This is a genomic window from Arthrobacter oryzae, assembly GCF_031454875.1.
Classification (GTDB): Bacteria; Actinomycetota; Actinomycetes; order Actinomycetales; family Micrococcaceae; genus Arthrobacter; species Arthrobacter oryzae_D.
The window spans coordinates 112,232-340,061 of sequence record NZ_JAVDRQ010000002.1; the positions used below are offsets into that span (position 1 = coordinate 112,232).

Genomic DNA, 227,830 nt, shown 5'->3' on the forward strand with positions numbered 1-227,830 from the left:
GAGCCGGACACAGTCATCACCAGTCCCGCCGCCAGGGTTCCCCGTTCGGACCACCGTTCGGACAGGCGGCCGCCGATGAACCCGAAGACCACGAAGCCCAGGGAGTTCAGGCCGAACGCCAACGAGTAACCCTGCGGCGAGAGTCCGTACATTCCCTGCAGGATGTATGTTGCTCCGCTCAGGTAGGCGAAGATCGCGGAGTAGGTGAAGCCGGTGATCAGAACTGCGCCCACGAACACCCGGTCCGCGAGCAGGCGGCGGAAGTCGCTCAGGGTGTGGGAGAGGCCTCCGGCGGTTCGGCTGTCCGGCGGCAGCGTCTCCCGGAAGACCAGCAGGCATGCAATGAGGATGGCTACACCCACCGCTGCGAGGAACAGGAACACTCCGCGCCAGTCCGTCACGGTTGCCAGTTGGCCGCCGATGACGGGGCCGATGATGGCGGCGAGTCCGCCGAGCACGGTCAGCCGGCCGTAGTAGCGGAGCAGCTTGCCGCCGGAGTAGACGTCCCGTCCGGCAGCCTGCGCGATCACGATGCCCACGGCGCCGGCGAGGCCCTGGACGAACCTTGCGGCGATGAGCGTTTCGACGGTGGGGCTGATCGCGCACAGTGCCGAGGTGGCGGTGTAGGCGATGACTCCGATGAGCAGCGGCGTCCGCCGGCCGAAACGGTCCGAGAGCGGGCCGGCAATGATCTGGCCTAACGCAAGTCCCAGCAGACAGGCCGTAATGGTCAACTGGGCCACCGACGTCGTGCTTTGCAGGTCTGCGGTGAGTGCCGGCAGAACGGGCAGGTAGAGGTCCATGGAGATCGGCCCGAAAATGGTCAGCAGGCCGAGGACGATGGCCAGCGGGCGGCCGACGGTCTGTGCAGGTGTGGACGTCGGTGCGTCGATCGCTGTCACGCTGGCTCCGTTCTGAAGGTTGGGTAAGCGGTTCAGGTTCCATGCAACAGGACCCCGTCATCCCTAGCGAGGGCCCTGCTTATCCGGGGGTCTGGCAGTACCTCCCTGCGGCGGCGCGCGAGCGGTAGCGTGGATGAGTGGACAACAGACTGGCAGTGCGCGAATTCCTGGCCTCACGGCGGGCCAAAATCACCCCCGAAATGGCCGGGCTCACGCTCTACGGCGGACGACGGCGGGTTCCCGGCTTGCGCCGTGAAGAGGTGGCCATGCTCGCCGGGGTCAGCGTTGACTACTACACCAAGCTTGAGCGCGGAAACCTTGCCGGCACCTCCGAGAGCGTCCTCGATGCCATCGCCAGGGCACTGAAGCTGGACGAGGCCGAACGGGACCACCTCTACAATCTTGCCCGCGCGGCCAGCCCGTCCGGCAGGAGCCAGCGCCGTCCCCTGCAAAGCGGGACCGTCCGGCCCGCCCTGCAGTTCATGCTCGACTGCATTACAGGTGCGCCGGCATTCATCGGCAACCACCACATGGACATCGTGGCGGCCAATCAGCTGGGCTATGCCCTGTACTCGGAGATGTACCGGGGCCCGGCTCGTCCCGGTAACCATTCCCGCTTCATCTTTCTCGACCCCAGGGCCCGGGATTTTTACCCCAACTGGGACCTGGCGGCCAACACGAACGTGGCCATCCTGCGCACCCAAAGCGGACGCAACCCCTTCGATAAGCGCCTGGCGGACCTTGTCGGAGAACTGTCGGTGCGCAGCGAGGAGTTCCGGACCCGCTGGGCGGCCCACAACGTCCGGCGCCATTACGCCGGGACAAAGGTCTTCCATCATCCGGTGGTGGGGGAACTCGAACTCGCCTACGAGGCCATGGAGCTCGCGGAGGACCCTGGATTCAGCCTCACCGTCTACCCGGCCGTGCCCGGATCCCCCTCCGATGAACGGCTCCGGCTGCTCGCCAGCTGGGCTGCCACCGAACGAATCCGAGAGGTGGCCGTCACCCAGCCGCAGGACGCCCACCGCCCCTGAGATGCCTCCGGTTCGGCGTCGTTGATCGGCCTCGTTGATGAGTCATCTGAGGCCGTTTGACCGTGGTGTTGGGCCGGAGGAGACTTTGTTTTGGGGGGTGCCACTTCGAAGGGAGCCCCAAAATGGTGTGGCGTGTAGAGGGTACGTATTTTGAGAATTGCAACTGCGATATGGTCTGCCCGTGTGCGACTTCCGGGTTGACCGCGCCGGCGGATAACGAACGTTGCCAGGTGGCCCTGGCCTTCCACGTTGACTCCGGCGACGTTAACGGTGTTGACGTCGGAGGCCTCACCGTCTGTGTCGTCGCCGACGGACCCGCGCTGATGAGTGACGGGGGATGGAAGGTCGGAGTCCTGATGGATGCGGCCGCCTCAGCTGAGCAGGCCGAGGCGCTCAGTGCAGTCTTCGGCGGCCAGCTTGGCGGACCGATGGAGGGTCTGGCCGGCTTGATCGGTGAAATGGCTGGCATGGAGTCTCTGGAGATGGCCTACGCCAACGATGGGCGCCGGCACCAGGTCAGGATCGGCAGTGCCGTGGACATGGCGGTCGAGGACTTTGTGTCTCCCATGGACCCTACGGAACGTGGGGTGAAAGTCAGCGGGATCGGATTTCCTGCCGACACCTTGGCAGCCGGCACCGCGAGCACCGGCCGCGTCGACGTGTTCGGGATGACCTGGGACAACACAGGGAAGAGCTCCTTCTCGGCCCCGTTCGCCTGGTCGGCCTAGGTGCCGGACCCGGAGCTGCCTCACCGTTAGCCACCATGCCACCGGGCTGTAGTTGATCGGGTGCGCGGGCAGGCCGGTGGTACTGGCCTGTCGGCACCCCGAAGGCAGGCCCTAATTCCCCATGCCACCCGCTCTCCGTGCTTGACGCATCTCACGGCTTCCGCATATCCTGAACGAACGGTCGGTAATTATTTATCGGATATGCATAGGAGCAACCATGGCATCGCAGACCCTGCAGTCAGTGCCCGCTGAGCTGTCATCTGAACAGCTTGCAGAGGCAGCCCGGCACGAGGCAGAAGGTCAGGCGTACTTTGACCGCGTCATGGCGGAGGACTCGCGCATCGAGCCCCGCGACTGGATGCCGGCTGCCTACCGCAAGACCCTCATCCGCCAGATCTCGCAGCACGCGCACTCGGAGATCATCGGCATGCAGCCGGAAGCCAACTGGATTTCCCGCGCCCCCAGCCTGAAGCGCAAGGCCATCCTCATGGCCAAGGTCCAGGACGAGGCCGGCCACGGCCTGTACCTGTACTCGGCCGCTGAGACCCTGGGCCAGCCGCGCGATCAGATGATGCAGGACCTGATGGACGGCAAGGCCAAGTACTCCTCCATCTTCAACTACCCCGCACGCACCTGGGCGGACATGGGCGCGATCGGCTGGATGGTGGACGGAGCAGCCATCGCCAACCAGGTCCCGCTGTGCCGTGCCTCGTTCGGCCCCTATGGCCGCGCCATGGTCCGCGTCTGCAAGGAAGAGTCCTTCCACCAGCGCCAGGGCTTCGAGATCCTGCTGGAACTCTCCCACGGCACCCCGGAGCAGAAGCAGATGGCCCAGGAGGCCGTGAACCGCTGGTACGCCCCGGCCCTGATGATGTTCGGCCCGCCGGATGACGATTCACCCAACTCCAAGCAGTCCATGGCCTGGAACATCAAGCGCTTCAGCAACGACGAACTGCGCAGCCGCTTCGTCGGCATGATGATGGAGCAGGTCAAGGTCCTGGAGCTCACGCTCCCGGACAAGGACATCCGTTTCAACGAGGAAACCAAGAAGTGGGAACACGGACCCCTGGACTGGGACGAGTTCCACGAGGTCCTGAAAGGCCGCGGCCCCTGCAACGCCCAGCGCCTGGAACGGCGCCGCGAAGCACACGAGAACGGCACCTGGGTGCGCGAAGCCGCCGCCGCGTACGCGGAAAAACAGGCCAAGAAGCAAGCAGAGAAGGAATTTGCAGCATGAGCCCTCACGGCAACCCGGAGTTCCCGGCCAGCACCGCAGACAGCGGCTCCCGCTCCATTGACAAGGCCGAGGACCAGTCAGCAGACCAGGCGAATGCACCCACGGGTGTCCCGGCAGCAGACAAGGCAGTCGCCGCCTCACCGGAGCCGGCGATTGATATCCGCCCCGCCGGCAACGTCTGGCCCATCTGGGAAGTCTTTGTCCGCTCCAGCCGCGGCCTCTCCCACGTCCACGCCGGGTCCCTGCACGCGCCGGACGCGGCGATGGCGCTGCGCAACGCCCGTGACCTGTACACCCGCCGCAACGAGGGCGTGTCCATCTGGGTTGTCCCCGCGGACGCCATCGCCTCCAGCGACCCGGACGCCAAAGGCTCCTTCTTCGAGTCGCCGCAGGGCAAGGACTACCGCCATGCCACGTACTACACCAAGAGTGAGGGTGTGAAGCACCTGTGAGCACCCCGGAGACCACCACAGAAGAAACGGGCGGCCACGGGGACATCTCCGTAGGCGTCAGCACTGCCGGCGCCAGCGGCGACGCAACGGCCAGCGCCACCCGCATCACGCCGGGCAACGCCCTCCGCCCGGAGGACATCGCGCTCGCGGTCAGCCGCGGCACCGCCAAGCCCAGCGAGGACGCCGCCGAGTTCGCCCTGCGCCTGGGCGACGACGCCCTGGTCCTGGCCCAGCGGCTGGGCCACTGGATCTCCCGCGCCCCCGAGCTGGAGGAGGACGTGGCCCTGGGCAACATCGCACTGGACCAGCTGGGCCACGCCCGCTCCTTCCTCAGCTATGCCGGCGGACTGAACGGCAAGAGCGAGGACGATCTTGCCTACTTCCGCGGCGAGGAGGAATTCCGCTCGCTGGAACTCTTCGAGCAGCCCAACGGGGACTTCGCCGTCACCATCGCCCGGCAGTTCGTGGTGAGCTACTACCAGTTCGAGCTGTACTGCCGGCTCACCGAGTCCACGGACGCCACCCTGGCCGGCATCGCCGCCAAGGCCGTCAAGGAAGTGGACTACCACCGGGACCACAGCACCCAGTGGGTGCTCCGCCTTGCCCTCGGCACGGACGAGTCCCGCGCCAGGATGATCCACGGCTTCGAGGTCATCTGGCCCTACGTGGACGAGCTGTTCCGCGACGACGAACTCACCGCCCGCCTCGCGGCGGCGGGTGCCGCCGTCGAGCCTTCCAGCCTGCGCGAGGACTTTGACCGCCTCACCGGCGAGGTCCTGGCCGAGGCGGAACTGGACGTTCCGCAGGTGCCGGCCGCCCGCGGCGGCGGACGCCAGGGCAAGCACTCCGAGCACCTGGGCTACCTCCTGGCCGAGATGCAGGTGCTGGCCCGCCAGTTCCCCGGAGCGAGCTGGTAGCCATGCCCATGTACGTCAGCCACCCCACCGCCGCGGAAAGCCGCGCGGACAGCAGAACGCCGGAGCAGAAGGCCTGGGACCTCGCCGCCACGGTGTGTGATCCGGAGATCCCGGTGCTCACCATTGCTGACCTTGGCATCCTGAGGGACGTCCGGCTGTTCGACGACGGCGGCATGGTGCCCGCCGTGCAGGTCACCATCACGCCCACGTATTCGGGCTGCCCGGCGATGGACGCAATCCGCGATGACCTCAATGCGGCGTTCGGCAAGGCGGGCTACCCCAAGGTCCACGTGGAGCTGGTGCTCTCGCCGGCGTGGACCACGGACTGGATGACCGAGTCCGGCAAGGCCAAGCTGGAGGAGTACGGCATTGCGCCGCCCACGGGCCGTTCGGATGCCGCCCGGCATGCCGGTCCCATCCGCCTGCAAATGGCCGTCAAATGCCCGCAGTGTTCATCGCTGAACACCAAGGAACTCACCCGCTTCGGTTCCACTTCCTGCAAGGCGCTGTACGTCTGCCAGGACTGCAAGGAACCGTTCGACTACTTCAAAGTCCTGTAAGGAAGCCCCTATGCCTGTTGTCCGCCAGACCGCCGCTGAGTCGGCTGCAGCCACCGGCCGCCGTCGTGCGACTTTCCACACCCTGACCGTGGACGAAGTCCGCCGGCTCACGGACGATGCCATCGAGGTGAAGTTCGCCGTGCCGGCGGATCTGGCCGGCCAGTTCGACTACCTGCCGGGCCAGTATGTGGCCCTGCGCACCACCATGCCGGATGAGAACGGCCAGCCGCACGAGGTGCGCCGCAGCTACTCCATCTGCGCCGAGCCGCGCAGCTTCGAGGACGGCAGCAGCGAGATCCGCGTGGCCATCAAGAAGGACCTGGGCGGGCTGTTCTCCACCTGGGCCAACGCCGAACTGAAGGCCGGCGACGAGCTGGACGTGATGAGCCCCATGGGCGCGTTTGTCTCCAAGCACGGCCGGGACGGCAAGGCCATTGAGCAGAACCTGATGAACTCCATGAACCACCCGGAGGACCTGGTGGGGGAGCCGGGCAGCTTCGTGGCCATCGCCGCCGGTTCCGGCATCACCCCGGTGATCGCCATCGCCCGCACGCTGCTGGCCGCCAACCCGGACACCCGGTTCGACCTCATCTACGCCAACAAGGCCGCCATGGACGTGATGTTCCTGGAGGAGCTGGCGGACCTGAAGGACAAGTACCCGTCGCGCCTTGCCCTGCACCACGTGCTGTCCCGCGAGCAGCGCATCGCGCCGCTGCTCAGCGGACGGATCGACGCCGAGAAGCTCCAGGCGCTGCTGGGCACCGCCATCCACGCGGACGACGTGGACGAGTGGTTCCTGTGCGGGCCGTTCGAGCTGGTGCAGCTGTGCCGCGACACCCTGGCGGCCCGCGGCGTGAAGCCGGAACACATCCGGTTCGAGCTGTTCACCTCGGGCAAACCGGACCGCCCGGAGGGGAACATCGGCCGGCCGGTGATTGACGACGAGTCAAAGGAGACGTACAAGATCACGTTCAAGCTGGACGGCCTCGAGGGCAAGGTGGCCAGCCCCACGCACGCCCGCGAATCCATCCTCAACGCCGCCCTGCGCGTGCGCCCGGACGTGCCGTTCGCCTGCGCCGGGGGAGTGTGCGGCACCTGCCGCGCCAAGGTGGTCACGGGCAAAGTGACCATGGACGAAAACTACGCCCTGGAGCAGGATGAACTGGATAAGGGCTACGTGCTCACCTGCCAGTCCCACCCCACCACCCCCGAAGTCACCGTCGACTTCGACGTCTAAGTCTTTCCAACCGCAAGGAGCCCCATGATCTCCCTCTCCATCGCCCACGGCATCGCCGAGGTTGTCCTTGACGCCCCGTACAAGCTGAATTCCCTGGATGAGCAGGCGCTGAGGGATTTAACCCAGGCGTACGACGACGCCGCTGACGCCGCCTCGCGCGGTGAGGTGCGGGCGCTGCTGCTCAGGGGAGAGGGCCGCGCCTTCTGCGCGGGCCGGGATATCGCCGGCGTGACGCCGGAGACGGACGACGTCCAGGGGTACCTGGGTGGGCTGCTGCAGCCGCTGCTGAAGAAGATGACAGCCTTCCCCGCCCCGACGTTCGCGGCGGCGCAGGGCGCCTGCCTGGGCGTGGGGCTGGGCCTGCTGCTGGCAACGGACGTGGTGTACGTGGCGGAGGACGCCAAGTTCGGCTCGCCCTTCGCCAAGCTGGGCGCCACCCTGGACTCCGGCGGGCACTGGTACTTCACCGAGCGGCTGGGCATGCACCGCACGCTGGACCTGATCTACACGGCCGAACTGATGACCGGCACCGAGGCCGTGGCGCGGGGCATGTTCAGCCGGGCGATGCCCAAGGGCGAGCTGTTGGAAAACACCCGCGGCATCGTGGCGAAGGTTGCCACGGGCGCCACGGGTGCCTTCAACGCCAGCAAGGACCTGGTGGCCCACATCCGCGACCAGCGCCTTGGCCTCTGGGAGGCCATGGAGGAGGAGAACGCGGAGCAGGCCCGGCTGTGCAAGTCCGAGGACTACGCGGAGGGCTTCAAGGCGTTCCAGGAGAAGCGGGCGCCAGTCTTCAAGGGGGCATAGTTCAAGGGCCGGTAGCGGGCCCCTGGAAATCAGGCCGCCGGAATTACGCCGCGGGATCGTCAACCATCGTGGCGCTGTCCGTCAGCTCCGTCCAGAGTTCAGACTCGGTCGGGAGGTTGGCAGGGCAGGTAAGGATGAGTTCCATGAGTCCGTCGCCGGCGGGCATGGACCGTACCGCCATGCGGTACACCAGATCCACGTTGTTCTTGTTCTTGAACCGCAGTTCGGCTTCCTGAAGTTCAATGGTCCGGCCGTCCGCGTCCCGAAGCTTGGTGTAGAGCGAGTCAGCGTCTGTCACCACCGTGACCGCGGAGCTGGCCGCTTTTTTGATGCCCTCAATCTCAGTCTGCATGGAGACTTTCGTCGCCTCTTCATCGGTGATGGCATCGCGTGGCGGCAGGATTGCCTGATGCGTGGTGAAGAGACACGGATAGTCATTGTTGCTGTACGTGAAAGTGCCATTCTTCGCCTCGGACATGGTCCAGCCGGCCGGCATCCTGGTGGACCAGACCGGCGCCGAGGTGAAATCGGCTTCTTCGAAGAGGTACACCGCGTCGTCAGTGGCTGCGGCCGAGGACTCGTCGGTAGTTGCTTCCTCGGTAGCGCCAGCTGACTCTGAGCTTCCGGCGGTATTCGTGGGTGTCGGCGTTACTTTCCGTTCATTGGCTGAGACGATGCCGCCCAGAACCATCACGCCCGCCACTGCCAGGACCGCCACAACACCAACGCCGCCGGCAACCCAGCCCCAGACCGGGATGCCACGTTTGGGTGGGGTCGGGCCGAACTGGCCCGGTCCGGGGTGCGCGTACTGTCCGTGGCCGGGGTCGTTGTAGGGCGGCTGGCTGAAGTTGTACTGGTCTGCTCGCGGGGGAGCGGGTGGCTGGCCGACCTCCGGCTGACCCTGTTGGTACTGCTGGCCCTGCTGCGGCGGAGACGGCTGACCGGGCTGCGGCGGGTAGGGCGGGAATTGCGGCTGCTGGCCTTCTGGCCCGGGCGCCGGGGCGTCAGGCTGCTGCCATCCGTGGTGCTCCGGTTGTTGCGGAGTTCCGGGCTGCTGGTCGTTGTTCAAGATGTCCCCCAAGTTTCGTGAAAGCTGCAATCAGCAGTATGTCCCGTAAGCAGTTCGCCCGCGATGGGCAGGCGTCCCCATTCGCCGCGTAATCTCGGACCTGCATTGCCAGTTTCCGCCAAGGATTTGTATGGTTCAGCTATGACTCTGGGGAAATCAGTGAGAAAAGCCGTCATTCCTGCTGCCGGATTGGGAACTCGCTTCCTGCCCGCGACCAAGGCAATGCCGAAGGAAATGTTGCCGGTTGTTGACCAGCCCGCAATCCAATACGTGGTGGAGGAAGCCGTCAAGGCAGGGCTGACGGACCTCCTCATGATCACCGGGCGCCAGAAACGGGCCTTGGAGGACCACTTTGACCGCGCACCGGCCCTGGAGCGCACCTTGGAGCTCAAGGGCGACCTTGACCGTCTGGAGGCCGTCCAGCACGCGTCCAGCCTCGCGCCGCTGCACTACCTGCGGCAGGGGGACCCCAAGGGCCTGGGCCACGCTGTGCTGTGCGCCCGCCAGCATGTAGGGGACGAGCCGTTTGCTGTCCTGCTGGGTGACGACCTCATCGACGCTCGTGATGAGCTGCTGAGCACCATGATCGACGTCCAGGCCAAGACCGGCGGCTCTGTCATTGCCCTGATCGAGGTGGACCCGGCGCAGATCAGTGCCTACGGCTGCGCGGACATCACGCCTGTGGACGGCGAGAACTACTTCCAGGTAAACCGCCTGGTGGAGAAGCCCTCTGTGGACGAGGCTCCGTCAAACCTGGCCGTCATCGGCCGGTACGTGCTGCACCCGGCTGTGTTCGACGTTCTGGAGGTGACCGAACCGGGCCGCGGCGGAGAGATCCAGCTGACGGACGCGTTGCAGACCCTCGCGACGTCAGAGGGCGAAGGCAGCGGTGTGTATGGCGTTGTGTTCCGTGGGCGCCGCTACGACACCGGAGACAAGCTCAGCTACATCAAGGCCGTGATTTCCATTGCTTCGGAGCGTGTGGACTTCGGCGAAGACCTGAAAGCGTGGATGAAGGAATTCGTGAACGAATAAATCCAGTTCATCCGTTGCTTTTCGACAGGCTCGACGCATGGCGTTGAGCCTGTCGGTGTTTAAGCTCGCGCACGCTGGCCCTCGCCACCAAGGCACCTATGACACAGCCAGCTGTATTTGTGACAAGGTCTAGCGGGCTTGCAAAACGGTCGTGAAGAAACAGCTGCTGACCTAGCTCCGCGCAGCCGGAAACCACGAGTCCAAAAGCGCCGAGCTGCCAAAGACGTTTGCCAGGGAATGCCTGTGATGAAACTACGCCGAGCGGAACAAAAAGTGCCACGTTGGCTGCGGCCTCGATGAATGAATAGTTGACCCAGCCGGGAACTCCCAGCATGTGGATGACGATGAGGAAGCCGGCAAGTTGGCCTTGTACGGGCTGGTCGACCGGGCTCGGCCAGAACGCCACGAACGCGAGCGACACCAGCATTGTTGCGAGGATTGCCTGCCAGAAACGGCGTTGCTCCAAGCGCTTCAAGCCGGCCTCAAGATGTCTGCATGAGCGCCAGTGCGGCCACCCCAAATGCAGCGACCGCCAAGAGCGTCAAGAGGATATACGGGAGTACCTGGACCGGAGGTAGGGGCACAGAACAGTCGAACTGCAAGCGTGGACGGCGCCAATGTCTCCCCATAACTCTTATGAATACCACAAGGGTCAGAGATCTGGCCTGCAGTTTCTTGTTAAAAGCGGAGGGTGGGTGGTTCTCCGGTTTCCCGGAGAACCACCCACCCTCTTTGGTGCTTGTTGGCTTAGCCTTACGCTGCGGCCTCAGCCTTGGCGCGGCGGCGAACTACAACTACCGAGGTTGCGCCGGCAGCCAGTGCGCCTGCGCCCACGAGGGACCACAGAACCAGGCTGGCGTCCGCACCGGTGTTGGCGAGGCCGGTGCCGGTGTTGGCCAGCGGGGCACCGCCGGTGTTTGCCAGGCCAGTGCCTTCAACGGTGACGACTGCGGTTGCAGTCTTGCCTGAGGTCAGGCCGGTTGCGGTGAGAGTGTAGGTGCCACCTTCGCTGATGCTCAGCGGGAAGGCGAAGGAGCCGTTGGCATCAGCCGTGGTGGAGAAGGTCTGCGGTGCCAGCGGCAGGGTGATCTTGGTAGGAACCGTCCGGCTACCGTTGGAAACGCTGGAGCCGTTTGCTGCGGGCGGGTTGCCCGGAGTGACGGTGATGGTCAGGCCTTCGCCGGCAAGGAATCCGTTGCCGCGGAAGATGAACTGCTCGCCGGGGCCAACAGTGCCATCAGAAACAGCTGCGTTGGCCGGCGGTGCCGGGTAGGTGGCTGCGACGGCCGGAACGGCGCCGATAAGTGCAATGGATCCGGCAAGTGCGATTGCCGCGAGTGATTTCTTCATGAGTCCCCCTGAGACCGTAATTACGATGTGTCACGTGATTAGTGGAGATTTCCGATCCCCCGAGTGACCGTAGGTTGAAATCTCATTTGCTGTGCCCAAGTAGAACGTTAGCATCCCGTGACGGGTGTTACCAAAGTGAATCAAGTCGCTTTACATACTGTTAACGCGATGTCTACTTCCCCGGAACGCATTCTGTCTGTTCCAGTCCAAGAACCACATCTTTGACTGGCTGGACTGTTGGCGTGACAACCAGGTTAGGTTCGGTGTGCTGGACAATCTTTGCAAAAGTCAGCTCTACCGTGCTGGTTTGGCCAGGGGCCAATACGATAGTCACCGACCCGACTGGACGGTTGGCGTGTCTATGTGCGGCAAAATCTGTTTTCTGACCGTCGACCACTGCGGTTTCCACATGTGCCTGGATAGGGCCATAGGCGATTACGTTTGTTTGCACCGATCCTGCCGGTACGCCATATGCTCCTCCAGCTGTGACGTACTCAGGCAAGGACGAAGCTGCGTCCGCTGGCGCGGTGTTGGTGCTGGTGATGCGCACCTTTATCTGGCCGAATTCGTCGCCGGTGCATTCCTTGACCAACTGCACGGTCCGTTTGACGTAGTAGTCCATTTTGGCGCCCGTACCATCATTGAAGTACACGCCGAATTGTGCCGGAGCTACGCTCGGGCCCGCTATAGAACCGCTGACCGGATACCTCGAGATGACATCCTGTTCAACTTTTGTAGCGGACCAAACGAGGAAGCGGCCTTCGGCAGCCCCACGACTCACGCCTTCTATCAGTTCCTTAGGATCTCCCTTGCCGGCGGACAGCGAATTGAAGATTTCTTGGGCGACTCCAGCAAAGTACACATCTTGGAGTTCGGGTTCGGCAATTTCGGCGTAGACATCGGACAAGAGTGTGCGTGTTACGTTCCCACCATCTAGTTTCGTGGGCAGCGATGAGCCGGCAATGGCACGAAGCTGGGGATCGGCAAGGTCCACGGGCCCGATAGCATCCAAGATGTAGCCCAGTGAGACGGGGTCGATCGAGAGGACGCCATCGACGTTCTCGCCTGTTTTCGCTTCCCACATCGTCTGGGCAGTGGAGGCTGCCGTGGGAAAGTCCGGGGTAAGGTTCGCGTCCTGCATGAATTTGCCAAGCCGGGTCGAGTAGATACCCATCTGTTCAGGATCCACTGCCACGGGTGGAACGGATGCGCCAAGGGCCGTTGCGCTTGTCTGCGAACCGAACGAAAGTTTTCCGTTGTCGACGGTAAGGACGGCCAAGGCGCCCGGAATTCCGCCTGTAGCACGCACTTCTGCGTTGTTCTGGATCAGTAAGAGATAACGGCGGGGCCCCTCGTCACCCAGCATCACCGGGGCGATTCCCGCAACATTCGCAGCGGTGTCGAGGCCCGATCGCATAGACTGCAGCTCTTCCCGTGCGTGGATTAAGGGCGAAGCAACTTGGGGGAGTAATGCACCCGTATCGATACTGTTCAACCTGTCAGAGGACTGCCTTACCGCGTGCGCTGCTGAGCTGAGCTTGGGCGCCGCTGCCGCTAGTGGTTTCAAATCGACGCCTTCGTTGCTGGGAAGGAGCGTCTTCCAATCGAGCGTATTGACGACCTGAACTAATGGATCGGCCCCTAGCTGCGCCACATCGTCAGCAGATGTCGCCACCTCACTTACCGCCCGGAAATTGCCACCCAGCCATGGAACCATTCCAGCCATAGTCCAGAGCGGGTCGGTGGCCGCATTGCGGGCACTAGCAGTATGTTCCTTCAGGACGCCAACGGTCCTGTTCGCGGCATCCACATCGTCCTTTAGGACGTCCTCTTTGAGCTGAGGAACCAATTGAGTGGCTGATTGCAGGTGACCGCTAATGGCATTGGCCTTTGCCCCCAACCAGAGGACTATCGCCAACATGAGGATGACGACACAGGCTAAGGCCGTTACTGTACCCAACAGGCGCCGACGACGTTGGCTAGAGCGCGTGACAGCCACCGGCCCTCGTAGGTTGTTGTCCGAGGGCATTGAAGAATCATTTGTGTTCGTCACCGTTACGGTCGTCCGAGCCCACGGTACTGCCAGCCTGCAGCACGCCATTTTTCTGCGTCCAACACGTTGCGGCCGTCGAGCACACGGGGTGAGGCGACCCGGCCGAGAAGCTCGTAGGGATCAAGCTCCCGGTACTGCCGCCATTCCGTTAGAAGGAGCAAGGCATCCGCTGAACCTATCGCTGCTTCGAGATTTGACTCATAATGCAGTTCCGGGAATCGTTTGGCAGCGTTAGGTAGCGCCTTTGGATCGGTCACTGTAACCACAGCCCCTTGGAGCTGCAGTTGGGCCGCGATGCTGAGTGCCGGCGAGTCACGAACATCATCACTTTCCGGCTTGAATGCCGCACCCAGCACCGTGATCCGCTTTCCCAACAGCATCCCCCCGCAGAGTTCTCGGGTCAGTTCGACCACGCGAGAGCGGCGGCGCATGTTGATGGCGTCCACTTCCCTCAAGAACGTTAGGGCCTGGTCCGCTCCGAGTTCACCTGCGCGGGCCATGAATGCTCGGATATCCTTCGGAAGACAGCCTCCGCCGAACCCGATACCGGCGTTCAGAAATTTGCGGCCAATGCGGTCGTCCATGCCGATGGCATCAGCCAACCGGGTGACGTCGGCTCCGGCCGCTTCACATAGTTCAGCCATGGCGTTGATAAAAGAGATCTTCGTAGCAAGGAAGGAGTTGGCGGCCGTCTTAACTAGCTCCGCGGTGGGGTGGTCGGCCACCAATCGGGGCATGCCGGCCGCGAGAGGGACAGCATAGACCTCGTCGAGAATGCCGACTGCCGGGTGATCCTCAGATCCATCTGCCACGCCGTAGACGAAACGATCCGGGCTAAGAGTGTCGGAAACCGCGTGCCCTTCGCGGAGAAATTCCGGGTTCCATACCAAATGTGCGCCCGGTTCATGTTCCTGCACAAGAGCTGACAAGCGGGAGGCAGTACCGACCGGCACTGTCGACTTGCCGACAACTAGATCGCCTGGAGCCAGATGTTCCAGTAGGGCAGTTGCCGCTGCGTCCACATAGGTCATGTCCGCCCCGTTCTCGCCTTTCTTCTGGGGCGTTCCCACGCAGATGAAGTGCACGCTACTGCCCGCCGCGGCTGCCATGTCTGTCGTGAAAGTTAGCCGTCCCGTTGCTTGGACATCCTCGAGAAGATCTTCAAGTCCCGGCTCGTAAAATGGTGCTTTTGCCGCCGAGAGCGCGTTGATCTTGTGCTCGTCTACGTCGATGCCAACCACGTCGTGTCCAAGTTTCGCCATGCAGGCAGCGTGTACTGCCCCCAGGTAACCGCAGCCAATAACTGAAATGCGCATTTAGATAGGTCCTTCCCCAAGAGGGCAGTCGTCCGACTTTGAAAGTATTTAGTACGCGCCAGTGCTGTGGAACACGGCGCGGACGGTCCGAAGAATGATCACGAGGTCGCCAGCTAATGACCAGTTTTCAACGTAATAGAGGTCGAGTCGGACAGAATCCTGCCACGACAGATTCGAGCGGCCGCTAACCTGCCAGAGGCCAGTAAGACCTGGCTTTACGAGCAGTCGCCTCCGGACATCGTGCTCGTACACCTCGACTTCACGGGGCAGGGGCGGTCGGGGGCCAACAAGGCTCATGGTTCCCGCGAAGATATTAAAGAGCTGCGGGAGTTCGTCAAGGCTGTACTTGCGGAGGAAGCCCCCAACTTTGGTGACGCGCGGGTCATTCCTAATCTTGAAGAGAACTCCGTTTCCCTCATTGCGGTGTGCGAGTTCAGCGAGTCGCTGTTCAGCGTCGACAACCATCGAGCGGAACTTCAGCATGCCAAAGTGGGCGCCTTCGATGCCAACGCGTTCCTGCCTGAAGAGCACGGGGCCGCGGCTGTCGATTTTGACCATAATCGCAATGACGGCCATGAGAGGGGCCGCCAACGCAATTAGAAGGCCTGAAACGACGACATCAAATAGTCGTTTAGCAACGCGCTGGCCACCTTCCAACGTTGGTGTCGTCACGTGAATCAATGGAAGCCCGGCGACCTGTTGTGTATGGATGCGGGGTCCTGCAATGTCCGTAAGTGCTGGAGCCATTATGAGCCCCACGTTGCGAGCGGCAAGTTCCCAGCCTAGATGCCGCAAAGTTTGAGGGTGTAACTGCACTCCGGCCGAGACTGCCACGGCGTCAGCCTTGCATCGATCAATTGCATCTAAAATTGCGTGCACTCCAGGATCGTTGCCCAGAACTGGGAGGCCAGAAATAGGTTCCAAAGCCGACTTCTCGGACGCTCCTGGAGTGTAAGCGGCTATGGGCAGGTACCCGGAGTGTGTTGCTTGCGTCAGTGTGCGTGCTAAGTGCGCCACGGCACTTGGGCCTCCAAGCAATATTAGGCGCGACATGCTGTCGCCGCCCTGACGGTCAACGCTCAAGTGCTGTCGAAGCAGCCAACGGGCAAGTACGAGTCCAAAAAGACCTGCAGGAAGTGCGATACCGACGTAGCCACGCGCAGTATCGATTCTCAGGACATAGGAGAATATGGCCACCAAGCCAAACAGCCAGAGGGAGGCCGCGGCTACTCTCTTGTATTCATCGGCACCTGCCCCGAGAATTCGGCTTTGTCGTGTATTCCATGCACCCAACATCAACCACCACGCCACAACAAGTGCCACAGATAGCCAGACGTACGTGATTTCCTGTCCGTCAACGACGAAGCTGGGCTCCAAGCCAAATCTCACGATATAGGCACCGGCGACCGCCCAAACTATTACAAATGCGTCAACGACACGCAGCCTGCGGGATGTCCGCACACGCCAATCCGGCACCGTCCCCAATTAGCATCCCCATCATGTAGATATTTGTGTTTTGACGGGAGCTCCCCGCCGTAAGGATACAGCTCGTCGACGTGTCATATGTAATGTTTCATGAGCCGGGGGGCCACTCAGCCAAATACGGCACGGCGACCATTTTGAGTGGTTACTGGCCCTGTTCCTTGTACTTGGCTTCGGTGTGGGCTTTTTGCGGGCGCCACCAGTTTTCGTTCTCGCGGTACCAGGCGATGGTGTCCTCGATGCCGGCGTCGAAGTTGGAGAACTTCGGTTCCCAGCCGAGTTCGTTGCGGAGCTTGGCGGAGTCGATGGCGTAGCGCAGGTCGTGGCCGGGCCGGTCCACGACGTGGTCGTACGCGTCCCGGGGCTGGCCCATGTGCTCGAGGATCAGCTCCACGACGTCCTTGTTGTTCTTCTCGCCGTCCGCGCCGATGAGGTAGGTCTCCCCGATGATGCCTTTGTCGATGATCGCAAGCACGGCGGAGGAGTGGTCGTTGGCGTGGATCCAGTCGCGGACGTTCTCGCCCTTGCCGTAGAGCTTGGGCCGGATCCCGTCGATCACGTTGGTGATCTGGCGCGGGATGAACTTCTCCACGTGCTGGTACGGGCCGTAGTTGTTCGAGCAGTTGCTGATGGTCGCCTGCAGCCCGAAGGACCGCACCCAGGCGCGGACCAGCAGGTCCGAGCCGGCCTTCGTGGAGGAGTACGGGCTGGAGGGGTTGTACGGCGTGTTTTCGGTGAACCGTTCCGGGTCATCGAGTTCAAGGTCGCCGTAGACCTCGTCGGTGGAGATGTGGTGGAAGCGCCTGCTGTGTTTCCGGGCGGCCTCGATCAGGGTGTAGGTGCCGATGATGTTCGTGTCCAGGAACGGGCGGGGGTCATGCAGGGAGTTGTCGTTGTGCGATTCGGCCGCGTAGTGGACCACGACGTCGGCGTCGGCCACCAGGCCGTCGACCAGGGCGGCGTCGCAGATATCACCCTGCACGAAGCGGAAGCGCTCCTCCGGGAGCCCGCTCAGGGATTCCAGGTTGCCTGCGTACGTCAGCTTGTCCAGGACCGTGACGTGGTCCTCGGTGTTCTCGAGAACGTAGTGGACAAAATTCGAGCCTATGAAGCCGGCACCGCCGGTGATAAGTAAGTTCCCCATGAACTATGACTTTACCGGTTTGCGGAAGTGACGCGAACGCGAAAGGATCTGGCACATGCGAGGAATCATCTTGGCTGGGGGAACTGGATCGCGCTTGCACCCAATTACCCTCGGCATCAGCAAACAACTTGTCCCTGTCTACGACAAACCGATGATCTACTATCCCTTGTCCACTCTGATACTGGCCGGCATCCGGGATATCCTGATCATCACGACACCACATGATGCCGACCAATTTCAGCGATTGCTCGGAGACGGCTCCCAGTTTGGAGTTAATCTTTCGTACATTCAGCAGCCCTCCCCGGATGGATTGGCGCAGGCTTTCACGCTCGGTTCCGATCACATCGGTACGGAATCCGTTGCGCTTGTCTTGGGCGACAATATTTTCTATGGACATGGTCTCGGCACGCAACTTCGCCGGTATTCAAATGTGGACGGTGGGGCAGTGTTTGGCTACTGGGTCCAAAACCCGAAGGCCTACGGCGTTGTCGAATTCGACAACGCAGGAAGGGCAATCTCTCTCGAAGAAAAGCCCTCAAATCCGAGAAGTCACTATGCCGTACCTGGATTGTATTTCTACGACAACAATGTAGTCGACATCGCTAAGAACCTGGTGCCGTCAGCGCGGGGCGAGCTGGAAATCACAGACATAAACCAGACGTATCTCGACCGCGGAAAGCTGCAAGTTGAGGTGCTCCCGCGCGGAACAGCGTGGCTGGACACTGGAACCTTCGATGACCTGAGTGATGCGTCCAACTTCATAAGGACTGTGGAAAACCGCCAAGGTCTTAAGGTTGGAGCGCCTGAGGAAATCGCTTGGAGGCAGGGCTTTCTAACGGACGACGAACTACGGCGCCGTGCCGAACCGCTTGTCAAGAGTGGTTACGGGTCCTACCTTCTGAGCCTGCTCGACTGAACGCTAAATGTGCTAGGTACTCCCCATTAGGGTTTCTTTTGAGCGCCGGCGGCTGATAGCCAAGAGGCTACATATGTTAGGGTAAGCGCGCTGGCGAACCCAACGAAGTGCCCTCACGGAGCCACGGTGGATGAGGAGCCGGATCCCGCGTAAGTGCCCCAATAGCGAGTGTCTATGGGCAGAGAAATCAATCTCATTTGCGCTACCACTTTGTGGAGGGGCGAGTAGTAAACGGAAGAGCGGCAACTATGGACTCGGAGAAACAGTCGATCATGTCAAAATCGGTGGCGATAATTGGAACGCGTGGGTACCCGAGCTATTACGGAGGCTTCGAGACCGCCGTTAGGAAGATTGCGCCTTATTTGGTGGACTGCGGTTGGGACGTCAACGTATATGGGCGAGCCGGTGCCACGAAGGATTCTGACCCGACGCGTGATCGACGTGTCCGTTCGACCACAACATTAGGGCTTGAAAACAAGTCGCTAAGTACACTCACATTTGGTCTGACTTCAGTGCTTCACTCAATGTTTGCGAAACCCGACGTCGCGCTGGTCATGAATGTAGCCAACGGCTTTTGGCTTCCGTTGCTCCGCCTGCGAGGTATTCCTTCTGTTGTGAACGTGGACGGAATTGAATGGGAACGGGCTAAGTGGGGAGCGCTGGCAAAGTTCGTGTTCAAGCTGGGTGCGCGGTTTACGGCTCGTTTCGGCACGGTTCTTGTCAGTGATTCAGTCGAAATTCAGAGGCGCTGGAAGACGGAGTTCGGTCGTGATTCCGTTTTCATTCCATACGGCGGGGATTTTCCCGGCCAGATCGATATTCATCCCGGACTCGAACATGGGAAGTACGTGCTCATGGTCGCGAGATTCGTGCCCGAAAATACCGTGGCTGAGTTCTTCGCGGCTGCTGAACGAATCGCGGAAGACCACCCTGTAGTTATCGTGGGCTCTTCGGGCTACGGAGGAGAGTTGGACGCCCGGGCCGCCGACCTTAGCAACTGTCACTCGAATGTTTCCTGGTTGGGCCATGTTAGTGATGATCAAAAGCTAATGTCCCTATGGCAGCATGCAGGAGCGTATTTCCACGGGCACAGTGTCGGAGGCACCAACCCTGCCCTGGTTCAGGCCATGGCTTGCGGGGCTCCTGTCGTTGCTCGCCGGACACCATACAACATTGAGGTCTTAGCCAATGAGGCCTTCTTGGTTGAGTCCGACCCGGTCGCGATCGAGGCTGCCGTTCGACTAATGGTGACCGACTCCGTGGCCAGGGCGGAGGCAAGTTCCGCCAATCGAAAGCGGGCACAGGAGCACTACAACTGGCCAAGCGTTTGCGGTCGATATGAAAAGGCGCTCCGCGAAATGCTGGGCTTCTTTGACCGCAAAAAATCGCCAATGCACCCCGCTGAGGCTACTGCTGGCACTGCTTCGCGAATCAACGGTGAATAATGAAAGAGAACGCCAGCAATGACAAAGCGCCGAACTTTTCCTTGAGCGAGTCGGCTTTAAACAGTATAAGAATTCGCCCTGAGCTCCGCGCGGCCCAGGTGAAGCGATCGTCTCGTATGGTGCCGGCGATGACATTGTATTTTGATGAGAAATACGATTTAGGTGAGACTCAAATCCCCGAATTCTTCCGCAAAGTCAGTCTACTTGAGTGCCTGCGGTTCATAGCAGTCTCGGATGCTCAAATTTTGGAAGTACCAGAACCTCTGTGGCTTCGGTTTGCACCGAAAAACTTCCTCCTCCTTGCGACGTGGAAATTGTCCGGCTTTCTTAAGCCGGGTCGTAGAATAGCCGTCACTTATGCCATTGAAAACAACAATATACACAGCTTACTGTCGCCGCGTTCCAAGGTTAATTCGGTAATTGAACGAATATTTCTTCGGATCATGGGTGCCGCTATTTGCTTGACTATCGACCGGATAGCATTCGGAAGTTCAGCCGCGATGAGCGTTTACCACTCATTGGCTGGTGTGAAGCGTATCGAGCATCGACTCATTCAGGAGCTACCTGCGGAGAGCGCTGCCACGAGCGACGGTATAGCCGCCCCATCAGGAACGAGAGCTATCTTCATCGGCGAACTCGATGACCGAAAGGGTGTGTTGGATTTGATGAAGGCCTGGCCGTCAGTCGAAGACGCCGTGCCTGCAGCCGTGCTCACCGTGGTGGGTGGAGGCAAACATGCTGACGCGGTCGAACAATGGTGTCTTGAACGTCCGGCGACTCGTGTTTTTTGCGGGTTAGTGCCTCACGGAGAGACTGCAAGGCAATTGTCGAAAGCCGACGTATTGGTGGCGCCTTCCAAACGATCAGGACGGTGGAGGGAGCAGATTGGACTGCCAATCACCGAAGCGCTTTCGCTTGGCCTCACTGTGGTAACCACGGATGAAACTGGCTTAGCAGATTGGCTCTCGAATGAGGAACACACCGTCGTGCCTGAAACGGACGTGGAGAGTCAACTGGCGGCCGCAATTATTGGCGCCTTGAAGCGCCCACTTCCGCGTACAAAGGTCTGGCAGTCCCTGCCGGTAGTCCCGGGCCGAATAGCAGCGGACGCCTGGCTCCATACAACCCACTTTTCTAGCACCGCTAAGGACACGAAAAATGACATTGCCTAACGTAGCGGCCGTCATAGTCCACCACCGCAGTTACGATACTCTGCCCGGAACGGTCGATAGGCTCCTCGCCGAGGGCGTTCTTCCGGCGAACCTCGTTGTTATCGACAACAGCGAAGAACCGGATAAGGCAGATAAGTTGAAGTTGTCGCTTCCAGCGGCAGTGAACCTAGTGTTCACATCGAATTCAGGCTATGGCGCGGCTGTAAATCTCGGTGTTCGATGGCATGCGCAAAATACGAAACAAACTGACTTCCTCTTGGTGTCAACTCATGAGTCGCTCCCGGAGCCTGGCGCTGTTCATGAACTCCAAATCGCCCTCCAGGGATGCACAGATGCCGCTGTTGTAGGTCCCGCTTTGGTGACGGGCGTTGACTCCGAGACTGTTTGGTCCGCCGGTGGATACTTTTCTCGTGTCCTTGGACTGCCCAGGCACCGTCAGCACAAGGCGTCCCGCACAGAGTTGCAATCCGACGGCCATCAGACTGTCGAATGGGTGGATGGAGCCTTCCTGATGTTTCGAAGGTCCGTTGTTGAGGAACATCCGATTGATGAATCGTTCTTCCTCTACATGGAGGAAACCGATCATCAGCAGGGGCTCCGCCGCATCGGATGGCGAGTAATCATTCAACCTTCCTCTGTCGTCTGGCAGAGCTCGGGAGGAGTGCCTCCGTACTACCAGACACGGAATATCCAACTATTCCAAAGAAAGAACGGTTCAAGGCTGCAAAGGCTGGCTTCTGTGCCTTTCATAGTCAGCTATTCCGTCGTCCGCGATGTCATCAAGCGACGCGGTACATCACAGTGGGGCCCGCTTATCTCAGGCTGGCGCGCGGGCGCCGCGCTGAAAGGGGAAATGGTATCCGGCCAACCCCCGGTAATCGATATTGTGAATCCGCTAGGCGGCGCACTCTCTCACTATACGAAGGCCTTAGAGACGCTGCTTCGGGCCTCGGGCGTGCAAGTGCGAGTGCACTCCATAGACGAACCATCCGTGTCTGGACGGGGCCGCGTGCGTTGGCTCCTGGACTACATGGAACTGCTCGTCAAAGTAAGGAGGCTAGGACATGGGGGCCAGCCAACACAGAAACTGGTGACATGGCCTGTAGCCGGTTTCGTGGACCTGATCTTGGTTCGTGCAATCTGCGGAAAGTCTTCGGCGGTTGTGTACCACGATCCTAAACCGCTGGTTCGGTCAATAGGAAATGGCCGCGCCGTCGCGCGGCTGGCATCATTATTCCCGAGCCGGCCGCGAGTTATTGTTCACAGTACCGCGGCTGAAGATGCCATGCGCGAGCTTGGATTCGGCGCGGATCTGGAGATTCTGGGGCATCCCATGCTGAGTCCAGAACGCAGGGAGCCGGCACCAAGATTGGCTGAAGGGCGACGCCACGCAATTCGTGTGCTTGGCCAATTCAAACAGGATAGAGATCTGGATGTCCTACAGACACTGGCGACTCAGTTTTCTGCGGAATGCGACCTCGAAATTGCCGGGCGAGGGTGGCCGGCTGTAGACGGGTGGAAGGTCGATTCTCGATTTGTTACGGAACAGGAATTGGACGAACTCGTTCGCTCCAGCGATGTAATTGTGATTCCCTATAAGCGCTTCTACCAGAGCGGTATCGCCATGCGAGCGCTGGAAGCAGGCACACCTATCGTCGGCAGGGCGGCCACCAGCCTGGCAGATCTATATGGGGCCACTTCCCCGTTGTTGGTCACTGAACCGATGAACGGGAACGTTCCGGGTCAGTCCTGGTCCGCTGCACTTGATCACGCAATTGGGCACGGCAAACAAGAAGCCTATGAGGCGGCCAGTGTCATGTTCCAGTCCGTGGTCTCGGACTGGCAAGGCTGGGCGGTCAAGTCCCAAGTCTCCACGAGAAGGAAATATCAATCGTGACCTACACATTGCTGGCCATTGGCCCTGCGAACCCGGTATCAGATCATGCCTGGCTTAATAGCCCATACATTGACCGGGTCGTAAGACAACCGTCTTCTGCCATTAGTGGAAAACGTCTCGGATCCAGGGTTCTCGGCATTGGCCTTGATTCGTTTCTTCTTGCGGTACGAACGCTGCAGCCGGGAATCAGAGGTCCATACCTGGCCAACAACCCATGGATCGGTGCTGCGCTTCGTGTCACCGGGAGGAAGGATTTCGTAGTGACCGGCATATACGCCGAGCCCACTAGCCGGAGTTGGAAGGTCCTTCGCAAGCTCATAGGCGGCGCACCAGTAATTACGTTGTCCGAGTCTGAAGTCGCACCATGGAACGCTGCTGGCGGCAGAGCCGAAGCTGTCTTGTACGGGAATACATTTGGATATCCATCGAAGCGGGCACCGCAGGGGCTGCACATTTTCGTTGGCGGAACATCGGATCGAGACCTCGGTGCAATCCGGTCGTTAGAAGAAGAAGTTCTCCGGAGCGAGATTCCCGTTCGTTTGACGCTAGCCACAGGAGAGCCTCCTCAGGAGCGTGTCTCCGGCGGCAACGTCGTCAGCAGGCCTGGTCCGTTAAGCCCTCGGGATTTCGGGGCCCTGCTCAGCACGGCCTCAGTGGTCTTCTTGCCCCTTCTCGAGGGAACACGCGCCGCAGGACATATGGTTCTCGTGGGAGCTGTCGAGAGCGGGATCCCTGTTGCTGCCACGTCAAGCCAAGGAATGTCAGAGTACCTAATCGGGCCGGCCGTTAGTTCTTGCGATCGCAATCGTCCCTTTTTGCCTCAGCTCCGAGCCATTGCCGAGGCTGCGGAAGGTGAGGAGAACTCCATCCAGAGCTTTTGGCACGAGACATTTAGTCTCAGTTCGTACATAGGTAGAGTGGGCGACATCCTAAAGCGTGCCGAGAGCTAGCTGCAAGGTTAAGTCATGAAGAATTCGAGTCTTGGGTGGCTTTCGTAAGGTCGAAAGCTGAGGCCTTGCCCGATGGGTCAGCGCTGGCTGTCCGGTCGCAGGAGAAACACGGGCCTCGCAGGACCGCGGGATCAGTACCATGGACGCTGAAAGGCCACCACCGTTAGGTTATGGGTGCCGACGACCGGCGTGGCTGAGCAACTGGTTTGGTCAGGATCCAGACAGGGGTCCGTGAAAATATGGCCAGGACTCGGCCAGATCAAGCCCCGCTGATGGTTGGGCGCATCTGGCGATGAGAGGGCCCTCGGCGGCGCCACCTGTTGTACATGCATTTTGTTAGAAGGAACGCTGCAATAGTTCTTACGCCTCCGTAGGATCACTTAACGCTCCCGCGCATTTCATCAATGCACGTTGCATTAGAGGGCTTGCAGGCAACTAAATTACCGTAACGCAAAAAACCAAATTCCAGCCAACCCGGCCGAAACGCCTCCAAGTATTGCCGACATGAGTCTGTCTTTGAGCGATACGAGGAGCAGTGTGGATGTTGCCGCGTCGACACCAGCGTAGGCGCACAGCAATACGACGAGCTGGAATCCCGGCAGATTGACTGATGCAAGGGCGAATCCGACGACGACCGGCACGGCTAAAATAGTCACCCGCGAAGCGCTCGGCTTGAGGAACCTGAATGACATTCGCTGAGCGGTCCCAGCGGCTGCAGAAGCCACTGCCCAGAGGCTCAGACAGACAGCAGGCACGGTGAGTTCTGGACGGTACGCGGCCACTCCCACGATTCCCAACGACGAGGCGATCACTAAACCAGCCGTCAAAATCCGCAGAAACTTGCGCCCAGCGGCCGGCGAATCTATTTTCTGGTGTACCAGGATGGGCATGACAGAGTTTACAAGCGTTGCGCTGATCGAGCCGACAATTTTGACTGCCAGGTTCAGTAGTGTGACAGCGGAGGCGGGGAGCAGAACCGCCAACGATTGCAGCACCGTCAGGCCGACGTAACCGATTCCAGCCTTGCCGAGAAACCAAAGAGATGCTGAACTTCTTTGAGCCTTCGAGCGAGGGGAGAGGCGCACTACCTCATCGCCGACCCGGAGTCTTGCCATGACTACAAGGAGGACGCTATTGCCGATAATTAGTCCGCAAATCATGAACAGGACGGCGGAAGGGGCGCTGGAAAACGGAAAGAGAAGAATGAGCAGGGCGAGAAAGTTCGCCGGAAGCGCCACGCCGGAAATCCATCTGGGATTTCCGGCAGCTTCAGCAGTTACTGCCCTGAACCAGACTCGGGCCTGCAAAGTTGCGTTGACGAGGGATGCGACGGCAATGGGCGCGAGGTCAGGGCCGAGCCTTTCACTTATGTAAAGCCATCCTGCTCCCGCTGCGACTAGCAGGGAGCAGAGCAAGGGTGTCAACCACCGCAACCGTTTGATTGCCCGGCGGGTGATCTTGTCGTCGTTGAGTAGCAGCGGATACATGACTCCGACGATGACAATTTGTATGGGCAACATGCCGATGTTAAACAAGTAGAAGTAGGCATCGGTAGATTCATTTGCGCCTACACGCCACAATAGAACCAGCAGCTGGGCCAGGCCGATAAGCTGTGACCCAAGTGAGAGAGCCGGACCGCGGACAATGGATTTGGCAACCAGTGCTCTGCGCGGAGGGCGTGGGCGGGTCTGTGTCTTGGACTTCATATCTGGTCCTGACGAATGGGGAGCTGGCCTTTGTGGCGCGTCGGCCGCAGAAGGCTAGCACGCTCAATTTTTTTCATTGCCGATATCGGGGTGAGCCTTGGGCTTGGCCGATATTGTTAGGACCGATCAACTTTTGAAGCAGGGAACAACCCCGCAGGGCGTTCATTCTCGGTGAGCACTGTCGCATCGAAGTTCTGGCCCACCGAGGAAGTGGTTTCTCGTTTACCGCCCGCCAGACGCATGCTGGATGCCCGGGGGGCGACCCTAGTCTCCGCCACAGGTTTGTCGTCATGCCCGTAGTAGGAGTACGCGTACGCATCGGGGCCTTTTGCCGGGAGTCGGTTCAGCACGATGCCGAGAATGTTCGACCCGACCATATCGAGGGCGTTCAACGCCTTCTGGAGATCATTTTGACGTAGCTTTTGCGAACCTACTACGACGACGACACCGCCTACGTGCTGTGAAAGGACGGCCGCATCTGTGACTGGCAAGAGGGGAGGCGCGTCAATAACTACGTGGTCAAAAGTATGTTCAAGCTGAACAATCAGGTCCTTCATCTCCACGGAACCGAGCAGTTCGCTGGGGTTGGGTGGGATTTGACCAGAGGTGAGGACGAAAAGGTTGTCGTCTCCCCAGGGCTGGAGCAGATCGTCGACGTCAGATTCTCCCACTAGAGCCGTCGTAAGACCAGCGTTTCGGTCGAGTCCAAGGTACTCGTTGACCATTGGCCGCCGGAGATCGGCGTCTATGAGGCAAACTGACTGACCCGCCTGTGCGAGAGCGATTGCGAGATTGGTTGCAGTGGTGCTCTTGCCTTCGCCCGGGAGGGACGACGTCATTAGGACTGTCTTGGCGCGGCCCGAGACGTTCGCGAATTGCAGATTCGTACGTAATTGTCGGAAAGATTCAGCTCGTGGACTTTGCGATTCGGACTGTGTAAGCAGCGGTTTCTTTACCGCGTCCTGATCGAATGAGATACCGCCGAGGAGCGGAGCATTAGTAACATGCCTGAGGTCCATTTCGCCGCGGATACGATTGTCCAAAATGGTCTTAAGAACAGCAGTTGCGACGCCCAGTGCAAGCCCGATAACCAAGCCAAGAAGGAGGTTCATTCGCGTATTCGGCGCTGACGGTTCTTCCGGAGCAACTGCAGGTTTGATAATGGAGAGGCTCACCGGCGAAGTTCCGCCTGTTTTTGGTTTTTCCAGAGTGTCCACGGCATTGATGAGGCTGTCCGACACTGCCTGCGCGATCGCCGCAGCCTGAACAGGGGAGCTATCTGTAACGGAGATGTTGATCAGAACCGTGTTGATGTCCGTCGAAGTCGTGACTCGGCTGGCGAGCTCGTTTGCACTCAATGGTAGGCCCAGGGCATCAATGGCCGGCTGCAGAACAATGGGCGAACCGACAGTTTTCACATAGGACTGCACTCGCGCCTGACTAAATGTATTGCCTTGTTGAAGTTCCTGAACGGACCCGGAGTTTTGGATCGCTACGAACAGCTGTGTATCCGCTGTATATGTTGGCTTGGATGCAACTGAGGCAACGCCAGTGATCAGCAGAGCCATCAACGTGACGGCTACAATCAAAATCCAGTTTTGCCTAAAAATGCGCAAATAGTCGCGTAGGTCCAAACCGAGGTCCCCCTGTGTCAATGGCTGGGACCTGCCGCGAAGCATCCCCAGAACGGCAATATTCGTGCGGTCTCAACAATGATAGCGTCTGCCAGTTATTGTGTGCTCCACGTTGCGGCGCAGGGCTGGGCCGTATGACAAGACGCCCAATTTGAACGCTGGGCAAGGTGGTCGTCGGTTATGAACCTTGCGCTTCAGCTTTGACTCGAAGTAGCGCATTGGTTTAAAAGTCTTGTTGCAGGGCGGTAGCGTTGCGCGTTTCTCCGCTGTACGAGGTTCCCATGGATGTCCCGACGCTTCGGCGATCAGCAGGGTGTAGGTCCACTCCTCTGTGCCTGCAAACCGGAACTAGATCAACGCGTATCAACATCCTCAAACACCAAGAACGTCTGCGTATCCAAAACCCCCGGCATGGACTGCAGCTGGTCAAAAATCACCCGACGCAGGTCCACGTTGTCCACAGCCCGCACCAGCAGGATGACGTCAAAGTCGCCGCCCACAAGGGCAATGTGGTGCACTTCCGGGATAGCCCTGAGGAGCTCGCGCAGTTCGCGCCACGAATGCTGCCTCACTTTAAGCGTCACGTAGGCGGAGGATTTGAGTCCCGCCTTTATAGGGTCAACCAGTGCCGTGAACTTGGTCAGCACTCCCTCGCCGGTTAGCCGTGCGATCCGCGTATAGGCGTGCGCCCGTGAAATATGCACGTTCTCGGCCACCTGAGTGACTGACATCCGCCCGTCCCGTGTCAGCTCCGCGATGATGTTCCGGTCCACGTCATCCAGCGGCACCGCCACCTGGTCCGCCTCGGTCTCTGCCATTTGTCCAAAACTCCCGCCGGTAACGCAGCTCACACTTACGATTTGTCTTTCAGAGTAGGCCAGAATTTCGTACTTCTCCACGGTTCTTCCCGGGACTGGATACGAAAGTTCCTTCAGGACGATACTGGAAACGAATAGTGGCTACAGAAGGACGGACCAATGACGATCTCCGCGGACCACACCGCCCTCGGGCCGGATGTGCCGGAACAGCCGGCCGGGAACCACGTGACTGAAGACGCCGCAGCCGAGGCCGTGCGCAAGTTCGGGATCACGGTGGAGGACTACATGCTGCCGGCCCGCCACCAGATCCAGATGGTGGACCAGGGCGGCACCCTGAACCCCCACACAGAGCAGGGCGCGCAGCCCGGCCACGAATACTCTCTGCCGGGTGACGCCGAACTGCTGGCCGCCTATGAACAGCTGGTAGTCGGCCGCCGCGTCAACGACCAGAACTCCGCCCTGGTCCGCCAGGGCCGCATGGCTGTCTACCCCTCCAGCCACGGCCAGGAGGCGTGCCAGGTTGCGGCCGCGCTTTGCCTTGCCGACGGCGACTGGATCTTCCCCACCTACCGCGACTCCGTGGCCGTGATGGCCCGCGGTGTGGACCCGGTCCAGACCATGACACTCTTCCGCGGCGACTGGCACAGCGGCTACGACCCCGCCAAGCACAAGGTGGGCATCCAGTGCACGCCGCTGACCACCCAGCTGCTCCATGCCGTCGGTGTTGCACACGCCGCCAAGCTACGCGGCGAGGACACCGTCGTCCTGGCCATGTGCGGCGACGGCGCCACCAGTGAAGGCGACTTCCACGAGGCACTGAACTTTGCCGCCGTCTTCCACCTGCCCGTTGTGTTCTTTGTCCAGAACAACCAGTACGCCATCTCGGTGCCGCTGGCACATCAGTCTGTGGCGCCGTCGCTCGCGCACAAGGCCGTGGGCTACGGTATGGCCGGCGAACGCGTGGACGGCAACGACGTCGTCGCCCTCCTCGCCGTGCTCGGCCGGGCAGTCAAGCTGGCCCGCGAAGGGTCGGGCCCGCTCCTGGTGGAGGCCCATACCTACCGCATGCAGGCGCACACCAACGCCGACGACGCCACCCGGTACCGCCAGGACAGCGAAGTGGCCCAGTGGGTGGCCAGGGATCCGCTGAAGCGGATGCAGACCTACCTGACCGACCGTGGTCTGCTGGACGACGACGGTGCCGCGCGGATTGCGGAGAAAGCCGAGGAGGTTGCCACGCAGCTTCGGGAAGGGTTGGGCGAGGACGTTCCCGTCGACCCGCAGGATCTGTTCCGGTACGTGTTCTCCGCACCCACTCCGCAGCTGAAGGAACAGTCCGCCCTGCTCGCCGATGAACTGGCCCGGGACGCCAGCGCCGGCGCATCATCCGATACGGAGGCCGCAAAATGAGCCCCACTGTCACCACCTCCTCCGAGGTCAACGGCAACGTCAGCGCGGCAACCGCCCGGGCCGCCGCCAAGGCGGCCGCCACCGCGGACTCGACCGGTCCGCAGATGATCACGATGGCGAAGGCACTGAACACCGCCATGGCCGATGCCATGCACGCCGACTCCTCCGTGCTGGTCTTCGGGGAGGATGTGGGGATGCTCGGTGGCGTCTTCCGGATCACGGACGGACTTACGAAGACTTTCGGCGAGTCCCGCTGCTTCGACACTCCGCTGGCCGAGTCCGGCATCGTCGGCATGGCCGTGGGGATGGCCATGAACGGCATGCGTCCGGTGATCGAGATGCAGTTCGATGCCTTTGCCTACCCTGCCTTCGAGCAGATCGTCAGCCACGTGGCCAAGATGCACAACCGGACCAAGGGCGCGGTTAAGCTGCCCATCGTTATCCGCGTCCCGTACGCCGGCGGCATCGGGGGAGTGGAGCACCACTGCGACTCCTCCGAGTCCTACTACGCTCACACCGCAGGCCTGAAGGTCTTCACCCCCGCCACGGTTGCCGACGGCTATCGCATGCTCCGGGAAGCCATCGACTCCGATGACCCGGTGATGTTCATGGAGCCCAAGAAGCTCTACTGGTCCAAGGACCTGGTGGACCTTGCAGGGCTCCGCGGTGAGCACGCCGCGAACGCCGAGCGGGGGACTTCCTCGGAAGGCCGTGCCGCCGTCGCCCGCCCCGGCACCGATGCGACGCTGATCGCCTACGGTCCGTCCGTGCCAACCGCGCTGGCCGCCGCCGCAGCGGCGGCAGAGGAGGGCCGCTCGCTGGAAGTGATCGATGTCCGCTCCATCGTGCCGTTTGACGACGAGACTGTCTGCGCGTCGGTCCGCAAGACCGGCCGCGCCGTAGTCATCGCCGAGGCCCACGGGTTCGCGTCGGTGTCCTCGGAGATCGTGGCAAGGGTCCAGGAGCGCTGCTTTCACTACCTGGCCGCGCCCATTCGCCGCGTCACCGGCTTCGACGTGCCTTACCCGGCCCCGAAGCTTGAGCACTACTACCTGCCCGGCGTGGACCGCATCCTCGACGCCGTTGACGACCTCCAGTGGGAAGACTGATCAGATGAGCGAAACGAAAGTATTCCTGCTGCCGGACCTGGGCGAAGGCCTCACCGAAGCCGAACTGGTGAACTGGCTCGTGGCCGTGGGCGACGAAATCCGGGTGGACCAGCCCATCGCCGAGGTTGAGACTGCGAAGTCCATGGTGGAGGTCCCGTCCCCGTATGCCGGCACCGTTGCCGTGCTTCACGGGGAACCTGGGCAGACCCTCGACGTCGGCAAGCCTCTGATTTCGGTCACCCCCATTGGTTCCCCGAACTCGGTGGTTGAGCCTGTCGAAAACAAGCCTGTGGAAACGCCGGTGGTCGAGCTTGCCGAAACCACGTCTGTCGAAACCGCAGCCGACACTTACCGGGAAGAGGAAAAAGCCGGCTCCGGCAACGTCCTCATCGGGTACGGAACACCAGGCGGGCACGGTGTCGCCCGTCGCACTCGGCCACGTAAAGCCTCGGCGGCCGGCACGTCGGTGATTGAGCCAGTCCGCCCGGCGATTGAGCCTGTCGAAATCCCGGAAGCGGAGAAAACCGCCGATGATCTCCTGATCCTGCGCACCCGTGTGCCTGGCAAACTCGGTGCGGTGATTTCGCCGCTGGTCCGCAGGATGGCCCGTGACCATGGAGTTGATTTGGGGGAACTCCAGGGTTCAGGGGCAAGCGGCCTGATCATGCGGAAGGATGTCGAAGCAGCGATCGCTCCTGCCCCGGCAACGGAGCCGCACCGGGCGCTGGCGGTTGAGCCTGTCGAAACCCGGCGTTCAGTGGTTGATCGAGGCTCCGTGGCGGAGCATGTCGAAAGCGGCGCGGAGACCGACTCCCGCACAGGTCTCGGCATCACCGCCCGGACGCCGGTACGCGGCGTTCGCAAGGCAGTGGCGGCGAACATGACCCGAAGCCGCTCCGAGATCCCGGAAGCCACAGTGTGGGTCGATGTTGATGCCACGGCCCTCGTGGAGATGCGTGCCGCCCTGAAGAAGGCGGATCCGCACAACACCCCAGGCCTCCTGGCATTCATCGCACGCTTTGTTACGGCTGGATTGAAGAAGTACCCGGCACTGAACACCAGGATTGTCACTAGGGAGGACTCCGCAGGTGGGGAGAGCCAGGAGATCGTCTCGTTCGACGGCGTCAACCTCGGCTTCGCAGCGCAGACGGACCGCGGACTGATGGTGCCGTCAGTGCGCAACGCGGACAAGATGAGTGCCCGTGAGCTGGATGCCGAAATTCGCCGACTCACCGCAGTCGTGCGTGAGGGTAAGGCGACACCGTCCGAGCTGGGCAGCGGGACCTTCACACTGAACAACTACGGCGTTTTTGGAGTGGACGGCTCGGCAGCGATCATCAACCACCCCGAAGTGGGGATCCTTGGTCTGGGGCGGATCATCGACAGGCCGTGGGTGGTCAACGGTGGGCTGGCGGTCCGCAAGGTCACGGAGCTGACCCTGACCTTCGACCATCGCGTATGCGATGGGGGAACGGCTGGTGGATTCCTTCGCTATGTGGCAGACGCGATCGAGAACCCGGGTTCAGTGTTTGCTGACTTTTAGGACCCGATTTGCTCATTGCCGATTGAGGAGTGAGGGCAAATTCAAACCCGCTCGCGGTTTTCTGCCGCGGGCGACGTTGCGCAGAATATTGCCAGAACGTGGAAGGCACACCACTTGTCATGCGGGTTCATATATTGTCGTGCGGCACCTTGGTTACGTAAGCCGCCTTACTATATAGCTCGGCGGCCCGCCTCTCGGTGTGCCCAACATGAGGCGGGCCGCCGCTTGGGGGATTGCCGCGGAATTGAGACCTTCTGACCAAGTGATGCACTTGAGGTAGGCTCCCGCCCTTTCCGATACCCAAATACATGCCATCAATAACCGGCAGGCCCATGACCGTACGGTTAGCGCGCAGCCACATCGCGAAGCCAGCGTTCAGCCTCCGACGTGCCGCCGACCGACTGGCGCCACTCATCGGCACCGAAATTCGCGGCGCCTTCTGATCGAGGCTAACGCTTATGATTGGGGAATGGAAAATGGGGGAACTACGTTGGCCTCGCCGACACCGCTGGGGGGAATACTTGCCGGGGCGTTGTTCTGCTCCCGTGTCATTTATTTCTCCAGGCCGTATCTCGCCGTTGTCTCGGCGCTGATTGGTACCGTGCTTAGCACGGTTGCTGATGTTGTCTATCGGCGAAATGAGCGCAGGAGTTGAGTCGCTGGTTCTATGCCGCCGCCTTCGCGGTAGCGGCGCTCTTGGGGCTTGTGGCAGTGACACAGCCAATGATGGCGCTGGCAGCTCTTGGCGTCATCGTGATCACGCTGCTCTTCTTCGTAGTGCCGGGTGACAAAGTGGCATTGTTCGCCGGGGCAGCGGTCATTTCGTTGCTGGTCTTGGTGCCGGTACAGAACATCTCCTCTTACGGGAATCTCAAGTACGCGGTTCTGGGTGCGGTGGGCGCCCTAACCGTCGGCACGATAGCCAGGCGCCGTGCATCCCTCGATTACCGGCCCAAGGGTCTTTGGCTATTTGCCGCCTACTTCGCACTCGTGGGCTTGGCGACACCACGATCGCTGGAGCCAGCATCATGGAACCTGCTATTCGGAGCGGTGGTTGCAGGTCTAGCACCAGCCATAACATTCGCGTTCATGAACGCCATTGAGCGACGACAAGTGCTCAAGTTCCTGGTTGCGGTAGCCGCCGCTGAGGCTGCCTACTCTCTATTCGAGTTGATCGCCAGGACAAGTCCGCTCTGGGGCTACGCCAGTGTGACGAAAACAGGCGATCCGAACCTTATGTACAACCAGATCGACATGGCACTAATCCGGTCCCAGGGAACTTTGGGGCACCCTCTGCCGCTCGCCCTACTGTTGCTGGTGGGGCTGGCCTTGGTGGTGCGGGGAGTAGGGCCAGCATCTGCTCTGATGCGCGTGCTGACGGCTGCGCTGCTGTTCGCTGGATGCTTCGCCGCAGGCAGCCGCTCAGCGATGGCCGTTGCGGTTGTCCTGATCTTATTGGGCATCGGGCGGAAGAGGTGGAAAGCCATCGTGGTTGGCGGTTACTTGCTTATCCTTGGCGCCGTGGTCGCCGTTGCAGCTGGCTTCCTAGAGTCCGCGGCCTTTCAGAGGTTTGCCGCCTCTGACTCGTTGAGCCATCGCACAGGAGCGGTCGACGCGATTCCCGGATTGCTAGAAGGGCAGGACTTCGTCAACACTGTGTTTGGCAACGGGTACTTTTCGGCTTATCAGCTCTACCGTGAAGGCCTGTTGCAGGTTGGCAACTTCTTCGCTGTAGACAACCAGTTCGTCATGACACTAGTTGAAGGCGGCCTTTCGGGACTCGCGGTTTTGGTAGTGCTCGTCATTGTTGCTTTCAGAAAGATTGGGCGGACAGCACGGCTCGGGCTGCTGTCCGTGGTCTTCTTCTTCCTGAGCTTTGATGTCTTGTCCTGGCCGTCGGGAATGGCCCTATTTGGGCTGTTTGTTGGGCTGGCGTTCTCTGACCCCAAAACCGAGGAAACGTCCTCCTTGGAAGGGCCGAGCACCTTAACCCGCGCTCGGACCAACTTTAGCTATGTCTGACTGACCGTCCCGAGAGACGGCGAAGGGCACGCGGCAGGCAGGGCGTCGACAATGTAGCAGCCCTTGTCTAGCGCCGGCCCTGAGGGTTGTTACTCTCAGCCGCGACGATCGTGAATTCTCTCTTGGGCGAGACACTTCTCCCTTTTTGTTTGCGCGAGTTCAGCGTCGAACCTTGGAGTCAGCCTCGAGCTGTACTTGACCAACGTTGGCCGGTGAGGCCAGACCACATGGGCAGCCCAGACCTTAGCCGGACGTTGTGCGGGTACCCTGCGTCAGCTGTCAAACCGTCTTGCGGCACACGAGGCGACACGCAATTGATGTTCGGACGAATGTTGGAGGCATACTTCCTTGAGGGATTCGTGCGGGCAGCCGGTCAACGCTCCACGAATGCAGTCTTCTGCGGCGTCACGGAAGAATGGGTGAGCGCCGCGCCTGTAGGATGAAGCGAACCGTTCGGTCGTAACTGGGGGAACTCTTGGCAACAACACTTTGGCAGAAGTCTGCGAGAAATAGGTCTGCTCGAGGTGGCCGGAAACGACCATCGGCGGCGCCTAAGGCTTTCCGTCCCGACATACAAGGTCTGCGTGCTTTTGCTGTCATCGTCGTGATCCTCGACCATCTGGTTCATTGGCCAAACGGAGGGTTCATTGGAGTCGACGTATTCTTTGTCATCTCCGGATTTCTGATCACCGGGCACTTGATGCGCGAGTACGACAAGACCGGCCACATCTCCTTCGTGTCCTTCTACAAGAAACGCGCTAAGCGAATACTTCCCGCAGCCGTTCTCGTGGTGGTGGCGACAGTCTCAATCTCGGCAATCGCTTTCAACAGTTCGAGATTCCAGTCAACCGCATGGGACGGATTCTGGGCGCTGTTCTTCGGAGCCAACTGGAGGTTCGCATCGACTGGGACGGACTATTTCCAGGCTGATGGCCCAGTATCGCCACTCCAGCACTTCTGGTCCCTCGCGGTAGAAGAGCAGTTCTATTTTGTCTGGCCCTGGATCCTCCTAATTGGGTTCATGGTCTTCCTGCGAGGAGACCGAAAATCTTCTTACAGGGCGCGGCACATTGTGGCTGGCGTAGCCATAGGCGTGGTCACGAGTGCGTCGCTGGCTTGGGCTATTTGGGAAACGCAGACAAATGCTGGAGTTGCTTATTTCTCGACCATGTCGCGTGGCTGGGAGCTGGGGATCGGGGCGGGCCTCGCAGTCGCGATTCCTCTAATGCACAAGATGCCGAACTCCATCCGCCCGTGGCTGGCTTGGGCCGGCACAGTGGGGCTGTTCGCTTCGCTCTTCGTGATCAGTGAGTCCACCGCCTTCCCTGCACCTGCCGCACTTCTGCCGACGCTCTCGGCTGCGGTGCTCATAGCTGCTAACACCGGTCACTCTCCGCACAAATCACTATGGATTTTCACGAACCGGGTGAGTGGCTATATTGGCGACATTTCCTACTCGCTGTATCTTTGGCATTTCCCTGTAATCATCTTGGGGGCAGTGTTAATACCGGGCACCGGGCCGTTGTTTTATGTGGTCGTCTCGGCCACGATACTTCTCACATCAGTGTTTGCTTACCACCTATGGGAAGACTCCATTCGTCGCTCAGGCTGGCTGAGCGGCAAGAAACACTGGGTGAAAGAAATAACGTTCAGTGAAGGCTACAAACGCACGGCCCTTGCACTCTTGGCCGTAGTGACTATCGTGACGAGTGGGGTGGCCGTAATGCCTAGAGAGGCCCCTGTTTCTGCCCTGGCATTGGCAAACACGTCAAGTACACCCAAACAAGCAATCGAGCCCACGCCTACGGCTGCGGTCGCCTACGGCCCAGAGACGGAAGCCCTGCAGGCTTCCATCAAGCTGGCTCTCGCTGCCGAAACCTGGCCGGAATTGTCTCCAAGCATGGACGAAGCGATTTCGAGCGACCCTTACCCTCCCGGTGTTTCCGGTTGCGGCACCAAGGACTGGGGCGGTATCGATGAGTGTACGTTTGGTGCCGTGGATGGGGCGAAATCTGTGGTGCTGGTCGGAGACTCAGTGGCCATGAAGTGGGCCGGAAGCCTCATCCCGGTAGCCGAAGCCCGAGGTTGGAAACTCACTGTCGCCGCGATGTTCGGGTGCCCATTCAACGATGCGGAAAAGAGCTTCGACAGCGATGCTAAGAAGGCCGAGTGCGCGTCGCGGATTAAGGAAGTTAAAGACCACGTCGCAACAACTCAACCCGATGCAGTTCTCGTCGCCAATACGTCGATTCTTCCCAATGCGGCTGGTTCGGCAACAGCTTTGAGTCTAGGTAGTTGGAGTTCAGGACTCAGCACAGCGTTGAAGACCATGCCCGCAGGTACGGCAAAAGTAATCATGAGCGCACCACCGGCGGACAAAGACATCCGAGATTGCTACACTCCAACGTCTACGCCAGCGAAATGCGCCAGTTCGAAGACGACCGTGTGGCAGAACGTTTCCGCGGCCGAGGCGGCAGTAGCAAAGGAAGTTGCCGGGTCGTACGTTGATACAAGTCCGCTGTTTTGCGCCCAAGGACTGTGCCCAGCATTCGTGGATACCACGGCGACCAAGCGTGACCTCACGCACATCACATTGCCGTATGCCACAAAGATTGAAGGGGCTTTGAGCGAGTTGATCGCAGATATTATCGATGTCCCGTGATGGCGCAGCCATGCGGCGGTGTTCCAGCGGCCGGACGGATCCCGACCTATCTGCATCTCTTTGGGTGAGGGCAACCAGGGACCGTTTGTACTGACCGTGGAGAATGCCGCAGGTGCGCGAGCGTCAGTTGAACTGCTTCTCCACGCCTGGGAGGCATTTGAATGGCCTAGAATCGGGTCATGACTATTGGGGGGAACATGTCGGATTCACTCGCGCCCGCAGCCCTAGCTGAGGCAAAAGGCGAGCCAAGGAAATATGTACTCCGACATCTGAATGGCGTCCGCATTATCGCGGCTCTGTGGGTGGTTGCTTATCATTATCAGCCCCAGATTTACGGGCTTCTCCCGGAACTGAAGTTCCTCTCCACGCTTACGGGCGCTGGTTATCTGGCTGTCGACCTGTTCTTCGTGCTGAGCGGGTTCATTATTTGCTATCAGTACCTAGGCCGGTTCACCCGCCCAACGTGGCGCGGTTACGGGAGCTTCTTGGTGAAGCGGCTTGCCCGCATCTACCCAGCGCATCTGACCGTATTGTTAGCCTTGGCTGCCCTGGTCATCGGGTCGAGTGCAATCGGCACAAAGGTAAGCGACCCGGATAGCTACAGTGTTTCAGGATTCTTCATGGACCTGTTCCTACTTCGGTCTTGGGTCGGTGACTCCCAAGGCTGGAACATACCGGCGTGGTCGTTGAGCGCGGAGTGGCTAGCCTACGCCCTATACCCCGCGATAGCCCTGGGGGCCGTCTGGCTATCGTCCAAGAGACCGTCCACCCTGTTCTTTGCTGCGGGGCTTATCGTAATACTGGAGGGCGTGGCGACGTGGATTTATCCGTCATCCCACATGCCCGTCCCTGCGGCCCGCATCCTCCTCGCCTTTAGCCTGGGATGCCTCGTCTACCTGGCATCCAAGAAATTCCCGCACGGCCAGCTCGCTGGCTGGCTAGGTGCACTGGCACTCATTGCGCTATTGATTGTCCCCGCGTTGATTCCAATTGGCGGCATACGAGCCTCTGTCGCCTTGCTACTCTCAGCGCTCGTCATCCTCTTGTTGGCTACGGGCTCCGGTCGCCCTGTCCGTGCACTCGGGTCAAAAACTATGAATACTGGCGGGCTCATCTCCTTCAGCCTCTACCTCGCGCACGTCCCGGCCTTGATGATCCTTGTACGCCTACTGCCCGTGGAACGTTTTGATGATGGATCCTTGCCAGTTCGCGCAGGAGTAGCTGCGCTCTACCTCGTCCTTGCCGTTGTAGCCGGGTCGATCCTCTACCGGCTCGTGGAGAAGCCCGCTCATAGACTTATAGTGAGCGCGTACGAGAAGCGGGCAGGTCAGGACTTGGACAATGCGGCCGTCCGCGTCTCACTACGTGGCTGAGCCTAGCGAGTAGGTTTGTCGTTTCTGTCTCTTGCATCGAGCCGCGGAACCTACAGAGGGTCATGGAGTCCGGCAGCCAGTGGTGGCACGGCGCGCCCCCACCGTCAAATGCGGGTAGTGTGGCGCGACGGCGGCCAGTGCTTCGTGGTGCGAAAGTTGCGAAGCCGAGTTTCTTGGCCGCGAATCCGGCCTGATTGCGCCTCAGACAGGTTTCCTCACACGAAGTCTTCAAACTGGGATGTCGTGATGCCGGACTATGTAGAGATCGCCGTACCTTGCCCGGCTGACGCCCGCGTTGTGTCACCTAGCCTCAAGCGAGCAGTTCGCACAGGAGTCCGTCACGGCCCAAGACGGTGCCGGTTGGATGGTGCAGGCGCCTGCCAATGGGCCAACAGTTAGATGTGGCTTCCCGCGGGCACAGCAGTGACGTTGGCGCTGACGTTCTGCTCGGCTTGGACCTCGCCGCGCCGCACGCAGCGCTGCATGGACAATTAACCCAGATGATAGGGAGTGCCCCGGAATGTTCTCCGGGGTGATACCAAGCGCTTTCGCCGAACTCGCAAAGGACTCCGCTTAACCCAATTCGGAGTGGTCCGCGCATCTGACGCTGATTACTGAAGTGCCGGAGCCGCCATCAGGGGATCCATACGAGGTGACGTGGTTCGTCGTGGCGCCGCACGGGGCGCAGAAGTCTTCTGCTGTTTGGTAGCCATAGCCAGATCATAAGCAGGTAAGGGTTTCTCGGGGGTTACCGCTGTGGAACGAAACGTGTGCACTGTCACAGCAGCATTGCCACGCCCGTCGCCACAAGCCACAGCGACCAAGCGATGTAGGTGACAGGCGTCAGCGCGGCCGCCACCTTCCAGCCGTCGCGCTCGAACGGCCCAACGAACTCCAGCGAGCAGAGTGCCAGCACGGCACCCACCACAATTCCCACCAATCCCAGCCATGCCGGCACGGTGTCACTCTGCATGATCGCAGCCCCGACCAGGATGCTCCAGGCGCCGGTGAAGAGATAACCGAGATGCTCGCCCACCGCCACGCCCAGATACCTGTTGAACGCTTGGAAGACGACATCCAGGGCCTCCTTCCGCGCCTCGGAGGCGCCCGGCTCTCCCGCCGCGCGGGCAAGGTACGGCACAAGGAACGGCCAGCGGACCAGCCCGAGGAACTGGACCAGCGCAGCCAGCACGCCGACGGTTGATCCGAGGCTGAGCAGCAGGGGATCGGCGCTGTGCAGGACACCTGCCAGGAGCACCGCCAGCGGCGCCAATAGCACGGCCGTCATGGCGAACGCCCACCAAAGCAAGATGAGCGCCGAGCCGCCCTGCCGGAACCGTTCCAGGACTTCACCGGTGGGACGCCGGAGGATGTCCGGATAGTCGAACTTCGCCGCCAGTGCTGCGAAGGCCGCGTTGAAGGCAAGCGGTAGCAGGATCAGCAGGACGGCCGCTGTGACTGTGGCGTTCACAGGACGTGCTTCACGGACGCGGCAGCAGTCGCGGGGGAGGGAGTTCTCTCAGCCCGACGATGAACAGCGGGGCCGAGGACGCGTCGCAGCACCAGTCCGGTAACAGCCGTGGCAACCAGTGCGCCGCTGGAGCCGAACGCGACGTAGCCGTTGTCGGCGTCGACGATCACATTCGCGGTGACCAGCCAGCCGAGGGCCCAGCTCATGCTGACAGTTGCAGCCCACAGCGCCGTCACGCGCAGGCCTCTACGTAGCGCAACCCCCTGGGCTGCGCCGACCACCGCGCCGGTGACCAGCCCCGACACGACGAGTGCCGGCGTCGTGGTTCCCGCCCCGGTGGCGACCGCCGCGAGGGCGCTTCCGGCACCCACCCCCAGCACGGTGGCCGCGGGCCAGTGCCACCCGGCTGCACGTCCCAGCGCCAGCCATTGTGTGGCGCCGATCACGGCTCCGGCGACGACACCTGCCAGTGCGGCCGTGATCGGGCCGGTGACTGAGCCGGCTACTTGAAAAGCCAGCCAGCCTCCCACCGGGAAGCCGAGGAATGTTGGTGCCCAGCGGAGGAATGACATTGGAGGATCTCCTTGTTGAGATGGTTGTGTACTAAGTACGCTACGGTATAACGTACACTGTACGCAAGAGTCTCAGGACAACAGTTTCCGACCGAAAGCCGGTGCCATGCCTTCGAAAACCTCGGCCGAACCCCGCAGCCGCCGCGCCCGGAACTCGCTGACCATGGACGCCATCCTTGATGCCGCGGAGCAGGTGGCGGCAACCGGGTTCGAGGCGCTGACCGTCCGGGCCGTCGCGGTGGCGCTGGAGGCCGCTCCCATGTCCCTCTACCGCTACTTCGCCACGAAGGACGAGCTGGTGGACGCCCTGCTCAACCGGGTCCTGGGGCGGTTCATCCCACCACCGGAAACCGCTGACTGGGGGGCCGACCTTGCGGCGTTCGCGCGGAATCACCGCCGGTTGCTGCGTGAGCACCCGTGGGCCATCACCCCGCTGATCGGACATCCGTACCCGGGAGCCAACGCCCTGCCTATCGGCGAAGCCGCGCTGCGAATCCTCGAGCGCGCGGGCATCACGGGGGACGCCGCCGTCGCCGCCTTCAGCGGAATCGTGGCGCTGAACTACGGCTGGTCCTCCTTCGTCCTGGCGCGCGAGGCGGCCGAAGCCCCTAGCGGTGGCGGACCGGTGCAGCTGCCGCCGGCGCCGCCGGAGTTTCCGCTCACCGTCGCGGCGGCTGGCCCGATGAGCCGGTACGGAAGCGAAGAGCACTACGAGCGGACCCTCAGGCAACTGCTGGCCGGGATCGCAGCCGACAGTCATTGCGTGGCTGGCAGGTCAGAAGACGAATTGGGGCGCAAGGGCTAAACACTCGCAGGTGTACGGCGAAGCAGCGACCGCTCGCGGCGGGGCGCTTGACCTACAGCGGGTTTGAGGACGAACAGTTATTGCGCATGAAGGCTCCACTTTGCGGATGGGGTTGATCACGTGCGTGATACCCACGGGGCAGTAGTGCCCTAGGAACCGATTCGCTGTCGTGGCACGGTGGTCCGGTTGGGGGAGTTGTTCGCCTCCCGGACCGCTGACGACCCAAGGAATTCCCAAGGTTGGGTCCGTGACGTATTCCTTAGCCTACGGGCTGCACGGTTACATATCAGGTTTCCCCCCGAACCCTGGTGGCATGAAGGTTCAACTCCTTCACAGCCCACTCCTTACGGAGGACGGCCCGTCGAGCCCCATACCGAGCTGACAACCTAAAGGACAAGCGTCGAGGTCGCAGTCCAGCCTGCAAGGGGCCTGAATTACGGCGAAGATTTTGCGGCCGTCGACCCTTGCTCGGACCGGGTGGACATCCAGCGTGACAGCCAGGACGCCGGCAGGAGCAGCAGCCACAGCAGCGGCGTGTACGCGTTCAGGGCAAACGCGGCCGGGATGCTGAGCAGGAAGACCACCGGCACGGCCATGCGGACGGTGAAGATCCGCCGGTGGACATGTGCTGTCATGCCGGGATCCATTAGGTTCGTATGCCGGGCATAACTCCAGATCCCCGCCAGCAGCAGGTAGATCGCGCCGATGTTGGCGGCGTACAGGATGCTGGGCCAGGGCGTGGGGTCATCCCCGTATTCGCTGAGGACGGAGGTGGGAGCCGGGAGCATGGCGATGAAGAACAGCAGTGCAAGGTTCATCCATGCCAGCGTCGAATTGAAGCGGCGGATCAGGGCGAAATCCGAATGGTGCAGAAGCCACGTCTTTGCGATGATCACAAACGACAACGCATAGGCGAAGAGCTCCGGAAGGGCGTTAATCAGTGCACCGTCCAGCTGCGCCGCCGCGATGCCCTCGGGTAGTTTCAGATCCAGGGCCAGCAGTGTCAGGGCGATTGCAAAGACGGCGTCGCTGAAAACACCATCCGCTTCAGGGACGTTCCGGATTCCATGCGGGCACCTCCGTCTCCTCGGGACAACTGGCGTACGGCACAGGTTACTCGACTGCGCCGGACAAAGGCGATGAACGCTCTTTTGTTCCGCCGCCGCGTGCCTTTCCTCAGGGTTCCACCAGCTGGGCGTGGGTAGAATCGAGGCCTAGGATCGCCGGAACGCATGAATACGGAGAACAGAATGTCGCGATGGATGGAGGTCGGCCAGGGTAACCATGTGCTGACCACCGAAGGCTCGAAGCTCAACACCGGACTCATAGTCGGCGCCGAACGCGCCATGGTGATCGACACCGGCGGGGGACCGCGGCAGGGCCGGGAAATCCTGGCCGCCGTGCGTGAAAAGACCCAGCTGCCGCTGGTGGTGGTGAACAGCCACGCCCACTACGACCACTTCTTCGGCAACGCCGTCTTCGCGGACGACGGCGTCACGGAGTTCTATGCGCACGAGAACTGTGCGCGCGAGATTGAGGACAACGGGGACCGGCAGCGCCGCATGGTCGCCACCCTGGAACCCGAAATGGCCGCCGGCGAAGGCGCCGACGCCGAACTGGTGGTTCCCAACGCGATCGTGAAGGACCAGCCGGTGCTGGTGGACCTGGGCGGCCAGACCGTCACACTCTTCTATCTGGGCCGCGGCCACACCGACGGCGACCTGCTGGTGGGAACCTCCACCACCCTGTTTGCCGGGGACCTGGTGGAGCAGGGCGCGCATCCGTCCTTCGAGGACTCATTCCCGGAGGAATGGGCGGACGCCCTGCGGCACATCTCCGCGCTCCGGCACCGCTACGAATTCCTGATCCCGGGGCACGGCGAACCGTGCAGCGACCAGTTCGTGAAGACCATGGCCAACACCATGACCACGGCCGTCCGCCAGGCCACCCAGTCCATCCGCGACACCCCCAGCGACGCCACCAAGGCGATCCCGGTGCTGCCGTACGGGCCGGAGCAGTCCCGCTGGTTCATTAAGCGCCTGCAGGAGACCCGCGCGCACCACTAGGAATTCCATCCATGCGACCTTCGCCTCATTGTTCGCTCAGGGCCAGCTGTCACCGAGGGCACACCGTGCTCTGCCATTGCCAGAAGGGTCCAGTGCGAAGTGGTGACACAGCCCAAAACGGCTGCTACCGCGTTGTTGAGAACAGCAAGACCGCAGCCTTAGGACAAAATTTGATGGGTGCGGTGTCCGAATCCGAACAACTGTCGGTCCGCAGTTTCGCTCCGCGGGTCGGGAAGTCTGACGGGTTCGCCTCGCCCTTAACTCGGAACGTTCTGATCGAAGCCTCAGTTCGGGAGTAAGACGGTCTTGCTTGTCCTGCATACTAGGTTGCCGAACCGATCACGAAGTAGTTGTACTGGAGCCCAGTCAATCCACCGGCCAGTGCGGTGGGAAAGTACACTGCCCAGCCGCTCCCGTTCGCGCCGATGTAGGGCTGCCCGAGCTTGGCGGTGGCGCTGTTGGCCGGGGCCAAGAACACCCGTGCCGCCCCGACGTACGCCTTTCGGAACGTCACTGCGAAGTAGATGTTGTCCGCCGTCGGCGTCGTGCCCGTGGCGAATGACACTTGGCCCGCCGAGTCTGACCCGGAGATGGTGGGCGTGGCCGCTCCCGTCCCGAGTCCCGAGCCGCCGGCAATGGTAGGACGTTGGTTGGTAGCTGGGGTTCGCGCCACGAAGTGGCCAGTGCCAGTGACCCCTGCGTCGCGGTCAGTGATGAGATTCTCGAAGTAGTTGGGGTTGAGGGTGGCGCGGTTGTCCACGACACGCCCTGCCGCGGGTACCGGGGCGATGTTCTCACCGAAGACTGCCCCGGCCATCGTGAACGTCCCGGCGTAAGCCGCGTCGATCAGGACGAACTTCTGATCCGCTCCGCTGAATTTGCAGCCAATGAAGCTTGCGGAGCCATTTCGCAGAGAGATGACATCAACCAAGCGGTCCACGCCGGTGACGCCGAGGAACTCGCAACCGACAAAGTTCACGCCATACTCCACGCCAGCAATATCCGCCTGCGCCTTGATCTCTACGGCCGGCTGGCCCTTGGCATATAGCATGCTGTTAACGAAGTTCACCGAGCGGACATTGCCCAGGACGAGGCTCGGGACGTTCTTGGCTTTCACGCTGCCGCCGGAGACGTTGTAGAAGTTGGCGATGGTCGCTTCGATGTGGAGCTGGTTGAACTTGTGGTATTCAGCGTATTCGTCGTCCGTTGCTCCGCTGGCGATGTCAAGGTCCACACCTGAGTTGTATTCGATGTGGATGTTGTTCCAGTGGAAGGTGTTGGACGGGGATAGAGAGGCGTCAGCGTTGCGCGTGGAGGTGACCTTCACTGCCGGCCACGCCCTGCCCTGCCCTGCGTAGTTTACGTGGATGTCGTCAGCCTGCCCGTTGTTGCACGTCTGGAGTTTCAGCGCCGTGGTGTAGCTCCGGATGAACCGGCAGCGAGTGAGCCGGAGCTCGAACGAGAAATCCACCTTGAGGCAGTAGCCGGCAGCCATTCGCCCATCCAGGCAGAGGTTCTCCAACGCCAAGCCGTTTCCGTAGTGCTGGATGATGTCATGGCCGGCTTTGCTGTCCGCCTTCTGGATGATCGTCTGACCGACGAGGCCACGGTTCTTGAGGCTCGTACCGCCAATCTCAGAGCCGGTGGCGCCGCCGCCGCGCAGCGTTACCGGCGAACCGGGGGCCACGTTAGTGCCGATTATCAGGGGCGCACCGACCCACCACGTAGACACAGAGGGATCGAAGACAATCTCACGGGCAATACCGTCGCTCGACATGTTGTCATCTGCCATGGCAGCGTCAATGGCCGACTGGATGGCGGCGCGATCGTCGGACGCCCAGTCTGCGCGGACGCCAGCGCGGGGCGCCGCAGCGGACGCGCTTAGCGTCGCCACTCCTCCCGAGACGCTGAGGATCGTGCCGTTGATGTGGTTCATGTTGAGGCCTCGCCCCTCGGCGGAATTGTAGACAGTGAACCGCTTCCCTACGTCTTGTGCCGTGAAGCTGTAAGTAGGGCTGGAAAGTTGGTTCGTCGTGATGTTCGCATCTGAAATGGTCCTGAAGTCTCCCTTCGCACCGAAGTCCTTGACGTTCCATGAGAGGGAATCTTTACTCGCGAAGGTGCCTCTGCCAACCGCAAGAATCGTGGCTGATAGGTCAGGAAGCTGCGAAGGCAGGATCTTCGCCCCGCTGTCCAAAGCTGCCACACCCGAAGGGGAGCCCTTTTCCGCGATGGGAACGTATTTGTCGCCGGGGGCGGCAGGGGCGGCTTGGGCGCTACTGGCACCAAGAGCTGCAACGGCGGAAGCACCGGTGAATACAGCCATCAGCGTTCCGAAGCTGAGAAGCCCACGGCGCCTTACGCCGGTATCCGTAGGAGACACCGGCTGATCTTCTTCGCCAATTTCTATAACCATGGCTAGAAGCTATTTCCTCCGACCGGCTCAAAACACCGTGAGGGTTACGTGTCTTTTTGTGCTGTCGTTACTTAGGTGAGGCAGATTGCTACTCAGAGGAATGAAGTGTCCCGTGTGCACAATGTGACTAAAGTGACGAATGTGGAGTGATCCTGATAACCATAGCGACGGCCCGGTGCTTCAGTTCCACAGCATCGGCGCGGCGAGCGACGGCACGCGACACGGGTGGACGTCAGCCATATCCGCACGCTGATCCCTATGGACAGCGCATCGATTAGGTAGACATCTACGCAGAAGCTGCCCTGGTTGCGTTGAGTACGGCCATGATGGCGCCACATGTAACCCGCGGGTTCGGGGTTGCCGCCTGCTGCGGGCCTCGAAGTAACAGCTGCGGAGCTAGGAGCTGGTGCCGAAGCTCATGTAAGAGCGGCCAATCGACTTGCGCCAAGGCTTCGCCTTTGTGCCGCTGATCTGGACAAGCAAGTGGCGGGCGAGGCTAAAGACAGGTACTGGCTACTGAGGTGCAGAGAGGTGTGGACTACGTAGCCTTGGGCCATGATCACACTGATGCATGACGGAGGTCGGCGGAACTCACGCCCGGAGCGGCCGGCCGGATTGAGCCCGGAGGATCTGGGTTGGACCGTCCTGTCAGTCGTTGCCGCGGCGGTGCTGCTTCCTGCAATTGGCCTTAAGGCTGCGGCTGGGGCACTACTCCCAAGCAAGGGCAAGGCGAATGGCCAATCCGATCTTCGGCCGCCCTTTTATGGGTGGAATGACTGAGACTCTCCCATCGAGCCGCCTTCGCTTCGAATCGTAAGCACATAGGGTCTCGCCGGGCATTGCCATCCGACGCCTTTAGGCAGAGGCTCCAGGGGGCTGGCAATTTCTAAAGTCGTTGTTACACTCATGCTTGACGCGGATTCCGCGGTCTCTATTTTCCGCGATCCGGCTCCTGGGGGGTCGACGCCTGGCCCTAGGATCTCGCGATGTCTCACGCCCTGCGCACCCGTCTGTCCGCCCGCTTGTTGATTCCCGGTGTTCTGGCACTGGTCTGCGGCTCCGTGGTTTCACTCCCGGCTGCCGCCGACGACGCACCGGTGCTTCCGGTTGCACCCGCCGTTCCGGCCGTCAGCCAAACCAGCACCACCGATCAGTTCATCGTGAAGTTCAAGGACACCGCGCCCGCCGGCCCGGCCCTTCGGACAGAGTCCCTCGGCAAAGTGGCCCGGAACGTGGGTGTCCTGGTGACCGACATCCGCGGGACAGCCTCAGGGGCCCGCGTCCTGCGGGCCGAGCGGAGGCTGGATGCCGTTGAAACCGAAAAGGCGCTGGCGGCGCTCAGGGGGGATCCCGCCGTCGAGCACGCCGAACCGGACATCCGGATGTACCCGACAGCCGAGCCGAACGACCCCTACTACCCGCTGCAGTGGGGACTGTTGTCCGGCGGCTGGGCCGGCTCGATGAACATGCCCGGTGCGTGGTCACTCAACAGGGGCGCCGGCGCGGTGGTGGCCGTGGTGGACACCGGGATCACCAGCCACCCGGAACTGAATGCCAGCGTCCTCGCCGGCTACGACATGATGTCCGATCCCGCCGACTCCAGGGACTCCGGCGGACGCGACGCCAACCCGCGCGACGAAGGCGACTGGACCACGGCCGGCATGTGCGGTGACGGCGCCCCCGCCAGCCCTTCCTCCTGGCACGGCACCCAGGTGGCAGGCATCATCGCAGCCGCAGCCAATAACTCCAGCGGCATCACCGGAGTTGCACCCGAGGCGAAGATCCTGCCGGTCCGCGCCCTCGGGCCCTGCGGTGGCTACATGTCCGACATCGCGGACGGCATCATCTGGGCCGCCGGCGGGCCTGTCGCCGGACTGCCGGTGAACCCCAACCCCGCCCGCGTCATCAACCTGAGCCTCGGCGGTGACGTGCCCTGCCCGGCAACCTTCCAAAGTGCCGTCAACTTCGCGTACGAATCCGGGGCGGCAGTGATCGCCGCGGCCGGCAACGAAAACCGGCCGGCTGCGGAGACGAGTCCGTCCAACTGTCAGAACGTCATCTCTGTCGCCGCCCTCACCCGCACAGGCAATCTGGCACCGTACTCCAACTACGGACCGGCCGTCGATGTCGCGGCCCCGGGCGGGGACGTGAGCCAGGCGTCCTCGGACGGAATCCTGGTGGCCTTCAACCAAGGCACGCAGGGTCCCGGCGCCGGAACCTACGCCTACTCCAGCGGCACCTCCATGGCCGCCCCGCACGCGTCAGGACTCGCCGCCCTCCTGATGTCCCGGCTGGGGGACCTGGCAACCCCGGACAACGTGGAAGCACGGCTCAAAGTGACATCCACGAACGGGTCGGCGTGTGTCACCAAGACGTGCGGCAGCGGCCTCCTGCAGGGGACGGCAGCACTCAATTTCCAGCCCGACCGTGAGATCAAGGGAGTCCCGCCCATCATCGGCGGCAAGGCCGCCGTCGGGCAGGACCTCTCCGCCTACGCCATCAACTGGACGCCCAGCGACGTCACCTTTTCCTACCAGTGGAACCGCAACGGCGCCCCCATCCAGGGAGCGCAGGCAACCACCTACCTGCCGCAACCGGCCGACGTCGGGACAACACTGACGGTCACCGCCACCGGCAGCCGCTTCTTTGGCCAGAGCGTGTCCGTCACCTCGGAGCCGACGGCACCCGTGGAGGCTGCAACGGTGGTCCCGCCGTACGATCCCTTCATCACTGGGCTGGGCATTGTCGGCGGCACCGTGACCGCATACACGGGGACCTGGCAGCCGGCACCTGTCACGCTGTCCTTCCAGTGGTACCGGGCCGGCGCCGTCATTCCCGGAGCCACCGCGTCCACGTACACGCCGGCCGAGGAGGACAAAGGCACGATCCTGACGGTCCGCGTCACCGGCACCAAGGACGGCTACATCACGGTTCAACGGACCAGTGCTGCAAAAACCATTTCCACCGGGGTGGTCCCGGCCCCGGTGCAGTTCACCGACAGGATCGGCTCGGCCAACGACACGTACACGGTGCCCACGACGGCGGGGGTGGAGTACATGATTGGCGGCAAGGTGGTGCCGGCCGGGACCTACCCGGGGGTGGGCTATGTGCTCGTCTCTGCCAAGCCCATGCAGGGGTACGCGCTGGCGGGCGGCCCCCCGGGCTGGGAATTCGTGTTCGACTCCTCCTTCTTCCGCGACATTACCGACGGATCGGCTTTTGCCCTGGAGATCAACTGGCTGGCAACCGAGGAGATTACCCAGGGGTGGGCCGAACCGGACGGTAAACGGACGTTCCGTTCCGCCGAGCCGGTGAACCGCGATCAGATGGCCGCCTTCCTGTACCGGCTGGCCGGCAACCCGGACTTTGTCCCGCCTGCCGTCTCGCCGTTCGCCGACATCCCCACCAACCATGCCTTCTACCGGGAGATCTCCTGGCTGGCGGCGAAGCACATCAGCACGGGCTGGAAGGAAGAGGACGGCACCAGGACCTTCCGGCCCGGTGCAACGGTCAACCGCGACCAGATGGCAGCCTTCATCTACCGCCATGCAGGGTCCCCCGACTACGTGCCGGAAGCCCAATCGCGGTTTGTGGACATTCCCACCGACCACGGTTTCTACAAGGAAATTTCTTGGCTGGCCAAAATGGGCATCAGCAACGGCTGGGCGGAATCCGCCACCACACGGTCCTTCCGGCCCGGCGCGTCCATCCTCCGGGACCAGATGGCCGCGTTCATGTACCGCTACGCAGCGACGGACTAGTCACCGGGAAGACCGCTAGTCAGTGCCGAGGGCTCCGCCGGTTCACATGCTTGTTACGAGAGTGACTGGTTGCAACAGGTGTGAGCAGTGATACATTCGGCTTGTGACAATGGGGAACGTAAGGAGACAGTCCATGTTCGAAGGTGTCCCTGACGAAGATGCGTGGCGGAACTGCACCACGCTCGAAGGCGCCTGTGAACTGACAGCACGCTGGCTCGAGGGTTCCCTCAGCTACGTGCCCGGTTACACGGCGCCGCAATACGCAGGCGAGAACGGCCCCATGAGTGAGGCCCTGGCCGCGATCAACCGGCTCGGCTTCCTTACGGATGATTCCCAGCCCGGGATGCTCGTGTCGGGCGGCAGCGGGCAGCGCGCCTTTGTAAGCGGCCGCTGCACCGAACAGTCGGCGGCGATCATTTCGGCTGTTCTGGTTGAAACTGACCTGGTGGTGCTGGTGTTCCCTCCCGGCGAATCAGGCAGCGGTCAGATCTGTGTAACCCTGGAGGGGTCCAGGGAATTCACGTGGCTGGGAAGCTCCGGTGGGCCCTCCTACGCCCACGAGACCTACACGGACTGGATTAACGAAACACTCGCCAAATCGCTGGCCGAGTGCTGGGAACTGCAGATCTTTGATCCCGTCTGGGGCAGGAACTCCAAACTGGTTCCCCTGCTGCAGAAGGCCCTGCTTACCGCGAAGTCCTAAGGCCTGCAGGTGTTGACGGGTTGGCAGCACCCGGCCGGGCGTGCTGCCAACCGTCACCTGTGACCTTTCGACGCTGGTGCGTCAGGGCCGCTACTTAGGGCAGCTGTGGTCGGGGTTGTAGGCCGCGAACATGCCGTCCGGATTGTCCTTCCATACCCAGGCGTGCAGGGCAAACGTGCCCGGGAACGGTCCGTCCTCGAATTTCAGGCCTGCGATCTCCGGCCGCTCCGTGGCCGTTGACATGTACTCGATGGCCACCAGCTTGTAGCGTCCGCGTTCGTTGGGCATGTAGACGAGCACTTCCGGCTTGCGTGCCTGGGTTTTGTCATCCAGCAGGTCCTTCTTCAGGTAATGGAAACCCATGGCCCCGCTGCCGTCTGCCTTCTCCACGCACTCGCTGGCCTTCTCGTAGCCATCCGCGATTGCGTTGTCCAGCCACCGGTAGTCGTCGGTGACGTGCCGCAGCGTCCGCACCAGCTTGCGCTGCTCTGAATTCTTGCGCCAGTCGTCACTCTTGTCCGAGTCGTGGTGCCCTGAGCCTCCGCCCGAGCCCCCGTGGGCGACCGCGGCCCCAGGGGCAAGGCCGACTGCCAGAACGGCAGCGGCGACCATGGAGATCATTCCTGTTTTGGTGCGAGACATCATTTTCTTTCCAACCCTCTGAGACCCGAGATTTGTACTTTCGGTAAGGGACGCGAAGCGTGGGACGAAGATGCCCCGGCTTCGCCAGGATGCCGGCCGGCCCGATGGGCACTGCCGGTGAATGAGCCGCCCGAACGCAGGAAAACATCCATCGATTTGAGCGGCGGTATAAGTATGCTCCTCCAGCCAAAATGTGCGCTAGACGTTCCCGAAAGATAAAGACAGGGGCATTTCGGCCCCTTTTACGCAGACCGGAATGACCGCTAACGGAAAGCCGCGCGGGCACTCCAAAACGAGTACGTCATTTGCCCGGAAACGAGTGGTGGAGTGCGTAAAAGACGAGTACAGACCACTCTGTCTAGAAGAGTTACTGAGCCATAGCGTAAGTGCATGATGAAGGACATTAAGGAAGCGTTCCGCCGCTTCGTGGCGAGGAACATCATTGCTGATGATCCATACCCCGTCCGATCCTGGCTGGACCAGCAGAACATGCCGCCGGAAACGCGGCCCAACTTCACTGTGCCCGTCCAGGATGCCAACGGGTGGCAGCACTAGCCCCACTGTCACAAACCGCTTGACTTGGTTTCCCGGAAACATTGTGCCGTTACCATCGGCGGCATGGGGAAATATGAGAGCGGGCTGACTTCACGGGATTCTCGCCGCGAGCTGCGGAGGCGGCGGATCCGGCCGCTCGCCTACGCGGGCCTGGCGGTGCTGGCCGCCGCAACCGCCGTCGTGGTGGTTCTGGCGCTGGGACGCTGAGTGCGGAATGACATGCGATAAACCGGCATCCGGTTGACAAGATTTGTCGAGTGCTTTACCGGAATTGGACAGATTTGATATCCGGACATTATGGTGATGAACGATCCGCTATGGGGAATCCCACACTTCGTTGCCGGCCGTTCGCTTGAAGAGGCTTCACGCAGGGGCCGACCCTGACTGCACTGACGCATCCTGGAGGTAATTCCATGGCTTTGAATGATTACGTTTTTGCGCTGTGCGTTCTGATGGGAACCCTTGTCATTCCGTTCACCGCTTTGTATCTGATGCTGCGCGTGAGGCGCGGCGCCGCAACGAAGCCCGTTCCCGTGAAGGTCCGCCCGTAATGCCGTACGTAGACATTAACCCGCACCGCTCCGGCCCCAAATGGCGGGGCTACGTGCTGCTTGCCATTCTCCTGGTGCTTACCGCCGCCGTGGTGGCTGCCGCCCTTTTTCGGGGCTAACTATTCCACGCTCTAAAACAAAAACAGCTCCTGCCGGAAGCCATGCTTCCGACAGGAGCTGTTTCGTTGGCTCCGTTCACCATTGGGGAATGAACGTGACCGTGTGCAGGAGGAATGCTAGGCCGTTACCCCTTCAGCTGGCGGCGAAGTGCAGGGGTACGGTGGCGCCCTTGCAGCCGTCCTGGTTGACGCCGTAACGGTCGATCATCCGGAGGGTGACGGTGCCGGTGATGCTGCCGTTGGTGGGGATTTCCGTGGCGGTGAAGGACGGGGTGCCGACTTCGAAGTCGTCCTTGGAGCAGTTGCTGACGGCGGTCCAGGCGGTCCCGTTGGTGCCTGCCACGGCGGCGGTGATGGTGTCTCCGACGCCTGAGGCGGTCCAGTCGGACAGCACACTCAAGCGGCAGTTAAGGAACCGTCAAGAATCCTTCAAGAATTGAGCGGGGTTGTGACGGAAGTGACGGCATAACAGAACGCCGTAGTTCCCCGCTGCCAAACAAAAGGACCCGGCCTTCGGGCGGGCAGGGTGCTCAGCTCCTGCGAGCCCGAAGGGCGGGTCCTAGCGGTTCGGCCGGCCGAAGATGAAGCCGCCTGGGCCATTTAGCAGCCCATCTCCGGCCGGTTGCGATGGTTCCACAGTAGGAGCCGCGGCCGTCGCGGATCGCGAGTATCCGCTACCTGTATTCCCTCCCGGTACCACTCGTATCAGGAGCCACATACGGAGCATTCCTGAACATATTTCGTCAAGATGGCTTTAGCCTCGAGCCGCATTACCCGTAGCTGAAGGTGTTGCTCGATACCGTCGGGAGCCCCGTGCTGCCGGCGTCAAGGGTGCAGTTGGCTCCGTTGCCGTTGAACGACAGGGTGGAGAAGGTCGCCACGCCGGCCACAGCGGAGACGCTCAGGGTGCCCCTCAGGTTGCACAGCGACGACACCGTAACCGTGGCCGTGCTGTTGGTCAGGTTCCCGAAGAAATCCTGGATGCTGACCGTGACAGGCGGGTTGATGATGGTGTTCTTGAGGGGAGCGATCTGGGCGGGCCCGAGGACCAGCTTGGATGCGGCCGCCGCCGACACCATGACGGTTGTGGCCCCTGCGGTCAGCCCGGTCCTGCTCGCCGTGAGGGTGTGCGCCCCGGCTTTGGTATCGCCGTAGAAGAACGACGCCGACGCGGAGTTCGCGGGAATCGTCACCGCCGTGACGGCCGCGCCGCCGGACGCTGCGGCGAAGAGCTTGGTGCCGGTGGAGGTGGAGCCAAGCGTGACGTCAGTGCTGGTGGTGGCGGTCACCGGGTTTCCGTAGGCGTCCTGGCGTTCCACGGTGAACGGCCCCACGGTTGCGGCTGAGGAGGCGGTGCCCGAAGCGGGACCCGTCACCCCCAGCTGAGTGGCGGCCGCGGCTGTAACCGCGAACGGGGTGCTCACGGCGCCGGAGTATCCCGCGCGGGACGCGATCAGGGTATAGCCGGTGCCGGCCTTGTTGATGGACAGGCCCGTGAATGTGGCCTCGCCCCAGATGTTGGTGGTTGCCGTCAGCGTGCCGGAGAGCGTGCCGCCGCCCGGGTTGTTGCCGATGCCGATGGTCACCTGCACTCCGGATGCCAGCAGCTTGATTCCGAAAGCAGTCCGCAGCTCGACAGTGACCGGCTGCAGGGGTGATCCGGCCACGACAGTTGCCCCCGGCTGGACGATGAAGTTGATGGTGTTCATGTTGTCCACGGTGACGTTGCCGCTGGCCAGGCTGACTGCAGTCCAGGAGCGGTGGACGGCGGTGACCACGTAATGGTGCGTCCCCTCGGGAACGGAGCTATCCGTACACCCGGTGCCTGTGATGGGCGCGGCCGGGCTGCTGCCGCAAGCCAGCATCGACGTGGCCCCGGTGACGCGGGTGACGTAGTACCCCGTCGGGGCGGGAGTCCCGGCGGACGCCGTCCACGCCACCGCCACGTTCGAGTTGCTGGTTGCGGGGACCGCCACATTGGTGGGCGGTGCCAGGGTGGCGACTGCCGCCGTCGTGCTTCCCGTTCCGATGGCCGGCCAGTAGGCGGAAGCCGCGGTTGCGCCGAAAAGGGTTGCAACCACCAGAGCGGCGGCAGCCGTGGCACCGCGGCCGAAGATCCGACGAAACAACACCAGCCCCCGCCGAAAGCCGTGGGGGGCTTCGGGGGAGCTGGTGTTGCGCCTGCCGGACATTCGCACCTTCTCGACGTGGGCTCAGGGGGTGGTTGGGGGGTACCACGTTCACCATTGGGGAATGAAGGTGGCGCCGGGACGCGCGAAGGCGTGGAGGCAGTTCCTCTTAGCTTGCCGAGAAGTGCAGGGGTACGGTGGCGGCCTTGCAGCCGTCCTGGTTGACGCCGGGGCGGTCGATCATCTGCAGGGTGACGGTGCCGGTGATGGACGCGCCGGCGGCGATTTCCGTGGGAGTGAAGGACGGGGTGCCCACCGTGAAGTCCGCGGCGGAGCAGCCACCGGCGGCGGTCCAGGCGGCGCCGTTGGTGCCGGCGACGGCGGCGGTGATGTTGGTGAGCTTCTGGACACCGGTGCCCGGGTTGGCGACCGTGAAGGTGAACGTCTGAACGGGGCCGTCGGGTGAGAGTGCGCCGCCGGTGTGGGTGCTGGTGATGGTGAAGTTGGTGGAGGTGCCGGCGGTGGTAGTGGTGTCTCCGACGCCAGCGGCGGTCCAGTAGGCAATAGCCGCTCCGCCGCCGAGGGCCACCAGTGCTGCTGTGGTGATGATGATGCGCTTCTTGCGACCGGCGACCTTGCCCATGAGATTCTCCTTAACCTTGTGCGGCGTATCCGCAAAACCTTCTCGAGGCCTGAGCGCCTCTGTTAGAAAAAGTCTCGGACAGCACGCTCAAGTGGTTGCCAAGGAAGCATCAAGAATCACTCAAGCTTGCACCTGTAACTCCTGTGTCACTCGAGATGGGGGTCGAGCGAGTGCTTGGCGGGTGCCGTTTTTAGGGCTGCAATTTCCCCTGTTCCCGGCTGCCCTGCAAGACGATAATGATGTCAGGTCACCGGAGCTGGGCCGGCGGCGGATGCGCCTGCTGAGACCCAGGCGGACCCCAGCCCGCCGCCGGCCCTTCAAAAATGGTCCGCCCAGCCAGTGGCCGCTCAGTGGACGGGCCGCCCGCTACTACAAGCCGGTGAGTCAGTCCGGCGAGGAACGAATGAGGTGCGGAAATGGGATCCCAGGAAAATATCGACTTGGTCCGGCGCGGGTACGACGCCTTTGGCGCCGGCGACATGGCGACGCTCGGCGAACTATTCAATGACGATGCCGTGTGGCACGTCGGCGGGTCCGGCGCCTTGTCGGGTGACAAGTCGGGCAGGGACGCGATCCTGGCCTATTTCGGCGAACTGGTTTCCCGGTCCGGCGGGACGGTCAAGGTGACCCTTGACGACGTCGTGGGCGGAGACAACCACACTGTCGGGGTACAGCGGAACCACGCCGAGCGGGACGGCAAGGCGATGGATCAGCGGGCCGCGCTCGTCTTCACTATTCGCGACGGCAAGGTGGCCGAAGTCTATGAATTCCTGGAGGACACTGCACGAAACGACGAGTTCTGGTCCTAGGCTTCCGCCCGGGCGATCAGGCCTCCGCCCGGGCCGGCTGGGAGCCCGTGAGGTGCGCGATGTGCTGCTCCAGATGCTGCCGCAGGCCCACCTCGGCATCCCGATCGGGCCGGGGGAGTCCGCGGACCAGTTCCTCGGCGGTCCGCAGCACCGAACGCCCCCGCTGCGTCAGCCGGACGCTCCGGATCCTTCCGTCGCCCGAGGCTCGCTCCTTGGTCACCAGGCCCAGGTCCTTCAGCCGGTCCAGGATCTTGCCGAGGCTTTGGGCGGTGATTCCCAGCTCATCGGCAAGGAAGTTCTGGGTGGCCGGTCCCAGCTCCTCCACGCAATCCAGTGCATCGAAGGACGACTTGGTAAGGCCCAAGCCAACCAGGCACCGGTTGATCCGGCGCTCGTCCAAACGGGCCGCCGTGGACAATAAGCGGTGGGTTGACCATCCTGCCGGTCTGTTCTGATGGGCCGAGACCATGCTGTATACGCCTGCCTTCCGAGAAACCGTTGCCGGGACACGGTGGGGGATTTCCTACCTGGAAAAGGGCAAGGCCGCCCCGCCTGACGGCGGAACGGCCTTCCCTGAGTTCATCTGCCTACGCCTGCTGGACGTTGTCCTTGGCGTCCGCGGCGCGGTATTTCACGTCGTCGACGGCGGTCTGGCCTTCGGCCTTGACGTGGTCGGTGGCTTCCGCGGCGGTGGCCTTGACGTTTTCCATGGCGTCCTGCGCGGGTGCCTTCAGCCCTTCGGCCATGTCCTTGGCGGCTTCGGTCAGCTCGGTGGTGAGCGGTTCGGCCTTGACCTTGAGGGCTTCGGCGGCTTCGCGTTCCTTTTCACTGGCGGGAATCAGCGAGGAGAGCAGCATGCCGGCGCCGAACGCGATCAGTCCGGCGGCGAGCGGGTTGCCCTGGGTTTTGGCCTTGACCTGGTGCGGTGCCTCACCGATGGCGGCGCCGGCGTCGGAGAGACGCGTGCCGACGCCGGTGTCTGCTCCGGCGGGGCCGGCGTGGGCCGCTGAGTGGACCCGGTCGGTGGTGTGTTCAGCTGCTCCCATGACTTTCTCCTTTACGCCGAACACGGCGTCCTTGACGGATTCTTTGACCTTGTCACTTTGCCGGTGAACGATGTTGGACGGGGTGACTTTGTCTGCCACGGCGTCGACGTTGGTGCCGAGCCGTGCACGGGTTGCTTCGATGTCGGCGCGGATGGCGTCCGGGTTTTCAGTCATCGTGTCTGCCTTGCTCTAGTGGCTGGGTTTGAGGGTGGGCGGGATTTCCTGGAGCGTCTCGGTGGTCTGGGGCATGCCCTTGATCGCGTTGAGCTGCTTGCGGCCCAGGGCGGCCAGCACGGCGGCGACGATGCCCCAGATCACGGCGAGGACGACGGCGGACCAGCCCAGTCCCATCACTGTTCCCAGCGCCCACCAGAGCGCCAGGGACAGGAACAGGAGCACGAAGTGGCCGGCCACGCCGGCGCCGGCGAGCATGCCGCTGCCCTTTCCGGCCCGGCTGGCCGACTGCTTCAGTTCGGCCTTGGCCAGTTCCACTTCCTGGCGCATCAGCGTGGAGAGGTCACGGGTGACGTCCCCGAGCAGGTCACCGAGGGAAGTCGTGTCCGCCTTCGCGTGCGCCTCCGTGGGGGGTGTATCCGGAAACTGGCTGCTCATCCGTGGCGCCCTTCGCCGGTACGGGACGCATCGCCGTCGTACGTGGGCAGGCCGTCCCGCAGGGAACCGTCGGCGGAGGTTCCGCCCGGGAGGTTCTGTGTGGAGACCGGGCCGGCCGTGCCGGGCAGGGCGGGCTCGTCGAAGAACGGGGCTCCCGCGCCGGCCGCGTAGACCGTCTCCTGGGCCCCGAGGTTTTGGGCGCCGGGCTGGGCGCCGAGGGGAGGCTGCTGCTGCGCTGACGTCCGGGCAGCGGCGCCGGCGCTGGAGGCGCTGGAGGCGCCGCCGGCAGGTGCGCCTGCGGCCAGGCTCTTGGTCAGCCGGCCTGCGAGGATGCCCGCTCCGGCGGCAAGAAGGAGGAAGGTGCCCGGGCGGTTCCGGGCGAAGGTCTTGGCCTCGTTGAGCAGGGAACCGGGGTCCCGGGCCTCCAGCCACGATGCCACGGAGGCCGAGCGGTCGGCTGCCTGGCGGATCAGGTCCGTGGCCACGCCGGGCTGCTCGGAGGACTGGGCCATGGTGCGGAGTTCGCCGGAAATGGCGTGGAACCCCTGGGCTACCTTCTGCTGCTGGGTGCCGGCCTGGTCAGTGAGGTCTGACTTGGCCTGGTGCAGGAGGTCCCGGGCGTTGGTCTTCACCTCGGCGGCGACGTTGGCGGCCTCAGCCTTGGCGGTTTCGCTCACGTGTTGCGCGGACCCGGCGGCCTGGTGGGCGACGTCTGCGGCCTCGGCCTTCGCCGCGTCAGTCTTTGAGGCGTCAGTGCTTGATTGCGCCGTCTTTGAGGGCGAGCCGTAAGTGTCGGTGGTCTGGTACGTGGCCGGGGAACCCGAAAGGCTTCCGTCCTGTGGCCATTGGTTCTGTGTCATCTTTGCTCTCTTTCCACGGAGGTCAGTTGCTGATCATGAACCAGCTGTACTGGCTTCCCAATACTAAGCATGATTACTAATAAATGGTAAGTACCCTTGCCATTTCGCGGTTGGATTTGTTGTCGCCCTGCCGGGCGGCGCGTCCAGCGGTGCCCTTGGCCGCGCCGGGCTGCGCTGCCGAGCGGTGCGGAGGTATCATAAGCATACTTAGTATATTGGTTTCGCGGTTCCGCGGCTTTCCCGGTTTCAATCCTCAACCTGAAAGGAACAGATCCTGCTTCTCTTCGGAATTAAGACGGCCGTCAAGGCCCTGCCCGGCAGGCTCTCAACATGCCGATACTGTGGATCCACTGTCCAGCACTACCTCGAGGAGCGGACCTCCAAGTTCACGGTGTTCTTCATCCCGCTCATCACCCTGTCCCGGAAGTACCGGATCACCTGTTCCAACTGCGGGCAGCAGTCCTCGCTGTCGCGCGGGGGATTGCGGGCGCTGTCGCGGTAGGGGCGCAGGTATGGTGTCCGACACGCGAAAACCGGCCTGCTGACCAGCCCCCAAGGCTGGTCGGCAGACCGGTTTTTATGGTTAATGCTCGCGCGGGTTCGGGGTCGGGAATGTTCCGCTAAACCAACGCCGGGTACGTGGCCAGGATGTAGTCGGCGGCGGCCGGCCCGGTCATGCGCAGGCCGCTGTCCGAAGACCGGATGCGGTGGTCCTTCATTGCGGACCAGAAGGCGGCGCCGGGTGCCGGAGTGGACTGGTTGAGTATGCACCAGCTGGTGTACAGCCCGTACAGCTGGTCCTTCCTCAGGGACGAATCGCCGTCCTGGTCCGGGGCGGTGGCTTCGTTCAGGAAGCGGTCAAAATGTGAAACGGCCATGTCTGGTTCTTTTCCATGCTGTGCATCATGTGCCGCCATTTGGCTACAGCAGCTACGCTCCGGTTCCGCGCACAAAGGCCCCAAGCGGTCCATGCCCTGATCCAAGCGGCATGGGATGTGTCCAGGAGATTTTTGTGTCTCCGTGAGTACATCTACACCGTAGACTCTAGGCGTAGACTACGGGTTAAGCAATAGTGAACAGCCGGATGCAAACGCCTTACGGCCATTCCTCAGTAAAGGACAGCAGACGATGACAGCCCCGCAGGACTCGGCTCCCCGACAACGGCTGAACCGTGAAATCGTCCTCCAAGCGGCACTTGAGCTGGTGGATGCCGAAGGCCTTGAAGCGCTCAGTATGCGGCGGCTGGGCCAGGCCTTGGACCGCGACCCCATGGGCCTGTACCGCTATGCGGCCAACCGTGCGGATCTGCTGGACGGGATTACCGAACTGGTCCTCAACGAGCTGGCCATCTTCCCGCAGGACCCCGATTGGCAGAGCCAGCTGCGCAGGATCGCCCACGACCTGCGGCTCCTGGCCCTCCGGCATCCCAACGTTGTTCCACTACTGGTGACTCGGCCCCTGTCCACCCCGCTGGGACTGCGGCCGCTGGGGACGCTGCGCCCGCTGGAGCAGATTCTGGGCCTGCTCATTGAGGCAGGGTTTGCGCCCAACGATGCCCTGCACGTCTACCGTGCCTACTACGGCTTCCTGTACGGCCACATCCTGAATGAACTGCAGGAGTTCATTGTGGACCCGGACGAGAACGTGGCGCTGCTCCGGCTGGGCCTGCACAGGCTCCCGGCCCGTGAGTTCCCGCACCTCCGTGAGTTGGCGCCGGTACTGGCGGATTACAACGGCGACGCGGAGCTGGACCAGGGAATCAGCATCCTTCTGTCCGGGCTTGCCGAGCGGCTGACAGGACGGGCAGTCCCGCCGGAATTGTAGCCGCCGGGATCAGGCGGGATCGAAGTGCGTACGGACCTCGCCGCCAGCCAGGTTGCTGAGCATCTCTTCCGCCACCACGCGGAGCTTCTGGTTACGGTTGCTGGACACCTTGGTGAGGATGGCCATCGCCTCGGCCTGGGAGCACCGGTTCTGGCCCATGATCACGCCGCAAGCCAAGTCAATGGACGTCCTGCTTTCCATCGCGGCGGTCAGATCCTCCGCCAGCGACTGGGCCGAGCCCAGCCGGACCGCCAGCTTCACGGCACCTTCGGCGATGTCGGCAAACTCGCAGGCCTCCTGAATGATGCCCGGCGTGAAAATCCCGGTGGAAGTGGCGAAAAAGTTCAGGGCGGCGGCCGCGTCCTCGCCTATTTCCAGGGGCACGCCCAGTGTGCTCCGGCACCCCTCGGCGGCCAAAGCTTCCCGATAGGCCGGCCACCGGGGTTCGGTCTCGACGTTGCCCAGCAGCACGGGCTCCTTGATTCGCAGCGCGTCGATGCAGGGGCCCTCCCCGATGCTCTGTTCAATCTCGTCCAAGTGGACCGCGCGCGGGCTGCTCCCGGCGACGGTGAACGTCCGTCTCCTGCGCTTCAGGGTCACGCCGCATTCGATGTTGCTGGAGGTCTCACGGCTCAGCGCCTCTGCAGCCATGATGGACAGCCGCTCGAGGAAATCGGCGACATTCTGCGTGCCAATAATGTGGTCCTGAAGTTCCAGGACGCGTTCGTGCTCGGAGGAGTTGGCCATGCCTCAATCTAAGACGCACTGCTGCGCGGAGCAACTGTGCGCGGGATCTCTTTCTTCCTGAGCGTGGCTGATTTTCCTCCCGAAGCACCTAGAATTGCTGTTTGACCCACGCCGTAAAGAGCTGCTGCAAGAATTGCCCAAAGTCCTGGGGGGACAAACATGCCCGAACCGGCCGATAAGAACTCACGAGCCACTGCAAAAAATGCAGGGCAGTCCCAGACGCGCCGCCGCCGCGACCTCCGTCGCCCGGCCGGTTCATCTCCGGATGCCCGGACAGGAACCATGCCCGCCGCTGCAACTCCCAACAACAGCCGCACCGCTCCCACCCGGCGAAGCTCCTGGGCCGAAGCGGCCGCCGTCGCCGACGCACAGGCGGACGTAGAGACCAGTCCCGAGGCTGATGCCGCAGTGCCGTCCCCGGTGCCCGCGTCCGTGCCCGCGCTCCCCACCTCAGAGCCTGCCAACTCCCGCCGGGCTGTGCCCGCGGAACCCGGCACGCCGCCGTCGGCCGCTACCGTCCCGGCGGCTCCTACGGCCGCGCCACAGCGCGGAGCCTCGCGACAGGCCGCCAAACTGGCGGTAGCGGACGCGCCGGTCTCCGACTTCATCACCACTCCCGGTTCCTTTGTCCGCGAGCAGAAGCCGCGGCCCCGCGGTGGCTTCCGCGGTGCCCTGTTTGCCATGACCGGCGGAGCCATCAACCTGGGTCCCGGACCGCGCCAGCGCGAAGAGGACGAACTCGGCCGGCGGATCTCCCGTCAGCTGCAGGGCAGCTACAACACCGCCGTCCTGAGCCTCAAGGGCGGCATCGGCAAGACCTCCACCACGGTGGGTGTAGGCCTGACCCTCGCCGAATTCCGCGGCGATGCCCCGTGCGCCATTGACGCCAACCCGGACTCCGGCGACCTCGTGGAGCGCGCCCTGGGCGAGGGCATCTACCAGCAGGCCAGCCCGCGCACCATCACGGACCTGCTCAAGAACATCGACTCGGTCGATTCCCTCACGGCGCTGGCCCGATACATGCACCACGCGGGGCGCCTGCACCTGATCGCGGGGGAGCAGGACCCTGAGGTGTCCGACTCGCTCACGGCCGCGGAATACCTCCGGATCCGCAAGCTCATTTCGGGTTACTACTCCGTGGCCCTGACCGACTGCGGCACCGGCGTCACGCACAACGCCATGAGCGGCATCCTGCAGTCGGCCGACAACCTGGTGATCGCCGCCGGGTACGCGGTGAGCGGCGCCAAGCGTGCCCGGAGCACCCTGCAGTGGCTCGCCAGCCACGGGTACGAGGACCTGGCCCGCAACGCCATCGTGGTGATCACGGACAAGGACGAGGTCTCCTCCCGCGTGGACAAGGACGCCATCGAGGAACACCTCTCCGGCATCTGCCGGCAGCTGATCGCCGTTCCGCACGACCGAGGAGTGGCCGACGGCGACCTGGTCACCCTCGAGGTGCTGCGACCGGAAACCCGCCGTGCCTACAAGGAGATCGCGGCCGCGATTGTGGACGGGTACGTCTAGGCGCTTCCCCTTCCGATGTGCCCTGCCCAACTAGGTCGCAGTTAATGTCGTTATGAGCGCTCATAACGGCATCAACTGCTACCTACATTGGGGGAGTGGCGTCCGTCTCCAACCATTCCTGGAACGTCTGGCGTCCGACGGCGGCACCCGGCTTGGGGATGAGGGCGCCGCTGCGCATGGATTTGCCAATGGAACCGGGGATGAATAGTTTCGCGATCTGCTTCCGCATGCGGAATTTCTCCAGGTAGGCGCGGACGAGGTGGTCCAGTTCCTCCGCGCGTGGTCCGCCGAGGTCTGCCATGGGGCCACTCGGCCCCGCCTCTGCGGCATCCACCAGCGCCTCCGCCACCTCCCTAGCCGCCACTGGCTGGGTCTGCATCTGCGGAACAAGCACCAGCGGGCCCAGTGAAGCGATGCCGACGGTCATGGGCACAAACTCGTGGAACTGGGTGGACCTCAGGAGGGTCCAGGGCACACCGCCGTGGCGGACCGCATCCTCTTGCACCAACTTTCCCGCGTACAGCCCCGACGTCGCAGTGTCGATGCCCACGATCGAGAGGGCAAGGTGGTGGCGCACTCCGGCCTTCTTTTCGGCAGCCAACAGATTTTGGGTGCTGTTCGTGAAAAAGTCCACGGCCTTCTTGGTCGATCTGGTCTGAATGCCGGAAACGTCAATGACCGTATCCACACCCCGGAGTGCCTCGTCGAGGCCGCGGCCGGTGACCAGGTCCACGCCGTCTGCACGGCTCAGGCTCACCACCTGATGCCCTCGGTCCCTGGCGATGCTGACCACGTGGTGACCGACAGTTCCGGTTCCCCCGGCAACGGCGATTTTCATAGCGTGCTTCCTTTGCTGGCAGACGGCCAATCCAGGCAAGAGAAGGGCGTGCCTGCTTTCTTACGCGCGCGATCCTGCCGCAGCATTGAGCCCGGCGTGGACACCACCACCGAGTTCCGCGCCGGCAATAACATGCCACCGGTCCCGCTCCGGATCGTGCTCCACCACCGCGGACGCCTCCATCCGTCCGGCCTCGTCCAGAGCAAGCAGCAGGGCGTCCTCCAGGTTCCGGGCATACTCGAGTCGTTCGGTCAGAGAGCCCCGCAGCTCGCTGTCGTCGATCAGCACGTGGGCCCTGCCGTCCAGGATGACCTTCAGCGCGTAGCCCTGGTCGTCATGAAGGGACCCGCGGGTGGAAGCGATCTCGGTGACCATGCTGCCGCGGACCAGGCTGTTGTTGACCGTGCGTATCCACACTTCGCCCATGGGACAATCCTCCTTTTGGTGACGGGCACACGTGTAAGTACCCCACAAGGCAAACGGTAGTCCTCTCGAGCCCTTTTGTGACCCCCGAATGTGCGTCGGATTCCCGCGGTGCCGACGGCGGAACCCGGGATCATAGGATGAAGGGGATGACCTCCGCGCAAGCCACCAAATCCTTCAGCCTCTGCAGCATTGCCGTTCCCGCCTTCGGCCCGGCACTGCTGTTCTGCATCGGCGAAGGCGCCGTGCTTCCGGTGGTGGCCCTCTCGGCCCGGGACCTTGGCGCGTCGGTGGCCGTGGCCGCACTGATCGTTACGCTCATTGGCCTTGGCTCCTGGTTCTTCAACTTGCCTGCCTCCCTGATCACGCTCAAATTCGGCGAACGCTGGTCCATCGTCGGGGCCGCCGCGGCCGGCGCGCTCGCGCTCACGGCGGCCGGGCTGTCCTCGGTGATTCCCAACGGACTCTGGCTGCTCGCCGTGGCGATGATCGTCGTCGGGATGGCCGCAAGCGTGTTCAGCCTGGCCCGGCAGAAGTACCTGACCGAGGCGGTCCCGGTGGAGTTCCGCGCCCGGGCACTGTCCACGCTGGGCGGCGTCAGCAGGATCGGCATCTTCATCGGACCCTTCGCGGGCGCCGGCGTGATGCAGTTTGCCGGGATCAGCGGCGCGTACTGGGTGGGTGTCGCCGCCATGGCAGCCGCGGCTATCCTGTCCGTCACCATCCCTGACCTGCCTGCTGTTTCGGGTTTGGGCGCGGGCCACCGCGGACCCGAACCGACCATGCGCGGCATCGCCAGGTCCCACGCCGGGGTGTTCCTCACCGTCGGAGCCGGCATCCTGCTGCTCAGCGCCCTGCGCGCTTCCCGCCAGGTGGTGATCCCGCTGTGGGCGGACAACCTGGGCCTGGACGCCACGCACGCCTCGCTGATCTACGGACTCTCCGGAGCGATCGACATGCTGGTGTTCTATCCCGCGGGCAAGCTCATGGACCGCAAGGGCCGGCAGTGGGTGGCCATCCCGTCCACGGTGATCATGGGAACCGCCCTGATGCTCATCCCGCTGACGGGCACTTTTGTGGGCCTGCTGCTGGCGGCGCTGCTGATCGGGTTCGGCAACGGCATCAGCTCCGGCCTGGTCATGACCCTCGGGGCCGACTTCTCCCCGGACCGCGGCCGCGGCCAGTTCCTGGGGCTCTGGCGCTTTATTTCCGACGCCGGTGCCACCGGCGGCCCGGTGCTCCTCTCCGGCGTCACCGCCGCAGCCTCACTGGGGGCGGGCGTCTGGGCCACCGGCGTGCTGGGGTTCGCAGCCGCCGTCGTCTTCGCCATCACCATTCCGCGGCTCAAACACCGGCGGAACTACTAACCGGAGGCTCGGCGCGCCCAACTAACGGCGTGCCGTACTGGCGGCGTCGGCGCTTACCCGCCAGACTGCCGGTATGACGATTATCGAAAGTTTGGCGCCGTTCACCGGAAGCTGGCAGGGCCACAACCTCCTGCGGATCATGCCCACTGACGAGTACCAGGAGTCGGTGTCGGCTGCGAACGTCAGCGTGACTGCCGGATCGTTCGTGACCATCGAATACACGTGGGCGCACGAGGACAAGCCGCAGAGCGGCCTGCTGCTCCTGGGCTCGGGTCCGCAGTCCGGCGGGGACGGTTCGACGGCGGCGCCCGACTTCGAAGAGGACGGCGCGGCCGCGCCGGAAGCGGCCTCTGAGGCGCAAGGGGCGAAGGCGGTGTGGGTCGATTCCTTCCACACCGGGCCCGAATGGCTGACGCTGGACGGAACTATCGACAACGACGGCGTGATCCGGCTGACCGGCTGGTACCCCGCACCGCAGGGGCCCGACTGGGGCTGGCAGATCCACATCCACCCCGGCGACGGCAACGGCGGACGGATCACGATGCACAATATGGTGCCCGGCCACGATCCGTACCAGGTGGTCGACGCAACGTACCGGCGGCAGGCGTAGCTTCCTTATTGCCTAGGGTCGCGTCAGCGCGGGGAGAGGACGCAGAACTCGTTGCCCTCGGGGTCGGCGAGGCATACCCATGGCACATCGCCCTGGCCGACGTCGGCGTCTGTGGCACCCAGCGCCCGCAGCCGGGCCACCTCTACCGCCTGATCGTCACCGGGGTACGGCATCAGGTCGAGGTGGACACGGTTCCACACGGTCTCCTCGCCTGACGTACGCAGCAGCTCCAGGTACGGGCCGACGCCCTTGGAGGAACGCAGCCTCGCGTGATCGTCGTTCACCTCGTGCAGGGTCCAGTCCGTGGCCTCGCTCCAGAACCGGGCCATGGCCCGAGGATCCTCGCAGTTGACCACCACCGTAGCGATGGGTCCGGTGTCCCGGTAGATCTCCCGAGGCTCCAGCACACAGAACACATTGCCCTCCGGGTCGGCCAGGACCGTCCACGGCACATCACCCTGGCCCACGTCGGCCGGCGTCGCACCGAGCTCCAACAGGCGCTCGACCAGCTCCGCCTGATGGGCCGCCGAGGTGGTGGCAAGGTCGAGGTGCGCACGGTACTTCACCGTCTCGGGGTCCGACACAGTGACCACATCGACGCAGACGGCTGTTGGGTCCGGCCACGCGAAGCCCAGGGGTTCAACATTGGTCACACCGGGCCCCTCGCTGGAAACACCCCAGCCGAGCGCCTCGGCCCAAAACCGGCCAAGCGCGGAGTCATCCCGAGCCTTGAAATTCACCTGAACAAGTTGCAGCGCCATACCGGCTGACCCTATACCCAGGTAATGCCCGGGATGTAGGAGGCACGCCTTAGGCCGTGGGTGGGGGCTCGTGGGGCGGGGGCGCCGGCGGCTGGGTCAGGCGTCGCGGTGTCGGGGTTTCGCGGCCGCGCCGTACTGTGCCAGCGGAGACAGCAGGGCTCCGCGCAGCTGGGCTGAAAGCTTGGTGGGCACATCAACTTCCGCCGCGATGGCCTGGAGCGTGCGGCTCATGTAGTTCCTGGCGGCAGCAGCCAGTGTGATGTCCAGGATTTCCCGGTCGGTGAAGCCGTGGTCCCGCAGCTCCAGGGTGTCCGCATCCGTCATGGTCACGGCGTCCGTGCTGAGCCGCTCGGCGTACTCCATCATGGCCACCTCCGCCGGTGACAGTCCCGCGTTGTGATAATCCCTGGCGATCTGCACCAGCTCGTCCTCGTCGATGGCCCGCAGCGCCTTCAGCCCGTGGGCCAGCCGGCAGTGTGCCGAACCAAGCGCCTGGGCTGCAGCCAGCGTGATCAGCTCGTAGCGCCGCACATCCATGTTCTGGGTGATGGCGCTGATGAGCGCCTCGAACGCCACATACGCCTCCGGGTTCACCGCCAGGTCCTTCGTGTGCTTGGCGACATAACCGTGGGACCGGAAGTCGTCGTCGTAAATCTTCGCCTTCAGGCCGAACGCCTGGCTTTCGGGAGTGGTGGCGAGTATGGACATGGGGGGATCCTTCTTCCGGCTGGGGCCACCCGCGCTGCACGGCGGCGAGAGCCCTGGCAGCGCCGGTGCGGACAAGTGCGATATTCCTCCGCGGCCACCGGCGAGTCAACACACGGCCCGGCGTGTTCGGGAGACGGCCGCACTGTGCGTAACGGCCGGGCCTCGATGCAGGAGTGGGCCATGAAGAACAAGTAGCGACTACTCGGGCGGCGTATATGCCTGCTGAGTAAGGATGGTCCCTAACCGTTGTCGGTGTGAAATTTGGGGGTTGCCCGCATGCTCGATCTGGTCACTGCCTCGAAACCGCAACACCCTCCGTGGGGTCCAAGGCTAAAGGCGCAGTCCGGCAAGCTGGACGTCAGCATCCTGGGCCCGCTGACAATTCGCCGGGGGACTGAGACGCTGGGCGCCCACGAACTGGGCGGACCCAAACCCCGCCAGATCCTGGAAATTCTCCTGCTCCATCTCGGCGCCCCCGTATCCAAGGGGCGGCTGATCGACCTGCTCTGGGAAGGGCAGGCCCCTGCCGTTGCGCTCCCAACGCTGGAAAGCCACGTCAGCGTGCTGCGCCGCCACCTGCAACCCGGCACGGGCAAGGCTGGTCCGCTGAAGACCGTAACTGGCGGCTACCTGATGGACCGTGCACTCGTAAACCTTGATCTGGACCGCTTCGACGTCCTGTTCCGCCTGGCCGCACAGACTGAACCGTGCCGAGCGCTGAGCTTCCTGACTGAGGCACTTGCCCTGGCTCCCGCCCCCTTGCTGGGCGGAGAACTCCTGCCGGCATGGGCAGAAGAGGAACGGGCAATGCATGCCTCGCGCGTTGTGGAAGCTAAAGTCCTGGCTGCCGAGGCTGCATGCTCGCTGGGGGATTCCGAGACAGCTATCGCCTGGGCCACCGCTGCACTGGAGGACGACGTCCTGGCCGAGCGTGCCTGGACGGTGTTGGTCCTGGGGCTGGAAGCCACAGGACAGCTGACCGCGGCCTTGCGGGCTTTTGACCGATGCCGGCACGTGATGGACAAGGAAATGGGATGCGCACCGGGGCCGGTCCTGCGGGCAGCCCATGCCAGGCTCCTGCAGTGCACGGCCGCAGCCGACGCGGGAGCCATGGAGAAGGTCCTGGAGATTGCGGGGATGGCATCGGTCCGACGGCCCGCGTCCATTGCTGTTGGAGGGCCGGAGTCCGCCGCTGCCGGGCGGCTGGTCCTGGCTGTGGGATGCGACGCCGGGTTCGTCGACCTGCTTACCGAGGCCCTGGACCGCGAACCGGATCTGCAAAGCATTGGCGCGGCAACCACCGTTGAGTCCGGGGTGGCATTGAAGCGCGCACTGAAGCCCGACGCCGTGATCATGACGTATCAGCTGCCCGACGGAACCGGTCTGGAGGCAGCCCGGCAGATGCTCCTGGAGTCCCCGGAGACGAGGATCGTGATACTCACCGCCGAATGCACGCCGGCGGCACTATGTGAAGCGTCGGCACTGGGGGTGTGCGCTTTCCTTCCCGAGGACGGCCCCCTGGCACTCATACTGGACACGCTCCGCCACGTGAAGACCGGGAACATGCTGGTACATCCCTCCATCGTCGCCAGGCTGGGCGAGGGCGGCGCTTAGGTCTCCGGGCCAAGCGGGTGAGGCAGGCGGGAGCGGGCGGCTCGGTCCCCTGTCAGGCGATCCCGTCAACACCCGCGACCGCCCCTATCCAACCCCCGCCAGCCGGATCGCCTCCGCGAACGCGGGCAGGCTCCGCTCCACCATGTCCTCGTTGGCGGTGAGGGAGATCCGGAAGAAGCCCGGTGTTTCAAACAGGACACCCGGCAGCACAAAGACGTCTTGCGAGGCCAGGGACTCGGTGAACACTTCGTCGTCGGGCACCGGCGAGTGCACAAAGAGGTAGAACGAGCCCTCGGGCCGGTGCAGCCGGTAGCCCATCCCCGTCAGCTCCTCGTACAGCCTGTCCCGCTTCCGCTGCAGCTGCGCCACGTCGATGGAAAACGTCTCCAGCGCCGGCAGTGCGTACTGGAGCAGCGCATTGGGATAGATCCAGCCCATGGCAACCTGCAGGGCGCTGAGGATTTCCCGCAGTGCGTCCCGGTCCGGCATGGTGGGCGGCAGGGCCAGATAGCCGATCCGCTGCCCGGGTGCGAGGTGCGTCTTTCCGTACGAGTAGGCCAGCAGGGTGTGCGGATAGTACTCCGTGGGGCTGTGGAAGCGGGCGCCGTCATAGACAATCCGGTTGTACGCCTCGTCGGACAGGAGATAGATCCGGCGCCCGTTGTGCTCAGAGGCCAGTTCCAGCATCGCCGCCAGCTTCACCAGCAGCGTGGGCGGGTAGATCCGGCCCGTGGGGTTGTTGGGGGAATTGATGATCACCACACGCGTCCGCGGCGTGATGGCGGAGGCAATGGCCATCAGGTCCAGGTCGAACGTCTCCGGGTCGATCCGGACCTTGACCGGGACCAGGCCGGCCTCGGTGATGATCGGCTCGTACAGGAACCACGGCGGGAGGCTGTAGATCACTTCGTCGCCAGGGTCCGCCACGGCCTTCAGCGCCATGGCGATGGCAGTGAACCCGCCGGTGGTGAGGTGGATGTCCTCCGGCTCGAACGGCATCTCCAGCAGCCGCCGCAGTGACTGAGCCGCCGCAACCTGCGCTTCCGCGCCGTTCGTCTTGTACGCGAACCAGCTCTCGTTCCTTGGCTCCAGCTGGTCCCGCAGGGCGGCAACATATGCCTCTTGCGGCATTTGATGAGGGTTACCCAATGTGAAATCGCAGATTCCGGGGTCGTGCTGGCGCCGGGCGTGTGCGCTCAGGAATCCCTGGACCCTCAACAACGACGGAATAGAGGCTACAGCCCTGGCCCGCGCGGGGAAATCCAGCCGCGTGGAAAGCTTGGATTCGTGGATACCGGCCATCGGAGCAGCCCCCTGTTTGAGCAGCATGGAAGTCAGCTCGCTGCTGAGCCAGTGGAGGCTGTTGTGCGGTTTATTCTGGCCTTCGCCGGCAGCAATGTAAATGGGAAATGCCTTGTTCCACCCGCCCGCGAGGAGTGGCACCGAACTGTCAACACTCGTTTTTGCAATTTTCACTACCCGCGGCAACACCCGTAAAGTGGGGTGCGGAACCCCGGCACTACCTGTGCGGCGTCCCACGGGTTGACCGGGAACTGGGCTCGATCAACTGCACACCCTCACTCGCGCGGGCCCTTCCGCGCCATGCCTGCCCAACTCCCAACGGGCCGGCCGGACCCAGGAGTATCGTTTGCTTCAGATCAACCTTGTCGCTGCCATTGCTGCCCTGCCCCTTCTGCTGGGCCTCGGAGCGGCACCTGCCGCCGCACCGTCTGCTCAGAAGTCAGCGCCGGAAGTCCGAGCCGCTGTGCTGCAGCCCGTGAAAGTCCAGGAGGCGAAGATGCAGCCCGCCAAGCACACCCCGCCTGTTTCAAGTTCCTCGGTGAAGGTTGTGGACACCACCGCCGCGATCACTGACCCCGCCTGGTTCAAAAAGGCGTACGACGCCGGGATCCGGCTTTACGTGATGCACTCCACGGCTTGGGGTACTTGTGATCCCTGGTACCGGACCCAGGAGCAGCTCAAGATGGCTCTCGACGCCGGCCTGAAAATCGCCGTGTACACGCGGGACGCCTCCTGCTGGAAGGGCGGCATCAACGCCGCCGGACCATACGTGTCACAGCTGCAGTTCTTCGCCCTGGACGTTGAACCGGGCAGCTCCCCGGTGACCCGGGAAATGGTGGACGGCGTCCGCAGCACGGGGGTACGGCCCGTGATTTACAGCGGCAGCGGCATGTGGCCGGAACTGATGAGCAACAGCACCGCATTCTCAGACGTCCCGCTCTGGGATACAAACACCAGCAACCTCGACTATTCAACCTGGACCGCCGACTACCTCGCGCCCGCCCCGGTGGAGTACGGCGGCTGGAACACGCCCGCCACCATGCGGATCGGCATCCAGCAGAAGTTCGAGCACAGCCTCGACGGCGTGCCGGTGGACCTGAACTCCTTCAACGCCTCGTTCCTGAAGTAACCGTCCGGCAGGCACTGCCCGAAGGCAGGCACCGCCCGAAGTCAGGCGCCGCCCGAAGTCAGCCACCGCAAGGCGGGCCTTCAGCGGTGGCCGGCCACCCGTCGTCGTGCGGCAAAGGCGAACAGGGCGGTGGTTGCCACCGTGGCCAGGTACCCGGCCACCACGATCAGCGAGATGCCGCCCCAGAAGTAGCTGGTAGTACTGCCGCCCTGCCCGGGGATGTAGCGCGTAAGCAGATACGCAGCGGCGGCAGCAAACACCAGGCAGACCAGGCCGGGCAGCCGGATCCACCAGCGCGACGACGCCCAGTGACCGCCGAAGCCGTCCCACACGTTCCATGAATTGCCTGTGCGGATGATCAGCCATCCGGCCGGAATGGCGAAGGCGCCCACCAGCAGGAAGGCCGCCACCACGTCGGCCGGGCGGTGCCACTGGTTCACCACCGTGGAAATCCCGGACACGATGGCGAAGCTGCCGCCCACAAAGCCCGCAAAGGGCCGCCAGTGCGGCGACGCCATCAGGAACACCGCGGCGGCAGCCGACGCCGCCAGTGTGGTGTGCCCGGACGGCAGCGAATTCAGCTCCAGGGTTTCCACGCCGCGGAACGGCCGGGCCGGCAGCAGCTCCTTCAGGACCTGCGTGGCGATGTTCGCGCCGACACACGCGGCCACGGCAATGCCCGCGGCCCGCCAGCGTTTCCGGATCACCGTGACAAAAAGGACCACGACGGCGGCCATCACCAGTGAGATTGTGGGCAGCCAGTCCAGGAACCTGGTGGCGGCCTTTCCGGCGGGTCCGTGGATGGCGACGGCTTCCACGAGGGCGGATTCGTCGATGTACTGTCCCGTGGTGGTCTGCACGAAGAAGTAGTACGTGGCGATCAGGCCGCTCGCACATGCCAGTGTTGCGAGGATGCACAGCGCAGCCAGGCGCTTTGCGCCGCGCACCTGCCCGGCGGGCCGCCGTCGTCGGGAATCTTTAAGGTGAGAACTCATCACCTTCAGCGTCCCACAAAATGCTGGGAACAGTCTCGGAGAGGCACCGTACTACCGGCAAGTACTGCCTCCGGTTGCGCCTCAAAACAGGTAGCAAATACTCGTGCTGGCCGGCGGCGAGTGTTCCTACCATTGGGGTACCGGCCGTCAGCCGATCAGCACTAAGCCAGCGACCGTAGCGGATGCCAATGCCCATAACGACGGTGACACGTGGGGCATTGGCATCCGCAAAACCCCGCACCCGCATGACCGTTCGCGCGCCTCCAATTAACCGTTGACACTGCTGCGACGGCGGCGCTAGCTTGAACGTATTGTCGCCCCGAATACAGTGGCCGCAATATCACCGCATCACAACTGGTCTCGTCGCCTCGCTGGCATTTGATGTTTACCAACATTGGCAGGTCAGGCCCGTATGCGTCCCCTCCTGCCATCTTCAGGAGTGCTGCCATGAACCGAAAAATGAGGTACCTGTGCCTGCCCGCCACCCTGGCGCTGGCATTGCTTGCGGGAATTTCCGCTCCGGCGTCCGCCGGGTCTGACGGCGGAGGCGGGGCTGCAGGGCCGTGGCCCCCGCAGGACACCGACGGAAAGTACGTCTCCGTCCCGGATTCTTACTACGACGCCTACGAATTCCAGGCCTGCGACACCACCATCAAAGTGGAAGCCGGCGACGAGCGCGAGGTGAAGTACAAGGGCGAGAAGAAGGACGACGGAACCCTGGTGATCAGGTTCCGGGGCGACGCCACCGTTGACCTGACCCGCGTCTCCGACGGCGCCACGATCGACGAGCTCGACGTCTCCGGACCCTTCACCCAGAGGATCGCGGCCGACGGCCTGAGCGCCCACCTCTCCGCACGGGGTCCCAGCCTGGTGTTCGCCATGGGAGCCGCTGACGAGAAGGCCTTTGAGGACGCCGGACTGCCGAAGGCGTTCTACTTCGAACGCGGCCGGCTGGCAGGCAACGTGGTTTACGCCTCCGTGGACCAGATGGAGATAGTCTCCGGCGAGATCACGCACAACAGCATCCGGCACGCCAAGGACCTCTGCAAGCTTCTGGACCGCGCCAAGGATGACGACCACAAGCACCGGTAATTCAACACAGGAAAACCGGGGCGGCAAGCCCCGCAACCGGCGGTCATCGCGCGCTGTTCTCGGCGCGTGATGGCCGTTTTCCTGAGTACACGGGAGCCGCCAAAACGAGTAGCGGGTACTCATGCGGCGCCGGTCCGGGATCCCTAGGATTTTATCAACGGTCCGGTTTTACACGGACCGCCCCGCAGCAGATCCGGCGGATTGGCCGCCGGGAATGTGTACGCCCGGGGCTCCTTGAGCTGGGCCGGCGGCGACGAGTCTCATAAACGTGAAGCTCGCCCCCAGTCGCCGTCGGCCCTACCAAGTCCTGGCCTTCTTCGGCCCCGCCTTGTTCGGCCCCGCCCCGCCTTGTTCGGCCCCGACCCGCGCGATCCTGCAGCGGGGCTTTTCGGTGAGGTCCCGTTGTCAGGGGTGGCCGGTAGAGTGCAATCATGCCCGCCGACGCACCATGCAGCCAGCCGCACCAGCAGGACCCTGGACACGACCCAGAGCAGGACCAGGGCCTGCCTTCCCTCGACCGGCTTCTGGCGTCCGCCCATGTGGTGAGCCTGCCCATGCGCGTGAAGTTCCGCGGCATCATGCAGCGCGAGGCCCTGCTGTTGGAAGGCCCGCAGGGCTGGGGCGAATTCTGCCCGTTCCCCGAGTACGGCGACGCCGAGGCCTCCCGCTGGCTCGCCGCTGCCGTCGAGGCCGGCTGGCAGGGATTCCCCCGGCCGCTGCGCGACGTGATTCCGGTGAACGCCACTGTTCCGGCCGTGTCTGCGGACCGCGTTCCGGACGTACTGGCCCGCTTCGGCCGGGTGGACGCCGTCAAGGTCAAGGTTGCTGAACGCGGCCAGACGCTCGACGACGACGCCGCCCGGGTCGCCGCTGTCCGCAGCGCCCTCCCGCACGCCGCCATCCGGGTGGACGCGAACGGCGGATGGGACGTTCCCACGGCCGTGGAGGCACTGACCCGGCTCGCCGCTGTCGGGCTCGAATACGCCGAGCAGCCGGTGCCGGACATCGACGGCCTGGCCGAGGTCCGACGCCGGCTGCGGACCGCCGGCGTCCCCCTGCTCATCGCCGCCGACGAAAGCGTGCGCAAGGAGGAGGACCCCCTGCGTGTGGCACGGGCGGGCGCCGCGGACCTGATCGTGGTCAAGGTGGCGCCGCTCGGGGGAGTGCGGCGCGCGCTGGACATCGTGGCGCAGGCCGGGCTGCCCGCCGTCGTCAGTTCAGCGCTGGACACGTCGGTGGGGATCCGCGCCGGGCTGGCGCTCGCCGCCGCCCTGCCCGAACTGCCGTACGCGTGCGGCCTGGGGACGGTGTCGCTGTTCACCTCTGACATCACCGTAGATCCGTTGGTGGCCGACGACGGCGCCATCCGCCTGCGCGACGTCACCGCCGACGCCGGGCTGCTCGAGGAGTTCGCCGCTTCCCCCGACCGCCGGGACTGGTGGCTGGAACGCCTCCGCCGAGTCCACGCGGCGCTGGCCGCCCGCTCGCGCTAACCCAACACCCGGACGCTCTCTCACTTCCTGAGTCCTTTTCTGAGACCCTCTCTCACTTTCTGCGGCTTTTTCAGAAACCCTCTCGCACCCTTCTGCGGTCACTGCCGGTTCACCGGATCTTCATCTGGTTGTCAGCTCCCGGTTGGAACCGGCTGACAGGGTGGGCGGGACCTCATCGGATTCCTTGGAAGGCCCCCCATGTCTGAAACGACCGGACGCAAGTTTGCCCTGCTCCCCATGCTCGGCCACACCAAAGGCAAGCGCAGCCCCGTCACCTGCGCGCTGAAGTGCGACAACGCCTGCTCGGGCGAGGTCTGCAACACCAGTTCAAACAGCTACTTCCGCGACATCGCCTCGGCCACCATGTCCCGCCGCGCCGCCCTGGGCTTCGGCGCCGCCGGCGCGCTCGCCGTCGTGCTCGGCAGTGCCGTAACGTCCGCCGGAACGGCAGTGGCCGACGGCGGCACCGGCCTCGCCGCCGCAGCCAAGGACGGTTTCGGCAAGTCCAAGCTGCAGTTCACCGCGATCCCGTCCATCGCAGCGGACGTGGACACCGTGACCGTGCCGGCCGGGTTCACCTGGCAGCCGGTGATCCGCTGGGGAGACCCGATCTTCAAGGATGCTCCCGCGTTCGACCTCAACAACCAGACCGCGGCCGCGCAGGAGAAGCAGTTCGGCTACAACAACGACTACACGGACATCATCGAGATTCCGGGCAGCAAGGGCCGCCGCGCTGTGCTCTTTGCCAACCACGAATACACCAACGAGAACATCATGTTCCCGGCCAGCATGCCGGCCGCCGATGTCCGGGCAGTGGGGGCTGCCGCGCACGGACTGTCGGTGGTGGAGCTGGAGCGGAAGAACACGACCAAGCCGTGGAGCTACGTCCAGGGCGCCAGGCTCAACCGCCGCTACCTGAACAGCACTGTCTACGAGCTCACCGGCCCCGCCGCCGGATCCGCACTGGTGAAGACCATCGACGACCCGTCCGGCCGCAAGATCAAGGGCACCCTGGGCAACTGCGCCGGCGGCACCACCCCGTGGGGCACCATCCTGTCCGGCGAGGAGAACTTCAACGGATACTTCGTCTCTCCGGGCACGTCCGCCAGCGACAAGCGCTACGGCCTGACGTCGTCGGCCACGGCGCGCAAGTGGGAACTCGACGATCCCCGCTTCGACACCCGCAACGCCGGCTACGCAAACGAGGCCAACCGCTTCGGCTGGATCGTGGAAGTGGACCCGTTCGACCCCACCTCCACGCCGAAGAAGCACTCCTCGCTGGGCCGGTTCAAGCACGAAGGCGCCAACGTCATTGTGGCCGAGTCCGGTCACGTGGTGGCCTACTCCGGCGACGACGAGCGCTTCGACTACCTCTACAAGTTCGTTTCCAAGGAGAAGTACCGCGAGGGCGACCGCAAGCACAACATGACGCTGCTGTCCGCAGGCAACCTGTACGTGGCCAAGTTCACCGGCAACTCTCCGGCCGCCGAAATCACCGGCACCGGCGCGGTACCGGCCGACGGTTCCTTCGACGGCACCGGCGAGTGGCTGCCCCTCGTGGTTGATGGGGCCTCGGCCGTGCCCGGGATGTCCGTGGAGGAGGTCCTGGTCTACACCCGCCTCGCCGCCGACAAGGTGGGCCCCACCAAGATGGACCGCTGCGAGGACGTGGAGCCCAGCCGCCACACCGGCAAGGTGTACGTCGCCTGCACCAACAACTCGGACCGCGGCAAGGCGGGCAAGGAAGGCGCCACCGAGATCAACCCGCGCAATGCCAACCGCGACGGCCACGTCGTTGAAATCACCGAAACCGGCAGCCAGACCTCCACCAAGTTCACCTGGAACCTGTTGATGGTCTGCGGCGATCCGGCCCAGGGCGATGTCACCTACTTCTCCGGCTTCCCGGTGGACCACGTCTCGCCGATCTCCTGCCCGGACAACCTCGCGTTCGACTCCGTGGGCAACCTCTGGATCTCCACCGACGGCGCCCCCTCCGGCATCGGCCGCGCGGACGGCCTGTTCAAGGTCACGCTCGACGGCCCCGACCGCGGCAAGGTGGAGCAGTTCCTGGCCGTCCCGCGCGACGCCGAAACCTGCGGCCCCATCGTGCACGACGACGAGCGCACCGTATTCGTGTCCGTCCAGCACCCGGGGGAGGAAGGCACGTTCGATGCACCGAACTCGTACTTCCCGGACTACGTTCCGGCAGGCACGACGCCGGCGCCCGGCCAGGCGCGTGCCCCGCGTCCGTCGGTGGTGCAGGTCTTCCGCGGCTAGGGGCAGGACGCTCTCTCACGTTTGGTGGGTTTTTGGGCGGACGCTCTCTCACTTCTGGTGGGCTTTTGGGGTGACGCTCTCTCACCTTTCTGGCCGCCCGGCCAGGAGGTGAGAGAGCGTCACCGTTTTGGCGGCAGGAAGTGAGAGAGCGTCCCGGATTTAAGCGCAGGAAGCGAGAGGGCGTCGGAACGGGCCGAGGCTGATAATTTGAGCTTGTGAATAATCCGGTCGAGATGGTTGTCCCCAGAGTCCAGGCAGCTATTGCCCAAGCGTTCGGCGAGGAGTTCCGGACCACGGACCCGGTGATCCGGCCGTCGCAGTTCGCGGACATCCAGATCAACGCCGCCATGGCGCTGGCCAAGAAAGTGGGCCTGCCGCCCCGCGACGCCGCGGCCCGGATCGTGGCGGCGCTCGAGCTCGACGGCATGTGCACCGGCACCGAAATTTCCGGCCCCGGATTCATCAACCTCACCTTCGACGGCACCTGGATCGAGGAACTGCTCAACGCCCAGGCGTCCCAGCCGCAGGGCGGGCCGGAGACGCCAACCCGGCGCGTCGTCGTCGACTATTCATCGCCCAACGTTGCGAAGGAAATGCACGTGGGGCACCTCCGCACCACCGTGGTGGGCGACAGCCTGGTCCGCGTGCTCGAGGCGCTGGGCCACACGGTGATCCGGCAGAACCACATCGGCGACTGGGGCACGCCCTTCGGCATGCTGATTGAGCACTGGCTGGAGATCGGCGAGGACTCGCCCGAGGCGGCGCTGCTGGTGGAGGACCCCAGCGCGTTCTACCAGGCGGCGCGGGCAAAGTTCGACGCATCCGATTCCGGTCCGGATAGCTTCGCGACGCGGGCCCGCCTTCGCGTGGTGTCACTCCAGTCGGCCCACGAGGAGACGCTGGAAGTCTGGCGGCGGCTGGTGGACCACTCCAAGGTCTACTTCAACGCCATTTACGCCACGCTGGGAGTTAGCCTCCAAGACGACCACATTGCCGGCGAAAGCTCATACGATCCCCATTTAGCACAGCTGTGCCAGGAACTGGAGGAGCGCGGCCTGGCCCGCGTCAGCGAGGGGGCGCTGTGCACGTTCCCGGCCGGATTTACCGGCCGTGACGGCGAGCCGCTGCCGCTCATCATCCGCAAGTCCGACGGCGGGTACGGGTATGCGACGACCGACCTTGCGACCATCCGCTACCGGGTCCAGGAACTCCATGCCGACCGCATCCTCTACGTGGTGGGCGCGCCGCAGAACGTCCACCTGCGGATGGTCATGGAGACGGCGCGCGAGGCCGGCTGGCTGCCTGCCGCGGTGGAGGCCACGCACGTGCAGATCGGCAACGTGCTGGGCGAAGACGGCAAGATCCTCAAGTCCCGCTCGGGCACACCGGTGAAGCTCATGGCGCTGCTGGAAGAAGCCGTGGACCGTGCCCGCGCCGTGGTGGATGCGAGCCGGCCGGACCTGTCTGAGGAGGTACGTGCCGTGACCGCCCGGCAGGTGGGCATCGGAGCGGTAAAGTACGCCGACCTCTCCGTCGGCCACGATACCGAGTATGTATTCGATTTCGACCGCATGCTGGCGCTCACCGGCAACACCGGCCCCTATGTGCAGTACGCCGCTGCGCGAATCCGCTCCATCCTTCGGAAGGCGGGGGAGGTGGCCGGCGGCGATGCTGTTGGGGCTCAGGCGGGCGGTGAGCCGACGACGGCGGCGGGTCAGGCGGGCGGTGAGCCGGCGACGGCGGCGACGATCGCCGTCGTCGAACCTGCCGAACGTGCCCTGGCCCTGCACCTGCTCGAGTACCGCCCAACCCTCCGGAGGGTGGGGGAACTACTCGAGCCGCACCGGCTGTGTGCGTATCTGTTCGAGCTCTCGCAGCTGTTCACGTCTTTCTACGACCAGTGCCCGGTGCTGAAGGCCGACGAGTCCGTGCGCGAGTCGCGGCTTGCCCTGTGCTCACTGGTCCTCCACAGGCTCTCCGAAGGACTCGAGCTGCTGGGCATCGAAACCCCGGAAAGCATGTAGCCCTCGGTGCATCGCTACTGTTGCGGGCGGGTTCCCGTGCCGTCCGCGTGCTCTGGAGGCCAGACCACGTTGAAGCGTTCAAAGACAATCTCGTCGTCCTCTGACCATTTGCGGCCGGCTGCGGCGGAGACGCGCATCCAGTAGCGGCGGTGTTCACGCTGCCAACTTTCCAGGGCCAGGTCGTCTTCCCCCTCGTCGCGGGCGAAGGCTGCATCAACGCTCGTGAAAGGGCCGATCCGGATCTCCGTGCTGCGGATGATGATGCGGGGCAGGCCGTCACCGTCGCAAGCTATCCAGTGGGAGCCGATGCGGGGCACCTGGTCGCCGCGGTCAATGAAGTCGGCGACGAGCTCCGCTGTTGCGCGTTTTTTCCCGCTGAGAACAATGCCCAGCAGGTCGTTGGCGAGCCGTTTCGAATCACCGAAGTGTTCCACCGTGTATTCGGGTGACGCAGCCACGGCCTCGGGATGCGCGGCAGCATAGCTGGCCCACATGAGATTGGCCGCTTGAAGATCAGGCGGGGCGACGGTATCTGGATGCACCTCCCCATCGTCGCAGATTCGGAAACGCCCTCCGGCGGCCCTCCCGGGTGAAGTGAGAGGGCGTCCGGGGTGGAGGGGCAGGAAGTGAGAGAGCGTCCGGGGTGGAGGGGCAGGAAGTGAGAGAGCGTCCGGGGTGAGGCGGCCAAGTTGTGACGCTTGACACGTGTTAGGTACTTCATCTACAGTTCCTAACACGTGTTAGGAAGGAAATTGACATGACCGGAGCCACAAACGGGCACCTGCGGGAATTCACCCGCCGTACCGCCCTCGGTGCCCTCGGCGCGGGAATTATCGGAGCAACCGTGGCATCGTGGCCGCGTCTCTCCGGGACGGACATTCCGGGCCGCGGGGACAACAGCCTCAGCATCGCCATCATGGGCACCGCCGCGGACGCCGCCGCCCGCCAGCGCGCCATCGACGCTTTCACCCGTCTCCATCCGGAGATCAAGGTCAAGGTCCAGGCCATCCAGGCCGCGGACTGGAAAGACTTCTTCACCAAGATCCTCACCATGGTGGCCGCAGGCACGCCGCCGGACGTGGTCTACGTTGCCACCGAAGGCGCCCAGCTCTTCGCGGAGAAGCTCGCCCACCCGCTCGACGAATACGTCCGCCGCGACGCCGCCGACATGAGGGAGTTCTTCGACGACGTCCACCCCAGCCTGGTGGAGGCCTTCATGTACAAGGGCAGCCTGTACCAGCTGCCCATGGACTGGAACGCCGCCAACATGTACTACAACACCACGGCCTTCGCGCAGGCAGGGCTGGAGCGCCCGGCGGATGACTGGACCCACATGGACTTCCGCAACAGCCTCGCGGCCATGCGCAAGGCCCGCACCTCGGACTTCACCCCGTACTACTGGACCAACCGGCTCTTCGGCGGTGTGGTGCCGTGGCTCTACGCGAACGACACCAGCTTCCTGAAGGAGTCCAGATCCACCGGAGGGGAGTGGCTCTGGGACGGCTTCTACGCCAATGATCCCTCCCGCAGCCTCCGCTCGGGCGGGTATCAATGGCTGGAGCCCAACGCCAATGACGACCGGGTGTTCGAGTCCTTCGACTACCTCCGCGGCCTGGTCAAGGACGGGCTCGGTGTCCGTCCGGAGGAAGGCGGCGGCGGCTCACTCGTCGGGCTGTTCGCATCCAACCGCATCGGGACCACCCCCGCCGGCGGCTACTGGGTGCAGGGCCTGCACGAGGCCGGAATGGGCGAAAGCGATTTCGACGTCCAGTTCTTCCCGCGCTGGAAGACCCAGCGCCACCAGTTCGGCACCGCCGGCTACGCGATCATGAAGACCGCCAAGGACAAGGACGCCGCCTGGGAGTGGATCAAGTTCAGCTCCAGCCGCGAGGCGATGGAACTGATCTTCCCCAACCCCATCACGACGCCGGCGCGCCGCTCCATGGTCAACGAGCAGCTTTACGCCGGCAAGGGACCCGCCCACTGGAAGGTCTTCTACGACACCCTGGACAGGTTCCCCAGCACCGGACCCATCCCGGCACCGCCGCAGCAGGCCGCCGTCGAAACGGCCCTGATGAAGAACGTATCGCTGGCCGTCAGCGGCGACGAACGCCAGCTCAAGGAGGCCCTCGCCTCCATGCAGCGCGACCTTGAGCTGGCCCTGAGGAGGCAGTCATGAGCACCACCACCCGCTCCCTGGAAGGGCCGTCCGGCAAGAAGCCGTCCGGCAGGAGGCAGTCCGGCAAGGGGGCAGCCGGCGAAACGACGCCGCCCGACGCCAACGCCCCGGCCCAGCACCAGCCCACCGCCAAGTCACGGCAGAGCCAGCGCTGGCTGGCCTGGATCTTCCTGGCACCCACTATCCTCGGCATGGGCCTGTTCACCCTGATCCCGATCGTGGCCTCCGTGGTCCTTGCCTTCTTCCGCTGGGACATCATCTCGGCACCCACCTTCGTGGGCTTCGACAACTTCTCCGAAGTGGTCCAGGACCCCACCGTCCGGGTGTCCTTCCTGAACACCATCGCGTTTGTGGTGGTGGCCGTGGCCCTCCAGCTGGGCCTCGCCCTGGCGCTGGCCATCATGGTTCAGGAAAAGATGCCGGCCTGGCTGCGCGTGTTCTTCCGCTCGGCCTTCTTCTTCCCGCTGATCCTGTCCGCGGCCTCCGTGTCAATCTTCATGCGGTACCTCTTCAACGAACAGTTCGGCGTGGTCAACTGGTTCCTGTCCCTCGCGGGCATCCCTGCGGTGCCGTGGCTCACCACGCCCGGCGGGTCCGCCGCCGTCGTGATCCTTGTGTACGTGTGGCAGAACTTCGGGTTCTCGTTCCTGCTGTTCATCGGCGGCCTGGCCTCCATTCCCGTGGAGACATATGAAGCGGCGTCTATCGACGGCGCCACCGGCTGGCGCAAGCACCTGCACGTCACGCTGCCCCTGCTGAGCCCCACCACGCTGGTGGCCTCGGTGATGGCGATCATCAGCGCCCTGCAGGTGTTCGACCAGCCCTACGTGCTGACCCGCGGCGGCCCCGGCGATTCCACCCGCACCGCCGTCATGGTCATCTTTGAATCGGCTTTCCAGCGCCTCGAATTCGGTCAGGCCTCCGCCATCGGCGTGCTTCTCACCCTGATCATCATGGCCATCACGGCCGCGCAGTTCCGGCTCAGCAAACGATTCGTCTTCTACCAGTAAGGCCAGCCATGACAACCACAACAGACCACGGCCTGGCTGGGCATTCCCCCAGGCTCTCCGAGGGACTCCCGGAAACCTCGCCCACGCGGCGCCGCTTCAGCTGGGCGTTCACCATCCGCATTATGCTGCTTCTGCTCGCGGCCGCCCTGACGCTGGGCCCGGTGATGTGGACCCTTTCCACGTCACTGCGGTCGCCGTCGGAATCCTTCAAGCTGCCGCCGTCGTTCATCCCCTGGAACCCCGACTTCACGTCCTACAGTGAAGTATTCCAGAAGCTGAATATCTTTCTGCTCGTCCTGAACAGTGCCCTGGTGACCGGGCTCATCGCGGTGGGCCAGATGATCTCCGCGGCGCTGGCCGGCTACGCGTTCGCGCACCTGAAGTTCCGCGGCCGCGGCGCACTCTTCTCCATCGTGCTGGCCACCATGATGGTGCCGGTGCAGGTCACGATCGTGCCCGTCTTTATGCTGATCCGCGGCATGGGACTTTCGGACACGCTGCTCGCGCTGATCCTGCCGGCCATTCCGACGGCGTTCGGCACCTTCCTGATGCGCCAGTACTTTATGGGGCTCCCCGCCGAACTGGCCGAGGCCGCAGCGATCGACGGCGCCTCGCCCTGGCGAACATTCCGTTCGGTGTACGCGCCGCTGGCGATGCCCGGCCTGGCCATTGTGGGAATCCTCGCGTTCAACTTCCACTGGAACGAGTTCTTCCGGCCGCTCATCCTGACCATCTCCGAGCAGAACTTCACCCTCCCGCTGGGCCTCGTATCGCTCCAGGGCAACCTGGGAACCGGCAGCATCTCCGTGGTGCTCGCTGGCGTGGTCCTGTCCATGATCCCGGCGCTGGTGGTCTTTATGTTCGGCCAGCGCGCACTGCAGGACGGCCTCACCGCCGGCACCGGCAAATAACCTCCTCACTGAAAGGCCCCGCCATGCCCTCCCCGGACCTCGCCGGCGTCCGCTTCGACGACGTCGCCGCCGCCCACCCCGACCCCGCATTCCCGCGGTTCCACCCGCGTCCCGCGCAGGGCTGGATCAACGATCCCAACGGCGTCAGCCACATCAACGGCCGCTACCACGTGTTCTTCCAGTACAACCCGGACTCAGCCCGGCACCACAAAATCGCCTGGGGCCATGTGAGCTCCGCCGACCTGGTCCGCTGGGAGGAACACCAGGTGGCGCTGCGCCCGCAGCACGGCGGTCCGGATGAGTACGGCTGCTGGACCGGTGTGGTGACGGACGACGGCGGTGTTCCCACCGCTGCGTACTCGGGCGTCCAAGGCGACGGCGGCCACTCACAGGTGGTCATCGCCCGCGGTTCTTCCGATTTGATCACCTGGGACCAGACGGGGCACGTGGCGGCATCGATGCCGACTGACGGTCAGGTCACCGCGGTACGCGATCCGTTCATCTTCCGGTTCAACGGCAAGCGGTACGCCATGCAGGGCGCCGGCCTCGCCAACGGGCACGCCGCACTGCTGCTGTACACGGTGGAGGACATGTCCGACTGGAAGTACCAGGGCATTTGGCTGACCTCGGAGAACCCGGTGGCCGCCAAGTCCACGCCGGCCGAGATCTGGGAATGCCCGCAGCTGGTCCGGGTGCCCGATTCCACCGGCTCCGGGGCGGCGGGCTCTTCCGGGGCGGCGGGCTTCTCGGGCGATTCCGGAACCTGGCTCATGATGTTCTCGCTCTGGTTGTCCGGTGACGCGCACGAGCACGCCAACGGCGTGGGCCACCTGGTCGGTTCTCTGACCGAGGACCCCGAAACCGGGTTGCCGGTCTTCACGCCCCGCGACGGCGGAAAGTCCGACCTCGGACGTGACTTCTACGCGCCGCAGATCGTAGCACTGGAGGACCGGGCGCTGCTGTGGGGCTGGTCCAATGAAGGCCCGGGCCGCGACGGACGCCGCGGTCGCAGCCAGGACGAAATCGACGCCGCCGGCTGGGCAGGTGTCCTGACCTTCCCGCGTGAACTCTCGGTGGTAGACGGCGCGCTTGCCGTCAGTCCCGCTCCCGAAATCAATGCTTACCGTGGGACGCTGACGGCCAGTCAGGCCGAAGGGACCGTTGTGCTGCCGCCGTTTGCTGAGGCTTTGGTGACTGCCGGTTCCGCTGGTTCTGCTGGTGAGGTTGCTGGCGGCGGGGACACCGCCGTCGAGCTCCTGCTCGTGGGGAACGGCAGCCGCCAGACGGTCTTCAGCGGATCCATCGCACCGGGGGAGGAGTTGCGGGTTTTCGTGGACGCCTCACTGGTGGAGGTCTACCGGTCCGGTTCGGTCGCCACAACCCTGCGTGCTTACCCGGCAGCGGGGGAGGAATGGCAGCTGCACCTTCCTTCCGGCGCCACGGCTGACGTCTGGAAACTGGAGCAGCCCGCAGCCCAGGGCTGAGTCTCGGTTGCAGCCCCGGTGCGCCCGCCAATTCGGCGGGCGCACCGGCCTGTTTGGCGGGCGCATTGGGGTTTTGGACTCGGCCGGGTGTTACCGCCAGGCCTGCTGGTACCGCCCGCCGGCTACCACCCGGGCGGGTGTTTACCGCCCGGCTGGAACGGGGCCGGTGGAATCCCGGACCACGAGGCGGCAAGGAACCATCGTCTCCGCGCTGGCAGCGGGTTCCGCGCCGATAGCGGCGTTGGCGCCGGCACCCGAGCCGCCGTCGTCGTCGTTCTTCCCGTTCGGAGTGGCCTCCACCTCGGCGAGCAGCGCCGTCATCGCCGCGGCACCCATCTCCCGGAGCGGAAGGGCCATGGTGGTGAGCGCGGGGACCATGGCCTTGGCGACGCGGAATTCGTCGTCGTAGCCCATCACGGAAACATCCTGCGGGACGTTCAGCCCCAGCCGGTAGCAGGCCAGTACAACGCCGATGGCCAGACGGTCGTTGGCGCACAGGATCGCGGTGGGGCGGGTGGACGGTTCCATGCCGTCGAGGAGCTTCATGGCGCCGTGGAAGCCGGTGTCGATGTCCCAGCCCACCTGGATGACCCGGTCCTCGTTCACCGGCAGGCCCGCGGCCTTGAAGGCATCGCGGTAGCCTTCGATCCGGCGGGGCGCGGCGGGAGTCAGGGAGTCACCGGCGAGGAAGGCGATGTCCCGGTGGCCGAGGGCCATCACGTGCTCGGCGGCTTCCCTCCCGCCCCGAACCTCGTCCGGGATGACGGCCGGAAGGCCTGCCTCGGGGCGGTCATCGAAGCAGTTGGCCAGGATCGACGGGACCCGGGCCATGTTCGGGGGCACGTTCAGGGGACGCAGCCCCACCGTCACGTACATTAGCCCGTCCACCTGCCGGTCCAGCAGGGTTTCCACGGCACCTTCGTCCCGGGACTCGTCGTGCTCCGTATCCATCACCACGGTGACAAATCCGTGCGACCGCGCCACGGCGTCCGCGCCGGCGATGATGTTGCCGTCGAACGGGCTGGTGACCACCTCGTCCGCCACGATCCCGATGATCCGCGACTGCTGGTTGCGCAGGCTGAGGGCTATCTTGTTCGGCGAGTAGTTGAGCGCGGCGGCTGCTTCCCGGATGCGCTGCTGGCTTTCTGCGGCCACGTTGCCGTCACCCCGCCCGTTGAGCACGAGCGACACAGCGCTGCGCGAGACACCCGCCAGCTTGGCGACGTCCAGTGCGGTGGCCTTGCGGTTCATGGGCTGATCCTCTGGGTGCGAAATCACTGCTTTGCTGCAGTTTACCTAACTCGTGTGAGCCGCGCTCTCCGCGCCACGCTCTCTCACTTGTTGGGGGCCTTTCTTGCGACGCTCTCTCACTATCTGTCGGTTTTCCTGGCACCCTCTCTCACTGCGTTGAAGGAAGTGAGAGAGGGTCCGGGTTTGGGTGGCAGGAAGTGAGAGAGGGTCCTGGTATGGGCGGCAGGAAGTGAGAGGGGATCCGGGGTTGGGCGGCAGGAAGTGAGAGAGGGTTGGGTTGGTGGGAGACTGGACCGGTGACTTCTGAGAACCCGCTGGACCCGCTCGATCCCTATGCCGCTGCCGACGACGCCCCGCTTTCCGAGGGTGACCCCACCGGCTCCCCGGCCGACGCAACACCCGGTACTCGCGGCGACGCGGACACCGCCCCGGCCGACGCAGCACAAGGCACGCTGACCGCAATCAAAGCCGCACGGTCCGCCGTGTCCGCCCTGCTCGACGGCGGCGTCCGCTACGTGGTGGTTTCGCCGGGGTCCCGGTCCGCACCCATGGCCTATGCACTCGCCGAAGCCGACGCCGCCGGCCGTGTGGAACTCCTCGTCCGGATCGACGAGCGGTCCGCCGGATTCACTGCCCTGGGCCTTGCCCTCTCCACGGGAGCGCCGGCTGCCGTGCTCACCACGTCCGGCACCGCCGTAGGGAATCTCTTGCCTGCCGTGATGGAGGCCAACCACGCCGCCGTGCCGCTGGTGGTGCTGTCCGCCGACCGGCCCGACGAGCTGCGCGGCACCGGCGCCAACCAGACCACCGTCCAACTGGACCTCTTCGGCGAGCACGTGCGCTTCGCCGTCGACGTTCCCGCCGGCACCGATCCCGAGCGCGCGGTGGAAACCGCCCTCAGCGCGGCCACCGGCGTGTTCGAAGACGTCGCGCCCGGCCCGGTCCAGCTGAATCTTGCCTTCCGTGATCCGCTGGTCCCGGCAGCCGGCGACCACCTGTCGGAGGCGGAAGGCCGCAGGATGTGGCGGATCGGTCGTGGCCCGGAGCCCATGGCACTCCCGCCCGCGCCAACTACGCTGGAGGAACGGCGCACCGTGGTGCTGGCAGGGCACGACGCCGGTCCCGTGGCCGAGGCCTTCGCCCGCGCCCATGGACTGCCGCTGCTCGCCGAGCCGTCCTCCAACTCACGGTTCGGGCCGAATGCCGTGGGCCCGTACCGGCTCCTGCTGGAGCATTTCGGCCCGGATTCCGCCCAGCCGATCGAGCGCGTGGTCCTCTTCGGCCGGCCCACCCTGTCGCGGCCGGTGTCCGCGCTGCTGGCCCGCGCCGACGTTCCCTCGGCCCTCTACCAGCCTGTCCCCGTGGCCTGGTACGAGCCGGGCCGGCGGACCGAACTCCCGCTGGATAACCTGGCGGACCTCGCCGACTTCTCCGGCCGCGGAGCCTCGGCCTGGCTCGATGCCTGGCTGTTGGCCGGTGCCGCCGCCCAGCACGCGCTCGACCAGGTGCTGTCCGGGGAAGACGCGGCAACCGGGCCGTCCGTCGGCGCGCTGGTGTGGAAGCACGCGCGCGGCCAACTGATGCTGGGGTCCTCCAACGGCATCCGCGACGTGGACCTCGCCGGTCAGCCCCTGCCCGAACCGCAGGCCACGGTCTTCGCCAACCGCGGCCTCGCCGGGATCGACGGCACCATTTCCACCGCCACGGGCATCGCCTGGGGCGGCCGCCAGGAGACTACCCTCCTGCTGGGGGACGTCACCTTCCTGCACGACGCCGGCAGCCTCCTCCTGGGCTTCGCCGAAAGTGACCCGCTGCTCCGGATCGTGGTGCTGAACGACGCCGGCGGGGCCATCTTCAACCTCCTGGAGCACGGAGCCGTGCAGGCAGCCGGAACGTACGGGAACGCCGTCGAACGCCTCTTCGGCACCCCGCACACAGTGGACATCGCGGCACTCGCCGCAGCGTACGGCGTCGAGCACTGCGCGGTAAGTACGACGGCGGAACTCGCCGAGGCGCTCGCCGCACCGCCGTCGGGCCGCAGCATCATCGAGGTCCGCACGGACCGGCAGGGCCTCCGGGAGTTGCACAGCCGCATCAAGGCCGCAGTGGCGGAGGCAGCGGCGGGAGTCCTGGCCGGCTGACCCGGGACGCCGTTTCGGTCCGAGGACACAGGTTAACCCGCGTCCTCAGACCGAAACGGTGACCCGCGTCCAAATTCAGGCTTTCCACATAGCCTCCCCGGCCTCTGTCGGCCACCCTGCGTGCCCTGCAATGGTGCGGTATGAGCAAGCTTCCCCGCCTGATTCTGACTCGACACTTGGCCGAGACCGGCGCAAGCACCCGTCCGCTGCCGGCAGCCGTGAAATCGGGCTCGCTGGTGCGTATCCGGCAGGGTGTGTACGTGGAGGCTTCAGCGTGGGAGGGGCTTGCCGCGTGGCAACGCTACCGGCTGAAGATCGAGGCGGTTGCCGAGACCTCCATCGTCCCGCCGATTTTCTCGCATCATTCCGGCGCCGTCCTCTGGGGTATCCCCACGATCCAGCGAGGTCAGCCCGTTCATGCCCTCACTACCTTCAGGGGAGGCGGCAGGTCCCGCGGCGGTGTGCGGCGGCACCTGGTGGAGCCTGGAATGCTCGACGTCGACACCGTGGACGGTCTGCTCGTCACCTCACGGGTGGTGACGGTACTCGACCTCGCGGCAGCCGTCCCGTTAGCCGAAGCAATCGTTCCGCTGGACCATGTGCTGAAGCCGGACAACGCCCGGTCGCTCCCCGCACTGACCAGGACTGAGCTTCTCGCCGCGGTGGCCGGACGGTACTCCGCTGCTGCCGAGCGTCGGGTCAGGGCTGCCGTGGAGTTTGCCGATGCCAGGTCCGGGTCTCCAGGCGAGTCATACAGCCGCGGGTTGATTCACACGGCTGGTTTCGCGGCACCAACCCTGCAGCACGAGGTCCGGAGCTCCACCGGCTTCGTGGCCTTTGCCGACTTCTACTGGAGGGGTAGCCGCACCGTAGGGGAGTTCGACGGCGTGGCGAAGTACCTCAGCCCGGAATACCTCAACGGCAGGACTTCAGGGCAGGCGGTGGTGGATGAAAAGCTGCGGGAGTACAGGATCAGGGCGACCGGTCTGAACGTGGTCCGGTGGGTGTGGAGTGACCTGCGGAAGCCGGGCGAGCTGGAAGGAAAGTTGGCGGGTGCAGGCGTGCCCCGCCGTCGTAGAGGGTCCAGGACGCAGAATCGGTCCGGGGACACCGGAATATGAGTGTCCCCGGACCGATTCTGCGTCCTCAGCCGAAGCGTGCCCTACTCGGCGATCTCGATGTGCGTCGGGTCCAGGACGCGCTTGAGGAATTCCTTGGTGCGTGACTGCTTGGGGGCGCTGATGACCTGCTCGGCCACGCCTTCCTCCACCACCACGCCGCCGTCCATAAAGACCACGCGGTCGGCCACTTCGCGGGCGAAGCCCATCTCGTGGGTCACCACCAGCATGGTCATGCCCTCCTTGGCCAGGTTGCGCATGACGGACAGCACGTCGCCCACGGTTTCCGGGTCCAGGGCCGAGGTGGGCTCGTCGAACAGCATGAGCTCGGGGTCCATGCTGAGCGCACGGGCGATGGCCACGCGCTGCTGCTGGCCGCCGGAGAGCTGGTCCGGGAAGCGGTCGGCCAGATGTCCCAGGCCCACGCGTTCCAGGTTCGCCTTGGCCACCTTGTCCGCCTCGCCCTGGGAGCGCTTGAGCACCTTGGTCTGGGCGATGGTGCAGTTCTGCTGGGCGTTCAGGTGCGGGAACAGGTTGAACTGCTGGAACACCATGCCCACCTTGCGGCGCATCCTGTCGATGTCCACATCCGGGTCGGTGGCCTCGAAGCCGCCCACGTGAATGGTTCCTTCGTTGGGCTGCTCGAGCAGGTTCACACAGCGCAGCAGGGTGGACTTGCCGGAGCCGGACGGGCCGATCAGGCAGACAACCTCGCCGGGGGAGACTTCCAGGCTGATGCCCTTGAGGACTTCGTTGGAGCCGTAGGACTTGCGGAGGTCCTTGAGGGAAACCCCGGCGGCATGCACGGCAGTACCGCGGGCGTTGTTTTCGACGTCGTTCATGACTGTCCTGCCTATCGCTTCGTCCGCGCGGAGCGGCTTTCGAACTTCCGGGCCAAAAGGCTCAGCGGGATGGTGATCACCAGGTAGAAGGCACCCGCCACGAGGAGCGGGGTTAGCCCGGCGCCCAGGCTGGAGATGCCGTCGCGGCCGAACTTGGTGAGTTCGTACTGCGAGGCGGTCAGGCCCAGCACATAGATCAGCGAGGAGTCCTTGGTCAGCAGGATGACCTCGTTGGTCAGCGGGGGCAGCACGATCCGGAATGCCTGCGGGATCACGATGGACACCATGGCCCGCCACTGGGGCATGCCCAGGGACCGGGCGGCCTCCAGCTGCCCCTTGGGCACGGCCTGCAGGCCGGCGCGGAGCGTTTCTGCAATGTAGGCCGCGGCCACCATGCCCAGCGAGATCATCACCACAATGGTCACGTTCCACTGGACGCCAAACGCGAGCGGTACGCCGTAGCCGAAGGCGATGAACACCAGCAGTGCCGGGATGCCGCGGAAGAACTCGATGTAGCCGGTGGCGATCCAGCGGTAGAGCGGGAAGCTGGAGAGCTTCATGAGGGCCAGCAGCAGACCGCCGGACAGGCCCACGATGAAGCCCAGGGCCGTGTAGATCAGGGTGTTCTTGAGGCCGATCAGGAAGATGTCCGGGAACATCGGGCCGATTTTGGCGAAGTTGAAGACGCTGTTTCCGATGGTCTTCCAGTCCGTGGCCAGAATCAGCGCGGCCACAGCCACAACGAAGATTCCGGCCTGGACGTAGAGGCTTACTTTGGCTCGTTGACGTGCAGTCATTGCCATGGTGTTCTCACATTCGTTTGCGCAGTTGAGGCCCCGTACAGGCTGTTGTCCAGCGGACTGTCATACAGCGGTACAGGGCCCCAACTTGGTAGGTCACAGGGCTGCCCGGGATTCCCCTGGCCAGAGGGCCCGGGCCGGAGTGTGTGCTACTTGGCGGCCTCGCCGAACCAGGTGGTCTCGAACTTCTCGAGGGTTCCGTCGTCGGTCAGGCGCTTGAGCGTTCCGTTGACCTTTTCGGCCATGGCGGTGTTGCCCTTTTTGATGGAGATGCCCAGCTGCTCACCGGTGGCAAACTTCTCGACTGCCTTGAACTTGGGGTCGTCCTTGATGGCGTAGCCCAGGACGGACTGGTTGCCCAGGGCGGCGTCGATGGTGCCGGCCTGGAGGGCCTGGACAAGGAGGCCGGTGTCCTCGAACTGCTGGGCGTCGAGGCCCTTCTCGGTGGCGTAGTCGGCGCCGGTGGTGGCCTGCTGGACGCCCACCTTCTTGCCCTTGGCGTCGTCCAGGGTCTTGATGCCGGAGCCCTCGCTGGCAACGAGCGCCAGGTCATCGTCCAGGTACGGGGTGGAGAAGTCCATGACAGCCTTGCGGGTGTCGGTGATGGAGATGGAGGAGATGGAGACGTCGCAGCCGGTGAGTGCGGTGCCGGTCTCGATGGCTTCGAAGGAGCTGTCCACAACGCTGAGCTCGGCGTTCAGGTCCTTGGCAACTTCGGCGGCGATGTCCATGTCGAAGCCGACGATCTTGCCGTCCTTCTGGAATTCGAACGGCTCGTAGGGGACGTCGGAGCAAACGGTCAGCTTGCCGGCGTTGATGAGCTGAACCCCGCCCGCGGTGGTCGCTGCAGGGGTGGAGCTACCGCCGCAGGCCGTGAGGGAAAGGGCGCCGACGGCGAGGATTGCTGCTGCCTTGGCGGCCAGCTTTGCCGTGGCGGAGGACATGGGCTGCATAGTTTCTTACCTTTTGTTGCAGGGGTATGCGTGACTAAAACGGTTTATAGTGTAGCGCCGAATAAGAGATGTGCATCACAGGAAACTTAGTTTTACTATTGGATAACCAAACTACCGCTGATTACAAGCCTAGGCGAGGGGCTGGTGTCTGCGATTCCGGACACTCCGCCCAACTGGGTAGCAGTTGATGTCGTTTTGGGCGGCCATAACGACACCTGCTGCTACTTAGTTGGGTGGGGGTGGCGAACCTAGCTCTTGATGCCCAGCGACTCGAGCATCGGCCGGAACTTGGCCCACGTCTCAGCCAGTTCCGCCTCCGGAAGGGAGCCCTCAACGATGCCGCAGCCGGCGTAGAGCCGCACAGTGTCCGGCGCCTCGACGACGGCACCGCGCAGCGCGATGCCCCATTCGCCGTTCCCCGCCGCATCCAGCCAGCCCACAGGTCCCGCGTACGGTCCCCGGTCCATGTGCTCCAGCTTGCGGATCAGCGCCCCGGCCACGGTAGTGGGGGTTCCGCAGACCGCGGCCGTCGGGTGCAGCGCATTGATCAGGGCGAGGCACGTGGGCACATGGCCCTCCACCTCGGTCAGTTCAGCCTTCACATCCGACGCCAGGTGCCACACATTGGGCAGCTCCAGGATGAACGGTTCGCTGTGCGCGTTCATGGCCTCGGAAAACGGCGCCAGCTGGGTCGTGAGCGACTGGATGGCGATCTCGTGCTCGTGCCGCTGCTTCTCGGACCCGGCCAGCACGCGCTCGGCGAATTCCAGCGGCGGGCCGTCCATGCCCTCGGCGTCGCGGCGGTCCAGGGTTCCGGCGAGAACACGTGCCTGGGCCGTGCGCCCCTCCACCTGGATCAGCATCTCCGGCGTCGAACCCACCAGCCCGTCCACGCCGTACGTCCAGCATTCGCGGTACCGGACGGCCAGCTGGCGCAGGATTTCGGCGGCATTCACGCCTTCGGGAATGGTGGCCACGATGTCCCGGGCCAGCACCAGCTTTTCAAGCTTGCCGGTGCGGATTTCCGCGACACCCGCGGCCACTGCCGCCATCCAGTCATGTTCGCTGAGGGAGCCGGTTTCGAGTTTAGGTGCGACGTCGGCAGCCGGTTCGGCGGCAAGCCCGACGCCGGGATGGTTGCCTGAGCCGGGCCCGGCGGCCGAGGCCCCGGGCCCTGTGGCGTTCAGCCCTGTGACGCCCGGGGCGTCCAACGGATCCGCGACCAACGGATCCGCGACCAACGGATCCGTGTCCAACGGATCAGCCTCCAGCGGATCGGCGTCGAGCCAGCGCTGCAGGGCGGCGAGGGCGCCCGCCTCGGTGAGCTCGCCGTCGTCGAACGTTAACTGGGTGAGCCAGGCGCGGCCGTCCCTGACCCCCACCACGATCTCGGGAACAATCAGGCGCGAGCGGTGCGTGGACACCTTGGAGAAGGCGAAAGATCCGAAGGCCACCGGGCCGGTGCCGGGGCACTCCACGGAGTCGGTGATGTCCGCTTCGATGACCAGGTGCCGCCACCAGATGTCGGCCTCCAGGAAACGCTCGGGCCCGGTGGCGGTGAAGCGGGCGATCTCGCCGAAGCCCACCAGGCCGGCTTCGCGGCGGGTCCAGCAGAGGACATCGTCCCGGACCAGAAATGACGGCAGCCCCCCGGAGAATGATCTTCCATCCAGGGGGACTGTCAGTGTCTTGATAATGCCGGCGCGGAACGTACTCGTCATGATGAGATAACAGTACTCCCGAGTCCCGCCGGCACCTTCCCGGGGCCGCCGCCGCGCGGTGCCAGGCCGTGGTTCGTGGGTCCGCCCAACATTTGAGACAATGACATGGTGAACCGAGCATCCTTGGATAAGCGTCCGGACGAAGTAGCCACGATGTTTGACGACGTCGCCCCCAAATACGACGTCGTGAATGACGTCCTGTCCATGGGGCAGACGCGCCGCTGGCGCCGGGTGGTCGTCGAAGCCATGGATGTGAAGGCGGGCCAGCGGGTGCTGGACCTCGCCGCCGGAACAGGCACGTCCAGCGAGCCCTACGCCGATGCAGGGATCGACGTCATCGCCTGCGACTTCTCGCTCGGAATGCTCAAGGTGGGCAAACGCCGCCGCCCGGACATCGACTTCATTGCCGGCGACGCCACCCGGCTGCCGTTCGCGGACAATACCTTTGACGCCGCCACCATTTCGTTCGGCCTGCGCAACGTCAACGAGCCCAAGAAGGCGCTGGCCGAGATGCTGCGCGTCACCAAGCCTGGCGGCAAGCTGGTGATCGCCGAGTTCTCCCAGCCCGTCGTGCCACTCTGGCGCACCATGTACACCGAATACCTGATGCGCGCGCTGCCGGCCATCGCCGTGAAAGTCTCGTCCAACCCGGACGCCTACGTTTACCTCGCCGAGTCCATCCGCGCCTGGCCGGACCAGGACCACCTGGCCGGCTGGCTGCAGGAATCCGGCTGGGAGAAGGTCACGTACCGCAACCTCAGCGGCGGCATCGTGGCCGTCCACCGCGCGCACAAGCCCCTGTCCGGCAGCGCTGCCGCTATCGCCAACCACACCGGCCCCGTGGCGAAGCTCCGCCGCAACATCATCCGGCCGGCGAGCTAGCCGCAACTGCCGTGAACGTACTCATCGTCGGCGCCGGACCAGCAGGGTCCACTGCCGCCTACTACCTCGCCAAGGCCGGCATCCGCGTCACGGTGCTGGAAAAAACCAGGTTCCCGCGTGAAAAGGTCTGCGGCGACGGACTCACGCCCCGCGCCGTCCGGGAGATCCAGAAGCTCGGCCTGCCCCATCCCGAGGAAGGCGGCTGGCGGCGCAACAAGGGCCTCCGCCTCATTGCGGGCGGACGCACCATTGAACTGCCCTGGCCCGAAGTCTCCGATTTCCCCACCTTCGGCCTGATCCGCACCCGGCTGGGCTTCGACGAAGAACTGGCCCGGCACGCCGAGTCGGCCGGCGCCCGCGTCCTCGAAGGGCACAGCGTCACCGAAGCCCTGCGCTCGCCGGACGGCCGCGTCATCGGCGTCCGCGCCGCGCTGCTTGACGAGTCCGGACGCAAGACGGGGGAGACGCGTGACTTCCTTGCCGACGTCGTCCTCGCAGCGGACGGTAACTCGTCCCGAACCGCGGTGTCCCTGGGCATCCAGAAGCGCGACGACCGCCCGCTCGGCGTGGCCGTGCGCACCTACTTCACCAGCCCCCGGCACGACGACGACTGGATGGAAGGCTGGCTGGAGCTCCCCGGCCGCGACGGCGAACTGCTCCCCGGTTACGGCTGGGTATTCGGCGTGGGCGACGGCACGTCCAACGTGGGCCTGGGCATCCTGAACTCCTCCAAGGAATTCGGCCGGCTGGACTACAAGCAGGTCCTGCGCGAGTGGACCGCCGGAATGCCCGCCGAGTGGGGCTTCACGCCCGAAAACCAGGTGGGTGAGATCCGCGGCGCTGCGCTGCCCATGGGCTTCAACCGCACGCCGCACTACTACCCGGGCCTGCTGCTGCTGGGCGACGCCGGCGGGATGGTGTCCCCGTTCAACGGCGAGGGCATCTCCTACGCCATGGAATCCGCCCGCTTTGCGGCCGAATACATCATCGACGCCAACACCTGGCAGAGCCGCTACGCCAAGTGGACGCACGACGACGCCGACCTCCACTTCAAGGGGTACGCGGACTATGTGCGCGGCCAGTGGGGGAGCCACTTCACCTTGGGCCGTGCGTTCGCCTCGGTGATCGGCAAGCCCTCCGTCATGAAGCTCGCGCTCCGGACCGGCATGCCGCTGCCGGCACTCATGAAGTTCGTAGTCCGGCTGATGGCCAACGTCACGGATGAATCAGCCAAGGGATTCGAGGACAGGGTGATCAGGCTCCTGGAGGCGCTGGTGCCTGCCACGTCCAACACCTCTCTGTCCCCGTCCAGCTACACATCCGCGGTTTCCGCAACAAAAAGTTAGGGTTAACCCGTGACGAACTCTGCCAAGCACAGCTGGACCCACGCCGGACACGGCCTGCCGGACTCCAGGGAGCCCGAGCCCAACACCACCGCGATCGCCACAGGACTCCAGCTGCCGGCCGGTTTTGCCGCCATCGCTGCGGACCCGGAGCTCGGCCCCGCCATCACCACCAACCTTGCCCGCGTGGAAAAGAAGCTCCGCGAGGCCATTGCCAACTCCGATCCGCTGGCTGATGCGACGTCGCGTCACCTGGTGGAAGCCGGCGGAAAGCGCATCCGACCCCTGCTGGCCCTGCTCTGCGCCCACCTCGGTGACGCCTCCCGGCCGGCCGTGGTGCAGGCCGCCGTGGTGGTTGAGCTCACCCACCTGGCCACGCTGTACCACGACGACGTGATGGACTCGGCCCCGTTCCGTCGCGGCGCCCCCACCGCGCACGAGGTCTGGGGTAACTCCGTGGCGGTCCTCACCGGCGACCTGATCTTTGCCCGGGCATCCATCCTGGTGTCCGAACTGGGCTCGCGTGCGCTGGGGATTCAGGCCCGCACTTTCGAGCGGCTGTGCCTGGGCCAGCTGCACGAAACCGTGGGACCCCGCCCCGACGAGGACCCGGTGGAGCACTACCTGTCCGTCATCGCGGACAAGACCGGATCCCTGGTGGCTGCCTCCGGCCAGCTTGGTGCCATCTTTGCGGGCGCCGACGAAGCCTACGAACCGCTGCTGGTGGAGTACGGCGAGAAGATCGGCGTGGCCTTCCAGCTGGCCGACGACGTCATCGACGTCACCGGGATCAAGGTCAAGTCCGGCAAATCCCCGGGAACGGACCTGCGCGAAGGCGTGCCCACCCTGCCCGTGCTGCTGCTCCGCAACGCCGCCGCCGAAGGTGACGCGTCCGCCGTCGAACTCCTGAAACTCATCGACGGCGATCTCACCTCCGACGAAGCACTCGCCGCCGCCGTGGCAGGCCTGCGCGATCACCGGGTCACGGCGGAATCGTGGGTTGTGGCCCGGGCCTGGGCCGATGAAGCCATCGCCGCCCTGGCGCCGCTGCCCGAAGGCGTGGTCAAGGAATCGCTGACCAGCTTCGCCCGCGCCGTGGTGGATCGCGCCAGCTAGGACCCCTTAGCGGGCTGCGGGCCCCGCTTTGGCGGGCCGACCGCGGGGCTGGCGCGCCGCCGTCGTGCTTTAGTACTTAAACGGAATGGCCCCGGTTCTTTGCGGCAGTACGAGTCATACGCTGCATCGAACCGGGGCCATTTCTCCGTTCGCATCAGATCCACCGGAGGCATTTAGTGGATCCGTGAATAAGTCTATGACAGCTTTGTCACGAACGCGAATCCGGTGTTAATCGGCGTGTCACACATCCCTGGGCTGCAGTGTTGCGCGCCCTCCGCCGTCGTGACCTGCTATTGCTGATGAACGCTGATGACACGCCCGGGTCACGGCGCGTCGCGGGGCTCGTGGGCTGGAAACAGGGTCGGCACGGCGCTTGCGGGTTGTCCACATATGGTGGCCGTACCATTTTGCGGCCTGGATCTCGAATCCACCATGGCTCAATGGATCTCAACACATATTTACGGCATCGAGGCGGCGCTGCGAAGCGAAGTCAGCTGCTGGCCGCCGGATTCCAGCGACCGGAGCTTGAGGCTGCGCTGGCAAGCGGTCTGCTGTTCCGGCCGTTGAGGGGTGTCTACGCGATTTCGAGCGCGGACGACGGCGTCATGGCGGCTTTTCGTTCGAACGGCCGGCTCACGTGCATCTCCGCCGCCCCGTTCTACAACCTCTGGACTCTGTACGCGGCCAGGGCCGTGCACCTGAGCTGCGGGAACGGCATTCCGAAGCCCGGAGTGGTGGACCATTCACCCTGCGTCCACCCACGGCACCCGTCCCTACCTGTGGCAGGCTTGGCCGACGTGCTCATTCACGCCTTGCGCTGCTTGCCGGAGCTGGAATCGCTCGTCATGGTGCAGTCCGCAGTGTGTCGGGGGCTGATAACGGTCGAGTTCCTGAGGAGGAAGCTGCCGGGGAAACGGAACGGCAGGGCCAGGGCCGTGCTGGACCTACTGATTCCCAGGGCGGACTCGTTGCTGGAAATACTGGCGCACACGTATTTTGTCCGTGCAGGGCTCAGCGTACGTATGCACGTGGAACTGCCCGGGGTGGGCGTAGTCGACTTCCTTGTGGGCGACTGCCTGGTGGTGGAGCTGGACGGATCCACCCACTTTGAACCGCGGCAGATCAAGAAAGACCATCGCCGCAGCAGAGCCACCATGCTCGGAGGTCGGTTGACGCTCCGCTACTACTATGACGACGTGGTGCATCATCCCCAAGCCATGGTGGAGGAGATCCGCGCCATACTGCGGCTGCATGCAGACGGCACGTTCGCCCCGGCTTGGTGATCCCAGAACAACGGTCCGTTCCGCCTTCGTGACCCGGTTTACGGCTGTCTGTGGCCAGACACGCCGGCCGCATGGCGCGTCGCCGGGTTTCGGGCTCGAAACAGGGTCACGACGGCAGAGTTAAGCCGCGGCGGGACCCTAGTCCTCTTCGTCGTTGAAGGCCCACTCGAACATGTCGAAGACGAACTCCGAGAAGGTGCCTTCTTCGCTCTTCCACTGGCCGCGGGCGTTGTTGCGGCGGTACACAATGGGGTCCGGAACGCCGAGATCGCCCACGCGGAACCCCCAGGTGAACTGTTCTTCCTCGTCCTCGAGGAACATGAGGAAGCCTTCGTCATCAACTTCGAGTTCCTCGGGGTCCCAGAAGTAGTGGTAAGCCTCCATGAGGTCTTCGCAGCCGCCGAGGGCCAGGTAGAACTCCTTCAGGACCAGCGGGATCTGGAACTGGTGCTCGGCAAGCGCCTTGTCGAGCTCTTCTTCGGACAGCCCGTCCTCTTCCTGCCATTCGTCTTCGAGATACTTCGGAACAAGCGCGCGGAACTTCTCGAGGAACATGTCAGTCATGGTTCATATCCTAGCTAATCCCGGCCACCGTTTTCCGCAGTCCCCAGCCCCAGCCGGTGCCACCCCCGGACGGCCAGCGGAACGTACCAGGACCGGCGCCAAGCAATGACCCGGAAGGCGAAGACGACGGCGGCCACGGCCGCCGCGCTGAACGCGTTAAACGATCCCGAAACCCACAGGATGGTGGTCAGCGCCGCTCCCGTGAACGCGGGCAGTGCGTAGAGGTCCTTCGGGTCGAAAAGCTGCGGCACCTCGTTGGCCGTGATGTCGCGCAGCAGGCCGCCGCCCACCGCCGTCGTGACCCCCAGCAGCACGGCCGTAACCGGGTTCATGCCAAAGCTCAGCGCCTTCAGCGTTCCGGTGATGCAGAACAAAGCCAGCCCGCCGGCGTCGAACAGGATGAGCAGCGAGGTGAAGCGCTGGACGCTCGAAAACAGGAAGTACACCAGCACAGTGGCGAGCAGCGGGGGAGCAAGGTAGGCCGGGTTGGTGAACGCCGCGGGCGGGCCGCTGTTGAGGATGATGTCGCGGATCACGCCGCCGCCCAGCGAGACGAGGGAGGCGAGGAGCAGGGAGCCAATGAGGTCGAATTGTTTCCGCGCCGCCAGGAGGGATCCTGAGACTGCGAAAAAGAAGACGCCGGCCAGATCCAGCCATACCAGAACGGAGTTGAATGAGAAGGTCATGGGGCGTCCCGGTCAATTGCAAGGGGCGGATAGGGCGGCTCCAACGTTACGCTAGCCCCTATGAATAGCCCCATCATGATCGCCTGTGCCCACGGAACGTCCAGCCCGCTGGGCGCCGCCGAGGTCAACGGTCTGCGTGCCGGGATCAGCGAGCTGCGCCCCGGCCTCGATGTCCGCGAAGCCTATGTTGACGTCCAGGACCCCGACCTGGTGGATGTCATGGCCGGGCTGCCGGAAGGCGAGCCGGCCGTCATCGTGCCGCTGCTGCTCAGCGTGGGCTTCCACACCAAAGTGGACATCGCCAAGGCGGCGCGTGGCCGGGAAGGCAGCACCGCGTCGGAACCCCTCGGACCGGACCCCAGGCTGGCGCAGATCCTCGACCAGCGTCTGCGCGAGGCCGGAGCCGCCGAACAGGACGCCGTGGTGCTGGCGGCTGCAGGTTCCACCAACCCCAAAGCCTCGGTCAGCGTTGAAGAGCTCGCCGAACACCTGAGGGCGCTGCGGGGCAACAGGATCGTCCCCGCTTACGGTGCGGCCGCCAAGCCGTCCGTGCCCGACGCCGTCGCCTCCCTCCGCGCCGAGTACCCGGGAGGGGAGGGCCAGGGACGCGTCATTATTGCCTCCTACCTGCTGGCGCACGGATTCTTCCACGACCAGCTGGCCAAGGCCGAAGCTGACATCGTCACGGAACCGCTGCTGCCGTCCCGGCTCATGGCCGAAATTGCCCTGGACCGCTACGACGCAGCAGTTGCTGCCGCGACGGAAGCCGTCGCGAAGGGCCACTGAAACCGGGCGCCGAAAAGCGTCGGACCATGCACAGCGCCCATCCTTCTTCAAGGCTCTCCGGCGATTCATGACGAAATGTTTCCCTAGGTGACCTCGCGTTTCTGACCCTTTGTGACGGCTTTCGGGTGGGACCTACAGTCGATGCATGACTGATACAGCTCTAGCCGGAGCGTCCGCGGACTCCGCTGCCGCCAAGCGACCTGCACGCGCCAACCGTCCGGCAGCGAAGCCGCACGGCCAGTGGAAGGTGGACGGCACCACCCCGCTCAACGCCAACGAAACCTGGAAGCAGGAAGACGACGGCCTCAACGTCCGCGAGCGTATCGAGACCATCTACTCCAAGGACGGGTTCGACTCCATCCCCGGCCAGGACCTGCACGGCCGTTTCCGCTGGTGGGGCCTCTACACCCAGCGCAAGCCCGGGATCGACGGCGGCAAGACCGCCACGCTTGAGCCGCACGAGCTCGAGGACAAATACTTCATGCTCCGCGTCCGGATCGACGGCGGTGCGCTCACCACCGAGCAGCTGCGCGTGATCGGCAACATCTCGGTGGACTTCGCCCGGGATTCCGCGGACCTCACAGACCGCCAGAACATCCAGCTGCACTGGATCCGCGTGGAGGACATCCCCGAGATCTGGACCCGGCTCGAAGGCGTGGGCCTGTCCACCACCGAAGCCTGCGGCGACGTGCCCCGCGTCATCCTCGGCTCGCCCGTGGCCGGCATCGCCAAGGACGAGATCATCGACCCCACCCCGCTCATCGCCGAGCTGGGGGAGCGCTTCATCGGCAACCCGCTGCTGTCCAACCTGCCGCGCAAGTACAAGACCGCCATCACCGGCCACCCCAGCCAGGACGTGGTGCACGAGATCAACGACTTCGCCCTGGTAGGCGTCAAGCACCCTGAACTAGGCATCGGCTACGACCTCTGGGCCGGCGGCGCACTGTCCACCAACCCCATGCTCGGCAAGCGCCTCGGTGCTTTTGTTACGCCCGAGCAGGCAGCCGACGTGTGGCTCGGCGTCACCAGCATCTTCCGCGACTACGGTTACCGCCGCATGCGCACCAAGGCGCGCCTGAAGTTCCTGATGGCCGACTGGGGACCCGAAAAGTTCCGCCAGATCCTCGAGGACGAATACCTCGGCTACAAGCTGGCCGACGGCCCCGCCGCACCCAAGCCCTCCACCCCTGGCGACCACGTGGGCGTGCACGAACAGAAGGACGGCAAGTTCTTCATCGGCGCCACCCCCATTGCCGGCCGGCTCTCCGGCTCGCAGCTGGTGAAGCTCGCGGACACCCTCGAGGCCCGCGGATCGCGTCGCCTGCGCACCACCCCGCACCAGAAGCTGGTTGTCCTGGACGTCCCCAAGGACGAGGTTGAACCGCTGGTTGCGGAGCTCGACGCCCTGGGCCTCTCCGCCCGTCCGTCCGTGTTCCGCCGCGGCACCATCGCCTGCACCGGCATCGAATACTGCAAGCTGGCCATCGTGGAAACCAAGATGACCGCCGCAACCGCCGTGGCAGAGCTTGAGCGCCGCCTCGCCGACCTGGCCGAAAGCGGCCAGCTGCCCCACGCCCTGTCACTGCACATCAACGGCTGCCCCAACTCCTGCGCCCGCATCCAGACCGCGGACATCGGACTCAAGGGCATGATGCTGCCAACGCCCGACGGCGACCCCAGCCCCGGCTTCCAGGTCCACCTGGGCGGCGGGCTGGCTTCCAACAGCCGCGAAGAAGCCGGCCTCGGACGCACCGTCCGCGGCCTCAAGGTCTACGTCGACGACCTGCCGGACTACGTTGAGCGCGTCGTCCGGAAGTTCGTGGCCGAGCACGCCGAAGGCCAGACCTTCGCCGAGTGGGCCCACGCAGCAGACGAGGAGGCACTTCAGTAATGGCAAAACACCTGGCACCCGCACCCGCCCTCCGCAGCCACGACGAACTCAAGGCCCTGGCCGAGGCCGGCGCCGCCGAGCTCGGCTGGGACGCCCCGGCCCGGGACGTCATCGCCTGGGTGGCCCGGAACTTCGACCTGCCCGCCGTGGCCGTGGCCTGCTCCATGGCCGACGCCGTCCTTCCGGCGCTGGTCGCCGACCAGCTTCCCGGCGTCGACGTCCTGTTCCTGGAGACCGGCTACCACTTCCCGGAAACCTACGCCACGCGCGACGAGGTGGCCGCAAACCTCCGCGTCAACGTGGTGGACGTCCTCCCGGAGAACACCGTGGAGCAACAGGACCGCCTGCTCGGCAAGGACCTCTTTGCCCGCGACGCCGCCCAGTGCTGCGCCCTCCGCAAGGTGGCTCCGCTGCGCCGCACCCTGGCTGGCTACGAGCTGTGGTTCACCGGCGTGCGCCGCGACGAAGCCCCCACCCGCACCAACACGCCTTTGATTACGTGGGACGAAGTGAACGGCCTGGTCAAGGTCAACCCGGTGGCGGCCTGGAGCTTCGACCAGCTGGTGCAGTACTCCGACGACAACCTCCTTCCCGTCAACCCGCTGCTTTCACAGGGCTACCCGTCCATTGGCTGCCAGCCTTGCACCCGCAAGGTAGCGCCCGGCGATGACCCCCGCGCCGGCCGCTGGGCAGGAACCGACAAGACAGAATGCGGACTACACGTATGAGCATCGAAACCACCAACGAGGACCTGGAGCTGTCTGTGCTGGAACTTGACGCTGATTCTCCGAAAGCGGCGCATCGCGCGAGCGAGGAACGAGCGAGTGTGTCTAAGCCGCGTGGAGAAGCAGCTTCAAGACTTTCCAGCCTGGACACCCTCGAGTCCGAGGCCATCCACATCATCCGCGAGGTCGTCGCCGAGTTCGAGAAGCCCGCGCTGCTGTTCTCCGGCGGCAAGGACTCCGTGGTGATGCTGCACCTGGCCACCAAGGCGTTCTGGCCGGGCAAGGTCCCTTTCCCCGTGCTGCACGTGGACACCGGCCACAACTTCCCCGAGGTCATCGACTTCCGGGACCGCACCGTTGAGCGCCTCGGCCTGAAGCTGGTTGTCGGCTCCGTCCAGGAATTCATCGACCGCGGCGAGCTGGCCGAGCGTGCCGACGGCACCCGCAACCCGCTGCAGACCGTCCCTCTGCTCGACGCCATCCAGTCCAACAAGTTCGACGCCGTCTTCGGCGGCGGCCGCCGTGACGAGGACAAGGCCCGCGCCAAGGAGCGCATCCTGAGCCTCCGCGACGAGTTCGGCCAGTGGGACCCCCGCAACCAGCGCCCCGAGCTGTGGAACCTGTACAACGGCCGCCACACCGTGGGCCAGCACGTCCGCGCCTTCCCCATCAGCAACTGGACCGAACTGGACGTGTGGCGCTACATCGAGCGCGAAAACATCGAGCTGCCCGGCCTGTACTATGCCCACGACCGCGAGGTCTTTGCCCGCGACGGGATGTGGCGCGCAGTGGGCGAGGTTTCCCAGCCCCGCCCCGATGAGGAAGTCATCACCAAGACCGTCCGTTACCGGACCGTTGGGGACATGTCCTGCACCGGCGCCGTTGAATCGGCAGCCGCCACGGTGCGCGACGTCGTGATTGAAGTTGCTGCCTCCACCATCACCGAACGTGGTGCCACCCGTGCGGATGACCGCATCTCCGAGGCCGCCATGGAAGACCGCAAGAAGGATGGCTATTTCTAATGAGCACTGAAATCGATACAGCCCGTGCGGCTGCCCTTCTTGACGAGGCGCCGCTCGCCTCCGCCTCGCTGTTCCGCTTCGCCACCGCCGGATCGGTCGACGACGGCAAGTCCACTCTCGTGGGCCGCCTCCTGCACGACTCCAAGGCAATCCTCGCCGACCAGCTCGAGTCCGTCGCCCGCACCTCAGCGGACCGCGGCTTCGGCGGACCCGGCGCAGCCGGTGTACAAGCGATCGACCTGGCACTGCTGACCGACGGCCTGCGTGCCGAGCGCGAGCAGGGCATCACCATCGACGTCGCCTACCGCTACTTCGCCACGGACCGCCGCAGCTTCATCCTGGCCGACTGCCCCGGCCACGTGCAGTACACCAAGAACACGGTGACCGGCGCGTCCACTGCGGACGCCGTCGTCGTACTCATCGACGCCCGCAAGGGTGTCCTGGAGCAGACCCGCCGCCACCTGTCCGTACTGCAGCTGCTGCGCGTGGCCCACGTGATCGTGGCCGTGAACAAGATCGACCTGGTGGACTTCAGCGAGAGCGTCTTCCGCGAGATCGAAGCCGACGTGCAGCAGGTGGGCCGCGAACTGGGCCTCGGCTCGGATGGGATCACCGACCTGCTGGTGGTTCCGGTTTCCGCGCTCGACGGCGACAACGTGGTGGAGCGCTCCGAGCGCACCCCCTGGTACACCGGCCCGGCCCTGCTCGAGGTGCTCGAGACCCTGCCTGCGGCGGACGAACTGGAAAGCCACCTGGAGAGCTTCCGCTTCCCGGTCCAGCTGGTTATCCGGCCGCAGGGTGCGCTGGCTCCCGACGCTGTTGCCGGCGGACTGGACGTCGAACAGTACCGCGACTACCGCGCATACGCCGGGCAGATCACCGAAGGTTCGGTCAAGGTGGGGGACAAGGTCAGCGTGCTGACTCCCGGCCAGGCACCGCGCACCACCACGGTGACGGGCATCGACTTCGCCGGCGCTTCACTGGAAGAAGCCGTGGCCCCGCAGTCCGTGGCGATCCGCCTGGCAGACGAGTTCGACGTCGCCCGCGGTGACACGATCGCCGCCGCCGGCACCGTCCGTGAAGCCTCGGCCGACCTGTACGCCGCGCTGTGCTGGCTGTCCCCGAAGCCGCTCCGCGAGGGCGCCAAGGTTCTGGTCAAGCACGGCACCCGCACGGTGCAGGCACTGGTCCGCAGCGTCAGCGGCAAACTGGACCTCGCCACGTTCAAGCTTGAGGGCGCCTCCAGCCTGGAACTCAACGACATCGGCCACGCGCAGCTCCGGCTCGCCGCGCCGCTGCCGCTGGAGAACTACCTGCACCACCGCCGCACCGGTGCGTTCCTGGTGATCGACCCGCTGGACGGCAACACGCTGGCTGCCGGCCTGGTCAACGACCACCCGGGCGACCACGAGGACGAGCGCTACTCGATCTGATCCAGGGTCTTTCCAAGCCCGGCCTGAAACCGTAGCTTGTTCGCAGAACCGAACCTTCACCGGACGGATCCGCGAACAAGCTGCGGTTTCGTCGTTTCCGGTCCTTGTCAGCGGGAGGCCGCCCATGGAAACCATTAACAGCAGGCTCCTCAATTGGGCCTCGATCCTGGACGAGAAGACCCGCGAGCAGGCGCTGGCCACCGCCAAGCTGCCCTTCATTTATCCGCATCTGGCGCTGATGCCGGACGCCCACCTGGGGAAGGGCGCAACCGTGGGCTCGGTGATTCCCACGGTTGGCGCGATCATTCCGGCCGCCGTCGGCGTCGACATTGGCTGCGGCATGATCGCCGTGCGGACCCAGTATTCGTTGAAGGACCTGCCGAAGGACCGGAAAGGGCTGCGCGAGGACATCGAAGGGGCCATTCCGCTGTCCGCGGGCCACAACAACCGGAAGGTCGTTGCGACGGCGGAGCCCCGGATCGGCGAGCTCAAGAACCTGGCGGCCAAGTCCGGCTTCAACCCTGCCCAGTACCTCGCAAAGTGGGAGCTGCAGCTGGGCTCGCTGGGATCGGGCAACCACTTCATCGAGGTATGCGCCGACGAGAACGACGACGTCTGGCTGTTCCTGCATTCGGGTTCCCGCGGCGTCGGCAACAAGATCGCGCAGCACCACATCGGCGTCGCGCAGCACATGACCCGGAAGAAGCAGGTCCGGCTGCCCGACCCGGACCTCGCGTACCTGGAGGAAGGCACGCCGGAGTTCAGCCGGTATATTGCGGAGCTGCGATGGGCCCAGCAGTTCGCCCTGCTGAACCGCGAGGAAATGATGGACCGGGTGATCACGCAGTTCCGCAACTGGGTGGGCGGGCCGGTCCGGGAACGTGAGCGGATCAACTGCCACCACAACTTCACCCAGCAGGAGACGCATTACGGCAAGTCCGTCTGGGTGTCCCGGAAAGGGGCGATCAAGGCCGAGCACGGCGATCCCGGACTCATCCCAGGGTCCATGGGGACGGCGTCGTACGTGGTGGAGGGGCTGGGCAACCAGGCGTCCCTCAATTCCTCTCCCCACGGCGCGGGCCGCGAGTACTCACGGACAGCGGCGCGCAAGGCGTTCACGCTGGCCGAGCTGAAAAAGGCCATGCAAGGGATTGAATTCCGTGCCACCGAGGCTTTCATTGACGAGATCCCCGCGGCGTACAAGCCCATTGACGTGGTGATGCGCGATGCACAGGACCTGGTGAGGATCCGCCACACCCTGCGGCAGCTGATCAACGTCAAAGGAGACTGAACATTGGCCGTCCAGAGCAGAGGGACAGGGGCTTCCTGCGTCCGATCGCGGCTTACTGGGCGCGACAGTAGCTGAAACCTGCGCCCTTGGATACTCTGCTTGATAGATGCGCTGCGCGGTGATCTGAGGGGGAACGGTTGGAAGATCATGAGTCAGTTGTTGCCAGCTCCCTGGAGCAGTACAGTGCACTGCTGCCCCGGCTGAATCAGGCCTCGGAAGCAATAGAGCACGCCATCCGCGCCCGGCTCCGGGATGACGGCCTCAATCACCACACCGTGCAGGCCCGCGTCAAGGATCCCGGCTCGGTCAAGGGAAAGCTGGACCGGCTCACTGCGGACGGCAGATTCAAGTATCAGCGCGGCCTCGAGCAGCTCGACGACCTCATCGGCGTCCGCGTGATCATGTTCCTGGAACCCGACATTGCGGACGTTGCAACGGCCCTGAAGGGACAGTTCAACTGCCGCGAGGACGACGACAAGACGAGCTCTCAGCGGCGGAGCGGCCAGATCGGCTATGCCGGCCGGCACCTGATCCTCGAGGTCCCTGCCGAGAATGTTCCCGTGGGTTGCCAGACGTTCATAGGGGAGCGCTTCGAGGTCCAGATCCGGACCGTACTGCAGCACGCCTGGGCCGCCTTCGAACATGACATCCGCTACAAGGGCCGGGCCGAGGCCAACGCGGAAGTGGACCGCGCGTTCACCATGGCGTCAACCCTGATCGAACTCGCGGATGCCCAGTTCTCGGCCATCAACGACATCGTCAAACGCCGCCAGGCCGAGAGCACCGCCGAGTTTGCAGCGGACCCGGAGGCTACCGAACTCACCGGAGACATCCTCCAGGACATGCTGGCGCGGCTGCTTTCCGAGCACCCCAGGAGCCAGGCGCGGCAGTACGGCTGGCTGGGGGACCTGCTGGCGGCCAACGGCGTGCGGACCGTGGCTGACGCCGAGGAACTCTTCGGCGCCGCCGACTGGTCCGCCGTGGCCAAAAGGATGGATTACAAGTTTCCCGCCGGCCACGTCCGGATTGCCGACGACTTCCTGCTGAAGACGTGGGGCGTGGACTACATCGTCCGCACGAAGTCCCTGGGCGATGACCCCAAACGGGAGTCGAAGCTGACGTACCGGCTGGAGCGCATGCAGGACTGAACGCTTCCTGGTCCGGTGCCCGAGTTGCGGGGCGCCGGGCGCGGGGACCCGGCGCCGAACGCGAGGGCGCCGGCGTCAGGTGCCGGGACGCCGGTACTTGATCTGCTCGGCTTTGTGCAGGGCTTCGATTGTTTCGTCGACAGTCAGGAGCACTGTCGTGTCGAACGAGCTCAACGCGCCGCCTCCGCTGATCGCCAGGGCAACCGCGGCCATGGACACATTGTCCGGCGCCTCCCACAAGTTGAAGCCGTCGTGGGAGCCGAACGCGTACCAGAAGCCGTGGAGTTTACCGCCGACGGATTCGATGTAGGTCTGGGCTGCCTGCCTGCGGTCCTCGGGGTTGCTGATCAGTTTCGCCCAGGTCTCCGGTGTGTAGCTGAACTTCGACAGATAGAGCGGCATCGTCTGGTCCTTTCGTTTCCTGCACCGGTGGCGCCGGTGGTGCCGATCCAGCAAGAGTGGCAGTCTCCGGCCGGAGCGGCAATGCCCCGCGCCTTGTTCCGGTGGGAATGGCCTTGCCCCGTGTTGCGCGAATATGACGTTGCATGAACGCGCGTGACCCCCGGTTTCCAAGTCATTGAACCTCGTTTATGACACTCCCTATGGTGAAACAATGACAAGTCCCCAGCCCGGAATGACCCGCATCGTGGCAGGAGAGAGCAACAAACCGAAGCGCAGGCGCGCCGTCGAGGTTTTGGTTGCCCTCGGCCTGGTGCTGCTCATCGCTGCCGGTGCCGTGGTGGCGTCAACCCTTTCCCGTAATACCGAAGCCCAGGCCGCCGCTCCCAGTCCCGCGGCGGAACTCAAACTCGGCTTCTTTGGCAACGTCACCCATGCCCCTGCCTTGGTGGGGGTCAAGGAGGGTTTCATCGCCAAGAGCCTGGGTGGGACGAAGTTGAGCACGCAGGTGTTCAACGCCGGTCCGGCCGCGATCGAGGCGCTGAACGCCGGCGCGATCGATGCGACCTATATCGGCCCGAACCCGGCGATTAACTCGTTCGTGAAGAGCCAGGGCGAGTCGGTCAGCATCATCGCCGGGGCCGCGGCGGGCGGGGCGCAGCTGGTGGTCAAGCCCGAGATTGCTGCCGCGGCGGATCTGAAGGGCAAGACCCTGTCCACGCCGCAGCTGGGCGGGACCCAGGATGTGGCGTTGCGGGCGTGGCTGGCCGGGCAGGGCTACAAGACCAATCCCGACGGCAGCGGCGATGTGGCCATTAATCCGACCGAGAACGCGCAGACTTTGAAGCTGTTCCAGGACGGCAAGCTCGACGGCGCGTGGCTGCCTGAGCCGTGGGCCTCCCGCCTGGTTTTGCAGGCCGGGGCGAAGGTGCTGGTGGATGAGAAGGACCTGTGGGACGGTTCGCTGACCGGCAAGCCGGGCGAGTTCCCCACCACCATCCTGATCGTGAACAAGAAGTTCGCCGCTGAACATCCGGACACCGTCAAGGCACTCCTGAAGGGCCACGCCGAGTCCGTGGCCTGGCTCAACGACACACCGGCCGCGGAAAAGGCCAGCGTGCTGAACGCGGCGCTGAAGGAATACGGCAGCGCAGAGCTCCCGCCGGATGTCATCGACCGGTCCCTGAAGAACATCGTTTTCACGGTGGACCCCCTGGCTGGATCCTACGAGAAGCTGCTGCAGGACGGCGTGGACGCCGGCACCACCAAGCAGGCGGACATCAACGGCATCTTCGACCTCACTGCCCTGAACAGCGTCACCGCCGCAACCGGCGGAGACAAGGTCAGCGCCGCCGGCCTCGGCAACGACTAAGCCAGGCAAAGACTGACCACGAGCACCACCCCAACGCACCACCTCCAGCCCCATCAACGTAAGGACAGGACCATGCCAGTCGTACTGGAAAACCTGGGCAAACGCTTCGGCGACGGCGCCCCGGTGCTGGACGACGTCAACGCCAGCATCGCCCAAGGCGAGTTCGTCGCCCTCCTCGGCGCTTCCGGCTGCGGCAAGTCAACCCTGCTGAACATCATGGCGGGACTGGAACTGCCGACGTCGGGCGCCCTTGAGGTCCCCAGCGACGGTGCAGCCTTCATGTTCCAGGACGCCGCCCTCTTCCCGTGGCTGACGGCCCGGGAGAACATCGAACTCGCGCTGAAGCTGCGCGGCGTAGGCAAGGCCGAACGGCGCACCAAGGCCAACGAGCTCCTGGACCTGGTGCACCTGGGCGGTGCCGGCGACAAGCGCCCGCACGAGCTCTCCGGCGGCATGCGCCAGCGCGTCTCGCTGGCCCGCTCGCTGGCCCAGGACCGGCAGCTGCTCCTGATGGACGAGCCGTTCGCCGCCCTTGACGCCATCACCCGCGACCTCCTCCACGACGAACTGGAACGGATCTGGAAGGAAACCGGCCGCACCATCGTTTTTGTGACGCACAACGTGCGCGAAGCCGTCCGGCTGGGCCAGCGCGTGCTGCTGCTGTCCTCACGCCCCGGCCGCGTGGTCCAGGAATGGGACGTCACAGAGGAACACCGAACCGACGCCGGACTTGCCGGACAGCTGACCGGGGTCATCACCGCCCGGCTGCGAGAGGAGATCCGCCGCCATGCCAAATAACCCGACACCCCTGGCCGAAGAGAACCTGGTGGTCGAGCCCGAGGCCGGGACTTTGACAGCTTCAATCACCGAGCCCGAGACCCGCAAAGTGCACGCGGCGCTGACCCGGTCCTCCACCGGCAACGAGGACCTGCGCGAGCTCGAATCCGGGCTGGATTCGCTGCAGTCCGACGCCGCCCGCGCGGCGCGCATCGACTGGAGCCGCATCCTGCTCCCGGTGGGGGCACTCGTGGTGCTGATCCTCGTCTGGCAGTTCTATGTTTCGCTGGGCCTCAAGCGTAGGGACCTGGTGCCCGGTCCGCTCGACGTCCTGGGTCAGTTCGGCACGCTCTGGGCCGAGGGATCGCTGCAGGAAGCTGTCTGGACCTCGCTGCAGCGCGGGCTGGTGGGCTTCCTGATCAGCGTGGCCATCGCTACTCCCATCGGACTCCTGCTGGCACAGGTGGCCCCGCTGCGCCGCGCCTTCGGCCCGCTCATCTCCGGACTGCAGGTACTGCCCTCCGTGGCCTGGGTGCCGGCAGCCATCATCTGGTTCGGCCTCACGGACGCCACGGTGTACTTCGTGGTGTTCATGGGCGCCATCCCGTCCATCATCAACGGCCTGATCTCCGGCGTGGACCAGATCCCGCCGCAGTACCGCAGCGTCGGCACGGTCCTAGGCGCGAACCGGCTGCAGATGGCCATCCAAATCGTCCTGCCCGCGGCCCTTCCCGGCTACCTGAGCGGCCTGAAGCAGGGGTGGGCCTTCTCCTGGCGGTCGCTCATGGCTGCGGAAATCATCGCGGTGGGCGGCACCATCGGCTTCGGCCTCGGCTCCATGCTGAACCAGGGCCGCGACCTCGCTGACATGACGATCGTGATGTCCGCCATCCTGCTGATCCTCGCGGTGGGCATCCTGATCGAACTGCTCGTGTTCGCGCCGATTGAAAAGCGCCTCCTGCGCCGCCGCGGCCTCCTCGCGGGCAGCACCCGCTAGGGTTCCGGCTGCCTGCCAGCCACAGCAACAACGCAAGAGCAGAGCCCGACGGCGAGTCCCGCCGTCGGGCTCTGCTGTTTGTTCCTGCTGTTGGTTCCCGCGGCCCAAATGGGGCACTTCGGCACGGACACGCCGCCTGCTGACCCCGTGCGCGGGCGAATCGGCTTCAATGTGCCCCACGACGGCCGCGAAGACGCCCCACGACGGTTCCGAACGCGCCACGCCGGACGGGGGAGTCTGGCAGACTGGCGCCATGACCGTCAGCTTTGTGTGCCGCACGGAATCCCGTCTGTCCCGGGAACAGCTGTTTGACCTCGCGCGCAGCATCGACGCGCACATGGACTCGCAGGCTGACGCGGGGGAGCGGGCCGTGGCGGGCGTGACGACGGGCCTGATCGGCGTCGGGCAGGAAGTGACCTGGCGGGCACGCCACTTCGGGCTGCCACTGCGGATGACCAGCCGCATTACGGCGATGGATTTTCCGGAGCGCTTTGTGGACGAGCAGGTCCGCGGGCCGTTCAAGGCCTTCCGGCACGTCCACGAGTTCGAAGCGACAGGCAACGGAAGCCTCATGACGGACCGCGTGGAATTCACGGCGCCCTTCGGGCCGGCGGGCCGGATCGTGGAGAGGCTCGTGCTGCGCCGGTACCTGGAACGGCTGATCGCCGAGCGCGGGCTGTACCTTGCCGGCAGGTAACGGAGGCCCTGATTCTATGTGACGCAGCGTTACCTTACGTGAACTGGTGTTTCCGCGCCGTTGTTCCGGTATATGACGCGGCTCTACCGTTGATCCATGGCAATTCAGGACATTTACCCCACGGCACTGCGCCTGCTGGGCCGCCCCGTACTGGTGGTGGGCGGCGGGCCGGTGGCCACGCGCCGCGCCAAAGGGCTGCTCGACGCCGGTGCCCGGGTAACCGTGGTTGCCCCCGCTGCCTCCGCGGGACTTGAGGAACTGGCCGACGCCGGCCTTCTCACCTGGGAGCAGCGCCCCTACCGCTCGTCCGACGTCGACGGCGTCTGGTTCGTTCAGACCGCCACCGGCGATCCCGCCGTGGATTCCCGCGTTTCGGCCGACGCCGAGGCGCAGCGCGTCTGGTGCGTCAACGCCTCCGACCACGAAGCTTCGGCCGCCTGGACCCCCGCGGTCGCCGTGGTGGACGACGTGCAGATCGCCGTGAACGCCGGGGGAGACCCGCGCCGCGCCATGGCCCTTCGCGACGCCGTCGCCACCGCGCTGGAAACCGGGGACCTCCCGCTGCGCCGCCGCCGTATTTCGAAGGACCGCGCCGCTACCGGTTCCGTAGCCCTCGTCGGCGGCGGACCCGGCGACACCGGGCTCATCACCGTCCGCGGCCGCCGCCTTCTGGGCCAGGCCGACGTGGTGGTGGCAGACCGCCTCGGCCCCCGCGAACTGCTCAACGAACTGGCCCCCGACGTCCGCGTAATCGAGGTCGGTAAGACCCCCGGCCACCATCCCGTACCGCAGGCGGAGATCAACCGGATCCTCGTCGACGAAGCCCTCAAGGGCCACCGGGTGGTCCGGCTCAAGGGCGGGGACCCGTACGTCCTGGGCCGCGGCGGCGAGGAAGCCGAATTCTGCCGCCAGCACGGCGTCGAGGTTGAAGTGGTCTCCGGCGTGACCTCAGCGATTTCCGTTCCTGCGGCGGCCGGCATCCCCGTGACGCACCGCGGACTGGCCAAAGGCTTCAGCGTGGTCACCGGCCACGAGGAACTCTCCGAGGTCCCGGCCCGCGCCGACCACACCATCGTGCTGCTCATGGGAGTGGGCCAGCTGCGCGAATCCGCCGCAGCCCTGGCCGGCGCCGGTTTGCCTCAGGACACTCCAGTTGGCATCGTTGAGAATGGCTATCTGCCCAACCAGCGCGTGACCATCGGCACTCTCGGTTCCATCGCTGACCAGGCCGAGGCCACCGGTGTCGCGAATCCCGCGGTGATCGTGATTGGCGACGTTGTCCGCGTCAGCCCGTTCGCGCCGTCGCACTTCAAGACCGCCGACTACAGCACCACCACCCCGAACAGCCCCCGCACCGCCCCGAGGACCACCCGCGTCCTCACCCCGTAAGCCCCCGTAGCCTCGTAAGTCCCCCGTAGCCCCGTAAGTCCCGTAGCCAAGTAACCCCCGTAGCCCCTTCCCGACTAAGTAGCAGTAAATGTCGTTTTGAGCCGTCATAACGACATCTGCTGCTACCCAGTTGGGCCAGTGACAGAAAAAGGAACACAGCCGTGTCAACTAGCACCACCGTAGGTTCTGCCGCCCGCCCGCTCCGGGTCGCCGTCGTGGGTTCCGGCCCCGCCGGCGTGTACGCCGCCGACATCCTAACCAAGAGTGAAGCCGTCAAGAGCGGCGAGCTGACCGTAAGCATCGACCTCTTTGACCGCTACCCGGCGCCCTACGGCCTGATCCGCTACGGCGTTGCCCCGGACCACCCGCGCATCAAGGGCATCGTCAACGCCCTGCACAAGGTCCTGGACCGCGGCGACATCCGCTTCTTCGGCAACGTGGACTACGGCACAGACCTCTCCATCGAGGACCTCCGCACCCACTACGACGCCGTCATCTTCGCCACCGGCGCCATCAAGGACGCGGACCTGAACATCCCGGGCATCGAACTCGAGGGCTCCTACGGCGGCGCCGACTTCGTCTCCTGGTACGACGGCCACCCCGACGTGTCCCGCGAATGGCCGCTGGACGCCAAGGAAATCGCGGTCATCGGCAACGGCAACGTGGCCCTGGACGTGGCCCGCATGCTCTCCAAGCACGCCGACGACCTCCTGGTCTCCGAAATCCCGGATAACGTCTACGCCGGCCTGAAGTCCTCGCCTGTCACCGATGTGCACGTCTTCGGCCGCCGCGGCCCGGCCCAGGTGAAGTTCACCCCGCTGGAACTGCGCGAGCTGGCCCACTCGAAGGACGTGGACATCGTCCTGTACCCGGAGGACTTCGAGTTCGACGAGGAATCCGACCGCCAGGTCCAGAGCAACAACCAGACCAAGACCATGGTCGGCACGCTCACCAACTGGATCGCCGAGCAGCCGGAGGACGTCTCCGAGCTCAAGGCGTCCCGCCGCCTGCACCTGCACTTCCTGCACAGCCCGGTTGAAATTTACGACGACGCCGAGACCCCCGGCCGCGTTGCCGGCATGAAGTTTGAGCGCACCGAGCTGGACGGCACGGGCAACGCCCGCGGCACCGGCGAGTTCGTGGACTACCCGGTGCAGGCCGTTTACCGCGCGATCGGCTACTTCGGTTCCGCCCTCCCGGAGGTCGAGTTCGACCACAAGAAGGGTGTAGTACCGAACGACGGCGGCCGCGTACTGGACGCTTCCGGCAGCCACGTCCCGGGCATCTACGCCACGGGCTGGATCAAGCGCGGCCCGGTGGGCCTCATCGGCCACACCAAGGGTGACGCCCTCGAAACCGTGACCTACCTGCTCGAAGACCGCGCGAACCTGCCGCTGGCCGCGTCGCCGGCGCCGGACGCCGTCGTCGAACTGCTGGAGAACCGCGGCGTGCAGTACACCAGCTGGGAAGGCTGGCTGGCCCTGGACGCCCACGAGCGCGCCCTCGGCGAGAAGGCCACCGAGACCGGTTCGCACGGTGTTGAGGTTGCCCGTGAGCGCGTCAAGGTTGTCCCGCGTGAAGACATGGTTTCCATTTCCCGCGACGGAGTAGCCGCGCAGGTCTAGTTTCTTCACTGCTCACGCGGGGTCGCCCGGCGCCCGGTCCGTCAGGACTGAGCGCCGGGCGGCCCCGTGTTCGTGGTGTGGTGGGAGGGCCTAGTTGCCGGCACCGCCCGAGGCCATCAGCTCCAGCCGGTTCAGCGTTTCGGTGTTCCGGACCGAAATGAGCGGGTCCCGGATGAACTTGGGGATGAGCAGGCCCGGGCCCTTGATGGCGTCCTCGGCGATGGACACCTTGCACCCGGTTTCCGCCGGCTCCAGGGTGACCACCACCTTTGCTTCTCCCAACGGCCAGCCCCGGGCAATCAGCTCGATGGATTTCTCCGGGTCCGACGCCTTTACCGTGGTTTTGTCGTTGATCAGCAGCGGCCACGCACCGACCGAGTGGTGCAGCACCGCGTCGGCAGCCGGCCACAATGCGTCCACGTCCCTGATCCTGGACGCACCCACAACCCACCCGGAGTAGAGCCAGCCGTCTGCGATCACCTTCCAGACGTCGGCCGGCGGGGTGAGGAACACCTTGGAAACGGTAGCCATCTCAGTTCTCGCTTTCTTCTTGGGTACTCCGGACTGCGCCACTCTCGACTGGGTCACTCTGGATTGCGCGACGGCATAGGAACGCTCCCGCAGCCGCCGAGTCCAGGCGTATGTTTCCGCGCCGGGAAGCACGTTCCGTATGGGGTCGAACCGGGACTCCGTGTCTCTGGGGCCGGGTTCTGCCTCCAGTGTCACCGTGCCGAACCGCCGCCACGAGCCGCCGGGATTGGCGAAGCTCAGGGCCAGCACCCACTCTCCGCCTGAAAGCGAGCGTTCCAGCTGACCTTCCGTGACGGCGGAGCGGGCGCCCTCAGGTGTCCGCACGGTCTTCAGTGCCAGCAGGACGGGGCCGCGCGCACCGCGGTACGGAAACAGCGTGGTGAAGGCGGCCCTGCTGAGGTTCCGGTGGGGGAGCAGCAGAAACCGTCCCGGAACGGACAGGCCTGTGGTGGCGAACAGAAGGTCGGCGGGACGTCCGCCGTCGGGCAACCGTAATGCAAGTCCGAGGACGTCCGGGAAGGGGGCAGGAAGTCCCAGCGAGCGTGAGAACCTGGCCAAAACGGTGTAACGGCCTGGATTGTCGATCCAGCCGATGCCACTTTCTTCCGAGGACACGTGTTCCTTTTCGGCTGGGTATCCGGTCTGAACCACACCCCTGAGCGAAACGCCGCGGGGGTGGATGGGCCGCTCCGGCCGGACAGTTTTCAGCAACCGGAAGACCACCCCGAAAGCGGCACCTGCGAGGCTGCTTGGATGAAGTGTCATGAGCCCCCTTCGGTAGTTCGCTTGGCCCGATAAACGTCGAATGGCCGGTTGTGCCAGCCTACATCCGGCCGTATTTCGCCCTGATCAGGGCGAATACACCGTAGCTGATGAGCCCCGCGGCGATGGCCATCAGCAGGTAAGGGCCCGCCGGATGGTCCCGCAGCGCCTTCAGGCTTCCGTCCAGCCCGGTGGATTCGCCGGGCTGGTTCTGGGCGGCGGCCACGACAAAGAGCAGTCCCACCAGGTTCAAGGCGACCCCTTTGGCCGCATGGCCCGTGACGCCCAGCGCGCTGATGATCTTCCCGCGCCGCGTGCCCTCGAAATGGTGCAGCTCGTCCTTGAACTGTTTCCGGATGCCTTTGACGATGAAATAGATTCCGACGCCGATGACGGTCAGTCCCAGTGCGATCAGCGCCGGAACGCCGAACGGGCCCCGCATCAGGGCCGTGCTGAAGTCCTTGGTGGAGTCTCCGGAATCGCCGCGCATGCCCACGGCGAATCCGGCGAAGCTGAGCCCCACACTGCCGTAGGCCACAGCAAGGAATCCGGAGGAGATGAGCTTCCCGAGCCGCTGGCCGGCCGGGAGGCGGCGGGCCCGGAGCGTGGCTTCGCTGAGCTGCCACAGGGATAGTCCGACGCACCCCACCAGGCATGCCCACATGACCGCGGGGCCCCACGGATTCGCCGCAAGCTGCTCGATGGCCCCGGTGGGCTCGGCCTGCCCGGGCTCGCCCAGCGCCAACGCGACGGCGATCGCTCCGATCACAATGTGGATCAGGGCCATCACCGCGAAGCCTGAGCGCGCGACGACGTCCAGCGCCTTGGTGTTCGAGGCCGCCTCGGCCGCATCGGCAGCTTCGCCGAGGGCTGTGTCTTCATCCGTCATCGCGTTCGGGCTCCTCCGGCAGGCGTGCGGTCAGCCGTTCATGGGGCCTTCGGCGTGGATCTTCTCAGCGCCTGGGCCGACAAGTTTCACTGTGCAGCGGACGATGAGCTGGTCCGGTGTGGTGCTCAGGTCAGCCAGGGTGTCGTGGGGATTGATGACCGTGTAGGTTTCGGTCCCGGCTTCGACGTCGAACCCCCGGGAGGCGGCATCCTTCGTGGCGTTGGCCAGGGCGTCGCTGCGCAGTTCGTCCAAATACGCCTCGTCCTCGAACCGTGCGACGTCACCAAATGCCCAACCGAAAAGCGTTCCAGATCCATTCATATCGCTGATTTTACGCATCCTTCAGACTACCAAAATATTGATAAGTGTGCTTAGTATAGCGGGACATTCCGCACTGACGTTAGGAGAGATCACCATGGCAGGAAATCTTGTTGCACGGTCCATTCACGACCTAACCGCGGGGGCATGGTTCGGCGGTTCCCTCATGGGCGCCATAGGACTCAACGGGGCTGCGGCTGCGGCGAAGGACCCGGCGGAGCGCACCCGGCTCTCCAGCCTGGGTTGGAAGCGCTGGGCTCCGGTCCAGGCCGGTGCTTTTGCCGCCCACATCCTGTCGGGGCTGGCCATTACCTGGGAGAACAAGGGCCGGACCGCCACCCAGGAAGGCGTGGCCGGCCTCAACGTGTACAAAACGGCGGTCACTCTCACCGGCGCCGCAGTCACGTTGTATGCGGGCATTCTGGGGAGCAAGGTGGAAAAGCTCGCGGGCGAGGGTGCCGAAGGTGCAACCGAGCCCAAGCCCGGGGCTTCGGATGAGCTCAAAGCAGCCCAGAAGCAACTGAAAATCCTGCAGTGGGCCATCCCGGTGTTTGCGGGGTGGGTCATGGTGCTCGGTGCAAAGCACGGTGAAATGCAGCGGCCAAAGAACGTGATCCAGGGCCTGCTGCACCGCTCGAACTAGTCAGTCTCAGCCCGCCGGACACAAGCAGCCTGCCGGACAGAAGCGGCCCGGACCCCTTGAGGGTCCGGGCCGCTTCGTCTGGTGTTTTCCCCCGGGCGGGCTTGCCCGTGATTACGTCTTTGCGGTGTCCGCCGGCGGAAGATCCGGGTTCATGGGTTCCAGCTCCGGAGTTTCCGCCGTCCAGACCTGGATGACAGCCCAGATCACGGCGGCCAGAGGCACGGAAAGCACCGCACCAATAATGCCGGCAAGGATGGTCCCGGCAGTGAGTGCCATCAGAATGACCAACGCGTGCAGCTGGAGGGACTTGCCCATCACCACGGGCTGCAGGAGGTCACCCTCAAGCTGGTTCACGGCGATCACTACCGCCACCACGATCAGCGCCACCACAGGACCGTTGGCAACAAGTGCCACCAGGGCGGCCAGGATGCCTGCCACGGTGGCGCCCACCAGCGGGACGAAGGCTCCGAGGAAGACAATAATGGCCAGGGGGATGGCCAGGGGAACCTGCAGGATCAGCAGTGCGGCGCCAATCGCCACTGTGTCCACGAGCGCCACGATCGCGGTGCCGCGAACGTAGTCACCCAGCACCTGGATGGTGCGGGCTCCCGCGCGGCGCAGTTTGGCTTCGCGTGCGCCGGTGAACGGCCGAAGGAAGAAGTTCCAGATCTTGGCGCCGTCCTTGAGGAAGAAGAACAGGATCACCACCATCAGGCCGGTACCGGCCAGGAACTCGGTAACGACGGAGAGGCCGGTGATGGCGCCGGATCGCACCTGGCTGCTCGTGGCGAACTCAACAATCCCCGTCCTGGCCTGTTCGAGCTGCTCCCGATCCAACGGGAAGGGCCCGTTCAGGAGGAAGTTCTCCAGCTCGTCCAGACCGGAGGACGCCTGCGTCACCAGTTCGCCCCACTGGCTTCGGACGGAGGCGACAATGACGGTGGTCACTCCCGCGAGCACCACGAGCAGGGCCACGAACGCCAGGCCGGTTGCCACACCGCCGTGCATGCCGCGCCGGCGCAGGAGGTTCACGAAGGGCCCGATGGCCGCCGCGAGGATCAGTGCAATGAGCACGGGAATCACGAGGAGGCGGATCTGCAGGAGGGCGTAGACCGACACCACAACAACCGTGAGGACCAGCAGGATCTGGGCCGAGCGGGTGCCGACCCTGCCCAGGCCGTCCGCCCAGAGGTCCCGGCGTTTACCTTCCACGGTGACTTCGACTGATCTGGCCAAGGGTTACTCCAATTCGTCAGCGTGCTGTAACGGGAAGTCTGATCCGGCCGAAGCCGGGCGGGGAGCTCCCGAAAGCTAAGCCTACTGACTTGATGGGCCTAGCGCCTACACGCACCCGCTGACACGCACCCAGCAAGCCAGGCTACTCCCGGAGCCACTCCGCGCAGGAGTTCAGGTTCCGGTTGACGCTGTCCACGGCAGCGCTTTCATCGTGCGCCTCGATGGCCTCAACCAGCTTGCCATGCCCCTCGTCGGGGAGGCCGTTGAAGCCGCTGCGGCGGTGCTGCCGGAGCAGGTCGGCATGGAACACCGCGCCGAAGCTGACGTACAGCTCGTGCAGCAGCGGGTTCCCGGTGGCCTGCGCCACGAGCACGTGGAAGTCCCAGTCAGCCTGTGCCCAGGCAGGGTAGTCCTCGGAGTTCCAGGCGTCGCGCCGCTGGTCCAGGAGGGCCTTCATGGCCGTGATGTGCTCCGCTGTGGCGTTGCGGGCGGCCAGCCGGGCCGCCTGGGTGTCCAGGCCCAACCGGACTTCAAGGATGTGCTCCTGGGTGTGGTCCTGGTACATGCGCTGTGCCGCGCCGGAGATCTCGCTCGTCGCGCGGACGTACGTGCCGTCACCGCGGCGGACCTCCAGCATGCCGCCATGGGCCAGCGCCTTGATGGCCTCGCGCAGGGTGCCCCGCGAAACGCCCAGCGTGGCCATCAGCTCAGGCTCGGCAGGGATCTTCTGCTGCAGCGGCCATTCGCCGGAGTGGATCATCCGGCGGAGCTTGTCCGTGATTTCGTCGGCCAGTACAGGCCGGTTCGAGGCGGTGAGGGTCATGGACGCGTCCTTGCCGGGTTCTCTGTGCTTGGTTCTGTGACGGCGGCTGCCGGGCCCGCCGTTGCCGTCATTTTCCGGCCGGTCAGCAGGTGCGCCACCACGATCTGGGCCAGGGCAATGGCCAGCAGCAGGATCAGTGGAACCGTCCAGCCGCCGGTGGCGCTGTGCAGCAGGCCCATCCCAAACGGGCCCGCGGTGGCGAGCAGGTATCCCGCTGACTGGGCCAGGGTGGACATGGCCGTGGTTTCCGCCGTGGTGCGTCCGCTGCGGCTGATCATCACCATGACCAGCGGGAAGATGCCCAGGCCGAATCCCAGCAGGACGGCCGGGACGGTAGCCATCGTGGCAGGGAGGAGCATGAGGGCGGTCACGCCCAGGACCATGGTGACACTGACGAGGTAGAAGGCCGGCCGCAGCATCCGGGGCCGGGATCCGATGGCGATCAGCACCATGCCCGCCGGGACGGAGACCAGCTGCATCAGCCCGAACATCAGGCCGCTGTCCGTGGCGCTGAGCCCCATGGTGGTCAGCATGTACGGGAACCAGCTCAGCACGGCGTAGGCGAGGAGTGCCTGGAGGGTGAAGATGGCGGTGAGCAGCGCGCCCTTGCGGGTCCGCAGGAGCGGCCAGGGGGAAATGTGGCTGCCACGGCCGGGGGTTGCATTCCGGTGTGCGTGCAGGGCGACAGGCAGGAAGCCCAGGAAGGCGGCCACCGAGAGCAGGCCAATGGAGCCGAGCCCCGCCGACGCCGAACCCAGGCTTTGGGCGACGGGAACCACCAACACGGCCGTCACCGTGGCGCCTGTGGTCATGGTGACGGTATAGAGCGCCGTCATCAGGGACGTGCGGTCCGCATAGTGTTCACGGATGAAGGACGGCATGGCCACGTTGCAGACGGCGAGCCCGGACATCCCCACCACGGTTCCGGCCAGCAGCATGCCGGTGGACGGGATGCCGCGCACCAGGAGGCCGGCGGCCAGCATTCCCAATGCCAGCAGGATGGCCTTTTCGACGCCCACCCGGCGCGTCAGCCAGGACGTGGCTGCTCCGGCGACCGCGAAACACAGCGTGGGAATCGAGGGGATGACGGAGGCGACGAACGGCCCGTAGCCCAGGACCTCCTGGAGGTCGTGGAGGAGGGCGGACGCGCCGGTGATGCCGGCGCGGAGGTTGAGGCCGATCAGCACAATGGCAAAGATTCCGAGGACGACGACGGCGCGCGGCCGGCTCACCCCGACCCGTGCGGTGGGTGGGGCGTCAGTTCCGGGAAGTGCCGTCGTCGTGCTTGCCATACTTAAACATTAGACGTTAGACGTTTGATGTTTGTAAAGATGTGGCAAACATCTCCGGACGCGTCAGGCGGCTGGCCTTACCCCTGCTGCCGCTGACTCAGCCGCTGCACCGCCAGGGCCAGCCAGAGCTGCACGCGGTCCTGGGTCTGGGCGGGGTCGTAGCCGGTCAGTTCGGTGATCTGTGCGAGCCGGTACCGGACCGTGTTGCGGTGCAGCGTCAGCGCCTCGGCGACGGCGGCCACCGAGCCGTTGTTGTTCAGGTAGCTTTCCAGCGTGGTCATCAGCTCGGCCCCGTGCAGGGCGTCGAAGTTCCTGAGCGGGTTGAGGGATTCGTTCGCCATGTCCGCAAGCGGCACATCCTCGCTGGCCAGGAGCAGTGACGTCAGGCTGAGCCGCTCGGGCTCGTTGACGGGAAGGCCGTGGCTGGCCGCGTCACGGGCCTCGAAGTAGCTCCACCGCAGCCCGTTGGGTTTGGTGTAGGCGCCGCCGATGCCGATGGTGGCGTGGATCCCGGCCTCGGCCAGGTGGTCGCTGAGGCTTTTGGCCAGCACGCTGGCGCCGCTGCCGTCGTCCTGGACAACGATGATGAGGTCCTTGCCGACGACGGCGGTCACTCCGTGCTCCAGCGGCCGCGGCACCGAGGAGCTCACCAGCTGTTTCGGGTGCGCCGCGGACTCGGCGAGGAGGACCACGTTTTTCCGGGTGGTGTTGACGCCGATGCCCGCAAGGCGCCGGGACGCTTCGCTGGCCTCCAGGGTCCCGTGGATCACGTCCTCCAGGACCTGGCCGGACAGTGCCCGCTGGGCCTGCCGCTGCTTGACCATGTTGTTGAGCTCCACGCTGATCAGGTTCTGCGCGTACCCCACGATGCCGGAGTCCTCGAACGGCTGCCGGATCCACAGGGTGCAGGCGTCGCGCCGCCCGGTGGGGATCGGGTAGGACGCCCAGGTGTCCGCCGTGGGTGCCGGGTTGCCGGGCACGCTGTTGTACAGCTGCGCCGTGAACTGGGTCAGGACGATGTCCGTGCGGAGCATCGAGCCGAGGTTCTTGAGCAGCTCCGCGAGGCCGCCGCCGGTCAGCAGGGCCCGGGCCAGGATCTGGTGGCCCGCGATCAGCCTTTCCAGCTTGGAGTAGTGGTCCGCGGACTGGGCGTCCGCCACCAGCTTGGTGATCGCAATGAACGGCGTCTCGTAGGGCACCTCCACCACGGGAAGGCCCCAGCGGTTGGCCTCGGCAATCAGTGCGGGTGGAACGGCGTCATGCGTCAGCCCGATCCCGAAGCCGATGCCCACCGCGCCTGCCCGCTGCACCTGCCGCACAAAGCGGCGCTGTTCCGGCGCCGACTTCAGCCGCATGCCCGTGGTGAGCACCAGCTCGCCGCCGTTGAGGAAGCGCTGCGGGTCCTCCTGTTCGGTGACGGCAACCCACTGGATGTCCTGGTGCGAGGTGGTCTCCGCCAGGCCGGATTTGATGAGCTTGAGCGACTGGACGCCCAGCAGGGCCGCGAGGGAGATTGCCATGGATTCAGGATAGCCGTGCGCTGGTCAACCGCACTAAAGGGTTCCGGTGATGGTGTGCAGGTGGCTATTCCCTGTGTATCGGCCCTGGCATAGGCTCGTGAGCAGTCGCAACACTGTGCCGCTTGCAGAACCGGTCCAGAAACCAGCATGAAAGAGGTTGTACACCGTGGTCCAAACCTTGCAGAACTTCATCAACGGCGAGTTCGTCACGCCCGCCGGCACCGGACTGCTGGACATCGTGAATCCCACGAACGGGGAAGTGGTGGCGAAGTCGCCCATCTCCGTGCAGGCCGACGTCGACGCCGCCATGACGGCAGCCAACCAGGCGTTCAAGAGCTGGAAGAACGTCACCCCGGGCCAGCGCCAGCTCATGCTCCTCAAGCTCGCCGACGCTGTTGAGGCCAACAGCGACGAACTCGTTGAGGCCCAGCACCGCAACACGGGCCAGGTCCGCAGCCTGATCGCCTCCGAGGAAGTTGCCGCCGGCGCCGACCAGCTCCGCTTCTTCGCCGGTGCCGCCCGCATCCTCGAAGGCAAGTCCGCCGGCGAATACTTCGAAGGCCACACCTCCTACGTGCGCCGCGAACCCATTGGCGTCGTGGCACAGGTTGCTCCCTGGAACTACCCGTTCCTGATGGCCATCTGGAAGATCGGCCCCGCGCTCGCGGCAGGCAACACCGTGGTCCTCAAGCCGTCGGACACCACCCCGGAATCCACCCTGGTGCTGGCCAAGCTGGCCAAGGACATCTTCCCGGCCGGCGTCTTCAACGTCGTCCTGGGTACGGGTGAAACCGGCGCCATGATGGTGGACCACAAGGTTCCCGGCCTGGTCTCCATCACCGGTTCCGTCCGCGCCGGCATCGCCGTGGCCTCCGGCGCCGCGAAGGGCCTCAAGCGTGCCCACCTGGAGCTCGGCGGCAAGGCTCCGGCCATCGTGTTCAAGGACGCGGACATCAAGAAGAGCGCGGCCGCCATCGCCGAGTTCGCCTTCTTCAACGCCGGCCAGGACTGCACTGCCATCACGCGCGTGCTGGTTGAGGACTCGGTCCACGACGACGTCGTGGCGGCCATGGTGGAACACACCAAGACCCTGCACACCGGCTCGCAGAACGATGAGGACAACTACTTCGGTCCGCTCAACAACGTCAACCACTTCAACGCGGTGAACTCCGTAGTGGAGCACCTGCCGGAGAACTGCAGGATCGTCACCGGCGGCCACCGAGCCGGCGACAAGGGCTTCTTCTTCGAGCCCACCATCATCACCGGCGCCAAGCAGACCGACGACGTCGTCCAGAAGGAGACCTTCGGACCGGTCATCACCGTCCAGAAGTTCAACACCGAGGCCGAGGCCGTTGAGCTGGCCAACGACGTCGAGTACGCCCTGGCGTCCAGCGTCTGGACCACCGACCACGGCACGGCCATGCGCGTCAGCCGCGACCTGGACTTCGGCGCGGTGTGGATCAACACCCACATCCTGCTCACGGCCGAAATGCCCCACGGCGGGTTCAAGCAGTCCGGCTACGGCAAGGACCTCTCCATGTACGGCGTCGAGGACTACACGCGCATCAAGCACGTGATGTCTGCACTCGACGCCTGACCCCCGACGCCAGACCCCCCACGCCTCATCCCCAGCTGTCACGAAAGGCTTCTCCATGACCACCACCGCCCATGACATCACCTATCGTCTCGAGCAGAAGCGCCGCGTCCAGGCGGACTTCCCGGGCCCGAAGTCCGTCGCGCTGACCGAACGCCGCAAGGCTGTTGTGGCAGCCGGTGTCGCTTCCAGCGTCCCCGTCTTTGTTGCGGACGCCGACGGCGGCATCATCCACGACGTCGACGGCAACTCCTTCATTGACCTCGGCTCCGGCATCGCCGTGACCAGCGTCGGCGCGTCCGATCCCGCCGTCGTGGGCGCCGTGAAGGAAGCCGTGGAGCACTTCACACACACCTGCTTCATGGTCACCCCCTACGAGGGCTACGTGGCTGTCGCCGAGCAGCTGAACCGCCTCACCCCGGGCGATCACGAAAAGCGCACGGTGCTGTTCAACTCCGGCGCCGAAGCAGTGGAAAACGCCGTCAAGGTGGCCCGACTGGCCACCGGACGCGACGCCGTCGTCGCCTTTGACCACGCCTACCACGGCCGCACCAACCTGACCATGGCGCTGACCGCCAAGGCCATGCCGTACAAGACCAACTTCGGCCCGTTCGCGCCGGAGGTCTACCGCATGCCCATGAGCTACCCGTTCCGCGAGGAAAACCCCTCGATCACCGGTGCCGAGGCCGCCAAGCGCGCCATCACTATGATCGAAAAGCAGATCGGCGGAGAATCCGTCGCGGCAATCATCATCGAGCCGATCCAGGGCGAGGGCGGCTTCATCGTCCCGGCCGACGGCTTCCTGCCGGCACTCGCGGCCTGGGCCAAGGAAAAGGGCATCGTCTTCATCGCCGACGAGGTCCAGTCCGGTTTCTGCCGCACCGGCGAATGGTTCGCAGTCAACCACGAAGGTGTTGTCCCTGACATCATCACCATGGCCAAAGGCATCGCTGGCGGCATGCCGCTGTCCGCGATCACCGGCCGCGCCGACCTGCTCGACGCCGTCCACCCGGGCGGCCTGGGCGGCACCTACGGCGGCAACCCGGTTGCCTGCGCCGCTGCGCTTGCGTCCATCGGCTCCATGGAGCAGTACGACCTCAACGCCCGCGCCAAGCACATCGAGGAACTCGCCACCGGCCGGCTGCGCGAACTCGCAGCAGAGGTCTCCGTCATCGGCGACATCCGCGGACGCGGCGCCATGCTGGCGATCGAACTGGTGCAGGCCGGATCCAAGGAACCGAACCCGGAACTGACCAAGGCCGTTGCCGCTGCCTGCCTCAAGGACGGCGTCATCATCCTCACCTGCGGCACTTACGGCAACGTCATCCGCCTGCTGCCGCCGCTGGTCATCAGCGACGAACTGCTGCTGGACGGCCTCGAGGTGCTGGCCGCCGCCATCAAGGCGCACGCCTAACCGCGGTCCCGCCTGACCAAGACCGCCCTCACCAGGGCCTACCCACTGGGACTCCGCCCGGATGCCTGACCCAGGCAGCCGGGAGCCAACCGAGGAGCCGCGGACCGACCGTCCGCGGCTCTTCTGTTTAAGCGCCCGGGGTGGCTAGAGTCAGCACTACCACTGCAGGAACGCAGACCGGCCGACGTCGCCCGGGAACCCCGAGCGACGGCTGGACTCTGCCCCAGACCCAAGAGGGGTTCACCCATGCGATACGTTGTTGGCTACACACCGAACGAACGCGGCGCTGACGCCGTTGCCCTGGCGTCCGCGCTGGCCCGCGCGCAGGGCGCCCAGCTGGACCTCGTCTACGTGGTGAAAAAGGGTGTCCCGCATGCGGCCCAGGACGTCGGGCAGGACGCCGGCCATGTCGGCGCCGGTGAGCAGGCGGTGCTGGACGCACAGCGTGAAGGGCTGTCGCTGGTTCCCGAGGACGTGAGCGTGGAGTTCCACGTGCGCCAAGCCGAGTCATTCGCCGCGGGACTGATCGAGGCCGCCGTCGAATACCACGCCGGACTCATTGTGGTGGGTGCAGCGAGCAGCGGGCTGTTCAAGCGCCACACGGTGGGCAGCGTGGCCAACGCGCTCCTGCACGCGTCCCCGGTTCCGGTGGCGCTGGCTCCCCGCGGTTATCGCCGTACGGAGGCCGTCACGCGGCTGACCCTCGCGGTTGGCCAGCGGATGGGCGCAGACGCCGCGATCGACGTCGCCATCGCGGCTGCGCAGCGCCGCGGTGCACCGCTGCGCATGGTGTCCCTGGTGGAGCTCGACGCGGAAGGCGACAGCGGCGAGGTGGTGAATGCAGCGCACATCCACGCCAATACCGTGCTCACCGAAGCGTCGCATCGGCTTCCTGACGGCCACAACGTGAGCGTGGAAGTGGCACACGGCCGCACCATCGAGGAATGCATCGACGACCTCGAATGGGACGACGGCGAAATCATGATCGTGGGTTCGTCGCGCCTGGCGGAGAAAAACAAGCTGTTCATCGGCAGCACGGCCAACAAGGTGCTGCGTGCGCTGCCCGTGCCGATGGTGGTCATCCCGCGCGACTACGAGCGGGTGGACAGCCCGTAGCCGACCCCGCCCACGAGCGCGAACGTACACTTATGGCCCTCCCTGCGCGAACGGCATGAGCGCGAACGGGCAGATAATGCCCTCAAAAAGCGAAAAACAGGGCATTATCTGCCCGTTCGCGCGGGGGCTTGGGCCGTAAGTGCCCGTTCGCGCTTGCAGGGTGCAGGGGCCTGGGGGGCTTAAGTGTCCGCTCGGGCTTCCCGCAGCGCGCGCTTCCGGGCCACGGAACTCCTGCGCGCTGCGGCCAGCATGTCCACGGTCAGCACCAGCAGCGCCAGCCAGACCACACCGAAGCCGATCCAGCGGTCCAGGGTCATGGTTTCCTTGAACACCACCAGGGCAACGATGAACTGGAGCACCGGGGCAAAGTACTGCAGCAGGCCGATGGTGGTCATGGGCAGGCGGCGGGCTGAAGCGCCGAAGAACAGCAGCGGCACCGCCGTGATGATGCCGGACGCGACCAGGAGCCAGAAGTGCCCGGCGCCTTCCGTGCCGAGGGTGGCGGCTCCGCTGACTCCAAGGAAGATCATCGTGGCGGCCGCGAGGGGAGCGAGCACCACCGTCTCCACGGTCAGGCTGGTGATGGCATCGGCCTTAGGACCAATGCGCTTCTTCACGAACCCGTAGAGCCCGAAGCTGACCGCCAGGGTCAGCGCGATCCAGGGCAGTTTGCCGTACGAAACCGTCAGCACCACCACGGCAACAAAGCCGATCCCGACGGCGGCCCACTGGAGCGGACGCAGGGTTTCCTTCAGCACGAACACGCCCAGCAGCACAGACACGAGGGGGTTGATGAAGTAGCCCAAGGACGCCTCGACGGCCTGCCCGGTGGTGACGCCGTACGTGTAGGTCAGCCAGTTCACCGCGATGAGGGCCGCCGCGATGGACAGGGTGCCAAGGACGGCCCGGTTCCGGAACGCCGCCCCAAGCACGCGCCAGGAGCGGGTGATCGTGATCAGCAACGTGCAGAACAGCAGCGACCACACCACTCGGTTGGCCACGATTTCCACCGCGCCGGCGGGCTGCAGGGCGAAAAAGTACAGGGGCAGCAGCCCCCAGAGGCCGTAGGCGCCGATCCCGAAGAGGACGCCCGCCGTCGTGTCCTTGTCCACAGCCTTGGGGGCGCCAACTGCCTTAAGCACGACGCCGGGGCTTGCCGGCTTTGCGCCGGAAGCTCCGCCGGAAGCCGTGCCGGAGGCAGCGGAACCCGGGGTGGTCAGGGCTGGGGCGGTGGTTCCATCGGGTGTAGGCACACGATCAATAACACCGCCGCCGGGGGCGGTATTCCGCCAACAGGCCCGCGATTCCCGTGAAGCAGTTTCCGGGAGCGATTCTGCAGGGCCTTGCGGTAGTCAGTACGCTTACCAATATGAAGACGTATCGCGAGGCGGCCGGGTCATGAGGCTCCGCCACAGCAACGCCTCGGGTAAGGGCTACCGGCGCCTGGCCGCGGGCACCGGGTTCACCTACCGGGACCTGGACGGCTCCACACTGCCTCCGGGGCCGGTCCGGGAGCGGCTGGAGAGCATCGGCATACCGCCCGCCTGGACGGACGTGTGGATCGCGCCCTACGACAACGGGCACATCCAGGCCACGGGCCTCGACGCCATGGGCCGCCGGCAGTACATCTACCACCCGGCCTGGCGGGAAAAGAAGGACCGGCTGAAGTTCGATCGGGCCCTCCAGCTCGCCGAATCCCTCCCGACCGCACGCAGGCTTGTCACCATGGACCTGCGCAGTGACGGCATTTCACGCGAACGCGTCCTGGCGGCGGCCTTCAGGATGCTGGACAGCGGCTCGCTCCGGGTGGGGTCCGAGCGGTACACCAACGAGAACGGCAGCCACGGCTTGGCTACCCTGCTGTGCGCCCACGTAAAAGTGCGGCAGGAGTGCCTGTGTCTCAGTTTTCCCGCCAAGAGCGGCAAAAACTGGGAATCCGAGATCGACGACGCCGACCTCGCCGCCCTGGTCCGGGTGCTCAAGCGCAGGGGCGGCAACGCACGGCTGCTGGCGTACAGGAACGGGCGCACGTGGCATCCGGTGGGCAGCCCGGAGATCAACGAATACGTCAAGGAACGGACCGGAGCGGACTTCACCGCCAAGGACTTCCGCACCCTTCGGGGCACGGTCGCTGCCGCCGTCAGCCTGGCCCGGACCGGGCCGCAGAAGACAGAGGCCGCCAAAAAGCGGGCCATCAGCCTCGCAATGCAGGATGCCGCAGCGGTGCTGGGAAACACGCCGTCGATCGCCCGGAAAAGCTATGTTGATCCCCGGCTCCTGGACCATTTTTCCGCGGGGGAGACCATCGACCCCCGGCGGACGGACTCGGCCGAATCCGAACTTCGCGCGCTGCTGTACCGGGAGGGCGACGTCGTATCCATCAGCAGCTCCGCAGGGAAAGGGGGCTGACCAATTAGAATGGGGAACTGTGCGCTACGTGACGTGGCGCAGTTTCTCGTTTCAGAAGGGCTCCCGGTGTCCAACTCGGCCGAAACCACCCCCAAGCGTCCCCTCCGCGTCGCCATCGTCGGCGCAGGACCGGCCGGCGTCTACGCCGCGGACATCCTGACCAAGTCCAACGAGGTCAAGGGCGGCGACTTCGAGGTCAGCATCGACCTCTTCGAGGCCTATCCGGCGCCCTACGGCCTGATCCGTTACGGCGTTGCCCCGGACCACCCGCGGATCAAGGGCATCGTCAACGCCCTGCACAAAGTGCTGGACCGCGGCGACATCCGCTTCCTGGGCAACGTGACCTACGGCCGGGACCTGAAACTCCACGATTTCCGTGCCTTCTACGACGCCGTGATCTTCTCCACCGGGGCCATCAAAGACGCGGACCTGAACGTTCCGGGCGTTGAACTGGAGGGCTCCTTCGGCGGCGCCGACTTCGTGTCCTGGTACGACGGCCACCCGGACGTGCCTCGCGAATGGCCGCTGGACGCCAAGGAAATCGCGGTCATCGGCAACGGTAACGTGGCCCTGGACGTGGCCCGCATGCTGGTGAAGCACGCGGACGAGCTGCTCTCCACGGAAATTCCGGACAACGTCTACCAGGGTCTGAAAAACTCCCCGGTCACGGACGTTCACGTGTTCGGCCGGCGCGGACCGGCCCAGGTGAAGTTCACCCCGCTGGAACTGCGCGAACTGTCCCACGCCGAGGACGTGGACATTGTGCTCTACCCGGAGGACTTCGAATTCGATGAGGCCTCCGATGACGCCATCCGCAGCAACAACCAGATCAAGACCATGGTCAACACCATGACCAACTGGCTCGTGGAGGAGCACGCCGAGGCCGAAGTGCCCTCCTCGCGACGGCTGCACCTGCACTTCCTGCACAGCCCGGTGGAAATCTACGACGGCGCCGGCAACACTGCGGGCACCGGAAAGGTTGCGGGCATCAAGTTTGAACGGATGCAGCTGGACGGCACCGGACACGTTAAGGGCACGGGGGAGTTCATCGACTACCCCGTCCAGGCCGTCTACCGCGCCATCGGATACCACGGATCCCCGCTGGACGAACTGGAATACGACGCCAAGGCCGGCGTGATCCCCAACGAGGGCGGCCGGGTGCTGGATGCGGACGGGAACCCCGTCCCCGGAATCTACGCCACGGGCTGGATCAAGCGCGGTCCGGTGGGGCTCATCGGGCACACCAAAGGCGACGCCCTGGAAACCATCGGCTGCCTGCTGGAGGACCGGCTGACGTTGCCGCCGGCGCAGAACCCGGACCCGCACGCCATCATCGCCCTGCTGGAGGAGCGCGGCGTCGAGTACACCACGTGGGAGGGCTGGAACAGGCTCGATGCGCACGAAGCAGCCCTCGGGAAGGCGTGGACCGAAGCCGAGGCGGAAACCGGCGTCGTCCGCGAACGCATCAAGGTTGTGCCGCGCGAGGAAATGATCCGGATCTCCCGCAGCTCCGAGGGCTAACCCTAGGACGGGCTTGCTGCATGGCAATAGACTGAGCAGACCTATCCAGCACGGCATGCCGTCACGCCTGGCACACCGTTGTGCCGGCAGGAGAGTTCGATGACGAAAACTAATAAGCCGGCAGTTCCGGGCACCGCAGGCAGCAGCGACGCCGCGGCGCTGCTCCAGCGCCATGCCCTGGCGGGCCACGAGCTGCTCGAAGCGACCGCCTTCGGCCCTGCCGGCGGACTGGGCTCCGCGGGCAGCGCCGGCCCTGCCGGCAGCGTGCGCCTGCCCGGACTGCGGAGCCTGGTGGAGGAATCCTGGCAGCGGTCGGTCCAGTTCCGGGCCAACCCGGACAACCCCGAAGCACCCCTGGCCCTGGACGGGGAGGAGCTGGAGGACTACCGCCGGCAGCATCCGCTGGCCACGATCATGCCTGTCATCCACAAACTCCTGGTCCTGCCCAGCCACGACAGCGGCCTGCTGGTAGCCGTGGGCGACGAAGTGGGCCGGCTCCTCTGGGTAGAGGGCAACTCCGCCGTGCAGCGCCGCGCCGAAGGCATGATGTTCGTGGCCGGCGCCGACTGGTCCGAGGCGAGCGTCGGCACCAGCGCCCCCGGCACGGCACTCGCCCTGGGCCGCAGCATCCAGATTTCCGGCGCCGAACACTACAAACGCTCAGTCCACCCGTGGAGCTGCACCGCCGTGCCGTTCCACGACCCCGACTCCGGCGCCCTGTTGGGCGTAGTGGACATCACGGGCACCGAAACCGCAGTCGCGCCGCACACGCTGTCCCTCGTCGAAGCCACGGTGGCTGCCGCGCAGGCGCAGTTGCGCGTGGAGCGGCTCCAGCTGGCAGCCGCCCGCCAGGCGGCGCCCGTACGACGGCGGACGGCGTCTTCCGCTGCCCGCCGGGCCGACGGCCCCGGTTCCGGCGCGGAAGGGAGCCTGTACCGCAACAGCCTCCAGCTCCTGGGGCGGGACCAGGCACTGCTCAGCATCGAAGGCCGCACCGTGGCACTCTCCGCCCGGCACAGCGAAATCCTGGCACTGCTCAGCGTCCACCCCAGCGGGCTCAGCGCGGAGGAACTCTGCACCCTCCTCTACCCGGGCGACGGCTCCTCCATGACCCTCCGGCCGGAGATGGTGCGCCTGCGCAAGGTCCTGCAGCAGCTGAGCCCCGAAGCCGTCCCCGAATCGCGCCCCTACCGGCTCCCCATGGACCTGATGCCGGATTCCAGCCAGGTGCTGAACTGCCTGCAGCGCGGGGCGCACCGCATCGCCCTGGAAATCTACCGCGGCGCGGTGCTGCCGCGCTCGGAAGCGCCGGGCATCATCGATCTCCGGGACCGCGTGTCCTCGCTGCTCCGCGAAGCCGTGCTCACCGACGGCAGCGCCGATGCGCTGCTGAAATATGCGGAACTGCCGGAAGCGAAGGACGACGTCGGCGTCCGCACCGCCGCGCTCAAGCTCCTGCCGCCCCGCTCGCCCAAGCGGGCCGCCGTCGTCGCCGATCTTGAACGGCTGGAAACCGAGCTCAGCGCCTGACCCCAGACTGTGAGCTAACTCACCTGGTTGCAACCTGACTGCAACCTCCCCGCTCCTACGCTGAATGTAACGGCGGCCGCCAGCACAGGCCGCTAATCATCTTGCACAGCAAAGGAGCTAGCAATGACTGTCTACGCACAGCCCGGCACCGAAGGTTCGAAGGTCACGTTCAAGGACCGCTACGAGAACTGGATCGGCGGCGAATGGGTTGCCCCCGTCAAGGGCCAGTACTTCGAGAACATCACCCCGGTCACCGGCAAGGCATTCTGCGAGGTGGCCCGCGGCACCGCCGAGGACATCGAACTGGCACTGGACGCCGCACACAAGATCGCGCCCTCCTGGGGCAAGACCTCCGTCGCCGAGCGCGCCGCCATCCTCAACAGGATCGCCGACCTCATCGACGAAAACCTCGAGATGCTCGCCGTCGCCGAGTCGTGGGACAACGGCAAGCCGATCCGTGAAACCCTCAATGCGGACATCCCGCTCGCGGCGGACCACTTCCGCTACTTCGCCTCTGCCGTCCGCGCCCAGGAAGGCCGCCTTTCACAGCTCGACGACGACACCACGGCCTACCACTACCACGAGCCCCTCGGCGTCGTGGGCCAGATCATCCCGTGGAACTTCCCCATCCTGATGGCCGTCTGGAAGCTCGCCCCGGCGCTGGCCGCCGGCAACGCCGTGGTCCTCAAGCCCGCCGAGCAGACGCCGTCGTCCATCCTGGTCCTGATTGAACTCATCGGCGACCTGCTGCCGGCCGGCGTGCTCAACATCGTCAACGGCTTCGGCGTGGAGGCCGGCAAGCCGCTGGCCTCCAGCCCGCGGATCCGCAAGATCGCCTTCACCGGCGAGACCTCCACCGGGCGCCTGATCAGCCAGTACGCCAGCCAGAACCTGATCCCGGTCACGCTGGAGCTCGGCGGCAAGAGCCCCAACATCTTCTTCAACGATGTTGCCGAGTCCAACGACGCGTTCTACGACAAGGCGCAGGAAGGCTTTACACTCTTCGCGTTCAACCAGGGCGAGGTCTGCACGTGCCCGTCCCGCGCCCTCGTCCAGGAAGACATCTACGATTCGTTCATGGCCGATGCCGTGGCCCGTGTGGAGAAGATCATCCAGGGCAACCCGCTGGACACCGACACCCAGCTCGGCGCACAGGCCTCCAATGACCAGCTGGAAAAGATCCTCTCCTACATCGACATCGGCAAGCAGGAAGGGGCCAAGGTGCTCACCGGCGGCGCCCGCGCCGAACTGCCCGGGGACCTGGCCGGCGGCTACTACGTCCAGCCCACCATCTTCGAAGGCCACAACAAGATGCGGATCTTCCAGGAGGAGATCTTCGGCCCGGTGGTTTCGGTAACGCGGTTCAGCGACTACAACGACGCCATGGGCATCGCCAACGACACCCTCTACGGCCTCGGCGCCGGCGTCTGGTCCCGCAACGGCAATGTCGCGTACCGTGCCGGCCGCGAGATCCAGGCAGGCCGTGTGTGGGTCAACAACTACCACGCCTACCCGGCCGGCGCCGCGTTCGGCGGGTACAAGTCCTCCGGCATCGGACGTGAAAACCACTCCATGATGCTGGATCACTACCAGCAGACCAAGAACCTCCTGGTCAGCTACAACGAGAACAAGCTCGGCTTCTTCTAAGCCACCACGTCCACCGCACCAACGCTCCAACAACGCAAGGATTTCGCCAATGACGACGACAATGCAAGCAGCAGTAGTAACCGAGTTCGGCAAGGATCTTCAGATCCAGACCCTCCCTATTCCGGCCCCGGGCCGGGGCGAGGCGCTGGTCAAGGTCATCACCACCGGTGTCTGCCACACCGACCTCCACGCGGCGGAGGGTGACTGGCCTGTCAAGCCGACACCGCCGTTCATCCCCGGCCATGAAGGCGTCGGCGAAGTGGTTGCCCTCGGCGAGGGCGTGACTGACCTGGCCGTCGGAGACCTCGTGGGCAACGCCTGGCTCTGGTCCGCCTGTGGCGACTGCCAGTACTGCCGGACCGGCTGGGAAACCCTGTGTGAGGTGCAGAAGAACGCCGGTTACAGCGTCGACGGTTCCTTCGGGCAGTACATGATCGTGGATACACGCTTTGCCGCGCGCATCCCGGCGGGCTCTGACCCCGTTGAGGTCGCCCCGGTGCTTTGCGCCGGCGTCACGGTCTACAAGGGCCTGAAGATGACCGAAGCCAAGCCCGGACAGTGGGTCACCATTTCCGGGATCGGCGGCCTCGGGCACATCGCCGTCCAGTACGCGGTGGCGATGGGCCTGCGGGTTGCAGCCGTGGACATCGCGGACGACAAACTTGCCCTGGCCAAGAAGCACGGCGCGGAGCTCACCGTCAACGCGCTGCACGAAGATCCCGCGGAAGTCATCCAGCGCGAAACCGGAGGTTGCCATGGAGTCCTGGTCACTGCAGTGCACCCGTCAGCTTTCGGGCAGGCGATCGGCATGGCCCGCAGGGGTGGCACGATCGTGTTCAACGGCCTCCCGCCGGGCGACTTCCCGGCGCCGATCTTCGAGATTGTGCTCAAGGGCCTGACGGTCCGCGGCTCGATCGTGGGAACCCGGCAGGACCTGGAGGAAGCCCTGGACTTCTACGCCCAGGGCAAGATCCACCCCACCGTGTCCACCCGTGAGCTCTCTGAGGTCAACGCCGTTCTTGACGAGATGAAGCACGCCAAGATCGACGGCCGCGTCGTCATCAAGTACTGATGATGGAGGCGAGGCTAGACGCGGCAGTGACGCTGCCCGGGGAGGACATCTCCCGCGTGGCGCTAACGCCCGAGGCCGTGGGACTGCTCAGGAAGCTGTGGGGCCAGCACGGGCCCCTCATGTTCCACCAGTCCGGCGGCTGCTGCGACGGCTCCTCGCCCATGTGTTATCCGGCGGGCGAGTTCATCACGGCGGAGGCGGACGTCCTCCTGGGGCTGTTCGACATCGCCGACGGCGTGCAGCCGCAGCCCCTCGAGTTCTGGATGTCCAGGGAGCAGTTCAGCTACTGGAGCCACACACATCTGACCGTGGACGTGGTCCAGGGCCGGGGGAGCGGCTTCTCTGTTGAGTCGCCGGAAGGCAAGCGGTTCCTGATCCGGTCAACGCTGATGGACTGGCCGGCCTGAGCCACCCATTCCACTGGCGCGAACGAACAGTTGGGGCCCTTCGTGAGGAGGGCCCCAACTGTTCGTTCGCGCCCGATCCGCCCCGCATCCGCACTCCCAGCCGTCTCACGATCTGAGATAAATATGACCGTCCACTGGATGGACACTACTCTTGATAAGTCTGTTTCCAACAAGCTATCGAGATTGTGGACTTTCCTATGAACCTTTTCCGGACGAAATCCATTGAGCAGTCGATCGCCGACGCCGATGAACCCGGACGCAAACTGAAGCGTTCCCTGAGCACGTGGGATCTGATGATCATGGGTGTCGCCGTCGCTGTCGGCGCCGGGATCTTCTCCGTCGGAGCCAAGGCCGCCGCCAACTTCTCCGGCCCCGCGGTGACGGTCTCCTTCGCCATCGCGGCAGTCACCTGCGCCCTGGCCATCATGTGCTACGCCGAATTTGCCACGGCCATCCCGGTGGCGGGCTCCGCCTACGTCTTCACGTACGCCACCATGGGCGAGCTGCTGGCCTGGATCATCGGCTGGAACCTCATCCTTGAGCTGTTCACCGCCGCCGCCGTGATTGCCAAGTATTGGGGTATCTACCTCAGCAAGGTCTTCGCGCTCATGGGCGCGGACATTCCCCCGGCCATCTCGCTCGGCGGAATCGACCTGTACTGGGGCGCCTTCCTGATCGTGGCCGTATTCACCGTGCTGCTGGTACTGGGAACAAAGCTCTCCGCCCGCGTGGGCAACATCTTCACCCTGATCAAGATCGCCGTGGTCCTGTTCGTCATCGTGGTGGGGTTCACCTACGTGAAGTTCGAGAACTATGCGCCGTTCGTTCCCGCTTCCGAGCCCACCGCCGCCTCGGGCGCTGCCGACGTACTCAAGCAGTCCTTCTTCGGATTCCTCACCGGAGCCGTTCCCGCGCAGTACGGCACGCTGGGCATCTTTGCCGGCGCGGCGCTGGTCTTCTTCGCCTTCATCGGATTCGACGTCGTGGCCACCTCAGCCGAAGAGGTCAAGAACCCGCAGAAAACGCTGCCGCGCGGCATCTTCGGTGGCCTCGCCATCGTCACGGTCCTCTACATCCTCGTGTCATTGGCCCTGACCGGCATGGTGTCCTACACCCAGTTGGCTGAGGCCGAGAACCCCACCCTCACCACGGCCTTCGAAGCCGTGGGGAACACCGACGCCGCCAAGGTCATCGCATTCGGCTCCCTGGTGGGCCTCACCACGGTGATCATGGTGCTGCTTATGGGCCTGTCCCGCGTGGTCCTGGCCATGAGCCGCGACGGCCTGCTGCCGCGCTCGCTGTCCAAGACCAGCACCATCCGTGCGACGCCGGTCCGCCTCCAGATCATCTGCGGCGCCGCGGTTGCCGTGGTGGCCGGCCTGACCAACGTGGACCTGCTCGAGGAAATGATCAACATCGGCACGCTGTCCGCCTTCGTGATGGTGAGCCTGGGCATCCTGGTCCTGCGGAAGAAGCGCCCGGACCTGAAGCCGGCCTTCCGTGTGCCGTTCGGCAAGGTGCTCCCCGTGGTCTCCGCACTCCTGTGCCTCTACCTGATGACAAACCTCGCGGTGGAGACGTGGATCTTCTTCGCCATCTGGCTGGTCATCGGCGTGGTCATCTACTTCTCCTACGGCCAGCGGCACTCCCGGCTCAACGAGAAGTTCGCCGAAGCCAAGGCCGCCGTCAATGGCGCCCGGCAGGCGGAGCAGACAGTAGAGGACAAGGGCACCCCGGACGACGAGGACGAGGGCGCGCTCACCCGCAGCTGACCTCCCCCCCGTCCGCACGCCGCTGCGCCCGGACTCTGCTCTGGCCATGACTCCATAAGATGGAGCCATGGCCAGAGCTGTTAAACCGGAGCGCAAGGCGGAGCTGCTGTCCGCAATTCAGGACTACCTGATGGACAAGACCCTGGCCGAGCTCACGTTCCGGAGCCTGGCGGACGGCCTGGGCATCAGCCCCTACGTGCTGGTGTATCACTTCGGCAACCGGGAACAGCTGGTCAACGAGATCATCCGCTCCATCGAATCCAGGCTGGACAGCATGCGCACCACGGACGTGCGCGACATCGACCAGGACGCCTGGCGGTCCTACCTGATGGAATCCTGGCGCTGGACCATGGCCGAGCGGAACCGACACCTGGCCAGGCTTGAGTTCGAGGCCACGGCACAGGACATCGTGGCGGCCACACCCCGCGGAACGGCGCAGGACCACTTCCGCATGCTTCACGAAAAAGCCCGCGACTGGCTGGTGGTGCAGGGCATCCGGCCGGAGTTCGCGGACACCGACGCACGCCTTTTCACGTCCACGTTCTACGGACTCCAGTTCGATTTTGTGGTGATGAACCAGCCTGAGGAAGCGACGAAGGCCTTCGAACTGATGGTGTCCGTGTTCTTTTCGAACCTCGAGCACCGCCTGGCCACAGACGGCCAGCACGTCTGACCCCGCAGGGGTACCCTGCCATTGGGCGCGGGAGCCCTGCGGTAAGGCGCCGGGCACCCTGCTGCAAGGCGTAGGGCACGCCGCTGCAGGGCGCTTCGCCCTACGGCGAAGCATGGCGTCCCATCCACTCGACGAGCGGCCGCAGCTGCTCCCAGAGCCGGCCAACTTCCTGCGCGGCAGCCGGCGTGGACAGCCATTCGGGTTCGCCCAGCTCCCTGCCGGCGGAAAGGGACTTGTATTTGAGGAGCTCCGCCCTGGGATGCTCACGAGGGAAGCCCCGCGGAACGGTCTTGAGCCGTTCTCCCTCGACTGTGAATCCGGCGTCGGTGAGCCGGTGGACTATGTGCTGCAGGGCTTCCCCGGTCCCGGTGGCATCCACGGAATTCCGGAAGCGGGCAAGCTGGGCGGGCGAGCTCGAATGGCAGCCGGCACCCACCAGCAGGCCGTCAGCACTCAGCTGCACGTAGTAGCCCACGCCTTCCTGGAAGGACGCGACCGCTCCCTGGGCCGTTTTGTACGGGGACTTGTCCTGGGAGAAGCGGACGTCCCGGTTGGGCCGGAAGATCTTTGCGGGCCCGAACCTCGGCTCCAGCTCTGCCAGCAGGGCAGTCAGCGGTTCCCGGACGAGTGCCTCGTATCGGGCCTTATGCTCCAGCCACCAGTCCCGGTTGTTGTTCTCCTCAAGGTCGGCGTAGAAGCCGGAGGCACCGGCGGGGACGCCGTCGAATGTGTTCATGTAGGGAGCCTAGGTCCGGCTCGCCATGCGGGCCAGAGGCTGCGCAGCGTATGTGGAAAGCCGCCCATGTGGAACGCCGCGTATGTGGATACAGGTGCAGAACGCAGAACACCCCCGCCGCGGAGAGAATCCGCGGCGGGGGTGTTTCGTATCAAAGGCAGTCAGGCACCGTTAGGTGCCGCATCAGCCGTCGAAGAATCAGAGCTTGTTGGCTGCTTCAGCGTCTGATTCGGTCTGGCCTGCGCCGAGGTTGGCGCGCAGTTTGGCGCCGAGTTCGGCGTCGACGTTGGTCCAGTACTGGATGGCGCGTTCCTTGATGTCGGCGTTCTTCACGCCGCCCACGGCACCGGTGATGGTGTCCAGGAAACGGGCCTTGGCGGCGTCGTCGTAGACCTCGCGGTAGAGCGTACCGGCCTGGCCGAAGTCGCCGTCTTCGGCGTGGAGGGTGTGCGCGGCGAGGGTGAGCTCGCCGTCGTTCTCCCAGCCGCCGCCGGCAACAGCAGGCTCAACCGCAGCCGGGCCGCCGACCGAGTTGGGGGCGTAGACCGGAACCGAGGGGGCGTTGAACAGGTAACGTCCGGCGCCGTCCTGGCTGTAGTTGTTGACCTGGTTCTTGGGCTGGTTCACCGGGATCTGGGCGTGGTTGGTGCCCACACGGTAGCGGTGTGCGTCGGCGTAGGAGAAGATGCGGGCCTGCAGCATCTTGTCCGGGGACGCGGCGATGCCCGGCACGAAGTTCGACGGCGCGAAGGTGGCCTGCTCGATCTGCGCGAAGTAGTTCTCCGGGTTCTTGTTCAGCTCCATGGTGCCGACCTTGATCAGCGGGTAGTCCGCGTGCGGCCAGACCTTGGTGAGGTCGAACGGGTTGAAGCGGTAGGTCTTGGCATCCTCGTACGGCATGACCTGGACGTGCAGGTCCCAGGACGGGAAGTTACCGGCGTCGATGTTCTCGGCCAGGTCGCGGATGTAGAAGTCCGCGTCGGAGCCGGCCAGCTCTTCTGCCTGGTCACCGGTGATGGTCTTGACGCCCTGGTTGGACTTGAAGTGGTACTTGACCCAGAAGCGTTCGCCTTCGGCGTTGATCCACTGGTAGGTGTGCGAGCCGTAGCCCTGCATTTCACGCCAGGAAGCGGGCAGGCCGCGGTCGCCCATGAGCCAGGTGACCTGGTGTGCGGACTCGGGGGAGAGGGTCCAGAAGTCCCACTGCATGTCTGCGTCGCGCAGGTGGGTGCCCGGGAGGCGCTTCTGGCTGTGGATGAAGTCCGGGAACTTGATGCCGTCGCGGATGAAGAATACCGGGGTGTTGTTGCCAACGAGGTCGTAGTTGCCCTCGGAAGTGTAGAACTTCACGGCGAAACCGCGGGGGTCACGCCAGGTGTCGGGGGAGCCGTTCTCGCCCGCGACCGAGGAGAATCGGATCAGCATTTCGGTCTCGACGCCCGGCTGCAGGAACGCGGCCTTGGTGTACTTGGAAATGTCCTCGGTGGTGGTGAACTTGCCGAATGCTCCGCCGCCCTTGGCGTGCACGACGCGCTCCGGGACACGCTCGCGGTTGAACTGTGCGAGCTTCTCGACCAGGTAGTGGTCGGTCAGGATGATGGCGCCGTCAGCGCCGACAGCCTTCGAGTGGGCGTCGGAAGTGACGGGAGCACCGGACTGCGTGGTGGACACAGCGGGCGCAGAGATGTTCAGAGTCATCTTTCTCCTTTGGTTGGGGTTCTTGCTTAGTTTCGTTCGGCGGGTAGCTTTTGGGTGCGCTGACAGTCCTGGCAGATGCCCTGGTACATAACGTCAGCGATCTGGATGGTCATCGGCTTGGCGTCCGGGTCCCAGTGCGGGGTGAGGCAGGGCGCGTGGCCAACGGCGCAGTCCACGTCCTCCACCCGTCCGCAGCTGATGCAGACGGCGTGGTGGTGGTTGTCGCCCACCCGCGTCTCGTACAGCGCGGGGGAGTGGGGCGGTTCGAACCGGCGCAGCATGTGCAGGTCCGTGAGGTCGCCAAGGACCACGTAGACGGACTGCGCGGTCAGTTCGGGAAGTTCCTCACGCGCGGCGGCAAGGATGCTTTCGGCCGGCGAGTGCGGGTGGCGTTCGACGGCGGTCAGGACCGCCAGCCGCTGTTTGGTCACCCGGCGGCCGTGGGCGCGCAGGGCAGCTGCCCATGCATCCTGGCCGGCCTCGTGAACTGTCATAGCCCCATTGAAGCACTTATTATGACTTAATCACAATAAGGCTAGGCTAATCTCCGAAGAACGCAGCACGAGTTCAAACGGGTTGACGGCTTCGCCCGCCGAGCGGCCAAGGGCGTGCAGTTCCAGCCGGCCGCCCGTGACGGTAGTGTCCGGCACGATGCAGCTGAGGCCCGTGACGTCCTGCCGCAGCGCCAGGGCTTCCAAGGCCGCCGCCAGGGCAAGGAGTTCCGGCGGGGTCACGTCCTGAATGGAGCCGATGCTCCGCTCCGGTGCCAGAACCGTATGGTGCTTCCCGGCAGGGGACGGCGGCGTCCAGGTGCGGATCGCGGGCAGCGGCGCAGCGGCTGCAGGTTCGACGTCCGCCGAGTGGTCCGGCCCGGCAGAGGCGTTGTCGGCGCCGGCAGGTGCGTCGCCCCGGGCGGCCGTTGCCGCCGCCAGCAGCGCGGTGCGCAGCCCGACGTCGTACTTGTCCAGATCCTGATCCGGCACCGGCATGCGACGCTGTGCGGGCAAAGCGAGCTGCGCGGCCGGGGTGACCGGTTCCGCGTCCCAACGGCCGAACAGGTGGAACGTGGGCGTGGACGACTCCACAGCAGGTTCACCGATCGATGCCCCGAGCGCATGCCAGCGATGCGCAAAAAGCAGGGTGCAGGCGTTCGCCCCGATGACGTCGGCAAGCGCCGTGCGGGCAGCGTCGTGGCATAGCAGCCAGTCGGCGGCCGAGCGGTGGTCCAGGGCGGTCGCGGGATTACTGAGCCGGATCATCAGGTGGCCGGATGTCAGCGGGGTGCGCGGCCGGGCAACCTCCCATATCGCCGAGCCGAAGAGCAGCCGTCTGGACAACTCCATGCGCGCCCCTTCCCCCCATTGTGTCTCCCCGCCCGAGACTATCAAGGCCGGGACCACTATCCGGGGTCAATGACGGAATGCCCCGGCGGAACGGCCCGGTTTGGTCGGTGCCCGCGGCTAGAGTTGCCCGGTGGGAAAACTACTGGCCGATATCACTCCGCTGCGCGAGAGCCCTGACTTCCGCCGGCTCTGGCTGGGATCAGCCGTGTCCAACCTCGGGAGCCAGCTCACCCTGGTGGCGGTCAGCCTGGAGGTTTACCGGCTGACGCAGGACAGCCTCTACGTGGGGCTGCTGAGTATCTTCGCCCTGGTTCCCTTGGTGCTGGGCGGCCTGCTGGGCGGTTCCATCGCCGATGCCCACGACCGCCGCAGGGTTGCGCTGCTTGCCACCACCGTGCTGTGGCTGACCACGGCCGCGCTGGCCCTGCAGGCGTGGCTGGAGGTGGGGAATGTGTGGCTGCTGTACCTCCTGGTGGCCGTGCAGAGCGGCGCGCAGGCCATCAACCAGCCTGCCCGCAGCGCCATCATCCCGATGCTGGTCCGCAAGGAACTGCTCCCGGCAGCCAACGCCCTGAGCATGATCAGCTTCGGCCTGGCCATGACCGCCGGTCCGCTCCTGGCCGGCGTGCTGGTGGCGTGGGTGGGGTTCGGCTGGACCTACACGCTGGATGTGGCGAGCTTTGTGTTCGCCTTCTGGGCACTGCTGAAGCTCCCGCCGATGCCGCCGCGAGAAGAGGCGCACCGAGCGGGGCTGCGTTCCGTGGTGGAGGGGTTCCGGTTCCTCGGCACGCGCCCGAACCTCCGGATGACGTTCGTGATCGACCTCGTCGCCATGATCTTCGCGCAGCCCCGGGCACTGATGCCGGCAATCGGAGCGGTGATGATCGGCGGCGGCGAAGCCACCGTCGGCGTGCTCCTGGCGTCCACAGCAGTCGGTGCCTTCCTGGCAGGACTTTTTTCCGGACCGCTGGGCGGCATCCGCCGGCAGGGAAGCGCCGTGGTGTGGTCCGTCATGGGCTGGGGTGCGTCCATCGCCGGATTCGGGCTGGTGGTGGTCCTTGCCGGGCGCTCCGGGGAGGACGGCGTCACGCTGTGGCTGCTGCCCGCCGCGCTCTGCTGCGCCCTGGCCGGCATTTCCGATTCCGTGAGCGCCGTCTTCCGCACCACCATCCTCCAGGCGGCCACGCCCGACCACCTGCGCGGCCGGCTGCAGGGCGTCTTTGTGGTGGTGGTTGCGGGCGGTCCAAGGATTGGGGACATGCTGGCCGGCGGCGGCACTAAACTTTTGAGTGAAGGTTGGGTGTTGCTGCTGGGCGGCCTGCTGTGCATCGCTGTGGCATGGCTGGTGGCCCGCTGGCAGTCGGGTTTCCTGAAGTACGACGCGCGGAATCCGGTTCCGTAGCGACCGCCCCGCAGCAACTCAGAGGGCAGGAACTTCGTGAGGAGGCACAGTGCATAATCACCACAACGGACTGAAGACCGCGGCGCTGTTCGGGGTACTCTGGGCGGTGCTCCTGGGACTCGGTGCCGTGATCGGCAGCAGCATGCGCAGCGCCACTCCCATCTGGATCATGGCGCTGGTGGGCGTGGGCACGACCGCTTACGGTTATTGGAACAGCGACAAGATCGCGCTCCGGTCCATGCAGGCCTACCCCGTCACCGAGGAGCAGGCTCCGCAGCTCTACCAGATTGTCCGGGAGCTCTCGGCCCGGGCCAACCAGCCCATGCCGCGGATTTACGTCTCGCCCACTCCCGCGCCGAATGCCTTTGCCACCGGCAGGAACCCGCAGAATGCCGCCGTTTGCTGCACCGAAGGAATCCTGGGGCTGCTTTCCGTCCGCGAACTCCGCGGGGTGCTCGGCCATGAGCTCATGCACGTCTACAACCGCGACATCCTTACCTCATCCGTGGCCGCGGCGGTAGCCGGCGTGATCACCTCGGTGGGGCAGATGCTGCTGTTCTTCGGCGGTGGAGACCGACGAAATTCGAACCCGCTCGCGATGATCGCCATGGCCCTGCTGGCACCGCTCGCGGCCATGGTGATCCAGTCCGCCATCTCCCGGACCAGGGAGTACGACGCCGACGAGGACGGCTCCGAGCTCACCGGCGATCCGCTGGCGCTCGCCTCAGCCCTGCGCAAGATCCACCAGGGCGTGCAGATGGTGCCGCTCCCGCCGGATCAGAAGCTGGTGAATGCCTCGCACCTGATGATCGCCAACCCGTTCCGCGGCGGCGGCCTGAGCAAGATGTTCTCAACGCACCCGCCCATGCAGGACCGCATCGCCCGGCTTGAACTGATGGCGGGCCGCCCCCTCAGCTGAGCGCCGCCGTCGTACTTTCGCTGGGGACACCGGAACGGGCTGGGGACACCGGAATTCCGGTGTCCCCAGCCCGATTCTGTGTCCTGGCGCCGTATGGGCGTGTCAGCTGCGGAAGTTGACGAACTGCAGGTCTGCCTCGTCAAAGTCCTTCAGCAGGGCCATGGTGGCCTGGAGGTCGTCGCGGGACTTGGAGGTCACGCGGAGTTCGTCGCCCTGGATCTGGGACTTGACGGACTTGGGCGCCTCGTCGCGGATCAGTTTGTTGATCTTCTTGGCGAGGTCCTGGGCGATGCCCTCCTTGATGGAGGCCTCCAGCCGGTATTCCTTGCCGGATGCGTAGGGTTCCCCGGAGTCCAGCGACTTCAGGGAGATCCCGCGGCGGATGAGCTTGGACTGCAGCACGTCCAGGACGGCGAGCACGCGCTCTTCCGAGTTCGCCTTCATGAGGATCTTTTCACCGCTGAAGTCGACCTCCGCGCCAACGCCCTTGAAGTCGTACCGCTGGGCCAGTTCCTTCTGCGCCTGGTGCAGCGCATTGGCAACTTCCTGCTTGTCTACCTTGCTGACGACGTCGAATGTGGATTCGCCTGCCATAACTGTCCTCCTGCTGATTGCGTGAAGCCCCTCCGAGGGCGGTTCTGTCTGCATTCCAGCCTAGTACGGATGGCGTCCCCATGAAGGCCGGTCCCGGACAACCTTCGCTGTGATTCACAGTTTTCTCATAGCGGACGCAGGGCGGGAACGAAGGCTGGGCCTCCAGAGTTGGAACTGTTGGAAGAGTTGCCCCGGAAGGAAAGCACATGCACCAGAAGGCCGTCCGCTACGTCACCCGCTCGACTGCCGCCGCAGCCACGACCATCGCCACTGCGGCGACGTCCGTGGCAGCCGCTGCGGTGGCCGCATCGATCATCCTTAGCCCCGTGGCAGATGCCTCGTCCCGCTTGGACGGTGTGCACTCGGACCTGATGCGGGCGGTGCAGCTGAACCAGATCACGGAGGAGCAGGCCGCGAAGTTCGAGGCGAAACTGGCCGGACGCATTCTCGGGGAAGCCTGATTTTCCGCGGAATTCCGGGGTGTTCGGGGCCTATGGAGTCTCGATTCGATTCTTCGGCAGAAGTTCTGTAAAGTTGTCTTGCCCGCGGTTGCTGGAAGCGGAACGGATGGAAACAGCCGTTCTGACCATGGAAGCCGCGAGTGATCTTCTTTTGAAGTTCGGCAGATTACCCGAGCGGCCAAAGGGGGCTGACTGTAAATCAGCTGGCAACGCCTACGGGGGTTCGAATCCCTCATCTGCCACCCTTGGAAAAGTCTCCGGAACCACCAGGTTCCGGAGACTTTTCTGTTTTCTTACGTTTTGCGTTCCGGCCCGGGCTTGTCCGCGCAACCTGGCCTTCAGACTCGGAACCGCGGACAAGCTTAGGAAATCAGTTGAGGCCTATCACCAGCATCTGGTTGGTTCCCGGGATGCAGGTCTGCAGGATTACCCGGGGAAAGCCTCCGAAAACCGCTGAGACATTGTTGGTGGTGCCGGGGTTCGGCACCTGCCCGCGCCCGCTGACGGTGTAGGTTCCGTAGCCTGGAATGCTCACGGTTTCGCCGACGCCGATCCCCGAGAACCGTGCCCACCCGCCGCAGTAGTCGTGTTCGGTGATGAACAGGGCGTACGCGTCCGTGGGGGTGAAGTGAATGGGACCGATGCATGCGTCCACCATTGACTGGCCACCCGCTCCTGCGACATAGATGGTCCGGACCGCGGGGGCAGGGGCAGGGGCGGGAGCAGGCGCGGGTGCCGGCGCTGGAACAGGTGCCGGGGCCGCTGCCGCGGGAGCCGCGGGAGGGGCCGCCACTGCAGGGCCTGTCAGCTTCAGGACCTGTCCCGGGAGGATCGGCGAGTACATGCCCAATCCGTTGGCCGCCAGCATGGCATTCATATCAACGCCAAAGCGGGCAGCGATCGCCCCTACCGTATCCCCGGCAACCACCGTGTAGGTGTTGGACGGCTCTGGTGCTGGAGCAGGTGCTGGAACTGGTGCCTCAACAGCCGGTGCCTCCACGGCGGGCGCCGGTTCGGCCGCAGGGGCTGCTTGGGGCGCTGCCTCCGGAGCGGCGGCAACAGCCGCTTCCGGAGTACTGGCACCGGCGGTGGCAGGCGCCGAGGAAGTCGCGTCCGCAGACTTGTCGGATTCAGGCGCCGGGACCGTAACGGCCTGGGCCTGGCTGACTTGGGACGTCTGCCCGGCGGCGGTGAAGCTTACGGCCGTCACAACCACTGCGGTCACCACGGCTCCCGCGGCCAGCAAGACCTTCAGCCTGGTTCTGTTGCCGCTATTTGCAGGTGTTGGGACAGGTGGCCTGTCCTCATGGTTAAGCTCGTTTTGATCCATCGGTTCCCCCCGAGAGTCAAAGCCCATGGGGGTCACAGGACAGCAGGCCCCAGGGCGGTGGTGCGCCGGGCCCGGACCGCATTATGGGTGCAGGCCGTTGCCCGAAGACGCATGAAGCGAGCTGCCGAATTGACGAGGAATTGCGGAAGCCCGAATGATTAGACCCATGCCCACAGCTGTGGCCATGTGTAATTCCGGAATGCTGCTTGCCCTAGGAATATCGAGTCTATGAATGGGGAGTATTCGCCGCACGAGTGGGCATTACCTGAATCTCCACGCCCAACACCCGCGCGGTGGAGGGTTATACCCAATGCGCTTTTTTATGCGTGGACGGGAACACTCGTTTGTGATGAAGCGGTACTTGGCCCGGGGATGCGTATGCCGCCCGTAGCTGCAGAACCGTCGAGTGAGCTGAAATGCGCTGACACGTGCGCGCCGCGAATGCTGGTTAATTAGCTTTCGCCATGGACACTCGCTGGTTTGGGAGAATGGCGAAAGCAAGGTAATTCATCCATTTGGATTTAATTCACGCCATTAGACAAGAAAAAGCAGCCGCCCGGACGTAATCCCGGGCGGCTGCTTTTCGACTAAATGCAAATGCCTACGGCGGTCCTATGGCCTGCGTTCGTGGCGAAGTTCGGCCAGCTCCTGACGCAGGGCGGCCACTTCCACCAGCAATTCACGGACTTCCGCGCGAACCGGAACTTCAGCCGCTTCCACGGACGCTTCGGTGTTCTCTTCGACCCGCTGCACCAGCCATGATGCGATCGAGGCCGTAACCACGCCCAGCACGGCGATCCCGCTCATCATCAGGGCCGCGGCAACCATCCGGCCGATCGGCGTGACGGGGAAGAGGTCACCGTATCCCACGGTGGTGATGGTGGTGATGGCCCACCAGGCGGCGTCGCCGAAAGTGAGGATTTTGGCGTCGGGAGCGTTTTGTTCGACGTCGAGGACAGCCAGTGCGCCCACAAAGACCAGCATGACCGCGGAGCCGGCTACGTACGTGACCACGCGGCCGCGGAGGGTTTCTCCCACGGTGCGGTGCAGCACGGAGAGTAGGGTGACCAGCCGCAGGAGCCGCAGCGGCCGAAAAAACGGGAGGGCGACGATCAGCAGCTCGTGCAGGTTGAGGATGAACCAGTGCTTCCTGTTCTCTGCCAGCGACAGGTTGGCGGCGTAGTCAGCGGCAAATATCGCCCAGGTGATCCACATGATGCCTTCCAGCACATCGGCCTGCCGCCCTTCGACCTGGCCGATTACCTGCCATGCGTAAGCTGCCAGGAACACAAGCGCTGTCCCCATCAGCGGCCACTCGGCCATGTCCCTGTAGCGTTGCTGTGTCATGGGGAAATCCTAAGGGGCAGTCCCTTGGCACTAATGTTACTCACGGGTAACATGGTGGCATGCACCTGCTTTTGCGAACCCTCCTGCTGTTGTTCACTTCCTCGCGCCGTCCGCCCCTGAGCATCTGGGATACGTCCTCCCTGCCGCTTCGCGTGCTTCCCACGGACATCGACATCGCCATGCACGTCAACAACGGGATGTACTTCTCCCTTATGGACCTGGGTCGATTCGATCTGATGGCACGCAGCGGGACCTGGCAAAAGATGCGCCGGCGGAGCTGGACGCCCGTGGCCGCAGGGGAAACCATCGCGTTCCGCAGGTCCCTGCAGCTGTGGCAGCAGTACACCATCGAATCCCGGATCATCGGGCTCGACACCAAAGCCATCTATTTCGAGCAGCGGATGGTGGTGGATGGGGAAATTTATGCCCGGGCGCACATCGCCACTCGTCTGATCAGTAAGGGGAAGCCGGTCAGCCAGGAGGAGATCTTCGCTGAATTCGGTGAGCCGCCGGCCGGGCTGGAACTGCCGGAGTGGATCCACGAATGGCGCGAAACCAACGCGCTGCCCGGAGCCCGCCGGCCGGCGCCGAACCTCTGGCACTGAGACGGCCCGCGCCGAACCGCTGGCACTGAGGCGGGCACCGGCGGCAGTGTGCCAAGAGCGAAACGCATGGGACATCCCCGGGCGGCTCGCGTACCGTTGACCCATGGCTACCTTAGACATTACAGGTGAACAGTTCGCATCAACCGTCGAGAACAACGACATCGTCCTCGTTGATTTCTGGGCCGAATGGTGTGGTCCCTGCAAGCAGTTTGGACCCACCTATTCCGCCGTTTCCGAGAAGCACCCGGACGTCGTCTTCACCAAGGTGGACACCGAAGCCGAACAGCAGCTGGCGGCGGAGGCCGGCATCACATCCATCCCCACGCTGATGGCTTTCCGCGAAAAGGTCCTGGTGTTCTCCCAGCCCGGCGCGCTGAACGCCCAGCAGCTCGAACAGGTGGTGGACGCGGTCAAGGCACTGGACATGGAGGAAGTCCACGCGCATGTGGCCCGTTCGCAGGCCGAGTCAGCCGCTGCGGCCGGCAAGCAGGACGGCTCCCAGATTCCGGACGCCTAAGGCGACATAAGCTCAAACGCGGGGCCGCCCCTGACGAACCGAGGTTTGTCAGGGGCGGCCCCGCGTGGTTTTCGCCAGGGAAAGGCGGCGGGACTACAGTCGTTCGAGCTGGACGGGTTCGGCCAGCAGCGCGCTCAGCGACTCGTTCAGGTCCTGGACGGCGGTGCCCTTGGAATGCTTGTCGAGGTCCTCTTCGGAAGCCCACTGTTCGGTGAGCACCAGCTTTTCCTCGGTGGCCTCCGTCAGTTCGTACCGGATGCAGCCGGGCTCATTCACCACCTCGTCGATCGCGATTTCGAGCGCGAGCTTCACGCGGAAGAATTCGCCGTCGTTGGGGATGAACGTTGCCTGCAGGTCAATGGGTGCACTCATGCGTTTCACAATACCGGGCAGCCTTCGTCCGCCCCGAAATATTTTGTTGGGCTTCCTAGTTTTACGCTTCTCTTGCCCGGGCGGAGTTGGTAGCGTGCCAGCATGCGCGCCTATACAGCCGGGGACACTGACGTCCCACTGCTCGAAGAGACCATCGGACAGAATTTCGAGCGGATCGTGGCCAGGTTCCCCTTCCACGACGCCCTGATCGAGGCGGCACCGGTTCCCGGCGCGGACGCCCGCCGCTGGAGCTACACAAAACTGAACGACGACGTCGACAGGCTGGCCCGTGCGCTCCTCGCCCTCGGCGTCGGCACGGGGGAGCGGATCGGGATCTGGAGCCCCAACTGCGCAGAGTGGACCATCCTGCAGTACGCCACCGCCAAGATAGGCGCCATCCTGGTCAACGTGAATCCGGCCTACCGGAGCCATGAACTGGAATTCGTTGTCAGGCAGAACGGCATGCGCATGCTCGTCACGGCGCCGTCGGACCGGAGCAGTGATTACACCGGGATGGCACGGGAGGCGCTCGCGGAATGCCCCGAGTTGCGGGAACTGGTGTTCCTCCCGGACGGAGGGCAGCCGCAGCTGCAGGCAGGCGAACCGGAAACGGACGCCGAACTGACGTACGCCGAGCTGCTGAAGCGGGCTGACGACGTCGGGCATTCCGTCCTGAAGGCCCGCCTGGCGGGGCTGGACCCGGATGACGCCATCAATCTGCAGTACACCTCCGGGACCACAGGCTTCCCCAAAGGCGCCACGCTCACCCACCGCAACATCCTGAATAATGGCTATTCCATCGGCGAGTTGCTGGAGTATACGGAACACGACCGTGTGGTCATTCCGGTGCCGTTCTATCACTGCTTCGGGATGGTGATCGGCAACCTGAACGCCCTGAGCCACGGCGCCGCGACGATCATTCCGGGGCGGGCGTTCACGCCCGAGGCGGCCCTTGAAGCGGTCCAGGATTTTGGCGGGACGTCGCTGTATGGCGTGCCCACTATGTTCATCGCCGAACTGGCCCTGCCGGACTTCGCTTCCTACGACCTTTCAACCCTGCGTACCGGCGTCATGGCCGGATCGTTGTGCCCCATCGAGGTGATGAACCGGGTCATTTCGGAAATGAATATGAAGGACGTGGCCATTTGCTACGGCATGACGGAAACGTCCCCGGTGTCCACCATGACACGAGCGGGCGACACGATGCAGCAGCGCACGGAGACCGTGGGACGCACCATGCCGCAGCTGGAGAGCCAGGTGGTGGATCCGGTGACAGGAAGCGTGCTGGAGCGGGGCCAGATCGGTGAGCTGTGCACGCGCGGGTACAGCGTGATGAAGGGGTACTGGAACCAACCGGAAAAGACCGCCGAGGCCGTCGATGCTGACGGCTGGATGCACACCGGGGACCTGGCCCGCATGGACGCGGACGGTTACGTGGTGATCGAGGGCAGGATCAAGGACATGGTGATCCGCGGCGGGGAGAACATTTATCCCCGCGAGATCGAGGAATTCCTCTACACCCACCCGTCGATCCAGGACGTGCAGGTGATCGGCGTCCCGGACGTCAAATACGGCGAGGAACTGATGGCCTGCATCATCCTCAAGCCAGGCGCCGAGCCGCTGGACGCGGCTGCCGTCGCCGAGTTCTGCCGGGGGAAGCTGGCCCACTACAAGATCCCGCGCTATGTGGATGTCCGGGAGAGCTTCCCGATGACCGTCTCCGGGAAAATCCGCAAGGTGGAAATGCGTGAGGAAGCGGTGGCCCGGCTGGGCCTCTGACTGTTCCGGCTCCTCAGCGGAGGGGCCGAAGTGTCCGTTCGCGCTCAGTGAGGGGGCCGGAAGTGTCCGTTCGCGCTCAGCGAGGGGCCGGAAGTGTTCGTTCGCGCTCAGCGGAGGGGCCGGAAGTGTCCGTTCGCGCTCAGCCTGCCTGGGAACACAGCGCGAACGGACAGTTGAGGCCCGCCCGGCCCCGGCCCCGGCCAAGGCCCAGGGAACCCTAGCTGATGTTGCGGTTGATGGCCCGGACTCCGACCACCAGTCCGACGGCGGCAGTCACCGACGCGGCCAGCAGCCCCAGGAGCGTGTCGCCTCCAATCTTGCCCGCGAACAGTTCCCGCTCGGCATTGACCAGGTAGGTCAGCGGATTGAACCAGCTTGCGGTTTTCATCCAGTCCGGCCCCGCTTCTATGGGCAGCATAATGCCGGACAGGATCATGAGCGGGAAAAGCAGCGTCTGCTGGACTCCCCAGAAGATCCACTCCTTGTTCTGTGACACGAGGGCCAGGGCATAGGAGAGCGCGCCGAGTCCGATGCCGAATATGCCCAGGATGACCAGCCCCAACAGCACGTGCAGCGGGTAGAAGACGAAGCCGAACGGGATGCAGACCAGACTGATGAGCAACCCTTGCACCACCAGCGGTGCCCACTCCTTCAGCGCCCGTCCGATCATCAGCGAGGAACGGGACAGCGGCGTGGCCAGGATCCGCTCGTAGGAGCCGGTCATCAGCTCGTACTGCAGGTTGGAGCCCGTCATGGACGTCCCGAACAGGGCGATCATGACCACCACGCCGGGCAGGAACCACTGCAGCGTGGACTGTCCGCCGAAGGCCGGGGCTCCCACCGCGGACCCGAGCAGCGGGCCGAACAGGCCCAGGAAGACGAGCGGCTGGAGCAGCGAAAAGATCAGCGAAAACGGGTCCCGGAGCGGCAGCAGCATCTCGCGCCAGAACACGAACTTTGTGTCGTGGAGGACCTGCATCAGACCCGGCCTTTTCACGACGTCCCGAACATCCTGCACACTCATCAGCGGGCTGCTCCTTCCCTGAGGTTGCGGCCTGTCAGTTCGAGGAACACATCGTCGAGCGTGGGAGGTTTCAGCTCCAGGGACTGGGCGGGAGCGCCGGCGTCGTGCATCTCCTTGAGCAGCGCGGGCGCCAGCCGCGCGCCTTCAGGAAGCCGGAGGCGGAAGCTGACCACGCCGTCGTGCGTGTTTTCCTGCACTTCACCCCCGGCTGCTGCGCGCCCCAACAGGCCGCGCACACTCGGAGCCGACTCCTTCGCAACGTCAACGGCCAGCAGATCGCCGGCCAGGTTGGCCTTGAGCCGGGCCGCGGTGTCGTCAGCGATGATCCGGCCATGGTCGATGACGATTACCCGTTCGGACATGGAATCCGCCTCGTCCATGTAATGCGTGGTGAGGACGATGGTGGTCCCGTGCTCGGCACGCATCCGCATGATGTGTTCCCACAGGTTGGCCCGATTCTGCGGATCCATGCCGGTGGAGGGTTCGTCGAGGAAGAGCAGCCGCGGTGAGTGCATGAGGCCCAGGGCCACATCCATCCTGCGCCGCTGCCCGCCGGAAAGTTTGATGACCGTACGTTTGGCGAGATCTGTCAGGTCAAGGGACTTCAGGAGCTCTTCGGCGCGGGCGGCAGCATCCGTGGTGTTCATTCCGTAGAAACGCCCCTGCATCATCATTTCGTCGATCACCCGGAAGCTGTGGCCGCCGCCGTTGCCCTGGCCGATGTAGCCGATCCGGGCCCGTACACCCGCAGGATCGGCGGACACGTCCACGCCGGCAACACTGGCGGTGCCGGAGGTGGGCCGGAGCAGGGTGGTCAGCATCCGCAGCGTGGTGGACTTGCCGGCGCCGTTCGGGCCGAGGAACGCCACCAGTTCGCCCGCGGCGACGTCGATGTCGACGCCTTTGACGGCCTCGATGGTTTCCTTCTTGACCGTGAAGTTCTTGGTGAGTTTCCGGGTGTGGATCACTGCGCGCTCCAGGATGCGGGTCACTGGCGTTCTGGCTACCGGACGCCATGCCGCCACGCTATACCCAGCCGGCGGGAGCGTCCACAGGATCAGGGACACCTTCGGTCCGCGATGAACGGGAGCGGCGTGCGGAATGCGGCGTGCGGAATGGAAAGAAGTGCCCGCACCGGGCAAAGCCCTTAGTGCCGGCGGTGGTCCTGGATGGTCATTCGCGGGCCGAACGTGGGTTTCCGGAAACCGCTGAGGCCGATCATCCGCACCACACGCTGCCGGTGCCCCTCCCAGGGCGCCAGCAGCCTCAGCATCCCGGCGTCGTCCGTCCGCCGGCCGGTCAGCGCAGCGCCCACGTACGCGGCGAGATGGTAGTCGCCCACCGCGATGGAGTCCGGGCAGCCGTGCGTGCGCTGGACCACCTCCGCCGTGGTCCAGATGCCGATGCCCGGGATGGTCTGCATCCTGGCGGATGCCTCCGCGGCGGTGAGCCCCGCCAGGCGTTCAAGGGCGACGGCGGAACGCACGGCCCGCATGACAGTTGCCGACCGCTGCGGTCCCACGCCTGCCTTGTGCCACTCCCAGGACGGGATCCGCAGCCATTGCTCGGGAGTGGGCTGAACCAGGAGTCCGGCTGGCGCGGCGGCTCCGGCGGCGGGGGCCGCCGTTCCGAAGCGGTACATGAGGTACCGGTAGCCTCGCCGGGCTTCGATGACGGTGACCTTCTGCTCGAGGATGGTGGGCACTAGGGAGTCGACCATCCGGCCGGTGGCCGGGAGCCGCAGGGCGAGGTTCCGGCGTCGGGCTTCAACCACCATCCGGGGAAGCGTGGCATGGAACTCGGGGTGGTCAAAGCCCGACCAGTCGTCGTCGCTGCCCAGCAGGCGCGGAGAGGTGGAGATGGCGTCCTCGGCCCCGGACCCCCAGGCCTGCACGTCTACGGCCGGTTCGCGCGGGTCCCCGGAAACGGTGAGGCGCAGGGTGGCCGGGCCATCCGGCGTCGTAAACGACATCCAGAGGCCATCGGGCCGGGAGGCGAACGCCGGATCCCCGTTGCCGCGCATCAGCGTGCCGAGGGTTTGCAGGAGACTGAACGGACCGCCCGGATGCCACCGCAGTGAGGCGTCTGCCGCGGCAGCCAAGCCTGCGGGGACGTCGGTGATGGTCATGAATCTATCGTCCCACGCAGGGCTGACACCGCCCCACCGATATGCTCGCAGCGCCGGGCAGCCCGTGTCACGGCAAGGCCAAAGGGCCCTGATTGCCGGCCGTCTCCGGGACTAGAATTTTGGTGGGTGCGGTCAATCCGTGCCTTCAAACTCCAGATGTCAGGAGTACACAAATGGCTGGAATAGTGCATTTCGAAATACCGGCGGACGATCAGGGACGGGCCACCGAGTTCTACAAAGCGGCGTTTGACTGGAACATCAACGCGATGCCTGACATGGACTACAACGTGGTGACCACAACGCCGACCGACGAAAAGACGGGAATGCCCAAAACCCCGGGGGCCATCAACGGCGGGCTCTTCGCCAGGGAGGGTGAATTGAAAACGCCCATCCTCACCGTGGACGTCGAGGACATCGACGCCTCGCTCGCGCAAATCGAATCGCTGGGCGGAGCCGTGGTGAAACCCAAGGACGCCATCCCCGGAATGGGCTACTACGCCTACTTCAAGGACACCGAGGGCAACGTCCTGGGGCTGTGGCAGAACGCCGAGCCCGCGGGCGGCACCCCTGGGGCGGGCGCGGACACCGCGGCAAACGACATCGGCGCATAGTCAGCGGCTAAAGAACAATGGCGGGGCCATGGGGATAGTCGCGCAGGTGCTGGCCGTCACCACGGGGATCGTGCTGATCATCGTGGGCGTGCTGGAGGCCTTCAGGTACAAGGACCAGCGCCTGTATCCCATCTTCCTGATCAAGCCCGAGGACACCGCAGCCGTGCGGCTGTGGACGATCAATGTGGGCTTTTACAACATCGTGTGGGGACTCACCGCGATTATCGGCGTGATGATAATAAATGCCGGCCAGGTCACGGTGGGGCGGACCATGGTGGCAGTCGTTTGCATCGCACATGCCATCCTCGGTGGCGTCCTGGTGGTCAGCGAACCCAGGCTGTGGCTCAGCGCCATCGGCCAGGCGCTGTTCCCCATCATCATCCTCTGGCTGATGTTCGCTACCTGAACGTCGCGCAGCGCTGCACGCACACACTGGCGCGGCGGCCATGCTGGCCCGGCGCGCCCACTCGCACACTGGCGGCGCGCACATCGGAGAGACGGCCGTCGAAGCATGGGGTGCAGGTCTGAGACGGTAACTTTGTACCTATGAAGTACGCCCAGTCCGTCCTGGACCTCATCGGCAATACGCCGCTCGTCAAACTCAACCACGTAACCGATGGCGTTAAAGCCACCATCCTGGCGAAGGTTGAATACCTGAACCCGGGCGGATCCATCAAGGACCGGATCGCGGCGAAGATGATCGAGGAGGCGGAACGGGACGGCAAGCTGCTCCCCGGCGGAACCATTGTTGAACCCACCTCAGGAAACACAGGTGTGGGGCTGGCCCTCGTGGCCCAGCAGAAGGGCTACCGCTGCATCTTCGTGGTGCCGGACAAGGTGGGCGAGGACAAGCGCGCCGTCCTGCAGGCCTACGGTGCCGAGGTGGTGGTGACGCCCACCGCCGTCGCCCCGGACAGCCCGCAGAGCTACTACAGCGTTTCGGACCGGCTCGTCAGCGAAATCCCCGGCGCGTACAAGCCGGACCAGTTCTCCAACCCCGCCGCCCCGGGCAGCCACTACGAATCCACCGGACCCGAGATCTGGCAGGACACCGACGGCCGGATCACGCACTGCGTGATCGGGGCCGGCACCGGCGGCACCATCACCGGCACGGGCAGGTACCTCAAGGAAGTTTCCGCCAGCCGATCCGAGGCCGACGGCGGACGGGTGCGGATCATCGGTGCCGACCCCGAAGGCTCCGTCTACTCCGGCGGCACCGGCCGGCCATACTTTGTTGAGGGCGTCGGCGAGGACATGTGGCCGGCCAACTACGACAAGGCAGTTCCGGACGCGGTGATTGCGGTCAGCGACGCCGAGTCCTTCGAGATGACCCGCCGGCTGGCCCGCGAAGAAGGCCTCCTGGTGGGCGGCTCCTCCGGCATGGCAGTGGTTGCTGCCTTGCGGGTCGCCAAGGACCTCCCCGAAGACGCCGTAGTGGTGGTCATCCTGCCGGATTCAGGCCGCGGCTACCTGGCCAAAATCTTCAACGACCAGTGGATGCGCTCCTACGGCTTCCTCTCCGGCGGCGAGGAATCCTCCGTGGGCGAGGTGCTCAAGTCCAAGACCGGGGAACTCCCGGAACTGGTGCACATCCACCCGAACGAAACCGTCCGCGACGTCATCAACATCATGAACGAGTTCGGCGTCTCCCATATCCCGGTCCTGTCGCAGGAACCGCCGGTGGTCATGGGCGAAGTGCTGGGCGCCGTGGACGAGCGGAGCCTCACGTCCAAGCTGTTCCGCGGCGAGGCAAAGCTGACGGACAAGATCTCCGAACATATGGGGGAGCGGCTGCCCGTGATCGGCTCGCTGGAGACCATCTCCGCGGCCCGCGAACTGCTTTCCGACGTCGACACCGTCATGGTGACCTTTGTTGGCGCCCCCATCGGCATCCTGACCCGCCACGACCTCCTCGCGTACCTCAGCAACTGACCGGGGGTTGAGCCTGTCGAAACCAGGATTTCGACAGGCTCGATCACCGGATACAAGCGAAAAGGAACTTCATGTCTGTCTCTGAAAACCAAGGTTTCAACACCCGCGCCGTCCACGCCGGCCAGGCCTTCGAGCCCCGCACCGGGGCGGTGGTGCCGCCGTTGCACTTCAGCTCCACCTATGCCCAGGACGGGATCGGCGGGCTCCGCGACGGATACGAATACGGCCGCGGCGGGAACCCCACCCGCGACGCCCTGCAGGAACAGCTGGCGGCGCTCGAAGGCGGTTCGCACGCCTACTCCTTCAGTTCGGGCCTGGCTGCGGAGGACTCGCTCATCCGCGCCCTCACCCGTCCCGGGGACCACATCGTGCTGGGCAACGACGCCTACGGCGGAACCTACCGGCTGATCAGCAGGGTCCTGGGGGACTGGGGCATCGGCAACACCCCCGTGGACATGGCGGACCTGGACGCTGTCGCCGCGGCCATCGCCGCCGGCGGAGCCAACGACGGCGAAACCCGCCTTGTGTGGGTGGAGACTCCGTCCAACCCGCTGATGAAGATCACCGATATCGCCGCCCTCGCCAAACTGGCGCACGACGCCGGCGCCCTCCTGGTGGTGGACAACACGTTCGCATCCCCGTACCTGCAGACCCCGCTGGCCCTCGGCGCCGACATCGTGGTGCACTCCACCACCAAGTACATCGGCGGCCACTCAGACGTGGTGGGCGGTGCGATCGTGGTGAACGATGCGGCGCTCGCCGAGAAGATCGGTTTCGTCCAGTTCGCCGTCGGCGCCGTGTCCGGCCCGATGGATGCCTTCCTGACCACCCGCGGGCTCAAGACGCTCGGCGTCCGGATGGACCGGCACAGCGACAACGCCCAGGCCGTGGCCGAATGGCTGCTGGAGCGCCCCGAAGTGGAGGCCGTGCTGTACCCGGGACTCCCGTCCCACCCCGGCCATGAGCTGGCGAAGAAGCAGATGAAGAAGTTCGGCGGCATGGTGTCCGTCCAGTTCAAGGGCGGGGAAGCTGCGGCACGCACCGTCGCGGAAAATACGTCCGTGTTCACCCTGGCCGAATCCCTGGGCGGCATCGAGTCACTCATGAACTACCCGTCCGAAATGACGCACGCCTCCGTCAAGGGAACCGAACTGGCCGTTCCGGTCAACCTGATCCGGCTCTCCTGCGGCATCGAGGACGTGGAGGACCTGATCGCTGACCTCGAGCACGCCTTCACTTTCCTCGGGACGGGCAGCTAGCAGCCGGTGACCATCTCGCTTCGGGCGGTTTCGCCCACCACGCGCAGCTGGCTCGCCACGGCGGCAGGCGCTGCCGCCGTCGTCGTCGCCCTTGTGGTCCTGTACTCCGCGTACATCCCGCTGATGAACGACTTCGAGGTGTACTACTACGGCGGCAGCCGGGTGCTGGAGACCGGCGAGACCGGCGTCAATGAGCTGTATGCTCCGCGGGACGGACTCCCGTTCACGTACCCGCCGTTCGCCGCGCTGCTGTTCGCGCTGCTGGCAACCCTCAGCATCGGTGCCAGCAGCCTCATATTCATTACGACGGCGCTGGCCGGCGCTGCCGTTGTGTCGGCGTGGCTGGCGCGGCACTACTTCGGGCTGCGCCGCTGGAAGGACGCCTTCGCCGACTGGCGGTTCCGGGCAGTGGCGCTCGCGGGGACGGCGGCGATCCTGTTGCTTGGCCCCTGGCGGGACACCTTCGACTTCGGCCAGATCAACATCATCCTGATGGGCCTGATCCTCGCGGACTTCGCCCTGTACGGAAAATCCCGGGCCGGTGAGCTCCGCTGGCCGGCCGGGCTGCTGATCGGGATGGCGGCGGGGATCAAGCTGACACCGCTTGCGTTCGGCCTGTACTTCCTGGTGCGCCGGGACTTCAAGGCGCTCGGCTGGATGGCTGCGGGCTTCTTCGGCTCCATTGCGTTCTCCTGGGCTGTGCTCCCGCATGCCTCGGTGACGTTCTGGACCAAGATCCTGCCGGACACCGGACGGATCGGCGGCCCGGGCTACGTGGACAACCTCTCCGTCAAAGGCATGCTGCTGCACCTTGGCCTGCCGGACTCCGGATTCACCAGTGCGGTGTGGCTGGTTCTGTCGCTGATCCTGGTAGCCGTGGCTGCGCTGGTCATCAAATGGGCCGTCGATGCAGACGAGAACTTCGTGGCGGTATCGGCCACCGCCGTGCTTATGCTGCTGATCAGCCCGGTCTCCTGGTCCCACCACTGGGTATGGATGGCCGTGGCGCTGCCCTCCATGGCCTTTGCCCTGCACCGCGTCCCGTCGCGGGACGGACGGATGCGGCTTGCCGGCTGGATCATCGTGGCCGCTTCCGTGGTGGCGTTCTACCTGACGCCCAAGTATCTCGCCGTCATGGCGGGGGCGCACGAGTGGGGCAAAGACCCGCAGACGCAGTGGCAGCTCACCGTCTCCAGCCTCGGCGTTGTGTGCGGCATCGCCATGCTGGCCTACTGGGCCCTGGCCTACCGTCCGTCGAGGGCCACCCTCCGCTGAACCTTTCATTGGGCAGAACCTAGCTTTCTTGAAGAGAGTCAGCTAGGGTTTCCTGCATGGCACTCCGCTCTGACTGGTCCCAACGGACCTGCGCCATGGCCCGCGGCCTGGACATCCTGGGCGACCCCTGGAGCATGCTGGTGCTCCGCGAGGTCTTCTTCGGCAACGGCCGCTTCGACGCCATGAAGAAACGGCTGATGGTGGCCGATTCCGTGCTCACCAAACGCCTGGCGGGCCTCGTGGAGGACGGGCTCCTGACCCGGAAACCGTACGACGACGGCGGCCGCACCCGCCAGGAGTACGTGCTCACCGGGAAAGGCGAGGATGCGCTGCCGGTGCTCAACGCCGTCGTGATCTGGGCCGAAAAGCACCTCCCGGCGCCGTCCGAGCAGGCGCACATGTTCGTCATTCATTCAACCTGCGGCCAGCGGACGTCCTCTGCGGACAGCTGCACCGCCTGCGGTGAGCGGCTCACCGCGGACAACACCAGCTGGCACAGCCTCACCCGCACGGCGGAGCCCGTCCGGCTGGCCACCTCCACCTCACAGAACGGACCGGCAGCATGAGCACTCCCGAAACCACCCTGCTGCCCTCGCCGAGGAAACGTCTCCATCCAGCGTGGATCGTTGCCGCCGTCGCGTTCCTGGCCCTGGTGGGCGCGGCCGGCTTCCGGGCCGCCCCCGGCGTCCTGATGGTCCCGCTGCAGGACGAATTCGGCTGGTCCACAACTGTGCTGTCCGCGGCCGTCAGCATCAACCTGGTGCTCTTCGGCCTCACCGCCCCGTTTGCCGCCGCGCTCATGGAACGGTTCGGCATCCGCGCCGTCACCTCCGTGGCGCTGGTGCTCATCGGTGCCGGCAGTGCACTGACGGTGCTGGTGAACCAGTCGTGGCAGATCCTGCTGACCTGGGGACTCCTGATCGGACTGGGCACCGGGTCCATGGCGCTGGTCTTCGCCGCCACGATCGCCAACACGTGGTTCAGCAAGAGCCGCGGCCTGGTGATCGGCATCCTGACCGCGGGGAGTGCGGCCGGGCAGCTGGTCTTCCTGCCGTTCATCGCCATGCTGGCCCAGGATCCCGGCTGGCGGCAGGCATCGCTGCTCATCGCCGCCGGCGCGCTGGCCGTGGTGCCGCTGGTGCTCAAGTTCCTCAAAAACTCACCGGCCGACGCCGGAGTGCTGCCCTACGGCGAAACCGCGCCTGAGCCGGGATCAGCTGCGTCGTCCCCGGCGGAGCCCGAACCCGGCCGGAGCAGCAACGCCGCGGTCCGGGCGCTCCAGGTCCTCAAACGCGCCAGCAAAGTCAGGACCTTCTGGGCGCTCGTTGCCGGCTTCGCCATCTGCGGTGCCACTACCAACGGCCTCATCGGCACCCACTTCATCCCCTCCGCCCACGACCACGGCATGGCAGAGACCACCGCGGCGGGCCTGCTCGCCGTCGTCGGGATCTTCGACATCGTGGGCACCATCGCGTCCGGCTGGCTGACTGACCGCTTCAACCCGCGGATCCTGCTGGCCGTGTACTACCAGTTCCGCGGCATCGGCCTGCTGGTGCTGCCGCTGCTGCTGAGCGCCACGGTCCAACCCAGCATGATTGTTTTCGTCGTGATCTACGGCCTGGACTGGGTGGCCACCGTTCCGCCGACCGCCGCCATCTGCCGCCAGGTCTTCGGAGCAGACGGCAGCGTGGTGTTCGGCTGGGTCTTCGCCGCCCACCAGCTCGGTGCGGCCGCTGCGGCGCTTGCCGCCGGTGCCATTCGGGACGCCACCGGCCAGTACACCTACGCATGGTTCGGCGCAGCCGCCATGTGCACCATTGCCGCCGTCATCAGCGCCACCATCCGCAAGGATGCCGGGGCCCGGGAACCCGTACTCGTGGCGGCCAGTCCTGCCGACCGCTGAGGTTATACCGGTCCTGTGGTGCCACGCCGGGCCGCGTAGCAAGGGACACGGCCCCTGTTTCAGTAGGATGTGAGGACAAGCGCCGAATCCGGCGCGAGACCGCCGGCATAACATCGCGATAGCGCGCAACGCGCCTTCAGTGGCGCCGCTCTGCAGGAACAAACGTTTGGGGATACGGGATGGCACTGCTCGACGCCGAAAAGGAGCTCGACGCCGAAACGGAGCTCGACGCCGCGAAGCGGCACGACGCCGACGCGAAACCCCGGCCGCGCGCCGGATCGGCTGTTGCGTGGGACCGGAGCCGGCTGGCCCTTGCCGCCGCCGGCGAGCTGGTGACGCTGCTCGCTGTGCTGGCCGCAGCCATGTTCATCGCCTCCAGGCTCGATGCCTGGGGCGAGCACGGCCTCGACTTCAGCGTCTACTGGCACGGCGGCAAGATCCTCAACGAGGCCGGCCAGTCGCCGTCGAACCTCTACAGCCGGACTGTGGGCTGGGCTGGCGGGCCGGAACTGCCGTTCACGTATCCGCCGTTTGCCGCGCTGCTGTTCAGCCTGCTGGCAAGGTTGCCGGAGGAATCCGCCCTCATGCTCTTCAACGCTGCCGGAGCGGCAGTGGCCGTGTGGGTTGCCGTGCGCGGCGTGCGGTACTGGACCGCCAAACAGGACTGGCGCTCCACCTTCGGTGCCCCCGGCTTTAAGGCAGTCACCGGGTTCAAGGCAGCTACCGGATTCAAAGCTATGCGGAACCGGTGGGGTGCCGTCATCCTGCTGCTTGCCGTGATCAACCTGGGGCCGTGGCGGGAGACCCTGGCGTTTGGCCAGATCAACATCCTGCTAATGGGGATCATGGCGGCCGACCTCCTCGCCGGGAACCAGCGCTGGAACCGGGCTTTTCCTGGCCGCGGGTTCCTGGTGGGCATGGCCGCCGGCATCAAACTGACGCCGCTGGTCTTCGGGCTGTATTTCCTGGTTCGCAAAGACTGGCGCGGGCTCTTCAACATGGCCGGCGGGTTCGCCTTCACTGTGCTGCTGGGCTGGCTGATGCGGCCGGCGGAATCGTTCCAGTTCTGGCTGGAGATCCTCCCCGACACGTCCAGGATCGGCGGAGCGGGGTATGTGGACAACCTTTCGATCAAGGGTGCGCTGCTGCATTTCGGTGTTCCCGAAGCCGGCGTCACCGTCCCTTGGCTGCTGCTCAGCGTGCTGGTGGTGGGCGTGGGGGCCATGGTGGTCAAGGCCGCCAGTGACCAGGGCGCCCGGGTAGTGGCCATATCGGCGACGGCGCTCACCATGCTCCTCATCAGCCCCGTTTCCTGGTCCCACCACTGGGTCTGGATGGCTGCTGTCCTCCCGGCGTTCGCCTGGACCCTGCGGGAGACGCCGCACCGCCAGGCAGTGACGCGCTGGCTTATGGGCGGAGTGCTGGGAGCCTCGATCATCGTGTTCTTCTTTTCACCCAAGAGCATCGGCGAGGCGCTGGGAGCTGAGAACCTGGACTTCCAGGCACCCGAGCCCTGGCTCATGGCCTCCAGCGCCGGCGTGTTCTGCGCGGTGGCCATCCTGGCGTGCTGGTTCGTGGTGCTCCGGCGGAACTCGCTGGCCGAGGTGCCCGTATGAGCAGGACTGCCCTGGTGACCGGCGTCGGCCGCCTGGCCGGAATCGGTGCCGGCATCGCCCGGCGCCTGGCTGCGGACGGCTGGGACCTGGTGCTGACGTACTGGCAGGACTACGACTCCCGGATGCCCTGGGGAATCCAGCCGGACGACGTCGAACGCCTCCTGGCGGAGCTGGAAGCCACCGGCGCGCGCGTCGTTGCGCTGCCGGCGGACCTGGAGGATCCGCTGGCTGTGGACCGGCTGATGGCCGACGTGGCACAACAGGCCGGGACCCTGCAGGGCCTGGTGCTCAGCCATGCGGAATCCGTGGACTCCGGCGTCCTGGACACCACGCTGGCGAGCTGGGAGCGGCATTTTGCTGTGAACACCCGGGCCAGCTGGCAGCTCATCGCGGCCTTTGCCCGGCAGGCAACGCACGACGGCGGCGCGATCGTTGCGCTGACCAGCGACCACACAGCCTTCAACCTGCCGTACGGTGCATCCAAGGGAGCGCTGGACCGGACCGTCATTGCCGCGGCAAGGGAGCTTGGACCGCTGGGGATCACGGCGAACGTGCTCAACCCCGGGCCTGTTGACACGGGCTGGATGGACGATGAGCTGCGGGCGGATCTCAGCCGCCGGCAGCCCGGCGGGCGGCTTGGAACCCCCGCGGACGTGGCAGGAACCGTGGCGTTCCTGCTCTCGCCCGAGGGCCGCTGGGTGTCCGGCCAGCTGGTCAAGGCCGACGGCGGCTTCTCGGCCTGAGCCCCTCGGGGCCGCCAGGGTGCGGAGCACCCCAACTAGGTAGCAGCAGGTGTCGTTATGAGCCGTCAAAACGACACCTGCTGCTACCTAGTTGGGCGGGCTTAGCGGAAGGCGCCGATGCCGGTGATGTGCTGGCCCAGGATCAGGGTGTGGACCTCGTCGGTGCCCTCGTAGGTGCGGACCGATTCGAGGTTGGCCGCGTGCCGCAGCGGCGAATAGTCCAGGGTGATGCCGTTGCCGCCCAGGATGGAGCGGGCCTCCCGCGCGATGGCCAGGGCCTCACGGACGTTGTTCAGCTTGCCGAGGGAGATCTGCTCGGGCTGCAGTGTGCCGGCGTCCTTGAGCCGGCCCAGGTGCAGCGCGAGCAGGGTGCCCTTCTGGATCTCCAGCAGCATGTTCACCAGCTTCTCCTGGGTGAGCTGGTAACCGGCCAGCGGCTTGCCGAACTGGAGCCGGTCCTGTGCGTACGTCAGCGCGGCTTCGTAGGAATCGCGGGCGGCACCCATGGCGCCCCAGGCGATCCCGTACCGTGCCTCGTTGAGGCAGGTGAAGGGCCCACGCAGGCCACGGGCACCCGGCAGCAGTGCCTCGGGTCCCAGCCGCACGCCGTCGAACGCCACATCGCACTGGATCGAGGCGCGCATCGAAAGTTTCCGGCTGATCGGCGTCGCCGTGACCCCGGGCGTGCCGGCAGGCACCAGGAAGCCCCGGACGCCGTCGTCGGTCATCGCCCACACCACGATTACCCCCGCAACGGACGCGAGCCCGATCCAGCGCTTGGCCCCGTCCAGTAACCAGGCGGCGTCGTCCCCGGTCCCGTCCCGGCGGGCCACGGTGGTCATGGACGACGGATCGGATCCGGCGGTGGGTTCGGTCAGGGCGAAGCAGCCGATCACCTCGCCGGCGGCCATCCGGGGGAGCCACTCCTGCTTCTGCTCCTCGGACCCCCACCGGTGGATGGCGGTCATGGCCAGTGATCCCTGCACCGATACGAACGTGCGGATCCCGGAGTCGCCCGCCTCCAGTTCCATCGCGGCGAGGCCGTACTCGACGGCGGATCTGCCGGGGCAGCCGTAGCCTTCCAGGTGCATGCCGAGGACGCCCAGCTCGCCGAGCTCGGGGGCCAGGTCCAGCGGAAAGACGGCGTCGTCGTACCAGCGGGCGATATCCGGCTTGATCCGTTGGTCCGTGAAGTCGCGGATCCGTTCCCGGAAAGCCACCTCCTCCGGTGTCAGCAGGGCATCCAGGGCCAGGACATCGGAGGTGCTCGAAACGGCGGGAACCTCAGCAGCGTTGCTCATTGGAGCATCCTACGGGTTTGCTTCTTCGGGTTGGTCCTTACAGCTTGCTCGGCACCGGCCGCTGTGCCAGGAAGTAGCCCCGCGTGGCGGGGGCGAAGCGGCACACCACGGCCAGCACCACGCCCAGCGCGAGCAGCACCACGCCGCTGATGAACGCACCGCCCACACCGAGAATCTCCGTGTCCCCGTAGGCCGGGTCCCACATCTGCACGGCGGAGATGAAGAACGCGGCGGTCAGCATCAGTGCACCGAGCAGCGGCAGGATGCCCCGGAACCAGAGGTTACGGGCGGAATCGCGCAGGGTGCCGCGGAAAAACCAGAAGCACGCGAAACCGGTCAGCGCGTAATAGAAGGCGATGAACAGGCTGATGGCGCTGATGGAGTCGGAGAGGAGGTTCTGGCTCAGGAAGCTCATGGCCACGTAGTACACCACCGCGGCGGCCCCCATCACCTGCGTGGAGAATCCGGGCGTCTGGTTGCGCTCGTGGACTTCGCCGAACCTGGCCGGCAGCGCGCCGTGGACGCCCATGGACAGCGTGCCGCGGGCGGTGGGCAGGATGGTGGTCTGGGTCGAGGATAGCACCGACGCCAGCACGGCCACCACGATCAGCCAGCCCCACGGTCCCAGCACCACGTCCTTCATGGCCAGGAAGACGTCATCCTGGTTCTCGGCGTTGCCCAGCCCGATCCCGTCCGTGCCCACGGTGGCATACATCATCACCAGCAGCGCCACGGAGACGTAGATTGCCACGAGCACGAAGGCGGAGATGACGGCGCCGCGGCCGGGGGTTTTGGCCGGGTTCTCGGTTTCCTCGTTCACTGCGAGGCAGGTATCCCAGCCCCAGTAGATGAAGAGTGCCAGCAGCGCGCCGTGCACCACGGCTCCAGGATCGGCGAAGGCGCCGGCCGGGTTGAACCACTCCAAATCGAAGGCCTGGCCCTCCGGTGCCCCGCCCGCGATCCTGAAGATGATGGCCAGCGCGAATATGCCCAGCGAGACATACTGCACGTACGTCAGCACACGCTGGACGTGCTCACCCAGCCGGATGCCGCGGTAGTTCACCAGGGTCATGAAGATGATGAACAGCACGCCCGTGGCCGTCACCACCAGGTCGTTTTCGGCCAGCGACCCGTCGCCGATCAGCAGCCACAGGTATTGGCCGGCCACCTGCGCAAGGTTGGCCAGGACCACAATGCCGGCCAGGGCGACGCCCCAGCCGCCGAGCCAGCCTGCCCAGGGCCCGAACGCGCGGCGTGCCCAGATGAAGGTGGTGCCGCAGTCAGGCATGGTGCTGTTCAGTTCACGGAAAGCGTAGGCGATGAAGAGCACCGGCACGAACCCCAGAAGCAGGATCAGCGGCGTGTAATTTCCGTTGACCGCGACAATCAGGCCCAGGGTCGCCGCCAGTGAATAGACCGGCGCGGTGGACGCAAGGCCCAGCATGACGGAGTCGCCCAGGTCCAGGATGCCGGCATGCAGCCCCTTGGACGGAACTTCCGGCCCGCTGGCTTGTCCCTGCGGGGGACCTCCCGGCGTCGACGTCCCTGTGGTCATAGTGCGATACCTGCTTTGCTGGAGGAGGCCGAGGCGGCCTGGACTGAAAGAGGCGCCGGAGCGTCAATGGTGTTCGGGACGAACCGGCAGAAGTAATCGGTGATGGGGCCGTCGGACTCGCGGATGCCGCAGCCAACCGACTCGCCGTCCACCACCCACAGGCCCAGGACGGGGTGGTTGCCGTCGAAGTCGGGCAGGGAATGAAACTGCTGGTAGCACCAGCCTTCGCGGCCGTAGCCGCCCGGCTGCTCCATGTTGATGCCTGCCGCGTGGATCCTGATGTTGTCCCCTTCCCGGCCGTGGAGGGGCTTCGCCACCCATTCCTTCAGCGGACCCGGCTCGTTGAGGTATGCCGGGAGGAGGTTCGGGTGGTCCGGATAGAGGTGCCAGAGCGCCGCCAGCAGCGCTTTGTTGGACAGCAGCATTTTCCACGCAGGCTCCACCCAGCGCGGGTTGTGGGCACGCTGCAGCAGGCGCTGGCCAAAAGGCTCCTTCATCATCAGTTCCCACGGATACAGCTTGAAGATGGTGCTGATCATGAAGTTGTCCAGGTCCACAAAGCGGTTCAGGTTGGGGTCCCAGCCGATGTCCGACATATTGATGCCGATGGTGGTCCAACCGCCCTGGCCCGCGACGTCGCGCATGTAGGCGGCGGTCATCCAGTCCTCGCCGGACTGCTCCGCTTCCGAGTGCGCAATGTGCAGGGTGCTCATGCCGGTGCGGTACTGCAGCTTCTTCCACTGCCGGATGAGGGCTTCATGGATGCCGTTCCACTGGTCCTTCTCCGGGAACACATCCTGGAGCCAGAACCACTGCGCCACGGCGGCCTCGATCAGCCCCGTGGGGGTGTCCGCGTTGTACTCGAGCATCTTGGCCGGGCCGCCGCGGCCGTCGTACACGAAGTCGAAGCGGCCGTAGATGTCCATGTCCCCGGCCTGCAGCGATTCCGCTGCCAGTTCCAGCGCCTGCGGTCCGATGCCGATATTGCCCATGGCCCCGGTGGCCAGGTACTTGGCCGCCTCAAGGCACATCAGGTGCATGTCCTCGGCGGTCTTTTCAAGGGTTTCCACCTCGTCCATGCTGAATTCGTAGTACGCCGATTCGTTCCAGTACTCGATCTTCTTGCCGTCAGGCATGGTGGTGGTGGAAAAGACCAGCCCCTGTTCCTCGATCTTCTGCTTCCAGTCGGGCCTGGGGGTTGCCTGCAGTCTCTTCACGCCTAGCCTCCCGTGCTTCCGCCCTTGGAGCTGCTGCCGAAGCCGCCCCTGCTGACCGTTCCGCCCTTGGTGCTGTAGCCCTTGGACGTTTTGGCCCCCTGCGGCACGGTCTTGGTGAAGCCGGTGTATTGCGAGCGGTTCTGCCCCACAGCCGGGACGCTGGCGCCGCGCGAGTAGAAGTACCAGGCGTAAATACCGGAACTCCGGCCGGCGGTGCTGCTGTTGTCGCACTGGGTGTCTTCCACGCGCTCGCCGGTTTCATCGTTGAAACAGACCTGCGCGTAATCGGCCTCCGCTTCGTTGCTGGCCACGATGGCGGTGATGGTGCCCGCCAGCAGGGCAGTAACGCCGAGGCCGACGACGACGGTACGGCGTTGCGAGCGCTTCTTGCGTGCCGCTGCTTCCCGCTCGCGTTCGTGCTCGAAGGGGTCGATCACCGGACCGGGGCCGGTTCCAGGCGCGGGTACCGGGCCTGCCGCCGGGCCGGAACCGGCAGCCGGACCTTTCTGCCGCCGTCCCGGTTTTCTTCCGGCTTCGGGCGGTGCGCCTGCCGCTGCCGGACCGCCGAGGAGGTCCGGACGCAGCTCCGGTTTCGGGACCTGCCAGGGCGGCAGCTGGCCGGTCGCAGGATCATGCGGCTGCGGCGTGAAGTCTTCGGGGGAGGTCATCCAGCCGGGCCCCGAAGGGCCCGGCCCGGAAGCGCCGGGCCCGGAAGCGCCGGGCCCGGACGTGCCACTCCCGCCAGGCGCCGCTGACTCGCCGTCCGGTCCCTGCGGCCCGGAACGGGTGTTCTTTGGATCCTTCTTCGGATCCTTCGAAGGATCCTGGTTCGGGTCCTGCGGCTCCATGGGTCCCCCTGGTTGTCCATGCTGAATCTGTGACCGGCCGCGCGCCCCAATGCCGCGCGGCCACCTGCGGCGCCACCTGCTTCACCGCGCGCGGGGTGACGTCGATGGCAGAGCACGGCAATGCACAGGTGTGTAAATCCTGAAGTCAGCCTAGTACCTGAAGGGACGTGCCGGTAACGGGAATTGGGGGAGAACTGCCCATGCCAAGATGGAGCCATGGCAGCAGTTGACCCCGCCCGCCCCGGCGCCCCGCCTACCGGAGCTACCGGTACAGGCACGGCCCGATCGGCGCTCAAGGGAATAGGGCGGAGCCGCTTCGTCCTGGGCATGGTCCTTGCCGTGGCCCTGCCGCCGGCCGTGGAAGTCCTCGTAACGGTCGCGGGATACCGGAATTTCAGCATCATCATGCTGCTGCACCTCGCCGTCGCTGTGGCAGTGGCTGCCATCGGGGGAATCTGGCCTGCCGTCGTGGCAGCTGTCCTGGGCACAACGCTCCTCAACTACTTCTCCGCTGATCCTGTGGGCTCGCTGTCCATCGCCGATCCCTCCACCCTGTTCACGCTTCTGGTGTTCCTGGCGGTCGCCTGCAGCGTAGCCCTTGCTGTGGGCCTGGCGACCCGCCGGGCCGAGGAAGCCGCGAGGTCCGGAGCCGAGGCCAGGGCACTCAGCGAACTTTCCCTGCGGATCCTCAGTTCCGACGGCAGCCTGGAGACGTTCCTTGAGAAGGTCCGCAGCAGGCTGGCTGTGGACGCTGTCACCCTGCTGGCCGGAAGCGGCCCAAGCGCCCCGTCGGGCCAGCGCGGCACGGGATCCGCCGCGGGCAGCCGTCCGGGGCGGGGCAAGGGCAGTACTACCGATTGGAACGTGGTGGCCAGCGCCGGGACCAGCCCGCCGGTGACCCATGCCGCGGCCGACCACGCCGTCGTCGTCGATTCCCAATACACGCTGCTGATCAACGGCGGGCCACCGGCAGGCCAGCCCTTTTCCGGCCAGCACCAGCGGATGCTGGGCGCCTTCGGCGCGTTCCTGGTGGCCATCCTGGAACGCCGGCAGTTGGTGGCGAGCATGCAGGACAACCAGCGCCTCACCGAGGGCAACAAGATGCGCACGTCCATCCTGAGGGCTGTCAGCCACGACCTGCGTACGCCGCTGGCCGGGATCAAGCTGGCGGTCAGCAGCCTTCGCCAGGAAAATGTACGGTTCTCCCCGGAGGATGAACGTGAACTGCTCGCCACGATCGAGGATTCGGCTGACCGACTGGACCATCTGATCGGCAACCTCCTGGACATGTCGCGGATCACGGCTGACTCCGTCAATCCGCTCCTGCGCGGACTGGGGTGGGCGGACGTGCTGCCGGACGCGCTGAGGGGGCTGCCCGCAGGACGGATCCGGGTGGAACTGCCGCCCAACCTGCCGCAGGTGGAGGCCGACGCCGGGATGCTGGAGCGCGTGGTGGCCAACCTCGTGGAGAACGCGATCAAATATGCGCCGGAAGCCGATGTGGTGCTGACCGCCCGCGCGGGGGAGGGGATCTCACTGGGAGGCCGCCCCGCCAGCGAATTCCGCGTGGTGGACCAGGGCGCGGGTGTGGCTCCGGCGGCCGTGTTGGACATGTTCCGGCCGTTCCAGCGGCTCAACGATTCCCAGCGCACGGACGGCGGCCGAAACGTCGGGATCGGTCTCGGCCTTGCCGTGGCGAACGGCTTCACCGAAGCCATGGGAGGCACCCTCGCAGCGGAGCCGACGCCGGGGGGCGGCCTGACCATGGTGGTCACCCTGCCGCTGTGGGAGGGGCCGCTGCCGTGACCCTGGTCCTGATCATCGAAGACGAGGCACAGCTGGCGCGCGCCATGCAGATCAACCTCCGCGCCCACGGATACCAGGCAATCACTGCCGGCTTCGCGGCGGACGGACTGAAGCTGGCCGCCCAGCATCCGGTGGACATCGTGGTGCTGGACCTTGGGCTGCCGGACATGGACGGTGTTGACGTGATCCGGGGGATCCGGGGGTGGAGCTCCGTGCCCATCATCGTGCTGTCGGCCCGCCATGCCTCGGAGGACAAGGTGGACGCCCTTGACGCCGGCGCGGACGATTACGTGACCAAGCCGTTCGGCCTGGACGAACTCCTGGCGAGGCTGCGGGCGGCCTCCCGACGCTCGCCGGCGCAGCGCGAGGCGCCCACGGTGGAAACCGCGGACTTCGTGGTGGACCTCGCCGCCCGGAAGGTGGTGCGGGACGGAAAGGAAATCCGCCTCACCCCCACGGAGTGGAACATCTTGGAACTGCTGGTCCGCAATGCGGGAAAGCTGGTCAGCCAGCAGCAGCTCCTCACCCAGGTGTGGGGGCAGGCGTACGCGAAGGAGACCCAGTACCTTCGCGTCTACCTGGCCCAGCTGCGGCGCAAACTGGAGCAGGACCCGGCCAACCCGCGCCACCTGCACACGGAGGCAGGCATGGGCTACCGCTTCGATCCGTGAAGCGGCGATTGGCCCGCCCGCCTACACTGGTGCCATGGACACCGCATCTGTGCTTGCCGTCTGCCGGGTACACCAGCTTCTGACCGATGAGGGCAGCGTGGGCGTCACGGCCATCGACAAACGTGCCGTCGACGGCCCGGTCAAGGTTCACAAGCTCGGACTCCACGGGGACATCCAGGCCAGCCGCATCCATCACGGCGGCGTGGACCAGGCGCTGTACGCCTATTCGCAGGACGACGCCGACTACTGGGTGGGGGAGCTGCAGCGCGAACTGCCGGCCGGGATTTTCGGTGAGAACCTGCGGGTCGCCGGCATCGGGACCACCACCGCGGTGATCGGCGAACGCTGGAAGATCGGCCTTGACGTCGAAGTCGAGGTCACATCACCCCGTGTTCCCTGTGCCACGTTCCAACGACGCATGGACGAGTCCCAGTGGGTCAAGCGCTTCGCCCAAGCGGGCCGGGTGGGCACGTATCTTCGCGTCATCAGGACCGGGACAATCCAGGCCGGCGACCATATCCACCGGCTGTTCGTCCCCACCCACGGCGTGACCATCGGCAAGTGGTTCAGCGAAGGCACCGTCGAGGACATGGAAGCGCTGCGGGATGCAGACGCGGACGGCGAGATCCGCCTGCAGCCGGAGTACCACGACGAATTCGAGAAAATCCAGCGGCGCCTGGGCGTCTAATCCCACCTTCATTGGACAGGCTGTGCCGCCCTTCGGCGGCCCGGTCGATGCCCCATAGGCGGCTCCGTGAGCGCAACGTGTGCGCTCCCTGTGCGCAACGTCACCGTGCCTGGGCGGGCCCGGGTTAGTGCAACGCGGAACCATGCCTTACACTTGAAATATCCCCCACTCCGGAAATCCCTTATTCCTGCCCAATTTTTGAGGCAGGACTGGCAAGTGTTGGGGCCCGCACAAGCGATGCGGGCATTTTCATAGGGAGAGCCGGCTAAAGAAAACGCTGTACAGACTGCTGGGATAGCAGCCAAGAGATGCAGCGGGAAGTCCTGCCACGGGATTGCGAAAGCGCCGGACTTCTACGTGACCGGCCGGTCAATGTTTGCCCGGCATCCAAACGGCACATGTACTGCGGCTCCGCTCACCTCGGGTTGTGCCGCCTGGCCCCCTATGGATGAGGAAAACTCCCCTATGCCCGAAAATCACAACGACGCCACCACCGAAACCGGAACCGTCGAAACCGCTGCAGAAGCCGCTGCCCCTGTAGCCGGCGCTGCCCCCGTCTTCACCGAGGCCGCCGCGCCCGCCGAGGAGACCTCCACCGCTCCTGCGGAGCCCGCCGCCACCAAGGCCGAGGAAGCTCCCGCTGCAGCCGAGGCCGCCAAGGCCGAAGAAGCTCCCGCAGCTCCCGCAGCCAAGGCTGAGGAAGACGAAGAAGAGGGCATCAAGTTCGCCGATCTCGGCATCGACGGCCGCGTCCTCGCCGCACTGCAGGATGTCGGCTACGAGAAGCCTTCCCCCATCCAGGCAGCAACCATCCCGCTGCTGCTTGAAGGCCGCGACGTCGTGGGCCTCGCCCAGACCGGCACCGGTAAGACTGCAGCATTCGCAGTACCGGCACTGTCCCGCCTGGCCGAGCTCCACGACCTCAACGGCCCGTCCCGCAAGACCCAGGCCCTGGTCCTGGCCCCGACCCGCGAGCTCGCGCTCCAGGTTGCCGAGGCCTTCACCTCTTACGCCAAGCACATCGATGACTTCACCGTCCTCCCCGTCTATGGCGGTTCCGCCTACGGCCCCCAGCTTGCCGGCCTGCGCCGCGGTGCCCAGGTTGTCGTCGGTACCCCGGGCCGTGTGATCGACCACATCTCCAAGGGGTCCCTGGACCTCTCCGAACTCCAGTATCTGGTGCTGGACGAGGCTGACGAAATGCTGCGAATGGGCTTCGCCGAAGACGTGGAGCAGATCTTCCAGCAGACCCCGTCGGACCGCCAGGTGGCACTGTTCTCCGCCACCATGCCGAGCCAGATCCGCCGCATGTCCAAGCAGTACCTGAACAACCCGGCCGAGATCTCGGTCAAGTCCAAGACCACCACCGGCGCCAACACCCGCCAGCGGTACCTGCAGGTCATGGGCCCGCACAAGCTCGACGCCCTGACCCGCATCCTCGAGGTTGAAGAGTTCGACGGCGTTATCGCCTTCGTGCGCACCAAGATGGCCACCGAGGACCTGGCTGACAAGCTGAAGGCGCGCGGTTTCCAGGCTGCCGCCATCAACGGCGACATCCCGCAGCAGCAGCGCGAACGCACTGTGGACGCGCTGAAGGAAGGCCGCATCGACATCCTGGTGGCCACCGACGTCGCGGCCCGCGGCCTTGACGTTGAGCGCATCAGCCACGTGGTCAACTACGACATCCCGCACGACACCGAGTCCTACGTCCACCGCATCGGCCGCACCGGCCGTGCAGGCCGTTCCGGCGACGCCATCCTGTTCATGACGCCGCGGGAGAAGTACCTGCTGCGTTCCATCGAGAAGGCCACCCGCCAGCCGGTGGAGCAGATGCACCTGCCCACGGCCGAGACCGTGAACACCCTGCGTCTGGGCAAGTTCGCCGAGCGCATCACGGAGACCCTTGAGTCCGAGGACGTTGCCGCGTTCCGCGACCTCATCTCCTCCTACGAGGAAGAGCACAACGTTCCGGCCTCGGAGATCGCTGCTGCACTCGCCGTCATGGCCCAGGGCGGACAGCCGCTGCTGGTCAAGGAACTGCCCGCGGCGCCTGAGTTCCAGAAGCGCGAGCGCTCCAAGGACGGCTTCGGCTCACGTGGACCGACCCGCACGCTCACCGAGGGCAACGCCACCTACCGGATCGCCGTCGGACGCCGCCAGCGCGTTATGCCGGGCTCCATCGTGGGCGCCATTGCCAACGAAGGCGGCATCTCCTCGGCTCAGATCGGCGGAATCGACATCCGCTCGGACCACTCCCTGGTGGAGCTTCCGGCGGACCTCAGCCCCGAGCAGCTGCGCGCCCTGTCCCGCACCCGGATCGGCGGCGAGCTGATCCACCTCGAGCTGGACAACGGCCGCAAGCCTTCCGGCGGCGGCGGTGAGCGTGGCGGTTACCAGGGCAACCGTGGCGGCGACCGCGGCGGTTACTCCGGCGGCGGAGACCGTGGCGGCAACTTCAAGGGCAACGGCGGGTTCAAGAAGGAATTCCGCAAGAGCGACGGCGAGCGTTCCTCCGCTGACCGCGGCGGCCGTTCGTATAGCGACCGTTCGGAGCGCAGTGTTGGCGCCGACAGCGGTGCCAACCGCGGCCAGGCCAGCGACTCCCGCTTCGGCGGCCACGGCGACGGCGCACGCAAGCCCCGCCACGGCAACGAAGGCGGACACCGCGATTTCAACCGCAAGGGCAAGTGGTAAGCCCTAGCACCACCAGGCACTGAGAACGGGCCGGCTGAATCAGCCGGCCCGTTCTTGGCTTAAGCGGCACCTTGTGTTCGCTTCGTCACATCGGCGCAGCGCGACGGCAGTGGCGGTCGCTGCGGAACCTCCTAAGGGCCGCTCAGGGCCCGGATTTCCGGGCTTTCCGGCGGATTTTCCCGCTTCGCGGACCCGTCCAGCCGCCGATTTGTTGGGAGCGGAATCTTCCGGTAGAGTATTTACTCGTTGCCCCCCTAGCTCAGTGGTAGAGCGCGTTCTTGGTAAGAACGAGGTCACCGGATCGATTCCGGTGGGGGGCTCTGAATGAGGGCCTGTGTCAAGGCGGTTTTTGACCGGCTTGACACAGGTTTTTCTCATTCGTGGCGGTGTAGCTCAGTTGGTTAGAGCGCACGACTCATAATCGTGAGGTCGGGAGATCGAGCCTCCCCACCGCTACAGGACAGGCCCCCGGATTCCTTGAGATTCCGGGGGCTTTTTTGTTTCACCCACTGGCCGTGTCCACTCAGCCCGGTACCGTGACAACCGGCCCTTTTCCCCGTAGCTTGGCAGCACCAGGCAGATGGGGATCTCGGTGGACTTAGAAACAATCATGCTTCCGTTCCAGTGGGTGGTTTCCATCGTCATGGTGGGCTTCCATGAGGGGCTCAGCGCCGTTGGCATGCCGGCGGCCGACGGCTGGACCTGGACGCTGTCCATCATCGGGCTGGTGCTGGTGATTCGTGCAGCCCTGATCCCCGTGTTCCTGAAGCAGCTCGACGCCCAGCGCCGGATGCGGCTGCTGCAGCCGGACCTGAAAAAGCTCCAGGACAAGTACAAGGGCAAAACCGACCAGCTCTCCCGCCAGGCCATGGCCCAGGAACAGATGGCGATGTACAAGAAGCACGGCACCAACCCGTTCTCTGCCTGCCTGCCCATGCTGATCCAGGTGCCGTTCTTCCTGGCCCTGTTCCAGGTGCTCTCCGGCATCAGCAGTGCAGCCCGCCAGAACGAAGGCGTCGGGGCCATGAGCCACGAGCAGGTGGTGCAGTTCGATCAGTCCAGCATCTTCGGCGCCCCGCTGTCGGCCGTACTCCTCCATGGCACGCCTCCGGGCGGCAATGTGGTTTCGGTATGGGTCCTTTCCATCCTGATGATCGTCACCATGACGGCGGCGCAGTTCATTGTGCAGAAGATGATCATGGCCAGAACCATGTCCGACGAGGCCATGGCGACTCCGTTCATGCGCCAGCAGAAAGCCATCCTCTACGTCCTGCCGGTCATCTTCGGCGCGGGCGGCATCGTGTTCCCCATCGGCGTCCTGATCTACTGGACCACCACCAACCTCTGGACCCTGGCCCAACAGTTCTTCGTCGACCGGCGGGCCACAGGCCAGGCCGAAGCGTGATCCTGCAGCTCCCGGCGTCGTAAGCCCACCGCGAGTGCGGTGCCGTTCCGGGCCTCGGTGGGACAGAATGGGTCAATGACGCGCATCGCAATCATCGGCGGCCACGGAAAAGTGGCTTTGGAACTGGCCAGGATCCTCGCGGCGGAAGGTGAGGACGTGACGTCCTTCTTCCGCAACCCGGACCATACGCAGGACGTAGCGGCGACGGGCGCCACGCCGTCGGTCCTGGACGTTGAACACACGACGACGGCGGAACTTGCCGCGGCACTCCGCGGCCAGGACGCGGTGGTTTGGTCCGCCGGCGCCGGCGGCGGCAACCCCAGCCGAACCTATGCGGTGGACCGGGACGCCGCCATCCGTTCGATGGACGCGGCTGCGGAGGCCGGCGTGGGACGCTACATCATGGTGTCCTACTTCGGTGCAGGACCCGACCACGGCGTACCCGCGGACAACAGCTTCCACGCCTACGCCGAGGCGAAGGCCGCCGCGGACCAGTACCTGCGCGGCACCGGCCTGGCCTGGACCATCCTGGGCCCCGGGTCACTGACCGACGGCCCGGGCAATGGCCTGATCGACGTCGACCCGGCCGACACCTCCGCAGGCACCGCCACCTCGCGCGCCAACGTTGCCCTCGTGACGGCGGCCGTCCTGGGGTTGCCGGACACCGCCGGCCGCACCATCGAATTCCGGGACGGCACCCTTCCTGTCGCCGCTGCACTGGAGCCCGCCACCTAAGCCGGGAGTAACACCCGCCCGCACCCGATATCGTGGAGGAGGCGCCTGCGCTTTCCAGGGGGCGCCTCCACTTCGGGGAAAGTGAGCATATGGACCAGCTGGCACTCATCATCGGACTCCTTCTTGCCACTGTGGTGGCGGTGGGTCTGGGGGACCGGCTCCGGCTGCCCTACCCGGTGCTCATGCTGATCCTGGCGGCATCGCTGACTTTCATTCCCGGCTTTCCGGAAATGGACATCGCGCCCGAGCTGATCCTGCCCATCTTCTTGCCCCCGCTCCTGTTCGCGACCGCCCAGCGCAGCTCGTGGGCCGTATTCCGGGTGCGCTGGCGCACGCTGGTCATGCTCGCCGTGGCCCTGGTGGTTGTGTCCACCGCCGCCGTGGCCGGGGCCGCCTGGCTCATGATCCCGGGAATCGGCATCCCTGCCGCCATCGCCCTGGGCGCCATGGTGGCCCCGCCGGACCCGGTTGCCGTGGAATCCGTGGCCGGCCGCGTCCACATGCCCCGCCGGCTCATCACCGTCCTGCAAAGCGAGGGCCTCTTCAACGACGCCGCCGCCATCGTCATTTTCCAGGCCGCGGTGGCCGCCGCCGTGTCCGGAAGCAGGATAGGACCCGACGTGGTCCTCAACTTCCTTGTGGGGGCCGCGGTCGCTGTGCTGGTCGGTATTGCCATGGGCTGGATCACGGCGCTCATCACGCGGCTCGTGGAGTCCCTGGTTGCCCGCAGCGCAGTCACGCTCGTGGTGCCGTTCGCGGCCTACATCCTCGCGGAAGAAGTGCACGCCTCAGGGGTGATCGCCGTCGTCGTCACCGCTTTGGAGATGAAACGGCACTCGCGGCCGCAGGACGCCGCCGAAAGAGTCACCCGGACTGCGTTCTGGGATGTGGTGGAACTCCTGGTGACCGGGCTGGCGTTCGGTCTGGTGGGGCTGGAAATCCGTCATGTCATCCATGATGAAGGCACCGAAATTTACGGCATGATCGGAACTGCGGTGGTGGTGTGCGTCATTGTTTTCGCCGTCCGGTTCCTGTGGCTTGCCCTGCTGGCCGCCTCGGCACGCAGGAGCAGCAATCTGCTGCAGCCTACCTCCGCCAAGGAGGTCCTGATCCTGACCTGGTGCGGCATGCGCGGCCTCGCCACGCTTGCGCTTGCCCTGGCCCTTCCCCTGACCTTGGCGGACGGCACGCCGTTCCCGGCCAGGGATCAGCTGCTGGTCATCGCCTGCGCGGTGCTGCTGGCCACCCTGGTGCTGCCGGGCCTGACGCTCCCGTGGCTGATGAAGGTCCTCAAGGCAACCGGTGACGGTTCGGAGGAACGCGATGCCGCCCGGGTGCTGGCCAAACGCGCGCAGCAGGCCGCCGTCGCCGCCTTGAAGGACAACGACCTCATGAAGGAGCTCCCGCCGGAGAAGGTGGCACTGGTCAAGGAGAAGATGACACGGCTGCACGCCGAGCTCCTGGACGGAAGCCTAAGAAACGAAAGCGTGGGGGAGAAGCGCAAGCGCGGCCGGGAACTCGCCATCGCCGTGCAGACCATTGCCCTTGATGCCGCCCGCCAGGAAGTGGTGGCGGCCCGGAACGAACCGGACATGGACCCGGAAGTGGCCGACCGCGTGCTCCGCCAACTGGACCTCCGCACCATGATCATGCCGGAGTAATTAGCGCGAACGGACAGTTGCGGCCCTTGAACAAGGGCCGCAACTGTCCGTTCGCGCTGATCCCGTTCGCGCTGATCCCGTTCGCGCTGATCCCGTTCGCGCTCAGCCCGTTCAAGCTGACTAGGCCGGCTCCGCGAGCTCCAGGTCCAGGGTGTTCTTCTCCACATAGTCCAGGGCGCACCGCACCGCACCAACGGTCACGATTGAGTCGCCCAAGGGGGAAACCGCCACGGTCGGGGGAGTGGCGGTGAACTCGTGCAGCCGTTCGGCGATCGGCTCCAGCAGCACCCCTGCCGAGTTCGCCACGGCTCCGCCGATGACCACCAGCTCTGGGTTGATCATGGTGGCCACGGCCCCGATGACCCTGGCCATCCTGTCAGCCAGCCGGTCGAGGATTTTCAGGGCAACCGCATCGCCGGCGGCGGCGGCGGCGAAAACGTGCTCCGCCTCGACGCCTTCGCGGGTGTGCTCACGGAGTGAGGTTTTGGCCTCGCCGGCAAGGGCGTCTGCGGCCCACCCCCTGGCCAGGGACGCGATGCCGAAGGTGTCGCCCACCCCTTCCACCATATCCAGGAATGCAAGCTCACCCGCACCGCCGCCGCGGCCGTGCAGCAGCCGGCCGCCGTCGATCACTCCGGAACCCAGGCGTTCACTGGCGAGGATGACCACGACGTCGTCCACGCCGGCGGCCGCGCCGCGCCAGCGGTCGCCCAGGGCGGCGAGGTTGGCGTCGTTTTCCAGCAGCACAGTCCATCCGCGCAGGTCCCGCAGCGCCGCCTTCAGGCCGACGTCGAACAGTCCCCAGAAGTGCTGGGTCACCAGCACGTCGCCGTTGCGGTCCACCGGGGCGGCGATGCCGGCGCAGACCGCGAGCACGGAGTCGGCGGAGGCCCCCACGCCGTGCAGGGCCATCATGGCGGTCCGGTCAATGACGGCGATCCGTTCTTCGGCCGAAATTTCGGCACCGGCGAACGGCTGGCTGGACCGGCCGAGGGCTTTGCCGCGGAGATCGGCCACCACCACCGTGGCCTTGGAGATGCCGACATCCATGCCCAGGACGTAGCCCGCGCGTTCGTTGAGCTCGAACCGGCGCGCCGGCCTGCCTTTCTGGTAGCCGCCAAAGGCCCGCTGGTTTTCCAGTTCCCTGATCCAGCCGCGCTGCATGAGGTCCTCGCACACGGAAATTGCGGTGGCCCGGGTGAGTCCGGTGGCTTCCATGACTTCCGTGACCGTCACCGCCTGCGAGGCGCGCATGAAATCCAGCACTGACCCGGCGCTCACGCGCCGCAACAGTTGGGGCGTTGCAGCAGTCATTTCAGACATGGTGTTGACCTCTCTGTGCTTTGCACCACATAATACTTGAGGAACTAAATTTAGATTCCATATAAACTCAGACCATGTGGACCGGACGGCCGCCGACCACTGGCTTTACTTCCAGCCCTTCACTCAGCCTTTTGCAAAGGAGCAACTGTGAACCGCATCCTGAAGCACTGCCCGCCCGGACCCCGGCACCGCCCCGGCCTCTCCCGCACGTCAGCCACTGCCCTGTGAACGCCGCTGTGCCCGCATCCGTGCTCAGCAGGCGTTCCCTGCTCCGGGCCGCCGGCCTGGCCGGCGCCGCGGCCATGTTTCCCCTCACGGGCTGCGCGTCATCCTCCGGCCCGCAGAACGGCGTCACCACCCTGCGCTTCATGCAGAACAAGCCCGAGGTGGTGGCCTACTTCAACCAGGTGATCAAGGACTTCGAGGCGCTGAACCCGGACATCCACGTGGTCCAGGACTTCAATGAGGGCAACTTCGTGCCCGGGCTGGTCCGCAACGATCCGCCGGATGTCGTGACCCGTGGCTTCGCGCAGGCCACCGCCGATTTCGTCCGGAAAGGGATCTTCGCCGACCTCTCGGACCTGCCAGTGGCCGCCAGCATCGACCCGAAGATGCAGGAGCTGATCAGTTCCTGGGGCCAGTACAACGGCACCGAGGTCAGCGCGTTGCCGTTTTCCCTGGCCGCGGCCGGGGTCATCTACAACCGCGACATCTTCGAGGCCCACGGCGTCTCCGTCCCCACCACGTGGAGCGGGTTCGTCGCGGTGTGCGAGACGTTCAAAGCCGCCGGGATCACGCCGATCTACGGCACGTTCAAGGACACGTGGACCCTCGCCCAGGGCATGTTCGACTATGTGTCCGGCGGCTCGCTGGACATTGCGGACTTCTTCACCCGGATCAACGCCAAGGGCGCCGGTATCAGCAGGGACGCGGCCGAGTCCTTCTCCAACAACTTCGGCCCGGCGCTGCCCAAGATGCTGCAGCTCGCCTCCTTCACCCAGAACGGAGCCGCCAGCAAGAACTACGCGGACGGCAACGCGGCGTTCGCCAAGGGCCAGGCGGCGATGTACCTGCAGGGCCCGTGGGCACTGTCCCAGCTCGTTTCAGCGAACAAGAACATCAGGCTCGGAAGCTTCCCGCTGCCGGTTACGGACAACCCCGGGGAAACCAAAGCCCGCGTGAACGTGGACATGGCGCTCTCCATCACGCGCAACACGCCGAACATGGCCGCGGCGCAGCGGTTCGTCAACTACCTGCTGGAGCCGTCCGTGGTGAACACGTTCAACGAAAAGAACGCTGCCTTCTCACCCCTCAAGGATGCTCCCGCCGTCAGCAACCCGCAGATCAGCGGCCTCGGCGAGTCGGTCAGGGAGGCGCGCTACTACCAGGGCGCGGCGACGTACTTCCCGCCGTCAGTGCCCCTGAACAACTACATCCAGTCCTTCGTGTACGGCAAGAACGGCGAGCAGTTCCTGTCAGCCCTCGACGACGAATGGCGCCGCGTTGCCGAGCGCACCGCAGTCTGATCCCACCCCGACTCCAGGAGTTCACATGACTACAACTTCCCGGGTGGCCCAGACAGCCCGTCCCGCAGAAGGCAAGGCCCCCGCATCAGCTTCCGCAGGCACCGGAACGTTCCGGTCCAAAAGCATGATCGAGCCCACGTACTACTGGATGGTGGTGCCTGTCCTGGCACTGTTCGCCTTCTTCATCACCCTGCCGGCACTCGTGGGCGTCTTCTTCAGCCTTACGAACTACGCCGGATACGGGGACTGGAAGTTCATCGGCCTGATGAACTACGTCAACATCTTCAAGGACCCGGCGGTACTCCAGTCCTATATCTTCACCTTCGTGTTCGCCCTGACCACCACGGTGGTGGTCAACGTCGTGGCGCTTGCCATTGCCTTGGGCCTCAACGCGAAAATCAAATGGCGCACCGGCATCCGCACCGTCTTCTTCATCCCCATGGTGCTGTCCGCGCTCATCGTCTCCTTCGTGTTCAACTACCTTTTCTCCAACACGCTTCCGGTGCTGGCGGAGCGGTACGGAATGACGCCGCTCGCCACCAGCATCCTGGCCAATGAAAACCTGGCCTGGATCGCCATCGTGGTGGTCACGGTCTGGCAGGCGGCTCCCGGCGCCACCATCATCTACCTGGCCGGGTTGCAGAGTGTGCCCTCCGAGGTCTACGAAGCCGCGGACCTGGACGGTGCCGGCAGTTTCCGGCAGTTCCTCAGCCTGACGCTGCCGCTGATCCTCGGCTACCTCGTGATCAACGTGATCCTCGGTTTCAAGGGCTTCCTGGGAACCTACGAGATCATCGTGGGCCTCACCGGCGGCGGTCCGGGCATGGCAACGCAGTCCGTGGCCATGCGCATCTTCTCCGGGTTCACGGGAGGCGACTACTCCTACCAGATGGCGAACGCGGTCATCTACTTCCTGATCACCCTGCTGATCTCCGTCATCCAGCTGCGCCTCATCCAGCGCCGGGGGGTTTCACTCTAATGACCGTTTCCACACATCCCCAGCCCATCACCGGAACCGCGGTGCGTACCGGCGCCACGTCCGGCACCCCGAGGAACCGAAAGTCCAGCCGCGAGGGCTTCAGGGTCAACTGGTGGCTTACCGCCCTGATGCTGGTGGCCTCGCTGACCGTCCTGCTGCCGCTCTACTTCACCGTGGCCATGGCACTCAAGTCCCCGGACCAGATCGGAACCGGCACAGGCCTCGCCTGGCCCAACCCGATGAACTGGGAGAACTTCGCCGCCGCCTACGTGGCCACCAACTTCCCGCGGGCCTTCATGTCCACCGCGTTTGTGACCGTGCTGAGCGTCCTCGGCTCCCTGGCCTGCAGTTCGCTGGTGGCCTACGCCATCGCGCGCAATTGGAACCACAGGTTTTTCCGGGGCTCGTTCGTCTACCTGCTCTCGGCAATGTTCATCCCGTTCCCGGTGATCATCCTTCCGCTCATCAAGCAGACAGCTCTCCTTGGCCTGGACAACCCGGCAGGTGTCGTGTTCCTGCACGTACTCGGCGGAATCTCGTTCAACACGCTGTTGTACATTGCCTTCGTGCGCTCCATTCCCGTGGAGCTGGAGGAGTCGGCCCGCATGGACGGCGCCACCACGTGGCAGGTGTTCCGCAAGATCATTTTTCCGCTGCTGGCTCCCATGAATGCGACGGTGGGGATCTTCGCCTTCCTTGGCTCCTGGAATGATTTCCTGCTGCCACAGATGATGATCGCGGATCCCGCACTGCAGACCCTCCCCGTGGTGCAGATGCTCTTCCAGGGCGAATTCAACACCAACTACAGCCTGGCCTTCGCGTCCTACCTGATGGCCATGGCGCCCACCCTGGTGGTTTACATCCTGGCCCAGCGTTGGGTACTGTCCGGAGTCATGCGCGGTGCAGTGAAGTAGCCCGGTGAAATAGGGCCCCGTCTATCCGGGCGCCCCTCGAGTTTTCCATTACCAAAAAACAACCAACCCAAGAAAAGGAATCTCCTTTGTCCACCACCGCCACTCTGGCAACCCTGTCCGATTCAAACCTCGCAGCCGATCCCAACTGGTGGCGCCAGGCGTCCGTGTACCAGATCTATCCGCGCAGCTTCTCGGATTCGAACGGTGACGGCCTGGGCGACATCAAGGGCATCACGGCCAAGGTGCCGTACCTGAAGGAACTGGGCATCGACGCCGTCTGGCTGAGCCCGTTCTACCCGTCCGCGCTCGCGGACGGCGGGTACGACGTTGACGATTACCGCAACGTGGACCCCAAGCTGGGCACCCTGGAGGACTTCGCCGAGATGTCCGCCGCACTGCACGCAGCCGGCATCAAGCTCATTGCGGACATCGTCCCCAACCACTCCTCCGACCGGCACGAATGGTTCAAGGAAGCCTTGGCCTCCCCGCGGGGGTCCGCTGCCCGCGAGCGCTACATCTTCCGGGACGGCCTGGGCAAGAACGGTGAGCTGCCGCCGTCGGACTGGGACTCCGTCTTCGGCGGTCCCGCCTGGGAGCGCATCACCGAACCTGACGGCACGCCCGGACAGTGGTACATGCACATCTTCGCGAAGGAACAGCCGGACCTGAACTGGTCCAACCGCGAGATCCGGGACGACTTCCTGAAGACGTTGCGCTTCTGGTCCGACCGCGGCGTGGACGGCTTCCGTGTGGACGTGGCGCACGCCCTGACCAAGGACCTCACCGAGCCGCTGCTCTCCAAGGTCGAGCTGACCGAGGCCAACACCGGTACTGACGGATTCCCTGACGGCTCGCACCCGTTCTGGGACCGCGACGAGGTCCACGAGATCTACGCCGAATGGCGCGAGGTGTTCAACGAATACAACCCGCCGCGCACCGCCGTCGCCGAAGCCTGGGTGCACGCCACCCGCCGCGCCCGCTACGCCAGCCCGCAGGGCCTGGGCCAGGCCTTCAACTTCGACCTGCTGCAGGCCGATTTTGATGCCGAGGAGTTCCGGGAAATTATCACCCGGAACCTGGCCGAGGCGACGGCAACCGGGGCGTCCTCCACCTGGGTTTTCTCCAACCACGACGTCGTCCGGCACGCCACCCGCTACGGCCTGCCGAAGGGCGGCGGGGTCCACGCCAAGGGCCAGGACGGCAAGGGCTGGCTGCTGGCCGGCGCCCCGGCCGAGGAACTGGACGTTGAACTTGGCCTGCGCCGCGCCCGTGCGGCCAGCCTGCTGATGCTGGCCCTCCCGGGCTCGGCCTACCTGTACCAGGGCGAGGAACTCGGCCTGCAGGAAGTGGGCGAGATTCCCGACGCCGAGCGCCAGGACCCGTCGTTCTTCCGCAACAAGGGCGTGGAGATCGGCCGCGACGGCTGCCGCGTGCCGCTGCCGTGGTCTGCTGAGGGAACGTCATTCGGTTTCGGCACGGGCGACGCCCATCTGCCGCAGCCGGAATGGTTCAGCCGCTACGCCGTGGACGCCCAGGACGGCGTCGAGGGTTCCACCCTGGAGCTCTACCGCAAGGCACTGAAGCTGCGCCGCGAACTGCAGACTGCGGAAGAGCTGGAATGGGTGGAAACGGGCAACTCCCAGGTGCTGCACTTCAGCCGCCACGGCGGCTGGCAGTCCGTGACCAACTTCGGCTCGGAGCCGGTGGAGCTTCCGGCCGGCGAGGTCCTGCTCGGCAGCGGCCCGCTGGAAGCCGGCAAGCTGCCCGCCAACACCACGGTCTGGCTGCGGTAAGGCCGGTGCCGGACAGCATCCGCTAGCTCCACAACAATCCGTCCCGGTGGCGGTGCCCGGGCAGGGCACCGCCGCCGGGCTTTTTGCTGCTGTGCCTAAGCCGGATCCAATGAAAGAGTGACGACATGACTACACCATCTCTAAACCAGGACCTGAACCGTACCCAGGAACTGATCTATGGCTGCATGGGGCTGGGTGGCAGCTGGTCCGCCGAGCCGTATGCGTCCGAACATGTGGGCCAGGCGGACGCCGCCATCAACGCCGCGCTGGATTCCGGCATCACGCTGTTCGACCATGCTGACATCTACCGGGGCGGCAAGTCGGAGGCCGTCTTCGGTGAGGTCCTCGCGATTACGCCGGGTCTGCGGGAACGAATCCGGCTGCAGACCAAGTGCGGCATCCGGCTCAACGAGCAGGGGCTCGAGACGCACTACGACCTGAGCCGTGACGGCATCCTCGAACGGGTCAACGGCAGCCTGAAGCGGCTGAAGACCGAGTACGTGGATGTCCTCATGCTGCACCGCCCCGACCCGCTGGCGGACCCCGCCGAGGTGGCGTCCGCAGTCGGGCAGCTGATGCAGGAAGGCAAAGTGCGGCAGGTCGGTGTGTCCAACATGTCCGCCCAGCAGATCGAGGTGCTGCAGGACCACCTGGAAACGCCCGTGGTCGCCAACCAGCTGGAAATGAGCCTGCTGAAACGGGCCTGGCTGGAAAGCACGGTGCTGGTCAACCATGCCGAGGCGCTGGACCACAGCTTCCCGCACGGCACCCTTGAGTTTTGCGGCCGGCAGGGGATCACCCTGCAGGCCTACGGGGCGCTGGCACGGGGCCACTACACCGGCGCCCCACCGGAAAGCCCGACGCCGGCAGAGGCCGCTACAGCGGCGCTTGTCGCTGAGATGGCGAAGGCGAAGGGAACCACCCGGGAAGCCATCCTCCTCGGGTGGCTCATGCGGCACCCCGCCGGGATCGCTCCGGTAATCGGCACGGCCAACCCGGACCGGATCCGTGCCTGCGCCGGAGCGGCCCATGTTGCCGCTGCCATGACCCGCGCCGAGTGGTACCGGCTGTGGGTCACAGCCCGCGGGAGCAACATCCCCTAACGCCCGGCCCGCCAAGCGTCCGCTTAACTCAACTAGGTCGCAGTAGATGTCGTTATGAGCGCTCAAAACGACATTAACTGCGACCTAGTTGGGCTGGCGTACCTACAGCGGCGCCACCACCGAGTACGTGGTGGAGTCGCCCTTCAGGGCCTGGCTCTGTTTGCCGTCCACGCCCACCGGAATGTCGCCGGCAATGGTCACCCGGTTGAGCTTGCGGGGCTGGCCGTCGTAGTTGTCCGGGGCGTAGTGCTGGGTGATGCGGTTGTCGAACAGGACCAGCTGGTTCGGCTCCCAGTTCACCCGCACCACGTTCTCCGGGCGGGTAACGTAGGCCTGCAGCAGCCGGATGATGTCCTTCGATTCGGTGTTGGACAGTCCCACGATCCGCAGCCGCTGCGCGAAGCCCCCAATGAACAATCCGCGCTCGCCGGTCAGCGGGTGCACCCGGACCACCGGGTGGGCCGTTTCGAACTTCAGCCGGGTGAACTCCTTGCGACGCTCCTCCGCGTTCTGGTGTTCCAGGTTCTTGGGCACCGAATAGTCGTAGTCGTTGGTGTGGATGGCCCAGAGGGTGTCCGCGAAGTTCCGCAGTTCATCGGGCAGGTCGGCGTAGGCCCCGGCCGAAGACGCGATCAGGGTTTCCCCGCCGTAGGCCGGCAGGTCGATGCTGCGCAGCGTGGATGCCTGCGGCGGGTTCACCACGAACGTGACGTCCGTGTGCCAGTTGTTGGCGGAGCCGTTCTCGCTGTCCACCGGAAGGACGTTCTCCTCGCCCTCGACGGAGGCCACGGTGGGGTGCGCCTTCGTGAGCGGGCCGAAGTGGCTGGCGAACTTCACCTGCTCCTCGTCCGTGCGGATGTTCGCTTCGCGGAACACCAGGGCCTTGTGCTCGTTCAGGGCCTCACGGATCCGGGCCACGGTGTCCACGGAGAGGTCCCCGCTGAGGTCCAGGCCGCGGATTTCAGCCCCGATGCGGGATCCCAGTTTGGCGAATTCGAGCTTGGTTTCGGTGATGGTGGTCATTGCTTTTTCCTTACTGGTTGATGGTGCGGATAGGTTGTGCTGGTGAAGCGGTCAGTTGCCGGCCCCGACGGCGGTGCGCCAGCGGGAGAAGTGCCGCTCCAGGGCGACGAGCAGGACGTTGACGGCCAGCCCCAGGACGGAGACGGTGAGGATGCCGGCGTACATGTCCGGGATGAGGAAGCTCATCTGCGAATTGACGATCAGGTAACCGAGCCCGGCCTTGGCGCCCACCATTTCGGCGGCGATCAGCACCAGGATGGAGGATGTGCCGGCCATCCGGATGCCCGTGAAGATGGTGGGCACCGCCGAGGGCAGGATGACCTTCTGGAAGAGCCGGAAACTGTTCAGCCCCAGCGACCTTGCGGCCCGGATCAGCAGCGGATCCACGGTCCGGACGCCGGCGATGGTGTTCAGGAGCACCGGGAAGAACGCCGCGTAGGCCACGATGGTGATCTTCGATTCCTCGCCGATGCCCAGCAGCAGCGTGAACACCGGCAGCAGCGCCAACGTGGCCGTATTGCGGAACAGCTCCAGCAGCGGGTTCAGGAACGAGCTCAGCCAGCCGTACCAGGCGATCAGCAGCCCGAGCACCACGGCGGACACCACGGCGATGCTGAAACCGGAGACGGAGCGCGTGAGGCTTGCCTGCAGGTGGTTCTGCAGCTGCCCGGTCTCCACCAGCTTCACGCCGGCCGCGATGACCTCGTGCAGCGGCGGCAGGAACACCCTGGTGGAGGGGCTGGCCAGGTAGGTCGGGCCCAGTTCCCACAGCGCGAGGAACAGCAGCACGGCGAGGGATTTCCAGCCGGCCCGTCCGGCGAGGCCGGCCATGGCAGCGAACCTGCCTGCCGGCGTCGGGCGCTGTCCGCTGTCCGGACCGGTGCCGGTCTGGGCGGAAGGTTCGACGGCGGCAGCCGCCTCTGGCGGTCTGGTCAACACAGCGCTCATCAGGCAGCGCTCCTTTCCTTGGGTTGTTCGTCGGGGGCCGTACCGTCGGGCAGGATCTTGCGGTGTCCGGAGCCCTGGGCGAGCCGGACCTCGTCGTGCAGGAGGGACCAGACCTGGTGCCGGTGTTCCACGAACGCCGGGTGGGACCGCACATCGTCGTCCCCGTCGCGGTCCGGGATGTTGATGTCCACGATTTCCTTGAGCCGGCCGGGGCGGGCGCTGAGCACGGCCACGCGCTGGCCCAGATACACGGCCTCGTCGATTCCGTGGGTAATGAAGACGATGGTTTTGCCCGTGGCCTTCCAGATCCGCAGCAGCTCGTCCTGGAGCTGCTCGCGGGTCTGGGCGTCCAGGGCGGCAAACGGTTCGTCCATCAGGAGGATGTCCGGCTCATAGGCGAGGCTTCTGGCGATGGCCACGCGCTGCTTCATACCGCCGGACAGTTCGTGCGGATAGCGGTCCTCGAAGCCCGCCAGCCCCACCAAATCCAGGAATTCGCTGGCCTTGGCGGCCCGTTCCTTCCGCGACAGGCCGGAGTTTTCCAGCCCGATGGAGACGTTGGCCGACGCCGTCCGCCAGGGGAAGAGCGCGTACTGCTGGAAGACGACGGCACGGTCCTGGCCCGGACCGGTCACTTCCTTGCCGTCCACCAGGACGCTTCCCGAGCTGGGCCGGGAGAGGCCGGCCAGCAGGTCCAGCAGCGTGGTCTTGCCGGAGCCGCTGGGCCCGACGAGTGTGAGGAACTCTCCGGCAGCGACGTCCAGGCTGAGGTCGTCCAGGGCCGTCAGCACGGACGGCCCGGCCTGGTTCCGGGTGGCTTTGCCCTGGCGCACCGCGAATTCCTTGGTGACGTTCCGGAGGCTGATTTTCGGCGTCATGGTTGTCCTTTCGTGTTACTGGTGGAGGCGCCGGAAGCCGCACCGGTGCCGGTTGCCAGGCTGTTGAACTCGTTCGTGTAGAGCTTGGGCAGGTCCAGGGCGCCGTCGATGATCCCGGCCGAAGTGAGGTAGTCGCTCCACAGGGTGAAGTCCTTGTCCTGGATGCGGCCACCCGGCGAAGCAACCCCCACGCTCTTCCAGTACTTCAGGGCTTCGCTGGATTCGTTGCGGCCGCGCTTGGCGATGATCTCTTCGAACCTCGCGATGACTTCCTCGCGGGGTGTGCTGCGTTCCCATTCGATGGCCTTGGCGATGCCGGTCACGAGCTTCCGGCTGGTCTCCGGGTTGGCGGCCAGGAAGTCCTTGCGGAGGACGTACTGGCCGGCGTCGAAGGGTCCGCCGATCACACCGACGTCGGTGAACAGGGCGCGGACGCCGCCTTCCGCGAGCGCCCGGTCCTGCAGCACCCCGCCGAGGGTGCCGGCGTCCACCTGCTTCTTGCGCAGCGCCTGTTCGGTTTCGTTGGGCGGCACCACCACCAGTTGCACCTGCTTGATCTCCTCCGGCGACAGGCCGCTGTTCTTGAGGAAGGTGGAGATGACTGCTTCGTGGTGGGCTCCCAGCGTGTTGACGGCCACCTTCTTGCCGATCAGGTCCCGGGCGGTGCGGACGGGGCTGCCTTCCAGCACGTAGTAGCCTGTGAAGGTTTTGTCGTCCTCGCCGTAGTAGTTGATGACGGCCTGGACGGGGGCGCCGGCCTCGATCAGCTTGATCACCGCGCCGGTGAAGGCACCGCCGATGTCCGTCTGGCTGGTGGCGACGGACTGGATGCTCTGCGGGCCGCTGGTGGTGTTGCTGACCCATTCGAGCGTGATGTCCTCGAGGAAGCCCAGGTCCTGGGCGAGTTCGGGCAGGGACACGTTGTTGGGCGAGCCCTGGTACCGCACCGTCTTCACTTCTTCACCGGCAGGCTTGTCGGCTGTACTCGCCCCGGTGGCACTTCCACCGCAGCCCGTGGCCGTGAGGACGATCGCGGCTGCTGCTCCGAAGGCGGATGCCAGGACGGTGCGGCGGGGGAGGATGACCCTTCCCGTGGCGGCGCTCATCCGGTCACCAGCTGGTTGAACTCGTTGGTGTAGAGCTTCTTCGGATCAAGCTCGCCCTGGACGATCCCGGTGTCCTTGAGCCACTTGCCCCAGCGGGTGAAATCCTCGTCCTTGATCTCGCCCTTGGCCGGAACGCCCACGCTCTTCCAGTACTGCAGGGCCGCCGGGTTCTCGTTGCGTCCGCGTTCCTGCAGGATCTTGGTGAACCGGGCGATCACTTCCTCCCGCGGTGTGGTCCGTTCCCACTCGATGGCCTTGGCCACCCCGGTGGTGAACGTCCGGGTGGTGTTGGGGTTCTTGGCGATGAAGTCGGTGCGCAGCACGTAGGGGCCGCCGGCGAAGGTGCCGAACAGTTCGGCGTCGCTGAACACCGAGCGCAGTCCGCCGTTGGCGATTGCCTTGTCCTGGAGGACGCCGCCCAGTGAACCGGCGTCCACCTGGCCGCGGCGGATGGCTTCCTCGGTGTCGTTGGGCGGGACCACCACCAGCTGAACCTGCTTGATTTCCTCGGCGCTGAGGCCGTTCTTCTGCAGGTACGTGTTGATGACGGCGTCCGAGTGTGCGCCCAGGGTGTTCACAGCGATTTTCTTGCCGATGAAGTCCCTGGCGGTGCGGATGGGGCTGTCTTCCTTGACGTAGAAGCCGTTGAACGTCTTCTCGTCCTCGCCGTAGTAGTTGATGACGGCTTTCACCGGGGCTCCGGCTTCCACGAGCTTCACTACCGCTCCGGCGAACGCACCGCCGAAGTCCGTCTGGCCGGTGGCTGCCGACTGGATGTCCTGCGGGCCGCTGATGGTGTTGCCCACCCAGTTGAGCTTGACGTCACCGAAGTAGCCGAGGTCCTCTGCCAGCTCGGGGAGTGTCACGGTGTTGGCCCAGCCCTGGTAGCGGAGCTCCTTCACCTCCGTGGCACCGGAGGCAGCACCTCCGCCGGCTTCTGCCGCACCGCCGCAGCCCGACACCGTCATCGCGATGACGACGGCGGCCGCGGCACTCATGATGGTCAGGTGTCGTTTCATTCGGGGTTCCTTTGTAAAGCATTGGGGTAAGTGATGGGGAGAATCGGCGGGTTGTTTGCCTGCCGCTGGAACGATGTAAGCGCACCTTTCCGGTCAGGAAAAGCGCCATTGTCACGCCGGGAAACCCGCGGAAACGAGCGGAAACAGGAGGAAATGGCGGGTCACAAGACGCTCCGTTTCGCCCGGTAACGGCCCGTGAAGGAGTTTGACGCGCGGTCAACGCCGGATTTTGGTCGTATTGTTCGCGGCATTGTTCCGAGGGCGGGCGGCTGTTACTTAGCGTTTGTGCGTACCGGGCGGATACGGTAGATGCATGACCTCTACCTCCGCCGCCGTCGAGACTGTACGGCCCGAACGTAATATCCCCGCCGAAATTGCCCGTTCGTGGCTTTTGGTGAACGCTATGAAGCCCGAGCTTTTTGACGTCTCGGCCGTGTCGCGCGCGGACTCGATCATCCTGGACATCGAAGATGCCGTGGACCCGTCGCAGAAGGACACCGCCCGCGAGCACGTGGTCAACTGGCTCACCGCCGGCGGCCAGGCCTGGGTCCGGATCAACGACGCCACCAGCCCGTTCTGGGCCGCAGACCTCGCCGGGCTGCGCGGCACCCCCGGACTGCTTGGCGTCATGCTGGCCAAGACCGAATCCGCGGACCAGGTCACCGAGTCCTTCCACCGCATGGACGGCAAGACCCCCGTGATTCCGCTGGTCGAATCCGCCATCGGCATCGAGGAAGCCAACAACATCGCCAAGGCCCAGGGCGCGTTCCGCCTGGCCTTCGGCTCCGGCGACTTCCGCCGCGACACCGGCATGGCGGCCACCGCCGAGGCCATGGCCTACCCGCGGGCCAAGCTGGTTGTCGCCAGCCGCGTGGGCAACCTCCCGGGCCCCATCGACGGCCCCACCGTGGGCACCAACCACCCGATCCTGCGCGAGCAGACCGGGATCACCGTGATGATGGGCATGACCGGCAAGCTCTGCCTGGCCATCGACCAGACCAACGTCATCAACGAGGTCATCAGCCCCACACCGTCCGACGTCGCCTGGGCCACGGACTTCATGGCCGACTTCGAAGCCAACGGCCGTGTGATCCGTGACGGCTCCGACCTGCCCCGCCTCGGCCGCGCAGAAAAGATCATGAAGCTCGCGGTAGCATTCGGCGTGCAGCCGGCGCTCTAGCGTCCCCTCAGCAAGATCCAAGGAGACCCCGTGACCGATACCCGTTATCTGGTCCACGGGGTCTTTTGGGATGGCGCCCCGCCCGGTTCCGCGGGGGACCGTCCGTCCGGGAGGAACGACGGCGGTACTCCCGTCATGCGGTTGCAGGACCCCGCCGGCGGCTTCCGGGAGCTGACGCTCGCAGCCGCCAGCAGGCTGGGTTTCAGAGTCGCCGCTGCAGGCAAGTTCTGCCTGGGGCATCACCGGGTGCACGGCCCGGCCGACCGGGACCACGTCCTCTGCCCGGCCAAGGCGCCGGCAGCCAGGGGCAGCCAGTGCGAGCGCTGCTTCGTGGTGGACGATTCCCGGCTCATCCACGACTTTCACCGCGGCGGCGGCGTCCCGCCGGGCCTGCGCGCGTACCTGATGCAGCAGCACTGGTTGTACGTGGCCACCTTCGCCAACGGGGCCAGCAAAGTGGGCACCGCCTCGAACCTGCGGAAATGGAACCGGCTGGCCGAGCAGGGAGCCGTGGTGGCCCGGTACGTGGCACGCGCGGACGACGGCAGGGTGGTCCGGATCCTGGAAGACATGCTGACCCGCGACGCCGGGCTCCCACAGCAGGTCCGGTCGGCGGCCAAGGCCGCAGCTTTGGTGGCGCCGGCACCCGCCGTCGAACTGGACGCCCTGAACGGGCAGCTGGCAGCGGATGCCCGGTCACTGCTGGCACGGGCCGGCATCGAAGGCTTCGAGGTGGTGGACGAAAGCTGGGCCCGGCCCGCTCTCGCCGATGGGGCGTGCACACCGGCCGTCAGGCACTCCTACCCGCATGACCTGGGCACGGGCACGCACGGATTCCGGATTGCAGCGGTGAGCGGCAGCATCGCGGTTGCCGCCCTGGACGGGGCGGAGCTGGAGTTCGTGGTGAACCTCAGCCAGCTCAAGGCACGCAGCGTAGAGCTCGGAGACCACTACGGATCAGAGGTTCCGGCGGTGCAGGAGTATTTGTTCTAGAACTTCGTTCTGAAACTTCGGCACGTAGAATGGCACGGTGCTGAACGAATTCTGGGCCACCGCATCCACCGCCTACAAGGTGCTCGTTTTTAGCGCCATGGGCCTGATCGCCGCAGGCATCATCCTCAACCTGGTGGGCAACACGTCCAACAACCAGGGCCTTGCCGTGGCCTCGCTGCCGGTGATCGGGCTGGGCCTGGTCCTGCACGTGGTGGGGATCGTGGTGCGCGGCCAGCAGATCCGCAAGACCTACAAAAGGTAGCCGGCGTTTCTGCGGACGTGGCTGCGCGCATGCTCCACGGCCGCCGGCAAGTCCGTGAACAGGTGCTTGTGGTGGCGAAGGGACCGGATCACGCCGACGTTGGTTACGAGGGCCATATGTTCCGGCTGGACCCCTTTGACCAGCACGGTGATGCCCCGAAGTTCCAGGGCTGAGATGACCTCCACCAGGGCGTGCGCCCCGGTAGCGTCCAGCATCCGCACCTGGGACAGCCTGATGATGGCCACCTGGATGTCCTTCACCTGGCTGATTTCCTGCAGGATCCGTTCAGCGGCGCCAAAGAACATAGCGCCGCCAAGGGTGAAAACGGCAATGTGCTCGTCCCCTTCCACCGGAGCCCCGGCAATATCCTCGCGGCGGACGCCACTCAGGGACGCGAATTTTCGCAGTGTCAGCAGGGCGGCAGCGGCCAGGCCGATCTCGATGGCGACGATCAGGTCGAACGCCACAGTGATGAGTGCTGTCAGGAGGAAGACTGCCGCATCGGCCCTGGTGGAGCGAAGAATGGCGGTGACCGTGCGCTGTGAAACCATTCGTGTTGCGGTCACCATGAGGATTCCGCCCAGCACGGCCAGCGGGATCCGGCTTACCAGCCCGGCTGCAAGGTAGATGATGGCCAACAGGACAAGAGCATGCACGATCGCGGAGAGGCGGGTCTTGGCGCCGGAACGGACGTTGACGGCGGTCCGGGCAATGGCGCCCGTTGCCGGCATGCCGCCGAAGAGGCCGGCCGCAATAGAGGCCAGGCCCTGACCGGTGAGCTCGCGGTCCGGCGTGTAGGGGCCGCTGAGCCTGCCGTCCGGTCCAGCCAGTCCCGCGCCCACCCGTGCGGACAGTAGCGACTCGATGGCGGCCAGCATTGCGATTGCCACTGCGGGCATCACCAGGCCGCCCAACGCGGCAGGATCAAGCGCCGGCACCCGGGGCGCCGGGAGGGAATGGGGCATGGCCCCGATCCTTGGGATGTCCAGCTGCAGCAGCTCCGCTGCAATGGTGACCAGCAGTACCGCCATCAGGCTCCCGGGCAGCGACTTGTGAAGCCTGGGCGCCATCAGCATGACGGCCGCGACCCCCGCCACCACAGCCAGGGTCTGGGCAACTGTGGGAAGCGTAGCAGCGGATGCGCTCTCAACGGCTGCGAGGAGGATATTGTGGCCGGGGATGCCCTCTGTGCCCATGGCCGAAGGAACCTGCTGGAGGAAGATAATGGTGGCGATGCCCAGGGTGAAGCCTTCCACCACCGGCCAGGGAATGAACGCCACTGCACGCCCCAGCCCGCTGATGCCCAGGGCACAGACCATAAGGCCCGCCATGAGGGACACCAGGGCAATGCTGCCGGTCCCATGGGTTGCCACCACCGGGGCGAGCACCACCACCATGGCACCGGTGGGGCCGGACACCTGGACGTTGGACCCGCCCATCACCGCGGCCACGAGGCCGGCCACCACGGCCGTGATCAGGCCGGCCTCGGCTCCCACGCCGGAACTTACCCCGAACGCCAAGGCCAGCGGGAGCGCCACGATTCCCACGGTGATGCCGGCCAGCAGGTCCGTTTTCCACGAGGAGCTGAGACCGTCGTAATCGCTGCGGGATGGAAGGTACTTCGCCAGTGCGGAGCTCAGCCGCGTCTTGGGGGAGGCCGCCGGAACGGCGCTCACAACGCGGGACCCGGGAGGTGCGCAGCCGGCAATTCCCGAGCCAACCGGAGCTGCTCATTCGAATCAGCCAGATTGTCCAGCAGGAAGGTCCGTGCAATGGACAGCAGTTCGGCAATCTTGGGGTGTGCCAGGCGGTACGTGACGGCATTCGCCGTCCTCACCGACGTGACAACCCTGTGCCGGCGCAGGGTTGCCAGGTGCTGGGACAGATGTGAGGCCTCAAGCCCCGTTTCGGCCAGCAGATAGCTGACCGGGGCCGTGGTGTCCGGCGCTGCCGCCAGCAGTTCGAGGATCCGGATACGCGCCGGGTGCGCCAGTGCCTTGAAGAGATTGGCCTTGATTTCGTACAAAGGGGCCTGTGCTGTGGAAAGCATTTGTGACCTGCTGTCGCTGGTTCATGCCGGAGGATACCCGTGCGGGTCATAGTGAATTGATGGAATGATGAAATCATCATACCGCTGGCCCGCGAAGGACGCCAGAGCCTCTCCGTAACGGACCGTGAGAAGGCCCACCTCGTCCGCGTCCCGCGGCGGGGGAACGATAGGCTTGAGGCCATGACTATCAATCCGGATCTGCAGGGCCGTAGCTACCCTGCCGCAGAGGTGTACGACGTCGGCCGCGAGAAAATCCGCGAGTTCGCCAGGGCCGTCAAGGCAACCCACCCCGCGCACTTCGACCTGGACGCGGCTAAGGCCCTCGGCCACAGCGACCTCGTGGCGCCGCCCACCTTCGCCATCATCATTGCCCAGCGCGCCGACGCCCAGCTGATCGAGGATCCGGAATCCGGCATTGACTTCTCCCGTGTTGTCCACGCGGATCAGCGGTTTATCCACCACCGCCCCATTTTCGCGGGTGACCGGCTTGTGGCCGAGCTGCACGTGGACGGTGTCCGTGCCATGGGCGGCGGCGCCATGATCACCACCCGCTCGGAAATCTTCGTTCTCACCGGTGAAGGCACAGCAGACGGCTCGCCGGATGCCTCCCGCGAGGCCGTCGCCACCGCCACTTCGTCCATCCTGGTCCGCGGAGAGGGACAGTAACCCATGAGCACTGCATCCATGACCCCCGTTTTCTCTGAGCTCGCCGTCGGCCAGGACATCGGCAGCCGCAGCATCACCGTCAGCCGGCAGGACCTGGTGAAGTATGCCGGCGCCTCGGGCGACTTCAACCCGATCCACTGGAACGAAGCCTTCGCCACCGGCGTTGGCCTGCCCGGTGTCATCGCCCACGGCATGTTCACCATGGGCGCGGCAGTCCAGCTCGTAACCGACTGGGCAGGCGACCCCGCCGCCGTCGTCGATTTCCAGACACGTTTCACCAAACCGGTACTGGTCACCGACACCACCGGGACGGATGAGCCGGGGGCCGTCATCGAGGTCAGCGGCGCCATCGGTGCGCTCGACGCCGAGGCCGGCACCGCCCGCGTGGACCTCACCGTGGTCTTCGCCGGCCAAAAGGTCCTAGTGAAGGCCCAGGCAGTCGTCAGGCTTGCGTAACAGGAAGTCTGCCCTGGCCAAGGACGCCTTCGTCCCCGCTGCCGAGATCACGCACTGGCGCAACGCCGTCGTGGTGGCCTACGGGGCCAGCGGACTGGCGTTTTCCACCTGGGTGTCCCGGCTGCCGGCCATCCGGGACGGCCTGGACCTGACCCCGGGAACTATCGGCCTGCTGCTGCTCTGCATGACGGCCGGCTCGTTTGTTTCAGTGTCCGCTTCTGGACTGATCGTTCTTCGGCTGGGCTCCAAGCGGACCATCCGGATCGGCAGCATCATGGTGGGCGTCGGGCTGGTGCTGGCAGGGTTCGGCACCTCCGTGCTTGCCAGCCCGGTGGCGGTTGCCGCGGGACTGGCGATCATCGGACTGGGCACCGCGAGCTGGAACACTGCGTCCAATGTGGAAGGCGCCGCGGTGGAACGCGCCGTCCGGCGGCACATCATGCCCCGGCTGCACGGCTCCTTCAGTCTGGGCACGGTGGCCGGCGCCGGGCTGGGCGCCTGGGCAGCCGGTGCCGGCATTCCCGTCTTCTGGCATCTGGCGGCCGGCGGACTCGTGGTGGCAGGCTCGGTGGCAACGGCAGCTTCCTGGTTCCGGGCGGACATCACGCCGGTCCAGGGGGAACGACCCTTCAAGGCGTCGGGGACGGATACCTTCGAGGATCCCTCCACCGGGCCCATTCCCATCGTCCGCCAGACGGATGCGATCCGGGAGCAGCCGCTGGACAATAAGCGCCAGATTGCCCAGGCCTGGCGGGACAGGCGCACGCTGCTGCTGGGTGTGCTGGTCCTCGGGCTCGCCCTTGCCGAAGGCGCGGCCGGTGACTGGGTGGCGCTGGCCCTCGCCGACGGTCACGGCCAGAGCGACGCGGCGGGTGCGGCCGGCTACGGACTGTTCGTCACCTTCATGACCATTGGCCGCTTCGCCGGCACACTGGTCCTGGACCGTTTTGGCAGGGTGCCCGTGATGCGCTGGTGCGCCGCGCTGGCCGTCGCAGGCCTGGGGTTGTTCGTGTTCGCGCCCGTGCCCTGGATGGCGTTCGTGGCGCTGGCGGTGTGGGGCCTCGGGGCATCGCTGGGGTTCCCGGTCGGGATGTCCGCGGCGGCCGATGATCCGGTCAAGGCCGCGGCCCGGGTCTCCGTAGTGTCCACCATCGGCTACGGCGCTTTTCTGTGCGGACCGCCGCTGCTGGGGCTGCTGGCCGAACACGTGGGCATCCTCCACTCCCTGCTCGCCGTCATGGTGATGCTCGTGGTCAGTTTCCTGCTGTCCCCGGTGGCCCGGAAGCTTTCGTGAATGCCGGTCCCGTTTCCAATGACCGCTAGGCTGGACTGGTGACCCAGACTTTCCTTTCCGACCTGACCACCGCCGCCGTCGGCGGTCCCGCCGGCGACTATATCGAGGCGCGCACGGAGTCGGAGATTATCGACGCCGTCCGCTCGGCGGACGCCGCAGGTGAGAAGTTGCTGATCATTGCGGGCGGCTCCAACCTGTTGATTTCCGACGACGGGTACCCCGGCACCGTGCTCAGGATTGCCTCTGAGGGGTTCACCGTCAGTGCCGAGGATTCCTGCGGGGGCGTGGCTGTTGTGGTCCAGGCAGGGCACAACTGGGATGCGCTGGTGGAGCACGCGGTGCTCCACGCCTGGTCGGGAATCGAAGCGCTGTCCGGCATTCCGGGGTCCACCGGTGCCACTCCGGTCCAGAACGTGGGAGCGTACGGTGCCGACGTCTCCCAGACCATTGCCGCGGTCCGGACCTGGGACCGGGAACGGAATGCCGTCCGCACCTTCACCAATTCCGAACTCAAGTTCGGGTACCGCGATTCTGTCCTGAAGCAGACCACCGTCCAGGGATCCCCGCGCTACGTGGTGCTGACGGTCGAGTTCCAGTTGCCGCTGGGCCGGATGAGTGCTCCCGTCCGGTACGCCGAGCTGGCGAAATCCCTGGGCGTTGAGCCGGGGAAGAGGGCTTACGCCAACGATGTGCGCCGGGAGGTCCTGCGGCTCAGGGCCTCCAAGGGCATGGTCCTGGACCAGGCGGACCGTGATACCTATTCCACCGGTTCCTTCTTCACCAACCCCATCGTCCCGGCGGACGCCGCCGAGGCGCTCCCCGACGGTGCTCCCCGGTATCCTGCCGGGGCAGACGGCCTGGTAAAGCTGTCCGCAGCCTGGCTGATTGACCATGCCGGTTTCGGGAAGGGCTACGGGCTGGAGGCCGGCAGTGTTTCCGGCGGCCGTGCGTCCCTGTCCACCAAGCACACCCTGGCCATCACCAACCGGGGTGCCGCCAGCGCGGCGGACATGGTCGCCGTGGCGCGTGAGGTGCGCCGCGGCGTCGTCGAGCGCTTTGGCATCGAGCTGCACCCCGAGCCGCTGCTGATCGGCGTCGAACTCTAGGACGCCGCCCGTCAGTTCCTGCTGCGGCGCGGGGCAACCTTGCTGAACAGCATGAACGTGAACCCGGAGGCCGCGGCGCCCAGCAGGAAGACCTGGCAGAATGCCACGGATTGCGCGCTGGGTCCGTTGCGAAGGACCAGCCCCGCGCAGGCGAACACCACTGCGCCCGCCAGTAAAGCGAAAGCAGCCAGCAGGAAGCTCCTGACCGTTGGCGGCATCTCGCCCGCTGCCTCATCGGCTGGCCCGCTGCCCTCGTGTTCAGTGCGCCAGCCGCGCTGCTGGGGCTGCAGCAGGGACGCTGCGATGAAACTGATGACCGCCACCCCCATGCTGATCACCGACACCAGCTGCAGGGTCTGCACGGTGGGGGAGAGGCTGGTTCCGCCGGCAACCGCTATGGACAGCCCGGCAGCCATGCCGACGGCAGTCGTGACCCAGCCCAGCAGGGCCAGGGCCCGGCACAGGGGCCGCAGGTGCGGCCAGAGGTCTCCGATAGTCATGCATCCCAGCGTAGGGACCTCTGCTGTAAACGGGCTGGGAAGAGGCGGGGTACTGCCCGAACCCGCTGTCCGTACCCCCCTGCCCGGCCGGGTGTTTTCCGGAAACGCGGACGTGAATTGTCCGGGACGGGACCTACGATGGGGGCATGGGAGCAGGAACGCGGACCAGGGTCACCCGGCACGTTATCGGGAGGCTGCGCCTCGCCGCGCAGGGGCTGCTGGCACCGGACTTTGACTCTGTACCGGATGCCGTGCGCTGGATGACGGCCATGCAGGCCCAGGACATGCAGGCTGCACTGTGGGCCGTCGGCCTCAGGGTGCGTAACTGCGGCGTCAGCAGGGTCCGGTCCGCGCTGGATGGAGGTCTGGTTGTCCGCTCATGGCCTATGCGCGGGACGCTGCACCTGCTGGCACCCGAGGACCTGCGCTGGATCCTGGACATCACGGCCGACCGCCTGCTCCGCGGCATGGGCAGCCGCCACCGGGAGCTCGAGATTGACGCCCGGGACGTGGAGGCAGCACGCGAGGCGGCCCTGGAACTCGTCTCGGGCGGCGGAGCGGCCACGCGCGGGCAGCTCTTTGAGGCCTTTGAAAGCGCGGGCCAGTCCACGGCCGGCCAGCGCGGCATTCACCTGTTGGGGATCCTCTGCCAGCGGGCCTGGCTGGTGCAGGGACCGCTCGTGGGGAACCAGCAGCTCATCAAGGCATTCGACGAGTGGATCCCGGAGTCGCGGGAACTGGATCGTTCCGAGGGCATCGCCGAACTGCTGCTGCGGTACATGCGCAGTCACGGACCGGCCACGGTACGCGACTTCGCCTGGTGGTCCAACACGCCGGTGACGGAGGTCCGCAGCGGACTGGCGTTGGTGAAGGACCAGCTCGCCGAGCTGGAGTTCGAAGGGGTGAGTTACTGGATGTCGCCGGCCACCGCTGCGCTGCTCGACGACGGCGTCCCCGGCCAGCGCGCACTGCTGGCGCTGCCCGGGTTCGACGAGTTCCTGCTGGGCTACACGGACCGGTCCCTTGTGCTGCCGCCCGAGCACGCCCAAAAGGTGGTTCCCGGCGGCAACGGCGTGTTCAGGAAGACCATCGTCTCCGGCGGCGAGGTGATCGGCACCTGGGGGCGGAAAGGCGACGGCCGGACGGCCGCCGTCGTGCCTGAACCGTTCGACACGGTTAACGGACTGCGGCCTGCAGCCCAAACGTCATTTGAGCTGCAGGCCGCGAGGTACCGGAAGTTCCTCGGCGCCTAAAGGGTGCCGGTGGCGATGTTGAGCATGCGGCGCAGCGGCTCGGCGGCGCCCCAGAGGAGCTGGTCGCCCACGGTGAAGGCGCTGATGTATTCCGGGCCCATTTCGAGCTTGCGGATACGGCCAACGGGGATGTCCAGGGTGCCGGATGCAGCCACCGGGGTGAGGCTCGCCATGGAGTCCTCCTTGGTGTTCGGCACCACCTTGGCCCACTCGTTGTCCGAAGCCAGGATGTTCTCGATCTCGGCCACGGAGAGGTCTTCGCGGAGCTTCAGCGTCAGCGCCTGGGAGTGTGAACGCATGGCGCCGATCCGGATGCACAGGCCGTCCATCGCGATGTGGTTCTCGCCGGAAGTGCCGAGGATCTTGTTGGTCTCGACGCCCGCTTTCCACTCTTCCTTGGACTGGCCGTTGCCCAGGTCCGCGTCGATCCAGGGGATCAGCGAGCCGGCCAGCGGGACACCGAACTGCGTCGCGTCGATGTCGGTGCGCTGGTGCGACAGGACCTTGCGGTCGATTTCCAGGATGGCCGACGCCGGGTCGTCCAGTTCCGAGCTGACCTCGGCATTCAGCGTGCCGAACTGGCTGAGCAGCTCGCGCATGTGGCGGGCACCGCCGCCGGAGGCAGCCTGGTAGGTCATGGACGTACCCCACTCGACGAGGCCGTTCTTGAACAGGCCGCCGAGGCCCATCAGCATGCAGGACACGGTGCAGTTGCCGCCGATGAAGTCCTTGGTGCCGTTGACCAGGCCCTTGTCGATGACGTCGCGGTTGATGGGGTCCAGCACGATGATCGAGTCATCGTTCATGCGCAGGGTGGAGGCGGCGTCGATCCAGAGGCCGTCCCAGCCGCGGCTGCGCAGCTCGCCGTGGACCTGCTTGGTGTAGTCGCCGCCCTGGGCGGTGACGATAATGGGCAGCTTGGCCAGCGTGTCGACGTCGAACGCGTCCTCGAGCTTGCCGGCCGCGCCCGCGGCAGCGCCAGCGAGAGTCGGGGCGGCACCTCCGGCGTTTGACGTTGAGAAGAACACCGGGTTGATGTTGGCGAAGTCGCCTTCGTCCTGCATGCGCTGCATCAGGACGGAGCCGACCATGCCGCGCCATCCGACCAGGCCGACGGAGGGGGTAGCTGCTGTAGTCATTCGTCCAGTTTAGACTTCGGAACCGGCACGGCGCAGTCGGTTACGTCACTGTCCAGTACTCTTCGACGGTGAGGCCTTGGCGCTCTGCCTCGGACTCCACCTGACGGGCGTGGTAGCCCTTCCTGTCACCCCGCTGGGGCTGGTTTTCCGGCGGGCTCATGCCCTGCCCTTTCCCCGCAACCAGTGACGACGCCGGCGGGCCATAACGAAGGCCCACCACGCTGCGACCAGGGCCAGCCCGGCCATAACGGCAGCGTAGGCGGACAGCCCGGGCTCGGATTCCGCTGCAGCCGCGAATGCCCCGTACGCCATGATCCCCGCCAAAAACACAAGAAACACGCCAACCGCGATGATCAGTCGCGGGCTCTGCAGCGGTGTTATGGCATCCATCGAGTAACCTTCCGGAACACCGCCGGGACCGTACTGCTCCTCATACTGGCGCACATTGAAACGGCTTGGATCATATGGTGTGCCGTCAGGTCGACGGAAGACCGGTCGATCGGGTTTCACAAAGAATTCCTATCCAGGGGTGCCGCGCTCGTTCCCGCAACCGGCGTCGGAAAACCGCCCTACCTTCACAAAGGCGCTCCGCTTGGAGTGGGGACTCCGCGCTGTTCCCTGATCTTCTTCGCTTTGATCTCTGAGGTGGCGCAACGAAGTCCCCACCAAACCATGGCTGCCGAAAAGAGCGTGAGGACGAGGAATCCCCACGCAGGCTCTCCATCGGGCGACCATACACCGACCGCCATGACTGTCGTCAGGATTCCGAAGGCGGCCATGACAGCGGTCACCACGAAGAGGCCCCCCAGCGTGGAGACTCCATTTCCCGGCCCATTTCGCCGGAAGCCAATCTCGTCCTTCGCGTAGCTGTACAGCTCGCCGCTCATGGTCCGGGAGAGGACTCTTTGCTGCCCGGCCGCCAGGGCCTGCTTGTGCCACTGCCACATCTCTTCGTCGCGTGCAGCGCGCTCGGGGTTGTTGTTGAACATTATTTTTCGTTCCTGAGTTCTCTGATTTTCTCAAGGACCTGTGCGTCGGAGAGCCCAGGGATCTCCTCCACCTCGTCCTCCCCTTGGCTGATGAATCCGACCGTCCAGCCAGCTGCTCCGAGCTTGAGAAGAAGCCGGCGCTTGTGCGGGTCTTCGCGGCGCAGGATCGTGGCGCCTCCGGCCGGGTTGTCCGAAAGGTGTTTGCGCATGATGTAGAAGTTTCCTTCGGCGGCAGAGATCTCAGGGTTCTGCGCCATCGCAAACCACGTCAGATACGCCCGAGGCTGCATGATGATTTGGTAGTCCTCGGACTCAACCGATAAGACACTGTCTCCTCCGTCAGCCGTCAGCAGGGAGATCTCCATGCGTCGCACGGCAGAAGTGAGGGCCGACGTGACCGCGGCTACCGGGCCCGAGACGGACAGCTCTCCATCCGGCTCAACGCTGGCAAAGCCGCGCGCGACCAAGGACGATGCGCCGGCGGAAATCATCCTGATGTCATCCAGCTCATTCTCCAGGCGCAAGGCGTGGGCGCTGTTGTTGGCTTCGCTTCCCTTGTTCAGGTTGAGAAGGGCCACGATCTCGGCGTAGCCGAAGCCGATTGAATCGGGGTACTTCTTATCCGTTGCGCCAGTAGCTTCGGCAATGGTGTCAGTCACTTGACATTCCCTTTTCTAGAATCCAAAGAAGTTCGATACGGCCTTTGCGCCGTCGCCGACGGCGTCACTCACGGCTTCGCCGGCATCGGCAATGGCGTCTCCGGCCGCTTCCGCGCTCTGGTCGATGGCGTGTCCCGCGGCGTTCCATCCCTCTGCGATCTGCCCACCCACCCAATTTACCGAGTTCTTGACGGCAGGGACGTTGTCGTAGAGGGCAAGCGCGCCGCTGGCCACCATACAAACTGTGCCGGCAGGCGGAGGGAAGAACGATCCGACGCCGAGAGCGGCCTTCACCCCGGAGTAATACGCGCCTCCCGTGTCCCCGGCTTGCCACTTATTTACTGCGTCGAGGGTGTCAAGACCAACTCCCAGGCCGCCAAGCGCATGACCGAAGCCGCCCAGAACCTTAAACGCAGAAGAGTCCGGTGCCAGATTCAGCACCTTGTGGAATTTTCCATCGAACAGGTCCGATGACATGTTGAAGTATCTGCTGATGGCGTTGGTTTCCTGGAAAGTGTCCCAGGCTGCCTTCGAAAGGGATGGGCGGAAACCCAATTCGCGCGTAATTGCGGCGATGTCGAAGATGCCGGCGCGTAGGTTGGGGAAAGCCTTGATCATGTTGTACGTGTCCCAGCCTCCGCGGAAGGGGGAGGGGGAGTCATCACTGTCAGCAAGCCAGTCCGGGCCCAACCGGAACGGTTTCTTTTCGTCACCGGAATCGCCACCCGAATCGGCGCCACCTGGGATCGGCCCGCCGCCGGATCCGGGCGCCGCATCACTGGCGTTCTCCTGCTGGTTGGCGTTCTCAAGGAGATTCTTGGATTCCTGTTTGAGTGCGAATGCCACCCGCTGAACCAGTGCCCGGTGGCTTCCGTTCCAGTCGGACCGGAAGCTCACCGCGTCCGGGCCCTTCCATGAAGGGTTGTTGTTGATCTGGTTAGTCAACTGTGTTGACTGCTGGAGCAGGGTGTCGGACGTTTTGCTGAACTGCTGCGCTAGCGTCCGTAGCTGGGCAACATCCGCGCCCCACATGTTTCCTGCCACAAGGCATCATCCCCCATAAAGTCTGAGCAGCGGATTCGTCAGGCTGCTCGCACAACTGTAGTAGCTGGACGCCGGTGCCCGCGATGGGCTGATCTCCCCATCGCAAGGGTTCGGGCCGCAATAGCCGCTACTCGGCGTCGTGCTGTTCCAGCACCGCCGCCTTGCGGAGGCGCAGGGCATAAACGGCTCCGAACGCGAACGCCTGGGTGACCACCACCAGTACAATGGCGCCCGCGATCTTGTTGCCGCCGAGGATCATGGTGAGCCCCACGATCGCGGAGAGAAGGGCCAGCAGCGGAAGCAGCATGTAGCCCAGGACAAAGAGTGTTTCCGGCTTTTTCAGCATGTTCCCTAGCCCTCTGTCCGGCGCCACATGGTGAACCGGTACCGCGTTCCGCTGGTGGACGTCAGCCAGCCGGTGGCCGGTTCGCTCGCGGCCAGCTTCCATTCGAAGCCGAGATCGGGGGCATAGGTGTCACCGTCGGTCTCGGAATCGATGAACGTCACCACCGCGACGTTGGCGATGTCCAGGGTCTGCGCAAAAATTTCCCCGCCGCCCAGCACCCACACGGTTTCGTGGCCGGGGGCGAACTGGGATTCCAGGAGGGCGTCGTCGAGCGACTTCACTGCCAGGGCGCCCTGCGCCTCGGGGGTGTCGCCCCAGCCTTCCTGCCGCGTCACCACAATGTTGGTGCGCCCCGGCAGGGGACGGTACTTGTCGGGGAAGGAAAGCCAGGTCTTGCGGCCCATGATCACCGGGTGCCCGGTGGTGAGCCGGGTGAAGTGCTTCATGTCCTCGGGCAGGTGCCATGGCATGTCGCCGTCCTTGCCGATGACACCTGCCGTGGTCTGGGCCCAGACGAGACCCACTCCGGTGGTGCCGTCGGCAATTTTTTCAGTGAAGGCCAGGGGATCCATGGCGTTGTCGGTGCTCATACTGCGATCGGCGCCTTAATCGTAGGGTGATGCTGGTAGCCGACCACTTCGAAGTCGTCCAGCGTGTAGTCGAAAATTGAGTCCGGCTTGCGCAGGATCTTCAGCTGCGGGTATTCGTAGGGCTCCCGCTTCAGCTGCTTGAGTACCTGGTCCATGTGGTTGTCGTAGATGTGCACATCTCCGCCGGTCCAGACGAACTCGCCCGGCTCCAGGCCCACCTGCTGCGCCAGCATGCACGTCAGCAGCGCATAGGATGCGATGTTGAACGGGACGCCCAGGAACGTGTCCGCGGAGCGCTGGTACAGCTGGCAGGACAGCTTGCCGTCTGCAACGTAGAACTGGAAGAAGGCGTGGCACGGCGGCAGCGCCATGTCCTGCAGTTCCGCGACGTTCCAGGCGGAGACGATATGCCGGCGAGAGTCCGGGTTGGACTTGAGGTTCTCCACCAGTTCTGCAATCTGGTCTATGTGTCCGCCGTCGGGCGTCGGCCAGCTGCGCCACTGCACACCGTAGACGGGGCCAAGTTCGCCGTCGGCATCCGCCCATTCGTTCCAGATGGTGACGCCTTGGTCCTGCATCCACTTTACGTTGGTCTCGCCGCGCAGGAACCACAGCAGCTCGACGGCCACGGACTTGAAATGCACCCGCTTGGTGGTGACCAGCGGAAAGCTTTGGCTCAGGTCAAAGCGCATCTGCCGTCCGAACACGCTGAGTGTCCCGGTGCCGGTGCGGTCAGATTTGTGCGTGCCGTTGGCAAGGACGTCACGCAGGAGGTCTTCATAGGGCGTTGTAATGCTCACCGTCCCAGTCTACTGAGGATGGCCAAGCCGTACGCGCAGGATGCTCTGGAGCGTGCCGTCATCGATCCCGGCGGCCCGGCCCTCCGCGATGTACCGGTCGACGGCGGCCACCACCTCCGCAGTGACGGCGCCGCCCGTCGGCGGGCCGTCGTCGGGTGATCCGACGACGACGGTGCCGTTCCGCCGGCGCGTTTCGATCAGGCCGGCCTGCTCGAGTTCCTTGTAGGCCCGGGCCACCGTGCCCGCCGCGATGCCCAGGTCCGCGGCAAGGCTGCGGACGGTGGGTAACCGGGTTCCGGCCGCCAGCGAGCCCACGGCGATCAGCGACGAAATCTGAAGGCGGATCTGCTCATAGGGCGGCACTGCAGAGCCGAGGTCCACGGAAATGCCCGACGTCATGTGACGCTGTCCTTGCGGACCACGGGAGCCGACCGGGAACGGGACCGGACGCGGGGGCGGGAACGGGGCCGCACCGGCACAAGGGCGGTGGCGATGGCCGCCGCGGCCAGGACGGTGCCTGCGAGCGAGGCGGGAAGCCAGGGAATGGACGGCATGAAAGGCACGCCGAAAACAGCCGCCCAGGCCTGGCTGTTCACAAACAGCGCCATGGCTGCCTGCGCCATGAACATTGCTGACAACGTCCGTGCAATCCGGTTCAGGGTGATCGCCCGCAGCGCACCGTCGAGCCCCCGGGGAGCGTTCCGAATGCCGTGCCGCCGCCGGGTTGTGAGGAAGGCGGGAACAGCAAGGAGCACACCCGCGGCAGCGAGGGCAGCGGCCGGGACCCAGCCTGCGTCCCGGCCGAGCAGCGAGTTTCCGGCCGCCGAGATCACCAGGACCGCAACAAAGATAAGGACGGCGAGGATGAGCGTGGTGAGCAGCGCCGGACCCACCGGCTGCCGCGGCCAGGTCCGTGGTTCGTCCGGGCTTGCGTAATCGCGCGCAAGCAGCATCTCACCGCCAGCAAGGACCAGGAGCACCGGCCCGGCCACCATGGCCACGAAGACCGCAGCACCGGACAGGCCGGCAGCAACGATGGCGGGGACCAGGAAAACTCCTACGAGCAGCGGCACTGCAGCGGCAATGCCCGCGGCTGCACCGATCGACACCAGAAGCCTGGCAGCCGGGTGACTACCCGGGCCGGAATGGCTCAGTTTCGGGTTCCGCAGGGCCGCGGCCGCTTCAATTCCGGCCAGTTTTGGCGGCGCCCACACCAGCATGCAAAGCAACACGGCCACGCCCACCAAGCCCGCGAAATTCGTCCATGACGTGCTACCGAGGGCAGGGTCCGGCCGGGCCACAAAGTTACCGGCGATGACTGCAAGGCCTGACGCCACGGTTGCCACCGTGCGCAGGAGCCTGTTCATGGCAATGGTCCGCAGCAGCGAATTGTCGTGGTCTGACAAGGAGTCAAGCTGCCGGCGACGGGAGATGAGGAGGAGCACCAGCCACGTTCCCGCGGCCAGCACGGCCAGCGCGGTTCCCAGCCAGCCGGACAGCTCGATGCCGGGGATGCGGCCGTCGCCGCCGACGGTCCGAAACTCCTCCGGGCGGTCACCCCGCACCGTCCCGTAGGGAATCGCATCATAAGCCGGAAGCGTGGCCGTCCAAGCAATGAATGCCGCTGCGCCAGTGAAAATGGCCAAGGTTGTCCATGCCAGCGATCGGGGGACGAAGTCCCGGATTCTCCGCACGTGGAGGGTTGCCTTCCGGCGGACGCCCCTGGGCCTGGGGTAGCTGAGCTGGCCCAGGGCATGGACTCCCAGGGTTCCAAGGACCGGCCAGGCCAGGGCGGGCATGATTGTCTCCGGGGTGAGGAGCGAAGGGCTGATTGCGGGGTTTGCGGTTGAGCCTGCGGGAATGATGCCGATGTTCATGGCGCCCTGCAGCGAGCTGGCCATCCAGCCTATGACTCCAACCCAGAGTGCATGCTGCGAGGCCGATTCGGGTGACGCCCCCTTTTGCGGGTCCCAGATTACCCACCGCAGCACTACGTACAGAACGACGGCGCCGACCAGCGGTCCCAGCAGCAGCAACGGCGGCAGTTCGAATTGGACCGGCATAATTCCCCCAGATTTTGTATCAATGCACTGAGTATTTGATACAAAGATGTGGGGGTCAAGCCGGGCATCGCCCAGAAGGCGGGCGGGGGCGGCTGGGTTCCCCAGCCGGCCCCTTTAGTCGTCAAACGGCCGGAACTGTTCCACTGCCACGATCTTGTGATTGTTGCCGCGGGCCACGTGGCACACAATGATCTCACCCGGCGCCAAGTAGGGGTCGGAAGACGGCAGGAGCGCACGCAGCCTGCCGTTCATGTGCTCCCCGAGCTGTTTGATGACCGTTGGCAACGCGGGCCGGTGCGTGCACAGGGCAATGGCACGCTGTTTGTCGAAGAGCGATTCGACAACCGCAGCGGTCTTCTTGGGGCTGCGGGCATGGCGGTGCTCCGTCAGGGCCTCATGCAGCTTCACCTTGGCGCCCGCCGACTTTGCGTACGGGGCAATCGTGGCCACGCAGCGCAGCCACGGGCTCGAATGCACGCGCAGCGGCTTCCACACATGCAGCAGCCTGCGGACGGCCTGGGCCTGGCGCAGTCCGGTGGCCGCGAGCGGACGTTCGCCTTCCGCCTTGGTCCACGAAGAACGCGGTTTTGCCTTGGCATGGCGGACCACCAGCAGCGGCCAGGTATCCAGCTCCTTGCGTTCGTGGGCTGCCACCAGGTGTTCAAGGGGCGCCACGTCGCCCGGGTTGCTCAGCAGCGCGGCCGCTTTTTCCGGCGGACACCACATGACGCTGTCCACCTCCTTGCCGTCCGGACGAAGCACAGCGCCGCCCACATCCACGGCCCAGTAGTGCACTACCTTCAGGCCGGCAGAGACGTGATAGTGAATGGGGGGAAGGGGGATGCCCAGGGTGGCCTTGAGGCCGATCTCCTCTTCGATCTCACGGACAGCGCACTCGGGAATCGTCTCGCCGGCGTCGATCTTGCCCTTGGGCCAGGACCAGTCGTCATAGCTTGGACGGTGGATCAGCAGGACTTCAAGCTGGTCCTTGTTGACGCGCCAAGGCAAAGCGCCTGCCGCAACCACGGCGATGGGTTCGCCGGGATGATCCGTCTGGTCGGCAACAAGCGAATCGTTTGCCGTGTCGTTGCTGACGGCACGTGTCTCGTCACTCTTCAAGGCCAGGGTCCTACCGCCTTATCGTCGGGCGCTGGCGCTGACGGGAGCGCGAGGCGAGCAGCCAGGACTGCACATCCTCGAGGAGCCGGCCGTCGTCACCGAGGTGGTGCCGGGTCCATTCGCCCTCGCTGTCCAGGTGCCAGCTGGCGGTTTCGGGGTCCATGTAGCGGCGTAGCATGTCCAGCACGTAGGCGGTGTCGTCACCGCTGGTGAGCTGGACCAGGGCTTCCACCCGCCGGTCCAGGTTGCGGTGCATCATGTCGGCGGAACCGATGTAGACCACCGGGTCGCCACCGTTGGCGAAGGCGAAGACGCGTGAGTGCTCCAGGAACCGTCCCAGCACGGAACGCACAGTGATGTTTTCGCTGAGTCCAGGAATGCCGGGGCGCAGGGAACAGATGCCGCGGACAATCACGTCAACGTGCACGCCGGCCTGAGACGCGCGGTAGAGCGAATCGATGATCGCCTCGTCCACCATGGAATTGACCTTGATCTGCACCCTGGCTGCGATGCCGGCCTTGGCGTTCCGGATTTCCTTCTCGATGCGGTCGATAAGGCCCGAACGCACCGAGCGGGGCGCCACGAGCAGTCGCTTGAAGGTGGATTTCGGGGCGTAGCCGGAGAGCTGGTTGAAGAGCTTGGAAAGGTCCTCGCCCACCTGTTCGTTGGCAGTCAGCAGCCCGAGGTCCTCGTAGTAGCGCGCCGTGCGCGGGTGGTAGTTGCCCGTGCCGATATGGCAGTAGCGCCGGAGGCCGTCAACTTCCTGGCGGACCACGAGGGAGAGCTTGCAGTGGGTTTTCAGGCCCACGATGCCGTATACAACGTGCACGCCGGCCTGTTCCAGTTTCCGGGCCCAGGAGATGTTGGCCTGTTCGTCGAACCGCGCCTTGATTTCCACCAGGGCCAGCACCTGCTTGCCGGCCTCGGCTGCGTCGATGAGGGCATCGACAATGGGGGAGTCGCCGGACGTGCGGTACAGGGTCTGCTTGATGGCCTGTACCTTCGGGTCCGCCGCGGCCTGCTCCAGGAAGGCCTGGACGGACGTGGAGAAGGAATCGTACGGGTGGTGCAGGAGGATGTCCCGCCGCCGCATGGCGGCGAACACGTTCGCTGCCTTGGACGTTTCGGATTCGTTCAGGTACCGCGAGGTGTGCGGCACGTGCTTGGGGTAGTGCAGGTCCGCGCGGTCGATCCCGGCGATGACGGACAAGCCGCGGAGATCCAGCGGGGCGGGCACGGAGTAGACCTCGGACTCCTCCACCCCCAGTTCGCGGATGAGTAGAGCGCGGATGTTCGGGTTGATGTCGTTGGTGACCTCGAGGCGCACGGGCGGGCCGAAACGGCGGCGCAGCAGTTCCTTCTCGAGCGCCTGCAGCAGGTTCTCGGCGTCGTCCTCTTCGACTTCAACGTCCTCGTTACGGGTGACGCGGAAGGTGTGGTGCTCCAGGACCTCCATGCCGGCGAACAGCTGGTCCAGGTGGACGGCGATGACTTCTTCCAGGGCGATGAACCGGGCCACCCGGCCGGGCACGGACCCGGCGCGCGGGCCGTCGATGGAAATGAGCCGGGGCAACTGGTCCGGGACCTTGACGCGGGCGAAGAGCTCCTTGTCGCTGACCGGGTTGCGGACCACCACTGCCAGGTTCAGGGACAGCCCCGAGATGTACGGGAACGGGTGCGCCGGGTCCACTGCGAGGGGCGTCAGGATGGGGAAGACCTTCTCGGCGAACATGGCGCTGAGCTGGTCCTTGGCCTGGTCATCCAGTTCATCCCAGTGCATGAGGTGGATGTGCTCATAGGCCAGGGCAGGCCGGATCTGTTCAGCGTAGACGCGCGCGTGGCGCTGCTGGAGCCGGTGGGCGGCTTCGCCAATCTGGTCCAGCACCTGCATGGGACTCAGGCCGGCCGGGGACGGGACGGCAAGTCCGGTGGCGATGCGGCGCTTCAGGCCGGCAACGCGCACCATGAAGAACTCGTCCAGGTTAGAGGCAAAGATGGAGAGGAAGCTGACCCGCTCCAGAAGATAAAGGTTGGGATCCTCAGCGAGTTCAAGCACCCGCGAGTTGAAGGCCAGCCAGCTGAGTTCGCGGTCCAGGAACCGGTCCGGGCTGATGTCGCCCTCCGGTTCGAGATTCGGGGCGAACTCGGGAATGTCGATGCGGTCCTGCGTGGCCCGGGACGCCGGCACTTCGGAGGACCCGAAGCGGGCGCGCGCTGGCAGCACCTTAGCTCCAGACGTGGCTGTCCCGGCTGATTCCGGTTGCATGGTCTCTCCTTTTACTGGCGCGGTTTACCTTCAACCTTACAAGCATTCGATTCCGCGGATATGCAGATTTCCTGAACCTCTGCACATGCGTCAGCCGATTGGATTAACTGCCGTTCAGGGGTCCATACATAACGTCCGCATCCCACCTCGTGAAGCCGAGCCTGCGGTAGAGCGAAACAGCCGGCGCGTTGTCCGCATCCGTGTACAGCATGACGGCATGGAGGCCCTTGTCCTGCAGGAATTTGATGCCGGCCACCGTCAGGGCCTTGCCCAGTCCCATACCTTGGGCCTCGGGTGCCACGCCCACAACATAGACCTCGCCCATCGCCGGATGGCTGCCGTGCCGCGGGTGCACCTTGGTCCAGTGGAACCCGAGGATCCGGTCGGAGGCGTCAACGGCCAGGAGGAAACCGGCCGGATCGAACCAGTCCTCGGCCATCCGGGCTGCCAGATCTTCCCTGGTCATGTTGCCCTGCTCGGGGTGGTGCGCGAAGGCGGCCTTGTTGGCTGCGAGCCAGGCCTCCTCGTCCTGGCCGGGCACGAAGGCGCGCAGGGTGACGTTTTCCGGGAGGTTGGCGTCGGGAAGTTCCGTGTCGGAGGCCGTGAGCCGCATCTTCCACAGTTCGCGGATGGGGCCGTACCCGTACTTGGCTGCAAGGTCTGCCGCGGCCTCGTGGTTCCCGTGTGACCAAGCCTTGAGTCCGTCGAATCCACGGGATGCCTTCAGCGTGGCCACCAGCCTGTCAGCCACGCCCTGGTTGCGGTAGCTCGGATGCACTGCCACCTCAAGCACCCCGGTCCCGTCCGCTTCCTCGACCACCACGGCGAAGCCGGCCAGGTCCTGTGCAGTGGCGGGATCCGAATCCTCATCCGGCGCGTACAGGGCAAGGGCCAGGACCGAATGGCTGCCGGACTCGCCGGCGCGGAGCGTCACAAACGTCTGTTCGGACAGCGGAGGGTTGCCGTCCGACTCTTCGGCGGCCGCGGCGAGGGCGGTGAAATCCCTCAGCACCTCCTCATCCACTTCGCCTTTGATGACTAGCACGGGCCAGTTTTCGGGATGCACAGGACTCATGGAGTAAAGGCTATACGTCCCGTCCGGCCCGGTGAGGGATTAGGGCCGATTTGATGCGAAGGGATCCGCCCCGTATAGTCGTTACCTGTTCCGGCTTCCTGAAGCAGGGATTTGAGGGGGATCCACCACTGGGGTGGCCTCGATACGTTCGACCCGTATGTCCTCCACTATCGGCGTAAAAGCCCAACAAGAAGCCCCGGACCGATGGTCCGGGGCTTCTTCGTTTCCATGATTTACGGGGGACGCCGATCCGCAGCCAGGCGCTGCCGGCTGGGGCGGCTACGCCTCCGTCAGTTCTTCCTCGGGCTGTCGAACCAGGGTCAGGCGGTAGCCGACGTTGCGGACAGTGCTGATCAGGTTTTCGTGGTCGGCGCCCAGCTTGGCCCGCAGCCGCCTGACGTGGACGTCCACGGTGCGGGTGCCGCCGTAGTAGTCATAGCCCCACACTTCCGTGAGCAGCTGCTGGCGGGTGAAAACCCGGCCCGGGTGCTGCGCAAGGTACTTCAGGAGTTCGAATTCCTTGAAGGTCAGGTTCAGGGGAGCACCGTTGACCCTGGCCGTATAGCTGGCTTCGTCGATGACGACGCCGGCGGCGCGGATTTCGGTGGGAAGGTCCTCTTTCTCCGGCACGGCACGTGCAACGGAGAGCCGGATCCTTGCTTCGACTTCAGCCGGACCCGCCGAGTCCAGCAGGATGTCATCCACGGCCCAGGCCGAGGAGACCGCAGCCATGCCGCCTTCCGTGAGGATCAGCATCAGGGGCGCGCTTAGCCCGGTGGCCTTGAGCAGCTGCGTCAGGGACCGTGCTCCCACCAGATCCTTGCGGGCGTCCAGCAGCACCACATCGCACGGGTCGGTTTCCAGCAGGGCTGTTGGCTCAGCCGGCAGGATGTGCACCCTGTGATTCAGCAGTTCCAAGGCAGGCAGGATGTCCACCGAGGATCCGGTGCTGTTCGTCAGTAGCAGGATGTGCGACATTGTTCCTCCAAGGGGCTGTCCGCGCATCATTGGGCGTCTGAACCGGGCTTTCACCGGCCGGTACTGGCTGCCCGCGTCGGGAGTGGCCAGCCGGAATTCCGGCAGGGACCGCGTCCTCCGAAGGAAGCGTAGCTGAGCTATGAGTATACCTAATTGCCCCTTCGCGGACACTGATCCGGCCGCTTTCAGTTCACGTTTTGCGACATAAGCAGGTCACATAGGGCAGGATTGGACGCAGCGAAGGTGACGTCAGCAGAGAGTGAGCGCGGGTAAACAGTGAAGCCGTGGACCATAGGAACCATCGGGCTTGCCGGGCTTGCTGTCTTCGTCGGCGGGGCCTACACCTCGCCGGAAGTTTTGCTCGGCGTTGCCATCCTGGTGGCCTTGGCCGTCGGAATCGGCTGGCCCCATTTCCTGGGCATTCCCGCCAAAAAGACGCTCGCGGCAATCATCGGGCTTCCCGGTGCGGGCGCAGCCGTGGCTGCCACTTATGCCCCGGCCCCGGCCTTCCTCGACTGGACCCCGGCCTTCATCGCCGCAGGTGTCATGGCTGTATTCCTGATGCAGCTGCTGCGGGGCACCGGCCAGGCCCAGCGGCTGGAGTCGACACTCGGCTCAAGCGCCGGTGTGCTGCTGTCCTGTCTCGGCGCAGGATGGATTGCCGCGTCCAGGTTCAATGGAGTCAAGGAAATGCTGCTCGTTGCCGGCATCAGCGCGGCGTTTGCCTTGCTGGCCGGCCTCATCCGCTGGCCCGACCGGATCGTGGCCCCGCTGGGCATCGTGCTGGCGGGTCTCACTGCTCCGCTGGCCGGCCTGATCTTCTCTAACATCGCCGTAATACCCGCCGCTGTGGTGGGGATTGTGGTGGGCGCGGTTCTGGTCAGCCTGCGCAGACTGGTTATACTCCGCGGGGATGAGATTAACATTCCCGCTGCCCTTGGCATGGGCCTCGCACCCGTGGCGGCGGTGGGTTCGCTCGCCTACTTCATAGACAAACTACTCATCTACTAACGCGTTAGGATGGCATCATGTCCGTACTTGCATTTGAGATCTTCTTCCTTGTCCTGCTTGGCATTGCCAGCCTGTCGATGGCCTGGTTCGCGGGTTTTGTGGTTTACCGCCTGTTCAAGGGCCAGAAGTAATACCAGTCCAGAGCTAGTCTGCAGAGGTAGTTGCTGTGCCGATCGAAATTCCTACAGACCTCACTCCCGAGCTCGTCCCGTTGTCCTGGCTCATTGGTGAGTGGGAGGGCAGCGGACGGCTGGGAGCCGGCGAGGAGGATTCCGAGCACTTCTTCCAGCACGTCTCCTTCACCCACAACGGCCTGCCGTACCTTCAGTACCGTGCTGAGAGCTGGCTGACCGATGACGAAGGCACCAAGCTGCGGCCACTGACGGTCGAAACCGGTTTTTGGGCGCTGGAGCGGAAGCAGCGCGAGGAAGACGGCGGGCCTGGGCTGATCCCGGCGGACATCGTTCCCGTCCTGAAGAGCGCCGACGAAGTCGAGGCGTTGCGAAACAGCGACGGCGGCTTCGACATCTCCGTCTCCGTTTCGCACCCCGGCGGCATTTCGGAGCTTTACTACGGGCAGATTAAAGGTCCCCAAATCCAGCTGAGCACCGACATGGTGATGCGCGGGAGCCACTCGAAGGAGTACACCGCAGCGACGCGGATTTTCGGCCTGGTGGAGGGAAAGCTTCTCTGGCGCTGGGATGTGGCCACCGGTAAGGGCTCCACACCGGGCGGCGGGCTGGAAGCACACGCTTCGGCCATCCTCAGCAAGGTCCCGTAGGCCAAGGCGCAGTAAAGCAAGGCGCAGTAAAGCAAGGCGCCGCAGGGCAAGACTCCGCAGGATCACCGGGCCTGCCCAGTCGACAGGTCTCACTGATTTTTGTTGTCCGCAACGAGTGCAGGGAGCAAGACCGTGAACAGCCGGCAGCCAGGCCCCGGGAAGAGCGCAGACTATGGCGATCTCAAAGCCGTCTTCTTCAACGGCACCCTCAAGAAGTCTCCGGCGACGAGCAACACTGAGGGCCTGATTGAGGTCAGCCGCCTCATCATGGAAAAACAGGGCGTCACCACCCGGGTGATCCGGACCGTCGATCACGATATCGCCAGCGGGGTTTACCCGGACATGCGCCAGCACGGCTGGGCCACCGACGAGTGGCCGGAACTGTACCCCGCGGTCAGGGAGGCGGACATCGTGGTGGTGGCCGGACCCATCTGGCTCGGCGACAACTCCTCCCAGACCAAGAAGCTGATCGAACGCCTCTATGCGCACTCCGGGGAACTGAACGAGAAGGGCCAATGGGCCTTCTACCCCAAGGTGGGCGGCTGCCTCATCACCGGCAACGAGGACGGCATCAAGCATTGCTCCATGAACATCCTCTACAGCCTCCAGCACGTCGGCTTCACCATTCCTCCACAGGCTGATGCAGGATGGATCGGACCGGTAGGGCCGGGTCCGAGCTACCTGGATGAGGGCTCGGGAGGGCCGGAGAGCGACTTCACCAACCGCAACACGACGTTCATGACATGGAACCTGCTGCACTTTGCGCGAATACTCAAGGATGCGGGCGGGATTCCGGCCTACGGCAACCTGCCGGAGGATTGGAAGGCCGGTACCCGGTTCGACTTCGAAAACCCCGAATACCGCTAACCCCCCGCTCACGCCACCGATTTCCGGAGCCGGGCAAGCCGGCGCCGGAATACCTGCCCACCAAAGGATGTTCCCTTCATATGACTACCAAGAGCCCCCTGTTGTCGCGCCCTGGCGCCGTCGAGGCCGGCGGTGCGGACTCCGGCGTCGCGTCGCATTACGGTGAGCCGCTGCGGGAGCAGCGGGCGCTGGCGGCCGGAACCGCCGTCGTCGACCTTTCACACCGGGGCGTTGTCACCGTCTCCGGTCCGGACCGCTTGAGCTGGCTCAATACACTGTCCTCCCAGCAGGTCACCAATCTTGCTCCGGGGGAGTCCAGCGAACTGCTGCTGCTCAGCATTCAGGGCCGCATTGAATTCGACGCGCGGGTGATTGACGACGGCGGGACCACCTGGCTGATTGTGGAGGCCGCCGAAGCGGCGCCGCTGGCGGAGTGGCTGAACCGCATGAAGTTTATGCTCCGTGTGGAGATTGCGGACGTGTCCGACGAATGGGCTGTCTTGGGGAGCACCAAGCAGGTGGAGGAGTGGTCGGGCCTGCTGGTGTGGGAAGACCCCTGGCCCCACGTAGCCGCCGGCGGTTACGCCTACTCCGTGGTCGGTGAAGATTCCCACCCGGGCCTTGAGCGGCCGTGGTTCGAATACCTGGTGCCGGCCGCGGAGCTTGAAGCGACCGTGGGTGACCGGCCCCTTGCCGGCGCCTGGGCCGCGGAAGCACTCCGCGTCGCCGCGTGGCGCCCCCGCCTCGGTGCTGAAACCGACGACAAGACCATCCCCCACGAACTGGACCTCCTGCGCACCGCCGTCCACCTGACAAAGGGGTGCTACAAGGGCCAGGAGACCATCGCGCGCGTGCACAACCTGGGGCACCCGCCGCGGCGCCTGGTCTTCCTCCAGCTGGACGGCTCCCAGCACACCCTCCCCGCCGTGGGCAGCGAGGTGCGCCTGGGGGAGCGGAAAGTGGGAACAGTGACCTCCGTAGTCCAGCATTACGAAATGGGCCCCGTCGCGCTGGCAGTCATAAAGCGTTCGGTCTCCCCGGATGAAATACTGACGGTCGTAGACGGCGACGAACCATACACGGCCGCGCAGGAAGTCATTGTGGCTCCCGACGCGGGCCAGGTGGTTGGCCGGCAGACCGGATTCCTGAAGGGAACACACCGATGACAGACAACCTAGGGGACAACGCCTCAGGGCACACCGCCTCAGGGCACAACCCCGCGTCCGGCCCTGACGACGAAACCCTCGCTTTGGCCCATGCGCTCTTCGACGCGGCACGGCAGGGCGATGCCGCACTGCTGGGCAGCTACCTCGACGCCGGGGCGCCGGCAAACATGACCAACGCAGCCGGGGACTCGCTCCTGATGCTGGCGGCCTACCACGGCCACGCCCCCGCGGTTCAGCTGCTCCTGCAGCACGGCGCGGACGCGAACGCCGTCAACGACCGCGGGCAGACGCCGCTGGCGGGGGCAGCCTTTAAGGGTTACACGGACGTGGCAGAAGTGCTTCTGGGCGCAGGGGCGGACCCGGACGCCGGGACGCCCTCGGCACGTGCAGCCGCAGAGATGTTCGCCCGGACCGACATCCAGGCTCTCCTGCGCTGACGGCCCCTCCAGGACGCCCGCAGGCCTTAAGGCCCGCGGGCTTTCTTGCACCGTAATATTCCATGTGGAATAGTTGAAGCGGAATATTTGGAACGTGCGCTCAAAATTGCGGGGAAGGACCGGAACCAATGCCCCGATCCGCTCCGCTGACGCCGCTCGGCATCTCTGCCCTCTCCTTGCTGGTTGAGGAGCCGATGCACCCATACGAGATGTACCAGCTCCTGATGGCCAGGCATGAAGACCGTCTGGTCAAGGTGCGTCCCGGCACGCTCTACCATGCCGTGGGCAGGCTGGAGGATCGTGGCCTGGTGGAAACAGCCGGAACGGACCGGGAGGGCAACCGGCCGGAACGGACCACGTACCGGATCACGCCCGCGGGTCGGGAAGCCCTGACGGCGCGCCTGCAGGACATGCTCGCCGAACCGCTCAACGAATATCCGTCCTTCCCGCTGGCCATCGCCGAGGCGTACAACCTTCCCGCCACCCTCGTAGTCGATCTGCTGGACCGCCGGCTGCTGCTGCTGCAGGAGCAGCTGGAGTTCCTGCAGAGAGGGGAGGCGGCGGTGCTGAAAAAAGAGGTGGCACGCAAGTACTGGATCGACCTCGAGTACCAACAGGCCATGCTGAAGTCTGAAATGGGCTGGATTCGCAGCCTGCAGGACCAGCTCCGCTCCGGGAAACTCCCGTGGTAGCGGAACATACCACAACCACACCCGAAGGATTCATATGGAAAACGTAGCCAGGCCGTGGCCGGCGCTTTGGTCCCTGGTGATCGGCTTCTTCATGATCCTGATCGACACCACCATCGTCTCGGTGGCCAACCCGCGGATCATGGAAGGCCTTAACGCCGACATCAACTCCGTCATCTGGGTGACCAGCGCCTACCTGCTGGCCTACGCGGTGCCATTGCTGATCACCGGACGGCTGGGCGACAGGTTCGGGCCCAAAAGGCTCTACCTGACGGGCCTTGTGGTGTTTACCCTCGCGTCCCTCTGGTGCGGCCTGTCCGGCGATGTCCAGACGCTGATCCTTGCCCGGGTGGTCCAGGGCTTCGGTGCTGCAATCATGACCCCGCAGACCATGGCGGTCATCACCCGGATCTTCCGGCCGGACCGGCGCGGCGCAGCCATGGGTATTTGGGGTGCCACAGCCGGCGTCGCCACTCTCGTGGGACCGATCCTCGGCGGTGTCCTGGTGGACGGCCTGGGCTGGGAATGGATCTTCTTCATCAATGTGCCCGTCGGCATCGCCGGCTTCTTCCTGGCCCTGCGCTTTGTTCCTTCGCTGACCACGCATCCGCACAAGTTCGACATCCCCGGCGTGCTGCTCAGCGCCGTCGGGCTCTTCCTGCTCGTGTTCGGCATCCAGGAAGGCGAAACGTACAACTGGGGCACCATCACCGGCCCCATTACCGTCTGGAGCCTGATCATCGCCGGTCTTGTGGTGCTGGTGGGGTTCGTCCTGTGGCAGCGGTTCAACAAGGGCGAGCCGCTCCTGCCGCTTTCGCTGTTCGGGGACCGCAACTTCTCGCTCGCCAACCTGGGCATCACCACCGTGGGCTTCACTGTGACGGCCTTCGGCCTGCCGCTGATTTTCTACTACCAGATGGTCCGCGGCCTGACTCCCACGCAGTCGGCCCTGATGATGATCCCGATGGCGCTGATTTCGGGCGGGCTGGCGCCGGTGGTCGGCAAGATCATCGACCGCGTCAACCCGAAATACATCACCGCCGGGGGCCTGGCGCTGATGGCCGTGGCGCTCTTCTGGAATTCGGCGCTGATGCACCCGGACACGCCGATCTGGCTCTTCCTGCTGCCGAGCGCCGTCCTCGGTTTCGCCAACGCGGGTATCTGGGCGCCGCTCAGCTCTACGGCCACGCGCAACCTGCCGCCCCGCCAGGCCGGCGCGGGCGCCGGGGTCTACAACACCACCCGCCAGATCGGCGCCGTGCTGGGCAGCGCGGCCATTGCCGTGCTGATGCAGGCCCGGCTGGCCGAGGAGCTTCCGGCGGCGGCCGGCGGTGCCTCGGGGGAAGCCGGCCTGAGTTTCGGCGGCCAGCTTCCCGAGGCGCTCCATGAAGGATTCTCGACGGCGATGGGACAGTCCATCATGCTGCCGGCGGCAGTGATTGTGCTCGGCGCGGCCGTGGCGCTGTTCTTCGCCAAGCCGAAGCCGGTGGAAAACTGGGGCGGCCCCGCGGTCCCGCCATTCAACACCGAACCGGCAGAATCGGCGCAGGCCAAGTCCGCCTGACCCTGCCGGCTAAACCAGCCGGGCTGACCCTGCCGGTCAGCCCAGCAGGACCGTGGTGTGGATGCCGCCCGTGGCGAATCCGAGGCTGCGGGCGATTGCCAGGGCGCCCTTGTTGCTGACGTCCGATCGCCACTGCAGGGTAAGTCCGGCTGCGAGCGCCTCGTGTGCGGCAATGGACGCCGCCAGCGAGCCGAGTCCCCGGCGGCGCCAGTCAGGATCCACGAGAACCCCCATGTGGGCGAGGATTCCTTCCCACTCCGTGTAGGCGCCGCAGGCCACCGGAACCTTGCGCCCGTTGTCATCGCGCATGATGGTGAACCGGTGTTCGAGGTCGGACAACCCCACCTCGTTGACGTCGTCGGGAGGACACATGCCTTCCAGTTCGATGGCCTCGGGATTTCCGTGCGAGACCGTAAGTTTCTCGGCTGGCTGCAGCAGCGGGAGATCGTCGGCGAAGAAGAGGGCGGCCGCACCCTGCCCGTGACCGCCATGCTGCCGTGTGATGGTCAACAGCGTCACGTGCTGGGCGAGTTCCTCATCCGCAATGCCCTCGGCGGCGTCCAGGGCCCACTGTGGCCCCACAAGGGCCGATGCGCCGAACAGCCGGACAAAATCCACTGACTTCCGGGATTCGTCCGCGCGGGTGAGCCGGGCACCCGGCGGAAGTGAGCCGGTCCCCGAGACGGCAGTCTCGGCGTCGAGCTTCCGCGCCTCGGCAAACGCTCCGTCATCGAGGCCCAGGCGGCGGGCCCATGCCAGCTGGATGATGTCTGCGGAACCGGAGTCGAGAGTCATGCCTCCACCCTACCCAGCGGAGACCCTGCCCAGCGGAGGGAAGCGCGAACGGACACTTGGGGCCCTTCCCGAAGCGCGAACGGACACTTGCGGCCCTTCCCGAAGCGCGAACGGACACCTGGCGCCGCCCGAAGGGGCGCCAAGTGTCCGTTCGCGCGAGAGTGGCCTAGCCGAAGAGGACTGCGGCCTCGTCGTAGCGGTCCTGCGGAACGCACTTGAGGTTGCCCAGGGCGGCGTCGAAGCCGACGTGCACAATGTCCGTGCCGTTGAGCGAGACCATGGTGCCCCAGCGCTGGTCCACCACGGAGTCGATGGCAGCCATGCCCAGGCGAGTTGCCAGGACACGGTCGAACGCAGACGGGACGCCGCCGCGCTGGATGTGGCCTAGGACAGTTGCGCGCGTCTCGATGCCGGTCCGTGCCTCGAGTTCGGGGGCCAGCATCTCGGCGATGCCGCCCAGGCGCGGGCGTCCGAAGGTGTCCAGTCCGCGCTCTGAGTGCGGTGTTTCCTGGCCCTCCGGCACAAAGCCCTCGGCCACAACCACCAGGGGTGCACGGCCACGCGCGTGGGCTTCCTGCACCCACTCGGTGATCTGCTCCATGGAGGCTTTCTGCTCCGGAATGAGGATCGCGTGCGCGCCCGACGCCATGCCGGCGTGCAGGGCGATCCAGCCCACGTGACGGCCCATGACCTCGGCGATCATGCAGCGGTGGTGCGATTCACCGGTGGTGCGGAGCCGGTCGATGGCCTCGGTGGCGATCTGGACTGCGGTGTCGAAGCCGAAGGTGTAGTCGGTGGCGTCAAGGTCGTTGTCCACGGTCTTGGGCACGCCGACGATCTTCAGGCCGGCGTCGGTCAGCCGCTTGGCGGCGGCCAGCGTTCCTTCGCCGCCAATGGCGATGATCGCATCGATGCCGAGCCGGTCCATGTGGCCCTTGATGACCTCGGGGCCGCCGTTGTTTTCGAAGGGGTTGGTCCGCGATGTTCCCAGGATGGTGCCACCCTGCTTCGCGATGCCGCGGACCATGGTGCGGGGAATGTCAATCACATCGCCCTCGACGACGCCGCGCCAGCCGTCGAGGAATCCTACGAATTCGTGGCCGTGGATGGCGATCCCCTTGAGGACGGCGCCGCGGATTACGGCGTTCAGTCCGGGGCAGTCGCCGCCGCTGGTGAGAATTCCAATTTTCATGTCTCGGCTCAAATCCTGGTGAGAGGGTGTACAGGCAGAGCGCCACGCTGAGCTCACCCTAGATTCTAGTGCTGAGTGTGGGTTACGACACAAACCGGTTACAAACGGCACCGTTTCATGGCAGACGAAAGGCCCCCGCTCCGGAGAGCAGGGGCCTGCGGGACCTAACGGTCAGGATCCGTTGATTGATCGTTTGTCCAGGAAGGACTGGAGGATGATGGCGTTCCGCTGGTCCGGGAGGATTAGCCACGCCGCCACGTAGAACACGAAGGCGGGACCCGGCAGGAGGCTCAGCAGGAGGAACGCGATCCGGACGAAAGCGACGTCCACGTTGAGTTTCGCGGCGATGCCCCCGCACACGCCGCCCAGCCACCGCTGCGGTCCGCGCTTCAGGCCAAAGCCCCTGACGATGCTGAAGAACTTATCCATGCCCTAAGACTTCCCTGTTGTTGATTCTTTGTCACGTCCGCGGGCTGAAAGGAGCCCGCCAACCACCAGTGCGGCGCCGGCTCCGAGCATCAGGCCGATCAGCACGTAGGTTCCGTTCAGGGCCACGATGCCGAGCTGGGCGATGATGATCAGTGCGGCCAGGGCGAGGACGACCAGGCCCCAGACCACTGTGCCCACCCGTGCCGGCGACGGACCGCCGTGCCTTGCTCCCGAGCTGTGTGCCGGTTCGGCAGCTGCGGCCTTCGCCTGCGAGTTTGCCTGTGATTTTGCCTGCGGACCTGTGTCCGGAGCAGGTTCGTAGCTGCTCATGTCAGTTTCCTTCCCGGATGGTGATGTTGCTCATGGTGCCGTCGATTTCGAGGACGAGGGCGGCACCCGGCTTCTCCGTGTTGTAGTTGCTCTGCTGGTTCGTCATGCCCCCGTGGTTCTGCGAGCCGTCGTTGAGGTTGCCCATGGTCATGTCAGCCCGGATCTCCACGGGAACCGTGTCCGGGATAACGACGGTCAGGTTGCTGGCCGTGACGTCCATGGGAATTACGACGTCGGTGCCCAGGGGAGGTGTGAGATTCAGCATTGTCAGGTCAGCAGTTCCACTGCCACCGGTGATGTCAAAACCTTCCCTCGCCTGCTCGATGCTGACAGGGTTCCAGTTGGCATCCTGGAAGCGGAACCGGTCACCGTTGGGCACCACGTTGAAGATGCCGCCGATGATGAGTGCCACCACTGCAAAGAATCCGAGGACGCCCGAGGTCCTGCCCCTGAGGCCTGAGATCAGGATGCCAAGGCCCAGGACTGCTGCGCCGCTGGCCCACACCACTGCGTTGGTGGCATCCCCGAGGTTGGTGACGTTGAGGGCCTCCAGGGCCTTGATCCCGCCGCCCACCAGGAGGGCAAGGCCGGCCGTCACCGCGACCGCCGGGGCGCCGGGGCCCATGTTCGGTGCCTTGGGTGCCGGGGCGGACGGACCGCCGTAGCCGCCGTACGGCTGGCTGGGGCCGTAGGGAGGATTAGGTCCCGAGGGGCCAAACTGGCCGGGTGCGGAGGTGCCGGGGTCTGCGTAGGGGCCGTAACCGTGCGAGCCGGACGTCCCGACGTCGTACGAGCCACTGGCGTAAGTGCCACCGGTGTAGGCGCCGCTTGTGTAAGGGGCGCCGGCCGGCGACGTGGCGGCGAAAGCGGTTCCGCCGGCTGCTGCGCCGGCTGCGGCGCTGGTGTTCATGATCGGCGCTCCGTTCCTGGTTTTATCGCGCTGCGAAAGGTAGTAGATGAGGTAGCTGGCCCCTGCTATCCAGAAGGCCGTCCAGAGGAAACCGCCGAAGCCGTTCCGCTCCCAGCCCCAGAAGCCGCCGCCCAGGCTGGGAAAGCCGATCACCGTGGTGATGAGGGCGCCGGTCATGCCTGTTGACCATCGGCCCGCACCAGCCTCCTGGACGTGTATGCGGCCATCGGGTTCGGGCAGGAGTGCCCAGGCCACGCCGTACAGCAGCACGCCGATGCCGGCGAAAATCGAGAGAACAATGAAGACACCGCGCACTATCAGCGGATCGACGCCCAGCCTGTGGGCGATGCCGCTGGCGACGCCGCCGATCCAGCGGTCACGCCCGCGCCGGATTCCGTGTCCCCGAACCCAGTTGAAGAAGTTCTGGGGCTGGGACTGCGGGTAGCCGTGTGGAGCATTCGCGGATTGGGCGTTCGGGTATTGCGCATTCGGATAGAGCGGCGGTGCGTCGGAGTCGGCGGGGGAGTTGCCCTGCCCCGGGTAGGTGGCATCCTGGGCTGAAGCGGTGCCGTCAGGGGCTGAGGCGCCACTGACTGACTCGGTGCCCTCGTCGGGCTTGGCTTCAGCTGAGTCGGCGGAACCGTGGCTGCCCGACGGCAGCGGATCTTCGTCTGGGTGTGCATTGTGCGAGTTCATACTTCGATCCTGCCGTCTGCAGCGCCCGCGCTCTATTGGGGAACACCCTGAGCTTCCCCTGAGTGACCCCCGGTTCATGCCGAAACCAGGCGTACGGAACCCTGATCCGTGTTTGGATTGACACATGACAACGGCCTTCTCCCGCCCTCCGCTGGTGCGCAGCAGCGATCGCGTGATTGCCGGCGTGTGCGCGGGCCTCGCCATCCACTTGGGCTTGCCGGTGCGGATGGTCCGGATCGGCATGGTGGTGGCCGCGCTCGCAGGGGGTGCAGGGCTTGCGTTCTACGCATGGCTCTGGATCATGGTCCCCACAGCGGACGAGAACGCGAAGCGGAACGCCCGGCGCCCGGCGTCGCCCATCGCCCCGGCCGTCAGTGCACCGGGGCCGCTGCCGGTTCCGCCGGACTTTGTCGCCGGCCCATTTCCTGCCGCCCCATTTCCAGCGGGAGTAACCAACCCGGCCGCGGCGCCGCTTCCCGGCGCCTCAACGCTCCCCGGTGTTCCCGGAACCGGCATGCCCGGGCAAGGCACCTCCGGAACCGGCACGCCCGGAACCGGCATGCCCGGGCAAGGCACCTCCGGAACCGGCATGCCCGGAACCGACATCCCCATGGCCGGCATGCCCGGCCAGGGCTCACCGCCGTGGCAGCCGGGTTCCGGACCCGCCGCGGGACCCGCCGCGGGACCCGCCGTCGGCTCCAACACGGCGGCGGCCGGTTCGCCGTGGTTCCGTTTCCGGCGCATGCCGTACGGCAAGGAGATCCTGCTGGGCGCTGGCCTGCTGCTGGCCGGTGGAATCCTGACCGCACGGATGCTGGGCGTCGACGTTCCGCTGGGCACCCTCATCCCCGCTGCGGCCATTCTTGGCGGTGCGGCCATCGCGTGGATGCAGTTGGATGAAACCCGTCGGGCCGGTCTCGTTGACAAGACCAAGGCGGACCAGGCCGGCGGCTGGGCCAGGCTCGGGGCAGGGCTGGCCCTGGTGGTGGCCGGCGTGCTGGTGATGGTGTCCGGCTCCGGCTCCTGGGAGCAGACCTGGCTGGCGCTCCTCGCCTCCGTTGCTGTCCTCGGCGGGGTTGCCCTGGTGCTGCTCCCGTGGGGCCTGAAGTTCTGGCGGGACCTGGAAACCGAGCGTGCGGGCAGGGTCCGCGCCACCGAACGGGCCGAGATCGCAGCGCACCTGCACGACTCCGTCCTGCAAACGCTCGCGCTGATCCAGCGGCGCGCCGGCAACGAACACGACGTCGTACGGCTGGCCCGCGCTCAGGAGCGGGAGCTCCGGGGCTGGCTGTACCGGGACCCCGGCAAGGAGGCCGGGCAGCTCTCGGAGCGCATCAAAGCTGCCGCCGCGGAGGTGGAGGACTCCCTGGGCAACGCCGTCGACGTGGTCAGTGTGGGAGATACCGCCATGACCGAACGGCACGAGGCCCTGGTGCAGGCAAGCCGTGAAGCCATGGTGAACGCGTCCCGCCACGGCGGCGGCGCCGTATCGGTCTACCTGGAAGTGGCCGACGGCGGCGCGGAAGTTTTCGTCAAGGACCGCGGGCCGGGCTTTGACCCGCAGTCGGTTCCTGCCGACCGTATGGGGGTGCGGGAATCGATCGTCGGGCGGATGAAACGCCACGGCGGCTCGGCCGTCATCAGCAGCAGCGCGGACGGTACGGAAGTGCGGCTCAGGCTTCCTTCCGACGCCGCGGACAACGGAGAGGGAAAGTCGTGAACAACATCGGCACAGGGGACGCGCAGGCAGGGGGCGCCCAGGCGATCCGCGTGGTCATCGTGGACGACCACGCCATCTTCCGCTCGGGACTCAAAGCGGACCTGGACGCCCGGGTGGTTGTGGTGGGCGAAGCCGGAACGGTGGAGCAGGCCATCGCCGTGATTGCGCAGACCCGGCCCGAGGTGGTCCTGCTGGACGTGCACCTGCCCGGAGGGCTTGGCGGCGGGGGGCGAGAGGTGATCGCCGGCTCGGCGGCCCTGCTGTCCGGCACCCGTTTCCTGGCCCTGAGCGTATCGGACGCCGCGGAAGACGTCGTGTCGGTCATCCGTGCCGGCGCCCGGGGGTACGTTACCAAGAGCATCTCCGGCACGGAAATCACCGACGCGGTACTGCGTGTGGCCGGCGGCGATGCCGTCTTCTCGCCGCGGCTGGCCGGGTTCGTCCTGGATGCGTTCGGCACGGCCCCGGCGGATATCGCCGACGACGAACTGGACCGCCTTTCCGCCCGTGAACTGGAAGTCATGCGGCTCATCGCACGGGGCTACAGCTACAAGGAAGTGGCCAAGGAACTCTTCATCTCGATCAAGACCGTGGAGACCCACGTCTCCGCCGTGCTCCGGAAACTGCAGCTTTCCAGCCGCCATGAACTGACCAAGTGGGCAGCCGAGCGCCGGCTCCTCTAGCCCGCACCCCGGACGCTCTCTCACTTTTCGCCGCCCGTACGCAAACCCTCTCGCACTTCCTGCCGTTAAACCCCCAACGCTCTCTCACTTGGTGAGAGAGCGTTGGGGGTTCTTCTGCGAAAAGTGAGAGAGCGTGCCTACTTGGCCTTGCCCAGGAAGCCCTGCAGCCGGGCCACGCCGGTGGCGAGGTCGTCGTCGCCCAGTGCGTAGGAGAGACGCAGGTATCCCGAGGGGCCGAACGCCTCGCCCGGAACGACGGCAACTTCTACCTCGTCCAGGATGAGCGCGGCCAGTTCGGCGGACGTCTGCGGGCGGGCGGTTCCGTTCGCGGTCTCAAATTCCTTGCCCAGCAGGCCGCGGACGTCCGCGTAGACGTAGAAGGCGCCGGTCGGCGTCGGGCATTCGACGCCGTCGATCGCGTTCAGGCCGGCAACAATCGCCTTGCGGCGGCGGTCGAAGGCGACCTTCATCTCATCCACCGCGGTAAGCGGGCCGGAGACGGCCGCGAGGGCAGCAATCTGCGGGATGTTGGAAACGTTGGACGTGGCGTGGGACTGCAGGTTCGTGGCCGCCTTGATCACGTCCGCCGGACCGATCATCCAGCCCACCCGCCAGCCGGTCATGGCATAGGTCTTGGCGACGCCGTTGAGGATGACCACCTTGTCGCCGAGTTCGGGGACGGCCGTGGCAATGGACGTGAAGGGAACGTTGTCGTAGGTCAGGTGTTCGTAGATTTCGTCCGTGACCACCCACAGACCCTTGGAGGCTGCCCAGAGGCCGATTTCGCGGACCTGTGCGGGGGAGTACACCGAGCCCGTGGGGTTGGACGGCGAGACGAACAGCAGAATTTTGGTGCGCTCGGTGAGCGCGGCCTCAAGCTGCTCCACGGTGACGAGGTAGTCCTGCTCGGGGCCGGCGAAAACCTCCACCGGCACGCCGCCAGCAAGTCGGATGGCCTCGGGGTACGTGGTCCAGAACGGGGTGGGGACAATGACTTCGTCGCCCGGATCGACCAGTGTGGCGAAGGTGTTGTAGACCGCCTGCTTGCCGCCGTTGGTCACCAAAACCTGGGAGGCATCGGCCTTGTAGCCGGAGTCCCGGAGTGTCTTCTCGGCAATTGCCTGCTTGAGCTCCGGCAGGCCTCCGGCGGGGGAATAGCGGTGGTACTTGGGCTGGCTAGCGGCCTCAATGGCGGCCTGCACAATGTAGCCGGGCGTCGGGAAGTCGGGTTCCCCGGCGCCGAAGCCGATGACCGGCCGTCCGGCTGCCTTGAGTGCCTTGGCCTTGGCATCAACGGCAAGGGTGGCGGATTCGGCGATAGCGGAAATGCGTTGGGAAACGCGGGCGGCAGGCATGGCGGGGTCCATTCTTCGCTTGCAGCTCGATGGCTGGTTGTGGGATTCGACGAGATCTACTCTATGCTGTTCAGCGGATCGTTCAGCGTGACGGCAAGGAATGTGACCGTGTCCCGG

At 65.1% G+C, this 227,830-nt stretch carries 209 protein-coding genes and 3 tRNA genes (1 of these 212 only partly in view); 120 read left to right on the forward strand and 92 right to left on the reverse strand.

The genetic code is table 11. The annotated features are described in order from the left end of the window. Positions 1 to 893 carry the 5' portion of a multidrug effflux MFS transporter gene (locus tag J2805_RS03755; protein ID WP_309970545.1) on the reverse strand. It extends 319 nt beyond the left edge of the window, so the window shows 893 of its 1,212 coding nt (coding positions 1-893); it begins with the start codon at positions 891 to 893; the stop codon falls past the left edge of the window. Between the two features lie 146 nt (positions 894 to 1,039). Here J2805_RS03755 and J2805_RS03760 point away from each other — a divergent pair, with 146 nt between their 5' ends. From J2805_RS03760 to J2805_RS03795, 8 genes are all read left to right on the forward strand, one after another. After that, positions 1,040 to 1,936 (forward strand): helix-turn-helix transcriptional regulator, encoded by an 897-nt coding sequence (locus J2805_RS03760; RefSeq protein WP_309969431.1) that lies wholly within the window; start codon positions 1,040 to 1,042, stop codon positions 1,934 to 1,936. 122 nt (positions 1,937 to 2,058) lie between these two features. Further along, positions 2,059 to 2,664, forward strand: a complete 606-nt coding sequence (locus tag J2805_RS03765) for a DUF1326 domain-containing protein (RefSeq protein WP_309969434.1) — start codon at positions 2,059 to 2,061, stop codon at positions 2,662 to 2,664. 217 nt (positions 2,665 to 2,881) lie between these two features. Then, on the forward strand, positions 2,882 to 3,901 hold the full coding sequence (gene paaA / locus J2805_RS03770) for a 1,2-phenylacetyl-CoA epoxidase subunit PaaA (protein ID WP_309969437.1): 1,020 nt from the start codon (positions 2,882 to 2,884) through the stop codon (positions 3,899 to 3,901). Next, on the forward strand, positions 3,898 to 4,353 hold the full coding sequence (gene paaB / locus J2805_RS03775; RefSeq protein ID WP_309969440.1) for a 1,2-phenylacetyl-CoA epoxidase subunit PaaB: 456 nt from the start codon (positions 3,898 to 3,900) through the stop codon (positions 4,351 to 4,353). Before paaA ends, paaB begins: the two co-directional genes overlap by 4 nt. Continuing rightward, the gene (gene paaC / locus J2805_RS03780; RefSeq protein ID WP_309969443.1) at positions 4,350 to 5,270 is read left to right on the forward strand and encodes a 1,2-phenylacetyl-CoA epoxidase subunit PaaC; all 921 of its coding nucleotides are present in this window, start codon (positions 4,350 to 4,352) and stop codon (positions 5,268 to 5,270) included. The genes paaB and paaC overlap by 4 nt, the downstream gene beginning before the upstream one ends. Positions 5,271 to 5,278: 8 nt before the next feature. Continuing rightward, entirely contained in the window at positions 5,279 to 5,830 is a 552-nt protein-coding gene (gene paaD / locus J2805_RS03785; protein WP_396134228.1) for a 1,2-phenylacetyl-CoA epoxidase subunit PaaD, read from the forward strand. Between the two features lie 10 nt (positions 5,831 to 5,840). Further along, positions 5,841 to 7,067, forward strand: a complete 1,227-nt coding sequence (gene paaE, locus J2805_RS03790) for a 1,2-phenylacetyl-CoA epoxidase subunit PaaE (protein ID WP_309969448.1) — start codon at positions 5,841 to 5,843, stop codon at positions 7,065 to 7,067. Positions 7,068 to 7,091: 24 nt separating this feature from the next. Beyond that, positions 7,092 to 7,874, forward strand: coding sequence for an enoyl-CoA hydratase/isomerase family protein (locus J2805_RS03795; protein WP_309969450.1), 783 nt, complete (start codon positions 7,092 to 7,094; stop codon positions 7,872 to 7,874). 43 nt (positions 7,875 to 7,917) lie between these two features. Here J2805_RS03795 and J2805_RS03800 read toward each other — a convergent pair whose 3' ends face one another. Beyond that, positions 7,918 to 8,943, reverse strand: a complete 1,026-nt coding sequence (locus J2805_RS03800; protein ID WP_309969453.1) for a hypothetical protein — start codon at positions 8,941 to 8,943, stop codon at positions 7,918 to 7,920. 141 nt (positions 8,944 to 9,084) lie between these two features. Between J2805_RS03800 and galU the strand changes: the two genes are divergently transcribed. Then, positions 9,085 to 9,978 carry a UTP--glucose-1-phosphate uridylyltransferase GalU gene (galU, locus tag J2805_RS03805; protein ID WP_309969456.1) on the forward strand — a complete coding sequence of 298 codons (894 nt, stop codon included), beginning with the start codon at positions 9,085 to 9,087 and terminating at the stop codon, positions 9,976 to 9,978. A 7-nt stretch (positions 9,979 to 9,985) separates the two neighbouring features. Here galU and J2805_RS03810 read toward each other — a convergent pair whose 3' ends face one another. The 6 genes from J2805_RS03810 to rfbB all read right to left on the reverse strand — a co-directional run bounded on the left by J2805_RS03810 (position 9,986) and on the right by rfbB (position 17,323). Beyond that, complete coding sequence (locus tag J2805_RS03810; protein WP_309969459.1) at positions 9,986 to 10,453, reverse strand: VanZ family protein; 468 nt, start codon at positions 10,451 to 10,453, stop codon at positions 9,986 to 9,988. 278 nt (positions 10,454 to 10,731) lie between these two features. After that, complete coding sequence (locus J2805_RS03815) at positions 10,732 to 11,328, reverse strand: LPXTG cell wall anchor domain-containing protein (protein ID WP_309969461.1); 597 nt, start codon at positions 11,326 to 11,328, stop codon at positions 10,732 to 10,734. Positions 11,329 to 11,500: 172 nt separating this feature from the next. Then, positions 11,501 to 13,249, reverse strand: a complete 1,749-nt coding sequence (locus J2805_RS03820; protein WP_309969464.1) for a DUF4012 domain-containing protein — start codon at positions 13,247 to 13,249, stop codon at positions 11,501 to 11,503. 134 nt (positions 13,250 to 13,383) lie between these two features. Then, positions 13,384 to 14,697 carry a UDP-glucose dehydrogenase family protein gene (locus tag J2805_RS03825; RefSeq protein WP_309969466.1) on the reverse strand — a complete coding sequence of 438 codons (1,314 nt, stop codon included), beginning with the start codon at positions 14,695 to 14,697 and terminating at the stop codon, positions 13,384 to 13,386. 48 nt (positions 14,698 to 14,745) lie between these two features. Next, complete coding sequence (locus tag J2805_RS03830) at positions 14,746 to 16,173, reverse strand: sugar transferase (protein WP_463675094.1); 1,428 nt, start codon at positions 16,171 to 16,173, stop codon at positions 14,746 to 14,748. Positions 16,174 to 16,324: 151 nt separating this feature from the next. Next, a complete protein-coding gene (gene rfbB, locus J2805_RS03835; RefSeq protein WP_309969471.1) occupies positions 16,325 to 17,323 on the reverse strand; it encodes a dTDP-glucose 4,6-dehydratase in 999 nt (332 codons plus the stop codon). A gap of 55 nt (positions 17,324 to 17,378) precedes the next feature. Between rfbB and rfbA the strand changes: the two genes are divergently transcribed. From rfbA to J2805_RS03855, 4 genes are all read left to right on the forward strand, one after another. Beyond that, entirely contained in the window at positions 17,379 to 18,239 is an 861-nt protein-coding gene (gene rfbA, locus J2805_RS03840) for a glucose-1-phosphate thymidylyltransferase RfbA (RefSeq protein WP_309969475.1), read from the forward strand. A 272-nt stretch (positions 18,240 to 18,511) separates the two neighbouring features. Next, a complete protein-coding gene (locus J2805_RS03845) occupies positions 18,512 to 19,684 on the forward strand; it encodes a glycosyltransferase (protein WP_309969478.1) in 1,173 nt (390 codons plus the stop codon). Then, on the forward strand, positions 19,684 to 20,856 hold the full coding sequence (locus J2805_RS03850; protein ID WP_309969483.1) for a glycosyltransferase family 4 protein: 1,173 nt from the start codon (positions 19,684 to 19,686) through the stop codon (positions 20,854 to 20,856). Before J2805_RS03845 ends, J2805_RS03850 begins: the two co-directional genes overlap by 1 nt. Continuing rightward, entirely contained in the window at positions 20,843 to 22,753 is a 1,911-nt protein-coding gene (locus J2805_RS03855) for a glycosyltransferase (protein ID WP_309969486.1), read from the forward strand. The genes J2805_RS03850 and J2805_RS03855 overlap by 14 nt, the downstream gene beginning before the upstream one ends. Positions 22,754 to 24,143: 1,390 nt before the next feature. Here the strand turns inward: J2805_RS03855 and J2805_RS03860 are convergent. The 3 genes from J2805_RS03860 to J2805_RS03870 form a co-directional block, all read right to left on the reverse strand. Further along, positions 24,144 to 25,409, reverse strand: coding sequence for a hypothetical protein (locus J2805_RS03860; protein WP_309969489.1), 1,266 nt, complete (start codon positions 25,407 to 25,409; stop codon positions 24,144 to 24,146). Positions 25,410 to 25,525: 116 nt separating this feature from the next. Next, positions 25,526 to 27,043: a tyrosine-protein kinase domain-containing protein gene (locus tag J2805_RS03865; RefSeq protein WP_309969492.1), complete on the reverse strand. Its 1,518-nt coding sequence runs from the start codon at positions 27,041 to 27,043 to the stop codon at positions 25,526 to 25,528. A gap of 353 nt (positions 27,044 to 27,396) precedes the next feature. Then, the gene (locus J2805_RS03870) at positions 27,397 to 27,861 is read right to left on the reverse strand and encodes an Lrp/AsnC family transcriptional regulator (RefSeq protein ID WP_028271531.1); all 465 of its coding nucleotides are present in this window, start codon (positions 27,859 to 27,861) and stop codon (positions 27,397 to 27,399) included. A 159-nt stretch (positions 27,862 to 28,020) separates the two neighbouring features. On the opposite strand from J2805_RS03870, the gene pdhA reads away from it, so the two are divergent. From pdhA to J2805_RS03900, 6 genes are all read left to right on the forward strand, one after another. Further along, positions 28,021 to 29,271, forward strand: coding sequence for a pyruvate dehydrogenase (acetyl-transferring) E1 component subunit alpha (gene pdhA, locus J2805_RS03875; protein WP_309969497.1), 1,251 nt, complete (start codon positions 28,021 to 28,023; stop codon positions 29,269 to 29,271). After that, on the forward strand, positions 29,268 to 30,380 hold the full coding sequence (locus J2805_RS03880; RefSeq protein ID WP_309969500.1) for an alpha-ketoacid dehydrogenase subunit beta: 1,113 nt from the start codon (positions 29,268 to 29,270) through the stop codon (positions 30,378 to 30,380). The genes pdhA and J2805_RS03880 overlap by 4 nt, the downstream gene beginning before the upstream one ends. Positions 30,381 to 30,384: 4 nt before the next feature. Then, on the forward strand, positions 30,385 to 31,923 hold the full coding sequence (locus J2805_RS03885) for a dihydrolipoamide acetyltransferase family protein (RefSeq protein ID WP_309969503.1): 1,539 nt from the start codon (positions 30,385 to 30,387) through the stop codon (positions 31,921 to 31,923). A 651-nt stretch (positions 31,924 to 32,574) separates the two neighbouring features. After that, positions 32,575 to 33,945 (forward strand): O-antigen ligase family protein, encoded by a 1,371-nt coding sequence (locus J2805_RS03890; protein WP_309969506.1) that lies wholly within the window; start codon positions 32,575 to 32,577, stop codon positions 33,943 to 33,945. Between the two features lie 475 nt (positions 33,946 to 34,420). After that, positions 34,421 to 36,607 carry an acyltransferase family protein gene (locus tag J2805_RS03895; RefSeq protein WP_309969509.1) on the forward strand — a complete coding sequence of 729 codons (2,187 nt, stop codon included), beginning with the start codon at positions 34,421 to 34,423 and terminating at the stop codon, positions 36,605 to 36,607. A gap of 179 nt (positions 36,608 to 36,786) precedes the next feature. Further along, on the forward strand, positions 36,787 to 37,980 hold the full coding sequence (locus tag J2805_RS03900) for an acyltransferase family protein (RefSeq protein ID WP_309969512.1): 1,194 nt from the start codon (positions 36,787 to 36,789) through the stop codon (positions 37,978 to 37,980). Positions 37,981 to 38,758: 778 nt separating this feature from the next. On the opposite strand, the gene J2805_RS03905 is transcribed toward J2805_RS03900, so the two are convergent. Then, positions 38,759 to 39,451, reverse strand: coding sequence for a DUF4386 domain-containing protein (locus J2805_RS03905; protein WP_309969515.1), 693 nt, complete (start codon positions 39,449 to 39,451; stop codon positions 38,759 to 38,761). Further along, positions 39,448 to 40,023 carry a hypothetical protein gene (locus J2805_RS03910; RefSeq protein ID WP_309969518.1) on the reverse strand — a complete coding sequence of 192 codons (576 nt, stop codon included), beginning with the start codon at positions 40,021 to 40,023 and terminating at the stop codon, positions 39,448 to 39,450. The genes J2805_RS03905 and J2805_RS03910 overlap by 4 nt, the downstream gene beginning before the upstream one ends. Before the next feature lie 106 nt (positions 40,024 to 40,129). Here J2805_RS03910 and J2805_RS03915 point away from each other — a divergent pair, with 106 nt between their 5' ends. After that, a complete protein-coding gene (locus tag J2805_RS03915; RefSeq protein WP_309969521.1) occupies positions 40,130 to 40,828 on the forward strand; it encodes a TetR/AcrR family transcriptional regulator in 699 nt (232 codons plus the stop codon). 434 nt (positions 40,829 to 41,262) lie between these two features. On the opposite strand, the gene J2805_RS03920 is transcribed toward J2805_RS03915, so the two are convergent. Beyond that, the gene (locus tag J2805_RS03920) at positions 41,263 to 42,036 is read right to left on the reverse strand and encodes a TMEM175 family protein (protein ID WP_309970549.1); all 774 of its coding nucleotides are present in this window, start codon (positions 42,034 to 42,036) and stop codon (positions 41,263 to 41,265) included. 42 nt (positions 42,037 to 42,078) lie between these two features. Here J2805_RS03920 and J2805_RS03925 point away from each other — a divergent pair, with 42 nt between their 5' ends. Further along, complete coding sequence (locus J2805_RS03925) at positions 42,079 to 42,894, forward strand: MBL fold metallo-hydrolase (RefSeq protein WP_309969523.1); 816 nt, start codon at positions 42,079 to 42,081, stop codon at positions 42,892 to 42,894. Positions 42,895 to 43,216: 322 nt separating this feature from the next. On the opposite strand, the gene J2805_RS03930 is transcribed toward J2805_RS03925, so the two are convergent. After that, positions 43,217 to 45,220: a hypothetical protein gene (locus tag J2805_RS03930; protein ID WP_309969526.1), complete on the reverse strand. Its 2,004-nt coding sequence runs from the start codon at positions 45,218 to 45,220 to the stop codon at positions 43,217 to 43,219. A 1,076-nt stretch (positions 45,221 to 46,296) separates the two neighbouring features. Between J2805_RS03930 and J2805_RS03935 the strand changes: the two genes are divergently transcribed. Then, positions 46,297 to 49,071 carry a S8 family serine peptidase gene (locus J2805_RS03935; protein WP_309969528.1) on the forward strand — a complete coding sequence of 925 codons (2,775 nt, stop codon included), beginning with the start codon at positions 46,297 to 46,299 and terminating at the stop codon, positions 49,069 to 49,071. Positions 49,072 to 49,204: 133 nt separating this feature from the next. Beyond that, positions 49,205 to 49,774, forward strand: a complete 570-nt coding sequence (locus tag J2805_RS03940; protein WP_309969532.1) for a DUF6919 domain-containing protein — start codon at positions 49,205 to 49,207, stop codon at positions 49,772 to 49,774. Between the two features lie 90 nt (positions 49,775 to 49,864). Here J2805_RS03940 and J2805_RS03945 read toward each other — a convergent pair whose 3' ends face one another. Beyond that, complete coding sequence (locus J2805_RS03945) at positions 49,865 to 50,419, reverse strand: hypothetical protein (protein WP_309969536.1); 555 nt, start codon at positions 50,417 to 50,419, stop codon at positions 49,865 to 49,867. 387 nt (positions 50,420 to 50,806) lie between these two features. Between J2805_RS03945 and J2805_RS03950 the strand changes: the two genes are divergently transcribed. The 3 genes from J2805_RS03950 (at position 50,807) to J2805_RS03960 (ending at position 51,522) form a co-directional block, all read left to right on the forward strand. Beyond that, a complete protein-coding gene (locus tag J2805_RS03950) occupies positions 50,807 to 50,971 on the forward strand; it encodes a hypothetical protein (RefSeq protein WP_309969538.1) in 165 nt (54 codons plus the stop codon). 63 nt (positions 50,972 to 51,034) lie between these two features. Beyond that, on the forward strand, positions 51,035 to 51,178 hold the full coding sequence (locus J2805_RS03955; protein WP_309969541.1) for a hypothetical protein: 144 nt from the start codon (positions 51,035 to 51,037) through the stop codon (positions 51,176 to 51,178). A gap of 206 nt (positions 51,179 to 51,384) precedes the next feature. Continuing rightward, positions 51,385 to 51,522 carry a hypothetical protein gene (locus tag J2805_RS03960; protein ID WP_309969544.1) on the forward strand — a complete coding sequence of 46 codons (138 nt, stop codon included), beginning with the start codon at positions 51,385 to 51,387 and terminating at the stop codon, positions 51,520 to 51,522. Positions 51,523 to 51,774: 252 nt separating this feature from the next. Here the strand turns inward: J2805_RS03960 and J2805_RS03965 are convergent, their stop codons facing one another. The 3 genes from J2805_RS03965 to J2805_RS03975 all read right to left on the reverse strand — a co-directional run bounded on the left by J2805_RS03965 (position 51,775) and on the right by J2805_RS03975 (position 54,413). Then, complete coding sequence (locus J2805_RS03965; protein WP_309969548.1) at positions 51,775 to 52,041, reverse strand: hypothetical protein; 267 nt, start codon at positions 52,039 to 52,041, stop codon at positions 51,775 to 51,777. 370 nt (positions 52,042 to 52,411) lie between these two features. Further along, complete coding sequence (locus tag J2805_RS03970) at positions 52,412 to 53,833, reverse strand: hypothetical protein (RefSeq protein WP_309969551.1); 1,422 nt, start codon at positions 53,831 to 53,833, stop codon at positions 52,412 to 52,414. Between the two features lie 106 nt (positions 53,834 to 53,939). Continuing rightward, complete coding sequence (locus J2805_RS03975) at positions 53,940 to 54,413, reverse strand: hypothetical protein (RefSeq protein WP_309969554.1); 474 nt, start codon at positions 54,411 to 54,413, stop codon at positions 53,940 to 53,942. Between the two features lie 416 nt (positions 54,414 to 54,829). Here J2805_RS03975 and J2805_RS03980 point away from each other — a divergent pair, with 416 nt between their 5' ends. Next, positions 54,830 to 55,222 carry a nuclear transport factor 2 family protein gene (locus J2805_RS03980; protein ID WP_309969557.1) on the forward strand — a complete coding sequence of 131 codons (393 nt, stop codon included), beginning with the start codon at positions 54,830 to 54,832 and terminating at the stop codon, positions 55,220 to 55,222. 16 nt (positions 55,223 to 55,238) lie between these two features. Here J2805_RS03980 and J2805_RS03985 read toward each other — a convergent pair whose 3' ends face one another. The 4 genes from J2805_RS03985 to J2805_RS04000 all read right to left on the reverse strand — a co-directional run bounded on the left by J2805_RS03985 (position 55,239) and on the right by J2805_RS04000 (position 57,740). Continuing rightward, positions 55,239 to 55,622 carry a MarR family winged helix-turn-helix transcriptional regulator gene (locus J2805_RS03985; RefSeq protein WP_309969560.1) on the reverse strand — a complete coding sequence of 128 codons (384 nt, stop codon included), beginning with the start codon at positions 55,620 to 55,622 and terminating at the stop codon, positions 55,239 to 55,241. A gap of 187 nt (positions 55,623 to 55,809) precedes the next feature. Then, a complete protein-coding gene (locus J2805_RS03990) occupies positions 55,810 to 56,442 on the reverse strand; it encodes a DUF3618 domain-containing protein (RefSeq protein ID WP_309968941.1) in 633 nt (210 codons plus the stop codon). A gap of 15 nt (positions 56,443 to 56,457) precedes the next feature. Further along, the gene (locus J2805_RS03995; RefSeq protein WP_309968944.1) at positions 56,458 to 56,880 is read right to left on the reverse strand and encodes a phage holin family protein; all 423 of its coding nucleotides are present in this window, start codon (positions 56,878 to 56,880) and stop codon (positions 56,458 to 56,460) included. Continuing rightward, on the reverse strand, positions 56,877 to 57,740 hold the full coding sequence (locus J2805_RS04000) for a hypothetical protein (protein ID WP_309969565.1): 864 nt from the start codon (positions 57,738 to 57,740) through the stop codon (positions 56,877 to 56,879). The genes J2805_RS03995 and J2805_RS04000 overlap by 4 nt, the downstream gene beginning before the upstream one ends. 310 nt (positions 57,741 to 58,050) lie before the next feature. On the opposite strand from J2805_RS04000, the gene J2805_RS04005 reads away from it, so the two are divergent. After that, the gene (locus J2805_RS04005; protein WP_309970552.1) at positions 58,051 to 58,242 is read left to right on the forward strand and encodes a zinc-ribbon domain-containing protein; all 192 of its coding nucleotides are present in this window, start codon (positions 58,051 to 58,053) and stop codon (positions 58,240 to 58,242) included. Positions 58,243 to 58,360: 118 nt separating this feature from the next. On the opposite strand, the gene J2805_RS04010 is transcribed toward J2805_RS04005, so the two are convergent. Then, a complete protein-coding gene (locus tag J2805_RS04010; protein WP_309969568.1) occupies positions 58,361 to 58,618 on the reverse strand; it encodes a hypothetical protein in 258 nt (85 codons plus the stop codon). A 250-nt stretch (positions 58,619 to 58,868) separates the two neighbouring features. Here J2805_RS04010 and J2805_RS04015 point away from each other — a divergent pair, with 250 nt between their 5' ends. Continuing rightward, positions 58,869 to 59,564, forward strand: a complete 696-nt coding sequence (locus tag J2805_RS04015; RefSeq protein WP_309969570.1) for a TetR/AcrR family transcriptional regulator C-terminal domain-containing protein — start codon at positions 58,869 to 58,871, stop codon at positions 59,562 to 59,564. Between the two features lie 9 nt (positions 59,565 to 59,573). Here J2805_RS04015 and J2805_RS04020 read toward each other — a convergent pair whose 3' ends face one another. Further along, positions 59,574 to 60,311, reverse strand: coding sequence for a GAF and ANTAR domain-containing protein (locus J2805_RS04020; RefSeq protein ID WP_309969573.1), 738 nt, complete (start codon positions 60,309 to 60,311; stop codon positions 59,574 to 59,576). Positions 60,312 to 60,470: 159 nt separating this feature from the next. Between J2805_RS04020 and J2805_RS04025 the strand changes: the two genes are divergently transcribed. Then, positions 60,471 to 61,835 (forward strand): MinD/ParA family ATP-binding protein, encoded by a 1,365-nt coding sequence (locus tag J2805_RS04025; RefSeq protein WP_309969576.1) that lies wholly within the window; start codon positions 60,471 to 60,473, stop codon positions 61,833 to 61,835. A gap of 82 nt (positions 61,836 to 61,917) precedes the next feature. On the opposite strand, the gene J2805_RS04030 is transcribed toward J2805_RS04025, so the two are convergent. After that, the gene (locus tag J2805_RS04030) at positions 61,918 to 62,673 is read right to left on the reverse strand and encodes an SDR family oxidoreductase (protein WP_309969579.1); all 756 of its coding nucleotides are present in this window, start codon (positions 62,671 to 62,673) and stop codon (positions 61,918 to 61,920) included. Positions 62,674 to 62,733: 60 nt separating this feature from the next. Next, entirely contained in the window at positions 62,734 to 63,099 is a 366-nt protein-coding gene (locus J2805_RS04035) for a hypothetical protein (RefSeq protein WP_309969582.1), read from the reverse strand. Between the two features lie 146 nt (positions 63,100 to 63,245). Here J2805_RS04035 and J2805_RS04040 point away from each other — a divergent pair, with 146 nt between their 5' ends. Continuing rightward, a complete protein-coding gene (locus J2805_RS04040; RefSeq protein ID WP_309969585.1) occupies positions 63,246 to 64,463 on the forward strand; it encodes an MFS transporter in 1,218 nt (405 codons plus the stop codon). 73 nt (positions 64,464 to 64,536) lie between these two features. After that, positions 64,537 to 65,073, forward strand: coding sequence for a DUF1579 domain-containing protein (locus tag J2805_RS04045; protein ID WP_309969588.1), 537 nt, complete (start codon positions 64,537 to 64,539; stop codon positions 65,071 to 65,073). A 23-nt stretch (positions 65,074 to 65,096) separates the two neighbouring features. On the opposite strand, the gene J2805_RS04050 is transcribed toward J2805_RS04045, so the two are convergent. Together J2805_RS04050 and J2805_RS04055 are read right to left on the reverse strand one after the other, a co-directional pair. Then, a complete protein-coding gene (locus tag J2805_RS04050) occupies positions 65,097 to 65,834 on the reverse strand; it encodes a VOC family protein (RefSeq protein ID WP_309969591.1) in 738 nt (245 codons plus the stop codon). 96 nt (positions 65,835 to 65,930) lie between these two features. Then, on the reverse strand, positions 65,931 to 66,542 hold the full coding sequence (locus J2805_RS04055) for a carboxymuconolactone decarboxylase family protein (protein ID WP_309969594.1): 612 nt from the start codon (positions 66,540 to 66,542) through the stop codon (positions 65,931 to 65,933). 276 nt (positions 66,543 to 66,818) lie between these two features. Between J2805_RS04055 and J2805_RS04060 the strand changes: the two genes are divergently transcribed. Continuing rightward, positions 66,819 to 68,156 carry a BTAD domain-containing putative transcriptional regulator gene (locus J2805_RS04060; protein ID WP_309969597.1) on the forward strand — a complete coding sequence of 446 codons (1,338 nt, stop codon included), beginning with the start codon at positions 66,819 to 66,821 and terminating at the stop codon, positions 68,154 to 68,156. Between the two features lie 84 nt (positions 68,157 to 68,240). On the opposite strand, the gene J2805_RS04065 is transcribed toward J2805_RS04060, so the two are convergent. After that, positions 68,241 to 69,458, reverse strand: coding sequence for an aminotransferase class I/II-fold pyridoxal phosphate-dependent enzyme (locus J2805_RS04065; RefSeq protein WP_396134230.1), 1,218 nt, complete (start codon positions 69,456 to 69,458; stop codon positions 68,241 to 68,243). 346 nt (positions 69,459 to 69,804) lie between these two features. Here J2805_RS04065 and J2805_RS04070 point away from each other — a divergent pair, with 346 nt between their 5' ends. Then, complete coding sequence (locus J2805_RS04070) at positions 69,805 to 70,587, forward strand: glycoside hydrolase family 25 domain-containing protein (protein ID WP_309969603.1); 783 nt, start codon at positions 69,805 to 69,807, stop codon at positions 70,585 to 70,587. Positions 70,588 to 70,667: 80 nt separating this feature from the next. Here the strand turns inward: J2805_RS04070 and J2805_RS04075 are convergent, their stop codons facing one another. Continuing rightward, complete coding sequence (locus J2805_RS04075) at positions 70,668 to 71,582, reverse strand: phosphatase PAP2 family protein (protein WP_309969608.1); 915 nt, start codon at positions 71,580 to 71,582, stop codon at positions 70,668 to 70,670. Positions 71,583 to 72,029: 447 nt separating this feature from the next. Between J2805_RS04075 and J2805_RS04080 the strand changes: the two genes are divergently transcribed. The 4 genes from J2805_RS04080 to argS all read left to right on the forward strand — a co-directional run bounded on the left by J2805_RS04080 (position 72,030) and on the right by argS (position 78,468). Next, entirely contained in the window at positions 72,030 to 72,674 is a 645-nt protein-coding gene (locus J2805_RS04080) for a hypothetical protein (RefSeq protein WP_309969610.1), read from the forward strand. A 554-nt stretch (positions 72,675 to 73,228) separates the two neighbouring features. Further along, complete coding sequence (locus J2805_RS04085; protein ID WP_396134231.1) at positions 73,229 to 74,167, forward strand: o-succinylbenzoate synthase; 939 nt, start codon at positions 73,229 to 73,231, stop codon at positions 74,165 to 74,167. Between the two features lie 198 nt (positions 74,168 to 74,365). Then, positions 74,366 to 76,444, forward strand: a complete 2,079-nt coding sequence (locus tag J2805_RS04090; protein ID WP_309969616.1) for a PhoX family protein — start codon at positions 74,366 to 74,368, stop codon at positions 76,442 to 76,444. Between the two features lie 233 nt (positions 76,445 to 76,677). Continuing rightward, positions 76,678 to 78,468 (forward strand): arginine--tRNA ligase, encoded by a 1,791-nt coding sequence (gene argS / locus J2805_RS04095; RefSeq protein WP_309970556.1) that lies wholly within the window; start codon positions 76,678 to 76,680, stop codon positions 78,466 to 78,468. Between the two features lie 14 nt (positions 78,469 to 78,482). Here the strand turns inward: argS and J2805_RS04100 are convergent, their stop codons facing one another. After that, positions 78,483 to 78,962: an ASCH domain-containing protein gene (locus J2805_RS04100; protein ID WP_309970559.1), complete on the reverse strand. Its 480-nt coding sequence runs from the start codon at positions 78,960 to 78,962 to the stop codon at positions 78,483 to 78,485. Between the two features lie 263 nt (positions 78,963 to 79,225). Between J2805_RS04100 and J2805_RS04105 the strand changes: the two genes are divergently transcribed. Genes J2805_RS04105 through J2805_RS04120 form a run of 4 tightly spaced genes read left to right on the forward strand, consistent with a single transcriptional unit; the run spans position 79,226 to position 84,052 of the window. Next, on the forward strand, positions 79,226 to 80,647 hold the full coding sequence (locus J2805_RS04105) for an extracellular solute-binding protein (protein WP_309969617.1): 1,422 nt from the start codon (positions 79,226 to 79,228) through the stop codon (positions 80,645 to 80,647). After that, positions 80,644 to 81,657, forward strand: a complete 1,014-nt coding sequence (locus J2805_RS04110) for a carbohydrate ABC transporter permease (RefSeq protein WP_309969620.1) — start codon at positions 80,644 to 80,646, stop codon at positions 81,655 to 81,657. The genes J2805_RS04105 and J2805_RS04110 overlap by 4 nt, the downstream gene beginning before the upstream one ends. A gap of 8 nt (positions 81,658 to 81,665) precedes the next feature. Continuing rightward, entirely contained in the window at positions 81,666 to 82,568 is a 903-nt protein-coding gene (locus J2805_RS04115; RefSeq protein WP_396134208.1) for a carbohydrate ABC transporter permease, read from the forward strand. Positions 82,569 to 82,591: 23 nt separating this feature from the next. Beyond that, positions 82,592 to 84,052 carry a glycoside hydrolase family 32 protein gene (locus tag J2805_RS04120; RefSeq protein ID WP_309969623.1) on the forward strand — a complete coding sequence of 487 codons (1,461 nt, stop codon included), beginning with the start codon at positions 82,592 to 82,594 and terminating at the stop codon, positions 84,050 to 84,052. Between the two features lie 141 nt (positions 84,053 to 84,193). On the opposite strand, the gene J2805_RS04125 is transcribed toward J2805_RS04120, so the two are convergent. Continuing rightward, entirely contained in the window at positions 84,194 to 85,303 is a 1,110-nt protein-coding gene (locus J2805_RS04125; RefSeq protein ID WP_309969627.1) for a LacI family DNA-binding transcriptional regulator, read from the reverse strand. Positions 85,304 to 85,599: 296 nt separating this feature from the next. On the opposite strand from J2805_RS04125, the gene menD reads away from it, so the two are divergent. Together menD and J2805_RS04135 are read left to right on the forward strand one after the other, a co-directional pair. Further along, positions 85,600 to 87,444, forward strand: coding sequence for a 2-succinyl-5-enolpyruvyl-6-hydroxy-3-cyclohexene-1-carboxylic-acid synthase (gene menD, locus J2805_RS04130; RefSeq protein ID WP_309969631.1), 1,845 nt, complete (start codon positions 85,600 to 85,602; stop codon positions 87,442 to 87,444). Between the two features lie 140 nt (positions 87,445 to 87,584). Then, positions 87,585 to 88,565 (forward strand): hypothetical protein, encoded by a 981-nt coding sequence (locus J2805_RS04135; RefSeq protein WP_309969634.1) that lies wholly within the window; start codon positions 87,585 to 87,587, stop codon positions 88,563 to 88,565. 41 nt (positions 88,566 to 88,606) lie between these two features. On the opposite strand, the gene J2805_RS04140 is transcribed toward J2805_RS04135, so the two are convergent. From J2805_RS04140 to J2805_RS04155, 4 genes are all read right to left on the reverse strand, one after another. Continuing rightward, positions 88,607 to 89,404, reverse strand: a complete 798-nt coding sequence (locus J2805_RS04140; protein ID WP_309969637.1) for an amino acid ABC transporter ATP-binding protein — start codon at positions 89,402 to 89,404, stop codon at positions 88,607 to 88,609. A gap of 11 nt (positions 89,405 to 89,415) precedes the next feature. Next, positions 89,416 to 90,207 (reverse strand): amino acid ABC transporter permease, encoded by a 792-nt coding sequence (locus J2805_RS04145; protein ID WP_104175820.1) that lies wholly within the window; start codon positions 90,205 to 90,207, stop codon positions 89,416 to 89,418. A 146-nt stretch (positions 90,208 to 90,353) separates the two neighbouring features. Next, positions 90,354 to 91,157 carry an ABC transporter substrate-binding protein gene (locus J2805_RS04150; protein WP_309969640.1) on the reverse strand — a complete coding sequence of 268 codons (804 nt, stop codon included), beginning with the start codon at positions 91,155 to 91,157 and terminating at the stop codon, positions 90,354 to 90,356. 248 nt (positions 91,158 to 91,405) lie between these two features. Further along, on the reverse strand, positions 91,406 to 92,878 hold the full coding sequence (locus J2805_RS04155; protein ID WP_309969643.1) for an isochorismate synthase: 1,473 nt from the start codon (positions 92,876 to 92,878) through the stop codon (positions 91,406 to 91,408). 108 nt (positions 92,879 to 92,986) lie between these two features. Between J2805_RS04155 and J2805_RS04160 the strand changes: the two genes are divergently transcribed. From J2805_RS04160 to J2805_RS04175, 4 genes are all read left to right on the forward strand, one after another. Next, complete coding sequence (locus J2805_RS04160) at positions 92,987 to 93,760, forward strand: demethylmenaquinone methyltransferase (RefSeq protein WP_309970564.1); 774 nt, start codon at positions 92,987 to 92,989, stop codon at positions 93,758 to 93,760. An 11-nt stretch (positions 93,761 to 93,771) separates the two neighbouring features. After that, the gene (locus tag J2805_RS04165; RefSeq protein WP_309969646.1) at positions 93,772 to 95,106 is read left to right on the forward strand and encodes a geranylgeranyl reductase family protein; all 1,335 of its coding nucleotides are present in this window, start codon (positions 93,772 to 93,774) and stop codon (positions 95,104 to 95,106) included. A gap of 9 nt (positions 95,107 to 95,115) precedes the next feature. Further along, entirely contained in the window at positions 95,116 to 96,219 is a 1,104-nt protein-coding gene (locus tag J2805_RS04170) for a polyprenyl synthetase family protein (RefSeq protein ID WP_309969649.1), read from the forward strand. A gap of 440 nt (positions 96,220 to 96,659) precedes the next feature. Continuing rightward, on the forward strand, positions 96,660 to 97,502 hold the full coding sequence (locus J2805_RS04175) for an endonuclease domain-containing protein (RefSeq protein ID WP_309969652.1): 843 nt from the start codon (positions 96,660 to 96,662) through the stop codon (positions 97,500 to 97,502). Positions 97,503 to 97,640: 138 nt separating this feature from the next. Here J2805_RS04175 and J2805_RS04180 read toward each other — a convergent pair whose 3' ends face one another. Together J2805_RS04180 and J2805_RS04185 are read right to left on the reverse strand one after the other, a co-directional pair. Beyond that, positions 97,641 to 98,066 (reverse strand): hypothetical protein, encoded by a 426-nt coding sequence (locus J2805_RS04180; RefSeq protein ID WP_309969655.1) that lies wholly within the window; start codon positions 98,064 to 98,066, stop codon positions 97,641 to 97,643. Between the two features lie 14 nt (positions 98,067 to 98,080). Beyond that, positions 98,081 to 98,752 (reverse strand): trimeric intracellular cation channel family protein, encoded by a 672-nt coding sequence (locus J2805_RS04185; RefSeq protein ID WP_309969657.1) that lies wholly within the window; start codon positions 98,750 to 98,752, stop codon positions 98,081 to 98,083. A 60-nt stretch (positions 98,753 to 98,812) separates the two neighbouring features. Between J2805_RS04185 and J2805_RS04190 the strand changes: the two genes are divergently transcribed. The 7 genes from J2805_RS04190 (at position 98,813) to J2805_RS04220 (ending at position 107,048) form a co-directional block, all read left to right on the forward strand. Continuing rightward, positions 98,813 to 99,538, forward strand: a complete 726-nt coding sequence (locus J2805_RS04190) for a sirohydrochlorin chelatase (RefSeq protein ID WP_309969660.1) — start codon at positions 98,813 to 98,815, stop codon at positions 99,536 to 99,538. A 145-nt stretch (positions 99,539 to 99,683) separates the two neighbouring features. Beyond that, positions 99,684 to 101,429 (forward strand): nitrite/sulfite reductase, encoded by a 1,746-nt coding sequence (locus tag J2805_RS04195; RefSeq protein ID WP_309969665.1) that lies wholly within the window; start codon positions 99,684 to 99,686, stop codon positions 101,427 to 101,429. Beyond that, a complete protein-coding gene (locus J2805_RS04200; protein WP_309969667.1) occupies positions 101,429 to 102,157 on the forward strand; it encodes a phosphoadenylyl-sulfate reductase in 729 nt (242 codons plus the stop codon). Before J2805_RS04195 ends, J2805_RS04200 begins: the two co-directional genes overlap by 1 nt. Then, positions 102,154 to 103,176 carry a sulfate adenylyltransferase subunit CysD gene (gene cysD, locus J2805_RS04205; RefSeq protein ID WP_309969670.1) on the forward strand — a complete coding sequence of 341 codons (1,023 nt, stop codon included), beginning with the start codon at positions 102,154 to 102,156 and terminating at the stop codon, positions 103,174 to 103,176. Before J2805_RS04200 ends, cysD begins: the two co-directional genes overlap by 4 nt. Further along, entirely contained in the window at positions 103,176 to 104,609 is a 1,434-nt protein-coding gene (locus J2805_RS04210; protein ID WP_309969673.1) for a sulfate adenylyltransferase subunit 1, read from the forward strand. The genes cysD and J2805_RS04210 overlap by 1 nt, the downstream gene beginning before the upstream one ends. Positions 104,610 to 104,733: 124 nt before the next feature. Further along, complete coding sequence (locus J2805_RS04215) at positions 104,734 to 105,900, forward strand: RtcB family protein (RefSeq protein WP_309969676.1); 1,167 nt, start codon at positions 104,734 to 104,736, stop codon at positions 105,898 to 105,900. 137 nt (positions 105,901 to 106,037) lie between these two features. After that, positions 106,038 to 107,048, forward strand: coding sequence for a GTP pyrophosphokinase (locus tag J2805_RS04220; protein WP_309969677.1), 1,011 nt, complete (start codon positions 106,038 to 106,040; stop codon positions 107,046 to 107,048). Between the two features lie 75 nt (positions 107,049 to 107,123). Here J2805_RS04220 and J2805_RS04225 read toward each other — a convergent pair whose 3' ends face one another. Then, positions 107,124 to 107,450: a GYD domain-containing protein gene (locus J2805_RS04225; RefSeq protein ID WP_309969681.1), complete on the reverse strand. Its 327-nt coding sequence runs from the start codon at positions 107,448 to 107,450 to the stop codon at positions 107,124 to 107,126. 211 nt (positions 107,451 to 107,661) lie between these two features. Between J2805_RS04225 and J2805_RS04230 the strand changes: the two genes are divergently transcribed. The 6 genes from J2805_RS04230 (at position 107,662) to J2805_RS04255 (ending at position 114,304) form a co-directional block, all read left to right on the forward strand. Next, complete coding sequence (locus J2805_RS04230) at positions 107,662 to 108,819, forward strand: ABC transporter substrate-binding protein (RefSeq protein ID WP_309969685.1); 1,158 nt, start codon at positions 107,662 to 107,664, stop codon at positions 108,817 to 108,819. Between the two features lie 72 nt (positions 108,820 to 108,891). Next, positions 108,892 to 109,617, forward strand: a complete 726-nt coding sequence (locus tag J2805_RS04235; RefSeq protein ID WP_309969688.1) for an ABC transporter ATP-binding protein — start codon at positions 108,892 to 108,894, stop codon at positions 109,615 to 109,617. Next, complete coding sequence (locus J2805_RS04240) at positions 109,607 to 110,593, forward strand: ABC transporter permease (protein WP_309969692.1); 987 nt, start codon at positions 109,607 to 109,609, stop codon at positions 110,591 to 110,593. The genes J2805_RS04235 and J2805_RS04240 overlap by 11 nt, the downstream gene beginning before the upstream one ends. Before the next feature lie 253 nt (positions 110,594 to 110,846). Continuing rightward, entirely contained in the window at positions 110,847 to 111,290 is a 444-nt protein-coding gene (locus tag J2805_RS04245; protein ID WP_309970567.1) for an SRPBCC family protein, read from the forward strand. A gap of 96 nt (positions 111,291 to 111,386) precedes the next feature. Next, the gene (gene cobA, locus J2805_RS04250; RefSeq protein WP_309969694.1) at positions 111,387 to 112,679 is read left to right on the forward strand and encodes a uroporphyrinogen-III C-methyltransferase; all 1,293 of its coding nucleotides are present in this window, start codon (positions 111,387 to 111,389) and stop codon (positions 112,677 to 112,679) included. A 161-nt stretch (positions 112,680 to 112,840) separates the two neighbouring features. Next, a complete protein-coding gene (locus J2805_RS04255; protein WP_309969697.1) occupies positions 112,841 to 114,304 on the forward strand; it encodes an FAD-dependent oxidoreductase in 1,464 nt (487 codons plus the stop codon). Between the two features lie 90 nt (positions 114,305 to 114,394). Here J2805_RS04255 and J2805_RS04260 read toward each other — a convergent pair whose 3' ends face one another. From J2805_RS04260 to J2805_RS04270, 3 genes are read right to left on the reverse strand one after another with little or no spacing between them, the layout of a single operon-like run. Next, positions 114,395 to 115,600: an SRPBCC family protein gene (locus J2805_RS04260; protein ID WP_309969700.1), complete on the reverse strand. Its 1,206-nt coding sequence runs from the start codon at positions 115,598 to 115,600 to the stop codon at positions 114,395 to 114,397. A 58-nt stretch (positions 115,601 to 115,658) separates the two neighbouring features. Then, positions 115,659 to 116,486 carry a DUF1206 domain-containing protein gene (locus tag J2805_RS04265; protein WP_309969704.1) on the reverse strand — a complete coding sequence of 276 codons (828 nt, stop codon included), beginning with the start codon at positions 116,484 to 116,486 and terminating at the stop codon, positions 115,659 to 115,661. Between the two features lie 30 nt (positions 116,487 to 116,516). Further along, the gene (locus tag J2805_RS04270) at positions 116,517 to 116,807 is read right to left on the reverse strand and encodes a hypothetical protein (protein ID WP_309969707.1); all 291 of its coding nucleotides are present in this window, start codon (positions 116,805 to 116,807) and stop codon (positions 116,517 to 116,519) included. Positions 116,808 to 116,901: 94 nt separating this feature from the next. Between J2805_RS04270 and J2805_RS04275 the strand changes: the two genes are divergently transcribed. Continuing rightward, entirely contained in the window at positions 116,902 to 117,447 is a 546-nt protein-coding gene (locus J2805_RS04275) for a hypothetical protein (protein WP_309969711.1), read from the forward strand. Positions 117,448 to 117,558: 111 nt separating this feature from the next. Here J2805_RS04275 and J2805_RS04280 read toward each other — a convergent pair whose 3' ends face one another. From J2805_RS04280 to J2805_RS04295, 4 genes are all read right to left on the reverse strand, one after another. After that, a complete protein-coding gene (locus J2805_RS04280; RefSeq protein ID WP_309969713.1) occupies positions 117,559 to 118,683 on the reverse strand; it encodes an AI-2E family transporter in 1,125 nt (374 codons plus the stop codon). A 142-nt stretch (positions 118,684 to 118,825) separates the two neighbouring features. Continuing rightward, entirely contained in the window at positions 118,826 to 119,506 is a 681-nt protein-coding gene (locus J2805_RS04285; protein ID WP_309969715.1) for a FadR/GntR family transcriptional regulator, read from the reverse strand. Beyond that, positions 119,503 to 120,798 carry an MFS transporter gene (locus J2805_RS04290; protein WP_309969719.1) on the reverse strand — a complete coding sequence of 432 codons (1,296 nt, stop codon included), beginning with the start codon at positions 120,796 to 120,798 and terminating at the stop codon, positions 119,503 to 119,505. Before J2805_RS04290 ends, J2805_RS04285 begins: the two co-directional genes overlap by 4 nt. A gap of 77 nt (positions 120,799 to 120,875) precedes the next feature. Continuing rightward, positions 120,876 to 122,318, reverse strand: a complete 1,443-nt coding sequence (locus tag J2805_RS04295; RefSeq protein ID WP_309969723.1) for a PucR family transcriptional regulator — start codon at positions 122,316 to 122,318, stop codon at positions 120,876 to 120,878. A 166-nt stretch (positions 122,319 to 122,484) separates the two neighbouring features. Here J2805_RS04295 and J2805_RS04300 point away from each other — a divergent pair, with 166 nt between their 5' ends. From J2805_RS04300 to J2805_RS04310, 3 genes are all read left to right on the forward strand, one after another. Continuing rightward, complete coding sequence (locus J2805_RS04300; RefSeq protein ID WP_309969727.1) at positions 122,485 to 123,915, forward strand: gamma-aminobutyraldehyde dehydrogenase; 1,431 nt, start codon at positions 122,485 to 122,487, stop codon at positions 123,913 to 123,915. 55 nt (positions 123,916 to 123,970) lie between these two features. Further along, complete coding sequence (gene gabT, locus J2805_RS04305) at positions 123,971 to 125,326, forward strand: 4-aminobutyrate--2-oxoglutarate transaminase (RefSeq protein WP_309969729.1); 1,356 nt, start codon at positions 123,971 to 123,973, stop codon at positions 125,324 to 125,326. Positions 125,327 to 125,572: 246 nt separating this feature from the next. Next, entirely contained in the window at positions 125,573 to 126,442 is an 870-nt protein-coding gene (locus J2805_RS04310) for a universal stress protein (RefSeq protein WP_309969733.1), read from the forward strand. 179 nt (positions 126,443 to 126,621) lie between these two features. Here the strand turns inward: J2805_RS04310 and rarD are convergent, their stop codons facing one another. Next, a complete protein-coding gene (rarD, locus tag J2805_RS04315; RefSeq protein WP_396134233.1) occupies positions 126,622 to 127,704 on the reverse strand; it encodes an EamA family transporter RarD in 1,083 nt (360 codons plus the stop codon). Between the two features lie 136 nt (positions 127,705 to 127,840). Between rarD and J2805_RS04320 the strand changes: the two genes are divergently transcribed. The 8 genes from J2805_RS04320 (at position 127,841) to J2805_RS04355 (ending at position 137,473) form a co-directional block, all read left to right on the forward strand. Then, a complete protein-coding gene (locus J2805_RS04320; RefSeq protein WP_309969739.1) occupies positions 127,841 to 128,851 on the forward strand; it encodes a DNA topoisomerase IB in 1,011 nt (336 codons plus the stop codon). A gap of 66 nt (positions 128,852 to 128,917) precedes the next feature. Beyond that, a complete protein-coding gene (locus tag J2805_RS04325) occupies positions 128,918 to 130,372 on the forward strand; it encodes an FAD-dependent oxidoreductase (RefSeq protein ID WP_309969742.1) in 1,455 nt (484 codons plus the stop codon). A gap of 99 nt (positions 130,373 to 130,471) precedes the next feature. Beyond that, positions 130,472 to 131,902: a GAF domain-containing protein gene (locus tag J2805_RS04330; protein ID WP_309969745.1), complete on the forward strand. Its 1,431-nt coding sequence runs from the start codon at positions 130,472 to 130,474 to the stop codon at positions 131,900 to 131,902. Positions 131,903 to 132,025: 123 nt separating this feature from the next. Further along, complete coding sequence (gene exaC, locus J2805_RS04335) at positions 132,026 to 133,549, forward strand: acetaldehyde dehydrogenase ExaC (protein WP_309969748.1); 1,524 nt, start codon at positions 132,026 to 132,028, stop codon at positions 133,547 to 133,549. A gap of 49 nt (positions 133,550 to 133,598) precedes the next feature. Beyond that, a complete protein-coding gene (adhP, locus tag J2805_RS04340; protein ID WP_309969752.1) occupies positions 133,599 to 134,621 on the forward strand; it encodes an alcohol dehydrogenase AdhP in 1,023 nt (340 codons plus the stop codon). Continuing rightward, a complete protein-coding gene (locus J2805_RS04345) occupies positions 134,621 to 135,028 on the forward strand; it encodes a DUF779 domain-containing protein (RefSeq protein ID WP_309969755.1) in 408 nt (135 codons plus the stop codon). Before adhP ends, J2805_RS04345 begins: the two co-directional genes overlap by 1 nt. Positions 135,029 to 135,225: 197 nt before the next feature. After that, on the forward strand, positions 135,226 to 136,800 hold the full coding sequence (locus J2805_RS04350) for an amino acid permease (protein ID WP_309969758.1): 1,575 nt from the start codon (positions 135,226 to 135,228) through the stop codon (positions 136,798 to 136,800). Between the two features lie 67 nt (positions 136,801 to 136,867). Then, positions 136,868 to 137,473, forward strand: coding sequence for a TetR/AcrR family transcriptional regulator (locus J2805_RS04355; protein WP_309969760.1), 606 nt, complete (start codon positions 136,868 to 136,870; stop codon positions 137,471 to 137,473). 100 nt (positions 137,474 to 137,573) lie between these two features. Here the strand turns inward: J2805_RS04355 and J2805_RS04360 are convergent, their stop codons facing one another. The 4 genes from J2805_RS04360 to J2805_RS04375 form a co-directional block, all read right to left on the reverse strand. Continuing rightward, on the reverse strand, positions 137,574 to 138,209 hold the full coding sequence (locus J2805_RS04360) for a DUF2461 domain-containing protein (RefSeq protein ID WP_309969764.1): 636 nt from the start codon (positions 138,207 to 138,209) through the stop codon (positions 137,574 to 137,576). A 198-nt stretch (positions 138,210 to 138,407) separates the two neighbouring features. Beyond that, positions 138,408 to 139,907, reverse strand: a complete 1,500-nt coding sequence (locus J2805_RS04365) for a catalase (protein WP_309969766.1) — start codon at positions 139,905 to 139,907, stop codon at positions 138,408 to 138,410. Positions 139,908 to 139,933: 26 nt separating this feature from the next. Continuing rightward, on the reverse strand, positions 139,934 to 140,401 hold the full coding sequence (locus J2805_RS04370; RefSeq protein WP_309969769.1) for a Fur family transcriptional regulator: 468 nt from the start codon (positions 140,399 to 140,401) through the stop codon (positions 139,934 to 139,936). 30 nt (positions 140,402 to 140,431) lie between these two features. Then, positions 140,432 to 141,250, reverse strand: a complete 819-nt coding sequence (locus J2805_RS04375) for a hypothetical protein (protein ID WP_309969772.1) — start codon at positions 141,248 to 141,250, stop codon at positions 140,432 to 140,434. Positions 141,251 to 141,380: 130 nt separating this feature from the next. Here J2805_RS04375 and J2805_RS04380 point away from each other — a divergent pair, with 130 nt between their 5' ends. Continuing rightward, complete coding sequence (locus tag J2805_RS04380) at positions 141,381 to 142,652, forward strand: MFS transporter (protein ID WP_309969774.1); 1,272 nt, start codon at positions 141,381 to 141,383, stop codon at positions 142,650 to 142,652. A 49-nt stretch (positions 142,653 to 142,701) separates the two neighbouring features. Next, on the forward strand, positions 142,702 to 143,571 hold the full coding sequence (htpX, locus tag J2805_RS04385) for a zinc metalloprotease HtpX (protein WP_309969777.1): 870 nt from the start codon (positions 142,702 to 142,704) through the stop codon (positions 143,569 to 143,571). A gap of 102 nt (positions 143,572 to 143,673) precedes the next feature. Here htpX and J2805_RS04390 read toward each other — a convergent pair whose 3' ends face one another. Further along, complete coding sequence (locus tag J2805_RS04390; protein ID WP_307045399.1) at positions 143,674 to 144,165, reverse strand: YajQ family cyclic di-GMP-binding protein; 492 nt, start codon at positions 144,163 to 144,165, stop codon at positions 143,674 to 143,676. 206 nt (positions 144,166 to 144,371) lie between these two features. Between J2805_RS04390 and J2805_RS04395 the strand changes: the two genes are divergently transcribed. Both J2805_RS04395 and J2805_RS04400 read left to right on the forward strand, forming a co-directional pair. After that, positions 144,372 to 144,626: a hypothetical protein gene (locus tag J2805_RS04395; RefSeq protein WP_307045401.1), complete on the forward strand. Its 255-nt coding sequence runs from the start codon at positions 144,372 to 144,374 to the stop codon at positions 144,624 to 144,626. Between the two features lie 160 nt (positions 144,627 to 144,786). After that, positions 144,787 to 144,868 (forward strand) — tRNA-Tyr (locus tag J2805_RS04400). A gap of 128 nt (positions 144,869 to 144,996) precedes the next feature. Here J2805_RS04400 and J2805_RS04405 read toward each other — a convergent pair. Together J2805_RS04405 and J2805_RS04410 are read right to left on the reverse strand one after the other, a co-directional pair. Continuing rightward, positions 144,997 to 145,956, reverse strand: a complete 960-nt coding sequence (locus J2805_RS04405; RefSeq protein ID WP_396134212.1) for a LysM peptidoglycan-binding domain-containing protein — start codon at positions 145,954 to 145,956, stop codon at positions 144,997 to 144,999. A 612-nt stretch (positions 145,957 to 146,568) separates the two neighbouring features. Beyond that, positions 146,569 to 147,303: a potassium channel family protein gene (locus tag J2805_RS04410; protein WP_309969790.1), complete on the reverse strand. Its 735-nt coding sequence runs from the start codon at positions 147,301 to 147,303 to the stop codon at positions 146,569 to 146,571. Between the two features lie 59 nt (positions 147,304 to 147,362). Between J2805_RS04410 and J2805_RS04415 the strand changes: the two genes are divergently transcribed. Together J2805_RS04415 and trxA are read left to right on the forward strand one after the other, a co-directional pair. Further along, positions 147,363 to 147,908 carry an acyl-CoA thioesterase gene (locus J2805_RS04415; protein WP_309969793.1) on the forward strand — a complete coding sequence of 182 codons (546 nt, stop codon included), beginning with the start codon at positions 147,363 to 147,365 and terminating at the stop codon, positions 147,906 to 147,908. A gap of 103 nt (positions 147,909 to 148,011) precedes the next feature. Beyond that, the gene (trxA, locus tag J2805_RS04420; RefSeq protein ID WP_309969796.1) at positions 148,012 to 148,425 is read left to right on the forward strand and encodes a thioredoxin; all 414 of its coding nucleotides are present in this window, start codon (positions 148,012 to 148,014) and stop codon (positions 148,423 to 148,425) included. Between the two features lie 93 nt (positions 148,426 to 148,518). Here the strand turns inward: trxA and J2805_RS04425 are convergent, their stop codons facing one another. Continuing rightward, on the reverse strand, positions 148,519 to 148,797 hold the full coding sequence (locus J2805_RS04425) for a putative quinol monooxygenase (protein WP_307045413.1): 279 nt from the start codon (positions 148,795 to 148,797) through the stop codon (positions 148,519 to 148,521). A gap of 102 nt (positions 148,798 to 148,899) precedes the next feature. On the opposite strand from J2805_RS04425, the gene J2805_RS04430 reads away from it, so the two are divergent. Next, positions 148,900 to 150,576 (forward strand): AMP-binding protein, encoded by a 1,677-nt coding sequence (locus J2805_RS04430; RefSeq protein ID WP_309969801.1) that lies wholly within the window; start codon positions 148,900 to 148,902, stop codon positions 150,574 to 150,576. 217 nt (positions 150,577 to 150,793) lie between these two features. Here the strand turns inward: J2805_RS04430 and J2805_RS04435 are convergent, their stop codons facing one another. The 3 genes from J2805_RS04435 to J2805_RS04445 all read right to left on the reverse strand — a co-directional run bounded on the left by J2805_RS04435 (position 150,794) and on the right by J2805_RS04445 (position 153,728). Next, positions 150,794 to 151,600, reverse strand: coding sequence for an ABC transporter permease (locus J2805_RS04435; RefSeq protein WP_309969804.1), 807 nt, complete (start codon positions 151,598 to 151,600; stop codon positions 150,794 to 150,796). After that, the gene (locus J2805_RS04440; protein ID WP_309970570.1) at positions 151,600 to 152,568 is read right to left on the reverse strand and encodes an ATP-binding cassette domain-containing protein; all 969 of its coding nucleotides are present in this window, start codon (positions 152,566 to 152,568) and stop codon (positions 151,600 to 151,602) included. Before J2805_RS04440 ends, J2805_RS04435 begins: the two co-directional genes overlap by 1 nt. A 179-nt stretch (positions 152,569 to 152,747) precedes the next feature. After that, a complete protein-coding gene (locus tag J2805_RS04445; RefSeq protein WP_309969807.1) occupies positions 152,748 to 153,728 on the reverse strand; it encodes a DNA-3-methyladenine glycosylase family protein in 981 nt (326 codons plus the stop codon). A gap of 173 nt (positions 153,729 to 153,901) precedes the next feature. On the opposite strand from J2805_RS04445, the gene J2805_RS04450 reads away from it, so the two are divergent. The 9 genes from J2805_RS04450 to J2805_RS04490 all read left to right on the forward strand — a co-directional run bounded on the left by J2805_RS04450 (position 153,902) and on the right by J2805_RS04490 (position 163,067). After that, positions 153,902 to 154,339 carry a VOC family protein gene (locus J2805_RS04450; protein ID WP_309969811.1) on the forward strand — a complete coding sequence of 146 codons (438 nt, stop codon included), beginning with the start codon at positions 153,902 to 153,904 and terminating at the stop codon, positions 154,337 to 154,339. Between the two features lie 28 nt (positions 154,340 to 154,367). Further along, positions 154,368 to 154,745, forward strand: coding sequence for a DUF1304 family protein (locus J2805_RS04455; protein WP_309969814.1), 378 nt, complete (start codon positions 154,368 to 154,370; stop codon positions 154,743 to 154,745). Positions 154,746 to 154,885: 140 nt separating this feature from the next. Then, positions 154,886 to 156,271 carry a cystathionine beta-synthase gene (locus tag J2805_RS04460; protein ID WP_309969816.1) on the forward strand — a complete coding sequence of 462 codons (1,386 nt, stop codon included), beginning with the start codon at positions 154,886 to 154,888 and terminating at the stop codon, positions 156,269 to 156,271. A gap of 71 nt (positions 156,272 to 156,342) precedes the next feature. After that, positions 156,343 to 157,530, forward strand: a complete 1,188-nt coding sequence (locus J2805_RS04465) for a cystathionine gamma-synthase (protein WP_309969819.1) — start codon at positions 156,343 to 156,345, stop codon at positions 157,528 to 157,530. Positions 157,531 to 157,536: 6 nt separating this feature from the next. Further along, entirely contained in the window at positions 157,537 to 158,805 is a 1,269-nt protein-coding gene (locus J2805_RS04470) for a glycosyltransferase 87 family protein (protein WP_309969822.1), read from the forward strand. 56 nt (positions 158,806 to 158,861) lie between these two features. Next, positions 158,862 to 159,371: a winged helix-turn-helix transcriptional regulator gene (locus J2805_RS04475; protein WP_309969825.1), complete on the forward strand. Its 510-nt coding sequence runs from the start codon at positions 158,862 to 158,864 to the stop codon at positions 159,369 to 159,371. Beyond that, positions 159,368 to 160,708 carry an MFS transporter gene (locus J2805_RS04480; protein ID WP_309969828.1) on the forward strand — a complete coding sequence of 447 codons (1,341 nt, stop codon included), beginning with the start codon at positions 159,368 to 159,370 and terminating at the stop codon, positions 160,706 to 160,708. Before J2805_RS04475 ends, J2805_RS04480 begins: the two co-directional genes overlap by 4 nt. Before the next feature lie 179 nt (positions 160,709 to 160,887). Then, positions 160,888 to 162,324, forward strand: coding sequence for a glycosyltransferase 87 family protein (locus J2805_RS04485; protein ID WP_309969830.1), 1,437 nt, complete (start codon positions 160,888 to 160,890; stop codon positions 162,322 to 162,324). Beyond that, on the forward strand, positions 162,321 to 163,067 hold the full coding sequence (locus J2805_RS04490; RefSeq protein WP_309969833.1) for an SDR family oxidoreductase: 747 nt from the start codon (positions 162,321 to 162,323) through the stop codon (positions 163,065 to 163,067). The genes J2805_RS04485 and J2805_RS04490 overlap by 4 nt, the downstream gene beginning before the upstream one ends. A 101-nt stretch (positions 163,068 to 163,168) precedes the next feature. Here the strand turns inward: J2805_RS04490 and J2805_RS04495 are convergent, their stop codons facing one another. The 4 genes from J2805_RS04495 to J2805_RS04510 are packed head-to-tail and all read right to left on the reverse strand — an operon-like array spanning position 163,169 to position 167,808. Then, positions 163,169 to 164,368, reverse strand: coding sequence for an acyl-CoA dehydrogenase family protein (locus J2805_RS04495; protein ID WP_309969836.1), 1,200 nt, complete (start codon positions 164,366 to 164,368; stop codon positions 163,169 to 163,171). Between the two features lie 37 nt (positions 164,369 to 164,405). Next, complete coding sequence (locus J2805_RS04500) at positions 164,406 to 165,923, reverse strand: APC family permease (RefSeq protein ID WP_309969840.1); 1,518 nt, start codon at positions 165,921 to 165,923, stop codon at positions 164,406 to 164,408. Continuing rightward, complete coding sequence (locus tag J2805_RS04505; RefSeq protein WP_309969843.1) at positions 165,920 to 167,140, reverse strand: glutathionylspermidine synthase family protein; 1,221 nt, start codon at positions 167,138 to 167,140, stop codon at positions 165,920 to 165,922. The genes J2805_RS04500 and J2805_RS04505 overlap by 4 nt, the downstream gene beginning before the upstream one ends. 2 nt (positions 167,141 to 167,142) lie before the next feature. Further along, positions 167,143 to 167,808, reverse strand: coding sequence for a Tat pathway signal protein (locus J2805_RS04510; protein ID WP_309970573.1), 666 nt, complete (start codon positions 167,806 to 167,808; stop codon positions 167,143 to 167,145). A gap of 396 nt (positions 167,809 to 168,204) precedes the next feature. Here J2805_RS04510 and J2805_RS04515 point away from each other — a divergent pair, with 396 nt between their 5' ends. The 9 genes from J2805_RS04515 to J2805_RS04555 all read left to right on the forward strand — a co-directional run bounded on the left by J2805_RS04515 (position 168,205) and on the right by J2805_RS04555 (position 177,648). Continuing rightward, positions 168,205 to 169,794: a sensor histidine kinase gene (locus tag J2805_RS04515; RefSeq protein ID WP_309969846.1), complete on the forward strand. Its 1,590-nt coding sequence runs from the start codon at positions 168,205 to 168,207 to the stop codon at positions 169,792 to 169,794. Continuing rightward, complete coding sequence (locus tag J2805_RS04520) at positions 169,791 to 170,465, forward strand: response regulator (protein ID WP_309970576.1); 675 nt, start codon at positions 169,791 to 169,793, stop codon at positions 170,463 to 170,465. Before J2805_RS04515 ends, J2805_RS04520 begins: the two co-directional genes overlap by 4 nt. Before the next feature lie 34 nt (positions 170,466 to 170,499). After that, positions 170,500 to 171,153 (forward strand): MOSC domain-containing protein, encoded by a 654-nt coding sequence (locus tag J2805_RS04525; RefSeq protein ID WP_309969849.1) that lies wholly within the window; start codon positions 170,500 to 170,502, stop codon positions 171,151 to 171,153. A 465-nt stretch (positions 171,154 to 171,618) separates the two neighbouring features. Further along, entirely contained in the window at positions 171,619 to 173,847 is a 2,229-nt protein-coding gene (locus J2805_RS04530) for a DEAD/DEAH box helicase (protein WP_309969853.1), read from the forward strand. Positions 173,848 to 174,095: 248 nt separating this feature from the next. Then, positions 174,096 to 174,167, forward strand: a tRNA-Thr gene (locus J2805_RS04535). A gap of 62 nt (positions 174,168 to 174,229) precedes the next feature. Next, positions 174,230 to 174,303, forward strand: a tRNA-Met gene (locus J2805_RS04540). A gap of 124 nt (positions 174,304 to 174,427) precedes the next feature. Then, on the forward strand, positions 174,428 to 175,252 hold the full coding sequence (gene yidC, locus J2805_RS04545; protein WP_396134214.1) for a membrane protein insertase YidC: 825 nt from the start codon (positions 174,428 to 174,430) through the stop codon (positions 175,250 to 175,252). Between the two features lie 75 nt (positions 175,253 to 175,327). Beyond that, positions 175,328 to 175,987, forward strand: coding sequence for an SDR family oxidoreductase (locus tag J2805_RS04550; RefSeq protein ID WP_309969859.1), 660 nt, complete (start codon positions 175,328 to 175,330; stop codon positions 175,985 to 175,987). Positions 175,988 to 176,076: 89 nt separating this feature from the next. Next, positions 176,077 to 177,648: a Na+/H+ antiporter gene (locus J2805_RS04555; RefSeq protein ID WP_309969862.1), complete on the forward strand. Its 1,572-nt coding sequence runs from the start codon at positions 176,077 to 176,079 to the stop codon at positions 177,646 to 177,648. Between the two features lie 120 nt (positions 177,649 to 177,768). On the opposite strand, the gene J2805_RS04560 is transcribed toward J2805_RS04555, so the two are convergent. Next, positions 177,769 to 178,971: an ROK family protein gene (locus J2805_RS04560; protein ID WP_309969865.1), complete on the reverse strand. Its 1,203-nt coding sequence runs from the start codon at positions 178,969 to 178,971 to the stop codon at positions 177,769 to 177,771. A gap of 224 nt (positions 178,972 to 179,195) precedes the next feature. On the opposite strand from J2805_RS04560, the gene J2805_RS04565 reads away from it, so the two are divergent. From J2805_RS04565 to J2805_RS04585, 5 genes are all read left to right on the forward strand, one after another. Beyond that, positions 179,196 to 180,497 (forward strand): ABC transporter substrate-binding protein, encoded by a 1,302-nt coding sequence (locus J2805_RS04565; protein ID WP_309969868.1) that lies wholly within the window; start codon positions 179,196 to 179,198, stop codon positions 180,495 to 180,497. A 25-nt stretch (positions 180,498 to 180,522) separates the two neighbouring features. Next, on the forward strand, positions 180,523 to 181,476 hold the full coding sequence (locus J2805_RS04570) for a carbohydrate ABC transporter permease (RefSeq protein ID WP_309969871.1): 954 nt from the start codon (positions 180,523 to 180,525) through the stop codon (positions 181,474 to 181,476). Further along, positions 181,476 to 182,390, forward strand: a complete 915-nt coding sequence (locus J2805_RS04575; protein ID WP_396134215.1) for a carbohydrate ABC transporter permease — start codon at positions 181,476 to 181,478, stop codon at positions 182,388 to 182,390. Before J2805_RS04570 ends, J2805_RS04575 begins: the two co-directional genes overlap by 1 nt. Before the next feature lie 86 nt (positions 182,391 to 182,476). Beyond that, positions 182,477 to 184,183 (forward strand): glycoside hydrolase family 13 protein, encoded by a 1,707-nt coding sequence (locus tag J2805_RS04580; RefSeq protein ID WP_309969874.1) that lies wholly within the window; start codon positions 182,477 to 182,479, stop codon positions 184,181 to 184,183. A 125-nt stretch (positions 184,184 to 184,308) separates the two neighbouring features. Then, the gene (locus J2805_RS04585; protein ID WP_309969877.1) at positions 184,309 to 185,286 is read left to right on the forward strand and encodes an aldo/keto reductase; all 978 of its coding nucleotides are present in this window, start codon (positions 184,309 to 184,311) and stop codon (positions 185,284 to 185,286) included. Between the two features lie 102 nt (positions 185,287 to 185,388). On the opposite strand, the gene J2805_RS04590 is transcribed toward J2805_RS04585, so the two are convergent. Genes J2805_RS04590 through J2805_RS04610 form a run of 5 tightly spaced genes read right to left on the reverse strand, consistent with a single transcriptional unit; the run spans position 185,389 to position 190,260 of the window. Beyond that, on the reverse strand, positions 185,389 to 186,309 hold the full coding sequence (locus J2805_RS04590) for a TauD/TfdA dioxygenase family protein (protein WP_309969880.1): 921 nt from the start codon (positions 186,307 to 186,309) through the stop codon (positions 185,389 to 185,391). 51 nt (positions 186,310 to 186,360) lie between these two features. Next, positions 186,361 to 187,257 (reverse strand): ABC transporter permease, encoded by an 897-nt coding sequence (locus tag J2805_RS04595; protein WP_309969882.1) that lies wholly within the window; start codon positions 187,255 to 187,257, stop codon positions 186,361 to 186,363. Then, positions 187,257 to 188,135 carry an ABC transporter ATP-binding protein gene (locus J2805_RS04600; protein ID WP_309969886.1) on the reverse strand — a complete coding sequence of 293 codons (879 nt, stop codon included), beginning with the start codon at positions 188,133 to 188,135 and terminating at the stop codon, positions 187,257 to 187,259. The genes J2805_RS04595 and J2805_RS04600 overlap by 1 nt, the downstream gene beginning before the upstream one ends. Continuing rightward, positions 188,132 to 189,241 carry an ABC transporter substrate-binding protein gene (locus tag J2805_RS04605; protein WP_309969890.1) on the reverse strand — a complete coding sequence of 370 codons (1,110 nt, stop codon included), beginning with the start codon at positions 189,239 to 189,241 and terminating at the stop codon, positions 188,132 to 188,134. Before J2805_RS04605 ends, J2805_RS04600 begins: the two co-directional genes overlap by 4 nt. Continuing rightward, entirely contained in the window at positions 189,238 to 190,260 is a 1,023-nt protein-coding gene (locus J2805_RS04610; protein WP_309969894.1) for an ABC transporter substrate-binding protein, read from the reverse strand. The genes J2805_RS04605 and J2805_RS04610 overlap by 4 nt, the downstream gene beginning before the upstream one ends. A 313-nt stretch (positions 190,261 to 190,573) precedes the next feature. Here J2805_RS04610 and J2805_RS04615 point away from each other — a divergent pair, with 313 nt between their 5' ends. The 3 genes from J2805_RS04615 to J2805_RS04625 are packed head-to-tail and all read left to right on the forward strand — an operon-like array spanning position 190,574 to position 192,695. Further along, a complete protein-coding gene (locus J2805_RS04615) occupies positions 190,574 to 191,440 on the forward strand; it encodes an HpcH/HpaI aldolase/citrate lyase family protein (protein WP_309969901.1) in 867 nt (288 codons plus the stop codon). Positions 191,441 to 191,470: 30 nt separating this feature from the next. Next, positions 191,471 to 192,433 carry a DUF2797 domain-containing protein gene (locus J2805_RS04620; RefSeq protein ID WP_309969903.1) on the forward strand — a complete coding sequence of 321 codons (963 nt, stop codon included), beginning with the start codon at positions 191,471 to 191,473 and terminating at the stop codon, positions 192,431 to 192,433. Positions 192,434 to 192,470: 37 nt separating this feature from the next. Then, positions 192,471 to 192,695: a DUF3188 domain-containing protein gene (locus J2805_RS04625; RefSeq protein ID WP_104171987.1), complete on the forward strand. Its 225-nt coding sequence runs from the start codon at positions 192,471 to 192,473 to the stop codon at positions 192,693 to 192,695. Here the strand turns inward: J2805_RS04625 and J2805_RS04630 are convergent. Both J2805_RS04630 and J2805_RS04635 read right to left on the reverse strand, forming a co-directional pair. Continuing rightward, on the reverse strand, positions 192,683 to 194,371 hold the full coding sequence (locus J2805_RS04630) for a SulP family inorganic anion transporter (protein ID WP_309969908.1): 1,689 nt from the start codon (positions 194,369 to 194,371) through the stop codon (positions 192,683 to 192,685). The genes J2805_RS04625 and J2805_RS04630 overlap by 13 nt on opposite strands. After that, positions 194,368 to 194,745: an ArsR/SmtB family transcription factor gene (locus J2805_RS04635; protein WP_309969911.1), complete on the reverse strand. Its 378-nt coding sequence runs from the start codon at positions 194,743 to 194,745 to the stop codon at positions 194,368 to 194,370. The genes J2805_RS04630 and J2805_RS04635 overlap by 4 nt, the downstream gene beginning before the upstream one ends. Positions 194,746 to 194,925: 180 nt before the next feature. Between J2805_RS04635 and J2805_RS04640 the strand changes: the two genes are divergently transcribed. Genes J2805_RS04640 through J2805_RS04655 form a run of 4 tightly spaced genes read left to right on the forward strand, consistent with a single transcriptional unit; the run spans position 194,926 to position 198,267 of the window. Continuing rightward, on the forward strand, positions 194,926 to 195,411 hold the full coding sequence (locus J2805_RS04640) for an FAS1-like dehydratase domain-containing protein (protein ID WP_309969914.1): 486 nt from the start codon (positions 194,926 to 194,928) through the stop codon (positions 195,409 to 195,411). Positions 195,412 to 195,414: 3 nt separating this feature from the next. Next, positions 195,415 to 195,867, forward strand: coding sequence for a MaoC family dehydratase (locus J2805_RS04645; RefSeq protein WP_396134216.1), 453 nt, complete (start codon positions 195,415 to 195,417; stop codon positions 195,865 to 195,867). Continuing rightward, positions 195,860 to 197,161, forward strand: a complete 1,302-nt coding sequence (locus J2805_RS04650; RefSeq protein WP_309969915.1) for an MFS transporter — start codon at positions 195,860 to 195,862, stop codon at positions 197,159 to 197,161. Before J2805_RS04645 ends, J2805_RS04650 begins: the two co-directional genes overlap by 8 nt. Positions 197,162 to 197,199: 38 nt before the next feature. Further along, complete coding sequence (locus J2805_RS04655) at positions 197,200 to 198,267, forward strand: UDP-N-acetylmuramate dehydrogenase (protein WP_309969918.1); 1,068 nt, start codon at positions 197,200 to 197,202, stop codon at positions 198,265 to 198,267. An 11-nt stretch (positions 198,268 to 198,278) separates the two neighbouring features. Here the strand turns inward: J2805_RS04655 and J2805_RS04660 are convergent, their stop codons facing one another. Next, entirely contained in the window at positions 198,279 to 198,767 is a 489-nt protein-coding gene (locus tag J2805_RS04660) for a hypothetical protein (protein WP_309969920.1), read from the reverse strand. 146 nt (positions 198,768 to 198,913) lie between these two features. On the opposite strand from J2805_RS04660, the gene J2805_RS04665 reads away from it, so the two are divergent. Further along, on the forward strand, positions 198,914 to 200,020 hold the full coding sequence (locus J2805_RS04665) for a winged helix DNA-binding domain-containing protein (protein ID WP_309969922.1): 1,107 nt from the start codon (positions 198,914 to 198,916) through the stop codon (positions 200,018 to 200,020). Here the strand turns inward: J2805_RS04665 and asd are convergent. From asd to J2805_RS04735, 14 genes are all read right to left on the reverse strand, one after another. Further along, complete coding sequence (asd, locus tag J2805_RS04670; RefSeq protein WP_309969925.1) at positions 200,017 to 201,159, reverse strand: aspartate-semialdehyde dehydrogenase; 1,143 nt, start codon at positions 201,157 to 201,159, stop codon at positions 200,017 to 200,019. The genes J2805_RS04665 and asd overlap by 4 nt on opposite strands. 156 nt (positions 201,160 to 201,315) lie before the next feature. Beyond that, positions 201,316 to 201,549 (reverse strand): hypothetical protein, encoded by a 234-nt coding sequence (locus tag J2805_RS04675; protein ID WP_309969927.1) that lies wholly within the window; start codon positions 201,547 to 201,549, stop codon positions 201,316 to 201,318. Between the two features lie 185 nt (positions 201,550 to 201,734). Next, the gene (locus J2805_RS04680) at positions 201,735 to 202,148 is read right to left on the reverse strand and encodes a hypothetical protein (RefSeq protein WP_309969930.1); all 414 of its coding nucleotides are present in this window, start codon (positions 202,146 to 202,148) and stop codon (positions 201,735 to 201,737) included. After that, positions 202,148 to 202,807, reverse strand: a complete 660-nt coding sequence (locus J2805_RS04685) for a hypothetical protein (RefSeq protein WP_309969933.1) — start codon at positions 202,805 to 202,807, stop codon at positions 202,148 to 202,150. The genes J2805_RS04680 and J2805_RS04685 overlap by 1 nt, the downstream gene beginning before the upstream one ends. Before the next feature lie 15 nt (positions 202,808 to 202,822). Further along, positions 202,823 to 203,752, reverse strand: coding sequence for a hypothetical protein (locus tag J2805_RS04690; RefSeq protein WP_309969937.1), 930 nt, complete (start codon positions 203,750 to 203,752; stop codon positions 202,823 to 202,825). A 226-nt stretch (positions 203,753 to 203,978) separates the two neighbouring features. Further along, complete coding sequence (locus J2805_RS04695) at positions 203,979 to 204,197, reverse strand: NF038396 family protein (protein ID WP_104171996.1); 219 nt, start codon at positions 204,195 to 204,197, stop codon at positions 203,979 to 203,981. Between the two features lie 5 nt (positions 204,198 to 204,202). Beyond that, positions 204,203 to 204,787 carry a dihydrofolate reductase gene (locus J2805_RS04700; RefSeq protein WP_309969940.1) on the reverse strand — a complete coding sequence of 195 codons (585 nt, stop codon included), beginning with the start codon at positions 204,785 to 204,787 and terminating at the stop codon, positions 204,203 to 204,205. Then, positions 204,784 to 205,587: a thymidylate synthase gene (locus tag J2805_RS04705; protein WP_309969943.1), complete on the reverse strand. Its 804-nt coding sequence runs from the start codon at positions 205,585 to 205,587 to the stop codon at positions 204,784 to 204,786. The genes J2805_RS04700 and J2805_RS04705 overlap by 4 nt, the downstream gene beginning before the upstream one ends. A gap of 9 nt (positions 205,588 to 205,596) precedes the next feature. After that, positions 205,597 to 205,986: a GntR family transcriptional regulator gene (locus J2805_RS04710; RefSeq protein ID WP_309969946.1), complete on the reverse strand. Its 390-nt coding sequence runs from the start codon at positions 205,984 to 205,986 to the stop codon at positions 205,597 to 205,599. Next, complete coding sequence (locus J2805_RS04715; RefSeq protein WP_309969949.1) at positions 205,983 to 207,650, reverse strand: hypothetical protein; 1,668 nt, start codon at positions 207,648 to 207,650, stop codon at positions 205,983 to 205,985. Before J2805_RS04715 ends, J2805_RS04710 begins: the two co-directional genes overlap by 4 nt. Before the next feature lie 114 nt (positions 207,651 to 207,764). Then, complete coding sequence (locus J2805_RS04720) at positions 207,765 to 208,769, reverse strand: NUDIX hydrolase (protein WP_309969951.1); 1,005 nt, start codon at positions 208,767 to 208,769, stop codon at positions 207,765 to 207,767. 10 nt (positions 208,770 to 208,779) lie between these two features. After that, on the reverse strand, positions 208,780 to 211,035 hold the full coding sequence (locus tag J2805_RS04725; protein ID WP_309969954.1) for an RNA degradosome polyphosphate kinase: 2,256 nt from the start codon (positions 211,033 to 211,035) through the stop codon (positions 208,780 to 208,782). A gap of 103 nt (positions 211,036 to 211,138) precedes the next feature. Next, complete coding sequence (gene mshD / locus J2805_RS04730; RefSeq protein WP_309969957.1) at positions 211,139 to 212,110, reverse strand: mycothiol synthase; 972 nt, start codon at positions 212,108 to 212,110, stop codon at positions 211,139 to 211,141. A gap of 279 nt (positions 212,111 to 212,389) precedes the next feature. Continuing rightward, on the reverse strand, positions 212,390 to 213,088 hold the full coding sequence (locus J2805_RS04735; RefSeq protein ID WP_011692843.1) for a winged helix-turn-helix transcriptional regulator: 699 nt from the start codon (positions 213,086 to 213,088) through the stop codon (positions 212,390 to 212,392). A 276-nt stretch (positions 213,089 to 213,364) separates the two neighbouring features. Between J2805_RS04735 and J2805_RS04740 the strand changes: the two genes are divergently transcribed. From J2805_RS04740 to J2805_RS04770, 7 genes are all read left to right on the forward strand, one after another. Beyond that, a complete protein-coding gene (locus tag J2805_RS04740) occupies positions 213,365 to 214,099 on the forward strand; it encodes a permease (protein WP_309969960.1) in 735 nt (244 codons plus the stop codon). A 166-nt stretch (positions 214,100 to 214,265) separates the two neighbouring features. Next, positions 214,266 to 214,880, forward strand: a complete 615-nt coding sequence (locus tag J2805_RS04745; RefSeq protein WP_309969964.1) for a nitrobindin family protein — start codon at positions 214,266 to 214,268, stop codon at positions 214,878 to 214,880. 132 nt (positions 214,881 to 215,012) lie between these two features. Next, entirely contained in the window at positions 215,013 to 215,747 is a 735-nt protein-coding gene (locus J2805_RS04750) for a flavodoxin family protein (protein WP_309969967.1), read from the forward strand. Positions 215,748 to 215,827: 80 nt separating this feature from the next. Next, the gene (gene ygfZ, locus J2805_RS04755) at positions 215,828 to 216,913 is read left to right on the forward strand and encodes a CAF17-like 4Fe-4S cluster assembly/insertion protein YgfZ (protein ID WP_309969970.1); all 1,086 of its coding nucleotides are present in this window, start codon (positions 215,828 to 215,830) and stop codon (positions 216,911 to 216,913) included. Further along, positions 216,910 to 217,350 (forward strand): ankyrin repeat domain-containing protein, encoded by a 441-nt coding sequence (locus J2805_RS04760; protein WP_309969973.1) that lies wholly within the window; start codon positions 216,910 to 216,912, stop codon positions 217,348 to 217,350. The genes ygfZ and J2805_RS04760 overlap by 4 nt, the downstream gene beginning before the upstream one ends. Positions 217,351 to 217,478: 128 nt before the next feature. After that, positions 217,479 to 218,042 carry a PadR family transcriptional regulator gene (locus J2805_RS04765; RefSeq protein ID WP_309969976.1) on the forward strand — a complete coding sequence of 188 codons (564 nt, stop codon included), beginning with the start codon at positions 217,479 to 217,481 and terminating at the stop codon, positions 218,040 to 218,042. Positions 218,043 to 218,076: 34 nt separating this feature from the next. Beyond that, a complete protein-coding gene (locus tag J2805_RS04770; RefSeq protein WP_309969979.1) occupies positions 218,077 to 219,603 on the forward strand; it encodes a DHA2 family efflux MFS transporter permease subunit in 1,527 nt (508 codons plus the stop codon). 36 nt (positions 219,604 to 219,639) lie between these two features. Here J2805_RS04770 and J2805_RS04775 read toward each other — a convergent pair whose 3' ends face one another. The 5 genes from J2805_RS04775 to J2805_RS04795 all read right to left on the reverse strand — a co-directional run bounded on the left by J2805_RS04775 (position 219,640) and on the right by J2805_RS04795 (position 223,955). Continuing rightward, positions 219,640 to 220,398: a GNAT family N-acetyltransferase gene (locus tag J2805_RS04775; RefSeq protein ID WP_309969982.1), complete on the reverse strand. Its 759-nt coding sequence runs from the start codon at positions 220,396 to 220,398 to the stop codon at positions 219,640 to 219,642. A gap of 166 nt (positions 220,399 to 220,564) precedes the next feature. Continuing rightward, positions 220,565 to 221,590 carry a 6-phosphofructokinase gene (locus J2805_RS04780; protein WP_309969985.1) on the reverse strand — a complete coding sequence of 342 codons (1,026 nt, stop codon included), beginning with the start codon at positions 221,588 to 221,590 and terminating at the stop codon, positions 220,565 to 220,567. A 171-nt stretch (positions 221,591 to 221,761) separates the two neighbouring features. After that, on the reverse strand, positions 221,762 to 222,019 hold the full coding sequence (locus tag J2805_RS04785) for a PspC domain-containing protein (protein WP_307045552.1): 258 nt from the start codon (positions 222,017 to 222,019) through the stop codon (positions 221,762 to 221,764). Between the two features lie 3 nt (positions 222,020 to 222,022). Then, entirely contained in the window at positions 222,023 to 222,349 is a 327-nt protein-coding gene (locus J2805_RS04790) for a hypothetical protein (RefSeq protein WP_309969989.1), read from the reverse strand. Between the two features lies 1 nt (position 222,350). Then, on the reverse strand, positions 222,351 to 223,955 hold the full coding sequence (locus tag J2805_RS04795) for a PspC domain-containing protein (RefSeq protein ID WP_309969992.1): 1,605 nt from the start codon (positions 223,953 to 223,955) through the stop codon (positions 222,351 to 222,353). A gap of 124 nt (positions 223,956 to 224,079) precedes the next feature. Between J2805_RS04795 and J2805_RS04800 the strand changes: the two genes are divergently transcribed. Continuing rightward, the gene (locus tag J2805_RS04800) at positions 224,080 to 225,675 is read left to right on the forward strand and encodes an ATP-binding protein (RefSeq protein WP_309969995.1); all 1,596 of its coding nucleotides are present in this window, start codon (positions 224,080 to 224,082) and stop codon (positions 225,673 to 225,675) included. Positions 225,676 to 225,725: 50 nt separating this feature from the next. Further along, entirely contained in the window at positions 225,726 to 226,358 is a 633-nt protein-coding gene (locus J2805_RS04805) for a LuxR C-terminal-related transcriptional regulator (RefSeq protein ID WP_396134234.1), read from the forward strand. 137 nt (positions 226,359 to 226,495) lie between these two features. On the opposite strand, the gene J2805_RS04810 is transcribed toward J2805_RS04805, so the two are convergent. Next, entirely contained in the window at positions 226,496 to 227,713 is a 1,218-nt protein-coding gene (locus tag J2805_RS04810; RefSeq protein WP_309970002.1) for a pyridoxal phosphate-dependent aminotransferase, read from the reverse strand. Positions 227,714 to 227,830 lie beyond the last annotated feature (117 nt).

Excerpts from the sequence above, each read along its gene's own strand:
- trxA (WP_309969796.1), top strand. The coding sequence starts at position 148,012 with ATGGCTACCTTAGACATTACAGGTGAACAGTTCGCATCAACCGTCGAG.
- yidC (WP_396134214.1), top strand. The coding sequence starts at position 174,428 with ATGGGGATCTCGGTGGACTTAGAAACAATCATGCTTCCGTTCCAGTGG.
- J2805_RS04715 (WP_309969949.1), bottom strand. The coding sequence starts at position 207,650 with ATGCCGGTCCAATTCGAACTGCCGCCGTTGCTGCTGCTGGGACCGCTG.
- J2805_RS04735 (WP_011692843.1), bottom strand. The coding sequence starts at position 213,088 with ATGTCGCACATCCTGCTACTGACGAACAGCACCGGATCCTCGGTGGAC.
- J2805_RS04550 (WP_309969859.1), top strand. The coding sequence starts at position 175,328 with ATGACGCGCATCGCAATCATCGGCGGCCACGGAAAAGTGGCTTTGGAA.
- galU (WP_309969456.1), top strand. The coding sequence starts at position 9,085 with ATGACTCTGGGGAAATCAGTGAGAAAAGCCGTCATTCCTGCTGCCGGA.
- J2805_RS04100 (WP_309970559.1), bottom strand. The coding sequence starts at position 78,962 with ATGTGGGCCAGCTATGCTGCCGCGCATCCCGAGGCCGTGGCTGCGTCA.
- J2805_RS04085 (WP_396134231.1), top strand. The coding sequence starts at position 73,229 with ATGCGCGTGAAGTTCCGCGGCATCATGCAGCGCGAGGCCCTGCTGTTG.
- J2805_RS04435 (WP_309969804.1), bottom strand. The coding sequence starts at position 151,600 with ATGAGTGTGCAGGATGTTCGGGACGTCGTGAAAAGGCCGGGTCTGATG.
- J2805_RS04375 (WP_309969772.1), bottom strand. The coding sequence starts at position 141,250 with ATGGAGTTGTCCAGACGGCTGCTCTTCGGCTCGGCGATATGGGAGGTT.
- J2805_RS04035 (WP_309969582.1), bottom strand. The coding sequence starts at position 63,099 with ATGGGCGAAGTGTGGATACGCACGGTCAACAACAGCCTGGTCCGCGGC.
- J2805_RS04645 (WP_396134216.1), top strand. The coding sequence starts at position 195,415 with ATGAGCACTGCATCCATGACCCCCGTTTTCTCTGAGCTCGCCGTCGGC.
- J2805_RS03815 (WP_309969461.1), bottom strand. The coding sequence starts at position 11,328 with ATGAAGAAATCACTCGCGGCAATCGCACTTGCCGGATCCATTGCACTT.
- J2805_RS04510 (WP_309970573.1), bottom strand. The coding sequence starts at position 167,808 with ATGACCTCCCCCGAAGACTTCACGCCGCAGCCGCATGATCCTGCGACC.
- J2805_RS04725 (WP_309969954.1), bottom strand. The coding sequence starts at position 211,035 with ATGCAACCGGAATCAGCCGGGACAGCCACGTCTGGAGCTAAGGTGCTG.
- J2805_RS04485 (WP_309969830.1), top strand. The coding sequence starts at position 160,888 with ATGGCACTGCTCGACGCCGAAAAGGAGCTCGACGCCGAAACGGAGCTC.
- J2805_RS04450 (WP_309969811.1), top strand. The coding sequence starts at position 153,902 with ATGGCTGGAATAGTGCATTTCGAAATACCGGCGGACGATCAGGGACGG.
- J2805_RS04610 (WP_309969894.1), bottom strand. The coding sequence starts at position 190,260 with ATGAAACGACACCTGACCATCATGAGTGCCGCGGCCGCCGTCGTCATC.
- J2805_RS03795 (WP_309969450.1), top strand. The coding sequence starts at position 7,092 with ATGATCTCCCTCTCCATCGCCCACGGCATCGCCGAGGTTGTCCTTGAC.
- J2805_RS04065 (WP_396134230.1), bottom strand. The coding sequence starts at position 69,458 with ATGGCCGGTATCCACGAATCCAAGCTTTCCACGCGGCTGGATTTCCCC.
- J2805_RS04710 (WP_309969946.1), bottom strand. The coding sequence starts at position 205,986 with ATGACGTCGGGCATTTCCGTGGACCTCGGCTCTGCAGTGCCGCCCTAT.
- J2805_RS04225 (WP_309969681.1), bottom strand. The coding sequence starts at position 107,450 with ATGCCGCTCTATCTGTCGAAGTTCAGCTACACACCGGAGACCTGGGCG.
- J2805_RS04640 (WP_309969914.1), top strand. The coding sequence starts at position 194,926 with ATGACTATCAATCCGGATCTGCAGGGCCGTAGCTACCCTGCCGCAGAG.
- J2805_RS04060 (WP_309969597.1), top strand. The coding sequence starts at position 66,819 with ATGCTCGATCTGGTCACTGCCTCGAAACCGCAACACCCTCCGTGGGGT.
- J2805_RS04810 (WP_309970002.1), bottom strand. The coding sequence starts at position 227,713 with ATGCCTGCCGCCCGCGTTTCCCAACGCATTTCCGCTATCGCCGAATCC.
- J2805_RS03870 (WP_028271531.1), bottom strand. The coding sequence starts at position 27,861 with ATGGCAGAGACCGAGGCGGACCAGGTGGCGGTGCCGCTGGATGACGTG.
- J2805_RS04245 (WP_309970567.1), top strand. The coding sequence starts at position 110,847 with ATGACCGTCAGCTTTGTGTGCCGCACGGAATCCCGTCTGTCCCGGGAA.
- J2805_RS03855 (WP_309969486.1), top strand. The coding sequence starts at position 20,843 with ATGACATTGCCTAACGTAGCGGCCGTCATAGTCCACCACCGCAGTTAC.
- J2805_RS03850 (WP_309969483.1), top strand. The coding sequence starts at position 19,684 with ATGAAAGAGAACGCCAGCAATGACAAAGCGCCGAACTTTTCCTTGAGC.
- J2805_RS04240 (WP_309969692.1), top strand. The coding sequence starts at position 109,607 with ATGCCAAATAACCCGACACCCCTGGCCGAAGAGAACCTGGTGGTCGAG.
- J2805_RS04355 (WP_309969760.1), top strand. The coding sequence starts at position 136,868 with ATGGCCAGAGCTGTTAAACCGGAGCGCAAGGCGGAGCTGCTGTCCGCA.
- J2805_RS04360 (WP_309969764.1), bottom strand. The coding sequence starts at position 138,209 with ATGAACACATTCGACGGCGTCCCCGCCGGTGCCTCCGGCTTCTACGCC.
- J2805_RS03960 (WP_309969544.1), top strand. The coding sequence starts at position 51,385 with ATGGCTTTGAATGATTACGTTTTTGCGCTGTGCGTTCTGATGGGAACC.
- J2805_RS04570 (WP_309969871.1), top strand. The coding sequence starts at position 180,523 with ATGACTACAACTTCCCGGGTGGCCCAGACAGCCCGTCCCGCAGAAGGC.
- J2805_RS04465 (WP_309969819.1), top strand. The coding sequence starts at position 156,343 with ATGTCTGTCTCTGAAAACCAAGGTTTCAACACCCGCGCCGTCCACGCC.
- J2805_RS04370 (WP_309969769.1), bottom strand. The coding sequence starts at position 140,401 with ATGACAGTTCACGAGGCCGGCCAGGATGCATGGGCAGCTGCCCTGCGC.
- J2805_RS04045 (WP_309969588.1), top strand. The coding sequence starts at position 64,537 with ATGACGATTATCGAAAGTTTGGCGCCGTTCACCGGAAGCTGGCAGGGC.
- rfbA (WP_309969475.1), top strand. The coding sequence starts at position 17,379 with ATGCGAGGAATCATCTTGGCTGGGGGAACTGGATCGCGCTTGCACCCA.
- argS (WP_309970556.1), top strand. The coding sequence starts at position 76,678 with ATGGTTGTCCCCAGAGTCCAGGCAGCTATTGCCCAAGCGTTCGGCGAG.
- J2805_RS04500 (WP_309969840.1), bottom strand. The coding sequence starts at position 165,923 with ATGACCACAGGGACGTCGACGCCGGGAGGTCCCCCGCAGGGACAAGCC.
- J2805_RS04215 (WP_309969676.1), top strand. The coding sequence starts at position 104,734 with ATGGAAACCATTAACAGCAGGCTCCTCAATTGGGCCTCGATCCTGGAC.
- J2805_RS03925 (WP_309969523.1), top strand. The coding sequence starts at position 42,079 with ATGTCGCGATGGATGGAGGTCGGCCAGGGTAACCATGTGCTGACCACC.
- J2805_RS03825 (WP_309969466.1), bottom strand. The coding sequence starts at position 14,697 with ATGCGCATTTCAGTTATTGGCTGCGGTTACCTGGGGGCAGTACACGCT.
- J2805_RS03980 (WP_309969557.1), top strand. The coding sequence starts at position 54,830 with ATGGGATCCCAGGAAAATATCGACTTGGTCCGGCGCGGGTACGACGCC.
- J2805_RS03970 (WP_309969551.1), bottom strand. The coding sequence starts at position 53,833 with ATGTCCGGCAGGCGCAACACCAGCTCCCCCGAAGCCCCCCACGGCTTT.
- J2805_RS04080 (WP_309969610.1), top strand. The coding sequence starts at position 72,030 with ATGAACCGAAAAATGAGGTACCTGTGCCTGCCCGCCACCCTGGCGCTG.
- J2805_RS04195 (WP_309969665.1), top strand. The coding sequence starts at position 99,684 with ATGACTGATACAGCTCTAGCCGGAGCGTCCGCGGACTCCGCTGCCGCC.
- J2805_RS04780 (WP_309969985.1), bottom strand. The coding sequence starts at position 221,590 with ATGAAAATTGGAATTCTCACCAGCGGCGGCGACTGCCCCGGACTGAAC.
- J2805_RS04700 (WP_309969940.1), bottom strand. The coding sequence starts at position 204,787 with ATGAGCACCGACAACGCCATGGATCCCCTGGCCTTCACTGAAAAAATT.
- J2805_RS04480 (WP_309969828.1), top strand. The coding sequence starts at position 159,368 with ATGAGCACTCCCGAAACCACCCTGCTGCCCTCGCCGAGGAAACGTCTC.
- J2805_RS04350 (WP_309969758.1), top strand. The coding sequence starts at position 135,226 with ATGAACCTTTTCCGGACGAAATCCATTGAGCAGTCGATCGCCGACGCC.
- exaC (WP_309969748.1), top strand. The coding sequence starts at position 132,026 with ATGACTGTCTACGCACAGCCCGGCACCGAAGGTTCGAAGGTCACGTTC.
- J2805_RS03880 (WP_309969500.1), top strand. The coding sequence starts at position 29,268 with ATGAGCCCCACTGTCACCACCTCCTCCGAGGTCAACGGCAACGTCAGC.
- J2805_RS04590 (WP_309969880.1), bottom strand. The coding sequence starts at position 186,309 with ATGACCACCATCACCGAAACCAAGCTCGAATTCGCCAAACTGGGATCC.
- J2805_RS04445 (WP_309969807.1), bottom strand. The coding sequence starts at position 153,728 with ATGACCATCACCGACGTCCCCGCAGGCTTGGCTGCCGCGGCAGACGCC.
- cysD (WP_309969670.1), top strand. The coding sequence starts at position 102,154 with ATGAGCATCGAAACCACCAACGAGGACCTGGAGCTGTCTGTGCTGGAA.
- J2805_RS03950 (WP_309969538.1), top strand. The coding sequence starts at position 50,807 with ATGATGAAGGACATTAAGGAAGCGTTCCGCCGCTTCGTGGCGAGGAAC.
- J2805_RS04285 (WP_309969715.1), bottom strand. The coding sequence starts at position 119,506 with ATGACCCTCACCGCCTCGAACCGGCCTGTACTGGCCGACGAAATCACG.
- J2805_RS03955 (WP_309969541.1), top strand. The coding sequence starts at position 51,035 with ATGGGGAAATATGAGAGCGGGCTGACTTCACGGGATTCTCGCCGCGAG.
- J2805_RS04800 (WP_309969995.1), top strand. The coding sequence starts at position 224,080 with ATGACAACGGCCTTCTCCCGCCCTCCGCTGGTGCGCAGCAGCGATCGC.
- J2805_RS04525 (WP_309969849.1), top strand. The coding sequence starts at position 170,500 with ATGGACACCGCATCTGTGCTTGCCGTCTGCCGGGTACACCAGCTTCTG.
- J2805_RS03915 (WP_309969521.1), top strand. The coding sequence starts at position 40,130 with ATGCCTTCGAAAACCTCGGCCGAACCCCGCAGCCGCCGCGCCCGGAAC.
- J2805_RS04430 (WP_309969801.1), top strand. The coding sequence starts at position 148,900 with ATGCGCGCCTATACAGCCGGGGACACTGACGTCCCACTGCTCGAAGAG.
- J2805_RS04495 (WP_309969836.1), bottom strand. The coding sequence starts at position 164,368 with ATGAGCAACGCTGCTGAGGTTCCCGCCGTTTCGAGCACCTCCGATGTC.
- J2805_RS04115 (WP_396134208.1), top strand. The coding sequence starts at position 81,666 with ATGACAACCACAACAGACCACGGCCTGGCTGGGCATTCCCCCAGGCTC.
- pdhA (WP_309969497.1), top strand. The coding sequence starts at position 28,021 with ATGACGATCTCCGCGGACCACACCGCCCTCGGGCCGGATGTGCCGGAA.
- J2805_RS04560 (WP_309969865.1), bottom strand. The coding sequence starts at position 178,971 with ATGTCTGAAATGACTGCTGCAACGCCCCAACTGTTGCGGCGCGTGAGC.
- J2805_RS04235 (WP_309969688.1), top strand. The coding sequence starts at position 108,892 with ATGCCAGTCGTACTGGAAAACCTGGGCAAACGCTTCGGCGACGGCGCC.
- J2805_RS04615 (WP_309969901.1), top strand. The coding sequence starts at position 190,574 with ATGACCTCTACCTCCGCCGCCGTCGAGACTGTACGGCCCGAACGTAAT.
- ygfZ (WP_309969970.1), top strand. The coding sequence starts at position 215,828 with ATGACTACCAAGAGCCCCCTGTTGTCGCGCCCTGGCGCCGTCGAGGCC.
- J2805_RS04125 (WP_309969627.1), bottom strand. The coding sequence starts at position 85,303 with ATGAACCGCAAGGCCACCGCACTGGACGTCGCCAAGCTGGCGGGTGTC.
- J2805_RS04665 (WP_309969922.1), top strand. The coding sequence starts at position 198,914 with ATGGGAGCAGGAACGCGGACCAGGGTCACCCGGCACGTTATCGGGAGG.
- J2805_RS03995 (WP_309968944.1), bottom strand. The coding sequence starts at position 56,880 with ATGAGCAGCCAGTTTCCGGATACACCCCCCACGGAGGCGCACGCGAAG.
- adhP (WP_309969752.1), top strand. The coding sequence starts at position 133,599 with ATGACGACGACAATGCAAGCAGCAGTAGTAACCGAGTTCGGCAAGGAT.
- J2805_RS04105 (WP_309969617.1), top strand. The coding sequence starts at position 79,226 with ATGACCGGAGCCACAAACGGGCACCTGCGGGAATTCACCCGCCGTACC.
- J2805_RS04190 (WP_309969660.1), top strand. The coding sequence starts at position 98,813 with ATGAATAGCCCCATCATGATCGCCTGTGCCCACGGAACGTCCAGCCCG.
- J2805_RS04025 (WP_309969576.1), top strand. The coding sequence starts at position 60,471 with ATGCCCGAACCGGCCGATAAGAACTCACGAGCCACTGCAAAAAATGCA.
- J2805_RS04595 (WP_309969882.1), bottom strand. The coding sequence starts at position 187,257 with ATGAGCGCTGTGTTGACCAGACCGCCAGAGGCGGCTGCCGCCGTCGAA.
- J2805_RS04455 (WP_309969814.1), top strand. The coding sequence starts at position 154,368 with ATGGGGATAGTCGCGCAGGTGCTGGCCGTCACCACGGGGATCGTGCTG.
- J2805_RS03945 (WP_309969536.1), bottom strand. The coding sequence starts at position 50,419 with ATGATGTCTCGCACCAAAACAGGAATGATCTCCATGGTCGCCGCTGCC.
- J2805_RS04330 (WP_309969745.1), top strand. The coding sequence starts at position 130,472 with ATGACGAAAACTAATAAGCCGGCAGTTCCGGGCACCGCAGGCAGCAGC.
- J2805_RS04605 (WP_309969890.1), bottom strand. The coding sequence starts at position 189,241 with ATGAGCGCCGCCACGGGAAGGGTCATCCTCCCCCGCCGCACCGTCCTG.
- paaE (WP_309969448.1), top strand. The coding sequence starts at position 5,841 with ATGCCTGTTGTCCGCCAGACCGCCGCTGAGTCGGCTGCAGCCACCGGC.
- J2805_RS04000 (WP_309969565.1), bottom strand. The coding sequence starts at position 57,740 with ATGACACAGAACCAATGGCCACAGGACGGAAGCCTTTCGGGTTCCCCG.
- J2805_RS04075 (WP_309969608.1), bottom strand. The coding sequence starts at position 71,582 with ATGAGTTCTCACCTTAAAGATTCCCGACGACGGCGGCCCGCCGGGCAG.
- J2805_RS04345 (WP_309969755.1), top strand. The coding sequence starts at position 134,621 with ATGATGGAGGCGAGGCTAGACGCGGCAGTGACGCTGCCCGGGGAGGAC.
- J2805_RS04775 (WP_309969982.1), bottom strand. The coding sequence starts at position 220,398 with ATGACTCTCGACTCCGGTTCCGCAGACATCATCCAGCTGGCATGGGCC.
- J2805_RS04425 (WP_307045413.1), bottom strand. The coding sequence starts at position 148,797 with ATGAGTGCACCCATTGACCTGCAGGCAACGTTCATCCCCAACGACGGC.
- J2805_RS04660 (WP_309969920.1), bottom strand. The coding sequence starts at position 198,767 with ATGACTATCGGAGACCTCTGGCCGCACCTGCGGCCCCTGTGCCGGGCC.
- J2805_RS04475 (WP_309969825.1), top strand. The coding sequence starts at position 158,862 with ATGGCACTCCGCTCTGACTGGTCCCAACGGACCTGCGCCATGGCCCGC.
- J2805_RS04600 (WP_309969886.1), bottom strand. The coding sequence starts at position 188,135 with ATGACGCCGAAAATCAGCCTCCGGAACGTCACCAAGGAATTCGCGGTG.
- J2805_RS04200 (WP_309969667.1), top strand. The coding sequence starts at position 101,429 with ATGGCAAAACACCTGGCACCCGCACCCGCCCTCCGCAGCCACGACGAA.
- gabT (WP_309969729.1), top strand. The coding sequence starts at position 123,971 with ATGACCACCACCGCCCATGACATCACCTATCGTCTCGAGCAGAAGCGC.
- J2805_RS04135 (WP_309969634.1), top strand. The coding sequence starts at position 87,585 with ATGAGCAAGCTTCCCCGCCTGATTCTGACTCGACACTTGGCCGAGACC.
- J2805_RS04760 (WP_309969973.1), top strand. The coding sequence starts at position 216,910 with ATGACAGACAACCTAGGGGACAACGCCTCAGGGCACACCGCCTCAGGG.
- J2805_RS04180 (WP_309969655.1), bottom strand. The coding sequence starts at position 98,066 with ATGACTGACATGTTCCTCGAGAAGTTCCGCGCGCTTGTTCCGAAGTAT.
- J2805_RS04050 (WP_309969591.1), bottom strand. The coding sequence starts at position 65,834 with ATGGCGCTGCAACTTGTTCAGGTGAATTTCAAGGCTCGGGATGACTCC.
- J2805_RS04290 (WP_309969719.1), bottom strand. The coding sequence starts at position 120,798 with ATGGCAAGCACGACGACGGCACTTCCCGGAACTGACGCCCCACCCACC.
- J2805_RS03820 (WP_309969464.1), bottom strand. The coding sequence starts at position 13,249 with ATGTTGGCGATAGTCCTCTGGTTGGGGGCAAAGGCCAATGCCATTAGC.
- J2805_RS04795 (WP_309969992.1), bottom strand. The coding sequence starts at position 223,955 with ATGAACTCGCACAATGCACACCCAGACGAAGATCCGCTGCCGTCGGGC.
- J2805_RS04575 (WP_396134215.1), top strand. The coding sequence starts at position 181,476 with ATGACCGTTTCCACACATCCCCAGCCCATCACCGGAACCGCGGTGCGT.
- J2805_RS04210 (WP_309969673.1), top strand. The coding sequence starts at position 103,176 with ATGAGCACTGAAATCGATACAGCCCGTGCGGCTGCCCTTCTTGACGAG.
- J2805_RS04030 (WP_309969579.1), bottom strand. The coding sequence starts at position 62,673 with ATGAAAATCGCCGTTGCCGGGGGAACCGGAACTGTCGGTCACCACGTG.
- J2805_RS03765 (WP_309969434.1), top strand. The coding sequence starts at position 2,059 with ATGGTGTGGCGTGTAGAGGGTACGTATTTTGAGAATTGCAACTGCGAT.
- J2805_RS04040 (WP_309969585.1), top strand. The coding sequence starts at position 63,246 with ATGACCTCCGCGCAAGCCACCAAATCCTTCAGCCTCTGCAGCATTGCC.
- J2805_RS04585 (WP_309969877.1), top strand. The coding sequence starts at position 184,309 with ATGACTACACCATCTCTAAACCAGGACCTGAACCGTACCCAGGAACTG.
- J2805_RS04515 (WP_309969846.1), top strand. The coding sequence starts at position 168,205 with ATGGCAGCAGTTGACCCCGCCCGCCCCGGCGCCCCGCCTACCGGAGCT.
- J2805_RS04020 (WP_309969573.1), bottom strand. The coding sequence starts at position 60,311 with ATGGCCAACTCCTCCGAGCACGAACGCGTCCTGGAACTTCAGGACCAC.
- J2805_RS03935 (WP_309969528.1), top strand. The coding sequence starts at position 46,297 with ATGTCTCACGCCCTGCGCACCCGTCTGTCCGCCCGCTTGTTGATTCCC.
- J2805_RS04415 (WP_309969793.1), top strand. The coding sequence starts at position 147,363 with ATGCACCTGCTTTTGCGAACCCTCCTGCTGTTGTTCACTTCCTCGCGC.
- J2805_RS04090 (WP_309969616.1), top strand. The coding sequence starts at position 74,366 with ATGTCTGAAACGACCGGACGCAAGTTTGCCCTGCTCCCCATGCTCGGC.
- J2805_RS03900 (WP_309969512.1), top strand. The coding sequence starts at position 36,787 with ATGACTATTGGGGGGAACATGTCGGATTCACTCGCGCCCGCAGCCCTA.
- J2805_RS04145 (WP_104175820.1), bottom strand. The coding sequence starts at position 90,207 with ATGGCAATGACTGCACGTCAACGAGCCAAAGTAAGCCTCTACGTCCAG.
- J2805_RS04055 (WP_309969594.1), bottom strand. The coding sequence starts at position 66,542 with ATGTCCATACTCGCCACCACTCCCGAAAGCCAGGCGTTCGGCCTGAAG.
- J2805_RS04765 (WP_309969976.1), top strand. The coding sequence starts at position 217,479 with ATGCCCCGATCCGCTCCGCTGACGCCGCTCGGCATCTCTGCCCTCTCC.
- J2805_RS04110 (WP_309969620.1), top strand. The coding sequence starts at position 80,644 with ATGAGCACCACCACCCGCTCCCTGGAAGGGCCGTCCGGCAAGAAGCCG.
- J2805_RS04785 (WP_307045552.1), bottom strand. The coding sequence starts at position 222,019 with ATGGATAAGTTCTTCAGCATCGTCAGGGGCTTTGGCCTGAAGCGCGGA.
- J2805_RS04265 (WP_309969704.1), bottom strand. The coding sequence starts at position 116,486 with ATGACGGATGAAGACACAGCCCTCGGCGAAGCTGCCGATGCGGCCGAG.
- J2805_RS04140 (WP_309969637.1), bottom strand. The coding sequence starts at position 89,404 with ATGAACGACGTCGAAAACAACGCCCGCGGTACTGCCGTGCATGCCGCC.
- J2805_RS04555 (WP_309969862.1), top strand. The coding sequence starts at position 176,077 with ATGGACCAGCTGGCACTCATCATCGGACTCCTTCTTGCCACTGTGGTG.
- J2805_RS03910 (WP_309969518.1), bottom strand. The coding sequence starts at position 40,023 with ATGTCATTCCTCCGCTGGGCACCAACATTCCTCGGCTTCCCGGTGGGA.
- J2805_RS04270 (WP_309969707.1), bottom strand. The coding sequence starts at position 116,807 with ATGAATGGATCTGGAACGCTTTTCGGTTGGGCATTTGGTGACGTCGCA.
- mshD (WP_309969957.1), bottom strand. The coding sequence starts at position 212,110 with ATGAGTCCTGTGCATCCCGAAAACTGGCCCGTGCTAGTCATCAAAGGC.
- rfbB (WP_309969471.1), bottom strand. The coding sequence starts at position 17,323 with ATGGGGAACTTACTTATCACCGGCGGTGCCGGCTTCATAGGCTCGAAT.
- J2805_RS04365 (WP_309969766.1), bottom strand. The coding sequence starts at position 139,907 with ATGACTCTGAACATCTCTGCGCCCGCTGTGTCCACCACGCAGTCCGGT.
- J2805_RS04260 (WP_309969700.1), bottom strand. The coding sequence starts at position 115,600 with ATGACACTTCATCCAAGCAGCCTCGCAGGTGCCGCTTTCGGGGTGGTC.
- J2805_RS04120 (WP_309969623.1), top strand. The coding sequence starts at position 82,592 with ATGCCCTCCCCGGACCTCGCCGGCGTCCGCTTCGACGACGTCGCCGCC.
- J2805_RS04680 (WP_309969930.1), bottom strand. The coding sequence starts at position 202,148 with ATGTTCAACAACAACCCCGAGCGCGCTGCACGCGACGAAGAGATGTGG.
- J2805_RS03930 (WP_309969526.1), bottom strand. The coding sequence starts at position 45,220 with ATGGCTGTATTCACCGGTGCTTCCGCCGTTGCAGCTCTTGGTGCCAGT.
- J2805_RS03990 (WP_309968941.1), bottom strand. The coding sequence starts at position 56,442 with ATGACTGAAAACCCGGACGCCATCCGCGCCGACATCGAAGCAACCCGT.
- paaA (WP_309969437.1), top strand. The coding sequence starts at position 2,882 with ATGGCATCGCAGACCCTGCAGTCAGTGCCCGCTGAGCTGTCATCTGAA.
- asd (WP_309969925.1), bottom strand. The coding sequence starts at position 201,159 with ATGACTACAGCAGCTACCCCCTCCGTCGGCCTGGTCGGATGGCGCGGC.
- J2805_RS04320 (WP_309969739.1), top strand. The coding sequence starts at position 127,841 with ATGAGGCTCCGCCACAGCAACGCCTCGGGTAAGGGCTACCGGCGCCTG.
- paaB (WP_309969440.1), top strand. The coding sequence starts at position 3,898 with ATGAGCCCTCACGGCAACCCGGAGTTCCCGGCCAGCACCGCAGACAGC.
- J2805_RS04275 (WP_309969711.1), top strand. The coding sequence starts at position 116,902 with ATGGCAGGAAATCTTGTTGCACGGTCCATTCACGACCTAACCGCGGGG.
- J2805_RS03845 (WP_309969478.1), top strand. The coding sequence starts at position 18,512 with ATGTCAAAATCGGTGGCGATAATTGGAACGCGTGGGTACCCGAGCTAT.
- J2805_RS04530 (WP_309969853.1), top strand. The coding sequence starts at position 171,619 with ATGCCCGAAAATCACAACGACGCCACCACCGAAACCGGAACCGTCGAA.
- J2805_RS04460 (WP_309969816.1), top strand. The coding sequence starts at position 154,886 with ATGAAGTACGCCCAGTCCGTCCTGGACCTCATCGGCAATACGCCGCTC.
- J2805_RS04675 (WP_309969927.1), bottom strand. The coding sequence starts at position 201,549 with ATGGATGCCATAACACCGCTGCAGAGCCCGCGACTGATCATCGCGGTT.
- J2805_RS04185 (WP_309969657.1), bottom strand. The coding sequence starts at position 98,752 with ATGACCTTCTCATTCAACTCCGTTCTGGTATGGCTGGATCTGGCCGGC.
- J2805_RS03860 (WP_309969489.1), bottom strand. The coding sequence starts at position 25,409 with ATGAAGTCCAAGACACAGACCCGCCCACGCCCTCCGCGCAGAGCACTG.
- J2805_RS04150 (WP_309969640.1), bottom strand. The coding sequence starts at position 91,157 with ATGCAGCCCATGTCCTCCGCCACGGCAAAGCTGGCCGCCAAGGCAGCA.
- J2805_RS04015 (WP_309969570.1), top strand. The coding sequence starts at position 58,869 with ATGACAGCCCCGCAGGACTCGGCTCCCCGACAACGGCTGAACCGTGAA.
- J2805_RS04010 (WP_309969568.1), bottom strand. The coding sequence starts at position 58,618 with ATGGCCGTTTCACATTTTGACCGCTTCCTGAACGAAGCCACCGCCCCG.
- J2805_RS04635 (WP_309969911.1), bottom strand. The coding sequence starts at position 194,745 with ATGCTTTCCACAGCACAGGCCCCTTTGTACGAAATCAAGGCCAATCTC.
- paaD (WP_396134228.1), top strand. The coding sequence starts at position 5,279 with ATGTACGTCAGCCACCCCACCGCCGCGGAAAGCCGCGCGGACAGCAGA.
- J2805_RS03975 (WP_309969554.1), bottom strand. The coding sequence starts at position 54,413 with ATGGGCAAGGTCGCCGGTCGCAAGAAGCGCATCATCATCACCACAGCA.
- J2805_RS04695 (WP_104171996.1), bottom strand. The coding sequence starts at position 204,197 with ATGCTGAAAAAGCCGGAAACACTCTTTGTCCTGGGCTACATGCTGCTT.
- cobA (WP_309969694.1), top strand. The coding sequence starts at position 111,387 with ATGGCAATTCAGGACATTTACCCCACGGCACTGCGCCTGCTGGGCCGC.
- J2805_RS04410 (WP_309969790.1), bottom strand. The coding sequence starts at position 147,303 with ATGACACAGCAACGCTACAGGGACATGGCCGAGTGGCCGCTGATGGGG.
- J2805_RS03885 (WP_309969503.1), top strand. The coding sequence starts at position 30,385 with ATGAGCGAAACGAAAGTATTCCTGCTGCCGGACCTGGGCGAAGGCCTC.
- J2805_RS04295 (WP_309969723.1), bottom strand. The coding sequence starts at position 122,318 with ATGGCAATCTCCCTCGCGGCCCTGCTGGGCGTCCAGTCGCTCAAGCTC.
- J2805_RS04230 (WP_309969685.1), top strand. The coding sequence starts at position 107,662 with ATGACAAGTCCCCAGCCCGGAATGACCCGCATCGTGGCAGGAGAGAGC.
- J2805_RS04790 (WP_309969989.1), bottom strand. The coding sequence starts at position 222,349 with ATGAGCAGCTACGAACCTGCTCCGGACACAGGTCCGCAGGCAAAATCA.
- J2805_RS04155 (WP_309969643.1), bottom strand. The coding sequence starts at position 92,878 with ATGACGAGTACGTTCCGCGCCGGCATTATCAAGACACTGACAGTCCCC.
- J2805_RS04405 (WP_396134212.1), bottom strand. The coding sequence starts at position 145,956 with ATGGATCAAAACGAGCTTAACCATGAGGACAGGCCACCTGTCCCAACA.
- J2805_RS04770 (WP_309969979.1), top strand. The coding sequence starts at position 218,077 with ATGGAAAACGTAGCCAGGCCGTGGCCGGCGCTTTGGTCCCTGGTGATC.
- J2805_RS04310 (WP_309969733.1), top strand. The coding sequence starts at position 125,573 with ATGCGATACGTTGTTGGCTACACACCGAACGAACGCGGCGCTGACGCC.
- J2805_RS03940 (WP_309969532.1), top strand. The coding sequence starts at position 49,205 with ATGTTCGAAGGTGTCCCTGACGAAGATGCGTGGCGGAACTGCACCACG.
- J2805_RS04175 (WP_309969652.1), top strand. The coding sequence starts at position 96,660 with ATGGATCTCAACACATATTTACGGCATCGAGGCGGCGCTGCGAAGCGA.
- J2805_RS04390 (WP_307045399.1), bottom strand. The coding sequence starts at position 144,165 with ATGGCAGGCGAATCCACATTCGACGTCGTCAGCAAGGTAGACAAGCAG.
- J2805_RS04490 (WP_309969833.1), top strand. The coding sequence starts at position 162,321 with ATGAGCAGGACTGCCCTGGTGACCGGCGTCGGCCGCCTGGCCGGAATC.
- J2805_RS04395 (WP_307045401.1), top strand. The coding sequence starts at position 144,372 with ATGCACCAGAAGGCCGTCCGCTACGTCACCCGCTCGACTGCCGCCGCA.